The following is a 225,501-nucleotide window of genomic DNA, read 5'->3' as shown; positions in this document are numbered from 1 at the left end:
CTGGTCGATGTCGCTGAAGTCGATCTGCGGGTCGATCCCCTGCGTGAACAGGTTGATGCCGAGTGCGACGATGTCGACGTTTCCCGTGCGCTCCCCGTTGCCGAACAGGCATCCCTCGATGCGGTCGGCACCGGCCATGTAGCCGAGCTCGGCCGCGGCGATCGCGGTCCCGCGATCGTTGTGCGGGTGCAGCGAGAGGATCACGTTCTCGCGGTGGTTCAGGTGCCGGCTCATCCACTCGATCGAGTCGGCGTACACGTTCGGCGATGCCATCTCGACCGTGGCGGGCAGGTTGATGATGACCTTGCGGTCGGGCGTCGGCTCGAAGACCTCGATCACCTGGTTGCAGATGTCGGCGGCGAACTCGAGTTCGGTACCCGTGTAGCTCTCGGGCGAGTACTCGTAGTAGACCTGCGTCTCGGGGATGCGCTTCTCGAACTCGCGGCAGAGTCGTGCACCCTCGAGGGCGATGTCGATGATGCCCTGCTTGTCGGTGCGGAAGACGACCTCGCGCTGCAGCACGCTCGTCGAGTTGTACAGGTGGACGATGGCCTGCTTCGCGCCGGCGATCGACTCGTAGGTGCGCTCGATCAGGTGCTCGCGCGCCTGGGTCAGCACCTGGATCGTGACGTCGTCAGGGATCAGGTTCTCTTCGATCAGCTGGCGGACGAAATCGAAGTCCGTCTGGCTGGCCGACGGGAAGCCGACCTCGATCTCCTTGTATCCCATGTTCACCAGGAGCTCGAACATCACGCGCTTGCGCTCGGGCGACATCGGGTCGATGAGAGCCTGGTTACCGTCACGGAGGTCGACGGCGCACCAGCGCGGCGCGGTCGTGATGCGGGCATCGGGCCAGGTGCGGTCCGGGAGGTCGACGGTGATCTGCTCGTGGAACGGCCGGTACTTGTGGATCGGCATCCCGGAGGGGCGCTGCGTGTTCTGCATGATGGGCTTCTTCTCTTCGTCAGAATGTACGGGCCAACACAAGCGCCGCGACGAGGAAGGCCCTAGCTCTTAGGACTCGTCGCGGCAGCTAAGAAGAAGCAGACCGCCGAAAGGCATGTGGTCATGCTAGCAGGATGCCCCGTCCGCCGTGCACGTGAGACGAACGCCGTCTCGACGACACTGGTGGGTATGAGCACACCACTGCGTCGCCATCTCCTCTGGTCCGCTGCCCTCGCGACGGCGCTCGCGTCGACCCTGACCGCCTGCGCGACGGGTCCCGGCGCGGGTGGGTCACCGACGAGCAGCGCCGACCCTCAGGCGCAGGACTTCTCAGGCATCGTCTCCGAGCCGCCGACGGGACGCGTGCGCGGCACCGGCACGGTGCTCGACGTCGACGGAGAGGTGCAACTGTGCCTCGGCGGCGTCGCCGAGTCGTACCCGCCGCAGTGCACGGGTGTGCCGCTCATCGGATGGAGCTGGGACGGCGTCGACGGGAGCGAGACCAGCGGTAAGACGACCTGGGGCGCCTACGCGGTGACCGGACGGTACGACGGCGAGAGCATCACCGTCACCGACCCGCCCGTGCTGCTGGCCCTGTACGACCCGGAGCGACCCGACGATCCGACCGGAGGCATCGAGGGAGATGCGACCGCCGCCGAGCTGACGGAGATCCAGGACGATCTGAGCTCACGCCTCGGCAGCGACGCACTGACCCTCTGGACCGAGCGCGGCTACGTCTGGGTGCAGGTCGTCTGGGACGACGGACAGCTCCAGCGGGCGGTCGACGCGGAGTACGGTGACGGCACGGTCATCGTCCTCCCCGCTCTGAACGAGTTCGACGCGTCCTAGGAGGACGATGGGCTCAGAGGACGCAGCGGACCGTCTTCGCCGTCCCGCCGACGTTCACCCATCCACCGGCGTTCGCCGTCGCGAGCACGCCGCCCGCGCTGTTGCGCGCCTGGGCGTAGCCGGAGCTCCGGGCATTGGCGAGGGATCGGGGCACGAAACCGCTCGGCACCGTGAGCGTTCCGCACGTGCCCCAGGACACGCTCGTCCCCGACAGCGAGCCGGCGCTGAAGGCGCAGATCCGTCCGGACGCGCAGTTTCCCACGGCGGCGCGGGCGAAGAGCCCACCCGGGCCCGACGGAACCGTGACCTCCATGTCGAGCGCCGGCCAGACCGCGCGATGCGCGTCGATGAGCACGCCCCCGGGAATCTCGTCGAGCATCTGCGCGATCTGCGGATCGACCTCGTCTCCCCCGGTCGCGGCGGAAGCCGCAGCGGGGGTGGCTACCACGAGCAGGCCGGCGACGATCAGGGCCGAGAACACGGCACGGGGAGGCCTCATCACAGAATCCCTTCGATGTCCCAGAGCTGGTACGAGATGATGGCGCCCGCGGCGAACGCCTCGTTGTCGAGGAGGTTGGTGCGCTCGACACCGACGATGCGCCCGGTGTCGGCGGAGAGCAGGACGACATCGCTCGAGGTGCCGTCCGGTGACGGGACGCGCAGCGCGGTCACGGGTCGCTCCAGTCGATCGGTCGAGGTGCCCAACGCCTCGACCCCCGGCACCTGCTCCAGGATGCCGAGCATCTCGGACTCCTGGGCGTTCGTGAGCGTCCACTGCCCCTTGGCCGAGCTGATCGCGGCGACGACGTCGAAGCCGGTCGGATCGCTCGGCAACCAGTAGGCCTCGAGCACCGCCCGCATGTTGTCCGGCGTGGCAGCGGGCATGTCGACGACGGGCGCGGCGAACTCGCCCGGCGCCATATCGAGCTCCCACGCGACCTCGCCGCTGCTCGAGATCTCGGAGCCGACGTTCGCGGCGGCATCCGCGGGATCGTAAGGCACGCCCTCGATCGCGACCGTTCGCCCGGACAGATCCGGATTCCAGGTCGTCGTCACGAGCTGCGGCACGACCTCGGTCTCGCGGGTGCCCATGTCCACCGCGAACGACCACGATGCGGACTGGACGGCGCGTTCCGCTCCGGCGGGTCCGTCGCTCGTCGCGAGGGCGGCCTGCGCGTCGTCGAGAATCTGAGCGGCCGTTCCGCCGGCATCGAACTCGAGCGGGAGGGGTGTGCCGGCCACGGCCGCGTTCTGCGGAACCATGACGGCGACCGCGACGACGGCGGATGCCGCAGCGACGGTGAGCCCCGACGCCCATCCGGCGACGACCGCGCGGCGCTGGCGCGGGGCGCGCGTATCGCGCAGGATCCGATCCCGCAACGCGATGGCTCGCAGGTCGGGTGCGGATTCCCGCGGTGTGCGCGCCGGGTCGGCGTCGGTGAGCACGCGCTCGAGCAGAGCACTGTCAGTCATCGACGATCACCCCCTCCGATCTCAGCGCTTCGCGCACGTGTTCCTGTGCGCGAAGCAACGTCTTGCGCACACGGGCCACGGAGATCCGCGCGAGTTCGGCGATCTCCCCCACCGACAACCCATCCCAGTACGTGAGCACGATGATACGCCTCTCGCGGGCCGGGAGTACAGAGAGAGCACGCAGAACGGCCGCCTGCTCGGTCGCATCCGCCTCGTCGCGCGGACCGCGGATCCCCTCGTGCACCGCTGCCGCCGTGCTCGATCGGGTGCTCGCGCCGTGCGAGCGCGCGCGCAGCGCACGATCGGCGGCGCGCAGGAGCCACACGCGCCCCATCGGCTTGCGCGGATCCAGTCGAGCCCAGGCCGTCACGAAGACCTCAGAGACGATCTGGGTGACCTCGCCGTCATCGACGACGACGCCTTCGATGTGGTGACGGATCGCCGCCCAATGAGCGTCGAAGACCGTGGAGAAGACCTCGTCCCGCAGCGATTTCGGGTCGTCGCTGCCGGTGATCATGCGCTCGGGGGTGGCGGTCCCGCGCACGCCGCCTGAGTCCCTCGGGAAATCATGTCAGAATCCGAGCCGGCCCAGCTGCTTCGGGTCGCGCTGCCACTCCTTCGCGACCTTCACGTGGAGGGCGAGGAACACGCGGGTGCCGAGGAGCTCCTCGACCTGCGCGCGGGCGCGCGCACCCACGTCACGTAGGCGCTTGCCCTTGTGCCCGATGATGATCGCCTTCTGACTGTCTCGCTCGACGATGATCGATGCGTGCACATCGGTGAGGTCGCTGCCCTCACGCGGGGCCACCTCGTCGACGACCACCGCGATCGAGTGCGGCAGTTCATCGCGCACACCCTCGAGCGCGGCCTCGCGGATGTACTCCGCGATCCGGTCGTCCTGCGACTCGTCGGTCGTGATGCCCTCGGGGTACAGCGCCGGCCCCGTGGGCATGAGGGCCAGGATCTGATCCGAGAGCACGTCGAGCTGATCGCGCGTGAGCGCCGAGAGCGGGACCACAGCCGCCCAGTCCTCGCGCAGCGCATCGACCTCGAGAAGGCGCTCGGTGATCTCGTCGCGTCCCGCGGCATCCGTCTTCGTGACGATCGCGACCTTCTTCGCGCGCGGGTATCCGTCGAGCGAGGCGGCGATCCGCCGATCGCCCGGGCCGATCTTCTCGGTGGCCGGGACGCAGAAGCCGATCACGTCGACGTCGCCGAGCACCTGCTCGACGAGATCGTTCAGACGCTCGCCGAGGAGCGTCCGCGGCTTGTGGATGCCGGGGGTGTCGACGATCACGAGCTGGCCGTCGGGGCGGTTGAGGATGCCGCGGATCGCGCGCCGGGTCGTCTGCGGCTTCTCGCTGGTGATCGCGATCTTCTCGCCGACCAGGGCGTTCGTGAGAGTCGACTTCCCGACGTTCGGTCGGCCGACGAAGGTCACGAACCCGCTTCGGTTCTGCTCAGTCATCGTGTCGTTCTCCTTCGTCGTCCGCAGCATCCTCGCCACGCGCTGCTCTCTCCACGAACACCGTGGCGATCCCTCTGCCGCGTCCTCGGGACGCGCCGCCCGTCAGAACGAGCCCGTCGACGACGGCCGTCGCACCGGGCTGCGGAACCTGCCCGAGCGCCTTGCCGAGGAGGCCGCCGATCGAGTCGACGTCCTCGTCCTCCAGTTCGAGCCCGAACAGATCGCCCACGTCCTCGAGCGAGAGGCGGGAGCTCACGCGGTAGCGCCCGTCGCCCAGGTCGAAGAATTCGGCGGATACCCGATCGTACTCGTCCGATATCTCACCGACGAGTTCCTCGATGAGGTCCTCGAGCGTCACGAGTCCCGAGATCCCGCCGTGCTCGTCGATCACCAGGCAGACGTGCACCGCATCGCGCTTCATCTGCTGCAGGAGCGTCTCGGCGCGCATCGACTCGGGAACGAAGGTCGCAGGCCGCGAAATGGGGCGGATGGACGCTCCGCGCCAGGCACCCTCGTCACGGTAGGCGAACTGCACGAGGTCCTTGAGGTAGAGCACGCCCACGACGTCGTCCGCCTCGTCGTCGACCACGGGCATGCGCGACACCCCTCGGTTGAGGAAGAGTTCCATCGCCTCGCTGGTCGACGCCGTGGCATCGACGGTGACCATCTCGGTGCGCGGCACCATGACGGCGCGCACGAACTGGTCGGTGAAGTCGAACACGGAGTGGATGAGGTCGCGGTCGTCGGCCTCGATGAGGTCGTTCGACGCCGCCTCGTCGACCATGCTGAGCAGTTGCTCCTCGGACGAGAAGGAGCTGCGTCCGGCGCCCGGCGTCACGCGGTTGCCGAGGAGGACGAGCCCCTGCGCGATCGGGCCCAGGATGATGCGCAGGCCGCGCACGATCGGGGCGTTCGCACGCAGCAGCCCGTCGGCGCGGTGACGTCCGACCGTGCGCGGGCTCGCACCGACCAGCACGAACGTGATGCCGGTCATGAGCACGGCGGCGGCGAGCATCGCCCACCAGATGTTGTCGAACAGCGAGGTGAACGCGACCGTGACGAGCACGGCCGCCGTCACCTCGGCGAGCACGCGGATGAAGGCGACGGAGTTGACGTGGGCGTCGGGATCGGCGGCGATGCGCGCGAGCTGAGCGGCGTTGCGCCCCTCGGTGCCCATCTCCTCGAGGTCGGCGCGCGACCGCACGCTGAACGCGGCGTCGATCGCCGACATCAAGCCGCCGAAGGCGACGAGGAGGACGGCGGCGGCGAGGAGGGAGACGGCGACGAGCGTCATCGCCGACGCTCGGCCGCGGCGAAGCTCTGGATGAGCTCCTTCTGCAGGCCGAACATCTCACGCTCCTCATCGGGCTCGGCGTGGTCGTAGCCGAGCAGGTGGAGCAGGCCGTGCGTGGTGAGCAGGATGAGCTCGTCCATCAGGGTGTGCCCGGCGGCCTGGGCCTGAGTCTCGGCGACCTGCGGGCAGAGCACGATGTCTCCGAGCAGACCGGGAGCGGTCGGACGATCCTCGGTGCCGGGGCGCAGTTCGTCCATCGGGAAGCTGAGCACATCGGTGGGACCGGGCTCGTCCATCCACTGCACGTGCAGCGCTTCCATGGCGCCCTCGTCGACGAGAACGATCGCGACCTCGGCATCCGCACTCACGTGCAGTTGAGCGAGGTTGTGGTCGGTCAACCGCTGCAGCACGGTCTCGTCGACGTCGATCGCCGACTCGTTGTTGATCTCGATCATGAGAGTCCTCGTTTCGGCATGCGGTCACGGGGACCGGGTCGTTGCGCGCCACGTCGGTCGGCGCGGTTCGCGAACTCGGCGGCCTGCTCGCGCTCGAACCGCTGCGCCGTGCGCTTCTCGTCGTACTCGCTGTAGGCGTCGACGATGCGGCCGACGAGCGAGTGGCGCACCACGTCGTCGCTGGTCAGTCGGGAGAAATGGATGTCGTCGATGTCGCCGAGCACGCGGGTCACCATGCGCAGACCGGACGAGCCCTGCGGGAGGTCGACCTGGGTGATGTCGCCGGTGACGACCATCTTCGTGCCGAACCCGAGACGCGTCAGGAACATCTTCATCTGCTCGGGGGTGGTGTTCTGCGCCTCGTCGAGCACCACGAACGAGTCGTTGAGCGTGCGACCGCGCATGTAGGCGAGCGGCGCGACCTCGATCGTTCCCGTGGCCATGAGCCGCGGCACGATCTCCGGGTCCATCATCTCGTTGAGCGCGTCGTAGAGCGGTCGCAGGTAGGGGTCGATCTTGTCGGTCAGGGTGCCGGGCAGGAAGCCCAGGCGCTCGCCCGCCTCGACGGCGGGGCGGGTGAGGATGATCCGCGTGACCTCCTTGCGCTGCAGTGCCTGCACCGCTTTGGCCATCGCCAGGTAGGTCTTGCCCGTTCCGGCGGGACCGATGCCGAAGACGATCGTGTTCTCCTCGATCGCGTCGACGTACTCCTTCTGCCCGAGAGTCTTCGGGCGGATGACCTTGCCGCGGGTCGACAGGATCGCCTCGCCGAGCACCTCGCTCGGACGAGGTCCCCCGTCGCGGAGCATCCGGGCGGAGCTGGTGACGTCGCTCGGAGCCAGATCGGCGCCGCCCCGGGTCATCTGGAGCAGCTCCTCGACGAGCGTCTTCGCCGCGGCGACCGCCGATGCCGAACCGCTGAGCGTGATCTCGTTGCCGCGCACGAGGACCTGCACATCGCGGTGCTCCTTCTCGAGCATCCGCAGGAGCCGGTCCTGCGGACCGAGCAGCTGCACCATCGCGACGCCGTCGGCGTAGATCTTCTCGACGGACTCCGGAGCGGATGCTCCGCTGCGGCGTTCCGGGATCTCAGGACTCTGGTCGTGGTTTTCAGGCACCGACACTCTTCTCGTTCAGTCCCCCGCCCAGCACGTGGGCGTGGACGTGGAACACGGTCTGTCCGGCGTTCGGGCCGGAGTTGAAGACGAGGCGGTAGTCGCCGTCGTCGGTGTGCTGCGCGGCGAGTTCCTTCGCGAAGGAGACCATCTCGGCGAGCAGCGTCGGGTCGCCCGCCGCGATCTCGGCGACGTCGCGGTACTCCGCGGTCTTCGGGATCACCAGGAGGTGGACCGGCGCCTGGGGCGCGATGTCACGGATGGCGAACACGCGTTCGGTCTCACCGAGGACCTCTGCGGGGATCTCACCGTTCAGGATGCGCGTGAAGATCGAGGGTTCGCTCATGTTCCCAGTCTAGCGGCGGGGTCCGCCGGCACGGCGGTGCGCTCACCAGCGCCGGAGGGCGACGGAGAGCACCGCGATCGCCGCGGGTCCGGCCGTCGAGGTGCGCAGCACCGTGTCTCCCAGCAGCACCCGCTCGGCGCCCGCCGCGGTCAACCGGGCGATCTCGTCGTCCGAGACGCCGCCCTCGGGTCCGACGACCAGCACGATGTCGCGGTCGTCCGCGGTGATCTCCGACAGCCGGGTCGTCGCCGACGGGTCGAGGATCAGCACGCGCTCCGCGCCCGCGCGGGTCGCCAGCTCCCCCGTGCTCGCGGGAGCCGCGACCTCGGGAACCCACGGCCGATGAGCCTGTTTGGCGGCCTCGCGAACGATCGTCGCCCACCGCTCACGGCCCTTCACGGCCTTGGGCCCCTCCCAGCGGGAGACGCTCCGGCTCGCCTGCCAGGGCACGATCTCGTCGACGCCCAGCTCGCAGGCGGCCTGCACCGCGAGCTCGTCGCGATCACCCTTCGCGAGCGCCTGCGCGAGGACGATGCGCGGGGTCGGCGACGGGTGCACGGCCCGATCGGAGATCCGCACGTCCACTCGTGCGGGAGCGACCTCCTCGGCGACGCCCTGGAGCCAGACGCCCCGACCGTCACCGATCGTCACCTGCTCCCCCACGCGGAGGCGACGGACGACCGCCGCATGCTTCGCCTCGGCACCGGTCAGCGACACGAGGTCGCCGGGCTCGGCATCCGACGACGTTTCGACGAGGAAATGCAGCGCCATGGCTCAGTGCGTGCGGAAGCGGTCGCGGAGCTTGGAGAAGAGACCCTGCTGGAACTGCGCCAGCTGGGGCCCCGGAGCCTTCGCCTTCTTCGCGAAGTCCTCGATGAGCGCCCGCTGCGCGGAGTCGAGCTTGGTCGGAGTCACCACCTGCACGCCGACGCGCAGATCACCCCGCTGCGAACCGCGCAGCGGCGTGATGCCGCGTCCCTTGATCGTGAGCACGTCGCCGGACTGCACGCCCGCGCGCACCTCGAGATCCACCGCACCGTCGAGGCCCTGGATCGAGGTCTCGGTGCCGAGGATCGCATCGGTCATCGACACCTCGAGCGTCGCGAGCAGGTCGTCTCCGTCACGGCTGAACGCCGCGTGCGGGTTGACCGTGACCTCGACGTACAGGTCGCCGTTCGGGCCGCCGGCCTTACCGACCTCACCGGAGCCGGGCAGCTGCAGGCGCAGGCCGGTCTCGACGCCGGCGGGGATGTCGAGCGAGACGGTACGACGAGAGCGCACGCGCCCCTGACCGCCGCAGGTACCGCACGGGTACGGGATGGTCGTGCCGTAGCCCTCGCACGTGCCGCAGGGCTGCGAGGTGACGACGTTGCCGAGCAGGCTGCGCACCGTGCGCTGGACGTGTCCGGAGCCGCCGCAGATGTCGCAGGTGACGGGCGACGTGCCCTCCTGGCAGCAGGAACCCTGGCATGTCTCGCAGAGCACAGCGGTGTCGACCTCGATGTCGCGATGCACACCGAAGACGACGTCGCCGAGGTCGAGGGTGACCCGCACCAGCGCGTCCTGCCCCCGTTCGCGGCGGGAACGCGGGCGCGCACGCCCTCCACCCTGTCCCGCGCCGAAGAACGTCTCGAAGATGTCGCCGAAGCCGCCGAAACCTCCGCCGAAGTTCCCGGCCGCGCCGTCTCCCCCGCCCATGTCGTAGCGGCGGCGGGAATCGTCGTCGCTGAGCACGTCGTACGCGTGCGTGACGAGCTTGAACTTCTCCGCCGCGTCCTCGCCCGGATTCACATCCGGGTGCAGCTGACGCGCGAGGCGCCGATACGCCTTCTTGATCTCGTCGGTGGAAGCGTCCCGGGACACCCCGAGAACCTCATAGTGGTCCGCCACGATCGCCTTTCTGCGTTGTTCTTCGTCGACGGCCGCTCAGCGGCTCGTCTCGTCTTCGTCGAGCATCCGCGTCAGGTAACGGGCCACGGCCCGCGCCGCCGCGAGATTGCTCGGATAGTCCATGCGCGTCGGCCCCATCACGCCGACCCGCGCCGTGCCGCTGGGGGCGGCGTAGTTGCTCGCGACGATCGACGCCTCGCCCAGCCCGAACGGGGCGTTCTCGGTGCCGATGCTGGCCGCGAGGCCGTGCTCGTCGGTGACCATCTCGCTCATGAGCCGCAGGAGCGTCACCTGCTCCTCGATCGCCTCGAGCAGCGGATGGATGCTTCCGCGGAAGTCCTGCTCGCGACGCGCGAGCGTCGCGGCCCCCGCCATCACCAGGCGCTCCTGACGGAACGTACCCAGCTCGTCGACGATCACGGTGGCGAGAGCCCGCAGTGCGGCATCGCCGGGAGCGGCCTCGGGCGCCGCCAGCAGCGTCTGCAGACGGTCGGCCGCGTCACTGACCGCCTGCCCCGTGAGCAGGGCGGAGAGCCGCGCGCGAAGCATGATCGCATCACCGTCGTCGATCTCGATCGGCAACGGGGCCATCCGCTGCGAGACGCCGCCGGCGTCGGTGACGAGCACGACAAGCATGCGGGTCGGGGCGAGCGGCACGAGTTCGATGTGGGTGAGGTGCGCACGGGCGAACGACGGGTACTGCGCGAGCGCGACCTGACCCGTCAGCTGCGTCAGCACGCGCACGGTGCGCACCATCAGGTCGTCGAGATCGCTCGGCGCCGCCAGGAACGACTCGATCGCCGTTCGCTGAGCGGACGAGAGCGGGCGCAGCTGGGCGAGATGATTGACGAAGACGCGGTACCCCTTGTCGGTGGGCACGCGGCCCGACGAGGTGTGCGGCGCGGTGATGAGCTCCTCGTCCTCGAGGAGCGCCATGTCGTTGCGGATCGTGGCTGCGGAGACCCCGAAGGAGTGGCGGTCCACGATGGAACGGCTGCCGACGGGTTCGTGGGTCTCGACGTAGTCCTGCACGATCGCGCGGAGAACCTGGAGTCCTCGCTCTGTGACCATCGCCCTTCCCTTCCGTTGGCACTCGGACGTTCAGAGTGCCAATCCTACCCCGCCCGCGGCTCGTCTCGTCGGAGGTCGGGGCTCCGCCCTAGGATGACGACCATGACCGCCCCCACCGCCGAGCTGTCCACCGGAATCGTCGAGGGATCGAGCGAGGGCAGGGTATCCCGGTTCCTCGGCATCCCCTACGCCGCCCCTCCCTTCGGCGAGAACCGGTTCCGGGAACCGCGGCCGGCGACTCCGTGGACCGGCGTGCGTCCCGCCACGGCCTTCGGGCCCACGGCCCCGCAGTCGCCGTATCCCGGCGCGATCGGCGAGCTGCTCGGATCGGTCAGGATCGACGGTGACGACATCCTGACCGCCAACGTCTGGGCGCCGACGGATGCCGAGCGCGCCCCGGTACTGCTGTGGATCCACGGCGGAGCGCTCGAGCGCGGCACCGCGGCGCTTCCGCTCTACGACGGGGCCGGCTTCGCCGCCGCAGGGATCGTCTTCGTGTCGATCAACTACCGCCTCGGCTCGGAGGGTTTCTCGGTGCTCGACGACGCCCCGCGCAATCTCGGCCTCCGGGACGCGGCCGCAGCTCTCGAGTGGGTGCATCGCGAGATCGGCGCGTTCGGCGGCGACCCCGCACGTATCACCCTCATGGGCGAATCGGCCGGAGGCGCGATCGTCGCGGGCCTTCTCGCGCGCGACGACTCCCGCACCCTCGTCGCGCGCGCGATCATCGAGTCCGGCCCGTTGGAGGCGCAGCCGCCGCAGAAGGCGGGGCGGGTGACCGCGGCTCTCGCGAAGCGGCTCGGCATCCGCGCCGATCGTGCGTCGTTCGTGTCCGTCCCTCCCGAGAAGCTGCTGGAGGCGCGTCGCGCGCAGTCCGCGGGTTCGTCGCCGCTGGGCGGAGCGCCGGGGTTCCAATTCGCGATCGATCCGGACAGCCTTCCGCGCTCGCCTCACGAGGTCCTGCCGACCATCGACACGCCGCTGCTCATCGGCAGCAACACCGATGAGTACCGGCTCTGGTTCACACCCGAGACCCTCGCCGAGATCCGCCCGCTCAAGCTCTTCATCGCCCGTCTGGCCCTGGGAATCCCGCGCCGAGCCGTATCCGAGTACCGGAAGGCGTTCCCGAAGGCATCCACCGGCGAGATCTTCGGACAGCTGGCGACCGACGTGATGCTGCGCGCGCCACTCTCGCGCGCGGCGCGCGCCCGCCCCGCGCTCACCTTCGTCTACGAGTTCGCGTGGCCGAGTCCGGTGCGCGACCTGCGTGCCGCGCACGCTCTCGAGCTCGGATTCGTCTTCGATCGTCTGGCGGATGCCGAGGCGCAGCGCCTCGCGGGCGCCGACGCACCCCAGGCTCTCGCCGACGAGATGCACGCCGCCTGGATCTCGTTCGTCACGACAGGTTCACCCGGCTGGGCGGCGTACGGCGCCGACCTCACGACACGAGTGTTCGACACGACGAGCGGCACGCTCCCCCAGCGGCGCACCGCCGGAATGGATCTGCTCCCGGCCCGGAGCTGACCGCCTCGGTCCCGCGTCAGTCGGTGAGCTCGCGCACGACGGCATCGGCCAGGAGCCGTCCGCGCAGCGTCAACTGCACCCGACCCTGCACCGCGGCGCGGGCGTCGACGAGACCGTCGGCGATGAGACCCGCGACGTTCGCGCGATTGCCGACCGGCAGGTCGGCCACCGCGATGCCCTCGACGAGGCGGCTCTGCAGCAGCACCCGTTCGAGCATCCGTGCGCCCTCGTCCGGACGCTCGGTGCCGGCCGCCGGAGAATCGGATGCCGACAGCCGCTGCGCGTACGCCGCTGGATGCTTGACGTTCCACCAGCGGAGTCCCGCGACGTGGCTGTGCGCCCCCGGCCCGAAGCCCCACCAGTCGCTCCCCCGCCAGTAGGCGAGGTTGTGACGCGAGCGCTGTGCGTCGCTGCGGGCCCAGTTGCTCACCTCGTACCACTCGAAGCCCGCCGCGGCGAGGCGGCGATCGGCCAGCTCGTACATGTCGGCCTGCAGATCGTCGTCGGGCGTCGGCACCTCGCCACGCCGGATCTGGCGAGCGAGCTTCGTGCCGTCCTCGATGATGAGCGCGTACGCCGAGATGTGATCGGAGTCGAGTTCGAGGGCCGCATCCAGCGACGCCTCCCAGTCGGCGAGGGACTCGCCCGGCGCGCCGTAGATCAGATCGACGCTGACCGCGAGCCCGGCCTCCTTCGCCGCGGCGACGGCCGTGCGCACGTTGTCGGGGTCGTGCGTGCGGTCGAGCGCGGCGAGCACGTGCGGCACCGCCGACTGCATGCCGATCGAGAGACGCGTCACCCCGGCATCCGCGAGTGTGCGGGCGACCTCCGGCGTGACGGTGTCGGGGTTGGCCTCGACCGTGACCTCCGCGCCCTCGGCCAGGCCGAAGGCCGAGACCGCGGCGCCGAGCATCAGCGCGAGATCGCCGGCGGGGAGCAGCGTGGGTGTTCCCCCGCCGAAGAAGACCGTGTCCATCGGGCGCAGCGCACCCGCCTCGTCGAGCACGTTTCGCGCGAGATCGATCTCGGCGAGCAGCGTGGAGGCGTAGTCCTCCTGACGGGCGCCGCGCAGTTCGCTCGAGGTGTAGGTGTTGAAGTCGCAGTATCCGCACCGCACGCGGCAGAACGGGATGTGGAGGTACGCCGAGAAGGGAACCGAGGGATCGATCGGCAGATCGGCCGGCAGGCGGCCGTCGGACGGTGCGGGATCGCCGAGAGGAAGGGGCCCCGCCATCAGAGGGGGGTCGCGTAGAGCGGGGAGATCGCCCGGAGATAGCGGGCGAAGAGCTCGCGACGGCGACGCTTCACGAGCGGCGGCACCGTTCGGTAGAGCAGGGAGTTGGGGGCGTCGAACGCGCGCACCGTGAACCAGACCTCGTCGTTGTCCTCGCGCCAGTCGACGTCGAAGGACTCCTCGCCGCTGACGACCGAGCCGCCGACGGTGCCGAGCACGAAACCGATGCGTCGAGCCTCCTCGGTGACCGAGATCACACGCAACTCGGCATCCGCGCGCATGCCCGACAGACGACCGCGCACGCGCAGCGTCATGCCCGGGCCCACGAACGGAGTCCCTTCGGCATCGTAACGGGGCTCGACGTCGCGCTTGCTGGGGGCGATCGGGTTGCCCTCGGCATCGAAGCTCACGCCCGCGTACGCCGGGCCGGGCGCGGGGCGCACGTCTTCGATCGCGAGGCCGGCCGCGCGCTGCGCCGTCCACGACAGCAGAGCTTCGCCGGCGGTCTGGAACCGCTCCGCTCCGGATCCGATCCGCCAGGACTCCTCCGCCGGGAAGCTGCGCTCCGGCGGGTACTGCATCAGATCGGGCGCGTGGGTGGCACCCACGGCCGCATAGTCCACCGTGTCGTCTCGGAAGTTCCCGCGCCGCATGAGATCCAGCCTACTGGCGGTTGCCTGGACGAACACCCCACTCGCGCGCCTCGGCGGCGACGATGCGGGTGTACCGCGCGTGGGTGCGGCGCTGGATCAGCCTCAGCGCGGGCGACAGCAACCACCACGCGAGGGTCGCGGGGCGCGAGATCGAACGGGCGGTGAACACGCCGTCGTCGAGCACGAACGATTCCTCTCCGTAGATCGGATGACCCGGGCGCGTCTCGTACCCGAAACCCCGCTCGTCCGCCCACACCACCCGGATCGGTTCGGAGAATCGGATACCGAGCACACGCTTGGCCAGCACGCCCTCGGCGTTCGCGACCGGCGCGGACGCCGGGCCGTCGAAACCCGCCCGACGCTTGAACTCCCAGGAGCGGATCAGCGTGCGCACGGCATCCTGAGCCTCCGGAGCGACCGCGATGCTGCGCTCGGACAGGTGCATCCCTGCCGGCACGTCGACGATCGGATGCCGCGTCACCCCGCGCATGTACGGCGGGAGCGGCCTCACTACTTCTTGTCCTTGCCCTCGACGTCGCCCGACAGCGCGGCGATGAACGCCTCCTGGGGGACCTCGACGCGGCCGACCATCTTCATGCGCTTCTTGCCCTCCTTCTGCTTCTCGAGGAGCTTGCGCTTGCGGGTGATGTCACCGCCGTAGCACTTGGCGAGCACGTCCTTGCGGATGGCGCGGATCGTCTCGCGAGCGATGATGCGTGCACCGATCGCCGCCTGGATCGGCACCTCGAACTGCTGGCGAGGGATGAGCTTGCGCAGACGCTCGGCCATCATGGTGCCGTAGGCGTAGGCCTTGTCGCGGTGGACGATCGAGCTGAACGCGTCGACCTTCTCGCCCTGGAGCAGGATGTCGACCTTCACGAGGTCGGCCTCCTGCTGCCCCGCGGGCTCGTAGTCGAGCGAGGCATAGCCCTGCGTCTTGGACTTGAGCTGGTCGAAGAAGTCGAAGACGATCTCGCCGAGCGGCATCATGTAGCGCAGCTCGACGCGCTCCTCCGAGAAGTACTCCATGCCGAGCAGCGAGCCGCGACGCGACTGGCAGAGCTCCATGACCGTGCCGACGTAGTCCTTCGGGAGCAGGATCGCGGTCTTGACGATCGGTTCCGACACGGAGCCGATGCGGCCGTCGGGGTACTCGCTCGGGTTCGTGACCGTCACGGTCTCGCCGGTGTCGGAGGTCAGCACCTCGTAGATCACGCTCGGCGCCGTGGTGATGAGGTCGAGTCCGAACTCGCGTGAGAGCCGCTCGGTGATGATCTCGAGGTGCAGCAGCCCGAGGAAGCCGCAGCGGAAACCGAAACCGAGAGCCACCGACGTCTCCGGCTCGTACTGCAGGGAGGCATCCGAGAGCTTGAGCTTGTCGAGGGCTTCGCGGAGTTCGGCGTAGTCGCTGCCGTCGATGGGATAGATGCCCGAGAAGACCATGGGCTTGGGGTCGGTGTATCCGGACAGCGCGTCGGTCGCGGGCTTGCGTGCCGACGTGACGGTGTCGCCGACCTTCGACAGTCGCACATCCTTCACGCCCGTGATGAGGTACCCCACCTCGCCGACCCCGAGTCCCTTGGTCGGGATCGGCTCGGGGCTCGACACGCCGACTTCGAGCGCCTCGTGGTTCGCGCCGGTCGACATCATCTGGATGCGCTCGCGCGGCGACAGACTGCCGTCGACCATGCGGACGTAGGTGACGACGCCGCGGTAGGCGTCGTAGACGGAGTCGAAGATCATCGCGCGCGCCGGAGCATCCGCGTCACCCACCGGAGCGGGGATCTCCTTGACGAGTCGATCGAGCAGCGCCTCGACGCCGACACCTGTCTTGCCGGAGACGCGGAGGACGTCTTCCGGCTTGCCGCCGATGAGCGAAGCGAGCTCCTTGGCGTACTTGTCGGGATCGGCCGCCGGGAGGTCGATCTTGTTCAGCACCGGGATGATGTGCAGATCGTTCTCGAGCGCGAGGTAGAGGTTCGCGAGGGTCTGCGCCTCGATGCCCTGCGCCGCGTCGACGAGCAGGATCGCTCCCTCGCACGCGGCCAGCGAGCGGGAGACCTCGTACGTGAAGTCGACGTGGCCCGGGGTGTCGATCATGTTGAGCGCGAACGTCTCGCCCTCGATCTCCCACGGCATGCGCACGGCCTGGCTCTTGATCGTGATGCCGCGCTCACGCTCGATGTCCATGCGGTCCAGGTACTGAGCGCGCATGTCTCGGTCGGAGACGACGCCGGTGATCTGCAGCATGCGGTCGGCGAGGGTCGACTTGCCGTGATCGATGTGCGCGATGATGCAGAAATTTCGGATCTGCGTCGCGGGCGTCGCGGCAGGCTGAAGCGGAGTGAGAGCGCGTGGGGACATGTTGCGTCGATTCTACGGTGAGGGAGGCCTAATGCCCGATTCCGCCGATCCGGTGGTAACGTCGCCCAGGTCTCCGGCGTGGAACCGAGTTCCACGGAGGAAACGACCCCGTAACATCTTTTTGGTATACCGGAACGTGCGAAGAGGCGCGTCCGGAGTGAAGCACATTGATCGGATCCGCAACGGTGATCCCGTTCGGCTCTGGTGAAGAGAGAGATACCGACCTTGATCAAGTACCTGCTGCGTCGAGCACTGGGCTGGCTGCTCATGATCGTCGTGGCGACCAATGTCACCTACTTCCTCGCCTGGTCTTTCCTGGACCCGCGGAGCAACTACGTGGGTCGCCGACCTCCACTCTCCCCGGATGAAGTCACTCGCATGCTCGAGCCGCTGAATCTCAGCGACACGGTTCCACTGGTCGAGCGGTGGTGGACGTGGTTCAGCGGGATCCTCTTCCGCTGGGACTGGGGCCAGAGTCCGGTCGGTCAGTCTGTGAACGACCAGATCGCGTATCGGGCACTGATCTCGGGAGAGCTCGTGATCGGCGCGACCATCCTCGGTGCCGTCCTGGGAATCGGCCTCGGTGTCTACACGGCTTCGCGCCAGTACGAGCTGGGCGACCGCATCGGTCAGGCCACCTCGATCATCACGATGAACGTCCCCATCGTCGTGGCCGCGCTCGGCATCGTTCTCTTGGCGATCGCCTTCAACGAGTGGGTCGGCGTCCGAGTCTTCTACGTCACGGGGGCGGGTGGCAAAGACGTGGACGGCTTCTTCCCCTTCATCGTCGACAAGCTCCAGCACCTCACCCTTCCGACGATCGCGCTGGTGTTCACCGGATACGCGAGCTATCACCTTCTGCAGCGCTCCCTCCTCCTCGACAACATCAAGGCGGATTACGTGCGCACGGCGCGCGCCAAGGGCCTCACCAAACAGCAGGCCATCCGCAAGCACGCGCTGCGCCCTTCCCTGATCCCGGTCGCCACGCAGCTGGCCTTCACGATTCCGACGGTGTTCACCGGCGCCATCCTCACCGAGACGATCTTCGGTTGGAACGGGATGGGAAAGTACTTCGTCGACACGATCAGCAAGAACGACGTGCATGGTGTTGTGGCCATCGCCGCCTTCGGCGCCGTCCTCACCGCCATCGGTGCGGTCCTGGCGGATATCGCTGTCGTGGTCCTCGATCCTCGAGTGAGAGTGAGTTGACATGAGCACCGAAATGATCGACCCGACACTGCACCCGGAGTCCGAAGTCTCTGCCCCCGTCATCGCGCAGCGGAAGCGCACCTCGGTGTTCGGGCTGTACTACCGCCGGTTCGTGCGCAATCGTCCAGCGGTCGTCGGCGTCTTCATCTTCATCGCACTCGTTCTCTTCGCCATCATCGGCCCGCTGGTGGCGAAGTACGACCACATTTTCCTCGACTTCCTGAACCTCGGTACTGGGCCCTCCGCCGAGCACTGGTTCGGCACCACCCCCGCCGGGAACGATCTGTTCGCGCAGGTGTCGATCGGCCTGCAACGCTCGCTCATGATCGCGCTCACGGTTTCCGTCGGAACAACCGCGCTCTCGGCAATCGTCGGCACGGCGGCGGCATACTTCGGCGGCGCTCTCGAGCGATCAACTCTTCTGGTGATCCACTTCCTGATGGTCATTCCGACGTTCCTCATCCTCGCCCTCGTCTCCAACACCGCGGGCGGTGACTGGCGAGTCATCGCACTCGCCTTGATCTTCGTCGGATGGTTCTTCCAGGCGCGAGTCATCTGGACAATGGCGCTCTCGTTGCGCGAGCGCGAGTACGTGCACGCGGCACGCTATATGGGCGTGCGGGGCATGAAGATCGTGTTCCGTCATCTGCTGCCCAACATCGGTTCACTGCTCGTGATCAACTTCACGTTGGGCGTCGTGGCCGCCGTGATGACCGAAACCGGGCTGTCCTTCATCGGCTTCGGCGTGAAGATCCCGGATGTCTCGCTCGGATCCCTGATCGGCAGCGGCGCCAACACCATCACCAGCGCTCCCTGGGTGTTCTACTTCCCCGCGGCCGCTCTGACTCTGCTCACCGTATCGATGGCGCTCGTCGCCGACGGTCTACGGGACGCCCTCGATCCCACTTCGGCGGCTGGAGGCCGCGCATGAGTATCACTACCGCATCCACCGTCCTGTCCGTGCGCGACCTCCGAGTCAGCTTCCCCTCCGAGGCCGGACGGGTCGACGCCGTCCGAGGGGTGTCCTTCGATCTGGAGGCGGGCAAGACCCTCGGAATCGTCGGCGAGTCGGGGTCGGGAAAGTCCGTGACCTCACTCGCCATCATGGGACTGCTCGACGAGAACGCGAAGGTCACCGGCTCTGTCGTGTTCGACGGTCAAGAGCTCCTCGGCAAGACCGACAAGCAGATGTCGATGATCCGCGGCAATGGCATGACGATGGTCTTTCAGGACCCGCTCACGTCGCTCACCCCGGTCTTCACCATCGGGGACCAGCTGATCGAAGCCCTCACGGTGCACCGCAAACTCGCCAAGAAGGACGCCTGGGAGCGCTCGGTCGAGCTCCTCGCTCTCGTCGGCATCCCCGAGCCGGAGAAGCGCATGAAGGCGTTCCCCCACGAGTTCTCCGGGGGTATGCGCCAACGCGTCGTGATCGCCATCGCCATGGCCAACAATCCGAAGCTCATCATCTGCGACGAGCCGACCACCGCACTCGACGTCACGATCCAGGCCCAGATCCTCGAGTTGATCGAGAAGGCGCAGAGCGAGACCGGTGCAGCGGTCATCATGATCACTCACGATATGGGGGTCGTGGCTCGGACGGCCGACGACGTCATCGTGATGTATGCGGGCAAGCCCGTCGAGCAAGCCGAGGCCCGGGAACTCTTCCATCACACGCGGATGCCGTACTCGATCGGCCTACTGGGCGCGATCCCCCGCGTCGACAAATCGGAGAAGCAGCCCCTGGTCCCCATCAAGGGCAACCCGCCGCTGCTGATCGATCTCCCCGACGCCTGCCCGTTCGCAGACCGCTGCCCGATCGTCATCGACGCGTGCCGGAAGAGGGAGCCGGAGCTGCTGCCTGTATCGGCCGATTCCGCGGCGACACACAGCGCGGCCTGCATCCGGTCGCAGGAGATCGAAGACGGTGGCCTGATCGGCGGCATCCCCGTGTATCCGATCCCGGTGATCCCCGAGAGCGATCTCACGCGCACGCCCCGTGAAGATCGTCCGATCACGCTCGAGGTCCGCAACATGACCAAGACCTTCCCTCTGATGAAGGGCGCTCTCTTCAAGCGCAAGGTCGGCGAAGTGCACGCGGTGAAGGGCATCAGCTTCGACGTGCGCGAGGGCGAGACCATGGCCATCGTCGGCGAATCCGGCTCCGGCAAGACGACGACTCTGCTGCAGATCATGGACTTCGAGCGACAGAGCGATGGCGACATCGTGATCGCGGGCACGAGTGTCGACGACATCAGCAGCGGGCGCCAGGAGCGCGCGCTCCGTCGCGACATCCAAATCGTGTTCCAGGACCCGATGGCCGCACTCGACCCGCGCATGACGGTCGCCGACATCATCGCCGAGCCGATGACCGCGATCGGCACCTCCCGTTCGGATGCGCACGTCCGTGTGCAAGAGCTCATGGCTCTCGTCGGACTCGACCCCGCACACCTCGATCGTTTCCCGAGCGCCTTCTCCGGTGGGCAGCGACAGCGAATCGGAATCGCTCGGGCGCTGTCGACCAATCCCAAGATCGTCGTGCTCGACGAGCCGGTCTCCGCACTCGACGTCTCGATCCAGGCCGGCGTGATCAACCTGCTCGACGAGCTCAAGGTCAAACTCGGCCTGTCCTACCTCTTCGTGGCGCACGACCTGTCCGTGGTCCGGCACATCGCCGATCGCGTTGCCGTGATGTATCTCGGCGAGTTCGTCGAGCACGGCGATGTCGACGACGTGTTCGACCACCCGCAGCATCCCTATACTCAGGCGCTTCTGTCAGCGATCCCGGTTCCGGACCCCGACGTCGAGCGCACGCGGCAGCGGGTCGTGTTCGACGCGAAGACCATGACCACTCAGCCGCTTCTCTCCTGACCGGCGCTCCGGTAACGGTTAAGCCCCATTCACCGACAGACCCGAGCCATCCGGACAGAAGCGAACTAACCTCCCCTTTATGACACGCCGAAAGGCGAAAGGAGCACCATGAAAACCACCACGAAGCTGACGGGCATCATCGCCCTCGGCGGCGCTCTCGCACTCGTGATCAGCGGATGTGCGGCGGGCGGAGACAACGGCGGCGCCGATGGCGGCAACACGCCTCAGGAGACCAAGCAGGCGGACTACAACCCGCAGCCCCGTGAGAACCTGCAGGAGGGCGGCGAGGTGAACTTCGGTATCAACGAGGTCACGCCGCAGATGAACCCCTTCAACGGCAACGCCAGCGCCGACACGACGCGCCTCGCGCAGTGGTACAACCCCCAGGTGTTCCTGATGACGCCTGAGGGCGACGTCTCCGCGAACCCGGCGTACCTGGACGCGTGGGACATCACCACCGAGAACGGCAAGACGACCATCACGATGAAGGTCAACGAGAAGGCGGTCTGGAACGACGGCACGCCGATCGACTACACCGCGTTCGAGACCACGTGGAAGGCCAACAGCGGCGAGGACGAGGCGTACGAGACGAGCTCGACCGACGGATACAAGGAGATCGAGTCGGTCACGAAGGGCGCCACGGACAAGGACGTCATCGTCACCTTCAAGGGCGAGTTCGCGTGGCCCAAGATGCCGTTCCTCAACGGCATCCTGAACCCCGCTGTCAACTCGCCCGAGGTGTTCAACACCGCGTACATCGAGAACGCGCACCCGGAGTGGGGCGCCGGCCCCTACAAGCTCACCGAGTACGACGTGAACGGTCAGCGGGTGACCTTCGAGCCGAACGAGAAGTGGTGGGGTGACAAGCCGCTGCTCGACAAGGTGACGTACACCGGCCTGGACGCCGCAGCGTCGATCAACGCTTTCAAGAACGGCGAGATCGACATGGTCGGCACCAACACCAAGGACCGCCTCGCGCAGGTGGCGGACATGGAGGACGTCGTCACGTACCGCTCGCAGCAGACCGCGAAGACGATCGTCATCCTCGACGCCGAGAAGCCTCAGCTTCAGGACCTCGATGTCCGCGAGGCGTTCTTCATGGCGATCGACATCGACCAGCAGAAGCAGATCGCATGGAACGGCCTCGATTACGAGGAGGCGCCGGCAGGCTCGCTCAACATGTACGACTTCCAGGACGGCTACAAGGACTCGTTCGCCGAGGCGGGCCTGAAGTTCGATGTCGACGGCGCCAAGAAGCTGCTCGACGACGCCGGGTGGACCGAAGGTGAAGACGGCATCCGCGAGAAGGACGGCGTGAAGCTCGAAATCGTCTACCCCATCCACAGCGACGACCCGACGATCGAGGCGCTCGCCAAGGCACTGCAGCAGCAGGAGAAGGCCGTCGGTATCGACCTGCAGATCGAGAAGCGCTCCCCCGCGGACTTCTCGACCGACTTCAGCACGAAGAACTGGGACGCGTTCTCCCTGCGCTTCACGGACTCCGACCCGTTCGGACCGCTGTACTTCTGCCAGCTGTACTGCTCCGACAGCAGCCTGAACCTCTCGGGAGCCGGCACGGCCGAGATCGACGAGAAGATCAAGTCCGAGGTCGAGACGCAGACGACGGCGGAGGACTGGACTGCCGCCACGATGAAGCTCGAGCCGGAGATCATCGCGGACACGTGGGGCGTCATCCCGCTCTACAACGGTCCGTCGATCTACACGGTCAAGGAGGGCCTGGCCAACCTGACCCCGGAGCCCTACGTGGGCCTCGATCTCTTCGGCGTCTCGCCCGTCGAGAACGTGGGCTGGGAGAAGTAATTCCCTCATCCGAGGCGGGGTCGGTGGTCTTCCACCGGCCCCGCTTTCTCGTGCGGTGCGCGGGCTGCGCACCTAGGCTGAGAGCGTGAGCGTCCAGATCGTCTTCGTGCACGGCATCCGCACGTCGGCCACCATGTGGCGTTCGCAACAGGCGTTCCTCGACGCGCGGGGGTACGCGCACACCGCGGTCGACCTGCCGGGGCACGGCGCGCGCATCGCCGAGGACTTCACGCTCCACGAGGCCCTGCACACGATCGATGCCGCCGTCCGCGATGCGGCGACGCGCGGACCGGTGCTGCTGGTCGGGCACTCCATGGGCGGGATCCTGTCTCTCGCCTACACCGGAGGCGGGGAGACGACACCGGTCGCGGGTCTGGTCGCGGCGTCGTGCACCGCGTTGCCCGTCGGTGCCGGGCTCGCCGCCTATCGCTGGCTCGCGCGCGCGATGGATTCGCTGCCCGACCGCGGACGCTGGCTCTCGGATCGTGTGCTCGACGCGACGATCCCCCCTGAGACCCGCGAGGACTTCGGCGCGGGCGGCTACGCGCTCGACGCGCAGGACATCGCCCTGGGCAGCCTCTCGGCGCTCGACCTCGCCGCGGCGGTCGCCCGCATCCGACTGCCGCTCTGGTTCGTCAACGGCCAGTACGACCAGCTGCGCCGCCACGAGACGCTCTTCTGCTCGCTGGCCCCCCAGGCCGAGCTCATCGTGGTGCCGCGCACCACGCATCTCGTCACGGCGATGCGACCTCGCGTCTTCAACGCCGTGCTGCAGCTCGCGATCGCGACCCTCGAGAACGAGAGCTCATGACCTCTGCGGCTGCCTCGCGAGGCCGGTGAGCACTCCGCCTACGAGTGACAGCACCGCGGCGGCGGCGAAGACGAGCCAGAATCCTCCCACCAGCGCCACGAGTCCCGCCCCGATCACCGGACCGATCAGCTGGCCGAGAGCGGCCGTGACGTTCACGATGCCGAGATCGCGGGCATGGTCCTTCTCATCGGGCAGCAGATCGGCGGCGAACGCGAGGCCGACGGTCGAGAACGCGCCGTAGCCGAGCCCCATAAGGGCGGCGGCGACCATCGTCATCTCGAAGGTCGGCACGAGCGCGATCGCCACACCGGATGCCGCCTGCACGACCGTGGCGATCACGGCGAGCCGGCGCCGGTCGCCCGTGCGGTCCGACAGGATGCCGGTGAGAACGGATGCCGCGACCACGAACAGCGTGTAGACGACGATGAGCAGCAGCAGGTTGTCCTGCGCCGTCGACGACGGCTGACCGAGTCCGTGCAGCAGGAAGAAGAGGAACAGCGCGGTCCCCAACGCGTTGCCGACATTGGTCACGAGGCGCCCGGCGAGCATCCACGCGAAGTCGCGATCGCGCAGCGAGGCGAGGGGCCGACGGTCGCGGGTCGTCGGCCGCACGGCCTCCGACGCGGAGGGATCGGGGAGCAGCAGGGCCACCGCAGTGCCGACCGCCGCGATCACGGCGGCGAGCAGCAGATAGCCCGAGACGATGTCGAGCCCGAGGAGAACGACGAGACCGACGCCCAGCACGATCCCGACGGCCTGGCTCGACCCGACGGCCGCGGATGCCACGCCCCGCTGGGTCGTGGGCAGTTGGTCCGCGATCATCGCGGTGAAGGCCGCCGACGACACCGCGACACCGATCGATACACCGACCCACGCCCCACCGACCGCCCAGGGCCCCTCGGAGAAACCGGTGAGCACCAGGAAGGCCGCGGTCGTCCACACGCCCGCCAGCGCCCACGGACGCCGTCGAGGGCGCCCCGGTCGAGCACGATCCGACAGCGCCCCGGCGAGCGGTCCGGCGACGATGCCCGCGAGTCCGCCGATGCCGAGGACGAGCCCCGAGGAGACCACTCCCCGGATCCAATCGTCTTCGGGGGTGTCGAGCTGCAGCGGCAGGAGGAGCTGCACGGGCGTGAGCTGCACGGTCCAGATGGCGAGCCAGGCGAGGGTGAACAGCGACATCCATCGCGCGCCGACCCGCGTCGCCGCGGTCATTGCACGCTCCGCTCGATCGCCACCGCGGTGCGCGTGCGGGCGATGGCGTCGCGGTACCAGTCGTACGAAGCCTTGGGTGTGCGCTCCCCCGTGGTGAAATCGACGTGCACGAGGCCGAAGCGCTGGGTGAATCCGTCGGCCCACTCCCAGTTGTCCAGGAGCGACCAGACCGTGTACTCCTCGACGGGAACGCCCGCGGCCATCGCCTCGCCGACCGCCGCGATGTGCGCGGCGAGGTAGTCGATGCGTTCGGCGTCGTCGATGCGGACCGCGCCGTCGGGCTCGGGGAACGAGGCGCCGTTCTCGCCGATGATCACCGGCGGCATGTGCGGATGCCGGCGATGGAGGTCGATGAGCAGATCGCGGAGCGCCTCGGGCACGATCGGCCACTCCGGGCCGAACCCGGTGACGGGCGCCCCGGGCGTCGGCACGATCTCGAACGGCAGTGGTCCCGCCGGATCGGCGGCGGTCACCGTCGTCGGGTTGTAGAAGTTGATGCCGTAGAAGTCGATCGACGCCGCGATGCGCGCGAGTTCACCGTCGAGCACGGGCATCGGCGGCAGGCCGAACGCCTCGAGGTCGGGGTACTCACCCGCGAGCAGGGGTTCGCTGAACAGCCCGTTGTGGAGCGTGTCGTACATGGTCGCCGCCACGAGGTCTTCCCGCGATGCGGTGAGCGGCAGCACGCGGGTGTGATTGTTGACGAGTCCGACGGCCGTCGCGCCGCGCGAACGCAGCGCCTCGGCGGCGTACGCGTGCGCCAGGAGCTGATGGTGGACGGTCGGCAGGGCGTGGAAGAGCAGCGGTCGTGCGGGGGCGAGCGCCCCGGTGCCGTACCCCTGCAGCGTGGTCATCGCCGGTTCGTTGAGCGTGTACCAGTGGGTCACCCGATCGCCGAGCCGATCCGCCACGATCGCGGCATAGTCCGCGAAGCGTTCGGCCGTATCGCGGACGAGCCAGCCGCCGTCGGACTCCACCGCGCTCGGCATCTCCCAGTGGTACAGCGTCGGGAACGGGGTCGCGCCGACCTCGAGCAGGGCATCGACGAAGCGGGAGTAGTGATCGAGCGCGGCGGTGCTGGCCGGGCCGCGCCCGTCCGGCTGCACCCGCGCCCACGGAATCGAGAAGCGATAGCGGTCGATGCCGAGGTCCGCCACCAGGGCGACATCCGCCTCCGGATGCCGATAGCTGTCGCACGCGCGTTGCGGCGTCGAGGCGTCTCGCACCGCACCCGGCACATCGACGAAATCGTCCCAGATCGAGCGTCCTCCCCCGTCGTCGGAGGGAGAGCCTTCGATCTGGATGGCGGACGTCGCCGCGGACCAGCGGAGACCTGAGGGCAGAACGGTATCGCGGGAAGCAGAACTCATGTCGCTCCTTGGCGTCTGTGTCGGGTGATCCTGATTCTGCACCCGGTACCGCGTTTCGCGCGACCGAGTTCCGCGATCGGCTCGTCGTGTCGGACTCCGGACGCCACCCGAGAGGCGTCGTTTCGCGTGATCCGCCCGACTGCTGGTAGAGTTGCTTCTTGGCTTGCGTGTGGGTTCTTCCCTCACGACCGTCGTGCAGCAGCCCTCTTCTGCTGCCGGCACTCCGAATCACTCCTGTACAGAAAGCGTCCACACGTGGCAAACATCAAGTCGCAGATCAAGCGCAACAAGACCAACGAGAAGGCTCACGAGCGCAACAAGGCCGTGAAGAGCGAGCTCAAGACCCTCGTTCGTCAGACCAAGGCAGCCGTCGCCGCAGGCGACAAGGCAGCCGCCGAGGCCACCCTCAAGAAGGCCGCCGTCAAGCTCGACAAGGCCGTCAGCAAGGGTGTCCTGCACAAGAACCAGGCGTCGAACCGCAAGTCGGCCATCGCCAAGTCGGTCGCCGCTCTCTGAGCCAGCACCGCTGAGAAAGGCCCGTCCCGTTCGCGGGGCGGGCCTTCTTCGTGTCGGTGACGCGTGCAGGCTTCTCCCCTGACGCGACGGAGCGGAGTGGCGGACTACTCCTCGCCGAACGGGCGACGGGTGGCGATGACCGTCACCATGCGCTCGAGCGCGAAGATCGGGTCGCGCGATGCGCCCTTCACCTCGGCATCCGCCCGTGCCGTCGCCTGGATCGCGAGCCCGAGCGAGCGCTCGTTCCACCCGGCGAGATCGCGTCGTGCACGATCGACCTGCCAGTCCTTCATGCCGAGTCGCTGGGCGAGCTGACGGCTCGGTTCCCGGTTTCCCGCGACACGCGCCATGGTGCGCAGCTTCATCGCGAAGGCCGCGACCATCGGCACCGGATCGGCGCCCGACGACAGCGCGTGCCTCAGCGAGATGAGCGCCTCGCCGTAGCGACCGGCGATCGCCGTGTCGGCGACGACGAAGGCGGAGACCTCGACGCGCCCGCCGTGGTACTTGGTGACGATGTCGTCGGTCACATCACCCTCGACATCGCCGATGAGCTGCTGGCAGGCGGCGGCGAGCTCGGTGAGGTCGTCGGCGAAGGCCGAGACGAGCGCCCGCAGCGCGGAGGGCTGGATGCGCTTCTTCGCGGCCTTGAACTCACCCGCGGCGAAATCGACGCGGTCGCCGTCGCGCTTGATGGCGGGGCAGGCGATCTCGATGCCCTCGCCCGTCCCGGCCCGCAGAGCGTCGAGAAGCTTCTTACCGCGCACGCTGGCTCCGGTGTGCCGGAGGATCACGGTCGCGCCGTCCTGCGGCTGGTCGAGGTACGACACGGCCTCCTGCAGGAAGGCATCGGAGCAGCGCTCGACGCCCGAGACCCTCACGAGCCGCGGCTCGCCGAAGAGCGACGGCGACGTCATGGCGAGCAGGGTGCCGGGTGCGTAGTCGTCGGCGCGGATGTCGCTGACCTCGAGGGCCGGGTCCTCCGCGCGCAGGTAGTCGCGGATGCCGGCGATCGCACGCTCGGCGCAGATCTCCTCGGGCCCGGACACCAGCACGAGCGGGGCGGGACGCGGTTCTCGCCAGGAGACCTGGGGGATCTTCGACGGCTTGGCGGCGGTGCGGGAAGAGGATCGCGGAGCTGCCATGGATCCAGCCTACTCGCGGGCACCGACGTCGGATTCCGTCCAGACCGCGATCCGGCCGTCGTCGATCCCCAGCAGGATGCGTCCCTGTCGATCGGTGCGCAGAACGTGCGCCCCGACCGCCGTCAGCAGGTCGAGCGTCTCCGCGCGCGGATGGCCGTAGTCGTTGTCGATGCCCGCGCTGAAGACCGCGATCGCCGGACGGATCGTCTCGTAGATCGCGGGATCCTGATCGGCACTGCCGTGATGGGCGACCTTGACCACGTCGTAGGGTCCCGTCAGACGGGCGTTGCGCGCGAGCATCCGCTGCGCTTCGGCCGACAGGTCGCCGAGGTAGAGCGAGCGCGGCACGCCACCACCGGAGACCTCCATCACGACACTCGCGTCGTTGCCGGAGGGGAACACCGCCGACTCGCGGAGCGGCCAGAGCACCCGCCAGGTCGATGCGCCGAGCGTGCCGCGCATCCCCGCCGTCGCCTCGGTGACAGTCGCACCACCGGCCCCCAGCCCGTCGAGGATCCGCTGTTCCTCCGCCTCGACGACGGGTCCGTGGAGCACCGCGTCGACCCGTCCGCGCACGGCGTCCGCTCCCCCGACATGATCGAGGTCGAAGTGCGTCAACACGAGGAGGTCGATGCGGTCGATGCCGAGCGACCGCAGGCAGTCGCCGAGCGGGCCCGGCTCCGGACCGGTGTCGATAAGTGCGACTTCTCCTTCCGATCGCACGAGGAGCGCATCCCCCTGCCCCACGTCGCACGCCGCGATCGACCAGCCGGATGGCGCCGCCATTGCAGCGAGCGGCCCCTGCAGAGCGAGATGCGCGCCGCCGAGCGAGAACGCCACGATGAGCACCACCGCCGCGACGCGGTACGTCCAGGAGAACCACCGACCTCGGCGGCCGCCGACGCCGCTCGTTCCTCGGCGCCCGCGCACGATGATCCCCAGGGCGGCGCTGAGCACCGCGACGAGCACGGCACTGCCGATGCCGGGTACCAGGGATGCCTGCGCGAGCGGCAATCGCGCGCTCACCGTCGCGGTCACCGAGATCCACGCGGCCGGCAACCAGGCGGATGCCGCGAGAAGATCGGCGAGCATCGGGATCGGGGCAGCGAGGCAGGCGAGAAGACCGATCACGGTCGCGATCGGCGCCGCGGGAGCGGCGAGCAGGTTGGCGGCGATCCCCACCAGGGACTGCTGCTCGGCGAACAGCGCGATGATCGGACCGCAGGCCAGTTGGGCGGCGAGGGGCACGGAGATCGCGAGAGCGAGCGGCTGCGGCATCCACCGAGCGAGTCCGCGCGCGAGCGGAGGCGCCAGCAGGATGAGCGCCCCCGATGCCGCGACCGACAGGGCGAACCCGGCCGTCGCGGCCAGCCAGGGGTCGGCGACGAGGATGCCGGTCGCGCACAGGGCGAGCATCCCCGCGCCGGCGCTCGGACGGCCGAGGAGCACCGTGAGCATCGCGACCCCGGCCATCACCGCCGCGCGGATCACACTGGGTTCGGGGGTCACCAGCACCACGAATCCGGCCAGTGCGAGAGCGGCGACGACGACCCGCAGACGGCGCCCGCCCCCGCACACGGCCACGAGCCAGAACGCCGCCGCGACCACGATCGCGCAGTTGGCGCCCGACACGGCCGTGAGGTGACTGAGGCCGCTCGTGCGCATGTCGTCGTTCAGCGCGTCGGAGACCGCCCGGGTGTCACCGACGGCGAGACCGGGCAGCAACCCCGCACCCGGCTCGGGCAGGCGCGTCACTCGCTCGATGAACGCGCTGCGCGCGCCAGCCGCAACCGCGAAGACCCCCGAAGCCGGGCGCACGATCTCCGCCTCGCTCGCGAAGACGACGGCTGCCGAGCGCTCCCCCGGATCCGTCGCCTCCATCTGCCCCGTCACTCGGATCGTCGCGCCGAGATCGAAGCCTTCGGCTGGCTCGATACCGATACGCACCGGCGCCGAGACCGCTGCTGTACCTTTCGCCGATTCGATAGAGCGAGACTGCGCCTCGAACCAGAGGCGCCCGTCCTTCCCGACCGACGCCGACGACGACACGTCCGCGACGACCTCGACCGCGAACGCCTCCCGCTCGCGAACCGCCTCGCGCGCCGGCATGGCGAGGCAGACTGTCGTCGCCACCGCGGCCGCCGCCGCGAGCACCACGATCACGAGTCCCCCGCGCTCCGCTCCACGAGTGCGGGAACACCTCACGACGACCCCGGCCACAATGGCCGCGAGCATGCAGGCCGCAGCCGCTGCGCCCGCGATCTGCGGGAGGAACACGCACAGCAGCCCCGCCGCCCAGGCTCCCCCGGCGATCGGCAGCAGTCGGAGGTCGCGTCGCCTCACACCCGCACCCCGTCGCGTAGACCCTCGAGCAGCTTCTCGCCGATGCCCGGCACGGCGAGGAGGTCGTCGACGGTCTGGAAACGCCCGTTCTCGTCGCGCCACGAGATGATGCGCTCGGCCAGCGCGGGGCCGATGCGCGGCAGGGTCTCGAGCGCCGCCTGATCCGCGGAGTTCAGGTCGATCCGGTCGTCGCCCGGAGCGGTCGACCCCGAGCCCGGAGCCGTGCCGGAACCCGGTTCGGGAACGGTCGCGCCGACGACGGGCACGACCACCTGCTCGCCGTCGGTCACGATGCGGGCGAGGTTGATCGCGGCGAGGTCGGCCTCCTCGGTCGTTCCGCCGGCCGCAGCGAGGGCGTCGACGATCCGAGCATCGATCGCGAGCACGTACAGTCCCGGCTTCTCGACGGCGCCGAGGACGTGCACGTAGAGCTCCCCGCCCGGCGCGGTGGCGCCCGCGGCACCCGTCGCACCGGTCGACTCGTCTCCGATCGATTCGTCTCCGATCGACACCGTCTCGACGGGCGCGGCCTGCCCGCGGAGGATGCCGAGCCCGACCGCGGCCGAGAGCACGACGAGGGCGAGCACGACCGCAGCTCCGATGCTCAGGCGCAGGCGCCGGGGCGCCGACGGAGGATCCACGAGCGCAGCATCCACAGGCAGGTCTTCATCGGGAAGTGCTTCGGTCGGCGGCATCCGCCCACGCTAGGCCGCCCGATTCCGCCGCCCCGCATCGCTTCCCGCACACCGTGGACAACTCCGCACATCGGTCAGCCGTGCAGAACCACACCCGCCGGAACGCCGAGACCGCCGCCCGGCATCCGGACGGCGGTCTCGATCGAGAGAGCGGATCAGCCCTTGACGACGAAGCTCACGATCTTGGGCGCGCGCACGATGACCTTGACGATCTCCTTGTCACCGATCGCCCGGATCACGCGCTCATCGCCGCGGGCGAGAGCCTCAAGTTCCGCCTCGCCGATGCGTGCGGAGACCTCGAGCTGAGCGCGCACCTTGCCGTTGACCTGCGCGACGGCGGTGATGGTGTTTTCGACCAGCAGCGCCGGGTTCGCCGAACGCCACGTGACGAGACCCACGGACGGCTCGTGTCCGAGGATCTCCCACATCTCCTCCGCCGTGTGCGGGGCGATGAGGTCGAGCATCACGGCGACGGTCTCGGTGGCCTCGCGCACCGCCGGGTCGGCAGCGCCGTTCGCACCGTTGTCGATCGTCTTGCGGATGGTGTTCACCAGCTCCATCAGGCGGGCGACGAGCACGTTGAACTTGGTCTGCTCGACGAGCGCCGGCGCTTCGGAGAGAAGCTTGTGCGTCGTGCGACGCAGCGTGGCGTCCCCGCCGTCGAAGACGACGTCGACCGGGCTCGAGACCTCGCGCGCGATGCGCAGCGCCCGCGACAGGAACTTCTGGGCACCCGTCGTCGAGACGTCGGCCCAGTCCTTGTCGTCTTCCACGGGCCCCGCGAACGCCAGGCCCACGCGCAGCGCGTCGGCGCCGTGCGCGTCGAGCTCCTCCTGGAAGAGCACGAGGTTGCCCTTGCTCTTCGACATCTTCTGGCCGTCGAGGAGAACCATGCCCTGGTTGATCAGGTTCGAGAACGGCTCGGTGAAGTCGATCAGCCCCATGTCGAACAGCACCTTCGTGATGAAGCGTGCGTACAGCAGGTGCAGGATCGCGTGCTCGACTCCTCCGATGTAGGAGTCGACCGGAGCCCATCGTGCGGCCTGGGCAGGGTCGAAGGCGACCTGATCGCTGTTCGGCGAGAGGAAGCGCAGGAAGTACCACGAGCTGTCGACGAAGGTGTCCATCGTGTCGGGGTCGCGCAGCACGGGCTCACCGGTGGCCGGATCGACCGTGCGCACCCAGCCCTCGGCACCGCCCAGGGGCGAGGTGCCCTTCGGCTTGAGATCCAGGCCCTCGATGCTCGGCAGACGAACCGGCAGCTTGTCCTCCGCGACCGGGATGATGCTGCCGTCTTCGGCGTGCAGCATCGGGATCGGCGTTCCCCAGAACCGCTGACGCGAGATCAGCCAGTCGCGCAGACGGTAGTTCTTCGCGGCGCGACCGGTGCCCGATGCCTCGAGCTGCTCGATCGCGCGGGCGATCGCGTTGCGCTTGGATAGGCCGTTGAGCTCGCCCGAGTTGATCAGACGCCCCTCACCCGTGAGCGCGATGCCCGTCGACGCGGGGTTCTGGTCGTCGAGTGCGCCGGTGTCGATCGGCACACCCTCGTCGTCGACCTCGATGACCGGCATCGCTCCCGTGATGGGCGCCGTCGTATCGACGACGACCTTGACCGGCAGGTCGAACGCGCGGGCGAAGTCGAGGTCGCGCTGGTCGTGCGCGGGAACCGCCATGACCGCACCGTGACCGTAGTCGGCCAGTACGTAGTCGGCAGCCCAGATCGGCAGCTTCTCGCCGTTGACCGGGTTGATCGCGTAGCGCTCGAGGAAGACACCCGTCTTGGGGCGATCCGTCGCCTGGCGGGCGATGTCGGTCTCCTTCTGCACCCCTTCGAGGTACGTCTGGAAGCGCTCGCGCACCTCGGCCGGAGCATCCGCCGCCAGCTCGGCGGCCAGGTCGGAATCGGGCGCGACGACGAAGAACGTGGCGCCGTGCAGCGTGTCGGGGCGCGTCGAGAACACGGTGACCGGCTCGTCACGGCCCTCGATACGGAAGTCGACGTCGGCGCCGACCGAGCGACCGATCCAGTTGCGCTGCATCTGCAGCACCTTGTGCGGCCAGAAGCCCTCGAGCTGGTTGAGGTCGTCGAGCAGACGGTCGGCGTAGTCGGTGATGCGGAAGTACCACTGCGTCAGCTTCTTCTTGACGACCTCGTAGCCGCAACGGTCGCAGCGACCGTCGACGACCTGCTCGTTCGCCAGCACCGTCTGGTCGTTCGGGCACCAGTTGACGGCGCTCTTCTTGCGGTAGGCGAGACCGCGCTCGTGCATCTTCAGGAACAGCCACTGGTTCCAGCGGTAGTACTCGGGGTCGGACGTGTGCAGCACGCGCGACCAGTCGAACGAGACGCCGTACGCCTGGAACCCGACCTTCTGCTGCGCGATGTTCTGATACGTCCACTCGCGCGGGTCGGCGCCCTGACGGATCGCCGCGTTCTCGGCGGGCAGCCCGAAGGAGTCCCACCCGATCGGGTTCAGGACGTTGTGCCCGCGGTGACGCCAGAAGCGCGCCACGATGTCGGAGTACAGGTAGTTCTCGGCGTGCCCCATGTGCAGGTCGCCGGACGGGTACGGGAACATCGCGAGCACGTAACGCCGGGGGCGCGTGTCGTCATCGCCGCCGGTGAGGAACGTCTCGTTCTCCGCCCAGTACTTCTGCCACTTGGCCTGGATGGCATGAGCCGACGACGTCTCGTCCTCGGCGGGAGCGGTGGACAGGTTCTCAGACAACGAACGCACGACCAATCTGAAAGGAAAATCGGGATCAGTTCAGGATATCGGAACCCCAGGCCCCGGGCAGGACAGCGCCCAGCGCCGCGAGCGGCGCACGCGCTTTGGTCGCGACCTCGGCGACCTCGGCCGCGGCATCCGATCCCCAGGTGATCCCGCCACCGGCGCCGACGGCCGCCCGCTCGCCATCGATCACGATGCTGCGGATGACCATCGCGAGATCGACGGCGCCGTCGATTCCGATGTAGCCGAAGCACCCGGCGTAGATCCCGCGCGGACCGCCTTCGAGCGCGTGCAGGCGCGTCATGGCCGACAGCTTCGGGGCTCCGGTCATGCTGCCCGCCGGGAATGCGGCGTCGAGGAGTGAACCGACGGTCGCACCGGGCGCCGCCGTGCCGCTGACGGTGCTCACGAGCTGGTGCACCGCGGGATAGCTCTCCACGACCCACAGCCCCTCCACGCGGATGGACCCTGCGACGCAGACGCGGGAGAGATCGTTACGCATGAGATCCACGATCATGACGTTCTCGGCGCGTTCCTTGGGGTTGACGGCGAGCTCGGCAGCGAGAGCGGCATCCTCGATCGGATCCGCGGATCGCGGCCGCGTGCCCTTGATGGGCCGCGTGCGGATGACGCCGTCCGCGGCGAGGAGGAACTGCTCGGGGCTCGCGCTCAGCAGCGCACGCCCCCGGATCCGAACGAAACCTCCGTGGTGCGCGGGCGTCGCGGCGCGCAGTCGCGCGTAGACCGCGACCGCATCACCGACGCCGGTGGCCGAGAAGCGCGTCGTGAGGCAGAGCTGATACGCGATCCCCTGCCGGATCAGGTCTCGGCAGCGCTCGATGAGGCCCGCGTACTCCGCCGGTTCGTGCCGGGCCTCGGCCACGACACCGTCGACCGGCGCGTTCGGCAGGTCGGGAAGAGCGGATGCCGCGACCGCCGCCTCCTCGACGAAGGACTCCCACTGCGCGAGGTCCCCATCGGCCTGCACCCACACCCGCCGACGCTCATGGTCGAACGCGGCGAAACGCCGCACACGCATCCACGACGCCCGGTCATCCGCGTCGCCGTCGTCGGTCGGGGCACCGGCCGCGGCCGCCCCGGTCTCGTAGTCGTGCCAGCCCACCCATCCGCCGCGGAACGGCGGTCGTTCATCGTCGGCCGCTCCCCCGTCGGCGGGAGCGCCGCGGACCTCCCCGAGCGCCACATCAGCGGGCAGCGCCGACGGTTCGCCGACACCGACGAAGCTCCACCCGTTCGCCGTATCGGGACCCGCGTCGAGCCAGAACACCTCCGGCGACGAGGCGTCGAGAACACGGAAGACGTCAACGGGCTCGACCCAGACGGAAAGGGGACGAGCGGGTGGACGATGGGGCACCTTGTCAGCCTAGAACCTGGCCGCTCCCGTATTCTCGTGCTGTGGATGACCTCTTGACCTGGCTGTTCGAATTCATCCGTTCGATCGACCCCGTCACCCGCACTCTCATCGCCGGCGTCGCCGTCATGCTCGAGACCAGCGTCCTCATCGGACTCATCGTGCCCGGCGACACCGTCGTGATCATGGCCTCGATCGGCGTCCGAGGTCCGGTCGAGGCAACCGCGATGGTGATCGCCGTGGTCATCGGCGCGCTGATCGGCGAGAGCATCGGTTTCGCCCTGGGTCGCTGGCTCGGCCCCCGCATCCGGACGTCGTGGCTCGGGCGCCGGATCGGCGAGAAGAACTGGGTGCGTGCCGAGCGATATCTGCAACGCCGCGGCGGAATCGCGATCTTCCTCTCGCGATTCCTGCCCGTACTGCACTCCCTCGTGCCCCTCACGGTCGGCATGAGCGCCTACTCGTACCGGCGTTTCCTGGCGTGGACGGCTCCCGCCTGCGTGATCTGGGCGGTCGCGTACGTCAGTGTCACCTCTCTCGCCGCGCTGACCTTCGACGAGATGGTCGATCGCGTGCACTACGCCGGATATGTCTTCGTCGGCATCATCGTCGTCTTCCTCGTCGTGGTCTACCTCGGCAAGAAGCTCCTCGAGCGCTCGGAAGCCCGCCACCTCGAGGCCCACGACGCGGAACCCGAGGCGGACGTGAAAGACTGAGCCAATGGCTTCCGCACCCCCGGCGCCCCGGATCCACTGGTTCGCCCGACTCGAACACCGCTTCCATGTGTGGCGTGAAGTTCGTGCGCGCAAGCGGGGTCGCACCGCGACGGTCGTGCCGTTCCCGGGCTATGGCGGACCCGGCTGGGTGCGCGTCGTCGGGCGCGTCCTGATCGTGCCGCCGCAGCGACGCGGCAAGGACGGCGAGCTCGCGAGCATCCGCGGCTGGCGAAGCTTCGTCGGCATCCCGGTGAGCTTCGCGAAGGTCTCGGTGCACGTCGGCGACACGGTTCACCAGGTCGTCGCCGATCGCGGCGGCGTCGTGGACGCCGTGATCCACGCGGATCTCGACGCCGGATGGCAGACGTTCCGCGTGTCGACGGAAGAGCAGGAGCCGGTCGAGGCGACCGCCTTCGTCGTCGGCGAGTCCACCACGTTCGGGGTCGTCTCCGACGTCGACGACACCGTGATGGTGACCGCTCTGCCGCGTCCGTTCATCGCGTTCTGGAACTCCTTCGTGCTCGACGAGCACGCCCGCATCCCCGTGCCCGGCATGGGAGTGCTCCTCGACCAGTTGCTGCGCCAGCACCCCGGCGCTCCGATGGTGTACCTGTCGACCGGCGCATGGAACATCGCGCCGACGCTCCGTCGCTTCCTGAGCCGCCACCTCTTCCCCGCGGGTTCCATGCTCCTCACCGACTGGGGCCCCACGCACGACCGCTGGTTCCGCAGCGGCCGTGAGCACAAGCTCACCAACCTGCGTCGGCTCGCCGACGAGTTCCCGCACGTGCGCTGGCTGCTCATCGGCGACGACGGGCAGCATGACGAGGCCATCTACTCGACCTTCCTCGAGGAGCATCCCGAGTCCGTCGCCGGCGTGGCGATCCGTCGTCTGCTCCCCGCGGAGGCCGTTCTCGCCGGTGGGCGCACGGATGCCGAGCCGCACGGCGACGAGGACGTGCCGTGGGTCAGCGCCGAAGACGGCGCCGGACTCCGCGACCGGCTCGGCGACGCCGGCATCCTGGACTGACATGCCCCTCCCCCTGGACGAGGTCGACTGGCGCGTGCGGGAGCACGCCCACCAGGAGCGCGCCGACGCCCTGACCGCCGAGCACCGCTCGCGCGCCGCGGCCGGGGAGAAGCACCCCGTGTGGGACTTCCTCTTCACCTACTACTCGTACAAGCCCGCGCAGTTGCGTCGCTGGCATCCCGGCGCGGGCGTCGAGCTCGCCGACGCTGCGGAACGCGCGGGCTGGCGTTGGTACGCCGCGGGATCGGCTCCCGGCAGCGTCGTGCCCGATGCTCCGGCTTTCGCGCGCGAGAAGCCGGAGCTCGCGGGACTCGTCGAACGGATGCTGCGCCGCACCGCTTCACGGCCCGGACAGTTCGGCTGCTTCGGTCTGCACGAGTGGGCCATGGTCTACCAGGCGGACGAGCACCGCCATCCCGTGCCGCTCCGGCTGGGACGAGAGGGCACCGACGCGGTGGTCGAGGCGCACGATCTGCGCTGCACGCACTTCGATGCCTTCCGCTTCTTCACTCCCGAGGCCGTGCCCCTCAACCGCTCGGCGCTCACGCGCGAGGAGCAGCCGCTGTTCGAGCAGCCGGGCTGCCTGCACGCGGGGATGGACCTCTACAAGTGGGCGACCAAGCTCGGTCCCCTCGTTGCGGGTGACCTGCTGCTCGATGCGTTCGAGCTCGCACGCGACATCCGCCTGCTCGACATGCAGGCCGCCCCCTACGACCTCTCGGCCTGGAACGTCGAGCCGGTGCCGATCGAGACGAGCGAGGGCAAGGCGGACTACGTGCGCCGCCAGCGGGTCTTCGCCGACCGCGGTGCGGCATTGCGCACGGCGCTGCTCGATGCCTGGCTCGGAGACGCGGAGACCGCGGCCGCGTAAGGCGAGCTCAGCCGGCGGGCGTGCAGTCCGCGCACACCGACCAGTCGGCGGTGTCGGCGGCCAGCTCGAGGCGCAACTCCCTGACGCGCGTCGCCGCATCGGCGAGTCGCTCTGCCGGCAGGTCGCCGGACTCCACGGCGGCGACCAGTCCCGCGACCATCCGACCGGCGGTCTCGGGAGTGGACCCCGCGATCATGAGCACGAGGTCGTTGCCCGCGGCGATCGCGGCGACGCCGTTCGCCACCGGATCCGCGTAGGCGGGGTCGCCCGACGAGAGCAGCATGCCCAGATCGTCGGTCACCATGACGCCGTCGAACCCGAGTTCCTCGCGAGCGATCCGATGCCACTCGGCCGACATCGACGCGGGCGCGGCATCGACTGCGGTATAGGCGAGGTGTCCGAACATCAGCAGCGAGGCACCCGCATCGATCCCGGCGGCGAACGGGGGCTCGTCGGCCGTGCGCCACTGCTCCTTCGACATCGGCGTCGTCGGGATCGCGTGATGCGAATCCCCCTCCGCCGCTCCGTGTCCCGGGAAGTGCTTGAGGGTCGAAGCGAGGAACTCCTCCTGCGCCGTCGTCGCCGCCGCGACGCGCTCCGAGGCCGATGACGGGTCGGTGCCGAGAGCCCGCCCGTAGATGAAGGATGCGGAATCCGCGGTGACGTCGGCGACGGTGCCGAAGTTGACATTGACCCCGGCGCGGGCGACCAGTGAGGCCCGCGCCGTGAAGGCATCCGTCGTTTCTGCCACCGGCGCGGACTTCAGGGTCGTCGATGCCGCGAACGCGTCGGACGGCAGACGCGAGACGATCCCGCCCTCCTGGTCGATCGCGATCAGCGGAGGAAGCGACTCGTCGACCGTCAACGCGGAGGTGAGCGCGCGCAGCTCCGGCTCGGTGGCGGGGATGTTCGAGCCCATCAGGATGAAGCCGCCGAGTCCCTGCTGCATGTACGCGTGGAGAGCCGCGGGATCCGCCACCGGGATGTGTCCCATCACGACGCTCGCCGCCTGCTCGGCGACGCTCATGCCGCGCACCTCTGCCTCCGCGCGCGCAGCGGGTCCGAGAGCCGCCGGGGTCGCGGCATCCGTCTGCAGACGAAGAGCGGTCGGCCGCGGATCATCCGACGGCGTCTGCGCCGCCGCGGGTGCCGCGACCGCCGCCACCGTGAGGGCGGCGACGGTCGCGAGCATCCAGCGACGCAGCGCTCTCATCCGATCAGCTCAGCGCCTCGGCGATGGGCAGGGCGGCGTCGGCCGCTCCGTTGCCGAACCGGATGGTGCGCCCGAACGTCGACGGCTCGACGAGCGCGGCAGCGATGACCGCGGCGACATCCGCACGCGACACCTCGCCCTTGCCCTCGGGGTCGAGCACGATGCGACCGGTCGGGTCGTCGAACGTGAGGGTGCCGGGGCCGAGGATCGTGCCATCGAGATCGGTGGAGCGCAGGTGCTCGTCGGCCGCCCACTTCGCGTCGGCGTAGGCGAAGAAGCCGTCGCTCTCGGGCACGCCGTGGTCGGCGGTCGAGCCGATCCACGACACCATCACGTAGCGGCGGACTCCCGCGACCTCGGCTGCGTCCATCGAGCGGATCGCGGCATCGCGGTCGACCGCATAGGTGCGCTGCGCGTCTCCCCCACCGGCGCCGGCCGACCAGACGACCGCGTCGTGACCGCGGATCAGATCGGCGATCCCCGCGACATCGAGCGACTCGATGTCGGCCACGAGCGGACGCGCGCCCGCGGCTTCGACATCGGCGATGTGCTGGGGGTTGCGGATGACGGCGGTCACCTCGTCGCCGCGGGCGACCAGGAGCGGGGCGAGCAGCAGGGCGATACGGCCGTGCCCTCCGAAGACGATGATGCGGGACATGCGATTCTCCTCACTCCGGCAGCTGAGAGCTGTCGATCACGAAAGCTTGCGGATGGCTCGGAAGGTAGCGTACGACCACACCCTGACCGCCCGGTATGTACGCATCGCGGTCGGGGAAGACGGCCGGGCTGAAGAAGTTGCTCTCGAGGGTGTACTCCACCCCGTCGCCCGTGGTGAAGGTGACCCAGTCGCCGTCGAGCGTTCCCACGGTCGGGCGGCCGTTGTCGTAGATGTACGCGCGCGTGACCGGCACACCGGTCAGGCTCAGGATGCCGATGACGAGGTTCGCGAGCATCACGAAGGCGAGGATGCGGAACAGCACGCGCATGGTCGTTCCTCCGATGTCGCGGCGCGTCGCGCCGCCCTCCGAGCGGAGACCCTCGCGCTCCCGCACACGGCGCAGCGCCGCACCCGGACTCGTGCGTTTCGCCGAGATCGCGAACAGTCCGAGGATCGAGAAGCCGGCGATGAAGACCATCGCGTAGGCGTGGGACGCGGGGAAGTTCAGCAGCCAGAACAGAGTGTCGAGGGGGTTCATCGCCCGGCCTCCTTCTCGATCGTCACGGCCACGGTCTGCGGATCCTCCCGGCGATAGAACGCCCAGATCGGGGCGCCGACCTGCAGATGCGGGATCGCCTGCGGGTACACGAACACCGTGGTGTCGGCCTCCCAGGTCTCCCCGCCCTCGGGTGCGAGCAGCACCCGCAGCGCGAGTTCGGACTGGCCCTCGCGACGGCGCCCGGTGGGCCGGATCTCGAGAACGGATGCCGGAACCTGCGTACCGGTCGTGCGCGCCCGCACCTGGCGCGGATCGATCAGTCCGCGGTCGATGCGCCACTGCAGCAGCGCCTCGCTCACCGCCGGATCGGACGGATCAACGAGTTCGAGGGCGTCGTGGTCGCCGGGCCGGTACCGCACCGCGAGGGGCTGGCCGACCTGCAGCGCCCCCACGTCGGCGAGCGGCACGAGGGTGCGCAGCTGTGCCACGAAGTCGTCGCCATCGGTCGGGGTCACGCGGAGGAAGATGTCGTACTGAGGCACGTCGTTGATGGTCGTTCCCGTGGTCTCGACCTCGACGATGCGTCCGATACCGATCCGTGCGTCACCCGCGCGTGCGAGTCGTCGGCGGGCGGGGCCGAGCATCACGCCCCCGAAGGTGAGGAGAAGCCCCCAGGCCACGCCGATCATGATCGGGGCACCGAGGCTGTCGCCCCCGAAAGGGAGTATCGACTGCCGCTGATCGATTCCGAAGAGCCCCTCGCCCGTCCAGATCACCAGCCAGGCGGTGAGCAGCAACCAAACGATCAGCAGTGCGAGGCGAAGCATGCCTTCAGCGTATCGAGGGAACGTTCGCCAGCGCTCGCCGCACTCCGGTCGCGGCAGAGCGCCCTGCACGGTTCGCCCCGATCGTGCTCGCCGAGGGCCCGTAACCCACGAGCTGGATCCGGGGATCGGCGACGGCCGTCGTTCCTCGTCCGCCACGATCGAGCTGGATGCCTCCCGCGGCGCTGCGCAGATGCAGCGGGGCGAGGTGACCGATCGCGGGCCGGAACCCGGTCGCCCACAGGATCACGTCGACGCGCTCGAACGATCCGTCGGCCCAGCGCACGCCGTCGGGTTCGATACGCGTGAACATGGGTCGCCGTGCAGAGTATGCTCCCAGGCGCTCGGCTTCTCGCTCCTGTTCGCGGAGCATGAGCCCGGTGACGCTCACGACGCTCTGCGGCGGCAGCCCCTGCGCGACGCGCTGCTCGACGAGTGCGACTGCTGCCGCGCCCGCCTCGGGCGTGAAGTCGTCGGTGCGCCAGACCGGCTCGCGCCGCGTCACCCAGAGGGTGTCGGTGATCGGGGCGAGCGCGCCGAGGAACTGGACAGCGGATGCCCCGCCCCCGACCACGAGAACGCGCTTCCCTCGGAAGTGCTCGGGGCCGGGGTAATCGATCGTGTGCAGCTGCTCGCCGAGGAACGTCTCCATGCCCGGGTAGTGCGGCAGGAACGGATGCGTCCAGGTGCCGGTCGCATTCACCAGGGTGCGCGAGCGCCACTCCCGCTCTCCTGCGCGTGTCACGAGCACGCCGTCCTCGTCGTCCACGCGATCGACCGTGACGGGTCGGATGATCGGAAGGACATGGGTTCGCTCGTAGGCGGCGAAGTAGGCGGGCACGACGATGTTCGCGCGCTGGCCGTCACGCGGGGGCGGAGTGTCGCCCGGGAGCTCTGCGACCCCGTGCACGTCGCGCATCGTCAGGGCATCTCATCGGTGCTGCCAGGCACCGCCCGGCTCGGCGTCGGAATCGAGCACCACGTGCGAGATGCCGAGCCGCGTCAGGTGGTACGACGCCGAGAGTCCGGCCTGACCCGCGCCGATCACGATGCTGTCGAGGATGCTCACGCTGACGTGAACGTGCGCGCACCCGCCGTTGTTCCCCGGGGCTCTCGCGCCTCGGCCGCATCACGACGCGCCCGGGCGGCTCGAGCCGATTGGTGTTGAGCTCGCGACCTGTAGTACGCTTTTCGAGTTGCCCCGGTCAATCCGGAGCGATTCTGGGCCTGTGGCGCAGCTGGTAGCGCACCTGCATGGCATGCAGGGGGTCAGGGGTTCGAGTCCCCTCAGGTCCACCGAAGATGAGAAGCCCCGCGAGAGATCGCGGGGCTTTTCTCATGCCCGGCGCGGCGACGATGATAGCGGGAGTGACAAGAATCCTGTTTCCTGTAGGATTCTTGCGACCATGACCCTCGCAACGACGCAGGAGCCCTCATGAACGCTTCCCCCACTACCCCCACGAAGAAGAACTCGATGCTCGGCGTCGGCGCCGCAGCCCTCGTCGGCTCGGCCCTCGAGTGGTACGACTTCTACCTGTACGGCACGGCCGCAGCGCTGGTCTTCAACCGGATCATCTTCGTCAATTCCGACCCCGTCGTGGCCACGCTCGCCGCCTTCGCGACCTTCGCCGTCGGTTACCTGATCCGCCCCCTGGGCGGTCTCATCTTCGGCCGGATGGGTGACACCCTCGGACGCAAGCGCGTGCTCGTGCTGACCCTGCTGATCATGGGCGTGGCGACGTTCCTGATGGGGCTCACCCCCTCCTACGAGCAGATCGGCATCTGGGCACCGATAATGCTGATCGTCCTCCGCCTCGTGCAGGGCATCGGTGCCGGCGCGGAGTTCGGCGGGGCGGCCATCTTCTCGGTCGAGCACGCCGACCCGCGACGCCGCGGCCTGCACGGCGCCTGGCCGTCGGCCGGCGTCTACCTCGGTCTGCTGATGGCTTCGGGGGTCTTCGCCGTCGTCACCCAGCTGCCCGAGGATCAGTTCCTCGCCTGGGGCTGGCGCATCCCGTTCCTGCTCAGCGCCGTCGTCGTGATCGTGGCGTTGATCATCCGTCTCCGCCTCGCCGAGAGCCCCGCATTCGTCGCGATGCAGTCCGAAGAGCACGCTCCCGTCTCCCCCGTGAAGACCGTCTTCGCGCAGGAGAAGACCGCCATGCTCACCCTCTTCCTCGCTCAACTGCCCCAGAACGTCGTCTCGTCGATCAACCTCGCCTTCATCACCGCGTACCTGGTCGGAAACCTGCAGCTGTCGGCATCCGTCGGCCCCGTCGCCACCACGATCGGCACGGCCGTGACGATGGTGCTGCTGCCCGTGTTCGGCGCCCTTTCCGACCGCATCGGCCGACGTCCGGTGATCCTGTTCGGCATCGTCTTCTCGGGGATCTTCGCGTTCCCGTACTTCTGGCTCATCGGCGGCGGAGAGGCACCGGCACTCGTCGTCGTGGCGATCGTGCTGAGCCTGGGCCTCGGGGTCGGCGCGATGTTCGGCCCCCAGGCGGCCTACTTCGCCGAGCTCTTCACCGGCGGTGCTCGGTTCACGGGCCTCGCGTTCTCGCGGGAACTCGCCGGTGCCGTCAGCGCGGGCACGACACCGCTGATCGCCGTGGCCCTCGTCGCCGCGACCGGCGGTGCGACCTGGGCGGTCTCGCTGTTCATCGTCGCGGCGTGCGTCGTGGGAGCGATCGCGGTCTTCTTCGGCGGCGAGACGCGTGGGCGCCGGATGAGCGCGACGACCGTCGCCGATCTGAGGGCATCCACCGGGTCGTTCGAGCGCTGACGCGCGGCTTCCTCTCAGACGAGGGGATCGAACCTTGACGGCCCCATGCGCAGTCTGCCGATGCGCGTCGTCGCGATAATGCTGAGTGCTGCGCCGCCGCCGATCATGAGAGGCGACCACCAGGCGTAGAGCGCCGCGGACAGGCTGAAGCCATCCATGAGCGAGAGGACGAGACCGAAGACCGCGACCGCAGCGGCGAGCGACCCCCAGCCGATCTGCGTAATCCGCTGTGCTCGCTGCACCTTCTCCACCGTGGTGGGCGCTCCTCGGTACGAGAGGTGCGATGTCCAGGACGAGCCATCCCACCAGCGGGCGACCCGGCGGATGCCGCTCGCGTACCAGCCCGGAGGCGGAGCCTGCGGCGGGACGGGACTCACGGGTGGCCGCGGCGGCGCCGTGTGTGCGGAACCGGGCACGAGGGTGGGGAGCCGCCCGGCGGCGAGGGGCGCGGGAGAGGGCATGGGTGGCGCGGGATACTCGTAGGCCGGCGGCAGTCCGGCCGGCCCGCTCCGCCCACCACGCAACTGCTCATCACCGCTGGGCGGCAGGGGTGCCGGGGATCCCTTGCTCCGGAGAACCTGCACGAGGATGAAGGCGACGATGCCGACGACTCCGAGGAAGCTGAGGCCCAAGAAACCGATGTACAGGGCCATGGGATGCCAGAACCATGAGATGACGTCCATTCGGCGGCCTTCCGCGTCCGTCGGGATCGCACTCTCCCGAACTCGTGTCCTCCACTATGCCCGGGATGCCTCGTCGGGCACGAACGACCGACCGAAGTCAACGACCTCGACCGCAAGCCTGTCCACTCGGAATGATGATGCCCTTCACTCGAGACAGGAGATCAGATGAGCACCCCCGATTCGCCCGAGACCGACGACCCGCGCACCTACGACGGCCCGGATTCCGACATCGCCGCAGGGAACATCACCGACGCGGACTTCACCACCGATGCTCCGGAAGGCACATCCCCCGAGGATGAGGCGGACGCGGACGGCGGAGCATAGGAGGGCTTCGGCTCTGCCTGCCGTACGGGGCGCGCTGAGCGCAAGGGGGAAGACGATGTCGGCGGCACGCCCTAACGTTCACGTTGTGAACGATCCTGATCAGTACCCCGACGACGTCCTCTGGGCGTGCGTCGAAGACGGATTCCATGTCGGCAGTCGCGGTGGGGACTTCCTCGGTTACGTCGACCGGCGGGCGGACGGGCAGTACGCCGCTTTCGATGCGCGATCGCGGGAGATCGGCGCGTTCGCGTCGCTCCACGAAGCGACGGATGCCGTCACCGCCTCGTCGACGCCGAGCACGCCCCTGTCCACCGCGGGCGACGAACTCGTCGGAGGTGACAGGTGAGCGCCGACCTGATCTCCGTCGTCTACACGAGCACCGCGTCGCAGCCGTTCCGCAGCTCCGCTCTCGAAGACCTCCTCACGACCTGCCGACGCCTGAACACGCAGAGAGGTGTCACCGGCATGCTCCTCTACCGCGACGGGCGGTTCATCCAGATCCTCGAGGGGGCGCCCGACGTCGTCGATCGTCTCATCGAGACGATCCGTCGCGACCATCGCCACCACGACCTCCGGATCCTTCTGCGCGACGGGATCGCGGAGCGTCGCTTCAGCGACTGGACCATGGGTTACCGGCCCCTCCGCGATTTCTCCGGCCGCATCCCCGAGGGGTACCGGGATTCGTTCGACGACCTCGACGAGGGAGTGGATAACGAGACCGCTCGGCGCGCGCTGGCCGAGTTGACGCTGTGGTTCCGCGTGCGGTCCGTCCCCTCCGTCACCCGTGCATAGCGTCGTACCCGGATCGGAACGACGGGAACTCGAGCGGCCCGACGACCCTGCGAAGGAGTGCACCGTCCAACACATGGCCCGAATCGCGGTGGGCCCCGGCATCCGGCGGCGGCTCCACACCGAGTAGATCGGCGATGTAGGTCACGACCTCGCCGAGCCGGACCGGCTCTTCGTCGACGGCGTGCAGAAGCACGGGTGGAGAGGCCATGCGCAGAAGCGTGTCGATCGTGCGGACGAGATCGCTCTCATGGATGCGGTTGGTCCAGCGCCGATAGTCCACCTCCGCGTGATCCCGCACGCGGCGGATCAAGAAGTCCCTGCCCGGGCCGTAGATGCCCGCAGGGCGGAGCACGACCGCAGACAACAGCTCCTGCGCGGCGAGCTCTCCATCGCGGATCGCCTGCGCGCGCTCGGTCTGCGGGTGCGGCAGCGTGCGCTCCGTCAGCACACGGTCGGGCTCCTCGCCCGCGAAGACCCCCGTCGAGGACACGAAGACCGTACGCTCCGGGATCGCCGGCAGCGCACGGACGATATGGCCGAGCGCTACGCGGTACGCGTCGACCCCCTCTCCCGGCGGAAGGGTGACGACCAGCGAATCGATCGCCGGGAGCTCGACGGGCAACGGCGACGCGACGTCTGCCTCGATACCGATCACGCCGGCGGGCAGGTCGGATGCCGAGCGGCGAAGCGCGAACACCTCGCTCCCGTCCGCGATCAACGAGGGTGCCAGCCGAGCGCCGAGCTTGCCGAATCCGACGAGCAGGATGCGTCGAACCGGCCTCGTCTCGTGAGCGGGGAGGGTGTTCATCCCTCCAACCTGCCACAGAGCATCAGGGGCGGTTGCTAGGTTGGACACTCACGGTGCGCGAGCGCCGGCGAACGGGAGGAAACCGATGGGACTGTTCCGACGACCGGAGATGCCGAAGCCCGCCGAGCCGGGGCTCTGGTCCCGAGGATTCGGTGTCGTCGCGACCCGCAGCCTGCAGACCCTGATCGTGCTCGCTCTCGTCGCCGTCGGCGTGCTCGTGATCACGCAGCTCTCCCTCGTCTTCATCCCCGTGACGATCGCGCTGATCCTCGCGAGTGCGATCCATCCGCTCGTCGCCCTGATGCGCCGTCGCGGGATGCCGTCGATCCTCGCCACCTGGATCGCCTTGATCGGCATCCTCGCCGTGCTCGGCGGCGTCGTGTGGGTCATCGTGCTCACCGTGCGATCGCAGTGGGACGACCTCGTCGACTCCGCCACCGACGGCATCGCACAGGTCACCGACTGGCTCGGCACCCTCCCGTTCGACTTCGGTGCCATCGACCTCGACGATGTCTGGGCCAACGCGCAGGACTTCCTCACGAGCGCCTCGTTCGGTCAGGGCGCCCTGGCCGGTGTCTCGGCCACCGCGAGCTTCTTCACCGGCCTCGCACTGATGATCGTCGTGCTGTTCTTCTTCCTCAAGGACGGCCCCCGCATCTGGGAGTTCCTGCTGCGCCCCTTCACCGGCGAGAGCTACGAGCGGGCGCGCCGGATCGGCGACAAGACCGTCGACGTGTTCGGCGGCTACATCCGCGGCACGTCGATCGTCGCCGCGGCCGACGCGCTGGGTATCGGCATCGGCCTCGCGATCCTGCAGATCCCGCTCGCGATCCCGCTCGCCGTGATCGTCTTCCTCACCGCCTTCATCCCCCTGGTCGGCGCGACGGCCGCCGGCATCCTCGCCGCTCTCGTCGCCCTCGTGACGCACGGCCCGGTGGCGGCGCTGATCGTGGTCGGCATCGTGGTGCTCGTCAACCAGCTCGAAGGCAACTTCCTGCAGCCGGTCGTCATGGCGCGGTCGCTGAAGCTGCATGCCCTCGTCATCCTGCTGGCCCTGACCGCGGGCACGATCCTCGGCGGCATCGTCGGCGCCGTGCTCTCGGTACCGCTCGCCGCGGTCGCCTGGGGAATCATCACCGTGTGGGACGGACCGCACACGCCTGCTCGCCCCTTCCGCAAGAAGCGGTCCGAGACCGTCTGACGCGGGCTCGACAGCCGACGAAGCACTCCCCGTCCTTCGTCGGATGCCCCGTGCCGGGCGATATGGGGAGATGGAGGAACGCAAGGACGACACCGGGAATCCTGCGTGGCTCTCCCCTCCACCCGGCACGAACGAAGGATCCCCTCATGGCTGTCACCGTCCGCTCCGACCTGGTGCTCTCCCACGCCGTCGTCACCTCCGATGTGACCGGCAACTTCGACGACGTCGACATCGAGTCCTGGCTCAAGAACCTGCCCACCCACGAGTACCAGCGCTGCGCGCCCGGCGACCACAAGGCGGCCGGCTACACGGTCGACGACGACGGCACGCCCATGTCGATCAACGTCGAGGTCATCGGAACCGGCCTCGTGATCCAGCAGTACCGCTACGAGGTCGCGAGCAAGCACTACTGCAAGATGGTGTCGATCTCCGACATCCTCACCCCGACCGGTTGGACCACCACGCAGGTGATCTGGGAGCTGGGCATGGAGCAGCTGGAGGGCGACCAGCTGCGCTACGTCAACACCGTCACCTCGCACCCGACCGAGGAGTTCCTCGAGTTCATCACGGCCAGCGGCGCGACGTTCGAAGAGGCCGCCGCGGCACGCCAGAAGGCCTCCGGTCAGCACTGCGAGCTCGAGACCCCGCACTACGCGCAGAGCATCATCGCGTACGCGAAGAGCAACCCGGCCACGGCCGCCGCCTGAGCGTTCCCGCTCGCACCCGATCCGAGAGAAGGCATCCCATGACCTCCGCCATCCGTTTCACGCACCCGGGCCCGCCCGAGGTGCTGCGTCTGGTGCCGATCGCGCGGCCCGAACCGGCCGCCCACGAGGTGCGCATCCGCGTGCATGCGGCGGGGATCAACAACGCCGACCTGCTCGAGCGCCGGGGCCACTATCCGGTCCCTCCGGGGGCACCGGAAGGCCCCGGCCTCGAGTGCGCCGGCGTGATCGACGCGGTGGGTGCGGATGTCGACGGCTGGAGCATCGGCGACGAGGTGTGCGCCCTGCTCGCCGGGGGAGGCTACGCCGAGGAGGTCGTCGTGCCGGCGACGCAGGTCATGCCGAAGCCGCGCTCCCTCACGATGGTCGAGGCAGCGGGTCTTCCCGAGGTCGCCTGCACGGTGTATTCCAATCTCGGCATGATCGCCGGTCTCACCGCTGGGCAGACCGTGCTCGTGCACGGCGGAGCGGGTGGCATCGGCTCGTTCGCGGTGCAGTGGGCGAAGGCGATCGGCGCCAGAGTCATCGCCACGGCCGGCAGCGACGCGAAGGCGGCGGCGGCCCGCACGTTCGGCGCCGACGTGGCCATCAATTACCGCGATGAGGATTTCGCCGCGGCCACGCTCGCCGCCACGGACGGACGCGGCGCCGACGCCATCCTCGACATCGTCGGCGCTCCGTACCTCGAGCGCAACATCGAGAGCCTCGCACTCGACGGCCACCTCGTGATCATCGGAGGGACGACCGGGCCGACTACGCTCGACCTGTGGGAGCTGATGTCGCGCCGGGCGAGCGTCTCGGCCACGCTCCTGCGTGCACGGCCGGCCGCGCAGAAGGCCGCGATCGTCGCCGGCGTCATCCGCGATGTCCTCCCGCTCGTCGACAGCGGTGCGATCCGCGGCGCCGTGGATGCCGTCTTCCCGCTCGCCGAGGCCGGCCGCGCGCATGCGCTGCTGGAGAGCGGGACGACCGTCGGCAAGGTCGTGCTCGATGCGACCGCCGAGCGGCTCTGACGGCACGCGCGTGGACCGCCCGCCCGAACCGAAGCCCGCGACGGGTGACCGCCCCGTCCCGAACGATCCTGCGCACGACCGCATCTGGGCGCCGCTCGCCGTCCCGATCTTCCGCGCACTCTGGATCACCGCGCTCGTCAGCAACATCGGCACCTGGATGCAGACCGTCGGCGCGCAGTGGTTCATGGTCGAGCAGCACACGCATCCTCTGCTCATCGCCCTGATCCAGACGGCATCCGCCGCACCCGTGCTGCTGCTCGGCATCCCGGCCGGGGTGCTCGGGGAGTTCCTGAACCGCCGATCGCTGCTCATCTGGATGCAGACGCTGCAGGTCCTTCTGAGTGCTGCTCTGGTGACTCTCACCGCGACCGGCGAGATGACGCCGTACCTGCTGCTGATCATCACCCTGCTGCTCGGCGGGGCGACCGCGGTGCAGTTGCCGGCGTACCAAGCCCTTGCGACCGAGATCGTGCCGGTGCGGCTGGTGCCGATGGCGGCGTCGCTGAGCGCGGTCTCGGTCAACATCGCCCGCGCGATCGGTCCCGCGATCGCCGGAGTACTGCTGTCGGGTTTCGGCGTCGCCTTCGTGTTCGGCATGAACCTCCTCTCGTTCGCCGCGTTCCTCGTTGTGCTCGTCACCTGGCGCACCTACCGTCCGGACGCGCGACAGGCCGAGCGGTTCGTCGATGCGGCACGCGCGGGAGTCCGCTACGTCACCCGCGCCGCCGTCGTACGACGCATGTACGTGCGGCTCGGGGCGTTCGTCGTGCCCGGCAGCGTTCTCTACGCGCTCCTCCCCCTCATCGCGACCGAGCGGCTGGGGCTCGACTCCGCCGGCTACGGACTGCTGCTGGCGGGGATCGGCGTCGGATCGATCGGCGCGGCCTTCCTCATGCCCGTGTTCCGTTCGTGGGGAGCCAACCGCACGGTGCTCGCGGCATCCGTCCTCTTCGGCGCGGCCACCATCGGCGTCGCCCTCTCGCCGACGATCGTGCTCGCCCTGCCCCTTCTCGCCCTCGCCGGTGCCGCGTGGATCGGCGTCGTCGCCACGCTGAACGGCGCGGTGCAATCGTTCCTGCCGGTGTGGGTGCGGGCGCGGGGCCTCTCGGTGTACCAGATGGTGCTGTACGGCTCGATGGCGGCGGGCGGGCTTCTCAGCGGTGTGGTCGCCGGCTGGGTCGGTGCCACCGCGGTGACCGCCGCCGCGGGCGCGGTCACGCTGCTGGTCGCGGCCACGCAGCTCTTCTGGCCGCTGCTCGAGACCGCCGACAAGAAGCGAGAGACGTTCGCGCTCCCTCTCGCCGAAGCCTCCGTGGACGTCGATGGCACGAGCCCCACCCTCGTTCTCGTGCGCTACGACGTCGCGCCCGAGAACGTCGATGCCTTCCGCGCTCAGATGCGCCTCGTCGAGCACAGCCGGCGGCGCACGGGCGCGCGCACCTGGGCGCTCTACCAGGACCGCGAGGACGGCGACTGGGTCGAGGCCTTCGGCGTCGGCAGCTGGGACGAGCACCTGCAGCAGCACCGAGCACGACTGACCCGCTACGACCAGACGGTGATCGAGACGGCGGGCGCGCTCGCGAACTCGGTGGAGGTCGAACATCTGGTCGAGACGGCGGATGCCGCAACTCCCCGCCGCGCCCATCATGCGGGCGCTGCGCACCACTCCCCACCCCACCCCGCCGCGCCCTCATGAACCGGGCCGCCCGGACGCTCCGCGAGCTCACCGCCGTCGTCCCCTCGCCGGGTTCCTGGGTCGCCGCGACCCAGGCGACGCTCGCGGTCGTCCTGCCCGCCGTCGTGTTCGCCGCCGCCGGCGCCGCATCGCTCGGTCTGCTCGCCTCGTTCGGCGCTCTCGTCGTCATGTACCTCTCCGGACGCAGCCGTCGCGAGCGCGCGGCCAAGCTCCCCGTGATCGCGGCGGGCTTCGTCCTGGGATCCCTGCTCGGAATCCTCACCGGCGATTCCCTCACCGCGAGTCTGCTCGCGATCGGCGCTGTCGCGATCGCGTTCTCCTTCCTGAGCCTCGCGTTCGATGTCGGACCTCCCGGAGCGATCTTCCCCGTCCTGACGACGGGGTCGATGGGGCAGCTCACGGCGCCCGCCTCGTCCGGTGGGGCCGCGATGGACCCCGGCGTCGTCCTGGCGACGATCGTCGTCGGGATCCTCGCGGGCTATGCCGCGGTCGTCGCTCCGCTGCTCGTCCCCGCGGTGCGGCGACGCGATGCCCTCGCCCCGGCGGATCATGGCTGGACGTTCACCTTCACGCCGGAGTCGGCGCGCATCCTCGCACGGCTCACGGTCGGGATCCTGCTCGCCCTGCTCGTCAGCGCCGCGCTCGGTCTGCACCACGCGGCCTGGGTGCTGCTCGCGGTGCTCGGCATCCTTCAGAAGGATGCCGACGTGCACCGCGGCACGATCAGGATGGCGCAGCGCGTGCTCGGCACCGCCCTGGGCGGCGCACTCGCGCTGCTCTTCCTCCTCTGGACACCGGAGCGACTCGCGCTGCTCACGATCGTCGGCGTGCTCGTGTTCGGCTTCGTGGCGCTGGTGCGACGCAATCTGCTCTTCGCGTTGATGCTGGTGACGCCCATGGCGCTCCTGCTCGTCACGGGTGGAGACCGTGACCGCCTGCTGGAATCGGTGCTCGCGCGCGTCGGCGACACGGCGATCGGAGCGGTGGTCGCCGTGCTCGTCGTCGGTGCTGTGCTCCTGAGCCGCCGCGCGGGTCGGCGCCTTCCCGCCTCCCCGACGCACACGAAGGGGGCGGTGTGACCTGTCGGTCGCACCGCCCCCTTCGTCCGGTGCTCAGCGCAGCGGGGTGATCCCCTGCGCCCCGCGCGGGAACGTCGCGAGGATCGCCGGGTCGATGTTGAGATGCGCCGAGACGAGCTGCGGCGGAACGTGCGAGAGCCAGTTCGCGAGCGAGATCTCCTCGTACTTGTCGGTGCGGAACACCTCGAGGAACTGCAGCACGTCGTCACCGGTGTTCTCGATGTAGTGACCGAAGTTCTTGCGCACGACGCCCACATCGCCCGCGCGGAAGTCGGTCGTGTTGGCGTGCGGCCCCGTGTTGAACACGGTCATACGGGCGGAACCGCGCAGGTAGTACTGCCATTCGTCGGCGTTCGGGTGCCAGTGCAGTTCACGCATCGAACCGGGCTCGACCGTCACGAGCGCCGCGGCGACCGTTGACGAGTACTTGTAGTTGGTGGAGTCCGCGATCTGGATCGATCCACCCGAGTTCTCGTAGAGCGGCTTCGACCGCGAGAGGCGGAAGATCACCGGCTCCATGCCCCACTCGACGCCCGCGGCGGCCTGATCGACCTCGAGGGCCGGCGGCTCGTCACCGGGGAAGATCCAGAGGTTGTGCAGCGGGATGTCGGAGAACACCTCCTGCGCCACGCCGAAGTTCTTGGCGAGCACCTCGGGAGGCGTGTGCGCGAACCAGTCGGTGAGCAGCAGCGTGTTCGACTCGGACTGGTCGCCGTCGTCGAACGCGAGCACGAACTCCGCGCCGTCCGGGCCCAGTCCCTGCAGGGAGTGCGGGGTGCCGGCCGGGAAGAACCACAGGTCGCCCTCCTCCACGTCCTCGACGGCGGGAAGACCCGAACGGCTCAGCGTCGTGACGCGCGCCTTGCCCCGAGTCATCACGGCCCACTCCGCGGTCTGGTGCCAGTGCAGCTCGCGGATGCCGCCGGGCTCCAGGTACATGTTCACCCCGGCGATCTCGTCAGAGATGTGGAAGTCCTGCTTCGTGAGCTCCCGCGCCCACCCGCCTCGCTGCACGCGCCGCGGGGAGATGTTGAACGACGACCAGAAGAACGGCTGCGTGCTGATGTCGGTCGCCGGAGCGTGCATCTGATTGGGGAACTGCGACTCGATGACCTCGTTCTGCGGCCCGCCCATGGTGTTGCTCTGCGGACGGTCGGCGATGTTCACCTCGCCCTCCTGCGGCAGGTCGGGGTTCCCGAGTGTCGGGACCTCGTGCCCCAGCTCGGCGTTCTCGGACGTGTCCATGCGGTGCTCCTTCGTGATGGTTCCGGACGATACCGAGGAGTCTGCTCCTTCGCCCATCGCCGGTACACACCCCCGTGACGAATCGGTTCTCGACTCTCGTCGGACGAGGTCCATCCCGCGCGGCGCTTGCATGGGGGCATCCCTGGAGGTCTTCATGTCGTCATCGACCGTTCGCACGCCCCGCCCCTATCCCCTGCTCGAGAGCGCGCCCGCCGCTGCCGCGCTCGCCCTGGTCTCGGGCCTGCTCAATGCCTGGACGTTCGGGCAGATCGGCACCTTCGCGACCGTGCAGTCCGGCAATCTGCTCTCGATCGGCTACTTCGTGGCCGACGGAGACCCGTCGAGGGTGCTTGCGGCTGCGGCATCCGTCCTGTCGTTCGCCCTCGGTTCGTTCCTCTGCACGCTCGTCGTGCTGTGGCGGGCGCGAGCCGGGCGCGGGTACTCGGTCGAGGTGCTGCTGTGCGAGGTGATCGCGCTCGCCGCGCTCGCCCTCGCGAGCGTCACGGGGGCGGTGGGGCCGGAGTGGATCGCCGGCGCGATCAGCTTCCTCGCCGGCGTGCAGGGCAATGCCTTCCACCGCGAGACCGGCATGCTCTACGGCAACATCGCCGTCACCTCGGTGGTTCAGATGGCCGCGAGCCTTCTCGCTCGAGCCGCGGGGAGGACGATCGCCTCCGACGGCGAGCCCCACCTGCGTCCGGCGGCGGCCTACACCTCGGTGCTCGTGGCGTTCGCGGCCGGCGGCGGCATCGGATTCGCCCTCGATCTGGCGTGGTCGTGCGCGTCGATCGTCGGTGCCGCAGCGGTCCTCGGCATCCTCCTCCTCGTCGCCCGCTCCGCGCGGGGTGCGGTCGATCCCTCTCAGAACGCGCCGACGCCGTGACATCCCTCCTCGACACCTGTCTGGTCGAGTCCGGACGCGCGCCCTAACCGGCGGCCACCGGAGGAAGGGAGAGTGGAGCCATGACAGACACCCCTGAGACCGAGGGCCGCGAACGGATCCTCACCGCCGGGACCACGGCACCCGACTTCACGCTTCGCGTCACCGCCGATCAGTCGCTGCGGCTCGGTGAACTCCGCGGTGCGCCGGTGGTCCTCGCCTTCTACCCCGCCGACTGGAGTCCGGTGTGCGGGGATGAACTCTCCGTCATCAACGCCGCGCTGCCGATGCTCCACGAGCGCCGCGCGCAGGTCGTCGCCGTGTCGGTCGACAACGTGTGGTCGCACGAGGCGTTCTCGTCCGCGCACGGGCTGCACTTCCCGCTCCTGAGCGACTTCGAACCGAAGGGCGCGGTCTCCCGCCTCTACGGCGCCTACGACGACAGCACCGGGGAGAGCCGTCGGGCCCTCTTCGTGATCGACGCGGCGGGTGTGATCGCCTGGAGCTATCTCTCCCCCGTCGCCCTCAACCCCGGCGTCGACGGCGTGCTGGACGCGCTCGACGCTCTCACCCCCGATGAAAGGAGAGGATGATGTCCTCGCTCCGCATTCCCGTCTCGACCGACGACCACAGCACCGGACCGGACGACGCCTCCGTCGTGCTCGTCGAATACGGCGACTACCAGTGCCCCTACTGCGGCGAGGCGTACCCGGTCGTCAAGAAGCTCCTCGCCGAGCTGGGCGACCGCGTGCGCTTCGTGTTCCGCAACTTCCCGCTCGCCGAGATGCATCCCGAAGCGGTCGATGCGGCATTCGTGGCGGAATTCGCCGCATCGCACGGCGCCTTCTGGGAGGTTCACGACCTGTTGTACGAGAACCAGTCCCGACTCGGATCGCCGCTCTACGCCGAGATCTGCGCGAAGCTCGCCCTCCCCGTCGCCGATCTGCGCGCGGCGGTACAGGAGCAGCGTTACCTGTCGCGCATCCGCGCGGACGAGGAGGGCGGCATCTGCAGCGGCGTGAACGGCACGCCCACGTTCTTCCTGAACGGGGAGCGGCTCGACGGCGGCACGGCCGAGCTGCCGGACGCCCTGCGCACGGCGGTGCAGCGCGCGTCGGTCCAGCGCGCGTCCTGAGCGTCGAGACACCATCTCCGCCTCGAGACGTCACGGCACACGTGATGTCTCGAGGCGTTCGTGGTGTCTCGACACGCGCGGCGCGCACCGCGCAGTGCGCTCAGCGCGCGATGCGTCGCATCCGCAGCGCCGCCACCACCGTGACGACCGCCACGAGCACGACGAAGACCAACAGCACGACGAGTTGCGGCACCACCGTGAGGGCGGCGCCGATCGCCAGCACCGGGACGGCGAGTCCGCAGTAGGCGACCAGGAAGATCGCGGCGAGCGTCTCGCCTCGGCGACCCGGCTCGGCGATCTCGGATGCCGTGGCCAGGGCGCACTTGAACAGCGCCCCCACACCCGCACCGGCGACCACGCCGCCGACCAGGAACAGGACGAACGACGGCAGCACGGCGCCGAGCGCGATCGCCGCGAGACCGATCCCGCAGGCGAGTGCGGCGAAGAGCAGTTGCGAGCGCCGTGACACCCGGGCGAGGAGCACCTGGGCGGCGGCCGCGGAGCCGAAGACGAGGAAGACCGTGACACCGGCGACGAGATGACGGGTCTCGCTGAAGGTGCCGACGAGCAGTGTCGGGGCGAGCGAGGTGAACAGGCCGAAGAGGGCGAACCCGGCGAAGGCCGCGAACCCCGCCGCCACGAATGCTCCGCGCGACGACGCGGGGACCGCGATCCGCTGCGGCCGGTACTGCCGGTGCTGCGGCGCGACAGTCTCGGGCACGAGCGCCACGGAGATGGCCAGACAGATCAGCACGATCGCGAACACGGTGTGCGGCAGATGCAGCGGATCGGGGAGGTAATCCGCGAACACCCCTCCGATGAGCGGCCCGAGCGCGAGTCCCCCGAGGTTGGCCCCGCCGGCCACCGACGCCGCGACGATCGCGTTCTCGTCTGGTCGGGCTCGAGCGCGCAGCTCGCCGAGGTGCGCGGTGGCGGTCGCCGTGAGGATGCCGATGCTCACGCCGTTCACCACGCGGGCGACGAGGAGACCGGCGACGTCGGTGAAGACCATGAAGAGCACGGCGGAGAGCGCCGAGACGAGGATGGCAATCACCAGCATCCGCCGGCGCCCCATCCAGTCGCTCACATGACCGAGCAGGAACAGACTCGCGACCACTCCGACCGCGTAGGCGGCGAAGACCACCGTGACCACCGACACGGGGAATCCGTCGAGCTGCTGGTACAGGGGATACAGCGGCGTCGGCACGGTCGAGTACGCCATCACCAGCAGGAAGGCGACGGCGACGACCCAGAACCCGGTCGCTCGGCCGGCAGGAGCTTCGATATCGGTCACAGCGCTCATTCTGTCAGCGCACGGCGTCGGCGGCGTCGACGATCAGCCGGGCGACATCGCCGGGGTGGGTGTGCAGCACGAGATGCGGACCGGGCAGTTCCACGAGCTCGCGCACGCCCGCCCGGTCGAGTCCGAAGCGCACCGCCTCGGGGTTGATGAGGCGGTCGGCGGTCGCCACGACGCCCCACGACGGTCGGTCGCGCCAGGCGGCGACCGTCGCGGGTTCCGCCAGCACCTCCGCGTCGAGCGGGCGCTGGGTGACGGCGAGCACGGCGGCCTCGTCTGCGGGGATGCCGAGGGCCGTGAGGAAGGGGAACTCCTCGATCCTCACCGAGATCTCCGCGGCATCCGCCTCTCCGGGCACGGGATAGGCCGCCTCGTCGAAGTACGGCATCGCCTCCGGGTCCGGGAAGCGGCGGTGCACGTCCTGCGCGCTCTCCCCCACCTCGAGCACGTACCCCTCGATGAAGACGAGGCCGCGGACGTTCGCCGCATCGCCGGCGACACCCGCGACCGTGGCACCGTACGAGTGCCCGACGAGCAGAACCGGGCCATCGATCCGTTCGACGAAGGAGCGCACGTACGCGGCATCCGCGGCGAGGCTCCGATTCGAGATCGCCGGCACCCGTACCTCGAGGCCCTCGCCGAGGAGCCGCATCGCGACCGGCGACCAGCTCGCCCCGTCCGAGAACGCTCCGTGCACCAGCACGACCGTGGGCTTGATGGCCATCTCACACTCCCTTGCGCCGGATCTCCGGCTCTCTTCCCCGACGCTACGGCAGAGGAGGCTCGGCCCTTTCCGACCGCTTGTCGTCAGTGCATTGGACGACTGTCGAGTGCGCCGTGCTCGACCTCGCGGAGGAACGCACCGACGACCGCGTTGAACGCCTCGGGGTTCTCGAGGAACGGGAAGTGCGAGGAGGCGATGTCGCGCGGGAAGACATGCACGCGAGCGCCGGGGATGCGTTCCGCCAGCCACCGCTGCGACTCCGGGGGCACATGGCTGCCGTCGCATCCGATCACGAGGGTGGGGACGCGGATGCCGCGCACCACGTCGCGCCAATCCTGGGTGCCGTGATCGATGAGCAGGGGCACCGCGGCATGCGGCGGCGTGCGGGCGACCTCGCTCATGACGAAGGACCAGAGCTCCTCGTCCACCGGGCCGGAGAACATGCCGCGCACGAACGCCCGCACCGCGCTCTCGGCCTCCGGACCGGCGACGGCATCGGCCAGGGCCACGAGGCCGTCGACGGGCAGGATGCTCCCCGCCCGCACACGCTCCTCCTCGCTCATCCAGGACTGCGCGATGACCGCGGCGGGCTGGTCGACGACGACGAGGGAGCGCACGCGCGCGTCACCGAAGAGTTCGAGGTACGACCAGGCGACGGATGCACCCATCGACCACCCGAGCAGATCGACGCGATCCACGGCGAGCGCCTCCAGCACATCCCGCAGGTCGGCGGCGAAGCGGGCGATGCGGTAGCCGTGGGTCGGCGCCTCCGAGCCTCCGTGCCCGCGCATGTCGAAGCTGATCACGCGGCGAGCGCCGAAGCCGGTGAGCTGGTGGCGGAACATCTCCTGCGATTGCGACCAGCCGTGCAGGAGCAGCAGGGGGACGCCGTCTCCCCCGGTGTCGTGGGCGCGGAGCACGACACCGTCGCTCGTGGTCACCTCGATGCGGCGAGCGCTCATCGGATGTGACCCGCGTTCTCCCAGTAGGCGGCGAGCTTGAGCCCGAGGTGCAGGGCGCTGCGCTGCATGCCGTCGTCGAGGGCGTCACGCACCACCTGGGGCATGTTCTCGAGCCGGTAGTACAGCGTCGTGCGGTGGATGTGGAGCACCTCGCACACCTGTCGCACGTGCCCGGCGTTGTCGAGGAGCGCCTCGACGGTCTGCCGGCGCAGCGGGTCGGCGTCCTGCACGAGGGCGAAAGCGGCGGGCGAGTACCAGGAGAGTCGGCGGGGGTCGGTCAGGACGTCGGAGATCAACAGCCAGGGACCGACGTCATCGGCGTGCAGGCTTCTGCCGAGTTCCGGGAGGAGCTCTGCGACGGTGGCGGTGGCGATGGCCCGCTCGGCGACGGGATGCAGGTCGTTGTCGGCGTCGGAGAGCCCGGCGGCGCCGATGGCGCGCAGGAGCACCCCTGCGCGCTCTGCTTCGGCGACGACGGCGGCGTCGAGGCGTTCGGTCTCGCCGCGGCGGCCGAGGAACAGCAGCGCAGCGCCGATCTCACCGATCAGTACGAGCGCGGACCGAGTGGCACTCTCGACGGCGCGGCCGAGTGCGGCGCGCTGGACGACGCCTGTGTCGTGGCCGATCGCGACGGCCCGCACGAGGGTGTCGGCGTCGCGGGTGACGCCGTGCGCGCGCACCGCCATGCTCAGAGCATCGCGACGGGCGATGGGGTCGGCGGCCAGTAGCGAGCGCATCACTCCGTCCCGAGCCGTGAGTGCGGTGCTCTCGCTCTGGGCGGCGAGGACGGTGCGTACGACGTCGACGGCCGCGTCCAGGGCGCGGAACTGCTCCTCACGCAGCGGAGGCAGCCCACCGGTGATGAGCCACAGGATTCCCAGGAGGGTGTCGTCCGACCAGATCGGGACCGCGAGGCGCTCATGGGCGCCGAACTCCGCGAGGTCCACGGTCCGCGGCCTCCGGGACTGCGTCAGGCGCAGGCTCTCGACGTACGCCCGTTCCCGCGGCGGGGTGACCCGACGCAGGAGTGCCCGTGCGCGGAGCTCGTCGATCTCGTCGCCCTGCGCGCTGGCGACGATGGGGCGGAATGCGGGGTCGTTGATGACGATCGAGCGGTCGAGTGTCTCGGCGAGCTCGTCGACCAGGTCCTGCAGGTTCATGCCCACCACGCGTCCGGGTACGGTGAGGAGGTCGCCTCCGGATGCCGCGGGGTGATGGTCATGCTGCTCCTCCCGGCCCGCGTCGTCGGGCCTCGCGCCCGACGCTACGGGAGCGAGGGCGAGCGCTGGGAGGCCCGCGTCGTCCCACCCACCGCTCATGGTCATCGCGCCGCCTCCACGGCATCGGCGCCGATGCCGCCGGGCAGTTGATCGGCCAGTCGGGCGAACACGGCGGCGGTGACGGCGCCCGGCGGTGCCGAGAGCACCGTGAGCTGATACCCGGGCATGCTGCGCACCGCGAAGTTCTGGGCGTCCACCGGGATCTCCCCCACTCCCTCTACGAGGATGTGGAACGTGGCATCCTCGGGGCCGGACACGTCGTGCCGCGCCCAGATGCGCACGAAGTCGGGATCCGACGACAGCTCGGCCACGATCTCCCGCAACCGAGGAGACTGCGGTACGGCGTCGCGTCTCAGCGTGGCGACGGCTGCGCGGCTCATCGCCTCCCACTCCACGAGCGTCTCCTTCATGCGAGGCACGAACAGATGACGCAACTGATTCCCGCCTGCAGAGAGACCGCCGTGCCCGAACACGGTCGCGAGAGGGTTGGCGGCGACGATGTCACGGTGCGGATCGGTGACGTACGCCGGGGTGTGCGTCCACGCGGACAGCGCGCGCACGATGCGGTCGGCCGAGTCCCGGGGAACGTGAGCGGGGGTGTGCAGCCGTCCCGAGACGAGGCGGAAGGCGTAGGCGGTCGCCTCGTGGTCGAGCCGGAGCGCCCGGCAGAGAGACAGGAGCACCTGGTCGGAGGGGCGGGCCCCGCGGCCCTGCTCCAAGCGCAGGTAGTACTCCCTGCTGATCCCGGCCAGGGCGGCGACCTCGTCGCGACGGAGGCCCGCGACCCGCCGTCCGGGGGTGGGAACGATCCCCACGTCCTCGGGCTGGGTGACGGCGCGGCGGGCGCGGAGGTACTCTCCGAGAGAGGTCGATGCATCGTCCACAGGGCGGGCTCCGGTCGTCGAGGGGATGGGGCGTCTGCGACGCTACCCGCGCGCGAGGGAGCGCACATCACCCGCCCCGGGGGCGCACATCCCCTCCCTGCTGTCGCGTGGCCGTTCGTCATCTGTCGGATGCGCCGCACGCCGCGTTCCGCGAGACTGGCGCTGTCACAGTCCACATGGGAAGGATCGGCGCGTATGACGGATCAGGACCCCCGGGGTGCGGTGCAGGCGGTCGCATCGCCCCTGACGGCGAATGCCGTCTTCCTCGTCGTCGACGTCGCCCCCGGCGCAGCCGATCGGGTGCGCGACGTCCTCGCCGATCTCGCCGGATCGATCAAGTCTCTCGCCTTCCCCTACTCCGATTCCGCGCTCACCTGCACGGTCGGGATCGGGAGTGCGATCTGGGACGAGCTCACGGCGCTCCCCCGTCCGGCTCAGTTGCGCCCGTTCACCCCCGTGGTCGGCGCGCACCACACCGCCCCGTCGACCCCCGGAGACCTGCTCTTCCACATCCGGGCCGAGCGTGCCGACGTCTGCTTCGAGTTCGAACGTCGTCTGCTGGAGTCGCTCGGCGACGCCGTCCGCGTCGTCGACGAGACCGTGGGGTTCCGCTCCTTCGACCGGCGCGATCTCCTGGGATTCGTCGACGGGACGGCGAATCCGATCGGTGCCGAACTCGACGCAGCGGTGCTGGTCGGAGACGAGGACCCCGCGCACCGCGGTGGCTCGTACATCGTCACGCAGAAGTACCTTCACCCCCTCGCCGCCTGGCGTGCCCTCCCGACCGAGACGCAGGAGGCGATCATCGGGCGCACGAAGCTCGAGAACGTCGAGCTCGACGATGCACCGTCGGGTCAGCAGTCGCACAAGTCCCTGGCGACCATCGTCGACGAACAGGGCGTCGAGCACGACATCCAGCGCGACAACATGCCGTTCGGCCGCCCGGGCCATGATGAGTTCGGCACGTACTTCCTCGGATGCTCCCGCGATCTGAGCGTCATCCAGCGGATGCTCGAGCGCATGTTCCTCGGCGATCCGCCCGGACTGCACGACCGCCTCCTCGATTTCTCCACCGCCGTCACCGGCTCCGTGTTCTTCGCCCCGCGACCGGAGGTTCTCGCCGCTCTCGGGGACGGCTGACCGCCACTCGGAGAGCGACCCCGCGTCCGTTCGACGGCGTGATCAGCTTCGCCGTGCGCATCCGTCATAATCGGATCATGCACGATACATCCGATGGCGGAGCCGTCGGATCCGACCGCGCTCTCCTCGCCGGCTCCCCCGCGGCGCACGCGGCTCCTCTCCGCGGTCGCGACGACGCTCTGACGGACATCCTCGACGTGCTCACCTCCGTGCGCGACGGCGCCGGCGGTCCGGTTCTGGTGCGCGGCATGCCGGGCATCGGTAAGACGCGATTGCTCGCCGAAGTGCTCGCCCGCGCTTCGGTGTCCGACTGGCGCACGCTGGTCATCGCCCCGGACGTCGACGAATCGACCGTGCCTCTCGCGGCCCTCCTCGAGGCGTCGCTGCGCGGATCCTCCCCGCTGCTGACACCCGCCGATCTGAAGCCGGTGCTCTCCGGCGGCGAGCACCGGTACTGGGTCACCCGTCTGCTCCTCGACCGTCTCGAGCAGGCCGCGGCCGAGCATCCTCTCCTGATCGTCATCGACGACCTGCAGTGGCTCGACACCGCATCCGTGACCACGCTCATTGCGCTCGTGCGCGGACTCGCCGACCAGCCCGTCGCGTGGCTCGTCGCCGCACGCGACGGCGTCCTCCCTTCCGCGCATGCTCGTGCGGCAGCGCACATCGCCGCGGAGGGTCTCGTCATCGAGCTCGCTCCGCTCGACTCCTCGGCATCGGCGGAGATCGCCGCCGACATCGCCGGTGGTACCCCCGGTCCTGTGCTGCGTGCGGCACTCGACCAGACGGCCAACGTTCCCCTCCTCGTCGTCGAACTCGTGCGCGGGCTCCGCGAGGAGCACCTCCTGGCCCGACACGCGGGGTCCGTCGACGCGGTGGATGCCGCCGTGCCGGCGAGGTTCGGTGCGGCCGCGCGCGAACGACTCTCCTCGATCTCACCGGCCGCCCGGCGATTCGCGCAGGTGGCGAGTCTGTTCGGACGCAGGTTCCGCCTGCGCGACGCGCTCCGCGTGCTGGACCTCTCGGCAGCGGCCGCCGCGCCATCGGTCGACGAGCTTCTCGCGGAGTCGATCCTCGTCGGGGACGGCGCGGCTCTCGCCTTCACCCACGACACCCTGCGGGAAGCGGCCGATGCGTCGATCGCGTCACCCATTCGCCCCGCGCTGCTCCGAGAGGTCGTGCGGGTGCGCCTGTCGTCGGGCGAGCCGGCATCGGCTGTCGCGCCCGCTCTGATCGAGGCGGCGGAGCCCGGCGACGAGGACTCTTTCGTCCTGGTCGCCGAGGCCGCTCGGGACATCTCGGCGACCGACTCCGCGTTCGCCGCCGATCTGGCGGCCGCGGCGATCCGCCTCGCGCTGCACGTCCCGCGACTGGTCGTTCGCGCCGCCGAACTACTCCCCCTCGTGTGGACCGACGGCCGCCACGACGAGGCCCAGGCGGTCACGACCGCCCTCGCGCCCTATCTCTCCGCCGATCTGCGCGCCCGCGCTCTGCTGGCCGTCGCCCGACGCCAGACCGAGTTCTCGTTCGATCGAGCGATCGCGACCTGCGACGAGGCACTTGGCATCCGCGGGATCGCACGCAGCACTCGGGCCGAACTCCTCGCCGTCCGCGCGCTCAACTGCGCGAACCGCGCCGACTTTGCCGGCCTGGAACAGACGCTCGCTCTCGCGCGGGAGGTCGCCGATCCGGAGACCGATCATCTCGCCCTGGCGACCATCGACGCGACCGATTCGGTCTATCAGTTCAACAGCGGCCACCACGATCGGGCGGTGGAGCTCATCGACGCCGCACTCCGCCGCGCCGAGGAAGCCGGACTCGTCATATCGCGCTGGCTCCCCGAAGGCCTCTGGCCCGCATTCCTCCACAACTCGCTGGGCGATCCCGAGTATGCCCTGCAGCTGGCCGACCTCGGCCTGTCCGAGGCACGCGCAGCGGGCAGCGCGGTGGCCGAGGCGTTCTGGATGATGGTGCGCACCCGGGTGCTCTACGACGGCGGCCGGATCGACGAGGCCCGTGTGCTGGCCGAGGCCGTGCTCGCGCTGTCCGCCGAGCTGGGGTTGGGAGACTTCGCCAACGCCACGGCCGGGGTCGTGCTCTTCCGCATCTCTCTCCACACCGGCGACGCGCAGATCCGCGCGCAGGCCAAGCCGATCGTCGAGGCACTCGCCACGAGCACGGCCGTGACGAAGGCCGGCCGCTGGCTCCTCGCCGTCGAAGCCATCGATGAGGGGCGACTCGACGATGCGGTCTCCGCCAGCGATCTCGCCCGGGCGGGGCTCGACGCACCCGTGCCTCCCATGACGACCCCGTCGGACTTCTCCGACGACATCGTGCTCGCCGACCTCGCCGTGCGCACGAACGATGCGGAGACCATCGCCGCCGTGCTGAAGCGCACGAGTCGTCGCTGCGACCTCAACCCCGACAGCGTCTTCTCCCGCGCCGTGCACGATGCCGTGGTCGGACGCACCCGCGCAGACCCCGCCGCACTCGACGCCGCAGCATCCGCCCTGCGCGAACTGTCGCGTCCACTGGTGCTGGCCCGAGTGCTGGAGCTGCGCCCCCTCGTGGGCGGCGACGAACAGCAGGCACGACGAGCACTCGACGAAGCGCTGGAGATCTACGAGTCCCTCGGAGCCGTGCGCGACGCGAGTCGAGTGCTGCGCGCGCTGCGCACGCGGGGTGTCCGCCGCCGGCCGGCCCGGCGCGGCGCGCCCGAACTGCTCTCGACCCGCGAACGCCAGGTCATCGAGCGCGTGGCGCTCGGGGCCACGACCCAGCAGATCGCCGACGCGCTGTTCATGTCGCCGCACACCGTGGTCTCGCACATCCGACACCTCTACGCGAAGACCGGCGTCAACTCCCGCAGCGCACTGCGCCTCTGGTACGCGAACGCCAGTGAGGAGCGCGAGACCGCCTGACGCCGCGGTGCCCGCTCAGGCGTGCACCTGATGCCAGGTGCAGATCCGCGAGCCGTCGAGGCGGAAGCTCCCGAACCCCAGCACCTCGCACCTCTCGCCCTCCGGGAGGCGCAGGTGCAGCACCTGCTCGGTGAGCACGGTGTCTCCTGCCACCGCGACGGTGACGAGCACCGTCGACCACTCCGCGAAGCGCGACCTGATCTCCTCGATCATCGCCAGCATCTCCCGGCGGCCCGTCACGCCCCGGTTGTGCGAAGGACGGTAGACGACGTCCTCGGTGAGGAACGGCAGCAGTTCGCCCACGCCGCCCTCGTTCAGCACCGCGACGAAATCACGGACGATGAGCTCTCGCTCCATCTGCTGGATCCCGTCCAGCGCCTCTCGGCGGATATCTTCCACGGCGATACCTCCCTTCCCGTGCCCCTCACGCTAAGAGCACGGGGTGGGCCGGGCATCCGACGTGCGTCGAAAGTCCGAAGGACGGATGCCGGATCGGTGCGTCGCCGGCGTCGGTCACCCGGCGACGGCGGGAGACCGGCGCGCCATGAGGTCGTACGCATCGCGTACGGCATCCGCCGTGGTCTCGACCTCTTCGTAGTAGTGGGTGAACCCGCGCTCGTCGCGGACGACGAGCGAGACGCGGACCATCCCGGTGCGAGCGGGTGCGGCGGACGGCAGGGGGACGACTCCAGTGGGGGACATGGAACTCCTTCGTGATCGTGCGAGCCGGAGGAGTCCACACCGTCCGGCCCCACTAGGAAGACGCCGCGAACGCCGGTTCATTACGCCGACACGCGAGAATTCCTCGGCGATCGGGATCGCCACCACTGACCTACCGCCCGAGGCCGCACACGTCAACGGCCTCTTCACCGCCATCGCCGAATCCTAGGCTGAATCACCTCACCGACGAGAGGAGCATCCGATGTCCAATCCCCCACCGATCCCCCCGATCCCGTCGCTCGGAAACGAGTCGGACGATGATCGCGACGGAGTCCCCACGCTCGAGGTCGACGGCGCGGAAGAGGTCGATACTGATGTCGACGGCGCGCAGGTCGACAGCGCCGAGGCCGATCGGATCGCCGCAGAGGGCGAGTGAACGAGATGTCCGACGGGCGGGTGCGAACCATCGCATCCGCCCGTTCCGGATGCCGACTCAGTTGGCCAGCAACGGCGGGAGATGAGGAATCTGCACCGGGCGGGTGGCCCGGCTCGATCCGTGCATGCGCTCGACGTCGGCGAGCACCTCGAAGGCGTTCGAATAACGCATCGCGAGCGGCAGGTCGCGCACCCACACCACCTCGACCTCGGTCTCGGCGTATTCGTAGACGCACGCGACGATGTGACGCGGGTCGTTCGCAGGGAAGCGCTGGTCGTTGATCACCCATTCGGTCGGGGTGATCCGACGCAGCACGTAGCGCGGTTCTGGATCCTCTGTCATGTCGGCCCTCCAAGACTCTCTCCCCTTAAGAAAGAGTGTGCGCGCCGGTATACCGCCGGGGAAGACCCTTGACAGAATCCATGCAGGGTGCCGCGCCCGGCTCTCGCGGGCGCGGCAGGGGGTCACTCCCCCGCGACGGGCTCCGGGAGGTCGATCGGCACGACGGGGCAGTCCTTCCACAGGCGCTCGAGCCCGTAGTACACGCGCTCCTCCTGGTGGAAGACGTGAACGATCAGGTCGCCGAAGTCCATGAGGACCCAGCGCGACTCGGCGCGACCCTCGCGCCGGACACGCTTGTGGCCCTCCGCGATGAGACGGTCCTCGATCTCGTCGGCGATCGCGGCGACGTTGCGCTCGCTGTTTCCCGTGACGAGCAGGAAGATGTCGACGAGCGGAAGCGGCTCCGAGACGTTGAGCGCGACGAGGTCTTCACCGCCCTTCGAGACGGCGGCTGCGGCAGCGATCTGCAGCATGGCTTCAGCGGTTTCAGGTGATTGCATCAGAACACATTCGTGGTGAAGGCGACGACGAGGACCACGCCCAGTGCGAGGGCGAGACCACCCGCAACGATCGCAAGGATGAGCATGAGTTTGTTGCCCTTTTCGGGGGCGGGCGGTCGGATGACCTCGCCGGCGGGCTTGATGGTGCTGACCGCCGAGCTGGCGGCGATCGGCGTGGGAGAAGAGGCGGGCGGCAGTTCGCCGTCGATGAGGACGGCATCGACGTCCTTGCCGTCGGCGACGCCGTGGGCGTGACCCTGAGAGCCGATGCCGCGCGGGAGTTCGTAGGAGCCGGTGACGAGGATCTCGCCGGTCGATGCGACCGGTCCCGAGAGCGATCCCTCGCCCGGCGAGGGCGTGAAGATCAGCGCGCTGGGAGACGTGTGCTGAGAGCCGCTGGAATCGCCGACCGTGAGCAGCTCGTCGAACGACGGTGCGAACGGCTTCTGCGTCTTGTCGATCACGGACGCCCCGAACGCCGGGTTCACGGTGGGGCGCTCATCGGGAGCGATGACCTCGTCGTCGTCTCCGACGTCGGCCAGCACGTCGTCGGTGTCCGAGAGGGCGGGTTTCTGGTCGAGGCCCAGAACGGCATCGACGTCGTCGACGTCCTCCTGCGGCTCCTCGGCTGCCGCGTCGAGAGGCATCTCACCCACGGATGCGCTCGCGCCGGCGGCGCTCACGGGCGTGATCGCGACCTCCGCGTCGTCTTCATCGATGTCGTCGTCGGTCGAGACGGCCGGTGCCGAGAACTCCGGCACGGCGGAAACGATCGGCGTCCGATCGGCCGGGGGCTGCTCCTGCGGCTCCGGCTCCTGTGCCACCGGTGCCGGCGGCTCCACCGGAGCGAGCGGCGTGGCGTCTTCGGGTTCGACGACGGGAACGGATGCCGTGCGCACGCGCTCCTGGTCACGCGCCTGGCGGCGGGTGAGTGGGGCGGCCGCGGATGCGGGAGCGGCTGCTTCTTCGGCGACGGGAGCGGGCTTCGCCGCAACGGGCTTCTGCGCGGCGGGCTTCTCGACGGCGGGCTTCTGCTCAGCAGGCTTCTGCGCGGCGGACTTCTGCGCGGCGGGCTTCTCGACGGCGGGCTTCTGGACGGCGGGCTTCTCGACGACAGCGTCGGGCTCCCGCGTCTGCGCGGGCGCGGCAGCCGCCTCCTCGTCGCTGATGACGGGCGTCGATCCGGTCAGTCGGATCTCACGCAACTGCTTGCGTGTCAGCGGACCCTGGCCGTGCTGATCCGATGTAGTCATGACTTGCTCCGATACAGATGATGCTTCGCGATGTACTGGACGACCCCGTCGGGAACGAGATACCAGACCGGCTGGTCGTCCCGGACCCGCTCTCGGCAGGCGGTCGACGAGATCGACAGGGCCGGCACCTCCAGCTGGCTGACGTTGTCGCTCGGGAGGCCATCCGTGCTCAGGACGTGTCCTGGCCGGGAGACCGCGACGAAGTGGGCCAACTCCCACAACTCATCATGGTCCCTCCAACTGAGAATTTGCGCCACGGCATCCGCTCCCGAGATGAAGAAGAGCTCCGCATCCGGTCGGTCCCGTTTCAGATCCCGCAGGGTGTCGATCGTGTACGTCGGCCCTTCGCGATCGACGTCGACGCGGCTGACGGTGAACTGCGGGTTCGATGCCGTCGCGATCACGGTCATCAGGTAGCGGTGCTCGCTCGGGGTGACGTCCGACTTCTGCCAGGGGCGCCCGGTCGGGACGAAGACCACTTCGTCGAGATCGAAGGAGTGCGCGACCTCACTGGCGGCGACGAGGTGACCGTGGTGGATCGGGTCGAACGTTCCACCCATCACACCGATGCGCGGAGCGCGCGAGGTCACGGTCTTCATAGTTCCTTAGTGGCCGTGCCCTGCCCCGTGGCCGTCCTTGCCGTGCTTCGCAGCCCAGGCCTCGGCCTTGGCCGAGTGACGGTTGGCGACGTTGCGGTACGACAGCGTCACGAGACCGAGGAAGGCGAAGATGATCGCGGCGATCACACCGAAGATCACGGTCTCGAGGGCAACGTTGCCGTGGTGCTCGGTTTCCGCAGCGGCCATCGCGACCTGTGCGATGAGGTTCATCGTTTCTCCGTTTCGTGACCTGAGTCAGTGCAGCGCGATCCAGTCTAGCCCTCAGCCGCGCGTCTGCCCCGACCCACGCGCCAGCCATTTCGTGCTCGTGAGCTCGGCGAGACCCATCGGGCCCCGCGCATGCAGCTTCTGCGTCGAGATGCCCACCTCGGCGCCGAAGCCGAACTCGCCGCCGTCGGTGAAGCGGGTGGAGGTGTTGACCATGACGACCGCGGAATCGACCTCGGCGAGGAAACGCTCGGCGTTGCGGGTGTCGGTCGTGATGATCGACTCGGTGTGACCTGTGCTGTAGCGGCGGATGTGCGCGAGGGCCTCGTCGAGGTCGTCGACCACCTTGATCGCGATGTCCAGGCTGAGGTACTCGGTCGCCCAGTCCTCCTCCGTGGCCGGGATGACGTTCGACACGAGCCCGGCGACCATGTCGTCGCCGTGGATCGCCACGCCCTCGCTCTGCAGCGCACTGGCCACGAGAGGCACCAGGCGCGGCGCCGCCTGACGATGCACGAGAACGGTCTCGACCGCGTTGCAGACGCTCGGCCTCTGCACCTTCGCATTGACCACGATGTCGCGGGCCCAGTCGTCCGGCGCCGACTCGTCGAGAACGATGTGCACGTTCCCGGCCCCCGTCTCGATGACCGGAACGGTCGATTCCGTGACGACGGTCTCGATGAGCCCTGCGCTCCCGCGCGGAACGAGCACGTCGATGTAGCCGCGTCCGTGCATGAGCGCCGTGGCTCCGTCCCGACCGAAGTCGTCGACGGTCTGGATCGCCTCGGCGGTGACGCCGGATCGCACCAGCGCCTCCCGCATGACCTCGACGAGAACGGTGTTCGACTCACGCGCGGCGCTGCCGCCCCGGAGAACGGCCGCGTTTCCCGAACGCAGTGCGAGAGCGGCGATGTCGACCGTGACGTTCGGCCGCGCTTCGTAGATCGCGCCGACCACGCCGAAGGGCACTCGGATCTGCTCGAGGGCGACACCGTTCGGCATCCGATGCCCGCCCACCACGCGACCCACCGGGTCCGGGAGCGCGGCGACCTGGCGAACGGCGGCGGCGAGAGCCGCGACGCGCTTGTCGTCGAGGCGCAGACGGTCGATCAGCGAGTCGCCGATCCCGTTCTCGTTTCCGCGCGCGATGTCGAGCTCGTTGGCGGCGATGATGCGCTCGGCGTCGCGTTCGAGTCCGAGGGCGATCTCCTCGAGAACGCGCTCCTTGTCGCCGCTGGTCAGAGCGGCCGTCGCGCGCGACGCCTCCTTCGCGCGCTCGAGGCGCACCTGCGGGGTCTGATCGGTCATCCGCCCAGTCTAGGGCGCACCGATCCCGCTCAGACGGCGGGCTCGAACCAGGTGCCGACCTCGGCGCCCGAGAGCGCCCGATCCACCAGATCGGCACTCGTCACGAGCACGCCGATCCCCGACGCGGCCGCGAGCCGGGCGGCGGAAACTTTGGTGGCCGCTCCCCCGGTGCCGACGCTGTTCACGACCGTCGCCCCGAACTCGAGTCCGCTCAGATCGGCATCCGCGGCGATCACGTCGATCGGCTCGGCACCGGGATCGGAGGGCGGGCGCGTGTAGAGCGACTCGATGTCGCTGAGCAGCACGAGAGCGTCGGCTTCGATCAGCTGAGCGACGAGGGCTCCCAGGCGGTCGTTGTCGCCGAAACGGATCTCCTGGGTCGCCACCGTGTCGTTCTCGTTGACGATCGGGAGCACGCGCAGCCCGAGAAGGCGCTCCATCGCGCGACGGGCGTTGCTGCGCGAGGTGGGGTTCTCGAGATCACCGGTCGTCAGCAGCACCTGGCCCGCGACGATGTCGAACGGACGCAGCGCCTCCTGGTACCGGTAGACGAGGATGTTCTGACCGACGGCCGCGGCCGCCTGCTGGGTCGCGAGATCGGTGGGGCGGGCGTCGAGACGCAGGAACGGGATGCCGGACGCGATCGCACCGGACGAGACGAGGACGACCTCGGTTCCCCGCCCGTGCGCGGCCGCGAGGGCCTCGACGAGAACGGGGATGCGCCAGGACGCCTCACCGCTGATCGACGACGATCCGACCTTGACGACGATGCGCGCAGCCGTGGCGAGGTCTGCACGCGAGCGTGCGGTCACTCGCCCTCTTCGCGATAGGCGGCGAGGCGCTGGGCCTCGACCTCCGCGCGCGCCGCGGCCTTGGCATCCATTCGCTCGTAGTAGTTCTCACGACGCTCCGACGTCGTGCGTCGCGCATTCGGCGCGAGACGCGGGTCGGTCCCTCGCGGGGCCGTCATGAGTTCGGCGGCCGAGGTCATCGTCGGCTCCCAGTCGAAGACGATGCTGTCGCCCTCGCCGATGACGACGGTCGATCCCTGCACCGCACCGAGGCGGAAGAGCTCGTCCTCGACGCCCAGCTTCTCGAGCCGGTCCGCGAGGTAACCGACGGCCTCCTCGTTCTGGAAGTCGGTCTGCTGCACCCACCGCACGGGCTTCTCGCCGATGATGCGGTAGACGTTGCCGTAGGTGCCGCCCTCGACCCGGATCGTGAACTCCTTCTTGGAGCCACGCGGACGGATGACGACGCGCTCACGGGGCACCTCGACGGCGGCCTGCTCGGCGCGCACCTTCTTGACGAGCTCACCGAGAGCGAAGGTCAGCGGACGCAGACCCTCGTGCGAGACGGTGGAGATCTCGAAGACGCGGAATCCGCGCTCCTCGAGATCGGGGCGGACGAGCTCGGCGAGATCACGCGCCTCGGGCACGTCGATCTTGTTCAGGGCGACGAACTGCGGGCGCTCCAGCAGAGGGGTCTGCCCCTCGGGCACCTCGTAGGCGGCCAGTTCGGCGAGGATGACGTCGAGATCGGAGAGCGGGTCGCGCCCCGGCTCGAGCGTGGCGCAATCGAGCACGTGCAGCAGCGCGGAGCAGCGCTCGACGTGGCGCAGGAACTCCAGTCCGAGACCGCGCCCCTCGCTGGCGCCCTCGATCAACCCGGGCACATCGGCGACGGTGTAGCGCGCGTCGCCGGCCTGCACGACACCGAGATTCGGGTGCAGCGTCGTGAACGGGTAGTCGGCGATCTTCGGCCGTGCGGCCGAGATCGCGCCGATCAGGCTCGACTTGCCGGCCGAGGGGTATCCCACGAGCGCCACGTCGGCGACGGTCTTGAGCTCGAGGACGACATCGCCCTCGTACCCCGGCGTACCCAGCAGCGCGAAGCCCGGAGCCTTGCGCTTGGGCGACGAGAGAGCAGCGTTGCCCAGGCCGCCCAGGCCGCCCTTCGCCACCACGAAACGCTCGCCCGGGATGATCATGTCGATCAGCACGTCGCCGTCGGTGTTCTTCACGACGGTTCCGACGGGCACCGGAAGCTCGAGGTCCTCCCCCATGAACCCGGCACGGTGATCGCCCATGCCGAATCCGCCGTTGGGCGACGAGCGGTGCGGAGAGTGGTGGTACGAGAGCAGCGTGCCGGTCTGCGGGTCGGCGACGAGCACGATGTCGCCGCCGTCTCCGCCGTTGCCGCCGTCCGGGCCACCGAGAGGCTTGAACTTCTCGCGGTGCACCGAGACACAGCCGTTGCCGCCCTTACCCGCGCGCAGGTGCAGCGTCACGGTATCGACGAACGTGACCATGTGTCGGTCTCCTCAGGTGGTAGCTGTTGCCCATCGGAATCGGTGGGCAGATACACGGACGGGGCGAGCCGAAGCCCGCCCCGAACCGGATGTCTGTTGCTGTGCGGCGATTACTCGCCTGCAGCGACGATGTTGACGACCTTGCGGCCGCCCTTCGCGCCGAACTGCACCGCACCGGCGGACAGCGCGAACAGCGTGTCGTCGCCGCCACGGCCGACGTTCACGCCGGGGTGGAAGTGGGTGCCGCGCTGACGGACGATGATCTCGCCGGCGTTGACCTGCTGGCCGCCGAAGCGCTTGACGCCGAGGCGCTGAGCGTTGGAATCACGACCGTTACGGGTGGAGCTTGCGCCCTTTTTGTGTGCCATGTCCTGGTCTCCTCGGTCTTACTTGATGCCGGTGATCTTGACGCGCGTGAGCTCCTGACGGTGGCCCTGGCGCTTCTTGTAGCCGGTCTTGTTCTTGTACTTCTGGATGATGATCTTCGGGCCGCGGAGGTTGCCGATGACCTCGGCGGTGACCTTGACCTTGGCCAGCTTGTCGGCGTCGGTGGTCACCGTAGCGCCGTCGACGAGCAGCACAGCGGCAAGCTCGATCTTCTCGCCCTGGGCAGCCTGCACACGGTCGAGCTGAACGATCGTGCCGACCTCGACCTTCTCCTGCCGCCCACCGGCGCGCACTACTGCGTAAACCACTTCATACCTGTTTCGTTGGGGAGCTCGCGGCTCCGAGAATCTCACGGGAAGACTGTTGCTTGCATGCGCCGCGGGGCGACGGGTGCGAATGCAAGACTCTCCGCTTCGACCGACGAGGACGACGCGGCATACGCACCAAGGGACTACTTTACCGGATGCCGGAGCCACTCGCAAAGTGAGCCGAGGGGTGTGTCCGGTCATAGGCTTGCGGGATGACCGTTCTCGTCGACGACCCGCTCTGGCCCGCGCACGGACGCCTGTGGGCGCACCTCGTCAGCGACGAGAGCCTCGACGAGCTGCACGCGTTCGCGCTCAGCCACGATCTCCCCCCGCGCGCCTTCGATCTGGACCACTACGACGTGCCGGAGGAGAGCATCCCCCGGCTCGTCGCCGGCGGCGCCCAGCACGTCGGCGGCAAGGAACTCGTCCGACGGCTGATCGCCTCAGGCCTCAGGATCCCCGCTCGCGACCGGCGCTGACGCCTCGCCGTTCACCGACACCGGGGTTCCGGTGAGCGCCGCGGTGCTGACACGACGACGTCCACGACCCTGTCCCGGTGCCTTCGGCTCCGGGAGGGCGTCGAGTACCGAGTCGAGCAGCTGCTCGGCCTGGCTGCGCGGCGCGGGCTTGCGATCCGACCCACGCTTCTTGCGGGGCTTCTTCGCGCGCTCCGGCGCCTCGATCGGCGCCTCGTCGACGACGACCGCATCGCCGGCACCCTCGGCGGGAGCCTTCGTGGATGCCGCGATCTGTGCCAGGGCCGACTTCGCACCCTCGGGGATGCTGTGCGTCACGTTCGCAGCGGGCGGGGCGCTCTGGCTCTGTCCGCCACCGTTGCCACCGCGCTGACGGCGGCCGCTCTGGTTGTTGCCGTTGCCCCCGTTGCCGTTCCCACCGTTTCCGTTGGAGCGGTGCTTGACGACGGGGTCGTGGTGCACGATCACACCTCGGCCGGCGCAGACCTCGCACGCCTCACTGAAGGTCTCGAGGAGGCCGAGGCCGAGCTTCTTGCGGGTCATCTGCACGAGACCGAGCGAGGTGACCTCGGCGACCTGGTGCTTGGTGCGGTCGCGGCTGAGGCACTCGATGAGACGGCGCAGCACGAGGTCGCGGTTGGACTCGAGCACCATGTCGATGAAGTCGACCACGATGATGCCGCCGATGTCGCGCAGGCGCAGCTGGCGGACGATCTCCTCGGCGGCCTCGAGGTTGTTCTTGGTGACCGTCTCCTCGAGGTTGCCGCCGGAGCCGACGAACTTCCCGGTGTTGACGTCGACGACGGTCATGGCCTCGGTGCGGTCGATCACGAGCGAACCGCCCGACGGCAGCCATACCTTGCGGTCGAGCGCCTTCTCGATCTGCTCCGTGATCCGGAACGCGTCGAAGGGGTCGGCGGCGTCTTCGTACGACTCGACACGCTCGAGGAGGTCGGGGGCGACGCTCTCGAGGTAGGAGCGGATCGTGCGCTGCGACTCCTCGCCCTGGATGAGCATCTTCGTGAAGTCCTCGTTGAAGACGTCGCGGACGATCTTGACGAGCAGGTCGGGCTCGGCGTGCAGCAGCGCGGGAGCCTGCTGGCTCTCGACCTGCTTCTGGATGTGCTCCCACTGCGAGGTCAGACGCTGCACGTCGCGCGTGAGCTGGTCCTCCGTCGCGCCCTCCGCGGCCGTGCGCACGATGACGCCGGACGACTCCGGCAGCACCTCCTTGAGGATGCGCTTGAGACGCGCGCGCTCGTTGTCGGGCAGCTTGCGGCTGATGCCGTTCATCGAACCGCCGGGGACGTACACGAGGTAACGGCCGGGGAGCGAGATCTGGCTGGTCAGGCGGGCGCCCTTGTGTCCGACCGGGTCCTTGGTGACCTGCACGAGCACGCGGTCCCCCGGCTTGAGGGCGAGCTCGATGCGACGGGGCTGGTTGCCGGTCTCGACGCCGTCCCAGTCGACCTCGCCGGAGTAGAGCACGGCGTTGCGGCCACGGCCGATGTCGACGAAGGCGGCCTCCATGCTCGGGAGCACGTTCTGCACACGACCGAGGTAGACGTTGCCGATGAGGGAGGCGTCCTGGTTGCGCGCGACGTAGTGCTCGACGAGGACCCCGTCCTCGAGGACGCCGATCTGCGTGCGGCCGTTCTTCGATCGGACGACCATCTTGCGGTCGACGGATTCGCGGCGGGCGAGGAACTCGGCCTCGGTGACGACCGGACGACGGCGACCGGCGTCGCGTCCGTCACGGCGGCGCTGCTTCTTGGCCTCGAGACGCGTGGAGCCCTTGATCGCCTTCGGCTCGGTGATGTACTCGACGACGCGCTGGCGCTGACGGGGAGCATCGCGCTGGTCGTCGCCCTCGGATCCGCCACGACGGCGGCGTCCGCGACGACCGCCGTCGGCATCGTCGAGCTCGCGCTCGGGAGCCGGGCCACGACCGGGGCGTGCCGGCAGCGGCACGATCTCGGGGGCGTAGAAGTGCAGCTGGGTGGAGACCTGCGACACGAACACCTCGGGGAGCAGACCCAGCGACACGGCGGTGACCGCGGCGGGCTCCTCGGGAGTGGCAGGTGCCTCGGGAGCGGCGGGTGCCTCGACCGAAGGCTCCTCGGCGACGGGCTCCTCCTCAGCCGAGGGCTCCTCGGTCGCGGGCTCTTCCTCGACCGCGGGCTCTTCTTCGACCGCGGGCTCGTCCACGACGGTCTCCTCGACCTGTGCGACCTCTGCGGGAGCATCCGACTCGGCCGGGGCCTCGTCTTCCGGAGTCTCGCCCTCGGGAGTCGGGGACTCCGTCAGCTCTTCCGCGGCGTCAGCCGAGAAGTCGAGGGTAGGGGTGTTGTTGTCATTGTTCTCATCGGCCATCTCTGGCTTGCTCCCTGCGCGGATCACCGGAGTGTTCCGCGAAACTCATGCGGCACCCGCGGGTGCCGCGAACTCACTCGATCTGCGACCGGCTCGTAGCTCTGGTCGCGTGGGGCATGGGCCCCGAAGTCTGCGTCGACACGTGTCACGGCTGGGCCGCTCATCGCGTCACAGGCCATTATCGCACCAAGTTCCGCAGAATGCGGCATCCGTGCACGTCCGGAGATTTTCTCCGGCCCCGTTCTCGCCCGATCCATAGCCGTCGCTGAGATAATCCTCAGATGAGCGAGCAGCGCACCCGCCCCGTCATCTTCGCCGTCTGGCTGATCATCGCGAGCGTGATCGGCTGGTTCGCCGCCTTCCAGCTCACGGTCGAGAAGTTCGTGCTCCTCGCCGACCCGGACGCCGCGCTGTCGTGCGACCTGAGCGCCTTCATCCAGTGCGGCAAGAACCTCGAGTCCTGGCAGGGATCGGTGTTCGGCTTCCCGAACCCGATCCTCGGCCTCACCGGGTGGATGGCACCCCTCGTCGTCGGTGTCGCGATCCTCGCCGGCGCCCGCTTCCCGCGCTGGTTCTGGGCCCTCTTCGGCGTCGGCATCACCTTCGCCTTCGGCTTCGTCTGCTGGCTCATCTCGCAGAGCATCTACGACCTCATCGTCCTGTGCCCGTGGTGCATGGTCACGTGGGCCGTGACGATCCCGACGTTCTTCGCCACCATGCTGCATCTCACCCGCAACGGCACCTTCACCCGCCACGAAGCGGCGCAGCAGCGGGCCGACAAGCTCATGGCGTGGGTGCCGCTGGCCACGGTCATCGCCTACGCGATCATCGTGCTGATGGCGCAGACCAAGGGCATCGACTTCCTCGGCGAGATGGTGCGCATCATCACCGGCGGCTGACTCCGCACACGAGAAAGGCCCGTCCGCTTCCGCAGCGGACGGGCCTTTCTCATGGAGTGCGACTCAGTCGAACCAGATGCCGAGCTCGCGTGCAGCGCTCTCGGGGCTGTCCGAGCCGTGCACGAGGTTCTGCTGGACCTTGAGGCCCCAGTCGCGGCCGAAGTCGCCGCGGATCGTGCCGGGGGCTGCGGTCGTCGGGTCGGTCGTGCCGGCGAGGGAACGGAATCCCTCGATCACGCGGTTGCCGGCGAGGCGGATCGCGACCGACGGCCCCGACAGCATGAACTCGAGGAGCGGCTCGTAGAACGGCTTTCCCTCGTGCTCGGCGTAGTGCGCGGCGAGCAGGTCGCGGTCGGGCTCGACGAGGCGGATGTCGACGAGCGCGTAGCCCTTCGCCTCGATGCGGGCGAGGATCGCGCCGGTGAGGCCGCGAGCGACGCCGTCGGGCTTGACGAGGACGAGGGTTTCTTCGGTGGCCATGTCATTCACTCTCTGTCTGAGTCTCGGTCGAGGGCTCGGTCGGGCGTTGTGCATCCACCCGCGCCCCCTTGATGGTCGCATACGCCCACATGCCGCCGAAAATCAGGACGACGAACAGGATGGACGGAACCAGGATCGCGGACAGGGCGATGATGACCTGCACGATCCACCCTGCGGTGATGGCCCAGGGCCGGGTGATCATCCCGGCGATGGCGATGCAGACCAGCGCCATCACGATGCCGCCCACGATCCCCCACCACTGCGGGATGGCCGGCGGGAGCGAGCGCAGTCCGAAGATCGTGAGTCCGACGAGGAACACGACGATCGACTCGAAGCCGAGCACGACCGGCGCGAGCTTCTGCACGAGGGTACGAGGCGGACGGGGCGGGCGTGGAGCGCGTCCGCCGGCGGCGCTGGAGGTCACGCGCGCCACCCGGACTTCCAGTCCTCTTCCTCGGCGAGGGCGATCGCCTCGCCCGCGAGCACGACCGATCCGGCGATGACGACCGCTCGGCGGTCGTTGGACGCGGCCCACTCCCGCGCGGCATCGGCCGCATCGGCGAGGGTCGGATGCACGGTGGCGCGCTGTCCCGTCTGCTCGACGAGGTCGGCGATCACATCGGCGTCCGACGCGCGATCGGAGTCGGGGGCCGTGGCGAAGACATGCGCCGCCGCAGGAGCGAGCTGCGCGACGATGCCCGCGGCATCCTTGTCGGCCAGGACCCCGAGCACCACACCCCACTCGTCGAAGTCGAAGCTGTCGTCCAGCGCCTGCACGAGCGCTTTCGCGCCGTGCGGGTTGTGGGCGGCGTCGACGACGACGGTCGGGGCGACACCCAGCAGCTGCAGGCGGCCGGGCGACGTGGCGCCCTGCAGACCCTCCGACATGATGTCGTCGGCGATCCGCTGCGACGCTCCACCGATGAGCGACTCGACCGCCGCGACGGCGAGGGCGGCGTTGTGGCCCTGGTGGGCGCCGTAGATCGGCAGGTACTCCTCGACGTAATCGCCGGCCAGGCCGCGGATCGTGAGCAGCTGCCCACCGACCGCCAGCTTCTGCTCGGCGAGGCCGAAGTCGTCGCCTTCGAAGGCGATCGTCGCTCCCCGCTCGGCGGCGACTCGGCGCAGCACCTCGGCTGCCTCGGCCGGCTGCTGCGCCGAGACTACGGCTGCGCCGTCCTTGATGATGCCGGCCTTGACCTCGGCGATCTTCGCGATCGTGTCGCCGAGGCGGTCCGCGTGATCGATGTCGATGGGCGAGTACACGGCGACGTCGCCGTCGGCCGTGTTGGTCGAATCCCATTCGCCGCCCATGCCCACTTCGAGCACGAGCACGTCGACCGGAGCATCCGCCACGGCGACGAAGGCGAGCACCGTCAGCAGCTCGAAGAACGTCAGCGGCGCGTCGCCCGCGGCCTCGAGCTCGGCGTCGACGATCTCGACGAACGGGGCGATCTCGTCCCAGGCGTCGGCTACGGCGGCGTCGTCGATCGGCTCGCCGTCGATCATGATGCGTTCGGTGAAACGCTCCAGATGCGGGCTCGTGAAGAGTCCCGTGCGCAGACCGTGCGCGCGCAGCAGACTCTCGATCATCCGGGCGGTCGACGTCTTACCGTTCGTCCCGGTGATGTGCACGACGCGGTAGGTGCGCTGCGGGTCGTCGAGGAAGGCGAGGATGCGCGCGGTGCGCTCCTTGCGCGGCTGCACCCAGCGCTCGCCCGCGCGCCCCAGAAGGGTCTCGTAGACGGCATCCGCCCGTTCGCGAGCACTCATGCGGCACCGCCGATCCGGGACACGGCGATCGTGAAGGCCGCACGGTTCGCGTACGTGCCCTTCGCGATGCCGGCGATGAACTCGGCCCCTGCCACGGGGCGGTCCTCCCGGTGCAGGGAATGCTCGACGGCCAGCGTCTCCCCCGCCACATCCGCGATCTCGAAGGCGGAGGCGACGGCATCCGCGTCCTCCTCGCTCGCGAACCGCAGATCCAGGCGGATGCGGTCGCTCACGTCGAAGCCGGCGTTCTTGCGCGTCTCCTGCACGGCGCGGATCACATCGCGCGCGAGGCCCTCGGCCTCGAGCTCCGGGGTCGTCTGCGTGTCGAGCAGCACGAAGCCTCCGGTGGGCACGATCGCGAGGGCCTCGCCCTCGGGGCGACCCGTCGTCTCGAGCACCAGCTCGTACTCGTCCGGTTCCAGGGCGATGCCTCCGGCCGTGACCACACCGTCGACCTCCGACCAGTCGCCGGAGCGCGCGGCCTGGATGGCCTTCTGCACCTCTTTGCCGAGGCGCGGTCCGGCCGCTCGCGCGTTCACGCTGAGGCGGTGGTCGATGCCGTAGTCGTGGGCGGTGGTGTCGGCGAGTGCCACGAGCTCGACCGACTTCACGTTCAGCTCCTCGCGCAGGATGTCCTCGAACTGCCCCAGCGTCGAGGCGAGCGGCGACACGACGGTGAGGCGCGCGAGCGGAAGACGCACGCGCAGCTTCTCCTTCTTGCGCAGCGCGTTGCCGACGCTCGAGAGTTCGCGGACGGCATCCATCGCGTCGCGGATCTCGTCGGCGGCGGGGAACGCCGCGGCATCCGGCCAGTCCTGCAGGTGCACGCTGCGCCCGCCCGTGAGTCCCTGCCAGACGCGCTCGCTGATGAGCGGCACGAGGGGCGCGGCGACGCGGGTGAGCGTCTCGAGCACGGTGTAGAGGGTGTCGAAGGCCTCGCGGCTCTTCGGGTCCTCGCTCACACCCACCCAGAAGCGGTCGCGCGAGCGGCGGATGTACCAGTTCGTCAGCACCTCGGCGAAGTCGCGCAGGCGACCGGCGGCCGTGGTCGAGTCGAGCCCTTCGAGGTCGGCGCGCACCTCGCGCACGAGGTCACCGAGGCGCGCGAGGATGTAGCGGTCGAGCACGTCGGTCGAATCGGTGCGCCACGACGCCTCGTACCCGTCACCCGATGCATTCGCGTAGGTGGCGAAGAAGTACCACGAGTTCCACAGCGGCAGCAGGAACTCCCGCACGCCCGAGCGGATGCCCTCCTCCGTCACCGCGAGGTTGCCACCGCGCAGCACCGAGCTCGACATGAGGAACCAGCGCATCGCGTCGGAACCGTCGCGATCGAGCACCTCGGAGACGTCGGGGTAGTTGCGCAGCGACTTCGACATCTTGTAGCCGTCGCTGCCGAGCACGATGCCGTGGCAGCTGACGCCGGTGAAGGCCGGGCGGTCGAACAGCGCGGTCGACAACACGTGCATCACGTAGAACCACCCGCGGGTCTGCCCGATGTACTCGACGATGAAGTCGGCGGGTGCGTGCGTGTCGAACCACTCCTGGTTCTCGAACGGGTAATGCACCTGGGCGTACGGCATCGAGCCCGAGTCGAACCACACGTCGAACACGTCCTCGATGCGGCGCATCGTGCTCTTGCCGGTGGGGTCGTCGGGGTTCGGACGGGTCAGGTCGTCGATGTACGGGCGGTGCAGGTCGATCTCACCCTCGGGATTGCGCGGCAGCGTACCGAAGTCGCGCTCGAGGTCCTCGAGCGAACCGTAGGCGTCGACGCGCGGGTACTCGGGGTCGTCGCTCTTCCAGATCGGGATCGGCGATCCCCAGTAGCGGTTGCGGCTGATCGACCAGTCGCGCGCGCCCTCGAGCCACTTGCCGAACTGGCCCTGCTTGACGTTCTCGGGCACCCAGGTGATCTGCTCGTTGTTCGCGAGCATGTCGTCCTTGATGTCCGTCACGCGGATGAACCAGCTCGACACGGCCTTGTAGATCAGGGGGTTCCGGCAGCGCCAGCAGTGCGGGTACGAGTGCTCGTAGCTCTGCAGACGCACGAGGCGGCCGTTCTCGCGCACCAGACGCACGAGCGGGGTGTTCGCGTCCATCCAGAGCTCACCGGCGACGTCGGTCACGCTCGGCAGGAAGCGCCCGCCGTCGTCGAGCGACAGGATCGTGGGGATGCCGGCGGCACCCGCGACCCGCTGGTCGTCCTCACCGTAGGCCGGGGCCTGGTGGACGATGCCGGTGCCGTCGCTCGTCGTGACGTAGTCGTCGACCAGGATGCGCCAGGAGTTCTCGGTGCCCCAGACCTCGGCATCCGCGTAGTAGTCGAAGAGCCGGTCGTACGTGACGTCCTGCAGCTCGGATCCGCGAACGGATGCCTCGACCGCTGCGAGCGCCTCCTCGGCGCTCTCGTAGCCGAGATCCTTCGCGTAACCGCCGAGCAGTTCGCGGGCGAGAAGGTAGCGGTGGGCGGAGGCCTCGACCGCGGCATCCGCGGATCCTGCGACCTGGTGCACGTCGGCCGCTCCGTTCGGGCCGGCCGGCACGACGACGTACTCGATGTCGGGACCCACGGCGAGCGCGAGGTTGGTCGGGAGGGTCCACGGCGTGGTCGTCCACGCGAGGGCGCGCACGGCGGTGAGGCCGAGTGCTTCCGCCTTCGCGCCCGTGAGCGGGAACGTGACGGTGACGGACGGGTCCTGACGCATCTGGTACACGTCGTCGTCCATACGCAGCTCGTGGGCGCTGAGCGGGGTCTCGTCACGCCAGCAGTACGGGAGCACGCGATAGCCCTCGTAGGCGAGGCCCTTGTCGTACAGGGTCTTGAACGCCCAGAGCACGCTCTCCATGTACCCGAGGTCGAGCGTCTTGTACCCGCGGTCGAAGTCGACCCAGCGGGCCTGGCGGGTGACGTAGTCCTGCCACTCGCGCGTGTAGGCCAGCACCGAGCTCTTCGCCTTGTCGTTGAAGACGTCGATGCCCATCGACTCGATCTCGCTCTTCTCGGTGATGCCGAGCTGCTTCATCGCCTCGAGCTCGGCAGGGAGCCCGTGGGTGTCCCACCCGAACACGCGGTCGACCTTGTGACCGGTCATCGTCTGGAAGCGCGGGAACACGTCCTTGGCGTAGCCGGTGAGCAGGTGGCCGTAGTGCGGCAGGCCGTTGGCGAACGGAGGGCCGTCGTAGAACACCCACTCGGGCGAGCCCTCACGCTGCTCGATCGAGGCGCGGAAGGTGTCGTCCGTCTTCCAGAACTCGAGCACCTCCTCCTCGATCCGGGGGAAGCGGGGGCTGGGCGCGACGGAGGCGTCGGCGGCGGGGCCGAAGGAGGAACGCGGGTAGGTCATCGTGTCTCGCAGTGGTCGTCGTGGCGGATGCTCCTGCGAGGACGACCCTGCCGGGCCGCGGTACCACCTCGCGTGCGTTCCCGCCCCTCTCGGTGCGTTCACGCCACTCTCACTGCGGCTGTGACGGGCCTGCCCCGCTCGGTTCTACTGAGCCCGTCGCCGGGCCGTTCTTCCGAGAGCTCCCCGGTGATGCCGGATCGATGCTCGTGCTTCCAGTGTACGCGCCCCGGCGGGCCTGCGGGATCCCGTGAGTGTCGGCGCTCCGCCCTACGCTCGAGGAATGGCCCGCTCCCCCGAGACCCCCGTCGCACCTCGCGTCTCGCCTCCCGACCTCCCCGATCACCTCGACGCCGCCGTCGCCGCGCGCAACGCCGACCTCATCGCCGCACGTATCGAGCTCGCAGGCGACGCCGACCTCGCCTACGCCTCGCTCGAGCAGTGCGTCGTGACCGCGGATGCCGACACGATCGACCTCACGGGGGCCACCGTGCTCGACGTCGACGTCACCGGCATCCGCGCCGCGTCGGTCAAGCTCCGCGGCGCCGGCATCCGCCGCCTGCGGGTGACCGGCGGCCGCATCGGCACGCTCGATCTCAGCACCACCCGGGTGTCCGAGCTCGAATTCCGCGATCTCCGCATCGACTACCTCAACCTGGGAGCGGCCCGCGTCGAAGACCTCGACGTGATCGGATGCCGCATCCGCGCTCTCGACATGCCCCAGGCGGAGCTCACCCGGGTGCGCTTCACCGATTCGGCGAGCGACGAGGTCGACACCCGCGGCATGCGGGCGACCGATGTCGATCTGCGCGGACTCGACGCCCTCGCCTTCCTCGACGCGAACAGCCTGCGCGGCACGACGCTCACGGCTTTCCAGGTGCAGCAGCTCGCCCCCGTGTTCGCCGCGGGGCTCGGCATCCACGTCACCGACTGAGCGACCCGATCAGGGTCGGCGGACGCCGCTCGCCGCGAGCATCTCCCGGGTGAACGGATGCTGCGGAGCCGCGAACACCTCGGCGACCGCCCCCTGCTCCACGATCCGGCCGCCCTGCATCACCAGGACGTCGTCGGCGACCGCCGCCACGACGTCGAGGTCGTGGGAGACGAAGACCATCGTCAACCGCCTTTCGCGCTGCAGCCGGTGGAGCAGACGCAGCACGCGCTCCCGCACCGAGGGATCGAGCGCCGAGACCGGCTCGTCGAGCACGAGTACGTCGGGATTCGCCGCGAGCGCGCGGGCGATCGCCGCGCGCTGCCTCTGCCCGCCGGAGAGCTCCGACGGGCGACGCCGGGCCAAGGACGGATCGAGATCGACTTCACCGAGAAGGGCCGAGACGCGCTCCCGACGTTCGGCACGCGGTACGCCGCCCGCCGCGAGCGCCTCGTGCAGGGAACGGCCGACGCTCCAGCGCGGATCGAAGGCGCCGAGCGGATTCTGGTGAACGAACTGCACCCGGTGCGCCCCGTTCCAGCGGATGCTCCCGGTATCCGGCGCCTGCACCCCCAACAGCACCCGTGCGAGCGTGGTCTTGCCCGATCCGGATTCCCCGACGATCCCGAGTGTCGTTCCCTGACGCACGTCGAACGAGGCATCGACGACAGCGGGAACCCCCGCGAACGCCACCGAGACCCGCTCGACCGAGGCGACCGTTTCACCGCCGGCATCGCCCGCCTCACGGGGCTCGTGCAGGGTCGCGGCGATGAGTTGCCGGGTGTACGGATGCTGCGGATCCTCGAGCACCTCGGCGACGGCGCCCTCCTCCACGATCTCTCCGTCGCGCATCACCAGCACCCGGTCCGCGAGCAGGCGCACGGCGGCGAAGTCGTGGCTGATGAAGAGAACGGCGGTACCGGCATCCGCGATCTCCCTCAGCAGACCGAGGATCTTCGCCTGCACGGTGGCGTCGAGCGCCGTGGTCGGCTCATCGGCGATGAGTGCGGCGGGCCCGGCGGCGAGCGCCGAGGCGATGAGCGCCCGCTGGCGCAGACCGCCCGAGAGTTCGTGCGGATACTGGCGCACGCGTCGCTCGGGGTCCGGCATCCAGACCCGGCGCAGCAGCGCGAGCACCCGATCCCGCAGGGCGCCGCCCGCCCGCGCGTGCAGGCGCAGAGGCTCCGCGATCTCCGATCCGATGCGCTGCAGCGGGTCGAGGGCCACGAGGGCGTCCTGCGCCACCAGGGCGACGCGCGCCCCGCGCACGCTTCGCCATCCGCGCTCGTCGAGGCCGCGCACGTCCGTGCCGCCGACGCGCATCGCGTCGGCGGTGACGGCGGCTCGGCGGGGAGCGAGCCCGAGAAGCGCCCGGGCGGTGAGAGACTTCCCCGCTCCGGACTCACCCACGATCGCGACGCACTCGCCGGGTGCCACCGTGAGCGACACCCCGTCCACGACCGCGGCACCGTCGATCGTGATGCGCAGGCTCTCCACCTCGATCACCGGCACTCTGTTCTCGCTCATCGCCCGCTCCCCTCCGCCCGTGCCCGCAGCACGCGACCGACGATCGTCGCCGCGACCACCGTGACGGTGATGGCGATACCGGGGAACACCGAGATCCACCAGGCCTGGCCGAGCACGTTCCGACCGCCCGCGAGCATGAGGCCCCACTCCGGTGTCGGCTCCGCCGGCCCGAGTCCGAGGAAGCTGAGTCCGGAGGCGGCGAGGATGCTCGACCCGATGCCGATAGTCGCCAGCACGCTCAGCGATCCGAGCACGCCGGGGAGGACATGGCGCCAGAACGCCACCAGACGCGGCACGCCGAGGATGCGGGCGGCCTCCACGTGCTCGGCGACGCGGAGGGTGCGCGTCTGCACGCGGGCGAGTCGGATGTACACGGGCACGGCGGCGAGCGTCACGGCGATCGCGACGTTCACCGGCCCCGGCCCGAGCACGGCGATCACGACGAGCGCGACCAGGAACTCGGGGAATGCCATGAGCACGTCGTTCACCCGCATCAGCGACACGTCGACCCAACGGGGTGCGAGACCCGCGACCGCTCCGATGGCGAGCCCGGCCACCAGCGCGATCGCCGTGGCGAGCAGCCCGATACCGACCGAACGCGCGGCGCCGAACACGACCCGGGAGTACACGTCGCGGCCGCTCTGGTCCGTGCCGAAGAGGTGGTCCGCACTCGGCGGGAGCAATGCTCCCCGCACATCGGTGAGCACGGGGTCGTGCGTCGCGAGGACTCCGGGAAAGGCGGCGGCGAACGCGATGAGGCACAGCACCCCGACGGCCGCCCACAGCAGCACCCGCTGCGCGCGGCTCATCGGCTCGCCCCACGGTCGACCGCGCGCACGCGCGGGTCGATGAGCGGATGCACCAGCTCCACCATGACGTTCACGATCACGAACACGAGCGCACTGAGCAGGATGATGCCCGAGATCACGGGGAGATCGCGGTCGCTGATCGCGGCGAGCGTCACCCGTCCGAGCCCCGGCCGCGCGAAGACGGTCTCGACCAGCACCGCCCCGCCGAGCACCGATCCGGTGAGGTAGGCGGTCAGCGTCACGGCTCCCGCTGCCCCGTGGCGCAGACCGTGCCGGAGCGTGAACCACCCCGCACTCGCACCCCGAGCGCGCACGGTCTCGGCGAACGGCATCCGCTCGGCCTGCACGAGGCCGTCGCGCAGCACCTGCCCGAGCAGTGCCGCGACGGGCAGGGCGAGCGTGATCGCCGGAAGCACGATGGTGGCGGGGTTGCGCGCGCCCGACACGGGGAACCAACCGAGCCCGAACGCGAACACGCTCAACAGCACCAGCCCGATCCAGAACACCGGCGACGAGAGCACGACCAGCTCGACACCCGTCGCGACCGCACGCGCTGTCTCGCCACGCACGAGCAGCGCGACGGAGAGAGCGATCACGACGGCGATGAGCAACGCGAGCGCCGACAGCTGCAGGGTCGCCCCGAGCTGCCGACCGATGACCTCCGCCACCGGCATCCGCAACTGATACGACTCCCCCAGGTCCCCGCGCACCAGCCGGCCGAGATAGTCGACGTACCGCTCGAACGGTGGACGGTTCAGACCGAGGTCTTCCCGGATGCCGTCCTTCACCGCTTCGCTGACCTGCGCCTGGGGGCCGAGCATCACCGAGACCGGATCACCGGGGATCACGCGGAAGGCCAGGAACGCCACCGTCGCGGCGCCCCACAGCACGACCACCACGGATGCGACGAGACCGGCGATCTTCGCGAGCGCAGCCTTCACCGCTCTCCTCTCACCGCCGTGCGTCGACCCGGGTCAGCCGACCGTCACATCGTAGAACAGCGGCCGACCGTAGAGGTCGTACGAGAGTCCGTCGATGCGCTCGCCGACCGCGGTGATCGCTGACGGGCTGTAGAGCGGCACGATCGCCGTGTAGGTCGCGTTCCATTCCTGCAGCTGCGTGTAGATCGCACTGCGCTGGTCCTGATCGCTGGTGGCCACGGCCTGCTCGAGCAGCCCGTCGACCTCGGGATCGGTGACCTGCGAGGCGTTCTGGAATCCGTCGGTGTGCAGGTGCGCGCGCAGGAAGTCGGGGTCGACGCCCGAGAAGCCCCAGTCGGTCAGGTCGAATGTCTTCGGTCCGTACTGCTCGTTGTAGGCGCCCGGCTCGAGCACCTCGCGCTCGACCTCGAAGCCGATCTTCTTCAGGTCGGACTGGATCGCGTTCGCGAGGGCCGCGCGGTCGTCGGGCACCGGCGTCCAGGCGATCCAGCGTGCGGAGAGACGCGCGCCGTCCTTCATGCGGATGCCGTCGGTGTCGCGCTCGGTCCAGCCGGCTTCGTCGAGGAGGCGGTTCGCCTCGTCGGGGTCGAACGCCCAGGTGCCCTCGAGAGCCGCGTCGTAACCCGGCGTCGTCGAGCTCAACACGCTCCAGGCGCGGGGGAACTGGCCGAAGAAGATCTCCTCGACCGCGGGGTCGATGTCGATGCCGCGGGCGAACGCCTGGCGCACCTTCTCATCGGCGAACACGCCGTACTTCTCGTTGAGGTAGAGCGAGTACGGGAGCCCCGGGTACTCGACGGAGTCGACGCTCACACCGTCGCCGAGGTCTCCGGCGAGGTTCGGCGGGATGTTGCTCGCGAGGTCGGCCTCGCCGCTGGTCACGACGCCCGCACGGACGGATGCCTCGGGCTGGATCTCGACGCGCAGCGTCTCGAACTTCGGGGCCCCCTCGCCGTGCGGCCCCCAGGCGTAGTCGTCGTTGCGCGTGTACACGAGCTCTTGGTCGGGCGTGTACTCGGTGAGCTCGAACGGCCCGGTGCCGACGGTGATCCCGGGGCCACCGGCCTTGAGCTGATCGGCGGAGTCGGCGAGGACGGCCGGCGAGTAGAACCCGAGCTGGGGCGTGCTGGCCGCTTGCAGGAAGGGAGCATAGGGCTGGGTGAAGCTCACCGTCACCGTGTGGTCGTCGACGACCTCGGTACCCGCGTAGAAGTCGGCGCCGAGCATGCTCGCCGCCTGCGCGGATGCGGTCTCCGGGTCGACGATGCGGTCGAAGTTCGCCTTGACCGCCGCCGCGTCGAAGGGCTCGCCGTCGGTGAAGGTGACGTCGTCGCGCAGCGTGAAGGTGTACTCCGTGCTGTCGTCCGACACGGTCCAGTCGGTCGCGAGCCACGGGGAGAACGTGCCGTCCTCCTCCTGGAAGACGAGCGAGTCGAGCACCGCGCGCTGCACCGTGCCCGACACGTCGAGCTGGCTGACCTGCGGGTCCATGTGACCGGCGGAGAGGTTCGCACCCTCGATCGACCACACCACCTCGCCGTCACCGTCCTGCCCACCGGGGGTGGCGCAGGCGCTGAGCGCCAGGGCGGTCACGGCGACGATCGCCGCGGCGGGGAGAAGACGGCGCACGGATGCTGCGGGCATGACGATTCCTCAGAACGAAAAATGGGGGTGAGATCAGTCTAGGACCGATTCTTGGACTGGGTCGATTTGCGACGGCATCCGCTCGCGCGCGCCCTCGCTAGACTGGTGGGTACACCCACACTCAGGCACGCTCACACAGTGCCGCATACATCGCTCGAGGAGACCCTTCATGCCTGCTTCCGAAATCGCGCAGAACCAGATTCCCGACAAGCCCGCACTCGAAGGTCTCGAAGCGAAGTGGGACGCCGCCTGGGCGGAGCAGGGCACCTACCTCTTCGATCGCCTGCGCGCCGCGCAGTCCGGCCGCGACGGCGTGTACTCGATCGACACCCCGCCGCCGACGGCATCCGGCAGCCTGCACATCGGTCACGTGTTCTCGTACACGCACACCGACGTCAAGGCGCGCTTCGAGCGCATGCGCGGCAAGACGGTGTTCTACCCGATGGGCTGGGACGACAACGGCCTCCCGACCGAACGCCGCGTGCAGAACTACTACGGAGTGCGCTGCGACCCGTCGCTGCCGTACACCCCCGACTTCACTCCCCCGTTCGAGGGCGGCGACAACAAGTCGAGCCGTGCCGCCGACCAGCTGCCGATCAGCCGCCGCAACTTCATCGAGCTGTGCGAACGCCTCACCCTCGAGGACGAGAAGCAGTTCGAGGCGCTGTTCCGCCAGCTCGGCCTGAGCGTGGACTGGACGCAGACGTACCGCACGATCTCGGACGACACGATCCGCCAGAGCCAGCTCGCCTTCCTGCGCAACATCGAGCGCGGTGAGGCGTATCAGGCCCTCGCGCCGACGCTCTGGGACATCGACTTCCGATCCGCGATCGCGCAGGCCGAGCTCGAGGACCGCGAGCAGCAGGCGGCCTATCACACGATCGAGTTCCCCTTCGCGGACGGATCGGGGTCGATCGCCATCGACACCACCCGCCCGGAACTGCTCCCCGCATGCATCGCGATCGTGACGCACCCCGAGGGCCCGCACAAGCACCTGATCGGCACGAAGGTGCGCACGCCCTTCTTCGGCGCCGAGATCGAGATCCACGGTCACCACCTCGCTCAGCCCGACAAGGGCACGGGAGCCGCGATGGTCTGCACCTTCGGCGACGTGACCGACATCATCTGGTGGCGCGAACTGCGCACCGCCGCCGGCGAGTCGCTGCCGAACATGACGACGATCGGCCTGGACGGTCGCTTCCTGCCGGAGGCGCCCTCGACCGTCGCCGACGCCGACGCCCGCGCCTGGTACGCCGAGGAGGTCGCCGGCAAGACGGTCTTCAGCGCCCGCAAGGCGATCGTCGAGAAGCTGCAGGAGACCGGCGACATGACCGCGGTCGGCAAGCCGTTCAGCCACGCGGTGAAGTTCTTCGAGAAGGGCGACCGCCCGCTCGAGATCGTGTCGACGCGCCAGTGGTACATCCGCAACGGCGCGCGCGACGGCGACTTGCGCGAGCAGCTGCTCTCGCACGGCACCGAGCTGAACTGGTACCCGGACTTCATGCGCGTGCGCTACGAGAACTGGGTCGGCGGACTCACGGGCGACTGGCTCGTTTCGCGTCAGCGCTTCTTCGGTGTGCCGATCCCGCTCTGGTACGGTCTCGACGAGAACGGCGAACGCGACTACGAGCGCGTGATCGTGCCGGATGCCGCGTCGCTTCCGATCGACCCGACCACCGACGTGCCCGACGGTTACACCGAGGACCAGCGCGGCGTCGCGGGGGGCTTCGACGCCGAGGCCGACATCTTCGACACCTGGGCGACCTCCTCGCTCACCCCGCAGCTCGCCGGCGGCTGGCAGCGCGACGAGGAGCTGTGGAATCTCACGGCCCCGTTCGACCTGCGCCCACAGGGCCAGGACATCATCCGCACCTGGCTCTTCTCGACCATGCTGCGATCCGTGCTCGAAGACGGCCGCTCGCCGTGGCGCAACGCCGCGATCAGCGGTTTCATCGTCGACCCCGACCGCAAGAAGATGTCGAAGTCCAAGGGCAATGTGGTCACGCCCGCCGACATCCTCGAGACGCACGGATCGGATGCCGTGCGCTACTGGTCCGCATCGAGCCGCCTCGGCGCCGATGCCGCCTTCGACCCGCAGAGCCCGACGCAGGTGAAGATCGGTCGTCGTCTCGCGATCAAGGTGCTGAACGCGGCGAAGTTCGTGCTGTCGTTCCCGGTGCCCGAGGGCGCTCAGGTCACGCACGCCCTCGACGCTTCGATGCTCAGCGCGCTCGACGGAGTGATCGCCGAGGCCACCGCCGCGTTCGAGAACTACGACCAGGCCCGTGCGCTCGAAATCACCGAGGCATTCTTCTGGACGTTCTGCGATGACTACCTCGAGCTGGTGAAGGAACGCGCCTACAACCAGAACGACGTGGGGCAGGCATCCGCCGCCCTCGCGCTGCGCCTCGCCCTGTCGACCCTGCTGCGGCTGCTCGCCCCCGTGCTGTCGTTCGCGACCGAAGAGGCGTGGTCGTGGTTCGAGGAGGGCTCGGTGCACACCGCAGCCTGGCCCGAGGCTCTCGGCATCGAGGGCGACACCGCCGTATTGTCGGCCGCGAGCGAGGCGCTGATCGGTATCCGCCGCGCGAAGACCGAGGCCAAGGCGTCGCAGAAGACTCCGGTGTCACGTGCGGTGATCGCCGCGCCTGCCACGAAGCTCGTTGCTCTCGAAGCCGCCGCCGACGACCTGCGGGCCGTGGGCCGGATCGCCGAGCTGGAGTTCGTGGAGGCGGATGCCTTCGCGGTCACCGCCATCGAGCTCGCACCGACCGAGGCTTCCTGATGCAGCTGGGCACGCGCTGGGCGACCGGTTCCGAGGCTCCCGCATCGGTTCCCGCGGCTCTCCGCCCCGCGATCGCCGAGGTCGAGTCGCGCGGAGTCACCGGTCACTGGACACTCACCTGGCTCGAGGGGCGTGCGATCGCCGAGCTCGACGCCGGCTGGGAGGTCCTGCAGTCGGCAACGGGTGAGGTCATCGCCCGCCCGTTCGAGGACTGACGCCCTGCAGTCATCGTGAGAGGCCCCTCCGCCCACCGGCGGAGGGGCCTCTTGCGGTTTCTGCGGGAAGCCCCGACGATGTGGGCATGACCGCCTTTCCTGACAGTCCGTTCGGCGCGATGGAGCGCCTCACCGTCGATCCCGCTCCTCTGGCGGTGATCCGGCACGAGGGCATCCGCATCGCTGACCTGCGCGACGCCTTCGACACCGGGTACGGGGCGATCGCCGCCTACTTCCACGACGGCACGCTCGTGCCGGCGGGGCCCGCCGTGGCGATCTACTACGGGGACCCGATGGGCGTCTTCGACCTGGAGCTCGGCTTCCCCGTCGCCACGGCGCCGACGGATCCACTGATCACCGCGAGCGGCGCGTCGGTGCAGGCGTCCACCCTTCCATCCGGCGACGCCGCCGCGACGACGCACATCGGCTCGTACGACGGTCTCGGGCGGGCGTGGATGGATCTCGCCGAGAGAGCCGGCGCGAAGGGCCTGCACCACCGGGGGATCTGGATCGAGGTCTACGTCTCCGACCCCACCGAGGATCCCGAAGAGCTGCGCACCGACCTCATCCTGCCGGTCGCCTGAGGTCCCGTCGTCCGGAGGAACTCCTCCGCCTTGTACCAGGTGAGCTGGTGATAGCTCTGATGCAGGTGCTCGGCGAGGCCCTCGAACGGAACCACATGGACTCTGATGTCCTCGTTCTCGTCGAGCGACTGCGCGGACGTCGATTGACAGCCGAGCGCCACGAAATGATGCACGCGGTTCGTGTGGTTGCCGAAGTTCGCCCACGTCGCACCGAGCGCGATCATCGACGCCGCCTCGTATCCGGTCTCCTCTCGGAGTTCGCGGGCGGCTGCGACGGCCACGTCTTCGCCCTCGGCTACGCCACCGCCGATCGTGCCCCACGCGACGATGCCGGCCCCGTGACGATATTCCTCGACGATGACGGCGTCGCCGGCGGTGTCGATGGCGAGCACGGACACCCAATCGCCGTATTCGAGAACGTAGTACGGCGCGATCGTCCGCCCTCGGGCATCGACGCAGTCATCGGCACGCACCGAGATCCACCGATCGGAGACGATGGTTTCGGACCGGCGGGTCTCCCAGGGTTCGGGCGACGACGCCCGCTCCGACGTCACGCGCTCTTGCGCTTGCGCTCCATCACGATGGTGGGAGGCGCGCCTTCGTCGACGGCGGCACGGGTCACGATCACCTTGGCGACGTCTTCGGCCGAGGGGATCTCGAACATGATCGGACCGAGCACGTCTTCGAGGATCGCGCGCAGGCCCCGAGCGCCGGTCTTGCGCTCGACGGCGAGATCGGCGATCGAGCGGAGCGCGTCGTCTTCGAATTCGAGCTGTACGCCGTCTAGCTCGAACATGCGCTGGTACTGCTTCACGAGCGCGTTGCGCGGGCCGGTGAGGATGTCGATCAGGGCATCCTGGTCGAGCGGTGAAACCGAGGCGATCACGGGCAGACGGCCGATGAACTCGGGGATCAGACCGAACTTGTGCAGGTCGTCGGGCAGCACCTCACTGAAGAGATCGAGATCCTTGCCCTTGTCGTGCAGCGGGGTGCCGAAGCCGATGCCGTGCTTGCCGACGCGTGCCGAGACGATGTCTTCGAGACCCGCGAACGCTCCGGCGACGATGAACAGGACGTTCGTGGTGTCGATCTGCAGGAACTCCTGGTGCGGATGCTTGCGCCCACCCTGGGGCGGCACCGAGGCGACCGTGCCCTCGAGGATCTTGAGCAGCGCCTGCTGCACGCCTTCACCCGAGACGTCGCGGGTGATCGACGGGTTCTCGGCCTTACGGGCCACCTTGTCGATCTCGTCGATGTAGATGATGCCCTGCTCGGCGCGTTTGACGTCGTAGTCCGCCGCCTGGATGAGCTTGAGGAGGATGTTCTCGACGTCTTCACCGACGTAGCCGGCCTCGGTCAACGCGGTCGCATCGGCGACGGCGAACGGCACGTTGAGGCGCTTGGCGAGCGTCTGGGCGAGATAGGTCTTGCCGCACCCGGTCGGCCCGATGAGCATGATGTTGCTCTTCGCGATCTCGACCTCGTCGGCCTTCTGCTCCGCTGGCTGCAGCGTGCTGTGCGCGCGAGTGCGCTTGTAGTGGTTGTAGACGGCGACGGCGAGCGCCTTCTTGGCGGGCTCCTGGCCGACGACGTACTCCTCGAGGAACGAGAAGATCTCCCGGGGCTTGGGCAGATCGAAGTCCGTCACTCCCTCGGCGGAGGACTCGGCCATCCGCTCCTCGATGATCTCGTTGCACAGCTCGACGCACTCGTCGCAGATGTACACACCGGGGCCAGCGATGAGCTGCTGCACCTGCTTCTGGCTCTTTCCGCAGAACGAGCACTTGAACAGGTCAGCGCTTTCACCGATACGGGCCATGCGCGTCCTCCTATGGGGGATCCAGAGATCGTGCTTCGAGCCTAACCTCTGCATCGGACACCGGGACGCATTGGGACAGGGGCCGTGTCAGAGAGCCTCGGTTCGGAGCGCTCGACACGACGAAGGGCCAGCCCGCAGCATCCTGCGAACCGGCCCTTCGTCGAGCGATCGGATCAGGTCGGATCAGATCATGCTCTTGGTGTGCCACACGGTCTTGACCTCGGTGAACGCCGCGATGCGCTCGGGCGAGGCGACGACCTCACCCGGTGCGATCACGCGCTTGAGCGTCTCGGCGGCCGCGATCTGCAGGTCGACCCACTCCAGCGCACCGGCACCCGCGAGGTCGAGCGCGTTCACGTCCTGATGCGAGGCGAGCCATGGCGCGATCTCGGCCGGCGAACCGGTGAGCACGTTCACCACGCCCCCGGGCACGTCGCTGGTCGCGAGCACCTCGGCGAGGCTGATGGCCGACAGCGGATGCCGCTCACTCGCGATCACGACGACCGTGTTGCCCGCGACGAGCGCCGGTGCCACGACCGAGACGAGACCGAGCAGTGCCGAGTCCTGCGGTGCGACGATCGCGACGACACCCGTCGGCTCGGGAACGGTGATGTTGAAGTACGGACCCGCCACGGGGTTCGCGTTGCCGGCGACCTGCGCGTACTTGTCGCACCATCCCGCGTACCAGACCCAGAGGTCGATCGCCTCGTCGACCTGCGAGGCTGCGGCCGATGCCGACAGCCCTTCCTGGGCGACGATCTCGTCGATGAACTGCGCGCGACGGCCCTCGAGCACCTCGGCGACGCGGTAGAGCACCTGGCCGCGGTTGTACGCGGTGGCGCCCGACCAGCCCTTCACCGCGGAACGCGCCGCGACGACGGCATCCCTGGCGTCCTTACGCGAACCCTGCGCCGCGTTTGCGAGGAAGGCTCCCTTGGGCGAGACGACCTCGTAGGTGCGTCCCGACTCGCTGCGCGGGAAGGCGCCGCCGATCGCCAGCTTGTACGTCTTCGGCACGGTCAGTCGCTTGCTCATGCTGCCGATCCCTTCAGGTAGGCGGTGAGACCCTGGCGGCCGCCCTCGCGGCCGTAACCGGACTCCTTGTATCCGCCGAACGGGCTCGACGGGTCGAAACGATTGAACGTGTTCGCCCACACCACGCCCGCGCGCAGGCGGTCGGCGACGGCGAGGATGCGCGATCCCTTGTCCGACCAGATGCCCGCGGAGAGGCCGTAGGGGGTGTTGTTGGCCTTGGCGATCGCCTCGGCCGGCGTACGGAAGGTCAGCACCGAGAGCACCGGTCCGAACACCTCGTCACGGGCGATGCGGTGCGAGGCCTCGACGCCGGTGAAGATCGTCGGGGCGAACCAGAAGCCCTTCTCCGGGATCGCGCAGTCCGCGGTCCAGCGCTCGGCGCCCTCCGCCTCGCCGATGTCGCTGAGCTCGCGGATGCGTGCCAGCTGGGCTGCGGAGTTGATGGCGCCGATGTCGGTGTTCTTGTCGAGCGGGTCGCCCAGACGCAGGGTCGACAGGCGCGTCTTGAGCCGATCGATGACCTCGTCGTGGATCGACTCCTGCACGAGCAGGCGGCTCCCGGCGCAGCACACGTGCCCCTGGTTGAAGAAGATGCCGTTGACGATCCCCTCGACCGCCTGGTCGATCGGCGCGTCGTCGAACACGATGTTCGCGGCCTTGCCGCCGAGCTCGAGCGTGAGCTTCTTGTTCGTGCCGGCCACCGCCTTCGCGATGTCGCGGCCGACGCCGGTCGAACCGGTGAAGGCGACCTTGTCGACGTCGGGGTGACGCACGAGGGCCGCGCCCGTGGACCCGGCACCGGTGATGATGTTGACGACACCGGCGGGCAGGTCCGCCTGCTGCAGGATCTCCGCGAAGATCAGCGCGGTGAGCGGCGTCGTCTCGGCGGGCTTCAGCACGACCGTGTTCCCGGCCGCGAGAGCGGGGGCGAGCTTCCACGCGAGCATCAGCAGCGGGAAGTTCCACGGGATGACCTGACCGGCCACGCCGAGCGCACGCGGGTTCGCGCCGAGGCCGGCGTGATCGAGCTTGTCGGCCCACCCGGCGTAGTAGAAGAACCAGGCGGCGACCAGGGGCACGTCGACGTCACGGCTCTCCTTGATCGGCTTGCCGTTGTCGAGGCTCTCGGCCACGGCGAGCTCGCGGGCGCGTTCCTGCACGAGGCGGGCGATGCGGAAGAGGTACTTGCCGCGGTCGCGACCGCTCATCCGCGACCACGTCTTCTCGTAGGCACGGCGTGCAGCGGCGACGGCGCGGTCGACGTCGTCATCGCTCGCGGTCGCGATCTCGGCGATGCGCTTCTCGGTCGCGGGCGAGATGGTGGTGAAGCTGTTGCCTGATCCATCGACGAACTCACCGTCGATGAAGAGGCCGTAGCTGTCCTTGAGGTTCAGCAGCGCCGTGGATTCCGGCGCAGGGGCGTATTCCAGAAATGACATTTTGCGTATCCCAGTCAGTCGATCGTGACGTAGTCGGGGCCGGAGTAGTGGCCGGTGGTGAGCTTCTGACGCTGCAGCAGCACGTCGTTGAGGAGGCTCGAGGCGCCGAAGCGGAACAGGTGCGGCTGGAGCCACTCCTCCCCCACGGTCTCGGCGACGGTGACGAGATACTTGATCGCGTCCTTCGAGGAGCGGATGCCGCCGGCCGGCTTCACACCGATCTTCTCGCCGGTCGCGCGGTGCCAATCGCGCACCGTCTCGAGCATGAGCAGCGTCGTCGGGAGAGTCGCCGCCGGCTGCACCTTTCCGGTCGAGGTCTTGATGAAGTCGCCTCCGGCGAGGATGCCGAGCCACGACGCCCGCTTGATGTTGTCGTACGTGTTCAGCTCACCGGTCTCGAGGATGACCTTGAGCGAGGCGTAGCTGCCGTCCTCGCGGCGGCAGGCTTCCTTCACGCGCGCGATCTGGTCGAACACGAGCCCGTAGCGCCCGGAGAGGAATGCTCCCCGGTCGATGACCATGTCGATCTCGTCGGCTCCGGCGGCGACGGCCTCGGCCGTGTCGGCGAGCTTGATCTCGAGCGACGAACGGCCGCTCGGGAACGCCGTCGCGACGGCGGCGACCGAGATCAGTCCCTCGTCGGGATCGCCGTGCAGGGCACCGAGTGCGGTCACCGCATCTCCGACCATGTCGCCGTAGACGCACACCGCTGCGACCTTCGGGGTCGTGGGGTCCGCAGCATCCGGGTTCTTGGCCTTGGCGACCAGAGAACGCACCTTGCCGGGGGTGTCGGCCCCCTCGAGAGTGGTGAGGTCGATCAGCTTGATGATGGTGTCGAGAGCCCACGCCTTCGACGTCGTCTTGATCGATCGCGTGCCCAGGCCCGCGGCGCGCTGCTCGAGGCCGACGGCGTCGACGCCGGGGAGGCCGTGCAGGAAGCGGCGGAGCGTCGCGTCGTCGGGATCTCCGCCGAGCACGTCCACCGCCGTTCTGCGGGTCAGTTCATTGGTCGTCATCGTTCCTCCAACAATGCTCGTGCTGTGGTCTCATCTGTCACCAGTACCCCGCACAGGCCGCTGGTGACGACGGTGCGGGCGATGTCATGCTTCGCGGGGCCGGCGGTGACGAAGATCGCCTTCTTCGCTCCGCGCAGGCGGTCGAGGCTCACGCCGACCGTGCGGGCGTCGAGCTGCGCGTCGACGATGTTTCCTTCGGCGTCGACGTAGCGGCCGAGCACGTCTCCGACGGCTCCGCGTCGGGCGAGTTCATCGACGTCCTCGGCGCTGAGGTAGCCGTTCTCGACGTGCGCCGAGGAGGCATCGCACGGACCGGCCGTGAACAGGAAGGCCTGCGCGTCGGCGGCCTCCTCGAGGATGCCGGCGACGGTGCGATCGGACTCGATCGCCTGCTTGGTCTCGACGCGCTCGAGGATCGCGGGGCTCGGCAGCAGCGACACCTGCCCGTTCGCGCGCTGCGCGATCGTCACGGCGAGCCCTGCGGCCCCGCCCGAGCGGCGGTTCAGGCTCACTCCCCCGTTGAGCTGGACGACGGTGACGCCGTTCGCCCACCCGTCGGGAAGGGCTTCGGCCACCGCGCGGAGAGTGCGCCCCCAGCTCACTCCGAGCGTGCGGGGCACGGGACGGAGCGCGGTGAGGAAGTCTGCCGCGGCTTGGGCGACGCGTTCCAGCGTGCCGTCATCGCCCTCGGGGGCGGGCACCACGACCGCGTCGCTCAATCCGAAGCGCTCGACGAGTTCCCGCTCGAGGCCGAGACGCCGGGCGCGCGGGTGGATGATCTCGATGCGGACGATGCCGCACTCGCGCGCCTGGGTCAGCAGACGGCCGACCTTCCAGCGCGAGATCTTGAGGAGTCCGCCGATCTCGTCTTGCGTCTTGTCCTCGTCGTAGTACAGCTCGGCGACCCGGACCATGAGCAGTTCGTCTTCCACGGCATCCTCCTTCCGTGATCCAGCGTACGACGCTTCCCGCGTTGGTGCACGCTCATGCTCATATGAGCAGTGAGAGGCATCCGTCCGCACATCTGCCGGGTACGACGAAGGGGTGTCGGTCAGATGACCGACACCCCTTCGAAGAGAGTGACTCAGGCGCGCTTGCGCGAGGTGAGCACCTGATCGACGATCCCGTACTCGCGAGCCTGCTCGGCCGAGAGGATGTTGTCGCGATCGATGTCGCGGTTGATCTGCTCGACCGGCTTGCCGGTGTGCTTCGCCATGGTCTCTTCGAGCCAGGTGCGCATGCGGAGGATCTCCGCCGCCTGGATCTCGATGTCGGATGCCTGCCCCTGACCCGCCTCGCCCATCGCGGGCTGGTGGATCAGAACGCGAGCGTTCGGAAGCGCGAGACGCTTGCCCGGCGCGCCGGCGGCGAGCAGCACGGATGCCGCGGAAGCCGCCTGGCCCAGGACGACGGTCTGGATCTGCGGCGCGACGTACTGCATCGTGTCGTAGATCGCCGTCATCGCGGTGAACGAGCCACCGGGCGAGTTGATGTACATCGTGATGTCGCGCTCCGAGTCCTGGCTCTCGAGAACGAGGAGCTGGGCCATCACGTCATCGGCGGATGCGTCGTCGACCTGCACGCCGAGGAAGATCACGCGATCCTCGAACAGCTTGTTGTACGGGTCCTGGCGCTTGAAGCCGTAGGCCGTGCGCTCCTCGAACTGCGGGAGCACGTAGCGGCTGGAGGGCAGGTTGCCTGCGGATTGGAAAGTGGGCGTGTACATGGTGTCCTTTCGAATCCGGATTACGCGGCGTCGTCGGCCGTGCCGCCGCCACCGGTGACGTCGCTGGCGTGCTCGCGGATGTGGTCGACGAAGCCGTACTCGAGCGCCTCCTCGGCCGTGAACCAGCGGTCCCGGTCGCCATCGGCGTTGATCTGCTCGACGGACTTGCCCGTCTGTCCGGCGGTGATCTCGGCGAGGCGCTTCTTCATCGAGAGGATGAGCTGCGCCTGGGTCTGGATGTCGCTCGAGGTTCCACCGAAGCCGCCGTGCGGCTGGTGCAGCAGCACGCGTGCGTTCGGGGTGATGTAGCGCTTGCCCTTGGTGCCGCTGGTGAGCAGCAGCTGTCCCATGGAAGCGGCCATGCCGATGCCGACGGTGACGATGTCGTTCGGCACGAACTGCATCGTGTCGTAGATCGCCATTCCCGCGGTGATCGAGCCACCGGGCGAGTTGATGTAGAGGTAGATGTCCTTTTCCGAGTCCTCTGCGGCGAGAAGAAGGATCTTCGCGCAGATCTCGTTGGCGTTCTGGTCACGCACCTCTGAGCCCAGCCAGATGATGCGATCCTTCAGCAGCCTGTCGAAGACGCTCGTCGCGACAAGGGGTTCTGCAGCCATTTCAGCTCCTGTTTCCGTGTTCGTGCTTCGAATCTACCGGCGACCGCGCAGCCTCCAGGCCGTTGTTCGCCGTCGGCATATCAGCGTGGCGGGTCGACCAGTTCGCGGGCGTATCCGGTGACCGAGCGCGTGTACCGCGGCAGGTGCGGCGCGAGCGCCTCCAGCGCGATGGCGGCACCGCGCACGGGATCGCCGCTCGACACCAGTGCGAGGGCATAGAAGGCCGACGCCGCATCGCCGAACGCGCCGCCTCGCTCCCGCTCGGCCCGGAGCATGTCCAGCGCCTCGTCGGTGTGCCCGAGGTTCCGCAGCGTGCTCGCGAGCTGGATGACGGCCTGGGGCCGATGCTCCTCGTCGAGACCTTCGGCGAGAGCACGTCGGTAGAGCACCTCGGCCTCCGCCTCGATACCGGCGGAGTCACGGGCCCCCGCCCGCTCGAACAGAGCACGGGCATCGTCGTCGCTCCGCTCCGCCGCGAGAGCGTCGATACGCGTGATTCGCTCCGCATCGGTCAGGGCGTCGTCCGCCCACACGGCATCGATCCGCGTGTCCCAGTCATCCATCGGTTACTCCGTCGCTGATGAGAAAGGGGCGGATGCCGCAGCATCCGCCCCTTTCATCGTGATCGTGAGATCACTCGGCCTTGTCGGCCGCCTTCTTGGCCGGGGCCTTCTTGGCGGCGGGCTTCTTCGCAGCCGGCTTCTCGTCGGCGTCGGCATCGGCCGCCTTCTTGGCGGGAGCCTTCTTCGCCGGAGCCTTCTTCTCGGCGGGAGCCTCCTCGGCTTCCGCTGCCTCTGCCTCGTCATCGGTCACGATGAAGTCCGACAGATCGACCGGCTTGCCGTTGGTGTCGACGACCTTGACCTTGCCCAGGGCGACGGCCAGCGCCTTGTTGCGCGCGACCTCTCCGACGAGGGCGGGGAGCTGGTTCGACGACTGCAGAGCCTCGACGAACTCCTGCGGGGCCATGCCGTACTGCGCAGCGGACTGCACGAGGTACTGGCTGAGCTCCTCCTGCGAGACCTGCACGTCGGCCTGCTCGGCGATCGTGTCGAGCAGCACCTGCGTGCGGAACTGCTTCTCGCTCGCCTCGGTGACCTCGGCACGGTGGACGTCGTCCTCGAGGCGGTTCTCGCCCTCGAGGTGGTTGTGCACCTCATCCTCGATGAGCTGCGGCGGAACCGGGATCTCGATCTGCTCGAGCAGCGTCTCGACGAGCTTGTCGCGCGCGGCCGACCCCTGGGTGAAGACGCCCTGCTGCGACACGCGCTCGGCGAGGCTGGCACGCAGCTCGGCGATCGTGTCGAACTCGCTCGCGATCTGCGCGAAGTCGTCGTCGGCCTCGGGGAGCTCGCGCTCCTTGACGGCCTTGACGGTCACGGCGACCTCTGCCTCGGAACCGGCGTGGTCGCCGCCCACGAGAGCCGAACGGAAGGTGGTGTCCTCACCGGCGGTGAGCGACTCGATCGCGTCGTCGATGCCCTCGAGCAGCTCGCCCGAGCCGACCTCGTAGGACACGCCCTCGGCGCGGTCGATCTCGGCGCCGTCGATGGTAGCGACCAGGTCGAGCTCGACGAAGTCGCCCTTCGCTGCGGGGCGGTCCACCGGGACCAGCGTGCCGAAGCGCGCGCGCATGTTCTCGAGCTCGGCATCGAGAGCGGCGTCATCCGCCTCGACAGCGTCGACAGTGAGGGTGATGCCCTCGTAGGAGGGGAGCTCGATCTCGGGGTGCACGTCGACCTCGACGTCGACGAGCAGGTCGCCGGAGAAGTCCTTCTCGCTCGGCCACTGGGTGATGTCGGCCGACGGACGACCGACGATGCGCAGCTTGTGCTCGGCGCTCGCCTCGCGGAAGAACTTGTCGAGACCCTCGTTGACCGCGTGCTCGATGACGGCACCGCGGCCGACGCGCTGGTCGATGATGGGAGCAGGGACCTTGCCCTTGCGGAAGCCGGGGATCTGGACGTCCTGAGCGATGTGCTCGTAGGCGTGAGCGATGCTCGGCTTGAGGTCGTCCGGGGTGACCGTGATGGTGAGCTTGACCCGGGTCGGGGTCAGCTTCTCGACGGTGCTGTTCGCCATGCTTGTGTGTCTCCTTGTGATTTCCGCGGTGCACCGCGGCCGTGAGCCTTGGGGGCCGTGTCGGGGCGACAGGAGTTGAACCTGCGACCTCCCGCTCCCAAAGCGGGCGCTCTACCAAACTGAGCTACGCCCCGGGGAATCCGCACGCAGATTCAGCCCCACCGAGTCTAACGGACAGGAGCATGCCTCAGAGTCCGGTATAGTCGATGAGTCGGCAACCGAGCTTCCAGGCTCGTTTCCGGGGCTGTAGCTTAGTGGTAAAGCCTTAGTCTTCCAAACTAATGATGCGGGTTCGATTCCCGTCAGCCCCTCCATATCACGAAGGCCCTCGTCGCGAGACGAGGGCCTTCGTCGTCCGCGGCATCTCCTAGACTCGAGGGCATATCCACGTGGTGCCACGACGAGGGGGATGCCGGTGAGCGACGGGAATCGACCTCCGAACGGGCTTGCCCCCGCGAACGGCCACCACCATCTCCCGTTCCGGTTCTCCGGCGGAACCGAGGCGGTCGTCCGTCGCCGCCGCTCCGCACCGAAGGCCCTCGTCTTCGGAATCGTCGGAGCAGCCCTCGCCGTCGGGGCGTTCACGACGGTTCACATCGGCGCCAATCTCCGCTTCGATGATGCGGCCGATTCGTACCAGGCGATCCGCACCGACACGATCTCTGCGCGCACGGCGCTCGACTCCGGTGTCGACGGGCTGACCGCGACCACCACCTCCGCCGATCAGCTGATCGCTGCCGACACCGGCGTGTTGATGGACGGTATCCCGCTCGACGATCTCACCACGGCGATCGCTGACGCGAAGGACGAGACCGCGACCGCCCAGGAGCTGACGGCGCAGGACCCGCCGCGACTCGGTGAGAAGCCGGGGTGGTTCTGGGAGCTGTTCGGCACTGCGGATCTTCTCGATGCGCAGGCCGACGACGCCGACGCGCTCCTGACCGAACTCGACGCGCAGCTCCCCGTGGTGGAACAGGCCGACGCCGCGATGGTCGACGCCGCCAGCACGATCGTCACCGGTGCCGCCGCCGCAGTTCCCGCTTTCGAAGCCGCGCATCTCTCCGCGAAGAACCTCGACATCATCTCGATGCGCACGGCCGCCGAGGACATCGCTCCTCTCACGACGCTCGACGAGGATGCCGTGGCTCGCTTCACCGCACTCCAGGCGTCCGCCGCCCAGGTCGTCGTCTCTCAGGATGCGGAGATGGCGGAGAAGGCCGGCCCGCTGCTCGGCGCCCGGCTCGAGATCGAGGCGTTCGCTCGTTCGCTCGCCCCGGGCGTGCTGCTCGAGTTCGACTGGGCCCCGATCGTGAACGGTGCGGGCGACAACGGGAGCATGGGCGGCTACACGACCTGGTGGTGGGACGAGCCCGACCGCTCCGTGATCCTGCTGTCGAACTCGGTCGCCGAGCAGTGGCCTGCCGATCGGAGCAGGGCGCTCGTCGCGCATGAGGTCGGCCACGCGATCAGCGTGAAGTGCGAGGACATGTACGACTCCTCCACCCAGGACAGCATCGAGAAGTGGGCGACCGCCTGGGCGATCAGCATGGGATTCTCCGATGATGCGAACGGCGTCTGGGCCTACGGCTACCCGCCGGAGAGCTACATTGCCGCGGCCGCCGGTTGCCGCTGACGCTGCGGCGCGGGGCGAGAGACGACGAAGCCCCCGCGATTCGATCGCGGGGGCTTCGTGATGTCTGTCTGCGGAACTACTGCCCGCGACGCTCGCGCAGCTGAGTGAGCGCATCGTCGAGGAGCTGGACGGCCTCCTCGTCGGTGCGACGCTCCTTCACGTAGGCGAGGTGCGTCTTGTAGGGCTCCGTCTTCGCCAGCGCAGGCGGGTTCTCACGATCGCGCCCGGCCGGCAGACCGGACTGCGGGTGATCGATCGTGTCGGGAATCTCCTCTTCGGGCAGGCCTGCCGCGAAGTAGCGAACCGTCTCGTTGCCGAGGCCGTCCCAGTACGAGACTGCGATGCGGTCGGCGTGGTAACCGTGGTCCTGCTCGCCCATGGGGCCGGAGCCGACGCGGGTGCCACGAATGGCGTTGCCACCGGTAGCCATCAGATCACCTCGAACTTCGTGATGAGTCCCAGCGCGACGATCGCCACGAACCAGGCCAATGCCAGAACGACCGTGAAGCGGTTCAGGTTGCGCTCGGCGAGACCGGACGAGCCGACAGCCGAGGACATCCCTCCACCGAACATGTCGGAGAGGCCGCCACCGCGACCCTTGTGAAGAAGGATGAGAAGGGTCAGCAGAACGCTGGTGATGCCCAGCACGACCTGCAGGACGAACTCGAGAATTGCCACGAGGAAGAGCCTTTCGCTGGGGCAGGAGTGCCCCCGTAACGGTCAAGTATACGGTGCAGCGGGGCCGAAGCCCCGCTGCACTCACACTCCGACGTGCTTCTCGAAGCGGATGATCGCAGCGAACTCGTCCACGACGAGGCTCGCGCCGCCGACCAGTGCACCATCGACGTCGGGCTCGCGCATGAAGCTCGCGATGTTCGCGGACTTCACCGAACCGCCGTAGAGGATGCGCGTGCGGGCGGCCGCATCGTCGCCGAGGACCTTCGCGACGACACCGCGCAGCGCGGCGCAGACATCCTGCGCCTGCTGCGGCGTCGCGGCCTGTCCGGAGCCGATGGCCCAGACGGGCTCATATGCCACGACGATGTCGGCGGATGCCGGCACGTTCTGCAGCGCGACCTCGAGCTGACCGGCCGGAACGGCGCTGGCGCCGAACTTCTCGAGGTCCTCCGCGGTCTCGCCGACGCAGATCACCGGCACGAGACCGTGCTTGAGCGTCGCCTGCACCTTGGCCGCGACGACCTCGTCGGTCTCAGCGTGATACTCACGACGCTCCGAGTGGCCGAGGATGACGTACTTCGCATCCAGCTTGGCGAGGAACGCACCGGAGATCTCACCGGTGTACGCACCCGAGTCGTGCGCCGAGACGTCCTGCGCGCCCAGGGCGAACGGGATCTTGTCGGCGTCGATCAGCGTCTGCACGCTGCGGATGTCGGTGAAGGGCGGGAACACCGCGACCTCCACGGAGCCATCCTCGTGCTTGGCGTCCTTCAGCGTCCAGTGCAGCTTCTGCACGAACGCGACCGCCTGCAGGTGGTCGAGGTTCATCTTCCAGTTTCCCGCGATCAGCGGGGTGCGGGCGTTCAGGCCCATCCGAGCACCTCCAGGCCGGGTAGTTTCTTTCCCTCGAGGAACTCGAGGCTGGCGCCGCCGCCGGTCGAGATGTGGCCGAAGCGGTCATCGGCGAATCCGAGCTGCCGCACGGCCGCCGCGGAGTCTCCCCCACCGACCACGCTGAGCCCGTCCACCTCGGTCAACGCCTGCGCGACGGTCTTCGTACCGTTCGCGAAAGCGGGGAACTCGAACACGCCCATCGGGCCGTTCCAGAACACCGTCTTCGATCCCCGGATGACCTCCGCGAACCGTGCAGCGGTCTCGGGACCGATGTCGAGGCCGATGCCCGACGAACCGAACGCCGTCGACTCGATCGCATCGGCGGCCGTGATCTCGTGCGCCGCGTCTGCGGAGAACGAGGCAGCCACGACCACGTCGGTCGGGAGCACGAGCTCCACGCCGCGCTTCTCGGCCTCCGCGATGTAGCCGCGCACGGTGTCGAGCTGATCTTCTTCCAGAAGACTCGAGGCCACGTCGTGGCCCTGCGCCTTGAGGAAGGTGAACAGCATGCCGCCACCGACGAGGATCCGATCGACGCGCGGCAGCAGGTGCGAGATGACGCCCAGCTTGTCGCTGACCTTCGACCCGCCGAGCACGACCGCGTACGGGCGCTCGGGGTTTTCCGTGAGGCGATCGAGCACGTCGAGCTCGGTCGCGATCAGCAGACCGGCGGCCGAGGGCAGGATCTCTGCGAGGTCGTAGACGCTCGCCTGCTTGCGGTGCACGACACCGAAGCCGTCGGAGACGAGGACGTCGCCCAGCTCCGCCAGCTCGGCCGCGAACGCAGCACGGGTCGCGTCGTCCTTCGAGGTCTCCCCCGGGTTGAAACGCAGGTTCTCGATCACGACGACGTCGCCGTTCTCGAGCGACTCCACGGCATCCTTCGCGGACTCGCCGACCGTGTCACGCGCGAAGGCGACCGGCTTGCCGAGCAGCTCGGACAGTCGCTGAGCGACCGGCTCGAGGCTGTACTGGGGGTCGGGCGCGCCGTCGGGGCGTCCGAGGTGCGAGCACACGACGACGCGGGCGCCGGCGTTGATGAGGGCGTTGAGGGTCGGCAACGAGGCGCGTACACGGCCATCGTCCGTTATGACCCCGTCCCGCAGGGGGACGTTCAGGTCACAACGGACGATGACGCGCTTGCCCTCGAGCGAACCCAGTGAGTCCAGGGTGCGCAGAGTCATGGGGCGATGCTCAGAGACGCTCTGCCACGTACTCGGTCAGGTCGACGAGACGGTTGGAGTAGCCCCACTCGTTGTCGTACCAGCTGGAGAGCTTGACCTGGTTGCCGATGACGCGGAGCAGGCCGGCGTCGAAGATCGACGAGTGCGGGTCGGTGACGATGTCGCTCGAGACGATCTCGTCCTCCGTGTACTTGAGGATGCCCTTGAGGGGACCCTCGGCGGCAGCCTTGTACGCGGCCTTGATCTCGTCGACCGTGACCGGGGTCTTGGTCGTGATCGTGAGGTCGGTGATCGAGCCGGTCGGCACCGGCACGCGCAGCGCGAAGCCGTCAAGCTTGCCCTTGAGCTCCGGGAGGACAAGGCCGATGGCCTTCGCCGCACCCGTGGAGGTCGGGACGATGTTGATCGCTGCCGCGCGAGCACGGCGCAGGTCGCTGTGCGGGCCGTCCTGCAGGTTCTGGTCGGCCGTGTAGGCGTGGACCGTCGTCATGAGGCCGGTCTCGATGCCGAACGCGTCGTTGAACACCTTGGCGAGCGGCGCGAGGCAGTTCGTGGTGCAGGAGGCGTTCGAGATGATGTGGTCGGTCGCCGGGTTGTAGGTGTCCTCGTTCACGCCCATCACGATGGTCGCGTCGTCACCCGTGGCGGGAGCCGAGATGAGAACCTTCTTGGCGCCGGCGTCGATGTGCTTCTTCGCGAGCTCCGCCTTGGTGAAGAAGCCGGTCGACTCGATGACGATGTCGACACCCAGCTCGCCCCACGGGAGGTTGGCGGGGTCGCGCTCGGCGAAAGCCTTGATGACGTTGCCGTTGACGGTGATGCTGTTCTCGTCGTAGCTCACCTCGGCGTCGAGGCGACCGGTGATCGAGTCGTACTTCAGCAGGTGCGCCAGGGTCTTGTTGTCGGTGAGGTCGTTGACCGCGACGATTTCGATGTCTGCTCCCTGCGCGAGAGCCGCGCGGAAGTAGTTGCGTCCGATACGGCCGAAGCCGTTGATACCGATCTTGACAGACACTCAGGTCTCCTGATTTCTCGTGCGCTTGCGCGCGGTTTCTACTAGAGAAGCGTGGACAACGGCGTCCCGACGGGCGAATCGTCCGTCGGGACGCCCGTCTTGTTTACGACAGTACCAGCAGGCCAGCGGTCTTCTCGCGGGCCACCTCGAAGCGCTGGGCGACGTTCTCCCAGTTGGCGATGTTCCACGCGGCCTTGACGTAGTCGGCCTTCACGTTGAGGTAGTCGAGGTAGAAGGCGTGCTCCCACATGTCGAGCTGGAACAGCGGAACGGTGCCCTGCGCGGTGTTCGCCTGCTGGTCGAACAGCTGCTGGATGATCAGGCGGGCGCCGATCGGGTCCCAGCTCAGCACGGCCCAGCCGGAACCCTGGATGCCGGTGGCCGCCGCCGTGAAGTGAGCCTGGAACTTCTCGAACGAACCGAAGTACTCGTCGATCGCAGCCTTCAGCTCGCCCTCGGGCTGGCCGCCGCCGTTCGGCGAGAGGTTGGTCCAGAAGATCGAGTGGTTGACGTGCCCACCGAGGTTGAACGCGAGGTCCTTCTCGAGCTTGTTGACGTTCGCGAGGTTTCCGCTGTCGCGCGCCTCGGCGAGCTGCTCGAGCGCGGTGTTCGCACCGGTCACGTACGCCTGGTGGTGCTTGTCATGGTGCAGCTCCATGATCTTTCCACTGATGTGCGGCTCGAGAGCTGCGAAGTCGTAGGGGAGGTCGGGGAGCGTGTAGGTCGCCATATCGCTTTCATCCAATCCGCGCCGCGCCGCGGCGCTTGCCGATCCTCCGCGCCGCCGAGATGCGGCGAGGAGCGGACGTAACTCATCCTACTGACGCCAACGCCCGACGGCATCGGATCCTTCCGCTGAATGACGAAGAGAGCCGACCCTTGACAGGGCCGGCTCTCTTGTGTGCGAGGAACGGGTCAGACGTCGAGCCCGGCGGGCACCGCCGCCTCGGTCCCGGGGATCCCGTCGTGCTGCGCCTTCTTGTCGGCCATCGCCAGAAGACGACGGATGCGACCGGCGACGGCATCCTTCGTCAGCGGCGGATCGGCATGGTGTCCGAGTTCGTCGAGACTCGCATCGCGGTGTGCGAGACGCAGCTCCCCCGCCACGCGGAGGTGGTCGGGGACCTCGTCGGCGAGGATCTGGAGCGCGCGCTCGACGCGCGCGCAGGCGGCGACGGCGGCCTGCGCCGAACGACGCAGGTTCGCGTCGTCGAAGTTGACGAGACGGTTGACGCCGGCGCGCACCTCGCGACGCTGGCGCAGTTCCTCCCAGGCCACGGCGGTGCGGTGGGCACCCATCTCGCTGAGGATGGCACGGATCGCCTCACCCTCGCGCACGACCACGCGCGGCATTCCGCGGACTTCGCGGGCCTTCGCGGCGACGCCCAGGCGATGCGCGGCACCGACGAGCGCCATCGCGGCCTCCGACGACGGGCAGACGACTTCGAGCATGGCGGAGCGGCCGGGTTCACTGAGCGAGCCGGCGGCGAGGAACGCCCCGCGCCAGAGACCGGCGAGCTCCGAGCGCGAACCGGTCGTCAGGCGGTTCGGGAGTCCGCGCACCGGACGACGACGCTGATCCAGGAGACCGGTCTGACGGGCGAGGGTCTCCCCCGAGTCGATGACGCGCACGGCCCATCGGGCGCCTTCATTGGCGGTGCTGGACTGCACCTGGGCGATCTCGGGACGAACGCCGTAGATCTCGGCGAGATCCCGGGCCACGCGACGCGCGAGGGTCTCGGCATCCACTTCCGCTTCGACGGCCACCCGGCCGGCGATCGAGTGCAGGCCGCCGGCGAACCGCAGGATGGCGGTCACCTCCGCGACTCGCACCGTCGGGGGTGCATTTCGGATGCTGACCAGCTCGGCCTTGACGTCGGTGGTGAGTGCCACGGGACTCCTTCTACGTTCACGCGCCGGGTCGCGACGCAAACGTCCAGCTTACCGGCTGGGCGCTCCCCTACTCGCGCCCGAGGTCGCGATGACGGACGTTGACGGCCACCCCGGGGATCGCCGCGAGACGCCGAGCGAGCTCCTCCGACATGGCGACGGAGCGGTGCTTGCCTCCGGTGCAGCCGATCGCGATGGTGGAGTGGCTCTTGTTCTCGCGCTGATACCCCTCGAGCACCGGAGTGAGAGCCGCAGCGTAGGCCTCGAGGAACTCCCCCGCCCCCTCGCGAGACAGCACGTACTCGCGCACGGGCTCGTCCTGCCCGGTGAGACCGCGCAATTCCTCGTTCCAGAACGGGTTCGGCAGGAATCGCATATCGGCCACGAGATCGACGTCGGTCGGCAGTCCGTACTTGAACCCGAAGCTGAGCAGCGTCACGCGATGACGAGCCTGCCCCTCTTCGGAGAACAACTCCGAGACCTGTGTCGCCAACTGGTGGATGTTCAGTGTCGAGGTATCGATCACCATGTCGGCGGACTCGTGGATCGGCGCGAGTCGGGCGCGTTCGCGCCGGATGCCGTCGAGGAGCGTGCCGTCGTTCTGGAGCGGGTGCGGCCGGCGGACGGCTTCGAAGCGCCGGACGAGCACGTCATCGGACGCTTCGAGGAACAGCACCCGCACGGAGCCGCGCGAGCGGAGCAGGCGCGCGACCTCCGGGAAGTCGTCGAAGAGGCTGCGTCCGCGCACATCGACGACGGCTGCGACCTTGGGCAGGGCATCCCCGCCCATGTCGGTGAGGTCGATCAGCGGTCGCAGGATCTGCGGCGGGAGATTGTCGACGACATACCAGCCGAGGTCTTCGAGGGCGTTCGCCACCGTCGTCCGGCCTGCACCGGACATACCTGTGACGATGAGGAACTCGCCCTTCTCGGACTCGGTCATCTCTCGCTCATCCCTTTCGCCTGGGACACCAGCCTATCGAGTGGCGAGGTGCGTGTGGATGTTCTGCGCCAGCACCGGTCCGATGCCCTGCACCTCCTCGATCTGTCCCGGCTCGGCCGCCCGCAGAGCCGTCACGGATCCGAAGTGCTTGAGCAGTACCTTGATGCGAGCGGCGCCGAGCCCGGGGACCTCGGCGAGCACCGTGGTGATGTCGTTGCGGCGCTTCTTGCGCTGATGGACGATCGCGAACCGATGCGCCTCGTCGCGCAGGCGCTGGAGCAGGTAGAGCGCCTCGCTCGTGCGCGGGAGGATCACGGGGAAATCCTCGCCGGGAAGCCAGACCTCCTCGAGGCGCTTCGCGATGCCGCACACGCTGATCTCCGGGTGCCCCGCATCGCGCAGAGCACGCGCGGCCGCTTCGACCTGGGGCTTGCCGCCGTCCACGAGGAGCAACTGCGGCCGATAGGCGAAGCGCGGCTTCTTGCGACCGGGCTCGCCCTCGACCTCTCCCTCGACGCCGTCGAGCAGCGGGTCGCTCACGACGACCGGGTCCGGGCGGTCGAGATACGCCAGTCGACGGCGCAGGACCTGGTACATCGAGTCGGTGTCATCCGTGGTCTCGGCGATGCCGAAGGAGCGGTACTGGTCCTTGCGCGGGAGGCCGTCTTCGAAGACCACCATCGAGGCTACGACGTTCGTCCCGCCCAGATGCGAGATGTCGAAGCACTCGATGCGCAGCGGAGCCTCGTCCATGCCGAGAGCTTCCTGCAGGTCGGTGAGCGCCTGCGTTCGAGCCACGTAGTCGCTGGTGCGCCGCGTCTTGTAACGGATGAGCGCTTGCTGCGCGTTCAGCGTGGCGGTGCGCATGAGATCCGCGCGCTGGCCACGCTGGGCGACGGCGATCTCGACCTTCTTGCCGCGACGCTCGCGGAGCCACTCCTCCATCTCGGGAGCGTCGTCCGGCAGCGAGGGCACCAGGATCCGCCGTGGCACGTCGGCGGCATCGCCGTAGGCACGCTGGAGCACCTGATCGACCAACTCGGCACCCGAGATGTCGATCTCCTTCTCGATCGTCATCGCCCGGACGCCGCGCACACGACCCCCACGGATCACGAAGTGCTGAACCGCCGCGGCGAGCTCGTCCTCGGCGATGCCGAAGAGGTCGGCGTCCTCATCGGACGCCAGCACGAGGGCGCTCTTCCCGAGCACCGCCTCGATCGCGGAGAGCTTGTCGCGGTACTTGGCCGCCGCTTCGTAGTCCATGGCCGCGGAGGCATCGAGCATCCGCTTGCGGAGGTCGCGAGTGAATCGCTCGTCGCCTCCGGCCATGAACGCCACGAAGTCGTTCACCATCGCGCGGTGCTCCTCGATGGTCACCGTCATCGAGCACGGCCCGCCGCACTTGCCGATCTGCCCGGGGAAACAGGGGCGTCCCGTCTGCATGGCGCGCTTGTAACTCGCGTCGCTGCAGGTGCGGATCGGAAACGCCTTGATCATCAGGTCGATCGTCTCGTGCACCGCCCAGACCTTCGGATACGGGCCGAAGTACCGCGCCCCCGGAATCCTGCGATTTCGGGTGACGAGCACGCGCGGCGCCTCGTCGCCGAGGGTCACCGCCATGAACGGGTAGGACTTGTCGTCCTTGTAGCGGACGTTGAACGGCGGATCGAACTCCTTGATCCACATGTACTCGAGCTGCAGTGAATCGACATCGGTCGAGACGACGGTCCATTCGACCGAGGAGGCGGTCGTGACCATGCGCCGAGTGCGCTCATGGAGCGTGCGCAACGGCGCGAAGTAGTTCGAGAGCCGCTGGCGGAGGTTCTTCGCCTTCCCGACGTAGAGCACCCGCCCATCGGCGTCACGGAAACGGTACACACCGGGATCGGTCGGGATCTCTCCCGGCCGCGGCTTGTACGGCAGCACATCGGCCATCAGCTGGCCTTGCGCGCGGCGCGCCCATCCCCGAGGATCTCGGCGAGGAACTGCCCGGTGTGACTCTCCTCCACCCGGGCGATCTGCTCCGGGGTGCCCGTCGCCAGGATCTCGCCACCGCCGGAACCACCCTCGGGACCGAGGTCGATGACCCAGTCGGCGGACTTGATGACGTCGAGGTTGTGCTCGATGACGATCACGGTGTTGCCCTTGTCGACGAGTCCGTTCAGCACTTCGAGGAGCTTGCGCACGTCCTCGAAGTGCAGACCGGTGGTCGGCTCGTCGAGCACGTAGATGCTTCGACCGTTGCTGCGGCGCTGGAGCTCGGTGGCGAGTTTCACGCGCTGCGCCTCTCCGCCGGAGAGCGTCGTGGCCGACTGGCCCAGGCGCACGTATCCGAGTCCCACGTCGACCAAGGTCTTCATGTAGCGGTGGATCGCCTGAATGGGCTCGAAGAACTCAGCGGCCTCTTCGATCGGCATCTCGAGGACCTCGGCGATGTTCTTCCCCTTGTAGTGCACGGCGAGCGTGTCGCGGTTGTACCGCTTGCCGTGGCACACCTCGCAGTCCACGTACACGTCGGGGAGGAAGTTCATCTCGATCTTGATCGTGCCGTCGCCCGAGCACGCCTCGCAGCGGCCGCCCTTGACGTTGAAGCTGAAGCGACCCGGCTGGTAGCCGCGCACCTTGGCCTCGGGGGTCTCGCTGAAGAGCGAACGGATGCGGTCGAAGACACCCGTGTAGGTCGCCGGGTTCGAGCGCGGCGTGCGGCCGATCGGCGCCTGATCGACGTGCACCACCTTGTCGAGATTGTCGAGACCGGTCACGCGGGTGTGCTTGCCGGGCACGGTGCGGGCACCGTTCAGCCGGGACGCGAGCACCTGGTAGAGGATGTCGTTGACCAGCGACGACTTGCCCGAGCCGCTGACGCCGGTGACGGCCGTGAGTACACCGAGCGGGAAGCTCGCATCGACGTTCTTGAGGTTGTTCTCGCGAGCCCCGATCACGTTGAGCATGCGCTTGCGGTCGAGTTTGCGCCGCTTGGTCGGCGTCGGGATCTCACGACGACCGGAGAGGTACTCCCCCGTCATCGACGATCGGTCGTCGAGCAGAGCCTCATAGGGACCCGAGTGCACGACCTCGCCACCGTTGACACCGGCCCCCGGGCCGATGTCGACCACCCAGTCGGCCGCCTCGATCGTCTCCTCATCGTGCTCCACCACGATGAGTGTGTTGCCCAGGTCGCGCAGCTTGAGCAGGGTGTTGATCAGACGCCGGTTGTCGCGCTGGTGGAGGCCGATGGACGGCTCGTCGAGCACGTAGAGCACACCGGTCAGACCCGATCCGATCTGCGTCGCCAGCCGGATGCGCTGCGCCTCACCGCCGGAGAGAGAACCGGCCGACCTGCTCAGGTTGAGGTACGAGAGCCCCACCTGAAGCAGGAAATCGAGTCGCAGACGGATCTCGCGCAGGACCTGAGCGGCGATCTTCGCCTCTCGCTCCGTGAGGGTCAGCGTCTGCATGAAGGACTGCGCATCGCTCAGGCTGAGGTGCGAGACCTCGGCGATGGAGTGGCCCTGCACCTGGACCGCGAGGACCTCCGGCTTCAAGCGATCGCCGTCGCAGACGGGGCACGGCACCTCGCGGAGGTACTCGCCCCACCGACCGCGCTGCGTGTCGGACTCGGCCTGCAGGTACTGCCGCTCGATGTAAGGGACGACGCCCTCGAACCCGGAGGCGTACCGCATCTCGCGCCCGTACCGGTTCTTCCACTTGACGGTGACCTTGTAGTTCTCGCCGCGCAGCACCGCGTCCTGGATGTCAGAGTGGAGCTCGCGCCAGGGGGTGTCGAGCGAGAAGTCGAGATCGCGGGACAGACCTTCGAGCAGGCGCTCGTAGTACTGGAAGAGACCCTTGCCCTGCGTCGTCCAGGGGATGATGACGCCTTCGCGGATCGAGAGATCCTCGTCGCCGAGCATCAGGTCGACATCGACCGACATGCGCGTGCCCAGCCCGGAGCACGCGGGGCAGGCGCCGAACGGTGCGTTGAACGAGAAGGTGCGGGGCTCGATCTCGGTCAGGCTGAGCGGGTGCCCGTTCGGGCAGGCGAGTTTCTCGGAGAAGGACTGCCACGCGTCGTCGCCCTCTTCGTCGACGAAATTGACCTGGACGACGCCTCCGGCAAGGCCCAGAGCCGTCTCGACGGAATCCGTCACGCGCCCGAGGATGTCATCCGACGCGACGAGGCGGTCGACGACCACGGCGATGTCGTGCTTGTAGCTCTTCTTGAGGGTGGGCGGCTCGGCGAGCTGGATGAGATCGCCGTCGACGATCGCACGGGAGTATCCCTTGGCGCCGAGCTCGCGGAAGAGGTCGACGAACTCGCCCTTCTTCTGCGACACGATCGGAGCGACGATCTGGTAGCGGGTACGCTCGGGCAGCTCCATGAGCTGATCGGCGATCTGCTGCACGGTCTGCCGCTGGATCTTCTCGCCGCACTCGGGGCAGTGAGGAATGCCGATGCGCGCCCAGAGCAGTCGCATGTAGTCGTAGATCTCGGTGATCGTGCCGACCGTCGAGCGCGGGTTCCGGTTGGTCGACTTCTGGTCGATCGACACCGCCGGACTCAGCCCCTCGATGAAATCGACGTCGGGCCTGTCGACCTGACCGAGGAACTGGCGCGCGTAGGCGCTCAACGACTCGACATAACGGCGCTGCCCCTCTGCGAAGATCGTGTCGAACGCGAGACTGGACTTGCCGGACCCGGACAGGCCGGTGAACACGACGAGCGAGTCACGGGGAATGTCGATGTCGACGTTCTTGAGATTGTGCACGCGGGAACCGCGAACACTGAGTTTTCCGGGGGTGGCGACGGGGACGATAGGCACCGGACAAGTCTACGAGGGGCCACCGACATTGGCTCCGCAGGGCCTGGATGCTCAGGCGCCTCCGAGGCGCCGCCCCGCGAACGGCCCGAGCCCGTCACGGAGCGCCGACACTTCGTGCACGTCCATCCCGACCGCGGACATCACCTGCGCCGGCACCTCCAGCGCCCGCTCGCGCAGAGCGCGTCCCGCATCGGTGAGGGTGATGTCGAGACGCCGCTCGTCCTCTGCGCTGCGCTCCCGCGCGACGAGCCCGTCGGACTCCAGTCGCTTGACCAGCGGCGACGCCGTGGCCGGCTCCATCGCGAGATCGGCGGCGAGATCGTTCAGGGTGCGAGGCGATCGTTCCCAGAGCGCCAGCATCACCAGGTACTGCGGGTGGGTCAGCCCCAGCGGCTCGAGGATCGGTCGGTAGATCGCCACGACGTTGCGCGCCGCGGTCACCAGCGCGAAGCACAGCTGGTTCTCGAGCCGGAGGAGTTCGTCGGATGCGTTCATCCGGCCAACTATACAACTGCCCTAATCGTTAGTACACTAATCAACATGGCACATGATCCGGAACGGGCTCCCCTGCGCACGCGCATTCGCGAGGCGGGAGGGCTGTACGCCTGGGTGAACACCAACCTCATCCGCTTCGCCGGGCCGGCGTCCGTCGGCCCCTACGAGAAGACGCCTCCGCCGAGCGCCGCAGAGCGCGCGGAGCGCGCGTGCCCCCTGTGCGGAGCGCCGATGACGGCGCACGAGATCGACCGGTCCGGACCCAAGCCCCTCATCCACTGCCCCTGAGCCAAGGAAGCGCCTGCGGCCGGCGCGCGAACGGTCGACGCGCCTCAATCGGCTCCGGCCCGCGCCGCATCGATCCAGAACAGGAGTCCGTCATCGTCGGCGATCGCGGATGGGGCGACGTCGATCCATCGCGCGCTCATGGTCCGGGGGCCCATCACGGCGCGCTCGGCTCCCTCGCGCAGGAGTAGCACTGCCTCGTCTTCGGCTGCGACCTTGATCAGCAGCACACCTCCCGGTCGGGCCCCCGCGAGAATCCGGCCATCGAGCAGGAATGCTCGGGTCCCGAACATCCTCCGCTCCTCGATGCCGGATGCGGGCGCGACGATCGCGCGAATCCGGTCGGCGAGTTCTTCGCCCGCAGCATCCATCCGCGCCGCCTTCACCTTCCGAACGCCCTCAGGCGTGACCGGCCCGCTCCATGGCGCGCAGTTCCTTCTTGAGGTCCTGCACCTCGTCGCGGAGTCGCCCTGCCAGCTCGAACTTAAGCTCGGCGGCAGCCGCCAGCATCTGATCCGAGAGGTCTTGGATCGTCGCCTCCAGCTGCTGTGCTCCCTCCGCGGCGATCCCCGTACGTCGGAGGTTCGGCGTGGGCGACTTACCCTTGCCCGTCGCACGCCCCCTCCCCGACATCAGCTCGGCGGTGTCCGCCCCCTCACGTGCCAGAACGGCGGTGATGTCGGCGATCTTCTTCCGCAGCGGCTGCGGGTCGATCCCGTGCTCCTTGTTGTACGCGACCTGCTTCTCGCGACGACGATCGGTCTCCTCGATCGCCTTCGCCATCGAGTCGGTCATCTTGTCGGCGTACATGTGGACCTCGCCCGACACGTTTCGCGCCGCACGCCCGATCGTCTGGATGAGCGACGTCCCGGAGCGCAGGAAGCCCTCCTTGTCGGCATCGAGGATCGCCACGAGCGAGACCTCGGGGAGATCGAGACCCTCACGCAGGAGGTTGATTCCGACCAGCACGTCGTACACCCCGGAACGCAGCTCGCTCAGCAGCTCGACACGACGCAGGGTATCGACATCGGAGTGCAGGTAGCGGACGCGAACTCCGTGCTCGCCGAGGAAGTCGGTCAGTTCCTCGGCCATCTTCTTCGTGAGGGTCGTGACGAGGATGCGCTCGTCGCGCTCCACGCGCAGACGGATCTCTTCGAGCAGGTCGTCGATCTGCCCCTTCGAGGGCTTCACGATGATCTCGGGATCGACCAGGCCCGTCGGGCGGATGATCTGCTCGACGATCCCGTCGGCGATCCCCATCTCGTACTTCCCAGGCGTCGCGGAGAGGTAGACGGTCTGCCCGATGCGGTTCTTGAACTCGTCCCATCGGAGCGGACGGTTGTCCATCGCACTCGGCAGACGGAATCCGTGGTCGACGAGCGTGCGCTTGCGCGAGGCGTCGCCCTCGTACATCGCACCGATCTGGGGCACGGTGACGTGCGACTCGTCGATGACGAGGAGGAAGTCGTCCGGGAAGAAGTCGAGCAGCGTGTGCGGCGGCTCCCCCGGAGCGCGACCGTCCATGTGGCGCGAGTAGTTCTCGATGCCCGAGCAGAATCCGAGCTGCTGCAGCATCTCGAGATCGAAGGTGGTGCGCATGCGCAACCGCTGCGCCTCGAGCAGCTTCCCCTGCTTCTCGAACTCGGCGAGCCGCTCTTCCAGCTCTGTCTCGATCGTGCCGATCGAGCGCTGGATCACATCGGTTCCCGCTACGTAGTGCGACGCGGGGAAGATCGGCACGGCGTCGAGCTTCTCGATCACCTCACCGGTGAGCGGGTGAAGGGAGTACAACGCTTCGATCTCGTCACCGAAGAGTTCGATGCGGATCGCGTGCTCCTCGTAGACGGGGATGATCTCGATCGTGTCGCCCCGCACGCGGAAGTTGCCCCGCGAGAAGTCGACGTCGTTGCGGTTGTACTGCATCGCGATGAACTGACGGATGAGCGCGTCCCGGTCGTACCGCTCCCCCACCTGCAGGGCGACCATCGCACGGAGGTACTCCTCGGGAGCACCGAGTCCGTAGATGCAGGAAACGGTCGAGACCACCACGACGTCGCGGCGGCTGAGCAACGAGTTCGTCGTCGAGTGCCGCAGCCGTTCGACCTCGGCGTTGATGGACGAGTCCTTCTCGATGAAGGTGTCGGTCTGCGGGACGTACGCTTCGGGCTGGTAGTAGTCGTAGTAGGAGACGAAGTACTCGACCGCGTTGTTCGGCATGAGCTCGCGGAACTCGTTCGCGAGCTGAGCCGCGAGCGTCTTGTTGTGCGCGAGGACGAGAGTGGGGCGCTGCACCTGCTCGACGAGCCATGCGGTCGTCGCCGATTTTCCCGTACCCGTCGCCCCCAGCAGCACGACGTCCGTCTCCCCGGCGTTGATGCGCGCGGCGAGCTCGGCGATGGCCTGTGGCTGATCACCGGCGGGCGCGTATTCGCTGATGACCTCGAACGGGCGAACGCTACGGGTGGGTTCCATACGTCCAGCGTAGGCGGGGCCACCGACATCGGGGCCCGCTTCCCCTTCGGGCGAACGGCTCTCAGACTCTTCCGGAAGGAGACGCGCGCAGAGCGAGCGCCGCGATCGCCGCGGATGCGGCGCACATCGTGAGGATGCCGGCGATGAACCACTCCCATCCCAGCCCTCCGAAGACGAGACCGAGGATCCATCCGAACAGGCTCGATCCGGCGTAGTAGCCGAAATAGTAGAGCGACGACGCCTGCGCGCGCACCGCCGGATCGGCATCCGTCGGCACCCACCCGGAGGCGATCGCATGGGCACCGAAGAACCCGGCGGTGAACAGCACGAGTCCGGTGAGCACCAGTCCCGTGCTCGGCATCGCCAGGAGTACCGCGCCCGACGCGGTGACGCCGATCGAGACCAGCAGCACGGGGTAGCGTCCGAACCTGCTGGCGAGCGATCCCGCCCAGGGCGAGGAGACCGTGCCGGCGAGGTAGGCCACGAACAGCAGGGTCACCAGCCAGGCCGGGAGCAGGAACGGTGGAGCCGCGAGATGGAAGCCGAGATAGTTGTAGACCGCGACGAAGGCACCCATCAGAAGGAAACCCTGCGCGTAGAGGGCGAGCTGTGGCGCGGAACGCAGCGGACGCAGAAGTCGCGCGAGGATCCCCGGGCCGCCGCCTCGCGCCGCAGGAAGGAAGCCGCGGGCGCGCGGCGTGAGCCAGAGGAACAGAACGGCGCAGACGATGCAGACCGCGGCGACGCCCCAGACTCCCGCACGCCACCCGCCCGCCTCTCCGATGCCGCCGGCCACGAGGCGCCCCGTCAGCCCACCGAGCGTGGTGCCCGCGATGTAGCTGCCCGCGGCCGCCGCCGCGTGCGAGGAGCGGACCTCTTCGCTCAGGTAGGCGAGGGCGACGGCGGGCACGGCGCCCAGCGCGATGCCCTCCCCCAGCCGCAGGATCAGCAGCGGGAGGATGCCGTCGCTCAGCGGCGCGCAGATGCCGAGCACGGTGGCGATGATCACCCCCGTCGCCATCGCGGGGATCCGTCCGATCCGATCGGCGACCATCGACCAGGGGACGACGGCCGCCGCCAGCCCGAGCGTTGCGGCGGACACGCTCAGGGCCGCCGACGCCGGTCCGATCCGGAGGTCGGAGGCGATCTGCGGAAGGACGGCCTGGGTGGCGTAGAGCTGGGCGAAGGTCGCGACGCCGGCGAAGAAGAGCCCGATGATCAGTCGGCGATACTCCCGTGATCCCGGAGCATGGCCGGTGAACGGTTCGCTCACCGCGCGCGGATCCGCTCCCACAGGGCGTCGGTGCGGGCTTCGGTCTCGTCGAGAGATCCGGACGTGTCGATCACCGCGTCGGCGATCGCGAGACGCTGATCGTCGGACACCTGGGCGTCGATGCGCTCCTTCGCCGACTTCGGGTCCATTCCGCGGATCTCGACGAGGCGACGCAGCCTCTCCGTCTCGGGAGCGTGCGCCACGACGATGAGGTCCCAGGGGTCGTCGACGCGCGCCTCCACCAGGAGCGGGACGTCGTAGACGACGACCGCGTCCTCATCGGCTGCGAAAGCCTCTTCGAAGCGCCGCTGGGACTCGGCGCGAACGGCCGGGTGCACGATCGCGTTCAGGGCGAGGAGCCGCTCGGGGTCTCCGAAGACCTGCGCACCCAACGCCGGGCGGTCCAGCGACCCGTCGTCGGCGATGACGCCGTCACCGAACTCCGCGGCGATCCGACGGAGCACGGGACTCCCCGGCACCTGGACGTCACGCACGATCTGATCCGCATCGACGAGGATCGCACCGTGCGAGGCGAGCCGTCGGGCGATGGTCGACTTCCCGGACGCGATGCCGCCGGTGAGCGCGATGAGGGGCATGGTCTCCATCCTGTCACGCGGGAGAACGCGGAACGGGCCGCCACCCGAAGGTGACGACCCGTTCCTGACGTGATGCTGCTTAGGCGTTGCCACCCGAGAGCTTCTCGCGGAGAGCCGCGAGAGCCTCGTCGTCGGCAAGCGTGCCCGCACCAGCGGTCTCGCTCGAGAACGACTGTCCGCCGAAGTCCTCGCCGGCCGCCGCCTCGGCCTCGGCCGCCTTGGTGACCTGAGCCTTGTGCGCCTCCCAGCGAGCCTGGGCAGCAGCGTACTCCTGCTCCCATGCCTCGCGCTGGGCGTCGAAGCCTTCCTTCCACGCACCGGTCTCGGCGTCGAAGCCCTCCGGGTACTTGTACTCGCCGTTCTCGTCGTACTCGGCGACCATTCCGTAGAGGGCCGGGTCGAACTCGGTGCCGTTGGGGTCGACCGACTCGTTGGCCTGCTTCAGCGACAGCGAGATGCGACGACGCTCGAGGTCGATGTCGATGACCTTGACGAACACCTCTTCGCCGACGGAGACGACCTGCTCGGCCAGCTCGACGTGCTTGCTGGAGAGCTCGGAGATGTGGACGAGGCCCTCGATGCCGTCTGCGACGCGCACGAACGCACCGAACGGAACGAGCTTCGTGACCTTACCCGGGGTGACCTGACCGATCGCGTGGGTACGGGCGAAGACCTGCCACGGGTCCTCCTGCGTCGCCTTCAGCGACAGGGAGACGCGCTCGCGGTCGAGGTCGACCTCGAGGATCTCGACGGTGACCTCCTGGCCGACCTCGACGACCTCGGAGGCGTGCTCGATGTGCTTCCAGGACAGCTCGGAGACGTGCACGAGACCGTCCACGCCGCCCAGGTCGACGAACGCACCGAAGTTGACGATCGACGAGACGACACCCTTGCGGACCTGGCCCTTGTGGAGGTTGTTCAGGAACGTGGTGCGCGACTCCGACTGCGTCTGCTCGAGCAGCGCGCGGCGGCTGAGAACGACGTTGTTGCGGTTCTTGTCGAGCTCGAGGATCTTGGCCTCGATCTCCTGGCCGAGGTACGGCGTGAGGTCGCGGACGCGGCGGAGCTCGATGAGCGAAGCCGGGAGGAAGCCACGGAGGCCGATGTCGACGATGAGGCCACCCTTGACGACCTCGATGACGGTGCCGGTGACGACGCCGTCGTTCTCCTTGATCTTCTCGACGTCTCCCCAGGCGCGCTCGTACTGCGCACGCTTCTTGGAGAGGATCAGACGGCCTTCCTTGTCCTCCTTCTGGAGGACGAGGGCCTCGACCAGGTCGCCGACGGCGACGACCTCGTTGGGGTCGACGTCGTGCTTGATGGAGAGCTCGCGCGAGGGGATGACACCCTCGGTCTTGTAGCCCACATCGAGGAGGACCTCGTCGCGGTCGATCTTGACGATCGTGCCCTCGATGATGTCGCCATCGTTGAAGAACTTCAGGGTCTTCTCGACCGCGGCCAGGAAGTCCTCAGCAGATCCGATGTCGTTGATGGCGACCTGCTTGGTGGCCGGGGCGGTCGTTGCGGTAGTCATGTAGTGGGTTGTCCTTGTGAATGGGAACTCAGGCCGTGAACAGCGACCGCGCACGGCCGATATCCTGCTTCACAGCGATTGGATTGGATTGATCGTCACGAGAGCATGCGCATGCACGCCACGAGTGACGCTTCAGATTACCAGATCTCGGGATGCTGCGGGGGCTCGGGTGCGGGATGCCCGTGCGAGACTGTCCCCGTGACCGATCGCCTGATGCTGCTCGATACCGCCAGCCTCTACTTCCGTGCGTTCTACGGGGTGCCCGACAAGGTCACCGCACCGGACGGCTCCCCCATCAACGCCGCCCGTGGGTTGCTCGACATCGTCGCGAAGCTCGTCACGCTCTACGAGCCCACCCAGGTCATCGCCTGCTGGGACGACGACTGGCGTCCGCAGTGGCGCGTCGACCTCATACCCAGCTACAAGGGCCACCGCGTCGTCGAGGTCGTCGCGGACGCCCCGGACGTCGAAGAGGTGCCCGATCCGCTCGAGGCGCAGATCCCTCTCATCCGTCAGACGCTCGCGGCTCTCGACATCCCCATCATCGGCGTCGCGACGCACGAGGCCGATGACGTGATCGGCACGCTCGCCACGGCATCCGCCCTTCCGGTCGACATCGTCACCGGGGATCGCGACCTCTTCCAACTCGTCGACGACGCGAGCGACGTCCGCGTGATCTACACCGCCCGCGGCATGAGCAACCTCGAGATCGTGACCGACGCGACCGTCGTCGCCAAGTACGGAGTACTCCCCAGCCAGTACGCCGACTTCGCGACCATGCGCGGCGACGCCTCGGACGGCCTTCCCGGCGTCGCCGGCGTCGGCGAGAAGACCGCGGCGACGCTCCTCCAGACCCACGCCGATCTCGACGGCATCCGTGCGGCGGCCGCCGCGGGCGAGGGGATGAGCGCCGGCGTCCGTGCGAAGATCCTCGCGGCGAGCGACTACCTCGACGTCGCCCCCACGGTCGTCGCGGTGGCCACCGGACTCGACATCTCCGCGCCGGGCACGCCGCTGCACCCGCTCGACGACGTCGCCCGCGACGCGGCCGATTCTCTCGCCGCGAAGTGGAATCTGACCTCCTCGATGAACCGCGCGATCGCCGCGATTGAGAAGGTCACCGGTTCCGCCTGACCCTCATTCCGCCCACGCGAGCAGACGCTCGAGCCCCCAGGTCGTCACGATCCGGGATGCCGGCACCCCCCCGCGCTCCGCTCGCTCGGCGCCGTGGTCGAGAAGCGACAGCTGACCGGGGGCATGCGCATCCGAGTCGATCGAGAAGAGGCATCCGGCTTCGAGAGCGAGCGCGATCAGCTCGTCCGGAGGATCCTGACGCTCCGGGCGGGAGTTGATCTCGACGGCGACGCCGTTCTCGGCGCAGGCCGCGAACACGGCGGCCGCGTCGAACTCCGACGGCGGGCGCGTGCCGCGCTCACCCTGCACGAGGCGTCCCGTGCAGTGGCCGAGCACGTTCACCCGCGGGTGCGCCACCGCTGCGAGCATCCGACGGGTCATGGAGCGGGCATCCATCCGCAACTTCGAGTGCACGGACGCGACGACGATGTCCAGATCGCCGAGAAGCCCGTCCTCCTGGTCGAGCACGCCGTCGTCGAGGATGTCGACCTCGATGCCGGCCAGGAGCGTGAAGCCGTCGCCGGACTCGGCCCGGACGAGAGGGATCTGCTCGCGCAATCGCTCCGCCGAGAGCCCGCGTGCCACCCGCAGGCGCGGCGAATGATCGGTGATCGCCTGATACTCGTGTCCCTGTGCGCGCGCTGCGGCCGCCATCACCGCGATCGACGTCGTCCCGTCCGACCAGTCGGTGTGCGCGTGGAGATCGCCGCGCAGCTTCCGCCGCAGGTCGGAGATGCGCTCCGGCTCCACGTCGCCGCGGAGCTCGACCAGATAGTCGGGGACCATGCCCTCCTGCGCCTGACGGATCACCGAGAAGGTAGACGCACCGATCCCCGGGGCCGCACGGAGACGGTTCGGATCTGTGCGCACGTCCGCGGGCAACGACTCGAAGACCGCGGCCGCCTGTCGGAAGGCCTTGGCCCGATATCTCGACGCCCGCTCGCGCTCGAGAAGCGAAGCGATCTCGAGCAGTGCGGCGACCGGTTCCATGATGCGCCTCAGCCTGCGGCGAGCTCCCGGCTCACGCCGATCCACTCGTCGAGCTTCGACAGCGCCCGCCCGTCGTCGATCGCGGCGGCCGCACGCTCGTACGCGCTCCGCAGGCGTTCGAGGATCGGACGCTGCACCTGAGCCGCGTCCTGGGAGAGCTCGAAGGCGACGATGCCCGCAGCGGCGTTCAGCAGCACGATGTCGCGCACCGCGCCGCGCTCCCCCTCGAGCGTGCGACGCAGAATGGTCGCGTTGTGCTCCGGCGCCCCTCCGAGAAGGTCCGAGAGTTCGGCGAGCGGGATGCCGAGGTCACGCGGATCCAGATCGTGCTCGTGCACATCTCCTCGGGTGACCTCCCAGATCCGGCTGTGGCCGGTGGTGGTGAGCTCGTCGAGTCCGTCATCGCCGCGGAAGACCAGCGCGGTGGCGCCGCGCGTGCGGAACACTCCGGTGATCAGGGGCACGCGCTCGAGCTGCGCCACGCCCACGGCGTTCGCCTCGGCGCGAGCCGGATTGCAGAGAGGGCCGAGCATGTTGAACACGGTGGGTACGCCGAGCTGCGATCGCACGGCTCCCGCATGCTTGAAACCGGGGTGGAACGCACCCGCCCAGGCGAAGGTGATCCCCGTGCGGTCGAGGATGGACGCCACGGCGGCCGGATCGAGCGTGAGCTCGAGCCCGAGAGCGCCGAGCACATCGGAGGAGCCGGACGCCGAACTCGCCGCCCTGTTGCCGTGCTTCACGACCGGGATGCCCATCGCACCGATGATGATGGCCGCGGTCGTCGAGACGTTCACGGTGCCAACACGGTCCCCACCCGTGCCGACGATGTCGAGGACGTCCGGCGACACCGGGAGCGGGACGGCCGCTTCGAGGATCGCATCGCGGAAACCGACGATCTCGTCGATCGTCTCGCCCTTCGCACGCAGCGCGATGAGGAATCCCGCCAGTTGGGCCTCGCTGACATCGCCCCGCATGATCTGACGCATGGCCCACGTCGACTCCCAGACGCTGAGGTCGCGACGCTCCAGGAGAGTGGTGAGCACATCGGACCAGGTCAGGGATTCAGCCATGTGTGCGATCCTATCGGCGCCGAGAAAACGTGCATCTCGTCCGTCACCGGTGCCGACGGCCGGAGCACCCGCGATTTCCCGCGGATTCACCGACGATTCGCAGTGTTTTCTTAGGGTTGCCTAAGTGAAAAGCTGGCGAAACGAGGTGCCCGGGTGCAAGAATCACCCCCGGGAATCGGCCATAATGGAATGGTGACGACCTCAGCGACGTATGCCCCGGCGGCGAGAACCATCAAGCGGCCCAACCCGGTAGCTGTCGGCACCATTGTGTGGCTCGGCAGTGAAGTGATGTTCTTCGCGGGACTCTTCGCGATCTACTTCACGCTCCGAAGCACCTCCCCCGAACTCTGGGCCGACCGGACCGAACTGCTGAACGTGCCGTTCGCATTCGTGAACACCGCGATCCTCGTGCTCTCGTCGTTCACCTGCCAGATGGGCGTCTTCGCGGCCGAGGACCTCCAGGCCTACAAGATCGGCAAGGGCCAGAAGAACGGTGCAGGCCGTCGCCGCCTGTTCGGCTGGGGCATGGTCGAGTGGTTCTTCCTCACCTTCGCCCTCGGCGCGGTCTTCGTCTCGGGTCAGGTCTGGGAGTACGCCCAACTCGTCGCCGAGGGAATGCCCATCAGCGCCGACTCGTACGCTTCCGCGTTCTACCTGACCACCGGCTTCCACGCACTGCACGTGACGGGCGGGCTCGTCGCGTTCCTGCTCGTCATCGGACGCGCGTTCGCCGTCAAGAACTTCCGGCACAAGGAGGCGACCTCCTCGATCGTGGTGTCCTACTACTGGCACTTCGTCGACGTCGTCTGGATCGTGCTGTTCGTCGTAATTTACTTCCTGAAATAAGAGCGGAGCTGATCCCCGAGATGGCACGAGAGAAGAAGCGCCGTTCTGGCGGTCGCCGCAGCCCCCTGGCTGCCGCGGCCCTCATCGGAGCAGGCCTGATGATCACCGGCGCCGTGTACGCCGGCGCATCCGCGGCCTTCGCCGCGACCGACACGCAGACCGCGGCGACCACGCTGACCGTCGAGGACGGCGAGAAGCTGTTCCAGGCGAACTGCGCCACCTGCCACGGCCTCGACCTGCAGGGCACGCCCAACGGGCCGAGCCTCTACGGTGTCGGCGAGCTCGCCACCGAGTTCCAGCTCTCCACGGGCCGTATGCCCCTGCAGATGCAGGGACCGCAGGCTCCCCAGAAGGAGCCGCAGTTCACCGAGGACCAGATCCTCGCGATCTCGTCGTTCGTGCAGTCCACGGCCCCCGGCCCGACCTTCCCCGAGGAGCGCATCCTCGACGGTGAGGGCGACGTGGCTCACGGAGCCGAGCTCTTCCGCGTCAATTGCGCGATGTGCCACAACGTGGCCGCCGCCGGTGGAGCGCTCACCGAGGGCAAGTACGCCCCCGCCCTGACCGAGACCAGCGCGCTGCACATGTACGCGGCCATGGTGACGGGCCCCCAGAACATGCCGGTCTTCGGCGACATGAACCTGTCGGACGAAGACAAGCGCGACATCATCTCGGCTCTCCTGTACCAGCAGCAGTCCGTGCAGATCGGCGGGTTCTCCCTCGGATCGCTCGGACCGGTCTCGGAGGGCCTGTTCGTCTGGATCTTCGGCATCGGCGCACTCGTCGCCATCACCGTGTGGATCACGGCGAAGTCCAACTGACGCTTAATCATCGAAGAGGAACGTACGAGGAGCACCATGGCACACGACGACGACTCGCAGGCTCTTGACAGGGCCTACCAGCCCTCTCCGGGGCTGGGCGTCGCAGTCAGCGACCCTGTGCAGAACCCGGGCCTGCCGCCGCACCGCGAGCGGATGACCGACAAGGACCCGCGCGCGGAGAAGGCCGCGGTCCGCACGGTCTACACGCTGTTCTACCTGTCTCTCGCGGGCAGCATCTGGGCGGTCGCCGCCTACATGCTGTTCCCGATCGAGAGCGGTGCTCTCATCGACATCCGTCAGAACAACCTCTTCATCGGACTCGGCATCGCTCTGGCGCTGCTGTCCCTCGGCCTCGGAGCGATCCACTGGTCGAAGGCGCTCATGTCCGACAAGGAGCACATCGAGCACCGTCACCCCACGCGTGGCAAGGACTCGACCCGCGAGGCCGCGATCAAGGCGTTCTCCGACGCCAACGAGGAGTCCGGCTTCGGACGCCGCACGATGATCCGCAACTCGCTGTTCGCAGCGCTCGTCGCGTCGATCATCCCCGGCGTGACGCTGTTCCGCGGCCTGGCCCCGCATGCCACCCCGGAAGACCCCTACGCGGGCGACCCGGTGCACCTGCTCAAGCACACCATGTGGGAAGAGGGAATGCGCCTCGTCCGCGACCCGGACGGCACGCCGATCCGCGCCGCCGACGTCACGCTCGGTTCCGCCTTCCACGTGATTCCGGCCGACCTGGCCGAGCTGAGCCACCACGACGGCTACCTCGAGGAGAAGGCGAAGGCCATCGTGCTGATGATGCGTCTGCGCCCCGAGCAGCTGATCGAGGCCGAGGACCGCAAGGACTGGTCGTACGACGGCATCGTCGCTTACTCCAAGGTGTGCACCCACGTCGGATGCCCGGTCGCGCTCTACGAGCAGCAGACCCATCACCTCCTCTGCCCCTGCCACCAGTCGCAGTTCGATGTGACGGATCACGCCAAGGTCATCTTCGGACCGGCCGCGCGCCCGCTGCCTCAGCTGCCCATCACCGTCGACGACGAGGGCTACCTCGTCGCGCGCAGTGACTTCACCGAGCCCGTCGGCCCGAGCTTCTGGGAGCGCCATTGAGCACCGCAACGCTGTCCAAAGAGGACAAGGACACCAAGGCGCCTCTCGGCGGCCGATTCGTCGGCGCCGCGTCGAACTACATCGATGAGCGCACCAGCCTCTCCGGCTTCGTCAAGGAGCTGGGACGCAAGATCTTCCCCGACCACTGGTCGTTCATGCTGGGTGAGATCGCCCTGTGGAGCTTCGTCGTCGTGTTCCTGTCCGGAACCTTCCTGACGTTCTTCTTCCAGGCGTCGATGGTCGAGACCCACTACACCGGTGCGTACGCTCCGATGCGCGGCATCGAGATGTCCGCGGCGCTCGAGTCGTCGCTCCACATCTCGTTCGACCTCCGTGGCGGTCTGCTCGTCCGTCAGATCCACCACTGGGCCGCCCTGGTCTTCGTGGCCGGTATCGGCGTGCACATGCTCCGCGTGTTCTTCACCGGCGCGTTCCGCAAGCCGCGCGAGCTCAACTGGGTGATCGGCTTCGTGCTGTTCATCCTCGCTCTCGCCGAGGGCTTCACGGGATACTCCCTCCCCGACGACCTGCTCTCGGGTAACGGTCTCCGCATCATCGACGGCATGGTCAAGGGCCTCCCGCTCATCGGCACCTGGACCTCGTTCCTCCTCTTCGGCGGCGAGTTCCCCGGTACCGACATCGTCGGGCGCCTGTACTCGCTGCACATCCTGCTGCTGCCGATGCTGGTGATCGCCCTGATCGTCGTGCACCTCATGCTCATGATCATCAACAAGCACACGCAGTTCGCCGGCCCCGGCCGCACGAACGACAACGTCGTGGGCTACCCGATGATGCCGGTGTACATGTCGAAGATGGGCGGATACCTGTTCATCGTCTTCGGCACCATCGTGCTGATCGCGACCTTCTTCCAGATCAACCCGATCTGGAACTACGGTCCCTACGACCCCTCCCCCGTGTCCGCCGGAACCCAGCCCGACTGGTACATCGGCTTCGCGGACGGCGCGCTGCGTCTGGCGCCCTCGAACTGGGACGTCGTCTTCCTCGACCACACCTGGTCGTTCGGCATCCTCGTTCCGGTCGCCGTGCTCGGACTCTTCATCGTCGCCGTCGCGATCTACCCCTTCATCGAAGCGTGGATCACCGGTGACAAGCGCGAGCACCACATCGCGCAGCGTCCGCGCAACGCGGCGACCCGCACCGCCATCGGCGTGGCCGGCGTCATCTTCTACGCCGTGCTCTGGGCTGCAGCCTCTTCGGACCTCATCGCGACGCACTTCATGCTCACGATGGAGGGTGTCATCCACACGCTCCAGGCGCTGCTGTTCCTCGGGCCGATCCTCGGTTACTTCGTGACCAAGCGCATCTGCATCGCGCTGCAGAAGAAGGATCGTGAGATCGTTCTCCACGGCTTCGAGTCGGGTCGCATCGTCCGCCTTCCCGGTGGCGAGTTCATCGAGGTGCACCAGCCGGTCGATCAGTACGACCGGTGGAAGCTCATCGACGTCGACGGCTACGAGCCGCTCGTCGTGCGCCCCAACGCCAAGGGCCGCATCCCGTGGACGGAGAACCTCCGGTCGTCGATGTCGCGCTGGTTCTTCGAGGACCGTCTCGCGCCCCTCACTCAGGCCGAGGTCGCAGCCGCGGATGAACACCAGCACCACGTCACGGCTCACAACGATGAGACCGAGGTCGCCGAGATCCAGGGAGCTCACGAGCGCGCCGGATTCCCGGATGCCCCGATCGAGGCGACCGAGGACCACGTCGACGAGACGCCGAACACCCCGAGCACGGTCATCGCGACCGAGCCCGTGAAGAAGCCTCGCAAGAAGAAGTCGGAGGACGGCGAGTAACGTCCCGCCGCTCCCCTCTCGAAGGGCCCTGTCCACGCGGACAGGGCCCTTCGATGTTCCCGTGGGAGGATCGAAGCATGACGTCCGTAGTCCGACTCATCCGTTCCGACTCCCTCGCCGACACCCCGTACGCCTATGCCGCGACGGCTCCCGCCGGCTCACGCCTCATCTTCCTGGCCGGCGCCTGCCCGCTCGAAGACGATGGCTCCACGACCGCCCCGGGCGACTACGCTGCACAGGCAGCGCGCTGCGTCGAGACCCTGCGGGGCGCTCTCGCCGCGTCGGGCGCCGCACTGACAGACGTCATCAGCACGCGCGTGCTGGTGGCCTCCACACGCCAAGCTGACCTCGTCACCGCCTGGAACGTCGTAGAAGCGGCATTCGGATCCCACGATGTCCCGAGCACCCTTCTCGGTGTCACGGTGCTCGGGTACGACGACCAGCTGGTCGAGATCGAGGCGATCGCCGCGGTGCAGGGAGACTGACGGTGAGCGGCACAATCCGCCCTGCGATCTCGACCGACGCCGAACACCTGCAGGCGATCGAGTCGGCAGCGGATACCCTTCTCATCGACGCTCTCGGCGCCTGGGAGTGGCCCGACGCAGAAGACGGCGCGGCCCGCCTCGCGGCTCCCGGGTTCACCCTGCTCCTCGAAGACGAGGACACGCGCTCCCCCGTCGGATTCGTGCATGTGCTCGACGCGGACGGACACGCGCACCTCGAACAGCTGTCGGTGATTCCCTCGGCGGGACGGCAGGGGCACGGGCGCGCTCTGGTGCGCGCCGCCCTGCGTGAAGCGCACGAACGTGGCTACTCCCGTGTCACACTGCGCACGTACGCCGAGGTGCCCTGGAACGCACCGTTCTACGCCACCTGCGGATTCCTCGAGAGCGTCCCCGAGACGACTTTCCAGCGAGCTCTGATCGACACCGAAGCACAGCTCGGGATCGATCGCTACGGTCGCCGGGTGCAGATGACGGCCGAGGTCGACGAACGGACGCACCTGGCCGGAAAAGACCCACGAGCGACCGATTGATGAGCGCGGGCAGACCTGTGCCTGTCCTACTCTGAGAGACATGATCGATCGCGCCGACTACTTCGCCGCCAAGCTCGCCTACGAGACCGACGCCAGTGACGTCCATGCCGACCGTAGAGCGGGGAAGCCGCTGGTCGTGATCGACGTGCGCTCCGCCGAAGCCTGGACCCAGGGACGCGTCGCCGGCGCGACGCACATGCACTACAGCGAGATCGAGACCCGAGCGCCTGCAGAGATCCCTGCCGACAGCGAGGTCGTCGTCTACTGCTGGAGTCCCGGATGCAACGCCGGCGCGAAGGCGGCCCTCGCCTTCGCCCGCCTCGGCTACGCGGTGCGCGAGATGATCGGCGGATTCGAGTACTGGGCTCGGGAAGGTTATCCGGTGGAGGATGCGGATGGCGTGCACCGCCGGCCCGTCGACCCGCTCACCGGAATCCCTCGGATACGCAGCCGTTCGTGACGCAGAAGAGGCCCCCGGGAATCCCGGGGGCCTCTTCATTCGTTCGCGCGATCAGCGTGCGAAGTTACCGCGGTAGTACTCGTACACCCAGCCGACGATCGCGACGACGAAGATCGCCAGGCCGATCGGCAGGAGGAAGTGTCCGACAGCCAGACCGACCACGAAGACACCGGCGGAGGCGGCCAGCACCAGCGGCCACCACGACCACGGGCTGAACTCGCCGAGCTCGGGGTCGCCGTCGTCGATGTCCGACGTCAGGATGTCTTCCGGCAGCTCACCACCCTGCGCATTGTGCGTGCGGTCGAGGTAGAACGCGATCATCGCGCCCATGAAGGCGGCGAAGAACAGTGCGGTCGTGCCGACCCACTCGATCCGCATGGCGAAGTTGTCGTCCGGCGTCGCGAGGATGTGCCAGCCGGTGTAGATCACTCCGACCAGGGCGAAGAAAGCGGTGAGAATCCACCAGAGAATGACGTTGTCGCGCATGGCTCAGTGGACCTCTCGCTCGCCCGGAGCCGTGGTGGCGAACTCCGCTGCTTCGGGGTGATTCAGGTCGAAGGCCGGGCGCTCGCTGCGGATGCGCGGGATCGACGTGAAGTTGTGACGCGGCGGCGGGCAGGAGGTCGCCCACTCGAGCGATGCTCCGTAGCCCCACGGGTCGTTGACGGTGACCTTCGGCGCCTTGCGGGCCGTGATCCAGACGTTCAGGAAGAACGGCAGCATGGACGCGCCGAGGATCATCGCACCGATCGTGGAGACCTGGTTCTGCCAGGTCCAGCCATCGGCAGCGGAGTAGTCCGCGTAACGACGCACCATGCCGTCGACGCCCAGCCAGTGCTGGATGAGGAAGGTCATGTGGAAGCCGATGAACAGCATCCAGAAGTGGACGTAGCCGAGACGCTCGTTGAGCATGCGTCCGGTCCACTTCGGCCACCAGAAGTAGAAGCCGGCGAACATCGCGAACACGACGGTTCCGAAGACGACGTAGTGGAAGTGCGCCACGACGAAGTAGGAGTCAGACAGAGCGAAGTCGAGCGGCGGGGCCGCCAGGATGACACCCGTCAGACCGCCGAAGACGAACGAGACGAGGAAGCCGAGCGAGAAGACCATCGGAGTCTCGAAGGTCACGGACCCTCGCCACATCGTGCCGATCCAGTTGAAGATCTTCACACCCGTCGGCACGGCGATGAGCATCGTCATCAGCGCGAAGAACGGGAGCAGCACGGATCCGGTGACGTACATGTGGTGAGCCCACACGGCCACGGAGAGCGCGGCGATCGCGATCGTCGCGTAGACGAGCGTCTTGTAACCGAAGATCGGCTTGCGGCTGAAGACCGGGAAGATCTCCGAGACGATGCCGAAGAATGGCAGCGCGATGATGTAGACCTCGGGGTGCCCGAAGAACCAGAACAGGTGCTGCCAGAGCAGGACGCCGCCGTTGGCCGGGTCGTAGATGTGGGCACCGAGCACGCGGTCGGCGCCGGCGGCGAAGATCGCGGCCGCGAGGACCGGGAATGCCATCAGGATCAGGAGGCTCGTGACGAGCGTGTTCCAGGAGAAGATCGGCATGCGCCACATCGTCATGCCCGGTGCACGCATCGTGATGATCGTGGTGATGAAGTTCACCGCGCCGAGGATGGTGCCGAATCCCGAGATTCCGAGTCCGAGCATCCACAGGTTTCCACCCGCTCCCGGCGAGAACGAGGCGCTCGCGAGGGGCTGGTAGGCGAACCATCCGAAGGATGCCGCGCCCTGAGGGGTGAGGAAGCCGGCGACGGCGATCGTCGATCCGAACAGGAAGAGCCAGAAGGCGAAGGCGTTCAGACGCGGGAACGCGACGTCGGGGGCGCCGATCTGCAGGGGCAGGATCGCGTTGGCGAAACCCGCGAACAGCGGCGTCGCGAACATCAGCAGCATGATGGTGCCGTGCATCGTGAACAGCTGGTTGTACTGCTCCTTCGTCGGGATGATCTGCATACCCGGAGCGAAGAGCTCGGCGCGGATGACGAGGGCCATCACTCCTCCGAGGAGGAAGAACAGCACCGACGCGATGAGGTACATGTACCCGATCGTCTTGTGGTCGGTGGAGGTGATCCACTTGACGACGATGTTGCCCTTCTGCTCGACGCGCGAAGAGCTCATGAGCGAGGCCTGGCGCGGGGGCAGAGTCGTGGGACGGGAGCGGTTCGCCTCGTCGGTGCGGGGTGCTTCAGTCGTCGACATGGCTTACTCCTCTCCTTCTTCGGAGTCGTTCTTCGGGGTCGTGCCGGGGTAGTTCGACAGACGGTCGTAAGCGTCCGTGATGTCTCCCGTGTTGCCCTTGTCCTTGAGGGTCTCGAGGTACGCGTCGTACTCGTCCTGCTCGACGACCTTCACGTTGAAGAGCATCATCGAGTGGTACTCGCCGCAGAGCTCGGCACACTTCCCGGCGTACTCCCCCACGCGGGTGGGGATGAACGACCAGGAGTTGTCCTTGCCGATGTACATGTCCTTCTTGTAGAGGAAGTCGATGATCCAGAAGGAGTGGATGACGTCGCGGGACTGCAGCTTGATCGTGACCTTCTGGTCGACCGGGAGCACCAGGGTCGGCAGCTGCGACTGGTCGATGTTGCCCTCGGCGTCGGGCTGGGCCTGAATACCCATCGTCCAGACGGTGTCGTCCTCGGAGTCGGCGTCGTACTGGAAGTCCCACGCCCACTGCTTCGCGATCGCGGTGATCTCGACGTCGGGGTCGTCCCACTGCGTCTCGATCGCGGCCTGGTCGCGGGCGGTGAAGAAGAACATCCCGAGCACGAGGATCAGCGGCACGATCGTGTAGAAGATCTCGATCGGCATGTTGTAGCGCATCTGGACGGGAAGACCCGTCTGGCCCTTGCGACGGCGGTATGCGATCGCAGCCCAGGCCATGAGGCCCCAGGTGATGACACCGACGGCGAGAAGGACGATCCAGGAGTTCACCCAGAGCGACGACACGCGCTCGGTCTGGTTGGTGGCAGCGGGGCCATCATCGACGAAGCCGGGGAGATAGCCGTTCAGCTCGGCGGTGGTACATCCCGCCAGGGCCACAGCTGCCGCGACTCCCAGAGGGAGTGCGGCCCAACGAAGGCGGCGGCGTTTCGAGGGCACGATGCACCTTTCAGATTGCGGATAGGGCACACCCAAGTCTAGAGCAACCTCACACCCGATTCATGCCAACCACGCAGGTTGACGGGGTGGTTCCGCTCAGTGGAAGCTGTCGCCGCAGGCGCAGCTGCCGGCCGCGTTGGGGTTGTCGATCGTGAAGCCCTGCTCCGAGATGGAATCCTTGAAATCGATGGATGCACCATCGAGGTACGGCACGCTCATGTTGTCGACGATGACCTCGACGCCGTCGAAGTCGACGGTCTCGTCGCCCTCGAGGTAGCGCTCGTCGAAGTAGAGCTGGTAGATCAGGCCGGAGCATCCGCCGGGCTGGACGGCGACGCGCAGGCGAAGGTCGTCGCGACCCTCCTGCTCGAGCAGGTTCTTCACCTTGGTCGCGGCCGCGTCGGTGAGGCTGATGCCGTGGGCCTTGGTGGTCTCTGAGGTCAGGGTGGTGTCGCTCATGTCGCTCCTTGTGACGGGCCGCAGTCGCACGGCTTTCCCCGCAATTCTACCGCCGCCCTCGGCGAAGTCGGCGAGATCCGGGGAGAACCATGCGACTGAGGGTCACTGCGGGAGCGTGAGAGCGTTCATCCGAGCCAGCAGGAGCGCTTCGGTCGCGACCGCGTTGCGGAAGGTATCGAGATGCAGCGACTCGTTCGGGCTGTGGGCGCGGGAGTGCGGATCCTCCACGCCGGTGACGAGGATCTGCGCCTCGGGGAACTCCCGCACCAGGTCGGCGATGAACGGGATGGAGCCGCCGACGCCCAGATCGACGGGAGGGACGCCGTACCCGTCTCGCATGGCGTCGCGTGTGAGCGCGACCGCCCATCCGGAGGTGTCGACGAGGAAACCGTTACCCAGGTCGACGTCGGAGAACGTCAGCTCCGCGCCGAACGGGGCGTGCGCACGCAGGTGACGTTCCAGAGCCTCGTACGCTTCCTGCCCGGTCTGGCCCGGTGCGACGCGGGCGCTGATGACGACCGTCACTTCGGGGAGGAGCGTGTTGGATGCCGCGGCCACGCTCGTGGCGTCGATGCCGATCACGGTGACCGACGGCTTGTTCCAGATGCGGCTGAGGATCGTGCCCCCGCCGATGGGCATCGTGCCGGGCAGGAGCCCGGCCTCATCGCGCAACGTCTCCTCGGTGTACTCCGGTGTCGCCGCTTCCCGTTCCGTCATCCCGTCCACGGCCACCGAGCCGTCGGCGTTCCACAGCGTCGAGAGGAGCGTGACGGTCGCCATCATCGCGTCGGGCACCGCCCCACCGAACATCCCCGAGTGCGAGGCGTGGTCGAGGGTGCGGACGCGCATCGTGAACCGCGCGTTCCCCCGCAGCGACACGGTGAGTCCGGGCGTCGTCGAATCCCAGTTGCCCGAATCGGCGACGACGATCGCATCGGCACGCAGAGCTTCCTTGTTGTCGGAGAGGAACTGCGCGAACGAGCGCGAGCCGTACTCCTCCTCGCCTTCGATGAACATCGCGATCCCGAGATCGAGGTCGTCGCCGATCACCTCCGCCGCGGCGCGGATGGAGGCTATGTGCGCCATGATCCCTGCCTTGTCGTCGGCCGCTCCCCGCCCATAGAGGCGACCGTCGCGCACGGTCGGCTCGAACGGCGGTGTCTCCCAGAGCGCGTCATCCCCGGGAGGCTGCACGTCGTGGTGCGCGTAGAGCAGGATCGTGGGACGCCCGTTCCGGGCCGCACGGGTCGCCAGGACGGCGGGCTGTCCCTGCTCGTCCGTTCCGGGGATGTCGGCACGGAGGATGCGCACCTCGTCGAAGACGCCGGTGTCCGTCGCGAGCGCCGCTACGGCCTCGGCACTGCGCTCGAGCTGGGTCTGATCGAACGCCGGCCAGGCCATTCCCGGGATGCGGACGAGGTGCCCGAGGTCCGACAGCGCGGCCGGGTTCCCGGTCGCCACCGCCTCGAGGATGTCCGTTTCGGAGACAGGGGGAATCTCAGCAGAGGTCATGCGAGTAATCTTAAGGTGATCCCCCGTCAGCGAACCGAGGAACCTCGTGGCCACTACTCCTGCATCCCCTTCGACGAACGACGACGCCGCCGAGACGCCCGCCGTAGGAAAGGGCCGGGCGACGCCGAGCCGCGCCGAGCAGGAGGCCGCCCGCCGTCGCCCCCTCGTGGCCAACACCAAAGAGGCCAAGGCCGCGGCCCGCGCCGAGCTCAACGAGCGACGAGCCCGCGCACAGGCCGGTATGGCCGCGGGTGAGGAGAAGTACCTCCCGGCCCGCGACAAGGGCCCGCAGCGCCGCTGGGTGCGCGACTACGTGGATGCCGGCTGGCACCCCGCCGAATTCGTGATGGCCGTGATGGTGCTCGTGATCCTCGCGACGCTCGTGCCGTTCAGCACTCTGGTCTCCTACTACGCCTACCTCGTGATGATGGCGTACCTCGTCATCGCGATCGGCGGCATGATCCTCCTCGGCATCCGCGTGAAGCGCAAGGTCGCCGCGAAGTTCGGACAGGAGCGCATGGAACGCGGCCTCGGCTGGTACGCCGCGATGCGTTCGCTGCAGATGCGCTTCATGCGCCTGCCGAAGCCGCAGGTCAAGCGCGGCCAGTACCCCGACTGATCCGGTCCCGTTCACGAAGGAACGCCTCGTCTCCCTGCGGAGACGAGGCGTTCCTCGTAGGGGCGTCAGCCCTGCGACAGAGGTAGGCGGTTCCGGAGTCCGCGATTGATCTGACGGGCCCAGAGCGGACCGCGGTAGAGGAACGCCGTGTATCCCTGCACCAGCGTCGCGCCGGCCGCCAGGCGCTCCTCGACGTCGGAGGCCGTCTCCACTCCCCCCACCGCGATGACGCAGAAGTCCGCGGGCACCGCGGCGCGTACGACGCGCAGCACCTGGAGCGACCGTTCCTTCAGCGGCGCCCCCGACAGTCCGCCCGCTCCGGCCGAGGCGACGATCGCGGGGTCGGTGCGCAATCCGTCTCGACTGATCGTGGTGTTGTGGGCGATGATCCCCGCGAGTCCCTCGGCGACGGCCATCTGAGCGATCGCGGTGATCTCCTCGTCGGGGAGATCGGGGGCGATCTTCACCAGCAGCGGCGTCGCACCCGAGGCGTCGCGCACGGCGCGCAGCAGCGGGGCCAGTGTCTCGACCGCCTGCAGACCGCGGAGTCCCGGCGTGTTCGGCGACGAGACGTTCACGGCGAGGTAATCGGCGAGCGGCGCGAGCCGGGTGGCCGAGGCGACGTAGTCCGCGGTCGCGTCCTCGACGTCGACGACACGGCTCTTGCCGATGTTCACGCCGATGACGGTGTTCGGGGTACCGCGCCGCAGCCTCGAGAGCCGCCGTGCGGCGGCATCCGCTCCCTTGTTGTTGAAGCCCATCCGGTTGATCACCGCACGGTCGGGCACGAGCCGGAAAAGCCGTGGCTTCGGGTTCCCGTCCTGCGGGATCGCCGTGATCGTCCCGACCTCGACGTGACCGAATCCGAGTGCAGCGAATCCGCGCACGCCGACCGCGTTCTTGTCGAAGCCCGCAGCGATGCCGAACGGCGACGGGAAGGTCAGCCCGAGGGCCTTCACCTGCAGCGACGGATCGGGATGCGTGAGCGAGCGGGTGACGGTCGAGAACGGCGGCACACCGAGCACACGGATCACCGCCATGCCGGCGTGGTGGGCGAACTCGGGATCGAAGCGCGAGAGGACAGCGCGGAAGAGCAGCGGATACATCACTGCCAGATTACCGGTCGGCGGACTCCGCCTTCGCGTGGTCGGCTCGGAGATCGGTGATCGCGGATTCGAAGTCCTCGAGCGAGTCGAAGGCCTGATACACGCTCGCAAAGCGGAGGAACGCCACCTCGTCGAGATCGCGGAGCGGGCCGAGGATGGCGAGTCCGATCTCGTTCGTGTCGAGCTGCGAGACACCCGTCTGTCGAACGGCCTCTTCGACGCGCTGCGCCAGGATCGCGAGGTCCGCTTCGGTGACCGGTCGGCCCTGGCAGGCCTTGCGGACACCGGAGATGACCTTCTCCCGGCTGAACGGCTCCATCACGCCCGAGCGCTTGATCACGTTCAGGCTGGCTGTCTCAGTGGTCGTGAACCGTCCACCGCACTCGGGGCACTGTCGGCGTCGGCGGATCGAGAGGCCGTCGTCGCTCGTGCGCGAGTCGATCACACGCGAATCGGGATGACGGCAGAAGGGGCAATGCATCCGTACAACCTACTCCGTGAATCGTGCTTCGATCGCCTCGCCGTGCGCGGGGAGGATCTCGCTGTTCGCCAGCGCGACCACGCCGTCGCGCACCTCGGCGAGAGCGGTCCGGTCGTAGGAGATCACCTGCTGCGGGCGCAGGAACGTGTAGGCGCCGAGGCCCGGCGCGTACCGCGCCTGTCCCCCCGTCGGCAGCACGTGGTTGCTGCCGGCCATGTAGTCGCCCAGGCTGACCGGCGTCTGGTCGCCGACGAAAACGGCGCCCGCGCTGGTGAAGGCGGATGCCGCGGCCTCGGCGTCGGTGAGGTGCAGTTCGAGGTGCTCGGGTGCGTACGCGTTGCTGAAGGCCGCCGCCATCGCACGATCGTCGACGAGCACGATCGCGGACTGCGGTCCGTCGAGAGCGGCGGACACCCGGTCACTGTGCCGGGTGGCAGCTCCCTGAGCCGCGACGTCGTGCGCCACTCGAGCGGCGAGGTCTTCGGAATCGGTGACGAGCACCGCGGAGGCCTGCTCGTCGTGCTCGGCCTGGCTGACGAGGTCGGCGGCGACGAGACGGGCGTCGGCGGACGCATCGGCGACGACGAGGATCTCGGTCGCTCCCGCCTCGGCATCCGTCCCGACCACACCCGCGACCGCCCGCTTCGCGGAGGCCACGTAGTTGTTGCCCGGACCGGACACCACGTCGACGGGATCGAGCCCGACGCCGGGGACGCCCCACGCGAACGCGCCGATCGCACCGGCGCCTCCCATCGCGTAGACCTCGCTGATGCCGAGCAGTGCGGCCGCTCCGAGGATCGTCGGGTGGACGCGCCCGCCCTGGTCGGCCTGAGGCGGCGAGGCGAGGGCGATCTGCGTGACGCCGGCGACCTGCGCCGGAACCACGTTCATGATGACGCTCGACGGATACACCGCCTTGCCCCCGGGGATGTACACACCCACGCGGCTGACGGGCTGCCACCGCTGCACGATGCGCGCACCCGGACCGAGAAGGGTCGTCTGATCCGCGGGCACCTGGGCAGCGGAGGCGAGACGCACGCGGCGGATCGCCTCTTCGAGTGCGGCGCGCACCTCGGGTGCGAGCGCGTCGAGCGCTTCCGAGATGTGCTCGGCCGGAACGCGGATCGCGTGCTCGGTGACGCGGTCGAAGCGCTCCGCCTGATCACGCAGTGCGGACTCCCCCTGCGTGCGCACGTCGTCGACGAGCCGCGCAGCCGTGTCGAGCGCCTCGGCGCGTGCCTGGGTCGCCCGCGGCACGGCCGCAAGCATGTCTGCCGGCGAGAGCTCGCGCCCCCGCAGATCGATGATTCGCACTTCAGCCCTTCGTGATGCCGGAGATGTCGTGGAGGTATCCGATGCGGCCGTCATCGTGCCGGACGACGAAGGCGCCACCGCGGTCCTCGATCACGAGCGCCCAGGCCTGCGGGCCGATGCGGAAGATCGCCTCGCCGCGCTCGTCGTGCACGTCGCGCTCGGACGGAGCGAGGATCCAGAAGGGCTGCGCGGCCTGCGCGTAATCGCGGGGACGGGTCGCCTCGGGATCCGTGACGACGGACTCGTCGCCGAACACGTCGGTCGGGTGCTCCGCTGCCGCGCTGGCCGGAGCCGGCACCGGTTCGGCGACCTCTTCGAGGAAGGACTCGATCTCACCGGTGTCGGAGATGATCTCGGGGGTACGGGAGCGACGGGAGTACGACGGGGTGTATTCCTCCTCGGCGACCGCTTCCTCGGTACCGGTTCCTCCACCCGAGGCGTGCGCGACCAGCGGCACCTGCTGCGGCAGATCGAAGCGCGCGATCTCGTCGGTCGCATAGCCGTCGGGGGTGTCGGTGTCGAGAGCGGCACGTCGCGTGGTCGGCGGCTCTGCACCGTCCCAGGATCCGTCGTGGGCCGAAACGGAATCGGGCGCGACCTGCTCGTTCGCGTCCGGCTCGGGCGCGAATGTCTCGGGTGCGAATGTCTCGGGTGCGGCGGCGCCCTCCGCATCGGCGGGGGCGGCGCGCTCGGCCCGCGGGCGGGCGATCACCGGGCGCACCGGGTTCGCGTTGCGATGCGCGAGAGTGACGAGCCGGCCGTGGAAGTCCTCTTTCAGGCCCGGGATGATCGGAGCGAAGACCGTCAGCGCGACCAGCGCGAGGGAAGCGAGGAGCTGCACGATGCCGACCCAGTTGAGGGTCCAGACACCGAACTCGATCGCCGCGGCGATCGATGACCACAGCGCGCTGATCCACGTCACCGCCGAGACGGTGAAGGCGACCGATGCGAACTGATCGATCCCGAGGGAGCCGACTCGGCGGATGCCGTCGGGCGAGAACCGCCGCAGCACGAGCAGGAACACGGCTGCCGTCGGCACGCCGATCGGCAGGATCCACTGGATACCCGCTCCCCAGATGGAGGTGCCACCGGTCAGCGGGAAGAAGGAGACGACGAAGGCGATGAGCCAGACGCCGGCGATCGAGAGCTCCCGGAGGGTGAACCCGAGGATGCCGAACTCCGGCGTGACCTCTTCGTCGTACAGGACACCGTCATCATCGAGGAACGCCTCGTTCTCGGCATCCGCGTTGTCGGGGATATCGGTACTCATGGGTCTTCCTTTCGTCACGACGCGCAGAGGGGGAGGCGCGTTCCGACGCGTCCTGATACTACCCGCTCAGCCCAGGCAGCCCGGCCCGAGGAGCGACTTGAGGTCACCGAACAGATCGGCGGAGACCTTCACGGGCATGGGCACTTCGAACACCTTCGCGGTGCCGCCGCGATGCACGCGCAGGAGGACCTCGGTTTCACCCGAGTGGCGCCGGAGCACGTCGGCGAGCTCGTGCATCACGCGCTCCGTGGCACGCTGCTCGGCGAGCACGAGGGCGAGCGGCCCCGCGGCGTCGAACGACCCGACGTCGGGAGCGAATGCGGACTGCGCGTGGAGGTTGAGCCCGTCGTCGCGTCGCGAGACGCGCCCGCGCACGGCGAGGATCGAATCCTGCTGGAGGACGTGCTGGAACTCGGTGTACGTCTTTCCCATGAACATCACGGTGACCTCGCCGTTGAAGTCCTCGACCGTGATCATGCCGTACGGGTTCCCGCTCGCCTTCGCCACGCGATGCTGGACACTCGTCACAAGACCCGCGACGGTGACCTGGTCGCCGTCCTGGAGGTCCTCGGAGTTGTTGAGGTCGTGGATCGAGATGGAGGCGTGCTTCGCGAGCGGAACCTCGAGTCCGGCCAGCGGGTGATCGGAGACGTAGAGCCCCAGCATCTCCCGCTCGAACGCGAGCTTGTCCTTCTTGATCCATTCCGGGCGCGCCGGGACCTTCGCCGGCGCAGCCTCCTCCATACCGTCGTACAGGCTGTCGAAGTCGAAGCCGATCGCGCCCTGGGCTTCGTTCCGCTTGCGGTCGACGGCGGCCTCGACGGCGTCCTCGTGGATCTCGACGAGCGCACGACGGGAGTCGCCCATCGTGTCGAAGGCACCGGCCTTGATGAGAGACTCGACCGTGCGCTTGTTCGCGACGTGCAGCGGGACCTTGTCGAGGAAGTGGTGGAACGAGGTGAAGCGCTCATCCTTCCGCGCCTGCACGATGCCCTCGACGACGTTGGTTCCGACGTTGCGCACCGCGCCGAGCCCGAAGCGGATGTCGTCGCCGACGGCCGCGAAGTAGTTGATCGACTCCGACACATCGGGCGGCAGCACCTTGATACCCATGCGGCGGCACTCGTTGAGATAGAGAGCCATCTTGTCCTTGGAGTCGCCGACGCTGGTGAGCAGCGCAGCCATGTACTCGGCCGGGTAATGCGCCTTCAGGTAGGCGGTCCAGTACGAGACGACTCCGTAGGCGGCGGAGTGCGCTTTGTTGAAGGCGTAGTCGGAGAACGGAAGCAGGATCTCCCAGAGCGCATTGACGGCCCCGTCGGAGTATCCGTTGGCGTGCATTCCCGCCTGGAAGCCCGCGAACTGCTTGTCGAGCTCGGACTTCTTCTTCTTGCCCATCGCACGCCGGAGGATGTCTGCCTGACCGAGCGAGAACCCGGCGACGCGCTGGGCGATCGCCATCACCTGCTCCTGGTAGATGATCAGACCGTAGGACTCCTCGAGGATGTCTGCGAGTGAATCGGTGAACTCCGGGTGGATCGGCGTGATGGGCTGCTGGCCGTTCTTGCGCAGCGCGTAGTTCGTGTGAGAGTTCGCCCCCATGGGACCCGGGCGGTAGAGCGCGATGAGCGCCGAGATGTCACCGAAGTTGTCGGGCTTCATCAGTCGCATGAGCGACCGCATCGGTCCGCCGTCGAGCTGGAACACGCCGAGCGACTCTCCTCGCGCGAGCAGGTCGTACGCGCCCTGATCATCGAGAGCGAGGTGCTCGAGGTCGAGCTCCTCTCCCCTGTTCATACGGATGTTGTCGAGCGCATCGGAGATGATCGTGAGGTTGCGCAGCCCCAGGAAGTCCATCTTGATCAGGCCGAGCGACTCGCACGACGGGTAGTCGAACTGCGTGACGATCTGCCCGTCCTGCTCGCGGCGCATGATCGGGATGATGTCGAGCAGCGGGTCGGACGACATGATGACACCGGCCGCGTGCACGCCCCACTGGCGCTTGAGGCCCTCGAGACCGAGCGCACGGTCGAAGACCGTCTTCGCCTCGGGATCCGTGTCGATCAGCGCACGGAACTCGCTCGCCTCTTTATAGCGGGGGTGGGCCGAGTCGAACATTCCGTCGAGGGGCATGTCCTTGCCCATCACGGGGGGCGGCATCGCCTTGGTCAGACGCTCGCCCATGCTGAACGGGAACCCGAGCACGCGCCCCGCGTCCTTGAGAGCCTGCTTGGACTTGATCGTGCCGTAGGTGACGATCTGCGCGACGCGCTCCGAGCCGTACTTCTTGGTCACGTACTCGATGACTTCGCCGCGGCGACGGTCATCGAAGTCGACGTCGAAGTCGGGCATCGAGACACGATCCGGGTTGAGGAAGCGCTCGAAGATGAGACCGTGCTCGAGAGGGTCGAGGTCCGTGATCCTCATCGCGTACGCGACCATCGATCCCGCACCGGAACCACGACCCGGACCGACCCGGATGCCGTTGTCCTTCGCCCAGTTGATGAAGTCGGCGACGACGAGGAAGTATCCGGGGAAGCCCATCTGGAGGATGATGCCGGTCTCGTACTCGGCCTGCTTGCGCACCTTGTCGGGGATGCCGCCCGGGTAGCGGTAGTGGAGACCGGCCTCGACCTCTTTGACGAGCCAGCTGTCCTCGGTCTCGCCGTCGGGCACGGGGAAGCGCGGCATGTAGTTCGCCGCGGTGTTGAACTCCACCTCGCAGCGCTCGGCGATCAGGAGCGTGTTGTCGCACGCCTCGGGGTGATCGCGGAACAGCTGACGCATCTCGGCCGCGGTCTTGATGTAGTAGCCGTCGCCGTCGAACTTGAAGCGATTGGGATCGTCGAGCGTCGATCCCGACTGCACGCACAGTAGGGCCTCGTGGGCGTCGGCCTCGTGCTGGTGGGTGTAGTGCGAGTCGTTCGTCGCGACCAGCGGGATGTGGAGGTCTTTCGCCAGACGCAGCAGGTCGGTCATCACCCGACGCTCGATCGAGAGCCCGTGATCCATGATCTCGGCGAAGTAGTTCTCCTTGCCGAAGATGTCCTGGAACTCGGCGGCCGCCGCGCGCGCCGCGTCGTACTGCCCGAGGCGCAGTCGCGTCTGCACCTCGCCCGACGGGCATCCGGTCGTCGCGATCAGCCCCTTGCCGTACGTCTGCAGCAGTTCTCGGTCCATGCGGGGCTTGAAGTAGTACCCCTCCATGCTCGACCGCGAGCTGATGCGGAAGAGGTTGTGCATGCCCTCGGTGCTCTGGCTCCACATCGTCATGTGGGTGTAGGCGCCCGAACCCGACACGTCATCGCTCTTCTGGTCGGGCGATCCCCACTGCACGCGCGTCTTGTCGCTGCGGTGGGTGCCCGGCGTCATGTACGCCTCGAGCCCGATGATGGGCTTGACCCCCGCGTTGCGCGCCGCATTGTAGAACTCGAAGGCCGCGAAGGTGTTGCCGTGATCGGTGACGGCGATCGCCGGCATGCCGTATTCCGCGGCCGCCTGGGTCATCGCGTTGATCTTCGCCGCCCCGTCGAGCATCGAGTACTCGCTGTGCACGTGCAGGTGGACGAAGGAGTCGGATGCCATGGTTCGAGTCTACTTTCGGCGTCCGACATCGGGTCGCCGATCGGGCTCCGCGGGTGTCAGTCCGACAGGTCGAGCCGCATCAGCACGCGCGGGAATCCGTTCAGACGCGAAGTCGTCTCGGCCGACTTCTCGAAGCCCGCCCGCTCGAACAGCGCGCGCGTGCCGACGTAGGCCATCGTCAGGTCGACCCGCTCCCCCGCGTTGTCGACCGGATACGCCTCGATCGCTGGCGCCCCTTGTGCGCGTGCGAAAGCGACCGCCCCGTCGACCAGGGCGTGCGAGATGCCCTGCTTGCGATGCCCCGGACGCACCCGGATGCACCACAACGACCAGACGTCGACGTCGTCGATGTGCGGGATCCTGCGATTGGTGACGAAACTCGTGTCGCGTCGAGGATGCACCGCCGCCCAGCCGACCGGCTCGTCGTCGAGATAGGCGATCACCCCGGGAGGCGGGTCTTCCGCGCAGAGACCGCGCACACGCTCGGCGCGTTCCTCGCCGCGGAGCTCCTGGTTCTCGGCGTTGCCGATCCGATAACTCAGGCAGAAGCAGACGTTCGACGTCGGCTTCTTCGGGCCGACCAGGGTCGCGACGTCGGCGAAGACCGTGGCGGGCCGAACCTCGATGTCCATGACCTCAGTATCGCCCCGGCATCCGACATCCGCCGGAGCGACGAGCGATCACTCGCCGCGGAGGACCGCCAGGGCGTGCTGGAAATCGGTCGGATACGGTGACTCGAACTGCACCCAGTCGCCGGTAGCCGGATGCGAGAACGCGAGCTGATGCGCATGCAACCACTGCCGCGTGAGACCGAGGCGGGCAGACAGCGTGGGGTCGGCCCCGTAGAGAGGATCACCGACGCACGGATGCCGGTGCGCGGCCATGTGCACGCGGATCTGGTGAGTGCGTCCGGTCTCGAGATGGATCTCGAGAAGCGACGCGCCGGGGAACGCCTCGAGCGTCTCGTAGTGGGTGACCGAGGGCTTGCCGTCGGGGGTGACCGCGAACTTCCAGGAGTGGTTCGGGTGCCGACCGATCGGCGCATCGATCGTACCCGCGAGCGGGTCGGGATGCCCCTGAACCACCGCGTGATAGATCTTCTCGACCGTGCGCTCCTTGAAGGCGCGCTTGAGGTTCGTGTAGGCGGTCTCGGTCTTGGCGACGACCATCAGGCCGCTCGTGCCGACGTCGAGCCGGTGCACCACGCCCTGACGCTCGGGCGCACCGCTGGTCGCGACCCGGAAGCCGGCGGCCGCCAGCGCACCCACCACCGTCGGCCCCTCCCAACCGAGGGAGGGATGGGCCGCAACACCGGTCGGCTTGTCGACCACGACGATGTCGTCATCATCGAAGACGATCCCGAGTTCGGGCACGGCGATCGGAACGATCTTCGGACCTTCCTTGGGCTGCCATTCGACCTCGAGCCAGCCCCCACCGCGCAGCCTGTCGGACTTGTCGAGGGTCACGCCGTCGAGGCGCACGCCGCCCGACGCCGCGACCTCCGCAGCGAAGGTTCGCGAGAAACCGAGCATCTTCGCGAGAGCGGCGTCGACGCGCGCGCCCTCGAGGCCGTCGGGCACCGGCAGTGAACGCGACTCCACGATCAGCGCTCGTCTTCGACCGGCGCCGCCGGTCGTTCGACGACGTCGCGTGCCGCGAGTTCCTGCTCCGCTGCCGCGGCCTCGGCCTCTTCCTCCGTCTCGACGGGCGCGTGGTCGCGCTCGCGGGAGCCATCGAAGCGCAGCCCGAAGACGACGAGCAGTGCGACCGAGATCATGCCGCACACGATGAAGATGTCGGCGATGTTGAAGATCGCGGGCATCATCCAGGGCATCGAGATCATGTCGACCACGTGTCCCACCGGGAAGCCGGGGTCGCGGAAGAGGCGATCTCCGAGGTTGCCGAGTACACCGCCGAGCAGCGCGCCGAGCACGACTGCCCAGAGCCGCGAGCGCAGACCGAACGCCTTCCAGACGATGACAGCGGCGACGACCGCGAGGGCGATCGTGAAGATCCAGGTGACGTCCGACCCGAGCGAGAACGCCGCTCCGGGATTGCGGACGTAGTACAGCTGAAGGAAATCACCGAGGACGGGAACCGGCTCCTGGTAGGGAAGGTTCTCGGTGGTGAGGTACTTCACAAACTGATCGGCGGCCAGCACGAGCGCTGCGAGAATCGCAACGATCGCACCGGCCGCCGACCGACGAAGGGGAAGGCGTGGGCTCAAGACCTACGACCTACAGTCCGATCGCGGAGACGGGCGTCGAGTCCGTGGAGGCCGACTTCTCGTCGAGGTCGCGGAGCTGACCCTCGATGTAGCCGCGCAGCTGCGAACGGTAGTCGCGCTCGAAGTTGCGGAGCTCGGTGATCCGGGCCTCGAGCGTGTTGCGCTCGCGCTCGAGTCGAGCCGACTCCTCGCGCTGCTTCGCCTCCGCCTCGGTGCGGATACGGGCCACCTCGGTCTCGGCGTCGGCGATGAGCTGGTTGCGCTTCGCCTCACCCTCGGCGACGTGCTCGTCGTGCAGACGCTGCGCGAGCTCGATGATCCCGGCGGTCGCCGTGGCGGAGCCGGAGGGAGCGGCCTCCGCGGGAGCCTCCGCGACGGGTGCCGGAGCCGCAGGCGCGGGGGCCTCGGCGACCGGAGCGGCCTCGGCCGACTCTGCGGCGGGCGTGGCGCCCGACTCGTAAGCGGCCAGTTTGGCCTTGAGTTCGACGTTCTCCTCGAGGGCCTTGCGCCACTCGATGACGATCTCGTCGAGGAAGTCGTCCACCTCGTCCGGGTCGAAGCCGTCCTTGAAGCGAACGTGCTGGAACTGCTTGGTGACGACGTCATCCGGGGTAAGTGCCATGATGGCTCCTCTTTCGGTGAGTTCGGTTGCCAGTGTCGATATGGCGTGGTCGTGATGTGGCGCGAACCCGGGGCGCGCACCTGGGAGCCAGCATAGCCCCCGCACCTTGGCACCGCGATGTCACGACACCCAGGAGTGAGAACTGGCAGGGGTCAGATGAAGAGCCGGACGATGTTCATCAGGATCAGCACGATGAGCATCGTCAGGGCGAAACCGAAGTCCAACGACAGCGTGCCGATCCGCAGGGGCGGGATGATCCGCCGGAAGAACCGGATGGGCGGATCGGTCACCGTGTAGGCGGCTTCGGCGACGACCAGGCCGAAGCCCTTCGGTCGCCACTCCCTGTTGAACAGCGGGATGTAGTCGAGGATCAGCCTCGCGAAGAGGACGAAGATGTACAGCAGCAGCACCAGATGGATGATGCTCGCGGCGATCGAGACCAGCTGCACGGCTTACTACTGATCGAAGCCCGCGGACTCCGCGTCCGCGTGCGCGATACCCCCCTGGCCCGAGACAGCGATGTTCTCCGGCGAGAGCAGGAAGACCTTCGAGGTCACGCGCTCGATACGACCGTAGAGGCCGAGGGAGAGACCGCTGGCGAAGTCGATGAGACGGCGGGCGTCTGCATCGCTCATCTGGGACAGGTTGATGATGACCGGAACGCCCTCGCGGAAGCTCTCGGCGATCAGCTGAGCGTCGCGGTACTGCTTGGGGTGGACCGTCAGGATCTCGTTCACGGCACCCACCGAAGGCTGACGGACGGCGACGGGGCGGCGCAACGGGGTGACGGGAGCCGGTGCCGGCTCTTCACGGTCACGGTCGCGGTCGCGCTCTCGGTGAGCGCGAGCGGGTGCCTGCTGCTCTTCTTCATAGGCTTCTTCCTCATCGGCGAGGCCCAGGTACACCATGGTCTTCTTTAGCGGGTTACCCATCGTGTCCTCCGGTTCGAACGATACGGGTTGGTCTTTGTAGAGGTTAACCCCGGTCGGGGCGGGGGCCGGTGATTGCCGACCCGATCCGAAGGTGTGTCGCGCCTGCGGCGATGGCCTCGGCGAAGTCGCCGGTCATCCCCGCGGAGATCCACGTGGCGTCGGGAGCGACGCCGCGCACCTCCTCGGCGACGCGGTGCAGACGCGCGAAAGCGGCTCCCGGTTCCTCGTCGAGAGGGGCGACGGCCATGACCCCGCGCAGTCGGAGCGACGGGAGCGCGAGGACGTGCTCGGCGAGAGCTGCGGCCTCGGCGGGCTGGACGCCACCCCGCCCGGCGTCGGGCGTGAGATTGATCTGGACGAGCACGTCGAGGACGCTGTCGTCCTCGGCGGCACGATGCAGCGCGTCGGCGAGGCGCACCCGATCCACGGAGTGGACGATGTCAGCGCTGCGACGGATCGCCGCCGCCTTGTTCGTCTGCGCCTGACCGATGAAATGCCAGGTGAGGTCCAGCGCCTCGAGCTCGTCGCGCTTCGCGGACAGCTCCTGCTGCCGGTTCTCCCCGACCTCCCGCACCCCGAGAGAAGCGAGCTCGCGCACGAGCTCTGCGGGATGGAACTTCGTCACGACGATGCGGGTGATCTCGGTCGCATCTCGCCCGGCCCGGCGCGCGGCGTCGGCGATCTGCTCGTCGATCGCCGACAGCCGCGCTCCCAGGTCGGTCACTTCAGGAATTCGGGGATGTCGATGTCGTCGTCGGCGAACGCCGGCTCGATGCTGGTCGTGTGCGTGCGCTGAGGAGCCGCGGAGGGCTCGGTCTCGGTGGTCTCTTCCTCCGCCACGGCATCCTTCTCATCCGAGAGCGCGACCTCCGGCAGCGTCGCGGTCGCCGGACGCGATACGACCATCGGGTCGAGGCGCAGGGACGGTTCGCCGCCGTCGAAGCCGGCGGCGATGACCGTCACACGCACCTCGTCGCCGAGGGTGTCGTCGATGACGGTACCGAAGATGATGTTCGCCTCGGGGTGCGCCGCTTCCTTGACGAGATCCGCGGCATCGTGGATCTCGAAGATGCCCAGGTTGGAGCCACCCTGGATCGACAGCAGCACACCGTGGGCGCCCTCGATGGATGCCTCCAGCAGCGGCGACTCGACGGCGAGCTCGGCAGCCTTGATCGCGCGATCGGCGCCTCGAGCGGAGCCGATGCCCATGAGCGCGGAGCCCGCGCCCTGCATGACGGACTTCACGTCGGCGAAGTCGAGGTTGATGAGACCCGGCGTGGTGATGAGGTCGGTGATGCCCTGCACACCGGCGAGGAGCACCTGATCGGCCGTCGCGAACGCCTCGATCATCGAGATCCCGCGGTCGCTGATCTCGAGGAGACGGTCGTTCGGCACCACGATGAGGGTGTCGACCTCTTCCTTGAGCTTCGCGACACCGGCCTCGGCCTGGCTCTGACGGCGGCGGCCCTCGAACGAGAACGGCTTGGTCACGACACCGATGGTGAGAGCGCCGATCGATTTGGCGATGCGTGCGACGACAGGGGCGCCACCCGTTCCGGTACCGCCTCCCTCGCCCGCAGTGACGAAGACCATGTCGGCGCCGGTGAGGGCCTGCTCGATCTCCTCCGCGTGATCCTCGGCGGCACGACGACCGACCTCCGGGTCGGCTCCGGCGCCGAGCCCGCGGGTGAGCTCGCGTCCGACGTCGAGCTTGACGTCGGCGTCGCTCATGAGCAGCGCCTGCGCGTCGGTGTTCACCGCGATGAACTCGACTCCGCGGAGACCGAGGTCGATCATGCGGTTGACGGCGTTGACGCCGCCACCGCCGACGCCGACGACCTTGATCACGGCGAGGTAGTTCTGGTTCTGGCTCATGGCCGGCCTCCGAGTTTTTCGAGCCTGGATCGGGCTAAACCTTAAACCTCAAGTAGAGGTGTAAAGTATTTCCCGGTATTGCGTTCTCTTGATCGAAGGTATGCGCCGCATCGGCATGCGCGCGCAACGGGATGGGCGTGTCGCGCGTTTCCTCGCGAAAGTCGTCAGCCGACGACGGCGGCGTTCGGGGACGAGACGTCGATCGTCCCGGCGCCGGGGTTCGCGGCGAGGGCCCGCGCGAGCACGATGCCCTTCGTCGCCGACTCGTCTTCGCTTCCCCACACCACCGTCAGGCCGCTGCTCAGCGTCAACGTCACGTCATCGGCGGTGGTCGCACGCACACCCGTCAACTGCGCGCGGACGTCCGCCGGGAGCGAGCGCACGACGAGGCCGGCACTCTCGAAAGCGCTCGAGTCGGTACCGCCTGCGATGTCGAGAAGGGGTTGCCCTGCCGGCTGGTCCGTCGTGGTCGCGAGTGCCACGCCCGCCGCGTCGACGAGCGTGTACCCGGCATCCGAACGGAGCACGCCCACAGGGGTGCGCTCGACGATGCGCACCGTCAGGTCGTGCGGCGGGCGAGCCTCGAGAGCGTAGGTCTCGATGAGGGGGAAGCCGATGAGTGCCGCTTTGATCTCACTGCTGTCGACGAGCGCGAGCGGCGTGCCGATCTGATCGCCGAGCGCCGCTTCGATGGCGGCGGGGTCCAGGGTGGTGGCGCCGACGATCGTGATCTTCTCTACGGCGAAGAGCGGGCTGTAGGCGGCGGCGACACTGCCCCCCACCAGCAGGAGGAGGGCACCGGCGATGCTCCATCCGACGATGCGTCGCCGACGGGAGCGCTGGGTGAAGCGGCGGATCTCCGCCCGCAGCGCCTTGCGACGAGCCCGGGCCGCGCGCCAGACGTCACGGGTGGACGTCGGCGCATCGCCCGGTGCGTCGGTCGGCGCATCGATCAGCGCATCCGCTCCTGCTTCGCTACCGGGATCGACGCTCTCCGGCGTCGTCTCCGCACCGACCGGTTCGACCTCGCGCGGCGCGCGGGGCCGTGACCGGGACGTCGACGGGCTCGCGCCCGCACCCGGTTCCTTCGGCCGATCGGTCGGAAGCGGAGCTGGACGTCGCACCTGCTACGCCCCGTCGGTCCGGCTCAGCGCCTCCAGCACCTGCGGGATCATCTGGTAGACGTTCCCGCAGCCGAGGGTCACCACGACGTCGCCGTCCCGCGCGACCGTCGCGGTGTAATCCGAGGCCTGCTGCCAATCGGCGACGAAGTGCACGTGCGAGGGATCACGGAACGCGCCACTCACGAGTTCGCCCGTGACTCCGGGAACCGGGTCCTCCCGCGCGCCGTAGACGTCGAGCATCACCGTGTGGTCGGCGTACGTCTCGAGGACGTCGGCGAACTCCTGGTACATGTGCTGGGTGCGCGAGTACGTGTGGGGCTGCTGGATCGCGATCAGGCGGCCGGATCCGGCGATGCCGCGCATCGCCTCGAGCGCCGCTCGGACCTCCGTCGGGTGATGCGCGTAGTCGTCGTAGACGCTCACGCCCCGGGCGATGCCGTGCAGCTCGAGGCGCCGAACGGTACCGGCGAAGCCCTCCACCGCACGCACGGCGTCCGCGAGCGGGTAGCCGAGCGCGCCGAGCACGGCGACCGCGCCGGCCGCGTTGATCGCGTTGTGCACGCCGGGGACGGCGAGCTGCATGCGCACGCTCTCACCATCGCTCGTGAGCGTGGCGGCGACCCCGCCGGCGGTCTCGATCTCGGTCACACGCAGGTCGGCGTCCTCGGCCTGGCCGAAGGTGATCACCCGGGGGTGCGAGAGGTCCGCACCGACGCGGAGCGCTCCCGCGTCGTCGCTGGAGATCACGACCGCCTCGGACGCGCCGTCCGCGAACCGGACGAACGCCTCGTGGAACGCCTCCTCCGAGCCGAAGTGGTCGAGGTGGTCGGGGTCGACGTTCGTGATGAGCGCGACCGCCGTGTCATAGAGCAGGAACGTGCCGTCGGACTCGTCTGCCTCGATCACGAAGAGGTCGCCGGATCCGGTGGCGCTCGACGCGCCGAGCTGCTCGATCACTCCCCCGTTGACGAAGTGCGGGTCCGCGCCGAGATCGCGCAGCGCCGTTACGATCATCCCGGTGGAGCTCGTCTTGCCGTGGGCTCCCGCGACCGAGACCAGTCGACGGTCGCCGATCAGCCAGTGCAACGCCTGGGATCGATGGATCACGTGGAGTCCCCGCTCCTTCGCGGTGACGAACTCGGGGTTCTCGGGCCAGATCGCTCCGGTGTGCACGACGGTGTCGGCATCTCCGAGGTGGGCCGCGTCGTGCCCGACGTGCACCGTCGCACCCGCCGCCGCCAAGGCCCGCAGGTTGTCGCTGTCGGCCCGGTCGGATCCCGAGACGCGGATACCCGCGTCGAGGAACATCCGAGCGAGGCCGCTCATGCCCGAACCGCCGATGCCGATGAAGTGCGCGGCGGTGATCGAGTCGGGAATCGGCAGGGAGAGGTCAGGTCTGATCATGTCGTGCCCAGTCTACTTCCGGGCGCTCAGCGAGCGATCGACCAGTGCGATGACGTTCTCGGTACCGCTGCGGGTTCCCGCCTTCTCGGCGGCATCGGCCATCTGCGCCAGACGCGCGCGATCCGTCAGCAGGGGCACGACCTCCCGGCGCACGGCGTCACCGTCGAAGGTCCCGTCGTCGAGCAGCCGGGCGGCCCCCGCGGCGACGGCGGACGCCGCATTCAACCGCTGCTCGCCGTTGCCGACGGAGTACGGGACGTACAGTGCCGGGATCCCCAGCGCACTGATCTCGCTGACCGTCGCGGCTCCCGAGCGCGAGACGATGAGATCGGCGAGGGCGAAGGCGAGGTCCATGCGATCGACATAGCGCCGCATCGCGTAGCCGGGAACCCCCGGATCGGCGAGGTCGCTGCGCTCGCCCGTGACGTGGAGCAGCTGCCACCCGGCCGCGAGCACGTCACCCCACGAGTCCGCGAACGCCTCGTTGAGACGCTGGGCCCCGAGCGAGCCGCCGAACACGAGCAGCACGGGCGCATCGGAATCGAGGTCGAAGTGCCGCGCCGCCTCGGCACGGGTCGCCGCACGGTCCAGTTCGATGATCTCGCGACGCAGCGGCATGCCGACGACCTCGCTCCGGCGCAGCGGTGTTCCCGTGAAAGCGACGCCGACCGCGGCCGCCCCGCGCGCTCCGAGCACGTTCGCGAGGCCCGGCTTGGCGTTCGCCTCGTGAACCACGAACGGGATGCCCTCGCGGCGCGCGGCCACATAGGCCGGCGCCGAGGCGTACCCGCCGAAGCCGACGACCACGTCGACGGCGTGCGTGCGGATGTGCTGGCGCACCTGCGCGATCGCGCGGCGGAAGCGCTGCGGGAACCCCAGCGCCTGGCGGTTCGGGCGGCGCGGGAACGGCACCTTGTCGACGACGAGCAGCTCGTAGCCGCGTTCGGGCACCAGACGCGCCTCGAGCCCCTCGGCCGTTCCGAGAACGAGGACGGTGGCGTCGGCGTCACGCGCGACCAGTCCATCGGCGACGGCGAGCAGGGGGTTCACATGGCCGGCGGTACCACCGCCGGCGAGAAGGTACGAGGTCACTCCGAGACCCTACCCCGCCGCGCTGCGCGCACCCCGCGAGCTCGGGTGCGTGACGCGGTCTCCTGCTTCTCGCCGCTCGGGAGCGTACGGGCGAAGGCGAGGAGCACCCCGCATGCCAGGAGCACGGCGAGGAGAGCGGTGCCACCCTGCGACATGAACGGGAGCGGAACGCCCATCACGGGGAACAGCCCGACGACGACGCCGACGTTGAGGACGGCCTGTCCGGCGATCCAGACCGTGATCCCGCCCGCGGCGACGCGGATGAACGGATCGTCGGTCTTGCGGATGATGTGGAACGCGCCGACGGTGAAGAACGTGAAGAGGGCGAGCACGACGATGCATCCGATCAGGCCGAGCTCCTCCCCGACGATCGCGAAGATGAAGTCGTTGCCCGGAGCGGGGAGCCACCCGTACTTCTCCTGGGAGTTGCCGAGCCCGAGGCCGAAGATGCCGCCGTTGGCCATCCCCCAGATGCCGTGGATCGACTGATAGCAGTCCGTGTTGTAGAGGGCCATGTCATCGCAGTTGGCGGTGATGCGCCGCATGCGGTCGGTGCTCGAGAGCGCGTACGCGAGCACTGCGGCGACGCCCAGGAGCACCGGGATGATGAACAGTCGCAGCTTGACCCCGGAGAAGAACAGGCACCCCAGGAGGATGAGGACCAGCACCATCGCGGTGCCGAGGTCCTTACCCGCGAGCACCGTGCCGATCGCGAGCGCGCCGACCGGCACCACCGGGATGAAGACGTGGTGCCAGGTTCCGAGCATCGCGTGCTTGCGCAGCAGCACGTACGCGATCCAGAGCGACAGCGCGAGCTTGAGGAACTCGGAGGGCTGCATCTGGAAGCCGGCGACCTGAATCCAGTTGCGGTTTCCGCCGTCGGCGACGCCGAGCGGGGTGAAGACCAGGAGCTGGAGCGCGACCGCTCCGAACAGAGCCGGCCAGGCAAGCTTCTTGAGGAAGCGCACCGGCAATCGACTGATCAGGAACATGAGCGGGATGCCGAGGATCGCGAAGATCCCCTGGCGCAGTGCGCCGCTCATGGGGTTGGAGCCGTTCGCGACGGCGGTCGCGCTCGTCGCCGAGAGCACCATGACGAGCCCGAAGAGGGTGAGGAGCAGCGCGGTCGAGGCGATCAGCAGGAACTCGGTCGACACCGGCGTGAACCGGCGCCCGAGCGAGACCCGAGCGGCGAGACCGCCGGACTCAGAACGCGGAGGGCGAGCCACCTGCGTCATCGGCACTCCCCCGGTCGATCCACGTGCGCACCGCCTCGGCGAAGCGATGGCCACGATCCGCGTAACTGGTGAACTGGTCGAAGGATGCCGCCGCCGGGGCCAGCAGAACCGTGCCCTCGTCGTCTACGATCCCCGCCGCGATCTCCACGACACGATTCATGACATCTCCAGTGTCGCCAGCATCCACCTCGAACACCGGCACCGTCGGCGCGTGTCGTTCGAATGCCGCGACGACAGAGGCTCGCTCGACTCCGATCACGACCGCGGCGCGTGCCGTCCCGCCGGAGCTCGCGACGAGATCGGCGATGTCGACGCCCTTCAGATCTCCCCCCACGACCCACACCGAACCGGGGTACGCGCGCAGCGAGGATGCCGCGGCGTGCGGGTTCGTCGCCTTCGAGTCGTCGATCCAGGTGATGCCCGCGTGCGTGGCGATGACCTGGATGCGGTGGGCGTCGAGCCGGAACGATTCGAGTGCCGAGTGGATCGCCTCGGGTTCGACGCCGAGCGAGCGCGCGAGCGCGCTGGCGGCGAGGATGTTCTGCACGATGTGCGGAGCGGCGAGGCCGACCCGCTGCAGGTCGGCGACCGTGGTGATCTCGAGTGCGCTGCGGGCCCGGTCGTCCAGGAAGGCGCGGTCGACGAGCAGACCCTCGACGACTCCCAGATCGCTGGGTCCGGGCGTTCCCAGGTCGAACCCGATCGCGCGGGCACCCTCGACGACCTCTGCTTCCTCGACCATGCGCCGGGTGGCCTCATCGGCCTTGTTGTAGACGCACGCGACGCGGGTGTTGCGATAGACCAGGGCCTTCGCGTCGCGGTACGCCTCGGCGCTGCCATGCCACACGAGGTGGTCGTCGGCGAGGTTGAGGCAGACGGAGGCGTACGGGAAGAGTTCCCCCTCCGGCTGCGAGAGCCCGAGGTACCAGAGCTGATGGCTGGAGAGCTCGACCACGAAGACGTCGAATCCGGCGGGGTCGCGCACGGCATCGAGCACCGGCACGCCGATGTTGCCGCAGGGCGCGGCGCGCAGCCCGCCCTCGACGAGCAGTGCTGCGGTGAGCTGGGTCGTGGTCGTCTTGCCGTTGGTCCCCGTGATGAGCACCCACTCGGCCGGAGTGCCGTCGTCGCGCACGACCTTGTCGCGCACGCGCCAGGCGAGTTCGATGTCGCCCCACAGCGCGATCCCGGCTTCCTGCGTCCACCGGATGATCGGATGCGCGGGCGCGAAGCCGGGCGACGCGACCACCACCTCGGGGTCGAAGTCAGTGAGGGCCGCAGGCACCGTCGCGAGCGATCCGATCTCGAGACGTGCGCCGATCACGGGGACCAGGCGTTCGTACTCCTCGTCTGCGGACTCGCTGAGCACGAGGACGTCGGCACCGAGCTCGGTGAGGGTGTCGGCGACCGAGAACCCGGTCATCGAGAGTCCGAGGACCGCGACCCTCAGGCCCGTCCAGTCGGCGTTCCAGCTCGTGAGGGTGCGCAAACGCTCGTCAACCGACACGGGTGAGCCATTCGACGTAGAAGAGCCCCACGGCCGAGACCGCCAGGAGACCCGCGATGATCCACAGTCGGACGACGATGGTCACCTCGGCCCAGCCACGCATCTCGAGGTGGTGATGGAAGGGACTCATGAGGAACAGACGCTTGCCGCGCGTGAGCTTGAAGTACGCGCGCTGCAGGATCACCGATCCGGAGGAGAGCACGAACACACCCGCGATCACGAAGAGGAGCAGTTCGGTGCGGGTCAGGATCGCGAGGGCGGTGATCACACCGCCGATCGCCATGGAACCCACGTCGCCCATGAACACCTTGGCCTTGGGCGCGTTCCACCAGAGGAACCCGATGAGGGCACCGGCGAAGGACGCGGCGATGATGGCGAGATTGAACGGGTCGCGCACCTCGTAGCAGCCGGCGAGAGCACCCATATCGACGCCTTCACCGACGCAGGGCTGCTTGTACTGCCAGAACGCCATGAGGCTGTACGCCCCGACGACGATGACTCCGGCGCCTGCCGCGAGGCCGTCGAGCCCGTCCGTGAGGTTCACGCTGTTCGAGGTCGCGACCCCGATCACGGCGATCCAGATGAGGTAGAGGGCCCAGCCGATGATCACACCGAAGGCGAAGAGGTTGAGCCAGGTGATGTCGCGGAACAACGAGATCGACTCGCTCGCGGGCGTCTGCCCGAACTTGTTGGGGAAGTTCAGCGCCACGATCCCGAAGGGGACGATCACGAGGAGCTGGCCGATCACCTTCCGCCAGCCCGAGAGACCCAGGCTGCGCTGACTGCGCACCTTCATGTAGTCGTCGATGAAGCCGACCGCGCCGAAGCCGATCATGAGCCAGATCACGAGGAGGGCCGAGAGTGCGGGCACCGCGCCGCCGACGTACACGCCGGTGAAGTATCCGACGATGGTGCCGATGATGAAGATCACACCGCCCATCGTCGGTGTGCCGCGTTTCGCCTCGTGACTCGGGTTCTCGAGCGCTTCGGGGGTGCGGATGACCTGCCCCCAGCCCCACTTGCGGAAGAGCCGCAGGAAGACGGGAGTCAGGAAAAGGGTGAAGGCGAGCGAGATCGCCGCCGCCATGATGAGTGACCTCACGAGAACAATTCTCCCAGACGATCGCCGAGATGCCGGAGGCCCACGGAGTTTGATGACTTGACGAGAACGCGATCGCCGTCGCGCAGCTCGGAACGCAGGTACTCGAAGGCGGCATCCTGATCGGGCAGGTGCACGGCTTCACTGTCCCACGACCCCTCGCCCACGGCGGAGAGGTAGAGGCGGCGGGCCTCGGGGCCGACGACCACGATGCGGCGGATGTTGAGGCGCACGGCGAGCAGACCGATGCGGTCGTGCTCCTCCCCCGCGCTCTCACCGAGCTCGCTCATGGCACCGAGGACGGCGACGGTGCGCTCGTCAGGACCCGTGATCTGCGCGAGGGTGCGCAGGGCGGCCGCCATCGAGTCGGGGCTCGCGTTGTAGGCGTCGTTGATGATGCGCACGCGCTCGTTGCCGAGGGGCTGCATGCGCCAGCGCTCCGCGATCTCGACGGTCTCGAGGCGAGCGACGGCGTCCTCCGCGGACACGCCGAGGACTCCCGCGGCGGCGATCGCGGCGAGGGCGTTGGTGATGTGGTGCGCGCCGAGCACCCGGAGATCGAGAGGGATGCTCCGTCCCGCAGTCTCGATGACGCATCGGGTTCCCGAGGCGGACACCTCGATGTCGCGCGCACGCACCTCGGCCACCGGGCTCTGCCCGAAGCCGACCACGCGCATGCCGCGGGATTCGGCGAGGTCGCTCATCGCCGCGACGCGCGCGTCGTCGACGTTGAGGACGGCGGTGCCGGTCGCCCTGGCGGCGGCGACGAGCTCGGACTTGGCCTTCGCCGTCTCCTCGATACCGCCGAAGCCGCCGGCATGCGCCATCCCGACCATCAGCACGACCGCGACGTCCGGCTCGACGAGGCCTGCCAGATGCGCGATGCTGCCCGGCGCGGCTGCGCCGAACTCGCTGACGAGGAAACGCGTGGTCTCGGTCACGCGCAGCATCGTGACGGGGGCACCCACCTCGTTGTTGAACGATTTGACGGGGGCGACGGTCTCGCCCTCGTCCGACAGGATGCGCGCGAGGAAGTTCTTGGTGGTCGTCTTGCCGTTCGAGCCCGTGATCCCGACGATCTTGAGGTCGCCCTTCTCCCGCACACGGCGCACGACCTCCCGTGCGAGCGCGCCGAGCGCGCCGACGGCATCCGCCACCACGATCTGGCTCACCTCGACGTCGACCGCGTGCTCGACGATCGCGAGCGCGGCCCCCGCGTCGACGGCGGCACCGACGAAGCGATGGCCGTCGGTCTCGGCACCGGGCTTCGCGACAAAGATCGAACGCGGACCCATGGTGCGGGAATCGGTGTCGACGGTGCCGTCGACGACGGTGCCGGCCGTATCGGTTCCGGCAAGGCGCAGCTCACCGCCGATGGCTTCGGCGATCTCAGCGAGCGACAGGGCGATCATGACATCTCCAGGCGCGGCTCTCGCCGGCTATTCGAACTTGGGCAGCAACTCGTCCATGGGAGTCGAGGACGGCATCACGCGATAGGTCTTCATCACCTGCGTCATCGCCTTCTGGAAGGCGGATGCGGTTGCCGCGGACGATACAACCTTAGTCGGCTCGTCGAGGGTGACCACGACGACGTACTGCGGGTCGTCGACCGGGGCGAACCCGACCATGCTGGTGAAGTAGACACCGGCCTTGTAGCCGCCCTTGCCGTCGGGAACCTGCGCGGTACCGGTCTTGCTCGTCACGCGATACCCCGGAACCTGGATGCGATCGGCGTTGCCGCCCTGCACCGCCACGTTCTCGAGCATCCGGGTGAGGTCGGATGCGGTCTGCTCGGTGATGATCCGGTCGTGCTGCGGCTCGTCGGCCGCGACGACCGTGCCGTCGGGCTGGGTGCACGACTCCACCAGCGAGAGGTCGATCTTCTCGCCTCCGTTCGCGATCGCCTGGTAGGCGCCCGCCACCTGCGCGGCCGTGACCGTGAAGTACTGACCGAAGGTCGTCGTGTACAGCGACTGGCTGTCCCACTCGCTGACGGGATGCAGGATTCCGGAGACCTCGGTGGGGAATCCGACGGTGTCCTCCCCGACGCCGAATCGCTGCAGGTAGTCGTAGCGCACCTCGGGGCTGACCATGGTTCCGAACTTCGACAGCGCGACGTTGGAGGAGTCGATGAGGCCGCCGGCGAGCGTGTAGTTGTACGCGGGGTGGGTGAAGGCGTCGTTGATCACGGCGCCGTTCGGGAAGGTCTCCTTCGATGCGGCGCTGACGGTGCTCAGCGGCGTGACGCCCGCGCCCTCCATCACGGCTGCGGCGGTGATGGCCTTGAACGTCGAGCCGGGCTCGAAGTCGCGGTGGAAGATCTGGCTCCCCCACGACGACGGGCTCGCGCCGTCGAGGTCGTTGGGGTCGAGCGAGGGCCACTCCGCTGCGGCGCGGATCTTGCCCGTCTTGACCTCGACGACCGTGACGGTGCCGCCCTTCGCGCCCTGCGCCTGTGCCTCCTCGGCGATCATCTGCTGCAGGTACCAGTTGAGGTCGCTGTTGATCGTGAGCTGCACGGTCCCGCCGTCGACGGCATCCGTGATCTTCTCGCTGCCGGGGATGACGACACCGTCCTTGCCCTGGCGGTAGGTCTTCGCGCCATCGGTCGGCGCGAGGCACGACTGGTCCATCTTCTCGATGCCCGCCTGCGCCTCGCCGCTGCCGTTGAGGAAGCCGACGATGTTTCCCGCCACCGCGCCGTTCGGATACACGCGCGTCTCGCGCGCGGTCTGGTGGAGGTAGGCGAGCTTGAGGTCGCGCAGCTCGATGTGCTGCTCGGTGGTGAGGGATTTCTTGAGCTCGACGTACTGGCTCTTCGGATTCACGGCCAGAGCGTCGGCGACGCGCTTTCGCACCTCATCGCCGGTCTGCCCGGTGATCGCGGCGATCTTCTCGGATGCCTCGGCCCACGGCAGCTCCGGATCCTTCTCCTCGAGCTCGGTGATCACGAACGGGCTGAGCTCCGCGTCGTAGACCAGCACGCTCTCGGCGAGCGGGATGCCCGCGGAGTCGACGATCGTGCCGCGCTGGCCGGCGATCGTGTTGCTGCCGCCGATGTAGCTCTGCGAGTCGGCGACGTGCGCGTCGGCGCTGACCACCTGGATGTCCACGAGCCGCACGACGAAAGCCGCCAGCACCGAGAGGATCACCGCGAGTGCGACGACAGTGCGTCGCCGCGGTCCGCGTGTGGCGCGTGTCGTCATGGGATCTCTCCGTCAGTTCGTGGTCAGTGCGTCGTGGGGCTGGGGAGGCCGTCGGTGATGGCGGGCGGGAGATCCTGGCCCGAGGTGGGGGCGTCCGCATCTCCATCCGCAGTCGCCTCCTCCGCGGCGGGCGGCGGTGTGATCAGCGCGTTGCTCACGGCACCCGCGCCGTTCGGATCGACGGTCGAGGTCCAGTCGGCTCCGGCTCCGGTGCCGAACACCGCCCCGTCGCTCAGACGGAGGTACGACGGGGAGCCCGCGACGACCATCCCGAGCGCCGCGGCGTCGGTCGCCAGTTCCTGCGGAGAGCTGAGACCGAGGAGCTCCTCCTGGAGGGCGCTCGCCTGGAGGTCGAGTTCCCGCTGCTGCGAGCTGAGCCCGGCAAGCGTGAAGGAGTCCTGCGTGATCGCCAGGGAGAGCGCGATCTGCACACCGCCGATGAGCAGCGCACCGGCGAACGCGACGAGGGCGTAGGCGAGCTTCGGCTTGCGGCGGGTCGCGGGAGCGGTGACGGGCTGGAGCCGGCGGGGGGACGCGGTCTTCGGAGCGACCGGCTGCGCCGGACGACGAACGACGGCGGGCGCGCTCATGCGGTCTCCCGAAGTTTCTCGGCGGCCCGCAGACGCACCGGAATGGCTCGCGGATTGCGGGCGCGCTCCGCCTCGTCGGCGAGTTCAGCGCCCTTGGTGAGCACGCGGAATCGCGGGGCGTGCTCGGGCAGTTCCACGGGAAGCCCCTGCGGAGCCGTCGATGCGGATGCCGCGGCGAACGCCTGCTTGACCAGGCGGTCCTCGAGCGACTGGTACGACATGACGACGATGCGCCCACCGACGCCGAGTGCGTCCATGGCCGGCGGGATGGCGTCCGCGAGCACCGTCAGCTCGGCGTTGACCTCGATGCGCAGCGCCTGGAAGACCCGCTTGGCGGGGTGACCGGCTCGCTGGGCGGCCGCCGGCGTCGCCGCCTGCAGGATGTCGACGAGTTCGGCCGAACGCGTGATCGGCTTCTTCTGCCGCGCGTCGATGATGAACCGGGCGTAGCGGCCGGCGAGCTTCTCCTCGCCGTAGCGCTCGAAGATCCGGCGGAGATTGCCCTCGCTGTAGGTCGCGATGACGTCGGCGGCCGTGACGCCCTTGGTCTGGTCCATCCGCATGTCGAGCGGCGCGTCCTTGGAGTAGGCAAAGCCGCGGTCCGCCTCGTCGAGCTGCAACGACGACACCCCCAGATCGAACAGGATGCCCGAGGCGCCCTGCGCGTGCAGACCGATCTCGTCGTAGACGGTGTGGACGAGGGAGATGCGGTCGGCGAAGCGCTCGAGCCGCTGGCCGGCGATCCGGAGCGCATCGGTGTCGCGGTCCAGACCGATGAGACGGATGTTGTCGAAGCGCTCGAGGAACGCCTCGGCGTGCCCTCCCATTCCCAGCGTGGCGTCGACGAGCACGGCTCCGTCGGCCTGGAGGGCGGGAGCCAGAAGCTCGACGCAGCGCTCGAGCAGGACAGGGGTGTGGATGTCTCGGAGGTTCATGATCTCTCTCGGGTGACCTTCGGCTCTGATCCCCCTCCGCTTCGCGACCCGGCACCGGGGAAGTGTGTCGGGGCGGGAGCGGCGGGGCATCACAGCCGTGGTCAGAACAGGCCCGGAATCACCTCCTGCTCCAGATCGGCGTAGGTCTCCTCGCCGGCGGCGAGGTAGGCGTTCCAGCTCTCGGCATCCCAGATCTCGGCGTGTGCGCCGACTCCGGTGACGATGAGCTCCTTCTGCAGTCCCGCGTACTGACGCAGGTGGGGCGGGATGGTGATGCGGTTCTGGCTGTCGGGCATCTCCGCACTGGCACCGGAGAGGAACAGGCGCATGAAGTCACGCGCCTGCTTGTTCGCGAGTGGCGCCTGGCGGATCCGCTCGTGCATCGCCTCGAACTCGGCCGTGCTGAAGACGTAGAGGCAGCGCTCCTGACCACGGGTGACGACGATGCCGCCACCCAGATCTTCGCGGAACTTCGCGGGAAGGATGACCCTTCCCTTGTCGTCCAGCTTCGGAGAATGCGTCCCCAACAACATCAGCCATCACCCCCTCTCCGTCCGGCCAACTCGAGGTGCGCCCCACTTTACTCCACTTCCCTCCACATTCCTACGACTATTCCGAGTATTGTCCGACCGAAATGGGCACAGAGGTCCGAAGTTCCGCATGATTCTGCGGTGGAGGAGGGTGGAGGGCCAGTGGAGGGGCGGTGGAGGGGCGGTGGAGGGAAGAGGGAACACCGAGAAACGCGCAGAGCACGAAAAAGGCCCGGATGCTCAGAGCATCCGGGCCTTCAGAAGTGAGTGGGGTCAGTTCCCCTCGTGGCGGCGATCCCATCGATCGTTCATCCGGTCCATGAAGGACGCGGAGTCCTGCCGCTTGGCAGCCGGCTTCTCGGAGGGATTCGCGGCGGGTGCGGAACGGCGCACAGGAGTGACGGCCAGCATGACGCCGGCGAGCATGGCGGCGAATCCGACGACGCCGATGACGATTCCCCAGACGTCGCCCACGATCACGCCGGCGACCAGACCGCCGACGCCCGCGAGTACCAGGAGAGCCCCGTAGACGAGGTTCCGATAGCTCAGTGCGCGATCGCCCGAAGGCGCGCTCACGACGTCGGCGTCGTTGTGGAGGAGATGGCGTTCCATCTCGTCGAGCAGACGCTGCTCCTGTTCGGAGAGTGGCATTTCGTCCCCCTCGGGTATCGTGCGTTCCATTCTACGCGCGCGCGGCGCTCGGAGGCTAGCCGTTCGCCCCCTCATTGCTTTACGTATGCTGGGAGTCGTGTCCTCCCCCGCCCAGATCGTCGAAGCCGTCGCCTCCCGCCTGGAGCAGTTCGTCGAGAGGATGCGCACCGAGTCGACCGAGTACGGCCCCGATGCCGTCGCTCTCATCGACGCTGCGGCCGACACGCTCGTGGGCGGAAAGCGGTTGCGTGCCCGGTTCTGCCACGCGGGATGGCATGCGGTCGCGCGTGCGGCCGATCGTCACGCGACCGAAGGCGAAGCGCTCTGGAACACGTGCGCGGCGCTCGAGATCTTCCAGTCGGCAGCGCTCGTGCACGACGACATCATCGACAACTCCGACACGCGTCGGGGCCGACCGGCCGCGCATCGCGCCCTGGAGAGCGCGCATCGCTCGGCCGGGTGGAGCGGAGACGCCGAGGCGTTCGGGCGCGCGAGCGCGGTGCTGCTCGGCGACCTGCTCGTGGCGTGGAGCGACGACCTCGTCGAGTCCGCCATCACCGATCACGCTCACGCCGCAGACGTGCGGCGCGAGTACGCCCGCATGCGCAGGGACGTGACGGTCGGGCAGTATCTCGACATCGCCGAGGAATCCGCGTGGAGGGTGAACGACGACGCGGAGCACGCGCACCGCGCACTCCGCGTGGCCTCCCTGAAATCGGCCAGATACAGCATCGAGCAGCCGCTCGTCCTCGGCGCATCGCTCGCTGGAGCGGATGCATCACAGCTGACGGCCCTGCGGAGCTTCGGCCACCCCGTCGGCATGGCCTTCCAGTTGCGCGACGACGTGCTCGGCGTCTTCGGCGACGAATCGGTCACCGGCAAGCCCGCGGGAGACGATCTGCGCGAGGGCAAGCGCACCGTGCTGATCGCCCTCACCCGCGAAGCCCTCGACCGCCCCGCCCGCGGGGTCGTCGACGAGATGCTCGGCGACCCGGAGCTCGAGCCTCGGCAGGTCGAGTACCTGCAGGCGACCATCCGAGACACCGGCGCGCTCGATCGTGTCGAAGCCATGATCGCGGACTACGCCCGCGAGGCCGACCGCGCTCTGGTCGGGGCGCGCCTCGACAACGCCGCCGTCAGCGGCCTCCGCGATCTCGCTCGGGCAGCCACCGTTCGTACCGCCTGAGCGGTTGCGCAAAGCTCTCAGGCGAGGGTGCGTGCGATTCGGCGGACCTCGCTCTTGTGGCCGGCGAGCAGCGCCGCGATCGGCGAGCGCCCCATCGATTCCTCCTCGGCGAGGAGCCAGTCGATCAGCTCGTCATCGGTGAACCCGGCATCCTGCAGCACGATGACCGTTCCACGCAGTGAACTGAGCGGACGCCCGTCGACGATGAAGAGCGACGGAACGGCGAACACGCCCGTGCGACGCGAACCGACCAGGTGGTGTTCGTCGATGAGGCGACGCACCTTGCCGAGCGGCTCGTCGAGCACCTCGACGAGATCGGGCAGCGTCAGCCACTCCAGGGCGGGGGTTCCATCAACGTTCTCAGACACCCAGCAACTATCTCATCTCGAAGCCGCACGTGCATTCCGAGATGCCTTCTTTCACAGACGTCACTTCTTTCACTCCTGTTGACTTCCGTTTACTTCCGTGTCAGCGTGGCAGGGTTCGAAAAGGGGGCCCCTCGTGACACCGAACACCTCTTCCCGTCGCCAGCGGTACGCGACGCTCGGCCTACCCGCCGCCGTCCTGGGTGCACTCGCCGGCGTGCTGGTCGCCGCCCCCGCCGGAGCCGATGTGGCCGTCGACTCTTCGTCCACCGCTCGCCTCAACGGTGTTCCGCACCGCATCGCACCGGCGGAAGCCCCGCCGACCGACTATGTTGTCGCCCCCGGCGATACGATCTTCGCCGTCGCTCAGCGCTTCGGCCTGCGCACCGCGGACGTGCTCGCCTGGAACGGGCTCGACGCGAGCTCCGTGATCCTCCCCGGACAGGAGTTGCGGCTCGATGCCCCACAGGCAGCTGCGAGCACACCTGCGCCCACTGCTCCTCCCGCATCCGCTCCCGCGACGTACACGGTCGCCGCCGGAGACACCCTCTTCGCCATCGCCCAGCGCCACGGCATCCCGCTCGACGCTCTTCTCTCCACGAACGGGCTCGACAGATCCTCGATCATCTATCCCGGGCAGAGCCTCACCGTCTCCGCATCCGCCCCGGCCGCACCCGCTGCCGCGCCGGCACCGGCCCCCGCGCCGGCTCCCGCCGCCGCGCCCGCCACCTACACGGTCGCCGCCGGAGACACCCTCTTCGCCATCGCCCAGCGCCACGGCACCTCGCTCGACGCCCTCCTCTCCGCGAACGGGCTCGACAGATCCTCGATCATCTACCCCGGCCAGAGCCTCTCCGTGAGCGCCGCGGCCCCGGCAGCGGCGCCCGCACCTGCTGCGGCTCCCACGACCGTCGACGCCGCGCCCGCGCAGAGGTCCGCCGACCTCTCCCCCGAGCAGGCGGCGAACGCCGCACTGATCATCCGTATCGGACGCGAACTCGGCGTCTCCGATCATGGCATCGCGATCGCACTGGCGACGGGGATGGTCGAGTCCGACCTGCGCAACCTCGACTGGGGCGACCGCGATTCGCTCGGGATCTTCCAACAGCGACCGAGCACCGGCTGGGGCACGCCCGAGCAGATCCGGGATGCGGAGCGCAGCACGCGCGTCTTCTACGGCGGTCCGAGCGATCCGAACGGTCGGACGACCCGAGGGCTTCTCGACGTTCCCGGCTGGGAGTCGATGGCGTTCACGGACGCCGCCCAGGCCGTGCAGATCTCGGCCTTCCCGCTCCGCTACGGACAGTGGGAGACAGCGGCCCACCGTTGGCTCGCCTTGTATCAGTGACCGCGCGTTCTGAAATCGGGTTGCCCTCAGGGGTGAGGCGCTCCCCGGCCTTTCAGGCAGTTCTCCATAGAATTCTGACGTGACGTCCAACCAGCAAGCCGACCCCCTCATCGGGCGGCTTGTCGACGGCCGATACCGCGTGCGTGCGCGCATCGCCCGCGGCGGCATGGCCACCGTCTACGTCGCGACCGATCTGCGCCTCGAGCGCCGCATCGCTCTCAAGGTGATGCACGCGCACCTCAGCGACGATTCGGCGTTCCAGAGCCGGTTCATCCAGGAAGCCCGGTCCGCCGCTCGGCTGGCCGATCCGCACGTCGTGAACGTGTTCGATCAGGGGCAGGACGGCGAACTCGCCTACCTGGTCATGGAGTACCTTCCGGGCATCACGCTGCGCGAACTCCTCCGCGAGCAGAAGCGTCTGACGATCACGCAGACGATCACGATCATGGATGCCGTGCTGTCCGGGCTGTCCGCCGCGCACCGGGCGAACATCGTCCACCGCGACGTGAAGCCCGAGAACGTGCTCCTCGCCGAGGACGGTCGTATCAAGATCGGCGACTTCGGCCTCGCCCGTGCGACCACCGCCAACACGGCGACGGGTCAACAACTCCTGGGCACGATCGCGTACCTCGCTCCCGAACTCGTCACCCGGGGCACCGCCGACGCGCGCAGCGACATCTACGCCCTCGGCATCATGCTGTACGAGATGCTGGTCGGCGAGCAGCCGTACAAGGGCGAGCAGCCGATGCAGATCGCCTTCCAGCATGCGACCGAGTCGGTTCCGCGCCCCAGCGCCCGCAACCCCGGCGTGCCCGAGCAACTCGACGAACTGGTGCTGTGGGCGACCGAGAAGTCCCCCGACGAACGCCCCGACGACGCGAAGCAGATGCTCGACCGCCTGCGCGAGATCGAGCGCGAGCTCGGCGTCTCCCCCGCCGCGGCGACCACCTCGCCACCGGTGCGATCCGCGAGCGACTCCGGGGATCTCACCAAGGTCATGCCCGCGACGGTGGCCGTCACCGATCCCGTCGCCCCCGTGCCGCAGACCGTCGACAACGCCACGCTCCTGCGGCGGCGCGCGTCGCGACGGCGCGCACGTGGCGCGTTCCTCCTCACTCTCGTCCTGCTGCTCGCGGTGCTCGCCGGCGGCGTCGGCTGGTGGTTCGGCTCCGGACCCGGCTCGCTCGTGGCGGTTCCCGGCGTCGCGGGTATGACCTACGACGAGGCGGCGGACGCACTCACCGCCGACGGCTTCTCCCCTCGACAGGAGGACCGCTTCTCGCTCGACGTCGAGCCGGGCACGGTGATCGAGACAGATCCCGGTGAGGGCCAGCGCCTCGACAAGGGAGCGGTCGTGTCGGTGATCGTGTCCGCCGGACCGACTCCGCACACGGTCGAGACTCTCAACGGGCGGGCGGAGGAGGATGCGCGCGATTATCTCGCGAGCATCAACGTGAACGTCGCGGAGACGACCGTCGTGCTCTTCTCCGATGCCGCCGAGGGCATCGTCATCAACGCCTTCGCCACCCCGCGTGCCGGCGGCGAGGCCTACGCCTGCGCTGAGGGCTGCGACCTCTTCGAGGCCGACACGATCGAGCTCTACATCTCGGCGGGCGCCTTCCCCGATGTCTCGGGGATGTCCGTCAGCGAAGCGAGTTCGACCCTCACCGACCGCGGTCTGGTCGTGGGCGAGTCGTCGTACGTCTTCAGCTCGGACGTCGACAAGGACATCGTGATCGGCGTCTCTGACCGCGCCGAAGAGGGCAACTGGCGCCCCGGTGACACCGTCCAGCTGATCGTCTCGAAGGGGCCGGAGCTGTTCCCGGTTCCCGATGTGACGGGAATGACCCGTGATGAGGCCGCGCAGACCCTTCGGAATGCTGGGTTCGAACCCACATGGAACGTCATCTGGAATGCGTTCCCGAATGACTTCACGGAGGTGTCGGGGACGGACCCCGCACCCGAGTCCGAACGCCGGAAGGGCGCTCAGGTCACTCTGCAGATCAAGAGCAGCGGTTTCTAGATCCCCGGCCTCGGCATCCGCCGTTCCCTGGACGAAGGCACACGACGACGAAGGCCGCACCACCGGGATCCGGGGTGCGGCCTTCGTCGGTCGAAGATGCGGTGTCAGCGCTTTTCGAGCTCCTCGGCGACGAGGAACGCCAGCTCGAGGGACTGCATGTGGTTCAGGCGCGGGTCGCAGAGGCTCTCGTACCGGGTCGCCAGTGCGGCCTCGTCGATGTGCTCGGATCCGCCGAGGCATTCGGTCACGTCGTCGCCCGTGAGCTCGACGTGGATGCCGCCCGGGAACGTGCCGACGGCGCGGTGCGCCTCGAAGAACCCGCGCACCTCGTCGACCACGTCGTCGAAACGACGCGTCTTGTATCCGGTCGGCGTCGTGATGCCGTTTCCGTGCATCGGGTCCGTGACCCACAGCGGGGTCGCGCCCGAGTCGCGCACGGCCTCGAGGAGAGGCGGGAGCGCGTCACGGATCTTTCCGGCACCCATGCGCGTGATGAAGGTGAGGCGTCCCGGCTCACGGTTCGGGTCGAGCTTGTCGATGAGCTCGAGAGCCGTCTCGGGCGTCGTCGTCGGCCCCAGCTTCACTCCGATGGGGTTGCGGATCTTCGAGAAGTAATCGACGTGCGCACCGTCGAGGTCACGCGTGCGCTCCCCGATCCAGAGGAAGTGCGCCGACGTGTTGTACGGCGTGTCGGTTCGCGAGTCGATGCGCGTCATCGGGCGCTCGTAGTCCATGAGCAGACCCTCGTGGCCCGTGAAGAACTCCACGCGCTTGAGCTCGTCGAAGTCGGCGCCGGCCGCCTCCATGAACTTGATCGCGCGATCGATCTCGGCCGCCATGCGCTCGTAACGCTGGTTCGCCGGGTTCTGCGCGAAGCCCTTGTTCCACGAGTGCACCTCACGCAGGTCGGCGAACCCGCCCTGCGTGAACGCGCGGATGAGGTTCAGCGTCGATGCCGCCGTGTGGTACCCCTGCAACAGGCGTCCCGGGTCGGCCTGGCGCGAGCCCTCGGTGAAGTCGTAGCCGTTGACGATGTCGCCCCGGTACGCCGGCAGCGTGACGTCGCCCCGGGTCTCGGAGTCGCTCGAGCGGGGCTTGGCGAACTGCCCGGCCATACGGCCCATCTTGACGATGGGCATCGAGGCGCCATACGTGAGCACGACGGCCATCTGCAGCACCGTCTTGATGCGGTTGCGGATCTGCTCGGCGGTCGCACCGGCGAACGTCTCGGCGCAGTCACCGCCCTGGAGCAGGAATGCGCGGCCGGAAGCCGCGCGGGCGAGACGGTCGCGGAGGTTGTCGACCTCGCCGGCGAAAACCAGCGGCGGCAGGGCCGCGATCTGTCGAGAGACCTCGGCGACGCGCTCGGCGTCGGGCCACTGCGGCTGCTGCTTGATCGGGAGCGAGCGCCACGCGTCCAGGGCGTCGATATCGTGCGGGAGCATCATCCCAGCCTAGTGGTCGTGCGGCGCGTCGTCGGCGTCAGGAACGTCGTGTGACGCGGACCGGAAGACGGTCCTTCACGGTCGATGCGTAGACGTCCTCGTACTTCTGCTCCCCGAGCCGCTGCAGCGCGACCATGATCTCGTCGGTGACGGAACGGAGGATGTACCGATCGTTCTCCATACCCGCGTAGCGCGAGAAATCGAGCGGCTCGCCGATCACGATACCGACGCGCACGATCCGTGGCAGTCTCTGCCCGATCGGCATCGCCGTATCGGTGTCGACCATGATCACGGGCACGACTGGAACCTTCGCCTCCAGCGCCATCCGCGCGATGCCGGTGCGTCCGCGGTAGAGCGTTCCGTCGGGGCTGCGCGTGCCCTCGGGATAGATGCCGAGCAGGTCTCCCCCACCGAGCACCTGGAGCCCCGTGTTCAGCGACGCTTCGGATGCCTTGCCACCCGACCGGTCGATCGGGATCTGTCCGGTGGCGCTCATGAAGAACTTGGTCGCCCATCCCTTGAGACCGCGCCCGGTGAAGTAGTCGCTCTTCGCGAGGAACGACATCTTCCGGTCGATGACCAGGGGCAGGAAGATCGAGTCGGCGAAGGAGAGGTGGTTGCTGGCGAGGATCGCCGCACCGCTCGCGGGCACGTTCTTGCGGCCCACGATCCAGGGACGGAAGATCGCCTTGACCACGGGGCCGATCACGACGTACTTCATCAGCCAGTAGAACACCGTCGTGAGTCTAGCGCCGTGATCGCTCTCCGCCGGAAACTTCCCAGGAACAAGCCTCGGGAAGCGACCCAGTTCCACCAGGTGTGCGACCCGGTGTCATGCCCTAGACTCGGGAGGAACCCGTACCCGACCGGTACCGAAGGAGCTGCCGTGGTCCAGTTTGAAGTTCCCGCCGTCGTCCCCGCCGACCCCGACGCGAACGTCGCCGACCTCCTGGTCGAACGCGTCCGCGCCACTCCCGACCGCGCTCTGTTCGCCGTCCCCGACCGGGACGGATGGCGCGACATCTCCGCCGCCGACTTCCAGACCGCCGTGATCGCGCTGGCGAAGGGCTTCGCCGCCGCCGGCATCCAGCCCGGCGAGAAGGTCGGCTTCCTCGCCCGGACCACGTACGAGTGGACGCTCGTCGACTTCGCCCTCTTCTACGCCGGCGCCGTGATGGTGCCGATCTACGAGACGAGCTCGCCGTCGCAGATCCAGTGGATCCTCGAGGACTCCGGAGCGATCGCCCTGATCGTCGAGTCGCCCGAGCACTTCGCCCGCGTCGACGAGGTGCGCGGCGACCTCCCGCTCATCCGCGAGGTCTGGCAGCTGCACCTCGGCGCCATCGACACCCTCACCGCCCAGGGCGCGTCGGTCGAGGATGCCGAGATCGAACGTCGCCGGTCGCTCGCCGTGGGTTCGGACATCGCGACCCTCATCTACACCTCGGGCTCGACGGGTCGCCCCAAGGGTTGCGTCCTCACCCACTCCAACTTCGTCGAGCTCTCACGCAACTCCGCCAAGGCGCTGGACGAGGTCGTGCAGGTGCCGGGCGCCTCGACGCTCCTCTTCATCACCACCGCTCACGTGTTCGCGCGATTCATCTCGATCCTCGACATCCACGCCGGCGTCCGCACGGGTCACCAGCCCGACACCCGCCAGCTCCTTCCGGCGCTCGGGTCGTTCAAGCCGACCTTCCTGCTCGCGGTCCCCCGCGTGTTCGAGAAGGTCTACAACTCCGCCGAGCAGAAGGCAGAGGCCGGCGGCAAGGGCAAGATCTTCCGCGCGGCCGCCGATGTGGCGATCGAGCACTCCAAGCTCGTCGAAGAGGGCAAGAAGATCCCGTTCGGCACGAAGCTCAAGTTCGCCCTGTTCAACAAGCTCGTCTACAGCAAGCTGCGCGAGGCGATGGGTGGCAACGTCGCCTACGCCGTCTCGGGCTCCGCCCCGCTCGGGCCGCGCCTCGGGCACTTCTTCCACAGCCTCGGCGTCGTCATCCTCGAGGGCTACGGCCTCACCGAGACGACCGCCCCCGCGACCGTGAACCTCGCGGACAAGTCGAAGATCGGCACGGTCGGCCCGGCGCTCCCCGGGGTGGGCGTCCGCCTGGCCGACGACGGCGAGATCGAGGTGCGTGGGATCAACGTGTTCAAGGAGTACTGGAACAACCCGGAGGCGACGGCCGAGGCGTTCAGCGAGGGCGGCTGGTTCCGTACCGGCGACATCGGCAGCTTCGACTCCGAGGGCTTCCTCACCATCACGGGTCGCAAGAAGGAGATCATCGTCACCGCCGGCGGCAAGAACGTCGCCCCGGCGGCCCTCGAGGACCCGATCCGCGCGAACCCGATCATCGGTCAGGTCGTCGTCGTCGGCGACCAGAAGCCGTTCATCTCGGCGCTCGTCACACTCGACTCGGAGATGCTGCCGACGTGGCTCGCCAACAACGGCCTCGCCGCCGACATGACGCTCGCGGATGCCGCGAAGAACGATGCCGTGCGCGCCGAGATCCAGCGAGCAGTCGATGCCGCCAACGCCCGTGTCTCCCGCGCGGAGTCGATCCGCAAGTTCACCGTGCTGGAGTCGGAGTGGACCGAGGCATCCGGCCACCTCACTCCGAAGCTCTCGATCAAGCGGAACGTGATCATGAACGACTTCGCGGACGAGATCTCGGCGATCTACGACGAGCCCGTGTCGACGACGAACGTCGCGATCGGCGGCTGAGCTCTCCCCGAGATCACCCCTCCGGAACAGGAGAGCCCTCTGCGCACGTCGCGCAGAGGGCTTTCTCGTTCGGAGAAGGAGGTACCGGCGTCAGAACCAGTCGCTCTCGCGCACCTGGCGCATCGCCGTGCGCCGCGTCTCGGGATCGAGACGCGAGAGGTAGAGCTTGCCGTCGAGGTGGTCGGTCTCGTGCTGCAGAGCCTGCGCGAGCAGCCCCTCTCCTTCGAGCACGACCGGTGCGCCGTCGAGATCGATGCCCTCGACGCGAGCCCAGGGGTACCGCAGCGCGTCGTGCCAGAGGCCGGGCACAGACAGGCACCCCTCACCCGTGGGCACGGGCTCCCCGCGCACCTCGGTGAGGACGGGGTTGATCACGTATCCGATGTCGCCGTCGACGTTGTAGCTGAACGCCCGCAACGCGACACCGATCTGCGGCGCCGCGACGCCGGCGCGCCCGGGCAGCTCCACGGTCTCGACGAGGTCGGTCACGAGAGCACGGACGCCGTCGTCGATCTCGTCGATCGGTGCGCACACGGTGCGCAGCACGGGATCGCCGAAGATCCGGATCTCACGGACGGTCATGCGGATGCCTCCGTCCGCAGTCCTTCGACCAGCAGCGCGGCGAGTTGACGCGCCGCGAGACGCGTCTCGGGCTGCAGGTTCGCGAACACGATCGCACCGCCGGCGGCGAGCTGCGCGTCGTAGGGCATCTGCACCACGCTGCGGACGCGGGAGGCGAAGTGCGCCTCCAGCTCGTTCACCCGCACGAGCGGCGTGCCGGGCGTGGAGTGGTTGAGCACGACGATCGCCTCGTGCGCGCGATCCTCGAACCCGTTCGTCTCCAACCAGGTCAGGGTCTCGGACGCCAAACGCGCCTCGTCGACGCTGAGGCCCGAGACGATGACGATACGGTCGGCGAGATCGAGCGTGGCCGCCATCACCGAGTGCACGATGCCCGTACCGGTATCGGTGAGAACCAACGAATAGTAGTGCGCGGCCAGATCCGCCACGTCGCGGTAGTCGGTGTCGCTGAACGCTTCGGCGATGCGCGGATCGGTGTCAGAGGCGAGCACGTCGAGCCGCGTCGCATCGCGTGCGACGACCGCCGAGATGTCGTGGTACCCGGTCACCTGATCGTGGATGCGCACGAGATCGCGCACCGACTTCGTGTGCTGCGGACGCACGATCCGATCGGCGAGCGTTCCCCGGTCGGGATTCGCGTCGATCGCGATGACACGGTCGTCACGAGCATCCGCCAGCGCCATGCCCAGCAGAGCCGTGATCGCGGTCTTCCCCACCCCGCCCTTGCGGGAGAGCACCGGGACGAACCGGGCTCCGCCGGGCAGCGGAGCGGCGATCCGAGCGGAGAGCGCCTTGCGCTCGCGCGCGCGACGCCCGTCGCCGATGTTGATCCGTCGGCCGGAGATCGAGTAGAGCAGGTGGCTCCAGGCGCCCTCGGGTTCGGGCTTCGTCACGCGATGCGGATCGAGCAACCGGTCGGTCGTGAGCAGATCGGCGGATTCGCGATTGGCGCCGCTCAGATCGCCGAGTCGCTTGGACGTCAGCGTCACCTCCGGCGGAGCGGTGCGTGGTGCGACGGACTTCTTCGGGCTCTCCACGGGAGCGGTCTCCTTCACGGGGGTGGGAGCAGGCACCACAACGGGCTCGGGCTCGGGCTCGGGCTCGGGAACAGGCTCGGCCTCGGGAACAGGCTCGGCCTCGGCGACGACCTCCTCGACGGCGGCGGCGATCGGTGCGGAGGACACCGCGATGACGGCATCCTCCAGCACGATGTCGGCGATGACGGCCTCGTCGACCTCGCCGTCGATGACCTCTTCATCGGCGAGATCGTCATCGTGCTCCTGCGGCATGACGACGCTCACCTGGGCGGTTCCGCCGAGGATGCCGATGCCGGTCGTCGCGACGGACGCGGCGTCGTCGAGCACCCCCATCGCGTCGTCCTCGCGGGGATCAGGGGTGTTCTTCGGGGTCACTGTCTCGCTCCAAGCATGCGCAGGCGAGGGCGCGCCACATCGTGCGCTGCCCCCGCCCGGACAAGGTTAGTGCGCGGGACGGATGACGACCAAAAGATCGCCGGCGTCGACCTGCTGCGTCGACGAGATCGCGTGGCGCTCGACGACACCGTCGACGGGTGCCGTGATCGCGGCCTCCATCTTCATCGCCTCGATCGACGCGACGGGCTCACCGGCTCGGACCGTGGCCCCGATCTCGGCCTTCAGGGTGACGACTCCCGAGAACGGAGCGGCGACCTGACCGGGAACGGAGGTGTCGGCCTTCTCGACCTCGTGGGCGTCGACGGAGATCGCGCGATCTCGCACGAAGACCGGTCGGAGCTGGCCGTTGAGAGTCGTCATCACGGTGCGGATGCCGCGGTCATCGGCGTCGCCGATCGCCTCGAGCCCGACGTACAGTTGCACGCCACGGTCGATCTCGACCAGATGCTCCTGCCCCGCCACGAGGCCGTACAGGTAGTCGCTGGTGTCGAGCACCGACAGATCGCCGAAGAGTTCGCGCATCTGGCTGAACTCCTGCATCGGCGCCGGGAAGAGCAGGGTGTTCAGTCGCGAACGTCGTGTCGCGCTGTCGCCCGCGAGGGCCGACTCGTCGTCGGCCGTGAGCTCGGTCAGCCCGACGCGGACCGTGCGCCCCGCGAGCACCTTCGATCGGAACGGCTCCGGCCATCCGCCCGGCAGGTCGCCGAGCTCTCCGGCCATGAAGCCGACGACCGAGTCCGGCACGTCGTACTTCTCGGGGTTCGCCTCGAAATCGGCCGGGTCGGCCTTCACCGCGGCGAGGTGCAGGGCGAGATCGCCGACCACCTTCGACGAGGGCGTGACCTTCGGCACGCGACCGAGGATCCGGTCGGCGGCGGCGTACATGTCCTCGATCAGCTCGAAGTCGTCGGCGAGGCCGAGCGCTTTGGCCTGCTGACGCAGATTCGAGAGCTGGCCACCCGGGATCTCGTGGTGGTACACGCGCCCCGTGGGCCCCGGGAGACCCGACTCGAACGGCGCGTACTGATGCCGTACGGCTTCCCAGTACGGCTCGAGATCCGAGACGCCCGCGAGATCGATGCCGCTGTCGCGGTCGGTGTGCGCGAGCGCGGCGACCAGCGCCGACAGCGAGGGCTGGCTCGTCGTGCCCGACAGCGGAGCGGATGCGGCATCCACCGCGTCGACACCGGCGGCGCTGGCGGCCAGGAGCGTGGCGAGTTGCCCGCCCGGGGTGTCGTGCGTGTGCAGGTGCACCGGGAGGTCGAAGCGCTCGCGCAGCGCGGAGACGAGTTTCGCGGCGGCCGCCGGACGCAGCAGGCCCGCCATGTCCTTGATGGCGATGATGTGCGCCCCGGCATCGACGATCTTCTCGGCGAGGCCGAGGTAGTAGTCGAGCGTGTAGAGGTCCTCGGCCGGATTCAACAGGTCGCCGGTGTAGCAGAGCGCGACCTCCGCGACCGCCGTCCCGGTGCGCCGGACCGCCGCGATCGCCGGACGCATCTGCTCGACATCGTTGAGGGCGTCGAAGATGCGGAAGATGTCGACACCGCTCGCGGCGGCCTCGGCCACGAAGGCATCGGTGACGGCCGTCGGGTACGGCGTGTAGCCGACCGTGTTCCGCCCGCGGAGAAGCATCTGGATCGCCACGTTCGGGAGTTCCGCGCGCAGCTTGTCGAGGCGCTCCCAGGGGTCCTCGCCCAGGAACCGGAGCGCGACGTCGTAGGTCGCCCCGCCCCATGCCTCGACCGAGAGCAGGCCCGGTGTCAGTCGAGCGACGTAGGGAGCGGCCGCGACGAGGTCCTTCGTGCGCACTCGCGTGGCGAGCAGCGACTGATGCGCATCGCGGAAGGTGGTCTCGGTGATCGCCAGCGCGCTCTGCGCGCGCAGTTCGGCCGCGAACCCTTCCGGTCCGAGTTCGAGGAGGCGCTGACGCGAGCCGGGCACCGGCTCGGCGGCGAGGTCGATCGCCGGCAGCTTCGTGCGAGGATCGACGGCCCCCGGGTGCGCACCGTTCGGCTTGTTGACGGTGACGTCGACCAGCCAGTTGAGGATCTTGGTGCCGCGGTCCTTCGATACCCGTCCGCGCAGCAGTTCGGGACGCTCGTCGATGAACGAGGTGCTGAGGTCACCGGCGACGAAGGCGTCGTCGTCGAGCAGCGCCTGCAGGAACGGGATGTTCGTCGAGACGCCGCGGATGCGGAACTCCGCCAGCGCACGACGCGCGCGGGCGACCGCCGCGGGGAAGTCGCGCCCGCGGCAGGTCAGCTTCGACAGCATCGAATCGAAGTGGGGGCTGATCTGCGCTCCCTGGTGCACCGTTCCGCCGTCGAGACGGATGCCGGCGCCGCCGGGCGATCGGTACGTCGTGATCTTCCCCGTGTCCGGGCGGAAGCCCTGCGTGGGATCCTCGGTCGTGATCCGGCACTGGAGGGCCGCACCCCGCAGCTGCAGGTTCTGCTGCTGCAGGCCGAGCTCCGCCAGCGTCTGACCGGAGGCGATGCGCATCTGGCTCTGGACGAGGTCGACATCGGTGACCTCTTCGGTGACCGTGTGCTCGACCTGGATCCGTGGGTTCATCTCGATGAAGACGACCTCACCCGCCCGCTCCCCGGCGGTCTCGAGCAGGAACTCGACCGTGCCGGCGTTCTCGTACCCGATCGACCGCGCGAAGGCGACGGCGTATCCGTGCAGGGCGGTGCGGATGCCGTCGTCGAGGTTCGGCGCCGGGGCGATCTCGACGACCTTCTGATGACGGCGCTGCACCGAGCAGTCGCGCTCGAAGAGGTGCACCGTCTCACCGGTCTTGTCGGCGAGGATCTGCACCTCGATGTGACGGGGACGCACCACGGCCTGCTCGAGGAACATCCGTGGGTCGCCGAAGGCGCTGTCCGCTTCGCGCATCGCCTCGGCGAGTGCGGGGGCGAGCTCGGCGGCGCTCTCGACGCGACGCATTCCGCGCCCTCCACCGCCGGCCACGGCCTTCGCGAAGAGGGGGAAACCGATGTCGGCGGCCTGCGACACCAGCGCCTCGACGTCGGCGGATGCCTCGGTCGAGCGCAGCACGGGCACACCGGCCTCGACGGCGTGGCGCTTGGCCTCGACCTTGTTGCCGGCCATCTCGAGCACGGCGGCGGGCGGACCGATGAACACGATGCCGTTGGCGGCGGCCTTCTCGGCCAACTCCGGGTTCTCGGACAGGAAGCCATAGCCGGGGTAGATCGCGTCGGCGCCGGACTCGAGCGCGACGCGGATGATCTCGTCGACGTTCAGGTACGCGCGCACCGGATGCCCGCGCTCGCCGATCTCGTAGGCCTCGTCCGCCTTGAGGCGGTGCACGGAGCCCCGATCCTCATGCGGGAAGACCGCGACGGTCCTGGCTCCGACTTCGTAGGCCGCGCGGAAGGCACGGATCGCGATCTCGCCGCGGTTGGCCACAAGGATCTTCTGGAACATGCACACCTCTGGGAGCTCGATGTGCGCGTGGATGCGCGCACATGGGGCGGGGCTGAGTGTCCCCCCAGACTAGGGCAAGGTAACGTGGAGTCCGTGCACGTACTCAGCGTCAGCTCTCTCAAGGGAGGCGTCGGCAAGACGACCGTGACCCTCGGCCTGGCCTCAGCGGCCTTCGCCCGGGGCGTCCGTACTCTCGTCGTCGACCTCGACCCGCAGTCCGATGTGTCCACCGGCATGGACATCCAGGTGGCAGGACGACTCAACATCGCCGATGTCCTGGCGAACCCGAAGGAGAAGGTCGTCCGCCAGGCGATCACCTCCAGCGGCTGGGCGAAGGTGCACCCCGGCACGATCGACGTGCTCATCGGCAGCCCGTCGGCGATCAACTTCGACGGCCCGCACCCCAGCGTGCGCGACGTGTGGAAGCTCGAGGAGGCTCTCGCGGCCGTCGAGGCCGACTACGACCTCGTTCTCATCGACTGCGCGCCGTCGCTCAACGCCCTCACGCGTACGGCCTGGGCCGCGAGCGACCGCGTGATGGTCGTCACCGAGCCCGGCCTGTTCTCGGTGGCCGCGGCCGACCGCGCCCTGCGCGCGATCGAGGAGATCCGCCGCGGACTCTCCCCCCGCCTGCAGCCGTTGGGCATCGTCGTGAACCGTGTGCGCCCGCAGTCGATCGAGCACCAGTTCCGCATCAAGGAACTGCGCGACATGTTCGGACCGCTCGTCCTCTCCCCCCAGCTCCCCGAGCGCACGTCGCTCCAGCAGGCGCAGGGCGCCGCCAAGCCGCTGCACATCTGGCCGGGCGACTCGGCGCAGGAACTCGCCGCCGACTTCGATCAGCTCCTCGATCGCATCATCCGAACGGGGCGCATCCCGGTCCCCGAGACCGGACAGCAGGCGTAACGCCTCGTCGACATGAGAAACGGCCATCCTCAACGAGGATGGCCGTTCTTGTGTCCGTCGGACGGTGGGTCAGGCGGAGCGCTTCGAGCGGCGGCTGGCCAGCTCGTCGACGGGGTCCGGAGCCGTGGGGTCGAACTCCACCAGGGTGGACTCGACCTCGCGGAGCACCTTGCCCACGGCGATGCCGAACACGCCCTGGCCGCGGCTGACGAGGTCGATGACCTCGTCGTTCGAGGTGCACAGGTACACCGAGGCACCGTCGCTCATGAGCGTGGTGCCGGCGAGATCGCGGATGCCGGCGCGACGCAGCTCTTCGACCGCGGTGCGGATCTGCTGCAGCGAGATACCGGTGTCGAGAAGGCTCTTCACGAGCTTGAGCACGAGGATGTCGCGGAAACCGTAGAGACGCTGCGAGCCCGACCCGCTGGCGCCGCGGACGGTCGGAACGACCAGTTCCGTGCGGGCCCAGTAGTCGAGCTGGCGGTAGGTGATGCCGGCGGCACGAGCGGCGACCGCTCCGCGGTATCCGACCTCGTCGTCCATCGCCGGGAGACCGTCGGTGAAGAGGAGTTCGGGCACGAACCGCGGGTCGCCTGTGAGCTCATCCGCATTCATTTCAAATCCTCCCTGGAACGGTTACCTCCACGCTAGAGCAGCACCCCCGGGGCGGCAACGACATCCGCGACACCGCGAAGGTGTGTCGCAATCAGTTCGTTACGAAAGGACGCGCGTGAGCGCTTCCTTGACGAAGAGCCCGCGGACCTCGTCGATCTTCGACGCCAGTTCCGGCGCCAATTCGCTCGCCTTGGCGCGCGATGCGGCGTCGGTCCGCCGCAGCAGCGCGGAGAGCGCGGACTCGATGAGAGCGACCTCGCGGTCCGCCCCCTGACGCAGTGCGCGCAAGTGCCGCGGCTCGATGCCGTGACGGTCGAGGGCGACCAATCCGCGCAGCAGGGCGACCGTGGCTTCGGGGTATGTCTCCTGCGCGGTGATGACGCCGGTGCTGATCGCGTCGTTCAGCAGCTGAGGGCCCGCACCCGCCGCGGAGAGCAGCTCGGTACGGCGGTAGCGGCGCGGCGTCGGGGTGATCGACGGCGGAGGCGTAAGGGCAGCGGACTCCGTGCTCGCCTCGTCCAGCTGCTCGCGGATCACGCTCAGCGGAAGGTAGTGATCGCGCTGGAGCGTGAGACCGAGACGCAGGCGCTCGATGTCGGCCTGCGAGAACTTGCGGTAGCCCGACTCCGTGCGCGAGGGGGTGACGATGCCCTGTACCTCGAGGAACCGCAGCTTGCTGGAGGTGAGATCGGGGAAATCGGGCGTCAGACGTGCGAGGACCTGACCGATGCTCAGAAGACCCGCGGACGCAGATCGTTCGCGGGCCGGGGAAGCCGCCATCAGGCGTTGGCCGCTGCGCGGTCGACCGGGGAGGCGAAGAAGTTCAGCCGGAACTTGCCGACGCGCACCTCTGCTCCGTCGACCAGGGGGCTGCGGTCGAACCGCTCGCCGTTGACGTACGTGCCGTTCAGCGACCGCTGATCGATGATCTCGAACGCCGCGCCGTTCCGAGTGACCTCGGCGTGCCGACGTGAGACCGTCACGTCGTCGAAGAAGATGTCGGCCTCGGGGTGACGCCCGATCGTAGTCACGTCGGTGTCGAGGAGGTAGCGTGCACCCGCCAGCGCGCCGGAGCGCACCAGCAGCAACGCGGATCCGGAGGGAAGCGCGGCGATCGCCGACTGCTCGACCTCGGTCAGTTCCACGCCGAAGGGAACGAACGACAGGTCGGAATCGTGCCCGAACGTCTGCGTCACGTCGTGCTTCTGCTCGCCGGATCGGTGAATCGCCGCTTCTGCGGCCGGTCGGCTCTCGCTGTCTGTCACTTTGCCCTCCTGATCGACCAGACTATCGGATGCCGAGGCCCCCGCGGGAGCCGCATCCACAGTCGATTCCCACATTCAGGCATCGCACACCGGATATTCCTAGGGTGGTGGGGTGCAGACCACCATTCTCCGGCGCTCGACCGCGCCCTTCGCTCTCGCCGCGGCCCTTCTCGCCGCCTTCCTCGTGCTCTTCGCGCCCCTGTCGGCTTCGGCCCACGACGACCTGATCTCCTCGTCTCCGGCGGCGGACTCGACGGTTGATGTGCTCCCTCCGGAGATCGTCCTGACGTTCAGCGCTGATTTGATCAGCGGCGGGAACGGAACTGAAGTGCGGGTTCTCGACGCGAACGAGAATCTGGTCTCGAACGGAGACCCCACGGTCGAAGGAGCGACCGTAACCCAGCCGTTGCTCGCCGAGGCCGACTCCGGCCTGTACCGCGTGCAGTGGCGGGTGGTCTCCAGCGACGGGCATCCAACGTCGAAGGAGTTCACCTTCACGGTCACCAACAGCACCATGCCGACCGCCGATCCGACGCCGACCGCGACGGAGTCGGCTTCCGCACCGTTCGCGTCCCCGACCGCGACCGCGACGCCCACCGCGACGCCGACCCTCACGGCCGACGACCCCGCGGACGCCGCATCCTCACCGGCCTGGATCTGGATCCTCGTCGTCCTCGGCATCCTGGTGATCGCTGCCGGGATCACGCTGGCCGTCATCCTCTCGCGGCGTCGCCGCAGCGCCTCGCCGACCGGTTCCGACGACTCCGCGGCGCGATAGGCTTAACGCATGCCTCATTACGACGTCGTCATCCTCGGTGCAGGTCCTGGTGGATACGTCGCTGCGGTTCGCAGCGCGCAGCTCGGCCTGTCCACCGCCATCATCGAGGAGAAGTACTGGGGTGGTGTCTGCCTCAACGTCGGCTGCATCCCCTCCAAGGCCCTCCTGAAGAACGCGGAGATCGCCCACACCCTGAAGCACAAGGCCGACTTCTTCGGCATCTCGGGCGAGTTCTCGCTCGACTACGGCAAGGCGTTCGACCGCAGCCGTGTCGTGGCCGACGGCCGCGTCAAGGGCATCCGCTTCCTGATGAAGAAGAACAAGGTCACCGAGTACGACGGCCGCGGCACGTTCACCGGCCCGAAGGCCATCTCGGTCGCCAAGTCCGACGGCACGACCGAAGAGGTAACCTTCGACAACGTCATCATCGCGACCGGTTCGACGGTGCGCCTGCTCCCCGGCGTCACGCTCAGCGAGAACGTGGTCACCTACGAAGAGCAGATCATGAGCCGCGAGCTCCCGGAATCGATCGTCATCGTCGGTGCCGGCGCGATCGGCATGGAGTTCGCCTACGTCATGACGAACTACGGCGTGAAGGTCACGATCATCGAGTTCCTCGACCGTGCCCTCCCCAACGAGGACGCCGACGTCTCGAAGGAGATCGCCAAGCAGTACAAGAACTACGGCGTCGATATCCTCACCTCGACCAAGGTCGAGACGGTCGTCGACAACGGTTCGTCCGTCACGGTCACCTACACGGGCAAGGACGGCCAGTCCGGCTCGATCGAGGCCTCGAAGGTGCTCATGTCGATCGGCTTCGCCCCGCGCGTCGAGGGCTTCGGCCTCGAGAAGACCGGTGTCGAGCTCACCGAGCGCGGCGCGATCGCGATCGACGACCACATGCGCACCAACGTCGAGGGTATCTATGCCATCGGCGACGTGACCGCCAAGCTGCAGCTGGCCCACGTGGCCGAGGCCCAGGGTGTCGTCGCCGCCGAGACCATCGGCAACGCCGAGACCATGACCCTCGGCGACTACCGCATGATGCCGCGCGCGACGTTCTGCTCGCCGCAGGTGGCGTCGTTCGGCCTCACCGAGCAGCAGGCGAAGGACGAGGGGCGCGACATCAAGGTCGTCAGCTTCCCGTTCATGGCCAACGGCAAGGCGCACGGCCTCGGTGAGCCGGTCGGCTTCGTCAAGCTCATCGCCGACGCCGAGCACCTCGAACTCATCGGCGCCCACATGATCGGCCCCGACGTCTCGGAGCTGCTGCCCGAGTTGACGCTGGCCCAGAAGTGGGACCTCACCGCGCTCGAGCTGGCGCGCAACGTGCACACGCACCCGACGCTGTCGGAGGCACTGCAGGAGGGCTTCCACGGCCTCGCAGGACACATGATCAACTTCTGATCACCCGCGCGCCTCTCGAAGGCGCCGCCACGAAGGCCCGGTCCGCGCTCGCGCGACCGGGCCTTCGTGCGTATGGCGGCCGTGCCTGCTCAGCCGAGCGGATGCTCCCACCGCAGTTCGAGCCGAGCCGGCAGCGCCGATCGCACGCGCCACCCCTCGGTGGTCACCGCGTCGAGCTCAGCCGCGGTGTAGGAGCGGCGGATGCTGCGCAGGCCGTCGATCCGGATGAACGAGTCTGCGAGGAGGTTCTTCGCGAACAGCGCCGTGCCCGCGGCGTAGAGCGCATAGGCGGCACGTCCCCGCGCGATGTCCTGATGTGCGACGACGCCACCCGGCTCCGCCAGCTTCTCGCTGTCGCGGAGGAGAGCCGTGAGTTCGGCGGAGTCGAGGTGGTGGAGCAGATGATTCGAGACGACGATATCGAACCGCTCTCCGGCATCCGCCAGCGTCGCGCTGTTTGCGCATCGGTACTCGACCCCGGCCGTGCCGTCATGGGCGCGTGCCCAGTCGATCGCCCGCTCGTCCGGGTCGAGCGCCGTGATCCGAGCCGACAGCCCGTCTCGTCGAAGGCGTCCCGCCAGATACCGGCAGAGGTCTCCCCCGCCCGCCCCGATGTCGAGGATGCGCACCTCGCCTCGTCGTGCGCGCGGTCGTACGTGCCGCCGATAGAGCAGCCCCGGTCGCGACACCAGCGCGTTGACGACCGCGAAGCGCCGATACGTGCGCTCGAGCATCCGCAGATCGGCTTCGGGGTCGTCCATGAGTTCTCGCAGGCCGACCGCCCGCTCCCGGAGGTCAGGCGCCATGACCGCGCGGCGTCTCGACCGTCATCAGCGCGCTCTCCGCGGTGAGCCCCGGGCCGAAGGCCATCGCCGCGACACGATCTCCGCGCTGCGCGCCCTCCTCCTCGAGGATGCGCTTGAGTACGAACAGGATGGTGGCGCTCGACATGTTGCCGTTCTCGCGCAGCACGGCGCGCGCCGGATGCAGCTGTGCGTCGCTCAGATGGAGACGCTCCTGGATCCGGTCGAGGATGCTGCGTCCCCCGGGATGGATCGCCCAGTGCGCGACCCGCTCGCCGATCGCGCCCTCCTCGAACGCGATCGACATGTCGTGCTCCCCGACGTACAGCGGGCGCAGCGCTCCGAGAATGGTCTCGCCGATGATCTGCGGCACAGCGGTCGAGAGGATCATCTCGAAGCCCTCGTCACCGATCGTCCAGGCCATGTCCTTCTCACCCTCCGGCGCGATCGCCGTGTGGAAACGGTCGAGACTCAGCGCCGGCACCTCCGACGGCAGCTGGCGGGCCGTGACGATACCGGCCGCCCCTCCGTCGGCGAACAGCGAGGTCGCGACGATCGTGTCGGGGTCGTCGGAAGACCGCAGATGCAGGGTGCAGAGCTCGACACTCACGACGAGGACGACGGCATCCGGATCCGCCGCGCAGAACTGGCTCGCCGCGCGCAGGGCCGGCATGGCGGCGTAGCAGCCCATGAAACCGAAATGGAAGCGCTGCACGCTGTCGGCCAGTCCGAGGGCACGCACGATCTCGTACTCGGGTCCCGGGGCATGGAAGCCCGTGCACGAGACGGTGATCACGTGCGTCACATCGGATGCCTGAAGGTCGGGATCCTCCTCGATCGCCCGCTGCGCGACCTCCACGAACAGCCTCGTCGACTCGCGCACGTAGATGTCGTTGCGCGCCCGGGTGCCCGGCGCGAGCAGCTGGCGCGTCGCCGGGGCGAAGAACACGGGCTCGTCCGTCTCGTGCAGCGGCGAGAACTCCTCGATCACGGTGTGTCGGGTGTCGATGCCGGAGCCGTCGAAGGATGCCGTGACGATCCGCTGCGCGAGCCGCCCGAGACCGGGCTGCTGCGCGAAGACGTCTCTCACAGCGTCCTGCGCGATGACGGTGTCGGGAACGATCGTCTGCAGCGAGCGCAGGACGGCGGGACGGCTCATGGTGTCACTCAAGCACGCGGCCTGTTCCCGGGGGAAGGGGGTTGTGCCGTGTCGCGACCTCTGCGAAGGCTCAGAAGCCGAGTGCGCGGGCGAGCTTCGATCCGGAAGAGGCGTCGCGCCCGCCGGCCGTGCGCACCGCGGCCTCGACCGCGGAGAAGAAAGCCTCGCGCCCGTCGGCGTCCGCGGGCGCGGCCGGCCCCAACTCCATCTCCCACTCGCGCCACGCGCGCTCGACCCCCTGGCGGAGGTCGGTGGCGCGGACCCGGTCGTCGACGAACTCGGCGATCACGCCGTCGGGTCCGGTGAGGAGATACGCGGTCCGGTCATTGCGGATGCGCGCCAGGGGCGTCAACGGGTCGGTGGCCCAACGGGCGACCGTGGCGGCGACGGCATCCGGGATGCCCTCGCCGTCTCCGAGCGGCCATCCCAGCTCGAGCCGGCCGTCGCCCTCGCGCGGACCCTTGACGTGCCAGCCCGCATCGGGACCGCCGGTGCGTCGACGCAGCGCCACTCCGGAGCGCGACAGCGCCCCGTCGGCCGTATCGAAGTACTGGGCGTCGAGGTCGCGGGACTCACCGTCCGTGACGGTGTCGACTCCGGGGATCGCGTCCCAACGAGGGAGCGGCGTCGCATCGTCGACGTCGAACTTGCGCTCGACTTCGACGGTGCGAGACGGCTCAGTCATCGTTGGACGTGAGGTCCTCGAGGGACTCGTCGTACCAGTAGTCGATCTCGGTGGGGCCGTCGTCGGAGCCGGTGTTCTGCGGCTCGCCGCGACGGTTGTACACCACCTGCGTCTCGCTGTAGGGGACGATCAGCTTGTCGTCCGCGTCGCCGAGAGGAATGATCTGCCCGTCCAGCGGGCCGCCGTGAAGTCGTGCGAGTGCCATGCCCTCACCCTATCGCCGCGCTCCGACCTTCGGGCGGAGAACCGGCGGGTCCGGGTCAGACGGCGAGGACACCGAGCACCGCACCCACGATCATCCAGGGACCGAAGGCGATGCGCGTGGTGCGATCGGCCCGCCGGAGCGCCATGAGCCCTAGGGAGTACAGCGCGCCGAGCACGAAAGCGGATGCCGCGCCCACCGCGAGGGCCGTCCATCCGTGCCAGGCCAGCACCAGGCCGATCACGGCCGCGAGCTTCACGTCGCCGCCTCCCATGCCCGAGCGACTCAGCAGACGCAGCAGTGCGTAGAAGCCGCCGAGCACGATCATGCCCAGGAGCGCGCGGATCGACGGCGCCAGGTCGCCGGTCGCGAGTGCATCGACGAGTGCGAGCAGCAGGAGTCCCGCGAGGGTCGGGAGCACGATGCGATCGGGCAGGCGGTGGGTGCGCGCGTCGATGACGAGCAGCCACCCGCCGATGCCGAGCAGCATGAGGTGGACGAGCCCGATGAGGGCGAAGCGCGTATCCATCCCGGAAGGCTAGGAGATTCCGGTTCCGTCCCGCGGGGCGCTGTGGATAACCTCGGCCTGCCGCCCGGACTCCCGTTCGCGCAATGTCCGATGTACGAATTAGCATCGACTCCATCACTTGATTAATTCGAATATTCGTTCGAGGATGGAAACCATGGGGATCGGGCTCGATGCGGTGACCGCGCTCTCTCCGAACAGCGATGCGCGTGCGGGAGAGGTGCTTCGTCTGCGCCGCGAGATCAGTCGGATGCAGCGTCGCCGCAGCGACCAGGCGGTGCTCCCGCTCGACCCCGCTCTCTCCTCCATCCTCCCCGACGAAGGTCTCCTCGCAGGCACCGCGTACACGCTCTCCCCCTCGCCGAGCCTCGTCCTCGCCCTTTTGAGCGCGGCATCGCAGAAGGGGCACTGGTGCGCCGTCGTCGGTATGCCGACGCTCGGCGTCGAGGCGGCCGCGGGCTTCGGAATCGATCTCGACCGGCTGATCCTGGTGCCCGATCCCGGCGATCGCTGGTTCGCCGCGACCTCCGCCCTCGCCGAAGTCGTGCCGCTGATCGCCGTGCACCCCGGAACACGATTGCGCGACGCCGACGTCTCCCGCCTGAGCGCCCGGCTGCGCGATCGTGGCTCCACGTTGCTCGTCACCGGCGTCTGGCCGCAGAGCGAGGGGTCCATCCGCGTGCACGACCCGCAGTGGAACGGCCTCGGCGCGGGCTGGGGGCTGCTGTCCGACCGCACGGTGACCGTGACCGCGCAGACCCGCCGACGTCCGCTCGCTTCCAGCGTTCGCGTGCGACTGCCCGGGCGTGACGGTGCGCTCGAGTCCGTGACGACCGAGCTCGCCGCGCTCCCCTCTCTGCCCGCGCGCACGCAGAGCCCTGCGCCGGCGCCCGAGCTCCTCCGTTGGGCGGAGGCCGGATGAGCGCCCCTCTCCGCGTCCTGGTGCTGTGGTTCCCCGACTGGCCGCTGCGCGCCGCACTGGGCGACGCGCTCCCGCACCCGCCGACGGCCCTGATGCAGGCGAACATCGTCGTCGCCTGCACCGCTTCCGCCCGCGAGCACGGAGTGCGGGTCGGGCAGCGCCGTCGCGAGGCGCAGGGGCGCCTCTCTTCCCTGCGCGTGCTCCCCCACGACCCCGACCGCGACGAGCGTGCTTTCCTCCCCGTACTGCAGCTCATCGAGGAGCACGCCCCCGGCGTCACGCTGCTGCGCCCGGGACTCGCGGTGCTCCGCGCTCGCGGGATCTCCCGCTATCACGGCGGCGAGGAGGCTGCCGCGGCCTGGCTCGTGACGCAGCTCACGGAGGCCGGGTTCCCCGAGGTGCGCATCGGCGTCGGCGACGGCCCCTTCACCGCCGAGACCGCCGCCCGCGGGCCGCAGCGCTGCACCGTCGTGCCGCCGGGTGAGGCACGGGAGTTCCTCGCACCGTTCCCCGTGCAGGTGCTGCGCGACGAGCAGATCACCGGCCTCCTCCTCCGCCTCGGGGTCCGCACCCTCGGAGAGTTCGCCGCCCTCGGCCCCGTCGACGTGCGCGATCGCTTCGGCGAGCGCGGCGCCCGTCTCCGGGCGCTGGCCGCGGGCGCGGACTCGCAGCGCCTCGCGCCCCGTCCTCCCGACCCCGAACTGATGCGGAGCGTGGAGTTCGAGACCCCATTGGGTGGCGCGGATCAGGTGGCCTTCGCCGTGCGGCAGACGGCCGATGCGGTGATGCTCGCGCTGGGCGAGGCATCCGTCGTCTGCACCGAGGTGCGCATCGACCTGACCGACGACAACGGGCAGGTGTTCTCCCGACCGTGGCTGCACCCCTCGTGCTTCGACGCCTCCGACCTGGTCGACCGGGTGCGCTGGCAGCTGGAGGCCCTGGCGGCGCAGACCGCGAAGGATCCCGTCGACGAGGCACGGGCGTTCGGCGGGATCTCGGCGGTGCGGATCGTGCCGGTCGCGGTCGATGACGCCGCTCACCACCAGCCGGGGCTCTTCGGCTCCGGCACGGACGAACGCCTGCACCACGCCGTGTCTCGCGTGCAGACCATGCTGGGGCACGAGGGCGTGGTCACCGCCGCGCTCGCCGGCGGACGGTGGCTCGCCGACCGCCAGGTGCTCACTCCCTGGGGTGAGCGCGCGGTCGCTCCGCGTGACCCCGCCTCCCCCTGGCCCGGGAGCCTGCCCGATCCGCTTCCCGCCGAGGTCTTCCGCCCGCCCCGCCCCCTCGGGGTCACCGGAGCCGACGGTGCCGCGATCCGCATCGATGAACGCGGCGCGCTCTCCTCCGACCCCGCGTTCATCGACGGCACCGCCGTGCACGCGTGGGCAGGACCCTGGCCCGTTCACGAGCGTCGCTGGGCCTCGGGCGGAGGTAAGAAGGGGCATCGCTTCCAGGTCATCGATGACCGGGATCGCGCCTGGCTGGTGTTCTGCGCCGGAGGGCGCTGGTGGGCCGAGGGGCGGTACCGCTGATGGGCTTTCACAACCCGCCACTGAAGTGGGGCGAGCTGGCTCGCACTCTGAGCGGCGAGCCACCGCCCGCGAGCGCCGAGCCCTCCGGGGCGCGGGCCGATCCGGGCCCGGTGAGCAGGCGACGCAAGAGCATCCCGCCGTCGTCCGTGCCGCGCCCCGATGACGCCGTGCCCTACGCAGAGTTGCACGCCCACTCCTCGTACTCGTTCCTCGACGGCGCGTCCTCCCCCGAGGCGCTCCTGATCGAGGCCGAGCGCCTCGGACTCAGCGCCCTCGCGCTCACCGACCACGACGGCTTCTACGGTGCCGCGCGCTTCGCCGAGGTCGCCGAGCTCATGGACGTCCGGCTGCAGACCGTCTTCGGAGCAGAACTGTCGCTCGATCTCCCGGCCCCGCAGCGCGGCATGCCCGATCCGGCCGGCGAGCACCTGCTCGTCCTCGCCCGCGGGATGGAGGGCTACCACCGGCTCTCCGGAGTCATCACCGCCGCGCAGCTGCGGGGCGGCGAGAAGGGGCGCCCCGTCTACGATCTCGACGAGCTCGCGGCGAGCGCCGGAGGCCACTGGACCATCCTGACCGGATGCCGCAAAGGTGCGGTGCGTCAGGGGCTCGAACGCGGTGACGCCCGGGCGCCGTTGCAGCACCTCGTCGACCTCTTCGGCGCAGAGCACGTCGCCGTCGAGCTCTTCGACCACGGAGATCCGCTCGACACCCGTCGCAACGACGTGCTCGCGGAGTTGGCGGGACGGATGCACCTCCCCGTCGTCGCGACGAACAACGTGCACTACGCAGCCCCGCAGCAGGCGCCGCTCGCCGAGGCCGTCGCCGCGGTCCGGGCGGTGCGCAGCATGGATGAGCTCGATGGATGGCTCCCCGCGCACGGGGGCGCGCATCTGCGCAGCGGCGCCGAGATGACGGCGCGCTTCCGGCGGTACCCCGGAGCCATCTCCTCGGGGCTCGAGCTGGCCGCGGCATCCGCCTTCCCCCTGCGTCTCGCCCGCCCCGCCCTCCCCCGGCAGAAGGTCCCCGAGGGGCACACCCCGATGAGCTGGCTGCGCCGACTCGTCTGGGACGCCGTGCCCTCGAAGTACCCCCGCATCGATGACGCCGGGCGGAGCCGGATCGAACGCGAACTGAACGTGATCGAGGAGAAGGACTTCCCCGGCTACTTCCTCATCGTTCACGGCATCGTCGCCGAGGCCCGTCGCCGAGGCATCCTCTGCCAGGGGCGCGGGTCGGCCGCGGCGAGCGCGGTCTGCTACCTGTTGGGGATCACCGCCGTCGACCCCATCCTGTACGGGCTGCCCTTCGAGAGGTTCCTCGCGACGACCCGTCAGGAGGAGCCCGACATCGACGTCGACTTCGACTCGCGACGCCGGGAGGAGATCATCCAGTGGGTGTACGCCGAGTACGGCCGGGAACGCGCCGCACAGGTGGCGAACGTGATCCAGTACCGGCCGAAGAACGCCGTGCGCGACATGGCCAGGGCGCTCGGGCACTCCCCCGGACAGCAGGACTCGTGGTCGCGGCAGGTCGACGGCTGGGGTGCCGGGCTGGAGCCCGCAGAAGGGCACGACATCCCCGAGAACGTTCTCGCCTACGCCGGTGAGCTGATGAAGGCGCCGCGCCACCTCGGCATCCATTCGGGCGGGATGGTGCTCACGGCACGTCCGGTCGGCGAGGTCGTTCCGGTCGAGCACGCACGCATGGAGAACAGGACCGTCATCCAATGGGACAAGGACGACGCGGCGTTCATGGGCCTGGTCAAGTTCGACCTGCTGGGTCTCGGGATGCTGGCGGCCCTGCAGCACTGCTTCGACCTGATCCACGAGGCGACGGGCGAGCTCTGGACGCTCGAGACCCTGCCCAAGGAGGAGCCCGGCGTCTACGACATGCTCTGCCGCGCCGACTCGATCGGCGTCTTCCAGGTGGAGTCCCGGGCGCAGATCGGGTTGCTGCCCCGTCTGCAACCGCGGAGCTTCTACGACCTCGCGATCCAGATCGCCCTCATCCGTCCGGGCCCCATCCAGGGCGGGGCGGTCCACCCGTTCGTGCAGCGCAAGATGGCGAAGGACAGGGTCGACGAGGAGAACAGGGAACGCGCGGCCCGAGGTGAGGCGCCCGTCGACTTCCCGATCCCCTATCCGCACGCGGATCTCGAGTCGATCCTGAAGCGCACCCTGGGCATCCCGATCTTCCAGGAACAGCTGATCCAGATGGCGACCGCGGTCGGCGACTGCACCGCCGACGAGGCCGACCTGCTCCGTCGGGCGATGGGATCCAAGCGGGGCCTGGAGAAGATCGAGAAGGTGCGCGAGAAGCTCTACGCGGGCATGGCACGACGCGGACTCGATGAAGCGGCATCCGATCGCATCTACGCGCAGATCCAGGCGTTCGCGAACTTCGGCTTCGCGGAGTCGCACTCACTGTCGTTCGCCCTCCTGGTCTACGCCAGCTCCTGGCTGAAGCTGCACTACCCCGCTGCCTTCCTCGCCGGCCTCCTGCGTTCGCAGCCCATGGGGTTCTACTCCGCGGCGACGCTGACGGCGGATGCCCGTCGGCACGGCGTGGAGGTGCGGCGCCCCGATCTGCAGGTCTCCGGGGCCACCGAGACGCTCGAACCGCTCACCGGAGCAGAGGGCCGGATGCCGACGGGCCGCGACTCCTGCCGCGTCATGCCCCAGCCGCCGACGCTGCGCTTCGACCGCGATGCCCCGGACGAATCCGATGCCCATCGTCGCGATGGCGGCTACGCCGTGCGGATGGGGCTCAGCGGGGTGCGTGGGATCGGGGTGCCGATGGCCGAGCGGATCGTCGCGGAGCGCGAGGCGCACGGCCCGTATCGCGATCTGAACGATCTCGTGCGGCGCACGGATGCCACGGCCGCGCAGCTCGAGGCGCTCGCGACCGCCGGGGCGTTCGCCTGCCTCGGTCTGGAACGCCGTGAGGCCATCTGGCTCGCGGGGGCGGCGGCCGATGACCGCTCCCGCTTCCTGCCGGGGACCAGCGTGTCTGTGCAGCCTCCCCTGTTCGCCGATCAGAGCAGCTACGAACGCCTCTCCGCGGATCTGTGGGCCACCGGGGTCTCGACCGACGACCACCCGATGCTGCACTTCCGCGCGGCGTTGGGCGAGCGCGGCGTGCTCACCTCCGCCGATCTGCGCACCCACGAGACGGGCCGCCGTGTCGAGGTCGCCGGCCTCGTCACCCACCGCCAGCGACCGGCGACCGCGGCGGGCGTGACCTTCGTGAATCTCGAAGACGAGACGGGACTCGTCAACATCATCTGCTCGGCGGGCGTCTGGAACCGCTACCGCCGGGTCGCTCGGGACTCCCCCGCACTGATCATCCGGGGAATCCTCGAACGATCCGAGGAAGGGGTCATCAATGTGCTCGCGGATGCCTTCGACGATCTGCGCACCGGCCTCTCCCACCGCTCGCGGGACTTCCGATGAGTACCCGTGCGCCGGAGGGTCGTCCACTCACCAGAAGCGCTCGGACTCCTCGACGGGCGGCGGGCGATCGGATCCGCCCCAGCGGTCGGCTTCGGCTTTGGCGGCGTCGGCTGCGGCATCCGCCTCGCGCAGCGCGACCTTCGCGCCGACCGGACCCGGTCCGCGGACATCCAGACGCAGCTCCGTGCGCGAGCCGGTCGACGACACGCCGATCGTGCAATCCAGCACCCTGCCCAGCCAACGCACCTCATCGACGCCGGCAGCCTCTTCGACGAGCCAATAGCGGATGTTCGTCTCGAGATCGCGAACGGCGATCGCGAGCGTCTCGCCACTGAGCGGATCGAGCTGCTCGGTCACCTCGACGCGGTGGCCCTGCGCGATGGCGATCTGCCCCGGAAACACGATCGATCTGTCCATGACTCCACCTTAGGAAGCATCCGCTCGAGGCGGTAGGGACCCCGGAAAATCACGACTTTCAAAAAAGTTTGTCCCCCAAATGGCGGACAAGACAATTTCGGGATATTCTGATATGCGTAGCGGGGGCTACAGGGGCTGAGGACTGGGGAATCAGCCCCAAGAGAGAGCAGCGAGTTTTCATCGCCGCCTCCCCACCGTCCGGGAGGACGGTGAAGCCCTCTCGAGAAGACCTGCGTGGGGCAGACGACTCGAGAGGGCTCATCCCCCGTCGCGCTAGATTTCCTCCTGGAGCATCCGCTGACGGACGTCCTTCCGGAGAACCTTCCCGATCAGCGACCGGGGCAGATCGTCCATCGGCACGATCCGTCGCGGAACCTTGTAGGCCGCGAGCCGGGTGCGGCAGTAGTCGCGGAGCGCCTCCATCTCGATCGCCGCCAAGGCGTGCAACACGACCGCGGCCGCCACCATCTCGGCACCGTCGCCGCGTGGGAGAGCCACGACCGCGGCATCCTCCACGTCCGGGTGCGACCGCAGCGCCTCCTCCACCTCGCTGGGCGAGACGTTGAATCCTCCGGTGATGATGAGCTCTTTACGGCGATCGACCACCGTCACGAAGCCGTCCTCCGACACGGTGACGATGTCTCCGGTGCGCACCCAGCCTCCCGGCAAGAGGGTCTCGGCCGTCTCCTCCGGGCGCCCCCAATAGCCCGAGAACACCTGCGGCCCGTGGATGAGCAACTCGCCCGGATCGCCGGCTGCCACATCGATCTGTGGATCGTCGGGATCGACCACGCGGATGGTCGTGCTCGGGAACGGAACTCCGACGGTTCCGGGGCGCCGCGTCGGACCGACGGGGTTGCCGAGGGCGACGGGCGAGGTCTCGGTCATCCCGTAGCCCTCCACGAGGAGGCCGCCGGTGACCTCCTCCCAGCGTGCGACCGTCGATACGGGCAGGCTCATCGCCCCCGAGATGGCGAATCGCACGGTCGAGAGATCGAGGCCGTCGCGGGATGCCGCGCGCGTCAGACGGTCGTAGATCGGCGGCACTGCGGGAAGGAACGTGGGCGGCGACTTGCGGACCGCCGTCGAGACGAGGCCGACGTCGAACGTGGGGAACAGCACGAGCTTGGCTCCGATGCCCATCGCGAACGTCAGGCAGAGCGTCATCCCGTAGGCATGGAACAGCGGCAGCACGCCGTAGACCGTCTCCTCGCCCTCACGGAGGCCGGGCAGCCAGGCACGACCCTGCATCGCGTTCGCGCGGAGGTTGCGATGGGTGAGCATCGCGCCCTTGGGCTCGCCGGTGGTTCCGCTCGTGTACTGCAGCAGGGCGATGTCGTCGAGTTCGGGGCCGGGTGCGCGCCGCGGCAGCGGCCGGGAGCGCTCGATGCTCTCCCACTCGCGGATGCCGCGACCCCGCGGTGCTTTGGCGGTCAGAGCCGCGCGCGCGTCGCGCGCCCGTGGGACCGGCAGACGCAGCGCCAGGCGTTGCGCGGCCGGCATCGCCCGCGTCAGATCGACGGTGAGGATGTGCGCCGGGCGCACGTCGGACGGGAACGCCGCAACGGTGTCGGCGACCTTGTTCCACACGATGGCGAACGTCGCACCGTGATCCTCGAACTGATGGCGCAGCTCGCGCGGCGTGTAGAGCGGGTTGTGCTCGACGACGATCGCGCCGAGTCGCAGCGCCGCGTAGAAGGCGACGACGTGCTGAGGGCAGTTCGGGAGGACGAGAGCGACCCGGTCTCCCTTTCGCACGCCGAGGCTCCGGAGACCGGCGGCCGCGCGCCTGACCCGCTCGTCGAGATCGGCGTAGCTGGTCCGTGCGCCGAAGAACTCGAGCGCCGTGCGCTTGGCGTGCTTCTTGGCGCTCTGCCGGAGCATCTCGGGGAGGGTCTGAGTCACCTCGTCGATCTCGTGCGGCACGCCCTCGGCGTAGGCATTCAGCCAGGGCTTGGCGTCGGAAAGTGATTCGTGGTCCATCCGGTCCTCCTCGGCACGGGCGCCGTGCTGCCCAGTCTAGAAGCGGGAGGAATGGGGATGTTGAGTCCGTGAGCGCGGGAGCGCCCAGGTCACGATTGAGTGGTCAGTTCCGCCCGGATCGGGAGCATTGATATATCGGTGATAGGCAGGCGGGAGGTGCCGACCTGTTGACCCCCGTCGATGACGAGCCCTCCTGAACGGAAGGAACGTCATGTTCCCCTCGCGTAGACCCGCCATCATCCTCGCGGCGGCCGTCGCCGCCGTCCTTATCGTCTCCTCCCCGAATGCGGCATCCGCCGACACGACGATCGACGGCCCGATCGACCTCGGTACCGCAACCCCGTTCGCCGTGCTGGCAGCCGCGGCGGTCACCAACACCGGACCCTCGGTGCTCGACGGCGATCTCGGACTCAGCCCCGAGACCTCGATCACCGGCTTCCCTCCGGGAACCGTGAACGGCACTGTGCACCAGACCGACGCCGTCGCCGCGCAGGCGCAGCTCGATCTGACGACGGCATACGATGTCGCCGCCGGCCTGACGCCGACCATGTCCGGGCTGGGCGATCTCACGGGGGCCTCGCTCACCCCTGGCGTCTACGCGGGTGGCGAGCTCTCGCTTTCGCGTGCGCTCACTCTCGAGGGTACGGCAGAGTCCGTCTGGGTCTTCCAGGCCGCATCCACTCTCACGATCGGGACCGGCGCGACCATCATCCTGACGGGCGTTGCGAGCGCCTGCAACGTGTTCTTGCAGGTGGGGTCGTCCGCCACGATCGGCTCGGCAGCTCAGTTCATCGGCACCGTCATGGCAGACGTCTCCGTCACGGCGCAGACCGCCGCGACCGTCGAGGGCAGGTTGCTGGCTCGCACCGGCGCCGTGACCCTCGATGACAACGTCATCGTCGCTCCGAGTGGCTGCTCTGCTCCCGGCACGGTGAGCACAAGCCCCGAGGTCACCTCCGGCGCACCGGCGAACGGCGAGACCGATGTGGACTACACGCACACGATCACCGCCACCGGTACCCCGGCTCCGACATACGCGATCGCCGAGGGCTCCCTGCCTCCCGGACTCGCGCTCGATGGGATCACCGGCGTCATCACCGGAACGCCGACCGCACCGGAACCTTCCCCTTCACCGTCGTGGTGAGCAACGGGACCTCGCCCGATGTCGTGGTCGCGTATGAGATCACGATCGCGCCCGCGGTCGTCGCCGCACCGCCGGCAGGACCGGTCGTCGGAGCACCTCAGGCGCCGGTTGCACCGGAGCTCGCCGAGAGCGGCCTCGATCTCGGTGCCGGGCCGTTGGGCGGCGTTCTGCTGGTTCTCGGAGCGACCGCGCTTCTGCTGCGAAGGCGTGCACGCATCGACGCCTGATCCGCACGACGAGATGTATGCACACCGATATACCTGTGTGTATCCTGAGCGCGAGACTCCATGGCGGAGTCCGTTCAGGGGAGAAACATGCGCAATCGCGTACGCATTGCGGCGGTGTCCGTCGCGCTCGTCATCATCGGCTCCGCAGCGCCGACCGCGGCGATGGCCGCGCCGCCCGCAGGGCAGGAGGTCCTCGTCACGGATCTGCTGAACGAACTCAGAGTCGAGGTGCCGTCGGGGCCTGCCTACAACCGAGACCTCTACTTCGAGGGCCAGGACCTCGACGGCGACGGATGCCGCACACGCCAAGAGGTGCTCATCGAGGAGTCCCAGATCCCGGCCGTCGTCGCCGAGGGATGCGATGTCGTGAGCGGTCAGTGGCTCTCGGCGTACGACAACGTCCTCCACGTCGACCCGGCGGCGGTGGAGATGGATCACCTCGTCGCGCTGAAGGAGGCGTGGGTGTCGGGCGCATGGACGTGGACCGACGCGCAGCGCACGGCGTTCTCGAACGACATCGGCGATGCGCGGTCGCTGCGTATGGTGACCGCGGCCGTCAACACCGCGAAGTCCGATAAGGATCCGGCCGGATGGCTGCCGACGGCCTCGCTCCCTGCCGTCCGTTGCACCTATGTCTCCGACTGGGTGGCCGTGAAGTGGCGGTGGAATCTCTCCATCGATGAGGCGGAGAAGGCCGCGGTGCAGAACGTGCTTGCCGGATGCGGGCCGCAGACGGCCGTCGTTCCGGCGCTTCCGGACGACCGCCCTGCCACACCGGCATCGCCGACCGATTACTACATCACGAAGTACGACGGGACGATCTGGGCGGTCACGGGCACATCCATCACCGCCCTCACCTTCGCGCAGTGGAAGGCGGCGGGCACTCCCACTCCTCGACCGGCACCGACCAGCTATGTCAAGTACGCGTGGTCACCCACCATCAGCGCCGTCACGATCTTCGGCACCGACAGGTCGCGCTGGATCTGGAAGCACGTGAGCGCAGCCGAGTGGAAGAAGGCGGGCAACCCGAAGCCGCGCAACGCCGGGTGGATCGAAGGGTCGACCTACTATCAGTGGGCCGGATCCTCGCAGATCTTCGTCCAGGATGTGGGCGGAACCAAGCATGCGCTGACCGGCGCGGAATGGGCGGCAGCCGGGAAGCCGGCGTTCGAGAAGCGCTCCAATCAGGGCTTCGTCAAGCTGTCGTGGAACTCCAGCATCGCATTCCTGACCGACTACGCACAGGGGTTGGGCTCGCCCGTGAGCGCGGCGCGCTGGAAGGCGGAGGGGAGCCCGACGCCGGTCGTGCGCACGAGATTCCCGAACGACAAGGTCTGGCAGAACTACGGCAGCGGCACGATCTATTACTCCGGCCCGACGGTTTCGAAGGCGCTCACGGCCGCTGAGTACAAGGCGCTGGGTTCACCCCGCCCGGAGATGAGGGGAACACCTCCGAAGCCGACCACTCCCCCCAAGCCGACCGCGCCGCCGAAGCCGAACTTCGATAGGAACTGCCCCGACTACCCGTCGCAGGCGGCCGCCCAAGCAGATTTCGACAAGTACTACCCGTGGTACGGGGATGTGTTCGGGCTCGACCGTGACAAGGACGGAATCGCCTGCGAGTCCAACTAGACGCGGGATGTTCGGCGGCTCGTCAGCAGGAGGCGGACGAGCCGCCGGGCACGAAAAAAGCCCCGGAGTTCCGCCTAGTTCAGCGGCTCTCCGGGGCTTCTATCTGGTCGGGCTGACAGGATGTGAACCTGCGACCCCTTGACCCCCAGTCAGCCCCGAGCGAGTTTTGAACTCGTACCAGTGCTGCCCGCAGCGAGCCGATTGCGGCCAGTTTCCGCCGATCTCGGCGCGGTCCGAGCCCTCTCGTGGTCAGCCTCGGTCATCGTCGGCGAGCCCTGGCCATGCGCGGTCGGAGGGGTTCCGGAGGGGCGCTCAACTTGCGCCTACAGCCCCACTTGTTTGTTCCAGTCACGCATCGAGATGCCTATGCGTTCGATATCGGGAAGATCTAATGCACCGCTGTGCATGATGACGTTACGAGAGCGCTCGATCGAACCCAAGATGAAATTCGCCCACTCCTGACTGCGAACGGTCGGCTCAAAAAGTTCGAAATGCTGGCCCATGATCTGCCCCAAGTGCTTCAGCTCCGTGTAACTGAGCAGATCGGTGCCCCGCACTCCGTGCCACTTTGTCTTCTCTTCCTCATCCCGGCGCGACTCGGCGAACTTTCGGATCTTTTCGGAAACGCCCTTCTCCCACCATTCCTCTCCAAACGCGTCGATCAGCACCCGCGTAATGAAGGTTCGGACGGAAAGCTCGAAGGCCGCGATCGCAGAGTAGACGACAGACATACGTTGTGCAGCCGCGAGGTGCTCCGCGTCGAAGAGTTCGAAGCTGAGAGCGGCAGTGATGTCGCTCTCGCCCATGGAGTGGCGTTGGGGACGACCGGCGATGTCCAGTGCTTGCTCGGTGAGCTGACCTCGATAGACGAAGTCGTAGAGCGGCCCTACGAGATCACTCATTAGCCCAGGTGCTCTCTGAGGGCCTTGAACAAGGCGTCGTAGACGGCAGGATCCCGCGACTCAGGCAAGACGATGTTGACGCTGTAGACAAGGTCACCAATGCGAGTTTTGCCGCCGTTCTTGCGATCCTTCTGTCGCTCCTCCTTCTCGTCTTCAATCTGATTTTCGCCATCCTGCTCGTCGTCCAAACCGCCGCCGCTAGGCCTGCCGTTGAAATCGGCGTGCTTCACAAGGGTCGTGAAGGTCCCTGCCATTTGCGTCAGCACCCGATCGGTGAACTGACCTTCCGACAGCGTCTTCATCTTGTTCTTGACGTCAGTGGCGTTCATGGAGTTCGCGTTGATATTGACACGAAAGAGATCTGCGTAGGCCTCACGGATTCCCTGCGCCAACACGATAGCGCTTTGCGTCTGATCGAGGTACTGGTGATAGCGACTTGTCGGTACGCCTGAGTCATCGAGAAAGCCGAGCGCCTTCAACACGTTGATCATTGTGCGATCGTTGGTGCTTGGAAACCCGAGGCCCTCAAGGAACTTCTGGGTAAACCGAGGCGGCGCTTGGGCCGATTGGATCGCCTGCAAGATGTCGCCGGTGTTCTTGTAGGTCGTGAGATATGCCGTCGGAAGACTCATGGCCAGAGCATAGCGGGGCGAGCGATTCGCATGGGCGCCGGACCGAGCACCCGCTACCTGGACTAACCAATAGCCTTCGTCGCTCACCCACAAGAAGGAGAACTAGACCATGCCCATCAAGCGGACCTTGACCAAGCACGAGCTGGAAGCTCACTGGCGCAAGGGGAACCGATGGGTGAATGCCTTCACCACGTTCACGTTCCTCACCGCGGAGGAACGCGAGGTTCTCCAGACCTCGCTGGACAGCAACGAGACCACCGAGGACTTCCTCGCGCGCTTCGGCTCTGACTTGGCGGAAGTGGACCGTGACGTGCTCACGAGCGAGTGCGACCTCGCACGCAACCGGCGCATCTCGGCAGCGCGGCGACGTGACCTGGAGACCCGTTGGCGAGAAGAGGACGAGGCGGCTCTGGTGCGCGAAAGGCAGCCGGTGTCCCCGACGAACCCGTTCGGCGCATACCTCGACCCGCGCCACGACAACCCTCCCGAGTACCCCGCGATGGGGCACACGCAGATCGCTCGGCTCGAAGAGGCCGAGCAGAACTACACCCAGGCCGCGCAGCTTCTGGACGACGCCTTGGAGGCCATGACCGATGACTTCGCCGATGCCTTCGCCAAGGAGGACGAGCGCCGCGCCGTCAAGGAGCGGATGAAGAACACCGCTAACCCACAGATCTTGCAGGATCACCGCAAGATCATGAATCGGATCGGCTGAGAGGAACCACACCATGACCGCGCTCGACATGCACGAGCTATCCCGAGCGATGGGCCACGCGAGCTACGCCATCACCGACAAGGTCTATGTGCACGTCCGCCCGCGCGACTTCAGCGCGCACCGTGCCGCGTTCTCTGCGCATATCTCGGCCGCGAGTTCAGCGGCCGCGCCGCTCTTTCTCATGAGCGGTTAGGCCTCGCTCGAAGGAGCAACCGCTGCAGGCTTGGAGTCATCAAGGTCTGAGCTGGCACCCTCCGCGGCGGATTGAGCGTCCGCCGCAGCTGCCTCGGCCCTTTCAGCGGCCTGCTCGGCGTCCCATGCCCGAGCAGCCTCCTCCGAATTCTTGATCATGTGATCCTCCCAGTCGGCGTATTTCTTTTTCGCCTCCCGCAAGCCTTCGAGCGCCGATGCACGCACGGGCTTGTATGGATCGCCACGCAGGAAGCCGCCCATCACATCAATGCCTTCACTTGTGACAATCTCCACGATCCTTCGAACTCCCACGTTCAAGCCGGGACTCGGGAACCCGTCTTCACGGCTCAGATTCGTGGCGTTGTCGAGAAAGTCGAGAAGCTCCAGGAGCGCCGATCGAACATCGATGTCGGGAAGCAGCCGAGTGCGCACGTCGAAGCCAAGACTGCGTGTCGTTGTCCACATCGCTCGCCAGTCTTTCGACCATCCCTCCTTGCCCTGGATCTGAGCCCAAGTCAGCGGCTTCTCCTGTATCTCCCGTGCAAGTGAAACGAAATCTTCGAATAGGTGCTTCGCGTCTTCCCTCGAAGCTTGATAGCGCGCAGACTCTTGCGCTCGCTCCCAAGCGTCCTCATCACGGTCACGCTGCACCGACATCGACTGACGCTGTCCCCAGAGGGTGAAAAGACCACCGACTAGCGCGCCGAGAAGCGCCGCGAGCGTCGGGCGCAGCCAGTCCCACACGGCGTTGTCCCGGGTCCACGCCCATAGCCAATCCCAGATAGTCACGACACTCAACCCCGGCTCAACGACACTCACGCCGCCAGCGCGTCGGCGACGACGGCAGGCAAAGAAAGTTCGAGAAGGCTCTCGCGAACAAACTCGACGGCGTCCGGGTTTCGTCTGAGCACCCCGGCCACTACCGGCGCGTACTCCGGTTTACGCAACGCATCCTCGACCACCGCGATGAAGCGACCTCGCACGTACCACCGATTATGTGTGTAGCCCAGAACTAGCAGTCGTTCGATGACCAGCTCATGAACGCGGAAGTCGGACGTCGAGCGGTATACGGCTGCCAAGAAGCTAGCCAAGGTGTCCGTGTGATCCCATGGAAACCCACCATCCGCGTAGCGATCGAACCTCGCGATGATGTTCAGGAACTGGTCTGGATCCAACATCGCAAGTTTTGAGATCACTGGTTCAGGTGCGTTGGGCAGAACCTGCGTATACAGCAATAGATCATCGCCGTTCTCGATGAGGACCCGCCCCAGCTCCGACAGCTTCGTTACGTCACCGGCGGCAATCTGACTCATCAAGCTGGTAACCCGTTCAGCGGGTGCTAGGAGATCGTCGGGCTCGTTGCCCAGAAGGCTGACTTCTCGGAGCATCTCGGTCACAGAATCAAAGCGACGATCTGGATCCTGTTGCGTCGCTTTGTTGATCAGAAATCGGTACTGCGCGGGAATTGCGTCAAGGTCAATCCCGTGAAGCGCCATCCTTCCGGTGAGCATCTCGTAGAAGACCCGACCCAGCGCATACACATCCGCGCGCACATCCGCACTGTGCGCGTCACTGAACTGCTCCGGTGCCGAGTAAGCGAAAGTACCCATCGCCGCATTAGTGACCGTCAGCGTCGTGCTGTCAGAGTACATACGTCGTCCAAGGCCGAAGTCCGACAATTTCACTCGCCCGTCCATCACTAGGATGTTCTCCGGCTTGATATCGCGATGCAAGACGCCTTCCTTGTGGGCGTAGTCAACGGCCTCTAGTACGTCGATGAACATAGCCACGGCGACGTCCTGAGCGAATCCATGCGGATTCGAGCTGAGCATATCGCGCAACGAGCCGTCAGCGAGGGGCATGATGAAGTGGGGCTCTGCCGAGCTGATGTCCATGCCGAGTATCGGCAACACCCCCTCGTGCGTCAGAGAGCTCTGACAAGTTATCTCACGTTCGAATCGACGCAAGTCTTCGGCTTTCTGAGCTTCATTGCCGTTCAGCAAGAGGTACTTCATCGCGACTTCGTAACCATCTGGCGCGACTCCGACCCAGACCTCCCCCTGCCCGCCAGCGTTAATACGCCTCACTCGAGTAAATATCGCCACGGTCCGCCCCTCCCGGTCAATGATGCGAGCATAGCGGAGGGGTTTTGGAGGGGCTCGCGATTCCCGGACATGCATAAGGCCCGGAGACTCTCGCGAGTTTCCGGGCCTTATCTGGTCGGGCTGACAGGATTTGAACCTGCGACCCCTTGACCCCCAGTCAAGTGCGCTACCAAGCTGCGCCACAGCCCGTTGTTCTGCACTCTCGCGCAGGCAACTCATCCATCTTAGCCTGACGCCGGGGCCTCCGCGAACCACAGGCGTTGCGAGTGTCGGATGCCCGGCGTAGCGTGCCGCCCATGACCACGATCACGACCGAGTTGGCCACCAGCGCCCGGTGGGACGACGTGCAGCGCGCGCTGACCGGAGGCGGTGACGGCGCCAGCTGTCAGTGCATCTGGCCGATGATGCGCAACAAGGACTGGAACGAGACGACCACGCCCGAGCGCACGACGATGCTCCGCGAAGAGATCGACGCGGGGCCGCCACCGGGACTGATCGCCTACGTCGACGGCGAGGCCGCCGGATGGATCCGCATCGGCCCGCGAACGGTGCAGCGCCGGCTGGAGCACACCCGCGCGATCGACGCCGCCACCGAAGAGCCGTTCGACGACGACTCGGTCTGGGCCGTGACCTGCTTCGTCGTGCGACGCGAGCACCGGGGACAGGGCCTCAACGGCGCCCTGCTGCGCGCGGCCGTCGACTATGCCCGTACGGCGGGCGCCCGCCTGATCGAGGGGTACCCCGTCGACACCGGCGGCACGAAGCAGCAGGCGAACGAGCTGTTCCACGGCATGCTCACGACCTTCCTCGCCGAGGGGTTCCGCGCGCGCCGCGAGCTGAAGACCGGGCGTCCGCTCGTGACGCTCGACCTCGCGAAGTGAGCGTGGACGCACCTGCGTCGACCGATAGCGTGGAGCCATGAGCGACGAGCATCCGATCATCGACGACGCCGAGCTCGGCACCTTCACCCGCGCGACGACCGGACTCACCGACGGCACGGTGCTTACACACGACTGGTACGGCGGATCGCTCGTCCGGGACGACTCCTCGATCGAGCTCATGCTCGAGGGGACGTCGGCGGAGGAATCCCGCGCACGACTCCCCCGCCTCCGCGCCGTCGTCGCCGACATCGACTCGATTCAGCGCCGCGCATCCGATGCGGTGGTCACGGCCTTCAGTCAGGGCGACCCCGAACCGTTCGAACTCGACGAAGCGGCATCCGACCTGGCGCTCGAAGCGATCGAGGCGTCGGCCGACGGCACGATCGTGCTCCACCTGACCGACACCTGCGGCACGCACTTCCCCGAGGGCTACTGGCCCGCCGCCCATCTCGGCGATGACGACACCCTCACGCACGTTACCGTCGAGTCCTGACCTATCGAGTCCTGACCCGTCCGCCGGCCCGCCGCGACTCTACGATGGGGGGATGCCCCGACGCGTCCTCTCCCCCGCGCTGGTCTGGGCCTTCACGCCCTACGCCATCGTCTCGGTCGTGCACGTCATCCTTCTGGCCATCGACAGCCCGGCGGCGGGACCGACGAAGATCCTGCTGATGCCGCTACTGGCCGTCCCGCTGATCGTCTTCGCGCGGCGGATCGGATCCCCGCAGGCCACGTGGCTCCTGGCTGCGGCGCTCGTCTTCTCGTGGCTGGGCGACAGCGCGGGCGCCTTCTTCCCCGCGCTTCCCGAGCTGCCGCTGATGCTCGGCTTCTTCGGTCTTGCTCACCTGGCCTACATCGCACTCTTCCTTCGGCTCCTTGCCCAGAGGCCGCTGCCGTGGTGGACGCTGGTCTACGCCGTCTGGTGGATCGCGATGCTGACGATTCTCGGACCGCACACCGACGGACTCCTCCTCGCTCTGGCGATCTACGGCCTCGTCCTCGCGGGGACCGCGGCCAGCTCGGCACGCAGCACCTCGACCATCGCGGTCGGCGGCGCCTTCTTCCTCGCGAGCGACACGGTCCTCGCCTTCCGCCTCTTCCTCCCCGAGGTCGTCTCCCCCTGGGGCAGCCCCGTCGTGATGCTGACCTACACGCTCGGGCAGGGCCTCCTCATCGCCGGCACCATCGCCGCTCTCACCCGCAGGAGCACTCCATGAGCACCACCGCACGCGTCGACAGCTGGCTCTGGGCGGTGCGCGTCTACAAGACCCGCTCCGCTGCGACCACGGCGTGCCGTGCAGGGCATGTGCGCGTCAACGGCGACAAGGTCAAGGCGGCGCAGGCTCTCAAGATCGGCGATGAGGTGCGCATCCGCATCGCCGGATTCGACCGCATCCTCTTCGTGCGGCAGCTGATCGTCAAGCGCGTCGGCGCACCCCTCGCCGCCGTCGCCTACGATGACCGAACCCCCGAGCGCGAGCCGCAGGCGGCACTCGGCCTCCGCGACCGCGGGGCCGGGCGCCCGACCAAACGCGAGCGTCGGGAGATCGATCGCCTGCACGCGCGGTCCGAGCGCGGATCGGACGATTTCCTCCGCTGACGTCCGCTCCGGGAACACCGCAGCGGCGGACTCGTTCAGAGTCGCTCGAGCAGCCATCCAGCCGAGCGCACCTGCGCCGGCTCGGTCCGCCGGATGCGGTCGGCGAGCTCGCGGTCGCTCGTGACCCCGAAGACGTTCGCTCCGGAACCGACGCGCTTCTCGACCTCGGCGACGATGGCGTCATCACCGGCGGCATCCGCGCGCACGATCGAGACTCCGTGCGGATGCGCGTCGAGCGCGCGCGCCTGGCCCTCGACCACGAGCGACACCTCCGGGAACCATTCGGTTCCGCCGACGCCCAGCTCGGGGGCCGCGATTGCGACGCCGTCCAGCCGCCCGGCCAGTCGCTCGGCGGCGCCGGCACGATCCTTCCACCAGCCGTCGGGAACCGACCCGACCACGTTGGCCGCATCGACGACGAGGGCCACGCGCTCTTCCAGAAGGCGGCGCAGCTCCGGCCAGGCGCGGGCGAAACCGGGATGCAGCGGCCGGGACTCCACGTCGTCGATGGCCACCCACTCGAGCGCGACGCTCTCCGGGTCGCTGATCACAGGCTCGAAGGGTGTCTGCACATCGGCGACGACGGTCGTGTACGACCAGATCTCGAGATCGAGCACGCTGGTGAATCGCGGGCGGACGGCGCCATCGGGCACTCCCGCTTCTTCCCGTGCCTCGCGCAACGCGCCGACGATCGAGCTCTCGCCCTCGTGCAGCGCGCCGCCCGGCAGGCCCCAGGTGCCGCCGAAATGGCTCCAGGCGACGCGGTGCTGCAGCAGCACCCCGCGTTCGGCATCCACGGCCAACAGCCCGGCAGCGCCGAAACGCCCCCAGTACCGCTCCCCCGAGTCGGCGACGACCCAGGCATCCCCGGGATCGCGCGGCCCCTCCGGGCGGCGCGGCTCATCGAAAGCGGGGGGAACGATCGTCACCCCTCCACCCTGTCACAGCCGCCGCGTCCGGGCATCGAATCGGTCACAGAGAGAAAACAGCGCTCGCCCGATGGAGCCCGCCGCAGAAGCCTCTGACATGCGACAGCGGGCGCAACCTCGGAGAGGATGCGCCCGCTTCAGGAGAACGAGGATCAGCGCTGGCGCTTCTCGCGCACGCGCATGTTGATGACGATCGGCGTTCCCTCGAAGGAGTACAGCTCACGCAGGCGGCGCTGGATGAACCGGCGGTAACCCGGGTCGAGGAATCCCGTCGTGAACAGCACGAACGTCGGCGGACGCGTCGACGCCTGCGTCCCGAAGAGGATGCGCGGCTGCTTACCACCGCGCAGCGGGTGCGGGTGCTCGGCCACGAGCTCGGCGAGGAAGGCGTTGAACTTACCGGTGGGGATTCGGCGATCCCAGTTCTCCAGCGACGTCTCGAGCGCGGGCACCAGCTTGTCGAGGTGACGGCCGGTCTTCGCCGAGATGTTCACGCGCGGCGCCCAGGCGACGTGCGCGAGATCCTGCTCGATCTCGCGCTCGAGGTAACGACGACGATCGGCGTTCTCGAGGTCGTCGTCATTGAGACGGTCCCACTTGTTGAACGCCAGTACGAGCGCGCGGCCCGACTCGAGCACGAGATCGATGATGCGCACGTCCTGCTCGCTGATCGTCTCCGAGACGTCGAGCACGACCACGGCGACCTCGGCCTTCTCGAGAGCGGCCGAGGTTCGCAGCGACGCGTAGAAGTCGGCGCCCTGCGCCATGTGCACTCGACGACGGATGCCGGCGGTGTCGACCAGCGTCCACAGCTTTCCGCCCAGCTCGACGATCTCGTCGACCGGGTCGCGGGTGGTGCCGGCGAGGTCGTTGACCACGACGCGCTCTTCGCCCGCGGCCTTGTTGAGCAGCGACGACTTGCCGACGTTCGGGCGGCCGAGGATCGCGACGCGACGCGGTCCGCCGATCTCGGCCTTCGCGACCGCGGAGACCTCGGGCAGCTTCTTGAGCACCTCGTCGAGCAGATCCGCGACGCCACGTCCATGGATGGCCGAGACCGGGTGCGGCTCGCCGAGACCGAGGTTCCAGAGGGCTGCGGCCTCGGGCTCCTGGCGCGCGTCGTCGATCTTGTTGGCGACGAGGAAGACCGGCTTGCCGCTCTTTCGCAGCAGCTTCACGACGTGCTCATCGGTCGACGTGGCACCGACCATCGCGTCGACGACGAACAGCACGACGTCGGACAGATCGATCGCGACCTCGGCCTGCGCGGCGACGGAGCGATCGATGCCGCGGGCATCCGGCTCCCACCCACCGGTGTCGACGAGGGTGAAGCGGCGATCCGCCCACTCCGCCTTGTAGGTGACGCGGTCGCGGGTGACGCCGGGGGTGTCTTCGACGACGGCCTCGCGGCGGCCGAGGATGCGGTTCACGAGCTGCGACTTGCCGACGTTCGGGCGCCCGACGATCGCGACGACGGGCAGCGCGGGCAGGAACTGGATCCCGTCCTCGCCCAGCTCGACACCGGCGAGGAGCGCGGCATCCTCGTCGTCGAGCTCGTAGTCGGCGAGGCCGGCGCGCAGCGTCTCGGCGCGCTGTTCGGCGAGGTGCTCGTCGAGCTCCTCCATCTTCTCGGCGAGACGGTCAGGGCCGCCTTCGTATTCTTCGTCAGCCACGGTGTGCTCCTCGGAGTCGTTCGATCACCGTGAGGACGGCATCGATGGTCTGGGGGAAATCGAGCTCCGTCGAGTCGACGACCTCGACGCCGTCCGCGGCGTTGAGGAAGTCGACGACGGCGCTGTCGGAGGCGTCGCGCTTGTGCAAGGCAGCGGCGACGGCATCCGCGTTCTCGCCGGCGAGTTCACCGGCTCGGCGTGCGGCCCGCACTTCGGGGGCGGCGGTCAGCAGGATGCGGACGGGTGCGTCGGGGGCGACGACCGTCGTGATGTCGCGGCCCTCGACGACGACGGCCGGATACGGCGCCTCGGCGACGAGGGAGCGGAAGAGATCGTTGACCTGGGCCCGCACGGCGGGCACGCGGGCGACACCGCTCACGGCGCCCGACACCCGTGGTTCGCGGATCGCATCGGTGATGTCGACGTCGCCGACGCGCACGGTGCGGTCGTCGGGGTCGAGCCCGAGACGCACGGGGAAGTCGGATGCCGCGGCGAGCACCGCGTCGGCATCCGCCGTGTCAGCGCCCCGGTCGAGCACGTGCCACGCGAGCGCCCGGTAGGCGGATCCGGTGTCGAGGTAGCCGAAGCCGAGGCGCCGCGCGACCGCCTTCGACACGCTCGACTTTCCGGAGCCTGCGGGACCGTCGATCGCGATGAAGTCCACGGCCGAGGTGTCGGCGGCGGACCGGTCGAGAGAGGTGTCAGTCATTGGTGTTTCCCGCAATCCGCCATCCACGTTCCTGAAGCCCCGAGATCGCGCCGTGCAACGACGCCGGTTCGACGCTGATCTCGGCGAGGCCGAACTGCGCGCCCGGCGAGTGCTCGAGACGCAGGTCCTCGACGTTCACGCCGAGCTCGCCGAGCTCACCGAACAGGCGGCCGAGCTGACCGGGGGTGTCATCGATCATCACGACGAGCGATTCGAAGCGCCGGTTCTGGCCGTGCTTGCCGGGGAGCCGGTCGACGCCGTCATTGCCGTGGCGGATCGTCTCCGCGACGACACGACGGGCACCCGCGGCGCCCGGGTCGCGCAGCGCGTCCGACACCTCACGCAGGTCGGCGGCCAGGGAATCGAGGATCTCGACGACGGGCCCGGCGTTCGCGCCGAGGATCTGCACCCACAGCTCCGGAGCGGATGCCGCGATGCGCGTCGTGTCGCGCACGCCCTGGCCCGACAGTCGGAGGGAACCCTCGTCGGCCTCGGCCAGGCGCCCGGCGAGCAGGCTCGCGACGACCTGCGGAACGTGCGAGGTGAGAGCGACCGACCGATCGTGCTCCTCGGGGGTCATCTCCAACGGCATGGCGCCGACGTCGAGGGCGAGCGCCTCCACGAGAGCGAGGTCGGCGGCGGCGGTGTCACCGTCACGGCACACGACCCAGGGGCGCCCGATGAACAGGTCGGCGCGCGCGGAGATCGCTCCCCCGCGCTCGCGCCCGGCGAGCGGATGCGAACCGATGTAGCGAGCGAGATCGACACCGCGTTCCTGCAGCTCGCGGAACGGCTCGAGCTTCACGCTCGCGACGTCGGTGACGACGGCATCCGGGTACTGCGCGAGCTCCGCCTGGACGACGTCGGCCGTCACGTCCGGCGGCACGGCGACCACGATGAGGCGGGGACGATCGTCTTCTGCGGCGAGGCGGCCGGCGCCGTAGTCGACGGCGAGACGCAGCTGCGCGGGCGACGAGTCCGTCAGGACGACGTCGATGCCCTTCGCCCGAAGCGCGTGTCCGACGCTCGCGCCGAGGAGTCCGGCGCCCACGACACGAACAGTCCCCGACAGACGCGGGGCGACCGCCGATCGTTCGGATCCCGGACGACGAGCAGCGTCGACGGACGTCGATCGCACGCTGGACGCACTGGACGTGTCGGTCACTCGTTCTCCTGTTGCTCGCCTGGCGCCGAGGCGACACCGGAATCACGGCGCGACAGAGTGAGCAGCGCGCCGAGTTCGATTTTACCCAGTTCGCGCGACTTTCCTGCCGGGAGCGTTCCCAGGTGGAGCGGCCCGAACTGACGACGTACCAGTTCGGTGACCGGGTGGCCCACCGCGGCCATCATGCGACGCACGATGCGGTTGCGGCCGGAGTGCAGCGTGAGCTCGACGAGACTCGATCCGCGCGAGGTGTCGAGGAGGCGGGCCTTGTCGGCGCGGATGTGCCCGTCCTCGAGGTCGAACCCGGCCGTCAGCTTCGCGATGGTCTGCGCCGTGACGGTGCCCTCGACCTTGGCGATGTACACCTTGGTGACACCGAACGACGGGTGGGCGAGCACGTGCGCGAGCTCCCCGTCGTTCGTGAGGATCAGCAGACCGCTGGTCTCCGCGTCCAGGCGTCCGACGTTGTAGAGGCGCTCCTCGTACTGGTCGGTGAACCGACGCAGGTCGGGACGACCGCTCTCGTCGCGCATGCTGCTGACGACGCCGGTGGGCTTGTTGAGCATGACGTAGCGCTTCGAGACGTCGAGCTGGATCGCCGTGCCGTCGACGTCGACCAGATCTGTCTCGGGGTCGATGCGGCGTCCGAGCTCGCTCACGACCTCGCCGTTCACGCGGATGCGACCCGCGACGATGTACTCCTCGACGACACGACGGGAGGCCACACCGGCCGCGGCCAGCACCTTCTGCAGGCGGACGCCCTGCGGCGCTTCGGAATCGGTCATCGGATGGTCCCTTCGTCGAACCCATCGGCACCGTCGTCGAGCAACGGAGAGATGGGGGGCAACTCGTCGAGCGAGTTGATTCCGAGATGCTGGAGCAGCGCCTCGGTCGTGCCGTAGTTGATGGCGCCGGTCTCGGAATCGGCGAACAGTTCGGTGATCAGGCCACGGGCGAGCAGCGTGCGCACGACCGAGTCGACGTTCACCGCGCGGATCGATGCCACTTGGCTGCGAGTGACGGGCTGCTTGTAGGCGATCACGGCGAGGGTCTCGAGCGCGGCCTGCGACAGTCGCGCCGGCGCCTGCCCGCCGACGAACTCGGCGATCAGGTCATCATGGTCCTCGCGCACGTAGAGGCGCCAGCCCCCACCGACCTCGCGCAACTCGAAGCCGCGCCGGGGCCCCTGTCCGCGGCCGTCGTAGTCGTCGACCAGCGTCTCGAGCGACTGCCGAACGGCCGGCACGGGCGACCCGACCGCGGCGGCGAGGGCCACGAGTCCGATCGGCTCGTCGATGATGAGCAGGATCGCCTCGATGCGCTCCGTCAGGGGCGTCGACGGCGTCTGCTCGGTCTCGGTGCCACTCGCGGTCTCGGGGCGGCTCACGGTCTCGGCGGCGGTCACGTCATCGGTCATAGTCGGCCCCCAGGCTCGCGAGTGTCTCGTCCGACCAGGAGTCGGCGGCCCAGCGCAGCGTCAGCTCGCCGAGCGGTTCCAGTTGTTCGAAGGAGAGTGCCGCGTGCCGATAGAGCTCGAGCACCGAGATGAACCGGGCGACCACGATGCCGGGTTCGCTGACCCCCGCCACGAGCTCGCGGAAGCTCAGCGACTCGGTGCCGCGGAGGAGCGTCACGACGATCGCCGCCTGCTCGCGGATGCTCACCAGCGGCGCATGCAGATGATCGAGGCCGACGTGCGGGATCTCCTTCGGCGCGAACGCGAGGAGCGCGAGCGCGGCGAAGTCGTCGGCGGTGAGCGACCACACGAGCTCGGGCGTCTTGCGACGGTGCTTCTCATCGAGCCGCACCGCGCGCACGTGCCGACGGTCCTCCCGCTGGAGGCAGCGCGAGAACCAGGCCGACACCTCCTTGAAGGCGCGGTACTGCAGCAGACGTGCGAAGAGCAGGTCGCGAGCCTCGAGCAACGCCACGGCCTCGGCATCCACCAGTTCGCCCTGCGGCAGCAGCCCCGCCACCTTCATGTCGAGGAGCGTCGCCGCGACCACGAGGAACTCGGAGGCCTGGTCGAGCTCCTCATCGCCGTCGAGGTCGCGCAGGTAGGCGATGAACTCATTGGTCACCGCGCTCAGCGAGACCTCGGTGATGTCCATCTCGTGCTTGGAGATGAGGTTCAGGAGCAGGTCGAACGGTCCATCGAAGTTCGACAGCGAGACGCGGAATCCGGGATCCGATGCCGACTGCTGCTCGATGAGAGCGGCGTCGGTTTCGGGCGCGAGTGAAGCGCCTTCCGGCGCAGGGGCGGTGCCGTCGGGCGCGAGGGTGGCGTCGTACTCGGAATCAGGCGACGGCGCCACGGGCGACCAGCTCCCGCGCCAGTCGCAGATACGCCTGTGCGGCGGCGTGCTCCGGCGCGAACTCGGTGATGGGGACACCCGACACCGATGCATCGGGGAACTTCACGGTGCGACCGATCACGGTCTCGAGCACGTCGTCGCCGAACGCCTCGACGACGCGTTCGAGCACCTCGCGCGAGTGCAGGGTGCGCGGGTCGTACATCGTCGCGAGCAGGCCGTCCATCGTGATCGAGGGGTTGAGCCGATCGCGCACCTTGTCGATCGTCTCGATCAGGAGCGCGACACCGCGCAGCGCGAAGAACTCGCACTCGAGCGGGATGATCACGCCATGCGCCGCGGTGAGAGCGTTCACCGTCAGCAGGCCGAGCGACGGCTGGCAGTCGATGAGGATGACGTCGTATTCCCCCGCGACCTGGCGGAGCACCCGGGCGAGGATCGTCTCGCGGGCGACCTCGTTCACGAGGTGCACCTCGGCGGCGGACAGATCGATGTTCGCGGGCAGGACGTCGAGGTTCTCGACGCTGGAGTGGACGATCGCGTCGTTCGCGTCGCGCTTGGTGTCGAGCAGCAGGTCGTAGATCGTCGGCACGTCGTGCGTCTGGATGCCCAGGCCTGCGGAGAGGGCGCCCTGCGGGTCGAAGTCGACCGCGAGCACCTTGCGCCCGTACTCGGCGAGGGCTGCGGCGAGGTTGATGGTCGTCGTCGTCTTACCGACGCCACCCTTCTGGTTGCACAGCGCGATGATCCTCGCGGGACCGTGGGAGCTCAACGGTTCGGGTGTGTCGAACCCGTGATAGGGCCGTCCGGTGGGTCCCATGGGTGTCTCGTCGACCTTCTTGGCCGTCGCCCTGGACTTCGCCGCTTTCTCCGCCACCGGTTCTCCTGCTCCTTCGTGCTTGCTCGATTCTAGCGGTCGCCCTCTCCCTCACACGCCGCGCAACGCGGCGACCGGCTCGATGCGTGCGGCGCGCCGTGCCGGATACCAGCCCGATCCCCATCCCACCAGCGCCCCCAGGAAGATCCCGGCGACGGCGATCAGCGGGTCGGTGACCGGCGACCACCCCTGGACGGCCGCGACCACGATCACCGCGACGACCCCGAGGGCGGAGCCGATGATCCCCCCGATGAAGCCGATCACGATCGACTCGACCATGAACTGCCCGCCGATCTGGCGGCGCGTCGCGCCCAGCGCCCGACGGAGACCGATCTCACCGACGCGCTCCATGACCGAGAGCAGGGTGACGTTCGCGATCCCGAGCCCACCGGCGAGAAGCGCGATGATCCCGAGGATGAGGAAGACGACGTTCACATCGGCCTGCACGTTCTGGCTGAGGTCGGAGGATGCCGCCGGCGCGCGCGCGTCCAGTGATTCCGGGTCGTCGGGCTGGAGCGCGAGCACCGACTGCTCGGCGACCTGAGGCCCCGCACCGACGACGATGTGGATCGCCAGTTCCGACGGCGCGGCCAATCCGAAGTCCGCGCGTGCCGCTCCCTGCGGGATGATCACCCCGTCGACGAACTCGGAGCGCCTCTCCATCCCGTCGATGATGCCGATGACGGAATACGACACGCCGGCGATGAAGATCGACGGCTGGGAATCGACACGATTGATCCCCATCCGCTCCGCGGCGCGCTGGCCGAGAACCGCCACGCGATCACCCCGCTCGTCGTGACCGTCGTCGAAGAAGCGTCCCGTCACGAGTTCCCCGTCGACGGCATCCGGCAGGTCCTGGGTCGTCGCGAACAGCTTCGGCGAGGCCGTGATCGGGGCCGAGGGATCGTTCACCGGCACGGCCGTGATCGTCTCGCCGTCGGCGAGTTCGACGTCGGCGATGAGAGCCGCGCTGTCGACACCGGCGAGGAGTTTCACGCGCTCCGGGGCGTCCCAGGGCAGTCGTCCGGCAGCGACGGTCGTGTTCTCCCGGCCGGACTGCGCCTTCGCCGGCGTGACGACGACCTGGGTCGCTGCGACTCCGTCGAACTGCGCGGCGATCTGCGCCGCCGCCGTCTGGGCGAACCCGAGCGTCGCGACCAGCGAGGCGATGCCGAGCACGGTTCCGAGGATCGTCATCACCAGACGGGCGGGCCTCGATCCGATATCGGCCGTCGCCTCGGCGACCAGGTCCTGGAACGTGAACCGATCGGCATGCTTCACCGACGGCAGGAGCGCCGTCGCCGCGTTCTCGGGCGCCGCGTTCTCGGGGGCTGCGCTCTCGGACGCGGAGTTCTCGGCTGTCGTGCCCTCGGCCGGAACGTTCGTCGACCCGGCATCTCTGCGTCGACGCCGGAGCAGGCGCATCACAGCTCGCTCAATCGGCCGTCGGAGATGCGGATGCTCCGCCCGGCGCGGCGCGCGACCGCATCGTCATGCGTGATGACGATGAGAGTGAGCCCGTCCGCGTTGAGCTCCTCGAAGAGTTCCATGACCTCGCCGGAAGTGCGCTGGTCGAGGTTGCCCGTCGGCTCATCGGCCAGCAGCAGCTGGGGTCCGCTGACGACCGCGCGCGCAACGGCGACGCGCTGCCGCTCGCCGCCGGACAGCGAGTTCGGGAAGAAGTCGATGCGGTGTCCGAGGCCCACCCGGGAGAGCGCCTCGCGCGCCCGGTCCTCGCGTTCGCGCCGCGGCACACCGCTGTAGAGCATGGGCATGAGCACGTTGTCGAGCACGCTGCGTCGAGGAAGCAGATGGAACGATTGGAAGACGAAGCCGATGAATCGGGCTCGCACCGCCGCACGCTCGTCGTCCGACAGGTCTCCCGTGAGCGATCCTGCCAGCCGATACTCCCCGACGCTGGGCCGGTCGAGCAGCCCGAGCAGGTTGAGCATGGTCGACTTGCCGGATCCGCTGGGTCCGACGATCGAGATGTAGTCGCCCGCCGCCACACTCAGCGTGGCCGCTTTCAACGCCTGGACCTCGGGCGGCCCGGGGAACGAACGCGTCACGTCACGGAGCTCGACCAGCGGCGGCGCGGCCGTCACCGGCCCACCACCACGAGATCGCCCTCGTCGAGTTCACCATCGACCGGGGTCACCTCGACGGCCCCCTTGGCCGCCAGACCGGGCTCGACGACGACGAGGCGTGTCGTGGCGTCCTCGCCCTCTCGGGGATCGGACTCGACCACCTCGACGCGCGACTCACCCCCGGGGCCGGCGGTGAGTGCCGCGAGCGGCACCGAGAGAACGTCGCCATCCGTGGCTCCGACCGCGATCTTGACCCGGACGTTGCTTCCCTGGAGCTGGCTGATCTGCTCGGGCGTGAGCGGGTCCGGTTCGAGGATCACCGACCACCGAGCACTGCTGTCCTTGCCCTCCTTGAGCGTCGCGATCACTGCACGGTGCTCGGTACCGTCCGGCAGCTCGAACGCCGCCTCGGCTCCCGCCTCCAGCAGACGGGCATCGGCCTCGGCTGCAGCCCCGGTGAGACGAACGGTCGCGCCCGACACGGTCATCGCTGCGCCCTCGACGATCGAGCCGCGCTGCACGTTCACCGCGTCCACACGACGCGGAAGTTCGGTGAGGTACAGCACCTCGCTGGCAGGCAGGAAGGGAAGCGCCTTCTGACGCGCCTCCTCGAGCGCCTCGTTGGCCGAGGTCACCGCGGCGCGCGCGCTCTCCAGAGCGGATGCTTCACTGCTCGTGTCCCGCGGCGCCCAGATCGCATCCCGTTCGAGGTTCGCCGTGTGCAGGGCGCGCTCCGCGGCAGGGACTCCTTCGCCGGCGGCGCGCGCGGCGTCGAGCGCCTCCACGGCCGTCTGCACCGCGACGTCCGCCTGGAAGGCTTCGACCGGGGTCGGGCCCGCTCCCGCGGCGGTCAGCGCCTTCTCGGCGTCAGCGACTCCGGACTGCGCGGAACGGACGGCCTCTTCGGCGGACCGCACGCCATCGGCGGTCCCCTCCTCGGATTCCGGCACCGGGTACCCGGCCTGCGCGTAGAGCTGCGCGATCCCCTCGGCGGTGGCCTGGTCGAACATGTTGGAATTCACGTCGCCGGCGCCGATGCCGACGCTCGCGAGCGCCTGCTTCAGCTGCAGAACATCCGGACCCGAGACGCCGAAACGCAGGGTGCGATACGCCGGAAGTTCTCCGGGCAGGACGATCACCGGGCGTCCGACGATCTCGAGCGCGACCGACAGCGGTTCGAGCGTGGCACCCACCTCCGGCGTCTTCCCGGTGACGACGGCGCCGCCGGTGAGCGTCGAGGTATCGATCTTGACGTCGACGGCATCCGCGTATCCGACGTCCGCCCGCAGGGTGACGTCGTTGCTCAACGGACCGAACTCCACCGGAGCGGTCACGAGACCGGGCTCGGGCGCATCCGCGCTCGACGCATCGGGCGAGAGCAGGAAGCGCCCGACCAGCAGCCCGGCCACCAGGCAGACCACCGCCCCGAGCGCCACGATCCAGAGGGTGCGGTTGCCGCGGAGCACGCGGCCCCACCCGCTCACCCGCGAAGTGTTCGTCGTTCCCGCGACGTCGTCGGCGGTGCCGTCCGCGGAATCCGCGCTCGCACCGTCGGGACCGTCGATCAGGTCGGTGAACGTCGTCGTCTCCCCCGTGGCAGAGTTCTCCCCCGCCCCGGCGTCGCTTCCCTCTGCGGGGATCTGAGTCGTCGGGGTCTCGTCGTCGCGCATCACTTGCTCTGCTCGGCGGCGGCCTTGAAGGCGTCGAGGTCGGCCTTGTTGGCGGCGATGAACTTCTCTTCCAGTGCGAACTGGATCTCCATCGACTTCTTCGTGAACGACGTCTTCTCGCGGCACTCGAGATCGACGAGGGCGAGGGCGATCTCCCGCTCACCCAGTTCCTTCATCTCCGGGCTCTCGCTCGGGTCGACGAAATCGGGCGAATCGAGGTCGACCTGCTCGGAGCCGTCACCGTAGGCCGCGTCGTACAGCGCGTTCTGATCGTCGATGATCGACTGACCGGCATCCATCTGCTTCTCGAATCCGGGCTCGCCCTTGTCGGCCATGCAAGAGGCCCACTCCGCGTTCAGATCGACGAGCTCGGGTGCGTCCTGCGACGTCGTCCACAGCTCTTCCATGTTGGCGCGCAGCTCGGCGAACTCCTCGGCCTGCCACGGGTCATCGCCCTCGAGCTCGTGCTGCGCCCAGCCCTGGCATCCGGCCGTCTCCCAGTTGTACTCGTAGCTGCCGTCCTCCGACATCTCGGACTCCTCCTGCGGCGGGCCGTACAGCACCTCGTAGAACGCCGTCTGCTCGGACTCCGAGAGCGACGAGACGTAGTCCGCGTTCGGGTCGACGTACTCCTGGTCGGTGGGGCCCTCGTCCTGCTGCTCGGCGAACGGGCTGTTGACGTAGCCGTAGCCGTACTTCTCGACCCATTCCCGCTTGTCCGGCTCCCACTCGCCGCCGTCGCTGGTCATCACGCCGCCGCTGCTGGTGTTCGGGACGTACTCGAATCCCTCCTCCGACATGCACTCCGAGATCAGTTCCTCGACCTTGACCTGCTGCTCGTCGAACTTCTTCTGCTGCTCCTCGGGCGAGAGGTCGCTGCCCCATGCCGCGGCGAGGTACTCGTTCAGGGGCGAGTCCTCGTAGGACAGCTCGTCGGAGGACGCGCCTCCGCAGCCCGAGAGGACGAGCACCATGGCGGTCGCCGCGAGCGCGGCGAGAGGAACGGTGGAACGCATGTCAAGACTCCTTTGTGCGACCGACGATGGCCGGAAGTATCCACAGTAGAGAGTGAGGCGAGATTCTCGCGTCCGCCGAAAGGATGACTTGACGCTTTTCTGCTCTCCGTGCATCGCACGTTGGAGCGGCCTCGGGGCGCCGCTGCGAGGTGTGCTCCGCGTCAGCGGGCGCGCGGGTGCGAGGTCGCGTAGATGTCGCGGAGGGTGTCGACAGAGACGTGCGTGTAGATCTGGGTGGTCGCCACGGAGGCGTGCCCGAGGAGTTCCTGCACGACGCGCACATCCGCTCCGCCCTGGAGGAGGTGCGTGGCGAACGAGTGGCGCAGCGTGTGCGGCGAGACCTCGGCGGTGATCTGCGCACGCTCGGCGGCCGAACGGATCACCAGCCAGGCGCTCTGCCGCGAGAGCGGCGCCCCCCGCGCTCCGAGGAAGAGGCGCGCCGATGCCCGCCCCTTCGTAGCGAGCCCCGGACGCACCCGAGTGAGATAGGCGTCAACGGCGTCGCGGGCGAACGACCCGATGGGAACGATGCGCTCCTTCGACCCCTTGCCGCGCAGACGCAGCACATCGCCGTGGGCCAGGTCGTCGACGTCGAGTCCGACCGCCTCCGACACGCGCGCACCGGTCGCGTAGAGCAGCTCGAGAAGCGCACGGTCGCGGATCCCGATCGGCTCCTCCGACGGGGGCGCCTGGAGCAACCTCTCGACCTGGTCGATCGTCAGCGCCTTCGGCAGTCTCCGCGGGGCTTTCGGCGGCCGCAGGCGCCCGCTCGGATCGTCCTGTTCGATACCCTCGCGGGCAACGTACCGGTGCCATCCGCGCACGGACGACTGCAGTCGCGCGAGGCTGGTCGCGGCAGGCGGCGGCACCTCCGAGGAGCGCTCCTCGATGAACCGGCCGATCACCTGGGCCGTGACCTCGGAGGTGTCCGTGACACCTTGCTCCGACAACCAGGCGATGTATCCGTCAAGGTCCCGCCGGTACGCGGAGACCGTGTGGTTGCTCAAGCCGCGCTCGATCGTGACGTGACGCAGATAAGAGTCGAGGGCGCGCGCGAGCAGCATCCTCAGCCCCGGTCGCGCAGCCTCAGCGTCGCCGCCATCACGCCCAGGCTCAGGATGCCGTTGCGCATGCGCCCGGCGAGCACCGCGTCGACGGCATCCGCCAGAGGAACCCACTCGACTCGGATGTCGGCCTCTTCGTCTTCTCTCGCATGCGGAGTCTCGGCATCCGAGAGTCCCGTCGCGAGGAAGATGTGGATGAGCTCGTCGTTTCCGCCTGGAGTCGTCCACGAGGCGACGAGCGGCACCCACTGGGAAGCGGTGAGGTCGGCCTCTTCGGCGAGCTCTCGGCGAGCCGCTTCCAGCGGCTCCTCCCCCGGCACGTCGAGGAGCCCGGCGGGCAGCTCCCAGTCACGGTGACGGATCGGATGCCGGTACTGCTGGATGAGCAGCACGCGCTCGTCGTCGTCGAGCGCGAGGATCGCCACCGCACCGGTGTGAGCGACGTACTGGCGACGGATCTCACCGTCGCCGTAACGCACCCGGTCGTCGCGGACGTCCCACACGGCGCCCTCGAACGCGAGGTCGCTCTGCAGGACCTCGGGTTCGAAGGGCTCGTCGTGGAGATCGCCCGCGTCGACGTGAGTCTCAGGCATCGGCGGCCGCGTCGACATCGAACAGCTCGCTCGCGCGGTGGCGATCGATGGCTGCGCCGACGAGACCGCGGAACAGCGGGTGCGGGTCGGTCGGGCGCGAACGCAGCTCGGGGTGAGCCTGGGTGGCGATGTAGTACGGGTGCACGTCGCGCGGCAGCTCGACGTACTCGACCAGGTCGAGTTCGGGGTTCAGACCCGAGAAGACCAGGCCGGCGTCGGACAGACGACCGCGGTAGGCGTTGTTCACTTCGTAGCGGTGACGGTGACGCTCGGATGCCTGCGGCGCGCCGTACACCTCGCGTGCGAGCGACCCCTCGGCGAGAGCCGCCTGGTAGAGGCCCAGACGCATCGTGCCGCCCAGGTCGCCGCCGTCGAGGATCTCGACCTGCTCCGCCATCGTCGCGATGACCGGCTCGGAGGTCTCGGGGTCGAACTCGCTCGAGGACGCACCCTCGATGCCGGCGACGTGGCGAGCGTACTCGATGACCATGCACTGCAGCCCGAGGCACAGGCCCAGGGTCGGGATGCCCTGCTCACGGGCGAAACGCAGGGCGCCGAGCTTGCCCTCGATGCCGCGGATGCCGAAGCCGCCGGGAACGCAGATGCCGTCCAGCTGCGACAGCTGCTCCTGCGCACCCTCGGGCGTCTCGCAGAGATCGGAGGGGATCCAGCGGATGGTGACCTTCGTCTCCTGCGCGAAGCCGCCCGCCTTCAGCGCCTCGGTGACCGAGAGGTACGCGTCGGGCAGGTCGATGTACTTGCCGACGAGCCCGATCGTGACCTCGTGCTTGGGGTTGTGGACCGCGTGCAGCACCTTGTTCCAGCGCGTCCAGTCGACATCGGCCGCCTTGGCGTCGAGTCCGAGGCGGCGCACGATGTAGGAGTCGAGGCCCTGGTCGTTGAGCGTGGACGGGATGTCGTAGATGCTCGGCAGGTCGACGGTGTTGATGACACCCTCGACGTCGACGTCGCACATGAGGGCGATCTTGTTGCGGTTGCTCTCGCTCACCGGGCGGTCGCTGCGGAGCACGAGCGCGTCGGGCTGGATGCCGACCTGGCGGAGGGCCGCGACCGAGTGCTGGGTCGGCTTGGTCTTCTGCTCACCCGAGGCTCCCATGAACGGGACCAGGGAGACGTGCACGAAGAAGACGCTGTCGCGACCGAGTTCGTGGCGCAGCTGGCGGGCCGCCTCGAGGAAAGGCTGCGACTCGATGTCGCCCACGGTGCCGCCGACCTCGGTGATGATGACGTCGGGGCGCGGGTCCTCCGACGCCTGCAGACGCATGCGGCGCTTGATCTCGTCGGTGATGTGCGGGATGACCTGGACGGTGTCGCCGAGGTACTCCCCCCGGCGCTCACGGGCGATGACCTGCGAGTAGATCTGGCCGGTCGTGACGTTCGCGGCCTGCGACAGGTTGATGTCGAGGAAACGCTCGTAGTGGCCGATGTCGAGGTCGGTCTCGGCGCCGTCGTCGGTGACGAAGACCTCGCCGTGCTGGAACGGGTTCATCGTTCCCGGATCGACATTGAGATACGGGTCGAGCTTCTGCATCACGACGCGCATTCCGCGAGCCGTGAGCAGGTTTCCCAGGCTCGCTGCGGTGAGCCCCTTACCCAAAGACGAAACGACACCGCCCGTCACAAAAATGTGCTTGGTGGTGTCGTTGTTGGGTCCCGCAGAAGAAGAGTTCATCACGGGCTTCTATCCTAACAGTTCGTTCAGCGACCGAGGCTGAGTAGTTCACGGGCGTGGGTCAGTGCGGCGTCGGAATCGGCGAGTCCGGAGAGCAGACGAGCCATCTCCGCCTCTCGATCCGCACCGTCGAGCCGCCTCACATTCGAGGCGGTGACTGCTCCGTCGTTGGACTTCACGACGGACAGGTGGTTCGTGGCGAACGCGGCGACCTGCGCGAGGTGCGTCACCGCGATCACCTGCGACTTCTCTGCAAGCCGGGCGAGTCGCCGCCCGACCTCGATCGCCGCTGCGCCGCCGATGCCGGCATCGACCTCGTCGAAGACGAAGGTCGGCACGGGATCGGTCGCGGCGATGACGACCTCGATCGCCAGCATCACGCGGGAGAGCTCTCCTCCCGAGGCCCCCTTGGCGACGGAGCGCGGTTCGGCGCCGGGATGCGGGGCGAGCAGGATGGCGACGTCGTCACGACCATGGGTGCTCTCGGATCCCGTCGATACCGCGACGGAGAGACGCGCATCCGGCATCGCCAGCGCATGCAGCTCGTCGGTCACGGCGGCGCCCAGACGTTCCGCCGCCTCGGTGCGCGCCGCGGTCAGACGATCCGCCGCGACATCGAGCTCTTCGCGAGCGGCGTCGCGTTCGGCGAGCAGCCGCTCGAGGCGGTCGTCATCGTCGTCGAGCTCGGCCAGCCGGGCCGAGCCCGTCTGCCACACCTCGAGCGCCTCATCGAGGGAGCCGTGCGCACGGATCAGGGTGCCGAGGGCGGCACGCCGCTCTTCGACGGCCGCGAGCTCGTGCGGACCGGACTCGTCGAGGTCGGCCAGGTACGCGGAGAGGAGACCGGCGACATCGGTCAGGCGGTAACCGATGTCGGCGAGGCTCTCGGAGATCGCCGACAGCTTGGCATCGGTCACCCGCTCGAGCACGCGTCGTGCCTCGGCCACCAGAGCAGAGGCGTCGGGCTCCCCCTCTTCGTTCGAGAGCGCCCCATGAGCGACGGATGCCGCGAGCCGGAGTTCTTCGGAATTCGCGAGGCGCTCCGCCCGTTCGGCGAGTTCCTCGTCTTCCCCCGCCTCGGGCGCCGTCGCCTCGATCAGGGCGAGCGCCTCCCTCAACCGGGTCGCCTCGTCGGCGCGGCGGTCGCGATTCTCGCTGATATCGGAGATCTCGGCATCCAACGCCCGCCAACGCTCGAACGCAATGACGTAGGCCTGGAGTGCGGATGCGATCGGCGCTCCACCGAAGCGGTCGAGGGCGTCGCGTTGAGCGGCCGCGGATCGCAGCCGCAGCTGCTCGGACTGGCCGTGGACCACGACGAGCTCGTCGGCGAGTGCCGAGAGCACGCCCGCCGGGGCCGCTCGTCCGCCGACGCTTGCGCGGCTGCGCCCTTCGGCGCTCAGCGTGCGCGACACGTAGAGCTCGGAGCGACCTGCGCCGGCCGGTTCGAGTTCGCCACCGGCATCCGACACGATCTCCGAGACCGGTCCGGTCTCGGGCACGATCCATACGCCGGCGACGGATGCCTGGGCGGCCCCGGCGCGCACCGCGCCGGAATCAGCGCGCTGACCGAGCAGCAGCCCGAGGCCGGTGACGACCATGGTCTTTCCCGCACCGGTCTCGCCGGTGATCGCTGTGAAGCCGGGACCCAGCGGCAGCACGGCATCATCGATGACGCCGAGTCCCTGCATCCGCATCTCTTCGATCACGACGGCACCTCCTGCCCTCTCCATCCTTCGACCGGGAGCTGGAACTTGCGCACCAGGCGGTCCGTGAACGCGGTCGGGTGAAGACGAGCGAGTCGCACGGGCCGCGACGAGCGGCGCGCGACCACGCGCGCACCCGGCGGAAGTTCGTGGGATCGACGTCCGTCGCACCAGAGGATGCCGGAGCCGTCCGTACGCTCGAGCATCTCGATCGCGACGGCGGCGTCGGGGCTGACGACGAGAGGCTTGGCGAACAGCGCGTGTGCCGAGAGTGGCACGACGGCGATCGCTTCCACACTCGGCCAGATCACGGGACCGCCGGCCGAGAAGTTGTACGCGGTCGAGCCCGTGGGCGTGGAGATCACCATTCCGTCGCATCCGAAGCTCGACAGGGGGCGCCCGTCGATCTCGAGCACGACCTCGATCATGCGCTCACGGCTGGCCTTCTCGACCGTCGCCTCATTCAGCGCCCAGGTCTCGTAGACGACCGCGCCATCCGCATCCTTGACGCGCACCGAGAGGGCCAGACGCTCTTCGACCTCGTAGTCGCGAGCGATCACGCGCCGCACGGCGTCGTCCATATCGTCACGGTCGATCTCGGCGAGGAAGCCCACGTGGCCCATGTTGATGCCGAGGACCGGCGCCCCGGTCTCTCGCACGAGCTCGGCCGCCCGCAGTATCGTGCCGTCCCCGCCGAGCACGATCGCGAGCTCGAGAGTTCCGGGATCGACGGTGGTGCCCAGCTCGGCGACGTCGGCGAAGAACGCGTCGACCGCGGCGAGCTCGGAGCGGTCGTCCGACGCCAGCACAGGTCGCGCGCCCGCACCGCGCAGGGATTCGATCACCCGCCGTGCAGCCGCGACCGTGTCGGCGCGACCGGCGTGGGCGACGACCAGGATGCTGCGCTCGTTCATCGTCCTCCTGCCAAAGCGTTGATGCGATCCAACCATTCTGTCGGATTGCTACCGCGCCCCGGCGCGAGATGGACGAGGTATTCGGAGTTGCCGTGTGTTCCGAGAATCGGGGAGGGAAGGATGCCCAGCATCCCGAGCCCAGCGTCCCACGCGCTCCACACGGTTCGCGCCACGGCATCGGCGCGGGTCGCCGGATCGGTGACGAGTCCACCGCGCACCGCGGTGCGGCCCACTTCGAACTGCGGCTTCACCAGGAGGACGATGTCTGCCGTCGGGGCTGCGACTCCCGCGACGGCCAGGAGCACGAGCTCGAGGGAGATGAACGAGAGATCACCGACGATGACATCGGGCAGCGCCTGCTCCCCGGTCGCCTCCGCGAGATTCCCGGGGGTCATGTGGCGGACGTTGTACCCCTCGACCGGGACGACACCGGCGTCCGCCGCGATCGACGGCGCGAGCTGTCCGTGACCGACGTCGACCGCGAGGACTCGACGAGCACCGCGCTCACGGAGCACCTGGGTGAAGCCGCCGGTGGATGCCCCCATGTCAAGGGCGAGACGCCCATCGACGCCGACATCGAAGCCGTCGAGCGCGGCGATCAGCTTGTGCGCGGCCCGACCGACATAGTGATCGGCGCCTGCGATCGAGATCTCGGAGGAGTCCGTCACCGCGGTGGACGCTTTGACGACGGGCGTGCCGTCGACCGACACGAGTCCTTCGGCGATCAGAGTGGCGGCGTGCGTGCGCGAACGAGCGAGTCCCCGCGCGGCGAGGGCGGCATCGAGGCGCGTCATCGTTTCGGCGTCTCCCGGGGGTCGAGTTTCGCCCCGCTCTCGAGGCGTCGGGCGAGGTCGTCGTGCAACGCCGAGTAGGCGTCGGCGCGCGCGGGCAACGGCTGTCCTTCGATCAGACGCAGCCGGCTCCACAGACCGTCGGTCGGGGTGCTCGTCTTATCTTCGCTCACGGATTCCACTGTACGCGGCGCCTCGGACAGCGGCGGTCGCCACGGCGCAGGCGACGAACCGGGCTCCGGTTGCGATCAGGGACGGTGGAACGGATCGTCGTAGAGGTGCTCGGGCACCCTCAGGACGAACACCGGGGTTCCGGACGCCCAGATCGCTGCTGCTCCCGCCCGGAGCAGATCGATCTGCTCCCCCTCGTCGGCGACGATCTCGACATCGGCGCCGTGCACGCGCACCGCGGCCCCGTTCACGTGGAAGACGCCGTCGCGCTCGACGGTCGCAGGGTACGGCTGGTGCAGCTCCCGAAGGTCGCTCACGATGAACGTCGGGCGCGATCCCTCTGGGGCCGCCAGAACATGCTTCGGACGGTCGATGCCGGTCAACACGAGCACGGAGTCGATGCCGACGCGATTGGCTCCCATGATGTCGGTATCGAGCCGATCACCGATGAAGAGCGCCTTCTTCGCGTCGAAGCGCGCGATGGCCTCGTCGAAGATCGGCGTCTCGGGCTTTCCGGCCACGGTCGCGAGCCGACCGACCGCCGTGTGCACTGCCGAGACGAGCGTGCCGTTGCCCGGGGCGACGCCCCTCTCACGCGGGATCGTCCAGTCGGTGTTGGTGGCGATCCAGGGGATGCCACCCTCGTCCTCCGGCAGCTGCAAGGCGAAGGATGCTTCGGCGAGATCCGTCCAGGCCACCTCGGGTGCGAAGCCCTGCACGACGGCCTGCGGAGAGTCCTGCGCGCTGCGGGTGACGGTGTATCCGGCTTTCTGCAGCTCGTCGACGAGGCCGTCTCCCCCGACGACCAGAATCGTGGCGGGAGCGGGGACGATATCGGCCAGAAGCCGCATCGCCGCCTGAGGGCTGGTGACCACGTCGTGCGGCGCGACCTCGAGACCGAGGCTGGTCAAGTGGGCAGCGACCGACGCATCCGTGCGGGACGCATTGTTGGTGATGTACCCGAGACGCACACGACGTGCCGCTTCGTTCAAACTGTCGACCGCGTACGGAAGGGCTCCGGGACCGGCGTAGACCACACCATCGAGGTCGGCCAGGACGGTGTCGACCCCGTCGAGCGGGGTCACTGCCGCGCGCTTCTTGGAGAACAGCGCCACTCAGGCCCCCGGCGTCTCGGAGTCGTCGTCAGACTCGCCGAGGAGCTGGCGCACCTCGTCGTCGACGGATGGCTCGGCGTCCACGGCATCCGACTCGGGAACCGAGTCTTCTGACGCTTCGGACTCCGAAGTCGCTTCGGCGGCGGTCTCGTCCTCCGTGTCGGCGTCTTCGGCGTCGTCATCGAAGTCGCCCTCGATGAGGCCGTCCTCGATGAAGATCTCCTCGTCGCCTGCCTCGTCGATACCGAGTGCTTCGGCGGCGACCTCCGCGCGGTGCGCCCAGAACGCCGCCTCGTCGTCACGACCGAGATCCTCGAGCACAGCGGCGCGGGCGGCGAAGAGTGCCGGGCTCCACTCGAAGGCGCGATCGGGGTCGAGTTCGGGAATCTCGAGTTCACCGAGAGCGAGCTCGAGGTCGCCCTGGTCGAGACGAGCACCCGACATCGCGATCGCCAGCGCGACCCGCACGGGAGTCGCCAGCGTGGAACGGTCGACGGAGCGTCCGGTCTCGAGCGCACGGTCGGGACGACCGATGCCGCGCTCGCTGTCGACCATGAGCGCGATCTGGTCGTCCTTTCCGGAGATGCGACGGAAGGTGCGAAGCTCGCGCAGTGCCAGGGCGAAGTCCGCGGTCGCGTAGGCCGTGATCCCAAGGGTTTCACGAACGATCGCGATACGTCCGGCGCTCCGCGACGCGGCAAGAGCGTGCTCGTGTGCCAGCGCGGGGTCTTCGTCGATGAGTCGCGACGCCATCGCGAGATGACGCGCGACGTGCTCGGCGTTCTCCTTGCTCAGCGTCTTGAGCTCATTGCGCGCGGCGCCGTTGAGATCGCGCGCGGTGACCTCTTCGGGAATCTGCGGCTCGTCGAAGCGAGGACGCTCGTTCGTCGCCTGCACAGGACGCTCACGCCCCGCTCCCCCGCGCTGCGGGTAAGAGCGGCCGGCACCGGTGCCTTCGCGGCGGGGCGCGCGGTCGCGGTCGTATCCGCCTTCGCGACGGGGGGCACCGCCGTCGCGGTTGTACCCGCCTTCGCGACGGGGCGCAGCACCATCACGGTTGTAGCCACCTTCACGGCGCGGGGCACCACCGTCGCGGTTGTAGCCACCTTCACGGCGCGGGGCACCACCGTCGCGGTTGTACCCACCTTCACGGCGCGGGGCACCACCGTCGCGGTTGTACCCACCTTCACGGCGCGGGGCACCACCGTCGCGGTTGTACCCACCTTCACGGCGCGGGGCACCACCGTCGCGG

216 protein-coding genes, 4 tRNA genes and 2 pseudogenes (1 of these 222 only partly in view) are annotated in these 225,501 nt (G+C 68.5%); 64 read left to right on the top strand and 158 right to left on the bottom strand.

All coding sequences use genetic code 11. The features are described from left to right. Positions 1 to 945, bottom strand: partial view of a 2-isopropylmalate synthase gene (gene leuA / locus WFJ97_RS01110; protein ID WP_247622233.1) — the 5' portion only. It extends 810 nt beyond the left edge of the window; the window shows 945 of its 1,755 coding nt (coding positions 1-945); its start codon is at positions 943 to 945; its stop codon lies off the left edge, out of view. 189 nt (positions 946 to 1,134) lie between these two features. Here leuA and WFJ97_RS01105 point away from each other — a divergent pair, with 189 nt between their 5' ends. Further along, positions 1,135 to 1,794, top strand: coding sequence for a hypothetical protein (locus WFJ97_RS01105; protein ID WP_336640195.1), 660 nt, complete (start codon positions 1,135 to 1,137; stop codon positions 1,792 to 1,794). 13 nt (positions 1,795 to 1,807) lie between these two features. Here WFJ97_RS01105 and WFJ97_RS01100 read toward each other — a convergent pair whose 3' ends face one another. The 11 genes from WFJ97_RS01100 to hrcA all read right to left on the bottom strand — a co-directional run bounded on the left by WFJ97_RS01100 (position 1,808) and on the right by hrcA (position 10,906). Further along, entirely contained in the window at positions 1,808 to 2,293 is a 486-nt protein-coding gene (locus WFJ97_RS01100; protein ID WP_336640194.1) for a hypothetical protein, read from the bottom strand. After that, complete coding sequence (locus tag WFJ97_RS01095) at positions 2,293 to 3,267, bottom strand: hypothetical protein (RefSeq protein ID WP_336640193.1); 975 nt, start codon at positions 3,265 to 3,267, stop codon at positions 2,293 to 2,295. Before WFJ97_RS01095 ends, WFJ97_RS01100 begins: the two co-directional genes overlap by 1 nt. Continuing rightward, the gene (locus tag WFJ97_RS01090) at positions 3,260 to 3,811 is read right to left on the bottom strand and encodes a sigma-70 family RNA polymerase sigma factor (RefSeq protein WP_336640192.1); all 552 of its coding nucleotides are present in this window, start codon (positions 3,809 to 3,811) and stop codon (positions 3,260 to 3,262) included. The genes WFJ97_RS01095 and WFJ97_RS01090 overlap by 8 nt, the downstream gene beginning before the upstream one ends. Positions 3,812 to 3,838: 27 nt before the next feature. Continuing rightward, positions 3,839 to 4,735, bottom strand: a complete 897-nt coding sequence (gene era / locus WFJ97_RS01085; RefSeq protein ID WP_247622228.1) for a GTPase Era — start codon at positions 4,733 to 4,735, stop codon at positions 3,839 to 3,841. Further along, on the bottom strand, positions 4,728 to 6,029 hold the full coding sequence (locus tag WFJ97_RS01080) for a hemolysin family protein (RefSeq protein ID WP_247622227.1): 1,302 nt from the start codon (positions 6,027 to 6,029) through the stop codon (positions 4,728 to 4,730). Before WFJ97_RS01080 ends, era begins: the two co-directional genes overlap by 8 nt. Further along, positions 6,026 to 6,484 carry an rRNA maturation RNase YbeY gene (gene ybeY, locus WFJ97_RS01075; RefSeq protein ID WP_247622226.1) on the bottom strand — a complete coding sequence of 153 codons (459 nt, stop codon included), beginning with the start codon at positions 6,482 to 6,484 and terminating at the stop codon, positions 6,026 to 6,028. Before ybeY ends, WFJ97_RS01080 begins: the two co-directional genes overlap by 4 nt. After that, positions 6,481 to 7,503 (bottom strand): PhoH family protein, encoded by a 1,023-nt coding sequence (locus tag WFJ97_RS01070; RefSeq protein WP_247624677.1) that lies wholly within the window; start codon positions 7,501 to 7,503, stop codon positions 6,481 to 6,483. The genes ybeY and WFJ97_RS01070 overlap by 4 nt, the downstream gene beginning before the upstream one ends. A gap of 91 nt (positions 7,504 to 7,594) precedes the next feature. After that, entirely contained in the window at positions 7,595 to 7,945 is a 351-nt protein-coding gene (locus WFJ97_RS01065; RefSeq protein ID WP_247622225.1) for a histidine triad nucleotide-binding protein, read from the bottom strand. Positions 7,946 to 7,987: 42 nt separating this feature from the next. Beyond that, positions 7,988 to 8,716, bottom strand: a complete 729-nt coding sequence (locus WFJ97_RS01060; RefSeq protein WP_336640191.1) for a 16S rRNA (uracil(1498)-N(3))-methyltransferase — start codon at positions 8,714 to 8,716, stop codon at positions 7,988 to 7,990. Between the two features lie 3 nt (positions 8,717 to 8,719). Further along, positions 8,720 to 9,835, bottom strand: a complete 1,116-nt coding sequence (gene dnaJ / locus WFJ97_RS01055) for a molecular chaperone DnaJ (protein ID WP_336640190.1) — start codon at positions 9,833 to 9,835, stop codon at positions 8,720 to 8,722. 36 nt (positions 9,836 to 9,871) lie between these two features. Next, positions 9,872 to 10,906 (bottom strand): heat-inducible transcriptional repressor HrcA, encoded by a 1,035-nt coding sequence (hrcA, locus tag WFJ97_RS01050; protein ID WP_247622222.1) that lies wholly within the window; start codon positions 10,904 to 10,906, stop codon positions 9,872 to 9,874. A gap of 102 nt (positions 10,907 to 11,008) precedes the next feature. On the opposite strand from hrcA, the gene WFJ97_RS01045 reads away from it, so the two are divergent. After that, positions 11,009 to 12,430: a carboxylesterase/lipase family protein gene (locus tag WFJ97_RS01045; RefSeq protein ID WP_336640189.1), complete on the top strand. Its 1,422-nt coding sequence runs from the start codon at positions 11,009 to 11,011 to the stop codon at positions 12,428 to 12,430. Between the two features lie 16 nt (positions 12,431 to 12,446). Here WFJ97_RS01045 and hemW read toward each other — a convergent pair whose 3' ends face one another. The 4 genes from hemW to lepA are packed head-to-tail and all read right to left on the bottom strand — an operon-like array spanning position 12,447 to position 16,681. Next, positions 12,447 to 13,664 (bottom strand): radical SAM family heme chaperone HemW, encoded by a 1,218-nt coding sequence (gene hemW / locus WFJ97_RS01040; protein WP_336640188.1) that lies wholly within the window; start codon positions 13,662 to 13,664, stop codon positions 12,447 to 12,449. Continuing rightward, the gene (locus tag WFJ97_RS01035) at positions 13,664 to 14,317 is read right to left on the bottom strand and encodes a DUF1990 family protein (RefSeq protein ID WP_247622219.1); all 654 of its coding nucleotides are present in this window, start codon (positions 14,315 to 14,317) and stop codon (positions 13,664 to 13,666) included. The genes hemW and WFJ97_RS01035 overlap by 1 nt, the downstream gene beginning before the upstream one ends. A gap of 10 nt (positions 14,318 to 14,327) precedes the next feature. After that, positions 14,328 to 14,828 carry a DUF1990 family protein gene (locus WFJ97_RS01030; protein ID WP_336640187.1) on the bottom strand — a complete coding sequence of 167 codons (501 nt, stop codon included), beginning with the start codon at positions 14,826 to 14,828 and terminating at the stop codon, positions 14,328 to 14,330. After that, positions 14,828 to 16,681: a translation elongation factor 4 gene (gene lepA, locus WFJ97_RS01025; RefSeq protein WP_247622217.1), complete on the bottom strand. Its 1,854-nt coding sequence runs from the start codon at positions 16,679 to 16,681 to the stop codon at positions 14,828 to 14,830. The genes WFJ97_RS01030 and lepA overlap by 1 nt, the downstream gene beginning before the upstream one ends. Before the next feature lie 225 nt (positions 16,682 to 16,906). Between lepA and WFJ97_RS01020 the strand changes: the two genes are divergently transcribed. From WFJ97_RS01020 to WFJ97_RS01000, 5 genes are all read left to right on the top strand, one after another. Continuing rightward, positions 16,907 to 17,890: an ABC transporter permease gene (locus WFJ97_RS01020; RefSeq protein ID WP_336640186.1), complete on the top strand. Its 984-nt coding sequence runs from the start codon at positions 16,907 to 16,909 to the stop codon at positions 17,888 to 17,890. A gap of 1 nt (position 17,891) precedes the next feature. Continuing rightward, entirely contained in the window at positions 17,892 to 18,821 is a 930-nt protein-coding gene (locus WFJ97_RS01015; RefSeq protein WP_336640185.1) for an ABC transporter permease, read from the top strand. Continuing rightward, the gene (locus WFJ97_RS01010) at positions 18,818 to 20,761 is read left to right on the top strand and encodes an ABC transporter ATP-binding protein (protein WP_336640184.1); all 1,944 of its coding nucleotides are present in this window, start codon (positions 18,818 to 18,820) and stop codon (positions 20,759 to 20,761) included. The genes WFJ97_RS01015 and WFJ97_RS01010 overlap by 4 nt, the downstream gene beginning before the upstream one ends. A gap of 108 nt (positions 20,762 to 20,869) precedes the next feature. Further along, on the top strand, positions 20,870 to 22,582 hold the full coding sequence (locus WFJ97_RS01005; protein WP_336640183.1) for an ABC transporter family substrate-binding protein: 1,713 nt from the start codon (positions 20,870 to 20,872) through the stop codon (positions 22,580 to 22,582). An 85-nt stretch (positions 22,583 to 22,667) separates the two neighbouring features. Continuing rightward, entirely contained in the window at positions 22,668 to 23,393 is a 726-nt protein-coding gene (locus tag WFJ97_RS01000) for an alpha/beta fold hydrolase (RefSeq protein WP_336640182.1), read from the top strand. Here the strand turns inward: WFJ97_RS01000 and WFJ97_RS00995 are convergent. Then, positions 23,388 to 24,608 (bottom strand): MFS transporter, encoded by a 1,221-nt coding sequence (locus WFJ97_RS00995; protein WP_336640181.1) that lies wholly within the window; start codon positions 24,606 to 24,608, stop codon positions 23,388 to 23,390. The two genes, WFJ97_RS01000 and WFJ97_RS00995, sit on opposite strands and share 6 nt — an antisense overlap. After that, the gene (locus WFJ97_RS00990; RefSeq protein WP_336640180.1) at positions 24,605 to 25,978 is read right to left on the bottom strand and encodes a glycoside hydrolase family 1 protein; all 1,374 of its coding nucleotides are present in this window, start codon (positions 25,976 to 25,978) and stop codon (positions 24,605 to 24,607) included. The genes WFJ97_RS00995 and WFJ97_RS00990 overlap by 4 nt, the downstream gene beginning before the upstream one ends. A gap of 255 nt (positions 25,979 to 26,233) precedes the next feature. On the opposite strand from WFJ97_RS00990, the gene rpsT reads away from it, so the two are divergent. Then, a complete protein-coding gene (gene rpsT, locus WFJ97_RS00985) occupies positions 26,234 to 26,494 on the top strand; it encodes a 30S ribosomal protein S20 (RefSeq protein WP_247622209.1) in 261 nt (86 codons plus the stop codon). 104 nt (positions 26,495 to 26,598) lie between these two features. On the opposite strand, the gene holA is transcribed toward rpsT, so the two are convergent. The 5 genes from holA to WFJ97_RS00960 all read right to left on the bottom strand — a co-directional run bounded on the left by holA (position 26,599) and on the right by WFJ97_RS00960 (position 34,787). Continuing rightward, complete coding sequence (holA, locus tag WFJ97_RS00980; RefSeq protein WP_336640179.1) at positions 26,599 to 27,639, bottom strand: DNA polymerase III subunit delta; 1,041 nt, start codon at positions 27,637 to 27,639, stop codon at positions 26,599 to 26,601. A gap of 9 nt (positions 27,640 to 27,648) precedes the next feature. Then, the gene (locus WFJ97_RS00975) at positions 27,649 to 29,982 is read right to left on the bottom strand and encodes a ComEC/Rec2 family competence protein (protein ID WP_336640178.1); all 2,334 of its coding nucleotides are present in this window, start codon (positions 29,980 to 29,982) and stop codon (positions 27,649 to 27,651) included. Next, on the bottom strand, positions 29,979 to 30,677 hold the full coding sequence (locus tag WFJ97_RS00970) for a ComEA family DNA-binding protein (RefSeq protein WP_336640177.1): 699 nt from the start codon (positions 30,675 to 30,677) through the stop codon (positions 29,979 to 29,981). Before WFJ97_RS00970 ends, WFJ97_RS00975 begins: the two co-directional genes overlap by 4 nt. Before the next feature lie 155 nt (positions 30,678 to 30,832). Beyond that, the gene (leuS, locus tag WFJ97_RS00965) at positions 30,833 to 33,409 is read right to left on the bottom strand and encodes a leucine--tRNA ligase (protein ID WP_336640176.1); all 2,577 of its coding nucleotides are present in this window, start codon (positions 33,407 to 33,409) and stop codon (positions 30,833 to 30,835) included. A 34-nt stretch (positions 33,410 to 33,443) separates the two neighbouring features. Further along, the gene (locus WFJ97_RS00960) at positions 33,444 to 34,787 is read right to left on the bottom strand and encodes an anthranilate synthase component I family protein (protein ID WP_336640175.1); all 1,344 of its coding nucleotides are present in this window, start codon (positions 34,785 to 34,787) and stop codon (positions 33,444 to 33,446) included. A 41-nt stretch (positions 34,788 to 34,828) separates the two neighbouring features. Here WFJ97_RS00960 and WFJ97_RS00955 point away from each other — a divergent pair, with 41 nt between their 5' ends. From WFJ97_RS00955 to WFJ97_RS00945, 3 genes are read left to right on the top strand one after another with little or no spacing between them, the layout of a single operon-like run. Beyond that, complete coding sequence (locus WFJ97_RS00955; RefSeq protein ID WP_247956341.1) at positions 34,829 to 35,500, top strand: DedA family protein; 672 nt, start codon at positions 34,829 to 34,831, stop codon at positions 35,498 to 35,500. Between the two features lie 4 nt (positions 35,501 to 35,504). Beyond that, positions 35,505 to 36,530, top strand: coding sequence for an App1 family protein (locus WFJ97_RS00950; RefSeq protein ID WP_247622202.1), 1,026 nt, complete (start codon positions 35,505 to 35,507; stop codon positions 36,528 to 36,530). Position 36,531: 1 nt separating this feature from the next. After that, complete coding sequence (locus WFJ97_RS00945; RefSeq protein ID WP_336640174.1) at positions 36,532 to 37,401, top strand: 3-methyladenine DNA glycosylase; 870 nt, start codon at positions 36,532 to 36,534, stop codon at positions 37,399 to 37,401. Positions 37,402 to 37,408: 7 nt separating this feature from the next. Here WFJ97_RS00945 and WFJ97_RS00940 read toward each other — a convergent pair whose 3' ends face one another. From WFJ97_RS00940 to WFJ97_RS00920, 5 genes and pseudogenes are all read right to left on the bottom strand, one after another. Next, positions 37,409 to 38,614, bottom strand: a complete 1,206-nt coding sequence (locus WFJ97_RS00940) for a glycoside hydrolase family 3 N-terminal domain-containing protein (protein ID WP_336640173.1) — start codon at positions 38,612 to 38,614, stop codon at positions 37,409 to 37,411. 4 nt (positions 38,615 to 38,618) lie between these two features. Continuing rightward, complete coding sequence (locus tag WFJ97_RS00935) at positions 38,619 to 39,272, bottom strand: SDR family oxidoreductase (protein ID WP_336640172.1); 654 nt, start codon at positions 39,270 to 39,272, stop codon at positions 38,619 to 38,621. Positions 39,273 to 39,282: 10 nt separating this feature from the next. Next, on the bottom strand, positions 39,283 to 39,810 hold the full coding sequence (locus tag WFJ97_RS00930; RefSeq protein ID WP_336640171.1) for a hypothetical protein: 528 nt from the start codon (positions 39,808 to 39,810) through the stop codon (positions 39,283 to 39,285). Then, positions 39,807 to 40,598, bottom strand: a complete 792-nt coding sequence (locus WFJ97_RS00925; RefSeq protein WP_336640170.1) for a hypothetical protein — start codon at positions 40,596 to 40,598, stop codon at positions 39,807 to 39,809. Before WFJ97_RS00925 ends, WFJ97_RS00930 begins: the two co-directional genes overlap by 4 nt. Before the next feature lie 4 nt (positions 40,599 to 40,602). Beyond that, positions 40,603 to 41,664, bottom strand: a pseudogene (locus tag WFJ97_RS00920) (NAD(P)-binding domain-containing protein). Between the two features lie 154 nt (positions 41,665 to 41,818). On the opposite strand from WFJ97_RS00920, the gene WFJ97_RS00915 reads away from it, so the two are divergent. Together WFJ97_RS00915 and WFJ97_RS00910 are read left to right on the top strand one after the other, a co-directional pair. Beyond that, positions 41,819 to 41,891 (top strand) — tRNA-Ala (locus WFJ97_RS00915). Positions 41,892 to 42,030: 139 nt separating this feature from the next. Beyond that, positions 42,031 to 43,380, top strand: a complete 1,350-nt coding sequence (locus WFJ97_RS00910; RefSeq protein WP_336640169.1) for an MFS transporter — start codon at positions 42,031 to 42,033, stop codon at positions 43,378 to 43,380. Positions 43,381 to 43,394: 14 nt separating this feature from the next. On the opposite strand, the gene WFJ97_RS00905 is transcribed toward WFJ97_RS00910, so the two are convergent. After that, the gene (locus WFJ97_RS00905) at positions 43,395 to 44,063 is read right to left on the bottom strand and encodes a DUF2510 domain-containing protein (protein WP_336640168.1); all 669 of its coding nucleotides are present in this window, start codon (positions 44,061 to 44,063) and stop codon (positions 43,395 to 43,397) included. 165 nt (positions 44,064 to 44,228) lie between these two features. On the opposite strand from WFJ97_RS00905, the gene WFJ97_RS00900 reads away from it, so the two are divergent. The 3 genes from WFJ97_RS00900 to WFJ97_RS00890 all read left to right on the top strand — a co-directional run bounded on the left by WFJ97_RS00900 (position 44,229) and on the right by WFJ97_RS00890 (position 45,179). Then, positions 44,229 to 44,387, top strand: coding sequence for a hypothetical protein (locus tag WFJ97_RS00900; RefSeq protein ID WP_336640167.1), 159 nt, complete (start codon positions 44,229 to 44,231; stop codon positions 44,385 to 44,387). Between the two features lie 85 nt (positions 44,388 to 44,472). Continuing rightward, entirely contained in the window at positions 44,473 to 44,733 is a 261-nt protein-coding gene (locus WFJ97_RS00895; protein WP_336640166.1) for a hypothetical protein, read from the top strand. Beyond that, positions 44,730 to 45,179, top strand: coding sequence for a BLUF domain-containing protein (locus WFJ97_RS00890; protein WP_336640165.1), 450 nt, complete (start codon positions 44,730 to 44,732; stop codon positions 45,177 to 45,179). Before WFJ97_RS00895 ends, WFJ97_RS00890 begins: the two co-directional genes overlap by 4 nt. On the opposite strand, the gene WFJ97_RS00885 is transcribed toward WFJ97_RS00890, so the two are convergent. Beyond that, positions 45,166 to 45,987: a hypothetical protein gene (locus WFJ97_RS00885; RefSeq protein WP_336640164.1), complete on the bottom strand. Its 822-nt coding sequence runs from the start codon at positions 45,985 to 45,987 to the stop codon at positions 45,166 to 45,168. The genes WFJ97_RS00890 and WFJ97_RS00885 overlap by 14 nt on opposite strands. 85 nt (positions 45,988 to 46,072) lie before the next feature. On the opposite strand from WFJ97_RS00885, the gene WFJ97_RS00880 reads away from it, so the two are divergent. The 5 genes from WFJ97_RS00880 to WFJ97_RS00860 all read left to right on the top strand — a co-directional run bounded on the left by WFJ97_RS00880 (position 46,073) and on the right by WFJ97_RS00860 (position 51,701). Further along, complete coding sequence (locus tag WFJ97_RS00880; RefSeq protein WP_247622188.1) at positions 46,073 to 47,188, top strand: AI-2E family transporter; 1,116 nt, start codon at positions 46,073 to 46,075, stop codon at positions 47,186 to 47,188. 146 nt (positions 47,189 to 47,334) lie between these two features. Next, the gene (locus WFJ97_RS00875) at positions 47,335 to 47,895 is read left to right on the top strand and encodes a hypothetical protein (RefSeq protein ID WP_247622187.1); all 561 of its coding nucleotides are present in this window, start codon (positions 47,335 to 47,337) and stop codon (positions 47,893 to 47,895) included. A 38-nt stretch (positions 47,896 to 47,933) separates the two neighbouring features. After that, the gene (locus tag WFJ97_RS00870; protein ID WP_336640163.1) at positions 47,934 to 48,926 is read left to right on the top strand and encodes an NAD(P)H-quinone oxidoreductase; all 993 of its coding nucleotides are present in this window, start codon (positions 47,934 to 47,936) and stop codon (positions 48,924 to 48,926) included. A gap of 10 nt (positions 48,927 to 48,936) precedes the next feature. Continuing rightward, positions 48,937 to 50,622: an MFS transporter gene (locus tag WFJ97_RS00865; RefSeq protein ID WP_336640162.1), complete on the top strand. Its 1,686-nt coding sequence runs from the start codon at positions 48,937 to 48,939 to the stop codon at positions 50,620 to 50,622. Continuing rightward, the gene (locus tag WFJ97_RS00860; protein WP_336640161.1) at positions 50,619 to 51,701 is read left to right on the top strand and encodes an FUSC family protein; all 1,083 of its coding nucleotides are present in this window, start codon (positions 50,619 to 50,621) and stop codon (positions 51,699 to 51,701) included. The genes WFJ97_RS00865 and WFJ97_RS00860 overlap by 4 nt, the downstream gene beginning before the upstream one ends. A gap of 33 nt (positions 51,702 to 51,734) precedes the next feature. On the opposite strand, the gene WFJ97_RS00855 is transcribed toward WFJ97_RS00860, so the two are convergent. Beyond that, positions 51,735 to 52,946 carry a cupin domain-containing protein gene (locus tag WFJ97_RS00855; RefSeq protein ID WP_247632013.1) on the bottom strand — a complete coding sequence of 404 codons (1,212 nt, stop codon included), beginning with the start codon at positions 52,944 to 52,946 and terminating at the stop codon, positions 51,735 to 51,737. Between the two features lie 154 nt (positions 52,947 to 53,100). Between WFJ97_RS00855 and WFJ97_RS00850 the strand changes: the two genes are divergently transcribed. The 3 genes from WFJ97_RS00850 (at position 53,101) to WFJ97_RS00840 (ending at position 54,961) form a co-directional block, all read left to right on the top strand. Then, the gene (locus WFJ97_RS00850) at positions 53,101 to 53,829 is read left to right on the top strand and encodes a YoaK family protein (protein ID WP_336640160.1); all 729 of its coding nucleotides are present in this window, start codon (positions 53,101 to 53,103) and stop codon (positions 53,827 to 53,829) included. An 80-nt stretch (positions 53,830 to 53,909) separates the two neighbouring features. Next, positions 53,910 to 54,419, top strand: a complete 510-nt coding sequence (locus WFJ97_RS00845; RefSeq protein ID WP_336640159.1) for a redoxin domain-containing protein — start codon at positions 53,910 to 53,912, stop codon at positions 54,417 to 54,419. Beyond that, complete coding sequence (locus WFJ97_RS00840) at positions 54,419 to 54,961, top strand: DsbA family protein (protein WP_336640158.1); 543 nt, start codon at positions 54,419 to 54,421, stop codon at positions 54,959 to 54,961. Before WFJ97_RS00845 ends, WFJ97_RS00840 begins: the two co-directional genes overlap by 1 nt. 100 nt (positions 54,962 to 55,061) lie before the next feature. Here the strand turns inward: WFJ97_RS00840 and WFJ97_RS00835 are convergent, their stop codons facing one another. From WFJ97_RS00835 to WFJ97_RS00815, 5 genes are all read right to left on the bottom strand, one after another. Further along, the gene (locus WFJ97_RS00835) at positions 55,062 to 56,264 is read right to left on the bottom strand and encodes an MFS transporter (protein WP_442928365.1); all 1,203 of its coding nucleotides are present in this window, start codon (positions 56,262 to 56,264) and stop codon (positions 55,062 to 55,064) included. A gap of 4 nt (positions 56,265 to 56,268) precedes the next feature. Next, positions 56,269 to 56,985, bottom strand: a complete 717-nt coding sequence (locus WFJ97_RS00830; protein ID WP_247622178.1) for an alpha/beta fold hydrolase — start codon at positions 56,983 to 56,985, stop codon at positions 56,269 to 56,271. Between the two features lie 83 nt (positions 56,986 to 57,068). Then, positions 57,069 to 57,947: an alpha/beta fold hydrolase gene (locus WFJ97_RS00825; protein WP_336640156.1), complete on the bottom strand. Its 879-nt coding sequence runs from the start codon at positions 57,945 to 57,947 to the stop codon at positions 57,069 to 57,071. Next, on the bottom strand, positions 57,944 to 59,272 hold the full coding sequence (locus tag WFJ97_RS00820) for a helix-turn-helix domain-containing protein (RefSeq protein ID WP_336640155.1): 1,329 nt from the start codon (positions 59,270 to 59,272) through the stop codon (positions 57,944 to 57,946). Before WFJ97_RS00820 ends, WFJ97_RS00825 begins: the two co-directional genes overlap by 4 nt. Beyond that, positions 59,269 to 60,111 carry a helix-turn-helix domain-containing protein gene (locus WFJ97_RS00815; protein ID WP_336640154.1) on the bottom strand — a complete coding sequence of 281 codons (843 nt, stop codon included), beginning with the start codon at positions 60,109 to 60,111 and terminating at the stop codon, positions 59,269 to 59,271. Before WFJ97_RS00815 ends, WFJ97_RS00820 begins: the two co-directional genes overlap by 4 nt. A 195-nt stretch (positions 60,112 to 60,306) precedes the next feature. Between WFJ97_RS00815 and WFJ97_RS00810 the strand changes: the two genes are divergently transcribed. Next, positions 60,307 to 61,251 (top strand): Dyp-type peroxidase, encoded by a 945-nt coding sequence (locus tag WFJ97_RS00810; RefSeq protein WP_336640153.1) that lies wholly within the window; start codon positions 60,307 to 60,309, stop codon positions 61,249 to 61,251. A 77-nt stretch (positions 61,252 to 61,328) separates the two neighbouring features. Further along, positions 61,329 to 64,172 (top strand): helix-turn-helix transcriptional regulator, encoded by a 2,844-nt coding sequence (locus WFJ97_RS00805; protein WP_336640152.1) that lies wholly within the window; start codon positions 61,329 to 61,331, stop codon positions 64,170 to 64,172. Between the two features lie 15 nt (positions 64,173 to 64,187). Here WFJ97_RS00805 and WFJ97_RS00800 read toward each other — a convergent pair whose 3' ends face one another. Both WFJ97_RS00800 and WFJ97_RS00795 read right to left on the bottom strand, forming a co-directional pair. After that, positions 64,188 to 64,571 carry a nuclear transport factor 2 family protein gene (locus tag WFJ97_RS00800; RefSeq protein WP_336640151.1) on the bottom strand — a complete coding sequence of 128 codons (384 nt, stop codon included), beginning with the start codon at positions 64,569 to 64,571 and terminating at the stop codon, positions 64,188 to 64,190. 114 nt (positions 64,572 to 64,685) lie between these two features. Further along, positions 64,686 to 64,874, bottom strand: a complete 189-nt coding sequence (locus tag WFJ97_RS00795) for a hypothetical protein (RefSeq protein ID WP_247632003.1) — start codon at positions 64,872 to 64,874, stop codon at positions 64,686 to 64,688. Positions 64,875 to 65,094: 220 nt separating this feature from the next. Here WFJ97_RS00795 and WFJ97_RS00790 point away from each other — a divergent pair, with 220 nt between their 5' ends. After that, positions 65,095 to 65,268, top strand: a complete 174-nt coding sequence (locus WFJ97_RS00790; RefSeq protein WP_247956365.1) for a hypothetical protein — start codon at positions 65,095 to 65,097, stop codon at positions 65,266 to 65,268. A gap of 57 nt (positions 65,269 to 65,325) precedes the next feature. On the opposite strand, the gene WFJ97_RS00785 is transcribed toward WFJ97_RS00790, so the two are convergent. The 10 genes from WFJ97_RS00785 to rplU all read right to left on the bottom strand — a co-directional run bounded on the left by WFJ97_RS00785 (position 65,326) and on the right by rplU (position 72,504). Then, complete coding sequence (locus WFJ97_RS00785; RefSeq protein WP_247622168.1) at positions 65,326 to 65,610, bottom strand: hypothetical protein; 285 nt, start codon at positions 65,608 to 65,610, stop codon at positions 65,326 to 65,328. A 122-nt stretch (positions 65,611 to 65,732) separates the two neighbouring features. Next, positions 65,733 to 66,110 (bottom strand): ribosome silencing factor, encoded by a 378-nt coding sequence (gene rsfS, locus WFJ97_RS00780; RefSeq protein WP_336640150.1) that lies wholly within the window; start codon positions 66,108 to 66,110, stop codon positions 65,733 to 65,735. Next, entirely contained in the window at positions 66,110 to 67,363 is a 1,254-nt protein-coding gene (locus tag WFJ97_RS00775; protein WP_336640149.1) for a hypothetical protein, read from the bottom strand. The genes rsfS and WFJ97_RS00775 overlap by 1 nt, the downstream gene beginning before the upstream one ends. Further along, entirely contained in the window at positions 67,360 to 67,962 is a 603-nt protein-coding gene (gene nadD, locus WFJ97_RS00770) for a nicotinate-nucleotide adenylyltransferase (RefSeq protein WP_247622165.1), read from the bottom strand. Before nadD ends, WFJ97_RS00775 begins: the two co-directional genes overlap by 4 nt. A 6-nt stretch (positions 67,963 to 67,968) precedes the next feature. Further along, positions 67,969 to 68,193 carry a hypothetical protein gene (locus WFJ97_RS00765; protein ID WP_247632000.1) on the bottom strand — a complete coding sequence of 75 codons (225 nt, stop codon included), beginning with the start codon at positions 68,191 to 68,193 and terminating at the stop codon, positions 67,969 to 67,971. Between the two features lie 51 nt (positions 68,194 to 68,244). Continuing rightward, on the bottom strand, positions 68,245 to 69,498 hold the full coding sequence (locus WFJ97_RS00760) for a glutamate-5-semialdehyde dehydrogenase (RefSeq protein WP_336640148.1): 1,254 nt from the start codon (positions 69,496 to 69,498) through the stop codon (positions 68,245 to 68,247). 29 nt (positions 69,499 to 69,527) lie between these two features. Further along, positions 69,528 to 70,310, bottom strand: a complete 783-nt coding sequence (gene proB, locus WFJ97_RS00755) for a glutamate 5-kinase (protein ID WP_247631998.1) — start codon at positions 70,308 to 70,310, stop codon at positions 69,528 to 69,530. Next, positions 70,307 to 71,809, bottom strand: a complete 1,503-nt coding sequence (gene obgE / locus WFJ97_RS00750; RefSeq protein WP_336640147.1) for a GTPase ObgE — start codon at positions 71,807 to 71,809, stop codon at positions 70,307 to 70,309. The genes proB and obgE overlap by 4 nt, the downstream gene beginning before the upstream one ends. A gap of 110 nt (positions 71,810 to 71,919) precedes the next feature. Then, entirely contained in the window at positions 71,920 to 72,177 is a 258-nt protein-coding gene (gene rpmA, locus WFJ97_RS00745; protein ID WP_247622160.1) for a 50S ribosomal protein L27, read from the bottom strand. Between the two features lie 18 nt (positions 72,178 to 72,195). Beyond that, positions 72,196 to 72,504: a 50S ribosomal protein L21 gene (gene rplU, locus WFJ97_RS00740; protein WP_247622159.1), complete on the bottom strand. Its 309-nt coding sequence runs from the start codon at positions 72,502 to 72,504 to the stop codon at positions 72,196 to 72,198. 212 nt (positions 72,505 to 72,716) lie between these two features. Here rplU and WFJ97_RS00735 point away from each other — a divergent pair, with 212 nt between their 5' ends. Further along, positions 72,717 to 72,983, top strand: a complete 267-nt coding sequence (locus tag WFJ97_RS00735) for a DUF4031 domain-containing protein (RefSeq protein ID WP_247622158.1) — start codon at positions 72,717 to 72,719, stop codon at positions 72,981 to 72,983. Here the strand turns inward: WFJ97_RS00735 and WFJ97_RS00730 are convergent. Then, positions 72,948 to 75,353 carry an Rne/Rng family ribonuclease gene (locus tag WFJ97_RS00730; RefSeq protein WP_336640146.1) on the bottom strand — a complete coding sequence of 802 codons (2,406 nt, stop codon included), beginning with the start codon at positions 75,351 to 75,353 and terminating at the stop codon, positions 72,948 to 72,950. The genes WFJ97_RS00735 and WFJ97_RS00730 overlap by 36 nt on opposite strands. Before the next feature lie 281 nt (positions 75,354 to 75,634). Between WFJ97_RS00730 and WFJ97_RS00725 the strand changes: the two genes are divergently transcribed. Further along, a complete protein-coding gene (locus tag WFJ97_RS00725; RefSeq protein ID WP_336640145.1) occupies positions 75,635 to 76,252 on the top strand; it encodes a vitamin K epoxide reductase family protein in 618 nt (205 codons plus the stop codon). A gap of 63 nt (positions 76,253 to 76,315) precedes the next feature. Here the strand turns inward: WFJ97_RS00725 and ndk are convergent, their stop codons facing one another. From ndk to ileS, 4 genes are read right to left on the bottom strand one after another with little or no spacing between them, the layout of a single operon-like run. Further along, positions 76,316 to 76,732 carry a nucleoside-diphosphate kinase gene (gene ndk / locus WFJ97_RS00720; protein WP_067120383.1) on the bottom strand — a complete coding sequence of 139 codons (417 nt, stop codon included), beginning with the start codon at positions 76,730 to 76,732 and terminating at the stop codon, positions 76,316 to 76,318. Between the two features lies 1 nt (position 76,733). Further along, a complete protein-coding gene (locus WFJ97_RS00715) occupies positions 76,734 to 77,156 on the bottom strand; it encodes a DUF4233 domain-containing protein (protein ID WP_247622155.1) in 423 nt (140 codons plus the stop codon). Further along, on the bottom strand, positions 77,153 to 78,505 hold the full coding sequence (locus WFJ97_RS00710; RefSeq protein ID WP_336640144.1) for a bifunctional folylpolyglutamate synthase/dihydrofolate synthase: 1,353 nt from the start codon (positions 78,503 to 78,505) through the stop codon (positions 77,153 to 77,155). The genes WFJ97_RS00715 and WFJ97_RS00710 overlap by 4 nt, the downstream gene beginning before the upstream one ends. Next, positions 78,502 to 81,852: an isoleucine--tRNA ligase gene (gene ileS / locus WFJ97_RS00705; RefSeq protein ID WP_336640143.1), complete on the bottom strand. Its 3,351-nt coding sequence runs from the start codon at positions 81,850 to 81,852 to the stop codon at positions 78,502 to 78,504. Before ileS ends, WFJ97_RS00710 begins: the two co-directional genes overlap by 4 nt. 280 nt (positions 81,853 to 82,132) lie before the next feature. On the opposite strand from ileS, the gene WFJ97_RS00700 reads away from it, so the two are divergent. Then, entirely contained in the window at positions 82,133 to 82,783 is a 651-nt protein-coding gene (locus WFJ97_RS00700; protein ID WP_336640142.1) for a pentapeptide repeat-containing protein, read from the top strand. Between the two features lie 9 nt (positions 82,784 to 82,792). Here the strand turns inward: WFJ97_RS00700 and WFJ97_RS00695 are convergent, their stop codons facing one another. Genes WFJ97_RS00695 through WFJ97_RS00680 form a run of 4 tightly spaced genes read right to left on the bottom strand, consistent with a single transcriptional unit; the run spans position 82,793 to position 87,701 of the window. Continuing rightward, the gene (locus tag WFJ97_RS00695; RefSeq protein WP_336640141.1) at positions 82,793 to 84,307 is read right to left on the bottom strand and encodes an ABC transporter ATP-binding protein; all 1,515 of its coding nucleotides are present in this window, start codon (positions 84,305 to 84,307) and stop codon (positions 82,793 to 82,795) included. Next, a complete protein-coding gene (locus WFJ97_RS00690; RefSeq protein ID WP_336640140.1) occupies positions 84,304 to 85,116 on the bottom strand; it encodes an ABC transporter permease in 813 nt (270 codons plus the stop codon). The genes WFJ97_RS00695 and WFJ97_RS00690 overlap by 4 nt, the downstream gene beginning before the upstream one ends. After that, a complete protein-coding gene (locus WFJ97_RS00685) occupies positions 85,113 to 86,057 on the bottom strand; it encodes an ABC transporter permease (protein WP_336640139.1) in 945 nt (314 codons plus the stop codon). Before WFJ97_RS00685 ends, WFJ97_RS00690 begins: the two co-directional genes overlap by 4 nt. A 33-nt stretch (positions 86,058 to 86,090) precedes the next feature. Continuing rightward, a complete protein-coding gene (locus WFJ97_RS00680; RefSeq protein WP_336640138.1) occupies positions 86,091 to 87,701 on the bottom strand; it encodes an ABC transporter substrate-binding protein in 1,611 nt (536 codons plus the stop codon). Positions 87,702 to 87,870: 169 nt separating this feature from the next. Here WFJ97_RS00680 and valS point away from each other — a divergent pair, with 169 nt between their 5' ends. From valS to WFJ97_RS00665, 3 genes are all read left to right on the top strand, one after another. After that, positions 87,871 to 90,486 (top strand): valine--tRNA ligase, encoded by a 2,616-nt coding sequence (gene valS, locus WFJ97_RS00675; protein ID WP_336640137.1) that lies wholly within the window; start codon positions 87,871 to 87,873, stop codon positions 90,484 to 90,486. Continuing rightward, complete coding sequence (locus tag WFJ97_RS00670; RefSeq protein WP_247622146.1) at positions 90,486 to 90,701, top strand: hypothetical protein; 216 nt, start codon at positions 90,486 to 90,488, stop codon at positions 90,699 to 90,701. Before valS ends, WFJ97_RS00670 begins: the two co-directional genes overlap by 1 nt. Positions 90,702 to 90,787: 86 nt before the next feature. After that, positions 90,788 to 91,285 carry a GyrI-like domain-containing protein gene (locus WFJ97_RS00665; protein ID WP_336640136.1) on the top strand — a complete coding sequence of 166 codons (498 nt, stop codon included), beginning with the start codon at positions 90,788 to 90,790 and terminating at the stop codon, positions 91,283 to 91,285. Here the strand turns inward: WFJ97_RS00665 and WFJ97_RS00660 are convergent. The 11 genes from WFJ97_RS00660 to WFJ97_RS00610 all read right to left on the bottom strand — a co-directional run bounded on the left by WFJ97_RS00660 (position 91,219) and on the right by WFJ97_RS00610 (position 101,153). Next, complete coding sequence (locus WFJ97_RS00660; protein WP_336640135.1) at positions 91,219 to 91,839, bottom strand: NUDIX hydrolase; 621 nt, start codon at positions 91,837 to 91,839, stop codon at positions 91,219 to 91,221. The two genes, WFJ97_RS00665 and WFJ97_RS00660, sit on opposite strands and share 67 nt — an antisense overlap. Next, positions 91,836 to 93,104, bottom strand: coding sequence for an ATP-dependent Clp protease ATP-binding subunit ClpX (gene clpX, locus WFJ97_RS00655; protein ID WP_336640134.1), 1,269 nt, complete (start codon positions 93,102 to 93,104; stop codon positions 91,836 to 91,838). The genes WFJ97_RS00660 and clpX overlap by 4 nt, the downstream gene beginning before the upstream one ends. 183 nt (positions 93,105 to 93,287) lie before the next feature. Then, positions 93,288 to 94,139 carry an aldehyde dehydrogenase family protein gene (locus tag WFJ97_RS00650; RefSeq protein ID WP_247631986.1) on the bottom strand — a complete coding sequence of 284 codons (852 nt, stop codon included), beginning with the start codon at positions 94,137 to 94,139 and terminating at the stop codon, positions 93,288 to 93,290. Next, positions 94,136 to 95,578 carry an aldehyde dehydrogenase family protein gene (locus tag WFJ97_RS00645; RefSeq protein WP_247956385.1) on the bottom strand — a complete coding sequence of 481 codons (1,443 nt, stop codon included), beginning with the start codon at positions 95,576 to 95,578 and terminating at the stop codon, positions 94,136 to 94,138. The genes WFJ97_RS00650 and WFJ97_RS00645 overlap by 4 nt, the downstream gene beginning before the upstream one ends. 14 nt (positions 95,579 to 95,592) lie before the next feature. After that, positions 95,593 to 96,594, bottom strand: a complete 1,002-nt coding sequence (gene deoC / locus WFJ97_RS00640; protein ID WP_247631984.1) for a deoxyribose-phosphate aldolase — start codon at positions 96,592 to 96,594, stop codon at positions 95,593 to 95,595. Then, entirely contained in the window at positions 96,591 to 97,526 is a 936-nt protein-coding gene (locus WFJ97_RS00635) for a sugar-binding transcriptional regulator (protein WP_336640133.1), read from the bottom strand. Before WFJ97_RS00635 ends, deoC begins: the two co-directional genes overlap by 4 nt. 152 nt (positions 97,527 to 97,678) lie before the next feature. Continuing rightward, on the bottom strand, positions 97,679 to 98,320 hold the full coding sequence (locus tag WFJ97_RS00630) for an ATP-dependent Clp protease proteolytic subunit (protein WP_247622138.1): 642 nt from the start codon (positions 98,318 to 98,320) through the stop codon (positions 97,679 to 97,681). Positions 98,321 to 98,340: 20 nt separating this feature from the next. Continuing rightward, positions 98,341 to 98,937 carry an ATP-dependent Clp protease proteolytic subunit gene (locus WFJ97_RS00625; protein WP_247622137.1) on the bottom strand — a complete coding sequence of 199 codons (597 nt, stop codon included), beginning with the start codon at positions 98,935 to 98,937 and terminating at the stop codon, positions 98,341 to 98,343. An 80-nt stretch (positions 98,938 to 99,017) separates the two neighbouring features. Continuing rightward, positions 99,018 to 99,500, bottom strand: a complete 483-nt coding sequence (locus WFJ97_RS00620; RefSeq protein ID WP_247622136.1) for a tetratricopeptide repeat protein — start codon at positions 99,498 to 99,500, stop codon at positions 99,018 to 99,020. Between the two features lie 70 nt (positions 99,501 to 99,570). Next, positions 99,571 to 101,019, bottom strand: coding sequence for a trigger factor (tig, locus tag WFJ97_RS00615; protein WP_336640132.1), 1,449 nt, complete (start codon positions 101,017 to 101,019; stop codon positions 99,571 to 99,573). 60 nt (positions 101,020 to 101,079) lie between these two features. Next, a tRNA-Pro gene (locus WFJ97_RS00610) sits at positions 101,080 to 101,153 on the bottom strand. A 106-nt stretch (positions 101,154 to 101,259) separates the two neighbouring features. Between WFJ97_RS00610 and WFJ97_RS00605 the strand changes: the two genes are divergently transcribed. Then, positions 101,260 to 101,333: transfer RNA gene (locus tag WFJ97_RS00605), tRNA-Gly, on the top strand. A gap of 101 nt (positions 101,334 to 101,434) precedes the next feature. Then, positions 101,435 to 102,652 carry a hypothetical protein gene (locus WFJ97_RS00600; protein WP_336640131.1) on the top strand — a complete coding sequence of 406 codons (1,218 nt, stop codon included), beginning with the start codon at positions 101,435 to 101,437 and terminating at the stop codon, positions 102,650 to 102,652. A 76-nt stretch (positions 102,653 to 102,728) separates the two neighbouring features. Here WFJ97_RS00600 and WFJ97_RS00595 read toward each other — a convergent pair whose 3' ends face one another. From WFJ97_RS00595 to WFJ97_RS00545, 11 genes are all read right to left on the bottom strand, one after another. Then, entirely contained in the window at positions 102,729 to 103,082 is a 354-nt protein-coding gene (locus WFJ97_RS00595) for an RNA polymerase-binding protein RbpA (protein WP_247622133.1), read from the bottom strand. Next, entirely contained in the window at positions 103,082 to 103,330 is a 249-nt protein-coding gene (gene secG, locus WFJ97_RS00590) for a preprotein translocase subunit SecG (protein ID WP_247622132.1), read from the bottom strand. Before secG ends, WFJ97_RS00595 begins: the two co-directional genes overlap by 1 nt. Before the next feature lie 81 nt (positions 103,331 to 103,411). Beyond that, a complete protein-coding gene (gene tpiA, locus WFJ97_RS00585) occupies positions 103,412 to 104,203 on the bottom strand; it encodes a triose-phosphate isomerase (RefSeq protein ID WP_336640130.1) in 792 nt (263 codons plus the stop codon). Then, complete coding sequence (locus WFJ97_RS00580; RefSeq protein ID WP_247622130.1) at positions 104,194 to 105,408, bottom strand: phosphoglycerate kinase; 1,215 nt, start codon at positions 105,406 to 105,408, stop codon at positions 104,194 to 104,196. The genes tpiA and WFJ97_RS00580 overlap by 10 nt, the downstream gene beginning before the upstream one ends. A gap of 10 nt (positions 105,409 to 105,418) precedes the next feature. Further along, positions 105,419 to 106,423, bottom strand: coding sequence for a type I glyceraldehyde-3-phosphate dehydrogenase (gap, locus tag WFJ97_RS00575; RefSeq protein ID WP_247622129.1), 1,005 nt, complete (start codon positions 106,421 to 106,423; stop codon positions 105,419 to 105,421). Between the two features lie 103 nt (positions 106,424 to 106,526). Beyond that, complete coding sequence (locus WFJ97_RS00570) at positions 106,527 to 107,153, bottom strand: superoxide dismutase (RefSeq protein WP_247622128.1); 627 nt, start codon at positions 107,151 to 107,153, stop codon at positions 106,527 to 106,529. A gap of 185 nt (positions 107,154 to 107,338) precedes the next feature. Next, entirely contained in the window at positions 107,339 to 108,316 is a 978-nt protein-coding gene (gene whiA, locus WFJ97_RS00565) for a DNA-binding protein WhiA (RefSeq protein ID WP_247622127.1), read from the bottom strand. Between the two features lie 67 nt (positions 108,317 to 108,383). Continuing rightward, positions 108,384 to 109,256: an RNase adapter RapZ gene (rapZ, locus tag WFJ97_RS00560; protein ID WP_247622126.1), complete on the bottom strand. Its 873-nt coding sequence runs from the start codon at positions 109,254 to 109,256 to the stop codon at positions 108,384 to 108,386. A gap of 33 nt (positions 109,257 to 109,289) precedes the next feature. Further along, positions 109,290 to 111,191, bottom strand: a complete 1,902-nt coding sequence (gene uvrC / locus WFJ97_RS00555) for an excinuclease ABC subunit UvrC (RefSeq protein ID WP_336640129.1) — start codon at positions 111,189 to 111,191, stop codon at positions 109,290 to 109,292. After that, positions 111,191 to 114,079: an excinuclease ABC subunit UvrA gene (gene uvrA, locus WFJ97_RS00550; protein WP_336640128.1), complete on the bottom strand. Its 2,889-nt coding sequence runs from the start codon at positions 114,077 to 114,079 to the stop codon at positions 111,191 to 111,193. The genes uvrC and uvrA overlap by 1 nt, the downstream gene beginning before the upstream one ends. Before the next feature lie 51 nt (positions 114,080 to 114,130). Then, positions 114,131 to 114,574: a MarR family winged helix-turn-helix transcriptional regulator gene (locus WFJ97_RS00545; protein WP_336640127.1), complete on the bottom strand. Its 444-nt coding sequence runs from the start codon at positions 114,572 to 114,574 to the stop codon at positions 114,131 to 114,133. A 45-nt stretch (positions 114,575 to 114,619) separates the two neighbouring features. Between WFJ97_RS00545 and WFJ97_RS00540 the strand changes: the two genes are divergently transcribed. After that, entirely contained in the window at positions 114,620 to 114,862 is a 243-nt protein-coding gene (locus WFJ97_RS00540; protein WP_247622122.1) for a hypothetical protein, read from the top strand. 44 nt (positions 114,863 to 114,906) lie between these two features. Here the strand turns inward: WFJ97_RS00540 and WFJ97_RS00535 are convergent, their stop codons facing one another. From WFJ97_RS00535 to rpsA, 5 genes are all read right to left on the bottom strand, one after another. Next, the gene (locus WFJ97_RS00535; protein WP_247622121.1) at positions 114,907 to 115,230 is read right to left on the bottom strand and encodes a TfoX/Sxy family protein; all 324 of its coding nucleotides are present in this window, start codon (positions 115,228 to 115,230) and stop codon (positions 114,907 to 114,909) included. 28 nt (positions 115,231 to 115,258) lie between these two features. Next, positions 115,259 to 117,331 carry an excinuclease ABC subunit UvrB gene (uvrB, locus tag WFJ97_RS00530; RefSeq protein ID WP_247622120.1) on the bottom strand — a complete coding sequence of 691 codons (2,073 nt, stop codon included), beginning with the start codon at positions 117,329 to 117,331 and terminating at the stop codon, positions 115,259 to 115,261. Positions 117,332 to 117,392: 61 nt separating this feature from the next. Next, positions 117,393 to 118,604, bottom strand: coding sequence for an MFS transporter (locus WFJ97_RS00525; RefSeq protein ID WP_336640126.1), 1,212 nt, complete (start codon positions 118,602 to 118,604; stop codon positions 117,393 to 117,395). Continuing rightward, complete coding sequence (coaE, locus tag WFJ97_RS00520) at positions 118,601 to 119,200, bottom strand: dephospho-CoA kinase (protein WP_336640125.1); 600 nt, start codon at positions 119,198 to 119,200, stop codon at positions 118,601 to 118,603. The genes WFJ97_RS00525 and coaE overlap by 4 nt, the downstream gene beginning before the upstream one ends. A gap of 79 nt (positions 119,201 to 119,279) precedes the next feature. Further along, complete coding sequence (gene rpsA, locus WFJ97_RS00515; RefSeq protein ID WP_247622117.1) at positions 119,280 to 120,734, bottom strand: 30S ribosomal protein S1; 1,455 nt, start codon at positions 120,732 to 120,734, stop codon at positions 119,280 to 119,282. Between the two features lie 198 nt (positions 120,735 to 120,932). Here rpsA and WFJ97_RS00510 point away from each other — a divergent pair, with 198 nt between their 5' ends. Further along, the gene (locus WFJ97_RS00510; protein WP_336640124.1) at positions 120,933 to 121,868 is read left to right on the top strand and encodes a 5'-3' exonuclease; all 936 of its coding nucleotides are present in this window, start codon (positions 120,933 to 120,935) and stop codon (positions 121,866 to 121,868) included. Positions 121,869 to 121,871: 3 nt separating this feature from the next. On the opposite strand, the gene WFJ97_RS00505 is transcribed toward WFJ97_RS00510, so the two are convergent. Then, the gene (locus tag WFJ97_RS00505) at positions 121,872 to 122,858 is read right to left on the bottom strand and encodes a PHP domain-containing protein (RefSeq protein ID WP_336640123.1); all 987 of its coding nucleotides are present in this window, start codon (positions 122,856 to 122,858) and stop codon (positions 121,872 to 121,874) included. A gap of 8 nt (positions 122,859 to 122,866) precedes the next feature. After that, positions 122,867 to 123,931, bottom strand: a complete 1,065-nt coding sequence (trpD, locus tag WFJ97_RS00500; protein WP_247622114.1) for an anthranilate phosphoribosyltransferase — start codon at positions 123,929 to 123,931, stop codon at positions 122,867 to 122,869. Between the two features lie 189 nt (positions 123,932 to 124,120). Between trpD and ctaE the strand changes: the two genes are divergently transcribed. The 7 genes from ctaE (at position 124,121) to WFJ97_RS00465 (ending at position 130,018) form a co-directional block, all read left to right on the top strand. Further along, positions 124,121 to 124,777, top strand: a complete 657-nt coding sequence (gene ctaE, locus WFJ97_RS00495; RefSeq protein ID WP_336640122.1) for an aa3-type cytochrome oxidase subunit III — start codon at positions 124,121 to 124,123, stop codon at positions 124,775 to 124,777. A gap of 20 nt (positions 124,778 to 124,797) precedes the next feature. Further along, positions 124,798 to 125,598, top strand: coding sequence for a cytochrome bc1 complex diheme cytochrome c subunit (gene qcrC, locus WFJ97_RS00490; RefSeq protein ID WP_247622113.1), 801 nt, complete (start codon positions 124,798 to 124,800; stop codon positions 125,596 to 125,598). 36 nt (positions 125,599 to 125,634) lie between these two features. Continuing rightward, positions 125,635 to 126,711, top strand: a complete 1,077-nt coding sequence (qcrA, locus tag WFJ97_RS00485) for a cytochrome bc1 complex Rieske iron-sulfur subunit (protein ID WP_247631967.1) — start codon at positions 125,635 to 125,637, stop codon at positions 126,709 to 126,711. Continuing rightward, a complete protein-coding gene (gene qcrB / locus WFJ97_RS00480) occupies positions 126,708 to 128,522 on the top strand; it encodes a cytochrome bc1 complex cytochrome b subunit (RefSeq protein WP_336640121.1) in 1,815 nt (604 codons plus the stop codon). The genes qcrA and qcrB overlap by 4 nt, the downstream gene beginning before the upstream one ends. Positions 128,523 to 128,599: 77 nt before the next feature. Beyond that, positions 128,600 to 129,007: a RidA family protein gene (locus WFJ97_RS00475; RefSeq protein WP_336640120.1), complete on the top strand. Its 408-nt coding sequence runs from the start codon at positions 128,600 to 128,602 to the stop codon at positions 129,005 to 129,007. A gap of 2 nt (positions 129,008 to 129,009) precedes the next feature. After that, positions 129,010 to 129,558, top strand: a complete 549-nt coding sequence (locus WFJ97_RS00470) for a GNAT family N-acetyltransferase (RefSeq protein ID WP_336640119.1) — start codon at positions 129,010 to 129,012, stop codon at positions 129,556 to 129,558. Between the two features lie 40 nt (positions 129,559 to 129,598). After that, positions 129,599 to 130,018 carry a rhodanese-like domain-containing protein gene (locus tag WFJ97_RS00465; RefSeq protein WP_336640118.1) on the top strand — a complete coding sequence of 140 codons (420 nt, stop codon included), beginning with the start codon at positions 129,599 to 129,601 and terminating at the stop codon, positions 130,016 to 130,018. A gap of 51 nt (positions 130,019 to 130,069) precedes the next feature. Here WFJ97_RS00465 and WFJ97_RS00460 read toward each other — a convergent pair whose 3' ends face one another. From WFJ97_RS00460 to WFJ97_RS00440, 5 genes are all read right to left on the bottom strand, one after another. Then, entirely contained in the window at positions 130,070 to 130,504 is a 435-nt protein-coding gene (locus tag WFJ97_RS00460) for a cytochrome c oxidase subunit 4 (protein ID WP_247622107.1), read from the bottom strand. Positions 130,505 to 130,507: 3 nt separating this feature from the next. Continuing rightward, a complete protein-coding gene (gene ctaD / locus WFJ97_RS00455; RefSeq protein WP_247622106.1) occupies positions 130,508 to 132,241 on the bottom strand; it encodes an aa3-type cytochrome oxidase subunit I in 1,734 nt (577 codons plus the stop codon). 3 nt (positions 132,242 to 132,244) lie between these two features. After that, positions 132,245 to 133,144, bottom strand: a complete 900-nt coding sequence (ctaC, locus tag WFJ97_RS00450) for an aa3-type cytochrome oxidase subunit II (protein WP_247622105.1) — start codon at positions 133,142 to 133,144, stop codon at positions 132,245 to 132,247. Positions 133,145 to 133,240: 96 nt separating this feature from the next. Further along, complete coding sequence (gene erpA / locus WFJ97_RS00445) at positions 133,241 to 133,603, bottom strand: iron-sulfur cluster insertion protein ErpA (protein WP_247622104.1); 363 nt, start codon at positions 133,601 to 133,603, stop codon at positions 133,241 to 133,243. A gap of 102 nt (positions 133,604 to 133,705) precedes the next feature. Next, positions 133,706 to 135,115, bottom strand: coding sequence for a dipeptidase (locus WFJ97_RS00440; RefSeq protein WP_336640117.1), 1,410 nt, complete (start codon positions 135,113 to 135,115; stop codon positions 133,706 to 133,708). A gap of 46 nt (positions 135,116 to 135,161) precedes the next feature. On the opposite strand from WFJ97_RS00440, the gene WFJ97_RS00435 reads away from it, so the two are divergent. Then, a complete protein-coding gene (locus WFJ97_RS00435; protein ID WP_247622102.1) occupies positions 135,162 to 135,734 on the top strand; it encodes a DUF3043 domain-containing protein in 573 nt (190 codons plus the stop codon). Positions 135,735 to 135,799: 65 nt separating this feature from the next. On the opposite strand, the gene WFJ97_RS00430 is transcribed toward WFJ97_RS00435, so the two are convergent. From WFJ97_RS00430 to WFJ97_RS00310, 25 genes are all read right to left on the bottom strand, one after another. Beyond that, a complete protein-coding gene (locus WFJ97_RS00430; protein ID WP_336640116.1) occupies positions 135,800 to 136,840 on the bottom strand; it encodes a quinone-dependent dihydroorotate dehydrogenase in 1,041 nt (346 codons plus the stop codon). 10 nt (positions 136,841 to 136,850) lie between these two features. Beyond that, positions 136,851 to 137,321 carry a transcriptional regulator NrdR gene (nrdR, locus tag WFJ97_RS00425; protein ID WP_247622100.1) on the bottom strand — a complete coding sequence of 157 codons (471 nt, stop codon included), beginning with the start codon at positions 137,319 to 137,321 and terminating at the stop codon, positions 136,851 to 136,853. 9 nt (positions 137,322 to 137,330) lie between these two features. Continuing rightward, on the bottom strand, positions 137,331 to 138,635 hold the full coding sequence (gene hisD, locus WFJ97_RS00420) for a histidinol dehydrogenase (RefSeq protein WP_336640115.1): 1,305 nt from the start codon (positions 138,633 to 138,635) through the stop codon (positions 137,331 to 137,333). 1 nt (position 138,636) lies between these two features. Continuing rightward, complete coding sequence (locus WFJ97_RS00415; protein ID WP_336640114.1) at positions 138,637 to 139,905, bottom strand: hypothetical protein; 1,269 nt, start codon at positions 139,903 to 139,905, stop codon at positions 138,637 to 138,639. A gap of 66 nt (positions 139,906 to 139,971) precedes the next feature. Then, entirely contained in the window at positions 139,972 to 143,490 is a 3,519-nt protein-coding gene (dnaE, locus tag WFJ97_RS00410; RefSeq protein WP_336640113.1) for a DNA polymerase III subunit alpha, read from the bottom strand. Positions 143,491 to 143,546: 56 nt separating this feature from the next. Continuing rightward, positions 143,547 to 144,122, bottom strand: a complete 576-nt coding sequence (locus WFJ97_RS00405; RefSeq protein ID WP_336640112.1) for a GNAT family N-acetyltransferase — start codon at positions 144,120 to 144,122, stop codon at positions 143,547 to 143,549. 48 nt (positions 144,123 to 144,170) lie between these two features. After that, entirely contained in the window at positions 144,171 to 145,091 is a 921-nt protein-coding gene (locus WFJ97_RS00400) for an RluA family pseudouridine synthase (RefSeq protein ID WP_336640111.1), read from the bottom strand. A 2-nt stretch (positions 145,092 to 145,093) separates the two neighbouring features. Beyond that, entirely contained in the window at positions 145,094 to 145,630 is a 537-nt protein-coding gene (gene lspA, locus WFJ97_RS00395; protein WP_442928363.1) for a signal peptidase II, read from the bottom strand. 97 nt (positions 145,631 to 145,727) lie between these two features. Continuing rightward, positions 145,728 to 146,339, bottom strand: a complete 612-nt coding sequence (locus tag WFJ97_RS00390; RefSeq protein ID WP_336640110.1) for a DivIVA domain-containing protein — start codon at positions 146,337 to 146,339, stop codon at positions 145,728 to 145,730. 152 nt (positions 146,340 to 146,491) lie between these two features. Then, a complete protein-coding gene (locus WFJ97_RS00385) occupies positions 146,492 to 146,788 on the bottom strand; it encodes a YggT family protein (RefSeq protein WP_247622092.1) in 297 nt (98 codons plus the stop codon). A gap of 6 nt (positions 146,789 to 146,794) precedes the next feature. Further along, positions 146,795 to 147,271, bottom strand: coding sequence for a cell division protein SepF (locus WFJ97_RS00380; RefSeq protein WP_247956408.1), 477 nt, complete (start codon positions 147,269 to 147,271; stop codon positions 146,795 to 146,797). Positions 147,272 to 147,314: 43 nt separating this feature from the next. Next, positions 147,315 to 147,995 carry a YggS family pyridoxal phosphate-dependent enzyme gene (locus tag WFJ97_RS00375; RefSeq protein WP_336640109.1) on the bottom strand — a complete coding sequence of 227 codons (681 nt, stop codon included), beginning with the start codon at positions 147,993 to 147,995 and terminating at the stop codon, positions 147,315 to 147,317. Continuing rightward, positions 147,992 to 149,146, bottom strand: a complete 1,155-nt coding sequence (gene ftsZ, locus WFJ97_RS00370) for a cell division protein FtsZ (RefSeq protein WP_336640108.1) — start codon at positions 149,144 to 149,146, stop codon at positions 147,992 to 147,994. The genes WFJ97_RS00375 and ftsZ overlap by 4 nt, the downstream gene beginning before the upstream one ends. A 164-nt stretch (positions 149,147 to 149,310) precedes the next feature. Continuing rightward, positions 149,311 to 150,270 (bottom strand): FtsQ-type POTRA domain-containing protein, encoded by a 960-nt coding sequence (locus WFJ97_RS00365; RefSeq protein ID WP_336640107.1) that lies wholly within the window; start codon positions 150,268 to 150,270, stop codon positions 149,311 to 149,313. A gap of 3 nt (positions 150,271 to 150,273) precedes the next feature. After that, complete coding sequence (murC, locus tag WFJ97_RS00360) at positions 150,274 to 151,674, bottom strand: UDP-N-acetylmuramate--L-alanine ligase (protein ID WP_336640106.1); 1,401 nt, start codon at positions 151,672 to 151,674, stop codon at positions 150,274 to 150,276. Between the two features lie 12 nt (positions 151,675 to 151,686). Next, entirely contained in the window at positions 151,687 to 152,766 is a 1,080-nt protein-coding gene (locus WFJ97_RS00355) for a UDP-N-acetylglucosamine--N-acetylmuramyl-(pentapeptide) pyrophosphoryl-undecaprenol N-acetylglucosamine transferase (RefSeq protein ID WP_336640105.1), read from the bottom strand. Beyond that, positions 152,763 to 154,004 (bottom strand): putative lipid II flippase FtsW, encoded by a 1,242-nt coding sequence (gene ftsW, locus WFJ97_RS00350; RefSeq protein ID WP_247956412.1) that lies wholly within the window; start codon positions 154,002 to 154,004, stop codon positions 152,763 to 152,765. Before ftsW ends, WFJ97_RS00355 begins: the two co-directional genes overlap by 4 nt. Further along, a complete protein-coding gene (gene murD, locus WFJ97_RS00345) occupies positions 153,973 to 155,511 on the bottom strand; it encodes a UDP-N-acetylmuramoyl-L-alanine--D-glutamate ligase (protein ID WP_336640104.1) in 1,539 nt (512 codons plus the stop codon). The genes ftsW and murD overlap by 32 nt, the downstream gene beginning before the upstream one ends. After that, positions 155,501 to 156,613 carry a phospho-N-acetylmuramoyl-pentapeptide-transferase gene (mraY, locus tag WFJ97_RS00340; RefSeq protein ID WP_247622084.1) on the bottom strand — a complete coding sequence of 371 codons (1,113 nt, stop codon included), beginning with the start codon at positions 156,611 to 156,613 and terminating at the stop codon, positions 155,501 to 155,503. The genes murD and mraY overlap by 11 nt, the downstream gene beginning before the upstream one ends. Further along, entirely contained in the window at positions 156,610 to 158,022 is a 1,413-nt protein-coding gene (locus tag WFJ97_RS00335; protein ID WP_336640103.1) for a UDP-N-acetylmuramoyl-tripeptide--D-alanyl-D-alanine ligase, read from the bottom strand. The genes mraY and WFJ97_RS00335 overlap by 4 nt, the downstream gene beginning before the upstream one ends. Positions 158,023 to 158,049: 27 nt before the next feature. Then, complete coding sequence (locus WFJ97_RS00330; RefSeq protein ID WP_336640102.1) at positions 158,050 to 159,816, bottom strand: peptidoglycan D,D-transpeptidase FtsI family protein; 1,767 nt, start codon at positions 159,814 to 159,816, stop codon at positions 158,050 to 158,052. A 23-nt stretch (positions 159,817 to 159,839) separates the two neighbouring features. Further along, positions 159,840 to 160,406 carry a hypothetical protein gene (locus WFJ97_RS00325; RefSeq protein ID WP_336640101.1) on the bottom strand — a complete coding sequence of 189 codons (567 nt, stop codon included), beginning with the start codon at positions 160,404 to 160,406 and terminating at the stop codon, positions 159,840 to 159,842. Next, positions 160,403 to 161,341 carry a 16S rRNA (cytosine(1402)-N(4))-methyltransferase RsmH gene (gene rsmH / locus WFJ97_RS00320; protein ID WP_247622080.1) on the bottom strand — a complete coding sequence of 313 codons (939 nt, stop codon included), beginning with the start codon at positions 161,339 to 161,341 and terminating at the stop codon, positions 160,403 to 160,405. Before rsmH ends, WFJ97_RS00325 begins: the two co-directional genes overlap by 4 nt. A gap of 101 nt (positions 161,342 to 161,442) precedes the next feature. Continuing rightward, positions 161,443 to 161,874 carry a division/cell wall cluster transcriptional repressor MraZ gene (gene mraZ, locus WFJ97_RS00315; RefSeq protein WP_247622079.1) on the bottom strand — a complete coding sequence of 144 codons (432 nt, stop codon included), beginning with the start codon at positions 161,872 to 161,874 and terminating at the stop codon, positions 161,443 to 161,445. A 270-nt stretch (positions 161,875 to 162,144) separates the two neighbouring features. Beyond that, complete coding sequence (locus tag WFJ97_RS00310; RefSeq protein WP_247622078.1) at positions 162,145 to 162,522, bottom strand: DUF3040 domain-containing protein; 378 nt, start codon at positions 162,520 to 162,522, stop codon at positions 162,145 to 162,147. A gap of 85 nt (positions 162,523 to 162,607) precedes the next feature. On the opposite strand from WFJ97_RS00310, the gene WFJ97_RS00305 reads away from it, so the two are divergent. After that, positions 162,608 to 163,708, top strand: coding sequence for a polyprenyl synthetase family protein (locus WFJ97_RS00305; protein WP_442928362.1), 1,101 nt, complete (start codon positions 162,608 to 162,610; stop codon positions 163,706 to 163,708). 17 nt (positions 163,709 to 163,725) lie between these two features. Here WFJ97_RS00305 and WFJ97_RS00300 read toward each other — a convergent pair whose 3' ends face one another. Continuing rightward, positions 163,726 to 164,076: an Rv2175c family DNA-binding protein gene (locus WFJ97_RS00300; RefSeq protein WP_336640099.1), complete on the bottom strand. Its 351-nt coding sequence runs from the start codon at positions 164,074 to 164,076 to the stop codon at positions 163,726 to 163,728. A gap of 133 nt (positions 164,077 to 164,209) precedes the next feature. On the opposite strand from WFJ97_RS00300, the gene WFJ97_RS00295 reads away from it, so the two are divergent. Together WFJ97_RS00295 and pknB are read left to right on the top strand one after the other, a co-directional pair. Further along, positions 164,210 to 165,421: a muramidase family protein gene (locus tag WFJ97_RS00295; RefSeq protein ID WP_336640098.1), complete on the top strand. Its 1,212-nt coding sequence runs from the start codon at positions 164,210 to 164,212 to the stop codon at positions 165,419 to 165,421. Positions 165,422 to 165,500: 79 nt separating this feature from the next. Then, positions 165,501 to 167,444 (top strand): Stk1 family PASTA domain-containing Ser/Thr kinase, encoded by a 1,944-nt coding sequence (pknB, locus tag WFJ97_RS00290; RefSeq protein ID WP_336640097.1) that lies wholly within the window; start codon positions 165,501 to 165,503, stop codon positions 167,442 to 167,444. 104 nt (positions 167,445 to 167,548) lie between these two features. On the opposite strand, the gene WFJ97_RS00285 is transcribed toward pknB, so the two are convergent. Together WFJ97_RS00285 and WFJ97_RS00280 are read right to left on the bottom strand one after the other, a co-directional pair. Then, positions 167,549 to 168,889 (bottom strand): class II 3-deoxy-7-phosphoheptulonate synthase, encoded by a 1,341-nt coding sequence (locus tag WFJ97_RS00285; protein WP_247622073.1) that lies wholly within the window; start codon positions 168,887 to 168,889, stop codon positions 167,549 to 167,551. A gap of 37 nt (positions 168,890 to 168,926) precedes the next feature. After that, complete coding sequence (locus WFJ97_RS00280) at positions 168,927 to 169,625, bottom strand: lysophospholipid acyltransferase family protein (protein WP_247622072.1); 699 nt, start codon at positions 169,623 to 169,625, stop codon at positions 168,927 to 168,929. Positions 169,626 to 169,775: 150 nt separating this feature from the next. On the opposite strand from WFJ97_RS00280, the gene WFJ97_RS00275 reads away from it, so the two are divergent. Beyond that, positions 169,776 to 171,608, top strand: coding sequence for an AMP-dependent synthetase/ligase (locus WFJ97_RS00275; protein ID WP_247622071.1), 1,833 nt, complete (start codon positions 169,776 to 169,778; stop codon positions 171,606 to 171,608). Positions 171,609 to 171,698: 90 nt separating this feature from the next. Here WFJ97_RS00275 and def read toward each other — a convergent pair whose 3' ends face one another. The 3 genes from def to WFJ97_RS00260 all read right to left on the bottom strand — a co-directional run bounded on the left by def (position 171,699) and on the right by WFJ97_RS00260 (position 177,076). Continuing rightward, complete coding sequence (def, locus tag WFJ97_RS00270; protein ID WP_336640096.1) at positions 171,699 to 172,190, bottom strand: peptide deformylase; 492 nt, start codon at positions 172,188 to 172,190, stop codon at positions 171,699 to 171,701. Beyond that, complete coding sequence (locus WFJ97_RS00265; RefSeq protein ID WP_336640095.1) at positions 172,187 to 173,602, bottom strand: MinD/ParA family ATP-binding protein; 1,416 nt, start codon at positions 173,600 to 173,602, stop codon at positions 172,187 to 172,189. The genes def and WFJ97_RS00265 overlap by 4 nt, the downstream gene beginning before the upstream one ends. A gap of 66 nt (positions 173,603 to 173,668) precedes the next feature. After that, a complete protein-coding gene (locus tag WFJ97_RS00260) occupies positions 173,669 to 177,076 on the bottom strand; it encodes a pyruvate carboxylase (protein ID WP_336640094.1) in 3,408 nt (1,135 codons plus the stop codon). Between the two features lie 93 nt (positions 177,077 to 177,169). On the opposite strand from WFJ97_RS00260, the gene WFJ97_RS00255 reads away from it, so the two are divergent. After that, positions 177,170 to 177,982: a ParA family protein gene (locus WFJ97_RS00255; protein ID WP_247622067.1), complete on the top strand. Its 813-nt coding sequence runs from the start codon at positions 177,170 to 177,172 to the stop codon at positions 177,980 to 177,982. A 69-nt stretch (positions 177,983 to 178,051) separates the two neighbouring features. On the opposite strand, the gene WFJ97_RS00250 is transcribed toward WFJ97_RS00255, so the two are convergent. The 3 genes from WFJ97_RS00250 to WFJ97_RS00240 form a co-directional block, all read right to left on the bottom strand. Then, positions 178,052 to 178,597, bottom strand: a complete 546-nt coding sequence (locus WFJ97_RS00250) for a MerR family transcriptional regulator (RefSeq protein ID WP_247622066.1) — start codon at positions 178,595 to 178,597, stop codon at positions 178,052 to 178,054. Positions 178,598 to 178,696: 99 nt separating this feature from the next. Next, the gene (gene ftsR, locus WFJ97_RS00245; protein ID WP_247622065.1) at positions 178,697 to 179,377 is read right to left on the bottom strand and encodes a transcriptional regulator FtsR; all 681 of its coding nucleotides are present in this window, start codon (positions 179,375 to 179,377) and stop codon (positions 178,697 to 178,699) included. Further along, the gene (locus WFJ97_RS00240; RefSeq protein ID WP_247622064.1) at positions 179,377 to 179,862 is read right to left on the bottom strand and encodes an FHA domain-containing protein; all 486 of its coding nucleotides are present in this window, start codon (positions 179,860 to 179,862) and stop codon (positions 179,377 to 179,379) included. The genes ftsR and WFJ97_RS00240 overlap by 1 nt, the downstream gene beginning before the upstream one ends. Positions 179,863 to 179,974: 112 nt before the next feature. Here WFJ97_RS00240 and WFJ97_RS00235 point away from each other — a divergent pair, with 112 nt between their 5' ends. Together WFJ97_RS00235 and lpdA are read left to right on the top strand one after the other, a co-directional pair. After that, complete coding sequence (locus tag WFJ97_RS00235) at positions 179,975 to 180,640, top strand: copper resistance protein CopC (RefSeq protein WP_336640093.1); 666 nt, start codon at positions 179,975 to 179,977, stop codon at positions 180,638 to 180,640. A 9-nt stretch (positions 180,641 to 180,649) separates the two neighbouring features. Continuing rightward, entirely contained in the window at positions 180,650 to 182,047 is a 1,398-nt protein-coding gene (gene lpdA / locus WFJ97_RS00230; RefSeq protein WP_336640092.1) for a dihydrolipoyl dehydrogenase, read from the top strand. Positions 182,048 to 182,136: 89 nt separating this feature from the next. Here the strand turns inward: lpdA and WFJ97_RS00225 are convergent, their stop codons facing one another. The 5 genes from WFJ97_RS00225 to WFJ97_RS00205 form a co-directional block, all read right to left on the bottom strand. Continuing rightward, positions 182,137 to 182,853: a methyltransferase domain-containing protein gene (locus tag WFJ97_RS00225; RefSeq protein WP_336640091.1), complete on the bottom strand. Its 717-nt coding sequence runs from the start codon at positions 182,851 to 182,853 to the stop codon at positions 182,137 to 182,139. Then, complete coding sequence (locus tag WFJ97_RS00220) at positions 182,843 to 184,009, bottom strand: type III polyketide synthase (protein ID WP_247622060.1); 1,167 nt, start codon at positions 184,007 to 184,009, stop codon at positions 182,843 to 182,845. Before WFJ97_RS00220 ends, WFJ97_RS00225 begins: the two co-directional genes overlap by 11 nt. Before the next feature lie 70 nt (positions 184,010 to 184,079). Continuing rightward, positions 184,080 to 184,694, bottom strand: a complete 615-nt coding sequence (locus tag WFJ97_RS00215) for a CYTH domain-containing protein (RefSeq protein ID WP_247956427.1) — start codon at positions 184,692 to 184,694, stop codon at positions 184,080 to 184,082. Continuing rightward, complete coding sequence (locus tag WFJ97_RS00210; RefSeq protein ID WP_247622058.1) at positions 184,687 to 184,899, bottom strand: response regulator; 213 nt, start codon at positions 184,897 to 184,899, stop codon at positions 184,687 to 184,689. The genes WFJ97_RS00215 and WFJ97_RS00210 overlap by 8 nt, the downstream gene beginning before the upstream one ends. Before the next feature lie 55 nt (positions 184,900 to 184,954). Continuing rightward, positions 184,955 to 185,425, bottom strand: a complete 471-nt coding sequence (locus tag WFJ97_RS00205) for an A24 family peptidase (RefSeq protein ID WP_336640090.1) — start codon at positions 185,423 to 185,425, stop codon at positions 184,955 to 184,957. Positions 185,426 to 185,579: 154 nt separating this feature from the next. Here WFJ97_RS00205 and WFJ97_RS00200 point away from each other — a divergent pair, with 154 nt between their 5' ends. Genes WFJ97_RS00200 through WFJ97_RS00190 form a run of 3 tightly spaced genes read left to right on the top strand, consistent with a single transcriptional unit; the run spans position 185,580 to position 191,334 of the window. Further along, entirely contained in the window at positions 185,580 to 186,344 is a 765-nt protein-coding gene (locus WFJ97_RS00200; RefSeq protein WP_247622056.1) for a hypothetical protein, read from the top strand. Then, positions 186,341 to 187,879 (top strand): DNA polymerase Y family protein, encoded by a 1,539-nt coding sequence (locus tag WFJ97_RS00195; protein ID WP_247631928.1) that lies wholly within the window; start codon positions 186,341 to 186,343, stop codon positions 187,877 to 187,879. The genes WFJ97_RS00200 and WFJ97_RS00195 overlap by 4 nt, the downstream gene beginning before the upstream one ends. After that, a complete protein-coding gene (locus WFJ97_RS00190; protein ID WP_336640089.1) occupies positions 187,879 to 191,334 on the top strand; it encodes an error-prone DNA polymerase in 3,456 nt (1,151 codons plus the stop codon). Before WFJ97_RS00195 ends, WFJ97_RS00190 begins: the two co-directional genes overlap by 1 nt. A gap of 27 nt (positions 191,335 to 191,361) precedes the next feature. Here the strand turns inward: WFJ97_RS00190 and WFJ97_RS00185 are convergent, their stop codons facing one another. Together WFJ97_RS00185 and WFJ97_RS00180 are read right to left on the bottom strand one after the other, a co-directional pair. Further along, on the bottom strand, positions 191,362 to 191,751 hold the full coding sequence (locus tag WFJ97_RS00185; protein ID WP_247631926.1) for a hypothetical protein: 390 nt from the start codon (positions 191,749 to 191,751) through the stop codon (positions 191,362 to 191,364). A gap of 273 nt (positions 191,752 to 192,024) precedes the next feature. After that, positions 192,025 to 193,734, bottom strand: a complete 1,710-nt coding sequence (locus WFJ97_RS00180; RefSeq protein WP_336640088.1) for a long-chain-fatty-acid--CoA ligase — start codon at positions 193,732 to 193,734, stop codon at positions 192,025 to 192,027. 211 nt (positions 193,735 to 193,945) lie between these two features. On the opposite strand from WFJ97_RS00180, the gene WFJ97_RS00175 reads away from it, so the two are divergent. The 3 genes from WFJ97_RS00175 to WFJ97_RS00165 all read left to right on the top strand — a co-directional run bounded on the left by WFJ97_RS00175 (position 193,946) and on the right by WFJ97_RS00165 (position 196,737). Further along, complete coding sequence (locus WFJ97_RS00175; protein WP_336640087.1) at positions 193,946 to 194,878, top strand: ice-binding family protein; 933 nt, start codon at positions 193,946 to 193,948, stop codon at positions 194,876 to 194,878. Next, positions 194,875 to 195,105, top strand: coding sequence for a hypothetical protein (locus WFJ97_RS00170; protein WP_336640086.1), 231 nt, complete (start codon positions 194,875 to 194,877; stop codon positions 195,103 to 195,105). The genes WFJ97_RS00175 and WFJ97_RS00170 overlap by 4 nt, the downstream gene beginning before the upstream one ends. A gap of 87 nt (positions 195,106 to 195,192) precedes the next feature. Further along, a complete protein-coding gene (locus WFJ97_RS00165; protein ID WP_336640085.1) occupies positions 195,193 to 196,737 on the top strand; it encodes a GmrSD restriction endonuclease domain-containing protein in 1,545 nt (514 codons plus the stop codon). Positions 196,738 to 197,060: 323 nt separating this feature from the next. Here WFJ97_RS00165 and WFJ97_RS00160 read toward each other — a convergent pair whose 3' ends face one another. Then, positions 197,061 to 197,639 (bottom strand): Swt1 family HEPN domain-containing protein, encoded by a 579-nt coding sequence (locus WFJ97_RS00160; protein WP_336640084.1) that lies wholly within the window; start codon positions 197,637 to 197,639, stop codon positions 197,061 to 197,063. Next, the gene (locus tag WFJ97_RS00155) at positions 197,639 to 198,271 is read right to left on the bottom strand and encodes a DUF5343 domain-containing protein (protein ID WP_336640083.1); all 633 of its coding nucleotides are present in this window, start codon (positions 198,269 to 198,271) and stop codon (positions 197,639 to 197,641) included. Before WFJ97_RS00155 ends, WFJ97_RS00160 begins: the two co-directional genes overlap by 1 nt. A 109-nt stretch (positions 198,272 to 198,380) precedes the next feature. On the opposite strand from WFJ97_RS00155, the gene WFJ97_RS00150 reads away from it, so the two are divergent. Together WFJ97_RS00150 and WFJ97_RS00145 are read left to right on the top strand one after the other, a co-directional pair. Then, positions 198,381 to 198,986 carry a hypothetical protein gene (locus tag WFJ97_RS00150; RefSeq protein WP_336640082.1) on the top strand — a complete coding sequence of 202 codons (606 nt, stop codon included), beginning with the start codon at positions 198,381 to 198,383 and terminating at the stop codon, positions 198,984 to 198,986. 13 nt (positions 198,987 to 198,999) lie between these two features. Further along, on the top strand, positions 199,000 to 199,179 hold the full coding sequence (locus WFJ97_RS00145) for a hypothetical protein (protein WP_336640081.1): 180 nt from the start codon (positions 199,000 to 199,002) through the stop codon (positions 199,177 to 199,179). On the opposite strand, the gene WFJ97_RS00140 is transcribed toward WFJ97_RS00145, so the two are convergent. The 3 genes from WFJ97_RS00140 to WFJ97_RS00130 all read right to left on the bottom strand — a co-directional run bounded on the left by WFJ97_RS00140 (position 199,176) and on the right by WFJ97_RS00130 (position 201,472). After that, the gene (locus WFJ97_RS00140; RefSeq protein ID WP_336640080.1) at positions 199,176 to 199,967 is read right to left on the bottom strand and encodes a hypothetical protein; all 792 of its coding nucleotides are present in this window, start codon (positions 199,965 to 199,967) and stop codon (positions 199,176 to 199,178) included. The genes WFJ97_RS00145 and WFJ97_RS00140 overlap by 4 nt on opposite strands. A 26-nt stretch (positions 199,968 to 199,993) precedes the next feature. Next, a complete protein-coding gene (locus tag WFJ97_RS00135) occupies positions 199,994 to 201,358 on the bottom strand; it encodes a serine/threonine-protein kinase (protein WP_336640079.1) in 1,365 nt (454 codons plus the stop codon). A gap of 37 nt (positions 201,359 to 201,395) precedes the next feature. Then, positions 201,396 to 201,472 (bottom strand) — tRNA-Pro (locus tag WFJ97_RS00130). Positions 201,473 to 201,579: 107 nt separating this feature from the next. Between WFJ97_RS00130 and WFJ97_RS00125 the strand changes: the two genes are divergently transcribed. From WFJ97_RS00125 to WFJ97_RS00110, 4 genes are read left to right on the top strand one after another with little or no spacing between them, the layout of a single operon-like run. Continuing rightward, positions 201,580 to 202,164 (top strand): GNAT family N-acetyltransferase, encoded by a 585-nt coding sequence (locus WFJ97_RS00125; protein WP_336640078.1) that lies wholly within the window; start codon positions 201,580 to 201,582, stop codon positions 202,162 to 202,164. A 37-nt stretch (positions 202,165 to 202,201) separates the two neighbouring features. Continuing rightward, the gene (locus WFJ97_RS00120) at positions 202,202 to 202,657 is read left to right on the top strand and encodes a hypothetical protein (protein WP_336640077.1); all 456 of its coding nucleotides are present in this window, start codon (positions 202,202 to 202,204) and stop codon (positions 202,655 to 202,657) included. A 52-nt stretch (positions 202,658 to 202,709) separates the two neighbouring features. Next, positions 202,710 to 203,381 carry a lysoplasmalogenase gene (locus WFJ97_RS00115; protein ID WP_336640076.1) on the top strand — a complete coding sequence of 224 codons (672 nt, stop codon included), beginning with the start codon at positions 202,710 to 202,712 and terminating at the stop codon, positions 203,379 to 203,381. Then, complete coding sequence (locus WFJ97_RS00110; RefSeq protein ID WP_336640075.1) at positions 203,378 to 203,764, top strand: RNA-binding S4 domain-containing protein; 387 nt, start codon at positions 203,378 to 203,380, stop codon at positions 203,762 to 203,764. The genes WFJ97_RS00115 and WFJ97_RS00110 overlap by 4 nt, the downstream gene beginning before the upstream one ends. Before the next feature lie 35 nt (positions 203,765 to 203,799). Here the strand turns inward: WFJ97_RS00110 and WFJ97_RS00105 are convergent, their stop codons facing one another. The 21 genes and pseudogenes from WFJ97_RS00105 to WFJ97_RS00005 form a co-directional block, all read right to left on the bottom strand. Then, positions 203,800 to 204,693, bottom strand: a complete 894-nt coding sequence (locus WFJ97_RS00105) for an NUDIX hydrolase (RefSeq protein WP_336640074.1) — start codon at positions 204,691 to 204,693, stop codon at positions 203,800 to 203,802. Between the two features lie 152 nt (positions 204,694 to 204,845). Beyond that, a complete protein-coding gene (der, locus tag WFJ97_RS00100; RefSeq protein ID WP_247624674.1) occupies positions 204,846 to 206,318 on the bottom strand; it encodes a ribosome biogenesis GTPase Der in 1,473 nt (490 codons plus the stop codon). 40 nt (positions 206,319 to 206,358) lie between these two features. Beyond that, positions 206,359 to 207,075: a (d)CMP kinase gene (gene cmk, locus WFJ97_RS00095; protein ID WP_247622043.1), complete on the bottom strand. Its 717-nt coding sequence runs from the start codon at positions 207,073 to 207,075 to the stop codon at positions 206,359 to 206,361. Next, a complete protein-coding gene (locus WFJ97_RS00090) occupies positions 207,068 to 208,213 on the bottom strand; it encodes a prephenate dehydrogenase (protein ID WP_372491576.1) in 1,146 nt (381 codons plus the stop codon). The genes cmk and WFJ97_RS00090 overlap by 8 nt, the downstream gene beginning before the upstream one ends. A 23-nt stretch (positions 208,214 to 208,236) precedes the next feature. Then, positions 208,237 to 209,025: a pseudouridine synthase gene (locus WFJ97_RS00085; protein WP_247622042.1), complete on the bottom strand. Its 789-nt coding sequence runs from the start codon at positions 209,023 to 209,025 to the stop codon at positions 208,237 to 208,239. Further along, complete coding sequence (scpB, locus tag WFJ97_RS00080; protein ID WP_336640072.1) at positions 209,022 to 209,657, bottom strand: SMC-Scp complex subunit ScpB; 636 nt, start codon at positions 209,655 to 209,657, stop codon at positions 209,022 to 209,024. The genes WFJ97_RS00085 and scpB overlap by 4 nt, the downstream gene beginning before the upstream one ends. Then, positions 209,647 to 210,555 carry a segregation and condensation protein A gene (locus tag WFJ97_RS00075; protein ID WP_442928359.1) on the bottom strand — a complete coding sequence of 303 codons (909 nt, stop codon included), beginning with the start codon at positions 210,553 to 210,555 and terminating at the stop codon, positions 209,647 to 209,649. Before WFJ97_RS00075 ends, scpB begins: the two co-directional genes overlap by 11 nt. After that, positions 210,539 to 211,372: a ParA family protein gene (locus tag WFJ97_RS00070; RefSeq protein WP_247624672.1), complete on the bottom strand. Its 834-nt coding sequence runs from the start codon at positions 211,370 to 211,372 to the stop codon at positions 210,539 to 210,541. The genes WFJ97_RS00075 and WFJ97_RS00070 overlap by 17 nt, the downstream gene beginning before the upstream one ends. A 108-nt stretch (positions 211,373 to 211,480) precedes the next feature. Next, positions 211,481 to 212,857, bottom strand: a complete 1,377-nt coding sequence (locus tag WFJ97_RS00065; protein ID WP_442928358.1) for an ABC transporter permease — start codon at positions 212,855 to 212,857, stop codon at positions 211,481 to 211,483. Continuing rightward, positions 212,854 to 213,534, bottom strand: coding sequence for an ABC transporter ATP-binding protein (locus WFJ97_RS00060; protein WP_336640070.1), 681 nt, complete (start codon positions 213,532 to 213,534; stop codon positions 212,854 to 212,856). The genes WFJ97_RS00065 and WFJ97_RS00060 overlap by 4 nt, the downstream gene beginning before the upstream one ends. Further along, the gene (locus WFJ97_RS00055) at positions 213,531 to 215,186 is read right to left on the bottom strand and encodes a hypothetical protein (RefSeq protein WP_336640069.1); all 1,656 of its coding nucleotides are present in this window, start codon (positions 215,184 to 215,186) and stop codon (positions 213,531 to 213,533) included. The genes WFJ97_RS00060 and WFJ97_RS00055 overlap by 4 nt, the downstream gene beginning before the upstream one ends. After that, on the bottom strand, positions 215,186 to 216,202 hold the full coding sequence (locus tag WFJ97_RS00050; protein ID WP_336640068.1) for a hypothetical protein: 1,017 nt from the start codon (positions 216,200 to 216,202) through the stop codon (positions 215,186 to 215,188). The genes WFJ97_RS00055 and WFJ97_RS00050 overlap by 1 nt, the downstream gene beginning before the upstream one ends. Positions 216,203 to 216,363: 161 nt before the next feature. Next, positions 216,364 to 217,266, bottom strand: coding sequence for a site-specific tyrosine recombinase XerD (gene xerD, locus WFJ97_RS00045; protein ID WP_336640067.1), 903 nt, complete (start codon positions 217,264 to 217,266; stop codon positions 216,364 to 216,366). A gap of 2 nt (positions 217,267 to 217,268) precedes the next feature. Further along, entirely contained in the window at positions 217,269 to 217,859 is a 591-nt protein-coding gene (locus WFJ97_RS00040) for an NUDIX hydrolase (RefSeq protein WP_336640066.1), read from the bottom strand. Continuing rightward, a complete protein-coding gene (locus WFJ97_RS00035) occupies positions 217,852 to 219,552 on the bottom strand; it encodes a CTP synthase (protein WP_336640065.1) in 1,701 nt (566 codons plus the stop codon). The genes WFJ97_RS00040 and WFJ97_RS00035 overlap by 8 nt, the downstream gene beginning before the upstream one ends. A gap of 26 nt (positions 219,553 to 219,578) precedes the next feature. Beyond that, positions 219,579 to 221,261 (bottom strand): DNA repair protein RecN, encoded by a 1,683-nt coding sequence (recN, locus tag WFJ97_RS00030; protein ID WP_336640064.1) that lies wholly within the window; start codon positions 221,259 to 221,261, stop codon positions 219,579 to 219,581. Next, on the bottom strand, positions 221,258 to 222,172 hold the full coding sequence (locus WFJ97_RS00025; RefSeq protein ID WP_247622032.1) for an NAD kinase: 915 nt from the start codon (positions 222,170 to 222,172) through the stop codon (positions 221,258 to 221,260). The genes recN and WFJ97_RS00025 overlap by 4 nt, the downstream gene beginning before the upstream one ends. Further along, positions 222,169 to 222,966: a TlyA family RNA methyltransferase gene (locus WFJ97_RS00020; protein ID WP_336640063.1), complete on the bottom strand. Its 798-nt coding sequence runs from the start codon at positions 222,964 to 222,966 to the stop codon at positions 222,169 to 222,171. The genes WFJ97_RS00025 and WFJ97_RS00020 overlap by 4 nt, the downstream gene beginning before the upstream one ends. Further along, the gene (locus WFJ97_RS00015; RefSeq protein ID WP_336640062.1) at positions 222,963 to 223,136 is read right to left on the bottom strand and encodes a hypothetical protein; all 174 of its coding nucleotides are present in this window, start codon (positions 223,134 to 223,136) and stop codon (positions 222,963 to 222,965) included. Before WFJ97_RS00015 ends, WFJ97_RS00020 begins: the two co-directional genes overlap by 4 nt. A gap of 75 nt (positions 223,137 to 223,211) precedes the next feature. Beyond that, complete coding sequence (locus WFJ97_RS00010) at positions 223,212 to 224,249, bottom strand: HAD-IIA family hydrolase (RefSeq protein ID WP_336640061.1); 1,038 nt, start codon at positions 224,247 to 224,249, stop codon at positions 223,212 to 223,214. Continuing rightward, positions 224,250 to 225,501: pseudogene (locus WFJ97_RS00005) on the bottom strand (primosomal protein); the annotation flags it as partial.

Origin of the sequence: Microbacterium sp. USHLN272 (assembly GCF_037149655.1) — a bacterium.
GTDB classification, from domain to species: domain Bacteria; phylum Actinomycetota; class Actinomycetes; order Actinomycetales; family Microbacteriaceae; genus Microbacterium; species Microbacterium galbinum.
This window is presented reverse-complemented; position numbering and strand designations above follow the sequence as displayed.

What these genes read in the sequence shown, in the direction of transcription:
- WFJ97_RS01105 (WP_336640195.1), top strand. Translation starts at nt 1,135, where the DNA reads ATGAGCACACCACTGCGTCGCCATCTCCTCTGGTCCGCTGCCCTCGCG.
- WFJ97_RS01100 (WP_336640194.1), bottom strand. Translation starts at nt 2,293, where the DNA reads ATGAGGCCTCCCCGTGCCGTGTTCTCGGCCCTGATCGTCGCCGGCCTG.
- WFJ97_RS01095 (WP_336640193.1), bottom strand. Translation starts at nt 3,267, where the DNA reads ATGACTGACAGTGCTCTGCTCGAGCGCGTGCTCACCGACGCCGACCCG.
- era (WP_247622228.1), bottom strand. Translation starts at nt 4,735, where the DNA reads ATGACTGAGCAGAACCGAAGCGGGTTCGTGACCTTCGTCGGCCGACCG.
- WFJ97_RS01080 (WP_247622227.1), bottom strand. Translation starts at nt 6,029, where the DNA reads ATGACGCTCGTCGCCGTCTCCCTCCTCGCCGCCGCCGTCCTCCTCGTC.
- ybeY (WP_247622226.1), bottom strand. Translation starts at nt 6,484, where the DNA reads ATGATCGAGATCAACAACGAGTCGGCGATCGACGTCGACGAGACCGTG.
- WFJ97_RS01070 (WP_247624677.1), bottom strand. Translation starts at nt 7,503, where the DNA reads ATGGTGCAGCTGCTCGGTCCGCAGGACCGGCTCCTGCGGATGCTCGAG.
- WFJ97_RS01065 (WP_247622225.1), bottom strand. Translation starts at nt 7,945, where the DNA reads ATGAGCGAACCCTCGATCTTCACGCGCATCCTGAACGGTGAGATCCCC.
- WFJ97_RS01060 (WP_336640191.1), bottom strand. Translation starts at nt 8,716, where the DNA reads ATGGCGCTGCATTTCCTCGTCGAAACGTCGTCGGATGCCGAGCCCGGC.
- hrcA (WP_247622222.1), bottom strand. Translation starts at nt 10,906, where the DNA reads ATGGTCACAGAGCGAGGACTCCAGGTTCTCCGCGCGATCGTGCAGGAC.
- WFJ97_RS01045 (WP_336640189.1), top strand. Translation starts at nt 11,009, where the DNA reads ATGACCGCCCCCACCGCCGAGCTGTCCACCGGAATCGTCGAGGGATCG.
- hemW (WP_336640188.1), bottom strand. Translation starts at nt 13,664, where the DNA reads ATGGCGGGGCCCCTTCCTCTCGGCGATCCCGCACCGTCCGACGGCCGC.
- WFJ97_RS01035 (WP_247622219.1), bottom strand. Translation starts at nt 14,317, where the DNA reads ATGCGGCGCGGGAACTTCCGAGACGACACGGTGGACTATGCGGCCGTG.
- lepA (WP_247622217.1), bottom strand. Translation starts at nt 16,681, where the DNA reads ATGTCCCCACGCGCTCTCACTCCGCTTCAGCCTGCCGCGACGCCCGCG.
- WFJ97_RS01015 (WP_336640185.1), top strand. Translation starts at nt 17,892, where the DNA reads ATGAGCACCGAAATGATCGACCCGACACTGCACCCGGAGTCCGAAGTC.
- WFJ97_RS01010 (WP_336640184.1), top strand. Translation starts at nt 18,818, where the DNA reads ATGAGTATCACTACCGCATCCACCGTCCTGTCCGTGCGCGACCTCCGA.
- WFJ97_RS01005 (WP_336640183.1), top strand. Translation starts at nt 20,870, where the DNA reads ATGAAAACCACCACGAAGCTGACGGGCATCATCGCCCTCGGCGGCGCT.
- WFJ97_RS00995 (WP_336640181.1), bottom strand. Translation starts at nt 24,608, where the DNA reads ATGACCGCGGCGACGCGGGTCGGCGCGCGATGGATGTCGCTGTTCACC.
- WFJ97_RS00990 (WP_336640180.1), bottom strand. Translation starts at nt 25,978, where the DNA reads ATGAGTTCTGCTTCCCGCGATACCGTTCTGCCCTCAGGTCTCCGCTGG.
- holA (WP_336640179.1), bottom strand. Translation starts at nt 27,639, where the DNA reads ATGGCAGCTCCGCGATCCTCTTCCCGCACCGCCGCCAAGCCGTCGAAG.
- WFJ97_RS00970 (WP_336640177.1), bottom strand. Translation starts at nt 30,677, where the DNA reads ATGCCGCCGACCGAAGCACTTCCCGATGAAGACCTGCCTGTGGATGCT.
- WFJ97_RS00950 (WP_247622202.1), top strand. Translation starts at nt 35,505, where the DNA reads ATGGCTTCCGCACCCCCGGCGCCCCGGATCCACTGGTTCGCCCGACTC.
- WFJ97_RS00945 (WP_336640174.1), top strand. Translation starts at nt 36,532, where the DNA reads ATGCCCCTCCCCCTGGACGAGGTCGACTGGCGCGTGCGGGAGCACGCC.
- WFJ97_RS00940 (WP_336640173.1), bottom strand. Translation starts at nt 38,614, where the DNA reads ATGAGAGCGCTGCGTCGCTGGATGCTCGCGACCGTCGCCGCCCTCACG.
- WFJ97_RS00935 (WP_336640172.1), bottom strand. Translation starts at nt 39,272, where the DNA reads ATGTCCCGCATCATCGTCTTCGGAGGGCACGGCCGTATCGCCCTGCTG.
- WFJ97_RS00930 (WP_336640171.1), bottom strand. Translation starts at nt 39,810, where the DNA reads ATGAACCCCCTCGACACTCTGTTCTGGCTGCTGAACTTCCCCGCGTCC.
- WFJ97_RS00925 (WP_336640170.1), bottom strand. Translation starts at nt 40,598, where the DNA reads ATGCTTCGCCTCGCACTGCTGATCGTTTGGTTGCTGCTCACCGCCTGG.
- WFJ97_RS00910 (WP_336640169.1), top strand. Translation starts at nt 42,031, where the DNA reads ATGAACGCTTCCCCCACTACCCCCACGAAGAAGAACTCGATGCTCGGC.
- WFJ97_RS00905 (WP_336640168.1), bottom strand. Translation starts at nt 44,063, where the DNA reads ATGGACGTCATCTCATGGTTCTGGCATCCCATGGCCCTGTACATCGGT.
- WFJ97_RS00900 (WP_336640167.1), top strand. Translation starts at nt 44,229, where the DNA reads ATGAGCACCCCCGATTCGCCCGAGACCGACGACCCGCGCACCTACGAC.
- WFJ97_RS00885 (WP_336640164.1), bottom strand. Translation starts at nt 45,987, where the DNA reads ATGAACACCCTCCCCGCTCACGAGACGAGGCCGGTTCGACGCATCCTG.
- WFJ97_RS00880 (WP_247622188.1), top strand. Translation starts at nt 46,073, where the DNA reads ATGGGACTGTTCCGACGACCGGAGATGCCGAAGCCCGCCGAGCCGGGG.
- WFJ97_RS00875 (WP_247622187.1), top strand. Translation starts at nt 47,335, where the DNA reads ATGGCTGTCACCGTCCGCTCCGACCTGGTGCTCTCCCACGCCGTCGTC.
- WFJ97_RS00870 (WP_336640163.1), top strand. Translation starts at nt 47,934, where the DNA reads ATGACCTCCGCCATCCGTTTCACGCACCCGGGCCCGCCCGAGGTGCTG.
- WFJ97_RS00860 (WP_336640161.1), top strand. Translation starts at nt 50,619, where the DNA reads ATGAACCGGGCCGCCCGGACGCTCCGCGAGCTCACCGCCGTCGTCCCC.
- WFJ97_RS00855 (WP_247632013.1), bottom strand. Translation starts at nt 52,946, where the DNA reads ATGGACACGTCCGAGAACGCCGAGCTGGGGCACGAGGTCCCGACACTC.
- WFJ97_RS00850 (WP_336640160.1), top strand. Translation starts at nt 53,101, where the DNA reads ATGTCGTCATCGACCGTTCGCACGCCCCGCCCCTATCCCCTGCTCGAG.
- WFJ97_RS00845 (WP_336640159.1), top strand. Translation starts at nt 53,910, where the DNA reads ATGACAGACACCCCTGAGACCGAGGGCCGCGAACGGATCCTCACCGCC.
- WFJ97_RS00840 (WP_336640158.1), top strand. Translation starts at nt 54,419, where the DNA reads ATGTCCTCGCTCCGCATTCCCGTCTCGACCGACGACCACAGCACCGGA.
- WFJ97_RS00835 (WP_442928365.1), bottom strand. Translation starts at nt 56,264, where the DNA reads ATGAGCGCTGTGACCGATATCGAAGCTCCTGCCGGCCGAGCGACCGGG.
- WFJ97_RS00830 (WP_247622178.1), bottom strand. Translation starts at nt 56,985, where the DNA reads ATGGCCATCAAGCCCACGGTCGTGCTGGTGCACGGAGCGTTCTCGGAC.
- WFJ97_RS00825 (WP_336640156.1), bottom strand. Translation starts at nt 57,947, where the DNA reads ATGAGCGCTCGCCGCATCGAGGTGACCACGAGCGACGGTGTCGTGCTC.
- WFJ97_RS00820 (WP_336640155.1), bottom strand. Translation starts at nt 59,272, where the DNA reads ATGACCATGAGCGGTGGGTGGGACGACGCGGGCCTCCCAGCGCTCGCC.
- WFJ97_RS00810 (WP_336640153.1), top strand. Translation starts at nt 60,307, where the DNA reads ATGACGGATCAGGACCCCCGGGGTGCGGTGCAGGCGGTCGCATCGCCC.
- WFJ97_RS00805 (WP_336640152.1), top strand. Translation starts at nt 61,329, where the DNA reads ATGCACGATACATCCGATGGCGGAGCCGTCGGATCCGACCGCGCTCTC.
- WFJ97_RS00795 (WP_247632003.1), bottom strand. Translation starts at nt 64,874, where the DNA reads ATGTCCCCCACTGGAGTCGTCCCCCTGCCGTCCGCCGCACCCGCTCGC.
- WFJ97_RS00790 (WP_247956365.1), top strand. Translation starts at nt 65,095, where the DNA reads ATGTCCAATCCCCCACCGATCCCCCCGATCCCGTCGCTCGGAAACGAG.
- WFJ97_RS00785 (WP_247622168.1), bottom strand. Translation starts at nt 65,610, where the DNA reads ATGACAGAGGATCCAGAACCGCGCTACGTGCTGCGTCGGATCACCCCG.
- rsfS (WP_336640150.1), bottom strand. Translation starts at nt 66,110, where the DNA reads ATGCAATCACCTGAAACCGCTGAAGCCATGCTGCAGATCGCTGCCGCA.
- WFJ97_RS00775 (WP_336640149.1), bottom strand. Translation starts at nt 67,363, where the DNA reads ATGACTACATCGGATCAGCACGGCCAGGGTCCGCTGACACGCAAGCAG.
- nadD (WP_247622165.1), bottom strand. Translation starts at nt 67,962, where the DNA reads ATGAAGACCGTGACCTCGCGCGCTCCGCGCATCGGTGTGATGGGTGGA.
- WFJ97_RS00765 (WP_247632000.1), bottom strand. Translation starts at nt 68,193, where the DNA reads ATGAACCTCATCGCACAGGTCGCGATGGCCGCTGCGGAAACCGAGCAC.
- WFJ97_RS00760 (WP_336640148.1), bottom strand. Translation starts at nt 69,498, where the DNA reads ATGACCGATCAGACCCCGCAGGTGCGCCTCGAGCGCGCGAAGGAGGCG.
- obgE (WP_336640147.1), bottom strand. Translation starts at nt 71,809, where the DNA reads ATGGTCACGTTCGTCGATACCGTGACGCTGCACCTGCGCGCGGGTAAG.
- rpmA (WP_247622160.1), bottom strand. Translation starts at nt 72,177, where the DNA reads ATGGCACACAAAAAGGGCGCAAGCTCCACCCGTAACGGTCGTGATTCC.
- WFJ97_RS00735 (WP_247622158.1), top strand. Translation starts at nt 72,717, where the DNA reads ATGACCGTTCTCGTCGACGACCCGCTCTGGCCCGCGCACGGACGCCTG.
- WFJ97_RS00730 (WP_336640146.1), bottom strand. Translation starts at nt 75,353, where the DNA reads ATGGCCGATGAGAACAATGACAACAACACCCCTACCCTCGACTTCTCG.
- WFJ97_RS00725 (WP_336640145.1), top strand. Translation starts at nt 75,635, where the DNA reads ATGAGCGAGCAGCGCACCCGCCCCGTCATCTTCGCCGTCTGGCTGATC.
- ndk (WP_067120383.1), bottom strand. Translation starts at nt 76,732, where the DNA reads ATGGCCACCGAAGAAACCCTCGTCCTCGTCAAGCCCGACGGCGTCGCT.
- WFJ97_RS00710 (WP_336640144.1), bottom strand. Translation starts at nt 78,505, where the DNA reads ATGAGTGCTCGCGAACGGGCGGATGCCGTCTACGAGACCCTTCTGGGG.
- ileS (WP_336640143.1), bottom strand. Translation starts at nt 81,852, where the DNA reads ATGACCTACCCGCGTTCCTCCTTCGGCCCCGCCGCCGACGCCTCCGTC.
- WFJ97_RS00700 (WP_336640142.1), top strand. Translation starts at nt 82,133, where the DNA reads ATGGCCCGCTCCCCCGAGACCCCCGTCGCACCTCGCGTCTCGCCTCCC.
- WFJ97_RS00695 (WP_336640141.1), bottom strand. Translation starts at nt 84,307, where the DNA reads ATGAGCGAGAACAGAGTGCCGGTGATCGAGGTGGAGAGCCTGCGCATC.
- WFJ97_RS00690 (WP_336640140.1), bottom strand. Translation starts at nt 85,116, where the DNA reads ATGAGCCGCGCGCAGCGGGTGCTGCTGTGGGCGGCCGTCGGGGTGCTG.
- WFJ97_RS00680 (WP_336640138.1), bottom strand. Translation starts at nt 87,701, where the DNA reads ATGCCCGCAGCATCCGTGCGCCGTCTTCTCCCCGCCGCGGCGATCGTC.
- valS (WP_336640137.1), top strand. Translation starts at nt 87,871, where the DNA reads ATGCCTGCTTCCGAAATCGCGCAGAACCAGATTCCCGACAAGCCCGCA.
- WFJ97_RS00670 (WP_247622146.1), top strand. Translation starts at nt 90,486, where the DNA reads ATGCAGCTGGGCACGCGCTGGGCGACCGGTTCCGAGGCTCCCGCATCG.
- WFJ97_RS00665 (WP_336640136.1), top strand. Translation starts at nt 90,788, where the DNA reads ATGACCGCCTTTCCTGACAGTCCGTTCGGCGCGATGGAGCGCCTCACC.
- clpX (WP_336640134.1), bottom strand. Translation starts at nt 93,104, where the DNA reads ATGGCCCGTATCGGTGAAAGCGCTGACCTGTTCAAGTGCTCGTTCTGC.
- WFJ97_RS00650 (WP_247631986.1), bottom strand. Translation starts at nt 94,139, where the DNA reads ATGAGCAAGCGACTGACCGTGCCGAAGACGTACAAGCTGGCGATCGGC.
- WFJ97_RS00645 (WP_247956385.1), bottom strand. Translation starts at nt 95,578, where the DNA reads ATGTCATTTCTGGAATACGCCCCTGCGCCGGAATCCACGGCGCTGCTG.
- deoC (WP_247631984.1), bottom strand. Translation starts at nt 96,594, where the DNA reads ATGACGACCAATGAACTGACCCGCAGAACGGCGGTGGACGTGCTCGGC.
- WFJ97_RS00630 (WP_247622138.1), bottom strand. Translation starts at nt 98,320, where the DNA reads ATGTACACGCCCACTTTCCAATCCGCAGGCAACCTGCCCTCCAGCCGC.
- WFJ97_RS00625 (WP_247622137.1), bottom strand. Translation starts at nt 98,937, where the DNA reads ATGGCTGCAGAACCCCTTGTCGCGACGAGCGTCTTCGACAGGCTGCTG.
- WFJ97_RS00620 (WP_247622136.1), bottom strand. Translation starts at nt 99,500, where the DNA reads ATGGATGACTGGGACACGCGGATCGATGCCGTGTGGGCGGACGACGCC.
- tig (WP_336640132.1), bottom strand. Translation starts at nt 101,019, where the DNA reads ATGGCGAACAGCACCGTCGAGAAGCTGACCCCGACCCGGGTCAAGCTC.
- WFJ97_RS00595 (WP_247622133.1), bottom strand. Translation starts at nt 103,082, where the DNA reads ATGGCTACCGGTGGCAACGCCATTCGTGGCACCCGCGTCGGCTCCGGC.
- tpiA (WP_336640130.1), bottom strand. Translation starts at nt 104,203, where the DNA reads ATGGGCCTGAACGCCCGCACCCCGCTGATCGCGGGAAACTGGAAGATG.
- WFJ97_RS00580 (WP_247622130.1), bottom strand. Translation starts at nt 105,408, where the DNA reads ATGACTCTGCGCACCCTGGACTCACTGGGTTCGCTCGAGGGCAAGCGC.
- WFJ97_RS00570 (WP_247622128.1), bottom strand. Translation starts at nt 107,153, where the DNA reads ATGGCGACCTACACGCTCCCCGACCTCCCCTACGACTTCGCAGCTCTC.
- rapZ (WP_247622126.1), bottom strand. Translation starts at nt 109,256, where the DNA reads ATGACCGAGTCCGAGAAGGGCGAGTTCCTCATCGTCACAGGTATGTCC.
- uvrC (WP_336640129.1), bottom strand. Translation starts at nt 111,191, where the DNA reads ATGGCCGATGTGCTGCCGTACAAGCCGCGGCCGGGAGAGATCCCGACC.
- WFJ97_RS00545 (WP_336640127.1), bottom strand. Translation starts at nt 114,574, where the DNA reads ATGAACGCATCCGACGAACTCCTCCGGCTCGAGAACCAGCTGTGCTTC.
- WFJ97_RS00540 (WP_247622122.1), top strand. Translation starts at nt 114,620, where the DNA reads ATGGCACATGATCCGGAACGGGCTCCCCTGCGCACGCGCATTCGCGAG.
- WFJ97_RS00535 (WP_247622121.1), bottom strand. Translation starts at nt 115,230, where the DNA reads ATGGATGCTGCGGGCGAAGAACTCGCCGACCGGATTCGCGCGATCGTC.
- uvrB (WP_247622120.1), bottom strand. Translation starts at nt 117,331, where the DNA reads ATGGAACCCACCCGTAGCGTTCGCCCGTTCGAGGTCATCAGCGAATAC.
- coaE (WP_336640125.1), bottom strand. Translation starts at nt 119,200, where the DNA reads ATGCCCCTCATCGCGCTCACCGGCGGCATCGCGTCCGGGAAGTCGACC.
- rpsA (WP_247622117.1), bottom strand. Translation starts at nt 120,734, where the DNA reads ATGACTACCGCAACGACCGCCCCGGCCACCAAGCAGGTCGCCATCAAC.
- WFJ97_RS00505 (WP_336640123.1), bottom strand. Translation starts at nt 122,858, where the DNA reads ATGGAACCGGTCGCCGCACTGCTCGAGATCGCTTCGCTTCTCGAGCGC.
- trpD (WP_247622114.1), bottom strand. Translation starts at nt 123,931, where the DNA reads ATGGCTGAATCCCTGACCTGGTCCGATGTGCTCACCACTCTCCTGGAG.
- ctaE (WP_336640122.1), top strand. Translation starts at nt 124,121, where the DNA reads ATGGTGACGACCTCAGCGACGTATGCCCCGGCGGCGAGAACCATCAAG.
- qcrC (WP_247622113.1), top strand. Translation starts at nt 124,798, where the DNA reads ATGGCACGAGAGAAGAAGCGCCGTTCTGGCGGTCGCCGCAGCCCCCTG.
- qcrA (WP_247631967.1), top strand. Translation starts at nt 125,635, where the DNA reads ATGGCACACGACGACGACTCGCAGGCTCTTGACAGGGCCTACCAGCCC.
- WFJ97_RS00475 (WP_336640120.1), top strand. Translation starts at nt 128,600, where the DNA reads ATGACGTCCGTAGTCCGACTCATCCGTTCCGACTCCCTCGCCGACACC.
- WFJ97_RS00465 (WP_336640118.1), top strand. Translation starts at nt 129,599, where the DNA reads ATGATCGATCGCGCCGACTACTTCGCCGCCAAGCTCGCCTACGAGACC.
- WFJ97_RS00460 (WP_247622107.1), bottom strand. Translation starts at nt 130,504, where the DNA reads ATGCGCGACAACGTCATTCTCTGGTGGATTCTCACCGCTTTCTTCGCC.
- ctaD (WP_247622106.1), bottom strand. Translation starts at nt 132,241, where the DNA reads ATGTCGACGACTGAAGCACCCCGCACCGACGAGGCGAACCGCTCCCGT.
- erpA (WP_247622104.1), bottom strand. Translation starts at nt 133,603, where the DNA reads ATGAGCGACACCACCCTGACCTCAGAGACCACCAAGGCCCACGGCATC.
- WFJ97_RS00440 (WP_336640117.1), bottom strand. Translation starts at nt 135,115, where the DNA reads ATGACCTCTGCTGAGATTCCCCCTGTCTCCGAAACGGACATCCTCGAG.
- WFJ97_RS00430 (WP_336640116.1), bottom strand. Translation starts at nt 136,840, where the DNA reads ATGTATCCGCTGCTCTTCCGCGCTGTCCTCTCGCGCTTCGATCCCGAG.
- nrdR (WP_247622100.1), bottom strand. Translation starts at nt 137,321, where the DNA reads ATGCATTGCCCCTTCTGCCGTCATCCCGATTCGCGTGTGATCGACTCG.
- WFJ97_RS00415 (WP_336640114.1), bottom strand. Translation starts at nt 139,905, where the DNA reads ATGAGTACCGATATCCCCGACAACGCGGATGCCGAGAACGAGGCGTTC.
- dnaE (WP_336640113.1), bottom strand. Translation starts at nt 143,490, where the DNA reads ATGGCATCCGACTCCTTCGTCCACCTGCACGTGCACAGCGAGTACTCG.
- WFJ97_RS00405 (WP_336640112.1), bottom strand. Translation starts at nt 144,122, where the DNA reads ATGGACATCGAGGTTCGGCCCGCCACGGTCTTCGCCGACGTCGCGACC.
- WFJ97_RS00390 (WP_336640110.1), bottom strand. Translation starts at nt 146,339, where the DNA reads ATGGCACTTACCCCGGATGACGTCGTCACCAAGCAGTTCCAGCACGTT.
- WFJ97_RS00380 (WP_247956408.1), bottom strand. Translation starts at nt 147,271, where the DNA reads ATGGGTAACCCGCTAAAGAAGACCATGGTGTACCTGGGCCTCGCCGAT.
- ftsZ (WP_336640108.1), bottom strand. Translation starts at nt 149,146, where the DNA reads ATGAGCCAGAACCAGAACTACCTCGCCGTGATCAAGGTCGTCGGCGTC.
- murC (WP_336640106.1), bottom strand. Translation starts at nt 151,674, where the DNA reads ATGATCAGACCTGACCTCTCCCTGCCGATTCCCGACTCGATCACCGCC.
- ftsW (WP_247956412.1), bottom strand. Translation starts at nt 154,004, where the DNA reads ATGACGCAGGTGGCTCGCCCTCCGCGTTCTGAGTCCGGCGGTCTCGCC.
- WFJ97_RS00335 (WP_336640103.1), bottom strand. Translation starts at nt 158,022, where the DNA reads ATGATCGCCCTGTCGCTCGCTGAGATCGCCGAAGCCATCGGCGGTGAG.
- WFJ97_RS00330 (WP_336640102.1), bottom strand. Translation starts at nt 159,816, where the DNA reads ATGACGACACGCGCCACACGCGGACCGCGGCGACGCACTGTCGTCGCA.
- WFJ97_RS00325 (WP_336640101.1), bottom strand. Translation starts at nt 160,406, where the DNA reads ATGAGCGCGCCCGCCGTCGTTCGTCGTCCGGCGCAGCCGGTCGCTCCG.
- rsmH (WP_247622080.1), bottom strand. Translation starts at nt 161,341, where the DNA reads ATGAACCTCCGAGACATCCACACCCCTGTCCTGCTCGAGCGCTGCGTC.
- mraZ (WP_247622079.1), bottom strand. Translation starts at nt 161,874, where the DNA reads ATGTTGTTGGGGACGCATTCTCCGAAGCTGGACGACAAGGGAAGGGTC.
- WFJ97_RS00310 (WP_247622078.1), bottom strand. Translation starts at nt 162,522, where the DNA reads ATGCCACTCTCCGAACAGGAGCAGCGTCTGCTCGACGAGATGGAACGC.
- WFJ97_RS00305 (WP_442928362.1), top strand. Translation starts at nt 162,608, where the DNA reads ATGCTGGGAGTCGTGTCCTCCCCCGCCCAGATCGTCGAAGCCGTCGCC.
- WFJ97_RS00285 (WP_247622073.1), bottom strand. Translation starts at nt 168,889, where the DNA reads ATGCTCCCGCACGATATCGACGCCCTGGACGCGTGGCGCTCGCTCCCG.
- def (WP_336640096.1), bottom strand. Translation starts at nt 172,190, where the DNA reads ATGACCGTCCGTGAGATCCGGATCTTCGGCGATCCCGTGCTGCGCACC.
- WFJ97_RS00260 (WP_336640094.1), bottom strand. Translation starts at nt 177,076, where the DNA reads ATGTTCCAGAAGATCCTTGTGGCCAACCGCGGCGAGATCGCGATCCGT.
- WFJ97_RS00250 (WP_247622066.1), bottom strand. Translation starts at nt 178,597, where the DNA reads ATGAATGCGGATGAGCTCACAGGCGACCCGCGGTTCGTGCCCGAACTC.
- ftsR (WP_247622065.1), bottom strand. Translation starts at nt 179,377, where the DNA reads ATGGCGGCTTCCCCGGCCCGCGAACGATCTGCGTCCGCGGGTCTTCTG.
- lpdA (WP_336640092.1), top strand. Translation starts at nt 180,650, where the DNA reads ATGCCTCATTACGACGTCGTCATCCTCGGTGCAGGTCCTGGTGGATAC.
- WFJ97_RS00225 (WP_336640091.1), bottom strand. Translation starts at nt 182,853, where the DNA reads ATGGCGCCTGACCTCCGGGAGCGGGCGGTCGGCCTGCGAGAACTCATG.
- WFJ97_RS00220 (WP_247622060.1), bottom strand. Translation starts at nt 184,009, where the DNA reads ATGAGCCGTCCCGCCGTCCTGCGCTCGCTGCAGACGATCGTTCCCGAC.
- WFJ97_RS00215 (WP_247956427.1), bottom strand. Translation starts at nt 184,694, where the DNA reads ATGACTGAGCCGTCTCGCACCGTCGAAGTCGAGCGCAAGTTCGACGTC.
- WFJ97_RS00210 (WP_247622058.1), bottom strand. Translation starts at nt 184,899, where the DNA reads ATGGCACTCGCACGACTTCACGGCGGCCCGCTGGACGGGCAGATCATT.
- WFJ97_RS00205 (WP_336640090.1), bottom strand. Translation starts at nt 185,425, where the DNA reads ATGGATACGCGCTTCGCCCTCATCGGGCTCGTCCACCTCATGCTGCTC.
- WFJ97_RS00200 (WP_247622056.1), top strand. Translation starts at nt 185,580, where the DNA reads ATGGGGATCGGGCTCGATGCGGTGACCGCGCTCTCTCCGAACAGCGAT.
- WFJ97_RS00195 (WP_247631928.1), top strand. Translation starts at nt 186,341, where the DNA reads ATGAGCGCCCCTCTCCGCGTCCTGGTGCTGTGGTTCCCCGACTGGCCG.
- WFJ97_RS00190 (WP_336640089.1), top strand. Translation starts at nt 187,879, where the DNA reads ATGGGCTTTCACAACCCGCCACTGAAGTGGGGCGAGCTGGCTCGCACT.
- WFJ97_RS00185 (WP_247631926.1), bottom strand. Translation starts at nt 191,751, where the DNA reads ATGGACAGATCGATCGTGTTTCCGGGGCAGATCGCCATCGCGCAGGGC.
- WFJ97_RS00180 (WP_336640088.1), bottom strand. Translation starts at nt 193,734, where the DNA reads ATGGACCACGAATCACTTTCCGACGCCAAGCCCTGGCTGAATGCCTAC.
- WFJ97_RS00175 (WP_336640087.1), top strand. Translation starts at nt 193,946, where the DNA reads ATGTTCCCCTCGCGTAGACCCGCCATCATCCTCGCGGCGGCCGTCGCC.
- WFJ97_RS00165 (WP_336640085.1), top strand. Translation starts at nt 195,193, where the DNA reads ATGCGCAATCGCGTACGCATTGCGGCGGTGTCCGTCGCGCTCGTCATC.
- WFJ97_RS00160 (WP_336640084.1), bottom strand. Translation starts at nt 197,639, where the DNA reads ATGAGTGATCTCGTAGGGCCGCTCTACGACTTCGTCTATCGAGGTCAG.
- WFJ97_RS00155 (WP_336640083.1), bottom strand. Translation starts at nt 198,271, where the DNA reads ATGAGTCTTCCGACGGCATATCTCACGACCTACAAGAACACCGGCGAC.
- WFJ97_RS00150 (WP_336640082.1), top strand. Translation starts at nt 198,381, where the DNA reads ATGCCCATCAAGCGGACCTTGACCAAGCACGAGCTGGAAGCTCACTGG.
- WFJ97_RS00145 (WP_336640081.1), top strand. Translation starts at nt 199,000, where the DNA reads ATGACCGCGCTCGACATGCACGAGCTATCCCGAGCGATGGGCCACGCG.
- WFJ97_RS00135 (WP_336640079.1), bottom strand. Translation starts at nt 201,358, where the DNA reads ATGCATGTCCGGGAATCGCGAGCCCCTCCAAAACCCCTCCGCTATGCT.
- WFJ97_RS00125 (WP_336640078.1), top strand. Translation starts at nt 201,580, where the DNA reads ATGACCACGATCACGACCGAGTTGGCCACCAGCGCCCGGTGGGACGAC.
- WFJ97_RS00120 (WP_336640077.1), top strand. Translation starts at nt 202,202, where the DNA reads ATGAGCGACGAGCATCCGATCATCGACGACGCCGAGCTCGGCACCTTC.
- WFJ97_RS00115 (WP_336640076.1), top strand. Translation starts at nt 202,710, where the DNA reads ATGCCCCGACGCGTCCTCTCCCCCGCGCTGGTCTGGGCCTTCACGCCC.
- WFJ97_RS00110 (WP_336640075.1), top strand. Translation starts at nt 203,378, where the DNA reads ATGAGCACCACCGCACGCGTCGACAGCTGGCTCTGGGCGGTGCGCGTC.
- der (WP_247624674.1), bottom strand. Translation starts at nt 206,318, where the DNA reads ATGGAGGAGCTCGACGAGCACCTCGCCGAACAGCGCGCCGAGACGCTG.
- cmk (WP_247622043.1), bottom strand. Translation starts at nt 207,075, where the DNA reads ATGACTGACACCTCTCTCGACCGGTCCGCCGCCGACACCTCGGCCGTG.
- WFJ97_RS00085 (WP_247622042.1), bottom strand. Translation starts at nt 209,025, where the DNA reads ATGACCGATTCCGAAGCGCCGCAGGGCGTCCGCCTGCAGAAGGTGCTG.
- scpB (WP_336640072.1), bottom strand. Translation starts at nt 209,657, where the DNA reads ATGACCGATGACGTGACCGCCGCCGAGACCGTGAGCCGCCCCGAGACC.
- WFJ97_RS00070 (WP_247624672.1), bottom strand. Translation starts at nt 211,372, where the DNA reads ATGGGACCCACCGGACGGCCCTATCACGGGTTCGACACACCCGAACCG.
- WFJ97_RS00055 (WP_336640069.1), bottom strand. Translation starts at nt 215,186, where the DNA reads ATGCGCGACGACGAGACCCCGACGACTCAGATCCCCGCAGAGGGAAGC.
- WFJ97_RS00050 (WP_336640068.1), bottom strand. Translation starts at nt 216,202, where the DNA reads ATGCGTTCCACCGTTCCTCTCGCCGCGCTCGCGGCGACCGCCATGGTG.
- xerD (WP_336640067.1), bottom strand. Translation starts at nt 217,266, where the DNA reads ATGCTGCTCGCGCGCGCCCTCGACTCTTATCTGCGTCACGTCACGATC.
- WFJ97_RS00040 (WP_336640066.1), bottom strand. Translation starts at nt 217,859, where the DNA reads ATGCCTGAGACTCACGTCGACGCGGGCGATCTCCACGACGAGCCCTTC.
- WFJ97_RS00035 (WP_336640065.1), bottom strand. Translation starts at nt 219,552, where the DNA reads ATGAACTCTTCTTCTGCGGGACCCAACAACGACACCACCAAGCACATT.
- WFJ97_RS00025 (WP_247622032.1), bottom strand. Translation starts at nt 222,172, where the DNA reads ATGAACGAGCGCAGCATCCTGGTCGTCGCCCACGCCGGTCGCGCCGAC.
- WFJ97_RS00020 (WP_336640063.1), bottom strand. Translation starts at nt 222,966, where the DNA reads ATGACGCGCCTCGATGCCGCCCTCGCCGCGCGGGGACTCGCTCGTTCG.